206 protein-coding genes, 1 tRNA gene and 1 other RNA gene are annotated in these 230,686 nt (G+C 64.3%); 134 read left to right on the top strand and 74 right to left on the bottom strand.

Annotation, left to right across the window (positions count from 1 at the left end; translation table 11 throughout):
• The first annotated feature begins 94 nt into the window (after positions 1–94).
• The 12 genes from murD to recN all read left to right on the top strand — a co-directional run bounded on the left by murD (position 95) and on the right by recN (position 16,600).
• Positions 95–1,495, top strand: coding sequence for a UDP-N-acetylmuramoyl-L-alanine--D-glutamate ligase (murD, locus tag AB7008_RS38425; protein WP_441260476.1), 1,401 nt, complete (start codon positions 95–97; stop codon positions 1,493–1,495).
• Between the two features lie 303 nt (positions 1,496–1,798).
• Positions 1,799–2,950, top strand: a complete 1,152-nt coding sequence (ftsW, locus tag AB7008_RS38420) for a putative lipid II flippase FtsW (RefSeq protein WP_014492957.1) — start codon at positions 1,799–1,801, stop codon at positions 2,948–2,950.
• A 114-nt stretch (positions 2,951–3,064) separates the two neighbouring features.
• Positions 3,065–4,165 carry an undecaprenyldiphospho-muramoylpentapeptide beta-N-acetylglucosaminyltransferase gene (gene murG / locus AB7008_RS38415; protein WP_441260475.1) on the top strand — a complete coding sequence of 367 codons (1,101 nt, stop codon included), beginning with the start codon at positions 3,065–3,067 and terminating at the stop codon, positions 4,163–4,165.
• Between the two features lie 122 nt (positions 4,166–4,287).
• A complete protein-coding gene (gene murC, locus AB7008_RS38410; protein WP_441260474.1) occupies positions 4,288–5,691 on the top strand; it encodes a UDP-N-acetylmuramate--L-alanine ligase in 1,404 nt (467 codons plus the stop codon).
• Positions 5,692–5,803: 112 nt separating this feature from the next.
• Complete coding sequence (gene murB / locus AB7008_RS38405; RefSeq protein WP_441260473.1) at positions 5,804–6,721, top strand: UDP-N-acetylmuramate dehydrogenase; 918 nt, start codon at positions 5,804–5,806, stop codon at positions 6,719–6,721.
• A 133-nt stretch (positions 6,722–6,854) separates the two neighbouring features.
• Positions 6,855–7,841 carry a D-alanine--D-alanine ligase family protein gene (locus tag AB7008_RS38400; protein WP_441260472.1) on the top strand — a complete coding sequence of 329 codons (987 nt, stop codon included), beginning with the start codon at positions 6,855–6,857 and terminating at the stop codon, positions 7,839–7,841.
• 350 nt (positions 7,842–8,191) lie between these two features.
• Positions 8,192–9,220 carry a cell division protein FtsQ/DivIB gene (locus tag AB7008_RS38395; protein ID WP_441260471.1) on the top strand — a complete coding sequence of 343 codons (1,029 nt, stop codon included), beginning with the start codon at positions 8,192–8,194 and terminating at the stop codon, positions 9,218–9,220.
• Positions 9,217–10,539 (top strand): cell division protein FtsA, encoded by a 1,323-nt coding sequence (gene ftsA, locus AB7008_RS38390; RefSeq protein WP_041953233.1) that lies wholly within the window; start codon positions 9,217–9,219, stop codon positions 10,537–10,539. Before AB7008_RS38395 ends, ftsA begins: the two co-directional genes overlap by 4 nt.
• Before the next feature lie 87 nt (positions 10,540–10,626).
• A complete protein-coding gene (gene ftsZ, locus AB7008_RS38385) occupies positions 10,627–12,429 on the top strand; it encodes a cell division protein FtsZ (RefSeq protein ID WP_304491082.1) in 1,803 nt (600 codons plus the stop codon).
• A 363-nt stretch (positions 12,430–12,792) separates the two neighbouring features.
• Entirely contained in the window at positions 12,793–13,755 is a 963-nt protein-coding gene (gene lpxC, locus AB7008_RS38380; RefSeq protein WP_014492965.1) for a UDP-3-O-acyl-N-acetylglucosamine deacetylase, read from the top strand.
• 260 nt (positions 13,756–14,015) lie between these two features.
• Positions 14,016–14,903, top strand: coding sequence for an outer membrane protein assembly factor BamD (locus AB7008_RS38375; protein WP_304491081.1), 888 nt, complete (start codon positions 14,016–14,018; stop codon positions 14,901–14,903).
• A gap of 23 nt (positions 14,904–14,926) precedes the next feature.
• Entirely contained in the window at positions 14,927–16,600 is a 1,674-nt protein-coding gene (gene recN, locus AB7008_RS38370; protein WP_014492967.1) for a DNA repair protein RecN, read from the top strand.
• Positions 16,601–16,693: 93 nt separating this feature from the next.
• Here the strand turns inward: recN and AB7008_RS38365 are convergent, their stop codons facing one another.
• Complete coding sequence (locus AB7008_RS38365; RefSeq protein ID WP_028156380.1) at positions 16,694–16,981, bottom strand: GIY-YIG nuclease family protein; 288 nt, start codon at positions 16,979–16,981, stop codon at positions 16,694–16,696.
• A gap of 120 nt (positions 16,982–17,101) precedes the next feature.
• Here AB7008_RS38365 and ligA point away from each other — a divergent pair, with 120 nt between their 5' ends.
• A complete protein-coding gene (gene ligA / locus AB7008_RS38360; protein WP_304491080.1) occupies positions 17,102–19,255 on the top strand; it encodes an NAD-dependent DNA ligase LigA in 2,154 nt (717 codons plus the stop codon).
• Positions 19,256–19,433: 178 nt separating this feature from the next.
• Here the strand turns inward: ligA and AB7008_RS38355 are convergent, their stop codons facing one another.
• Together AB7008_RS38355 and AB7008_RS38350 are read right to left on the bottom strand one after the other, a co-directional pair.
• The gene (locus tag AB7008_RS38355) at positions 19,434–20,714 is read right to left on the bottom strand and encodes a multidrug effflux MFS transporter (RefSeq protein ID WP_304491079.1); all 1,281 of its coding nucleotides are present in this window, start codon (positions 20,712–20,714) and stop codon (positions 19,434–19,436) included.
• 315 nt (positions 20,715–21,029) lie between these two features.
• Positions 21,030–22,859 (bottom strand): aminopeptidase P family protein, encoded by a 1,830-nt coding sequence (locus tag AB7008_RS38350; RefSeq protein WP_304491078.1) that lies wholly within the window; start codon positions 22,857–22,859, stop codon positions 21,030–21,032.
• Positions 22,860–23,044: 185 nt separating this feature from the next.
• On the opposite strand from AB7008_RS38350, the gene AB7008_RS38345 reads away from it, so the two are divergent.
• The gene (locus AB7008_RS38345; RefSeq protein WP_028156384.1) at positions 23,045–23,224 is read left to right on the top strand and encodes a hypothetical protein; all 180 of its coding nucleotides are present in this window, start codon (positions 23,045–23,047) and stop codon (positions 23,222–23,224) included.
• A gap of 176 nt (positions 23,225–23,400) precedes the next feature.
• Here the strand turns inward: AB7008_RS38345 and AB7008_RS38340 are convergent, their stop codons facing one another.
• Positions 23,401–24,288, bottom strand: a complete 888-nt coding sequence (locus tag AB7008_RS38340; RefSeq protein ID WP_304491077.1) for a 50S ribosomal protein L11 methyltransferase — start codon at positions 24,286–24,288, stop codon at positions 23,401–23,403.
• Positions 24,289–24,452: 164 nt separating this feature from the next.
• Between AB7008_RS38340 and AB7008_RS38335 the strand changes: the two genes are divergently transcribed.
• Entirely contained in the window at positions 24,453–24,608 is a 156-nt protein-coding gene (locus AB7008_RS38335) for a Flp family type IVb pilin (protein ID WP_085965691.1), read from the top strand.
• Between the two features lie 299 nt (positions 24,609–24,907).
• Here AB7008_RS38335 and AB7008_RS38330 read toward each other — a convergent pair whose 3' ends face one another.
• Positions 24,908–26,518 carry a phytoene desaturase family protein gene (locus tag AB7008_RS38330; protein WP_304491076.1) on the bottom strand — a complete coding sequence of 537 codons (1,611 nt, stop codon included), beginning with the start codon at positions 26,516–26,518 and terminating at the stop codon, positions 24,908–24,910.
• Between the two features lie 178 nt (positions 26,519–26,696).
• Between AB7008_RS38330 and AB7008_RS38325 the strand changes: the two genes are divergently transcribed.
• Positions 26,697–28,976, top strand: a complete 2,280-nt coding sequence (locus AB7008_RS38325; protein WP_441260470.1) for a fused MFS/spermidine synthase — start codon at positions 26,697–26,699, stop codon at positions 28,974–28,976.
• Positions 28,977–29,086: 110 nt separating this feature from the next.
• Here AB7008_RS38325 and AB7008_RS38320 read toward each other — a convergent pair whose 3' ends face one another.
• Complete coding sequence (locus AB7008_RS38320; RefSeq protein WP_441260469.1) at positions 29,087–30,070, bottom strand: glycerophosphodiester phosphodiesterase; 984 nt, start codon at positions 30,068–30,070, stop codon at positions 29,087–29,089.
• A 142-nt stretch (positions 30,071–30,212) separates the two neighbouring features.
• Between AB7008_RS38320 and AB7008_RS38315 the strand changes: the two genes are divergently transcribed.
• Entirely contained in the window at positions 30,213–31,475 is a 1,263-nt protein-coding gene (locus AB7008_RS38315; RefSeq protein ID WP_248879418.1) for a hypothetical protein, read from the top strand.
• A 2-nt stretch (positions 31,476–31,477) separates the two neighbouring features.
• On the opposite strand, the gene AB7008_RS38310 is transcribed toward AB7008_RS38315, so the two are convergent.
• The gene (locus AB7008_RS38310) at positions 31,478–32,257 is read right to left on the bottom strand and encodes a L,D-transpeptidase (RefSeq protein WP_441260468.1); all 780 of its coding nucleotides are present in this window, start codon (positions 32,255–32,257) and stop codon (positions 31,478–31,480) included.
• 328 nt (positions 32,258–32,585) lie between these two features.
• On the opposite strand from AB7008_RS38310, the gene AB7008_RS38305 reads away from it, so the two are divergent.
• Entirely contained in the window at positions 32,586–32,909 is a 324-nt protein-coding gene (locus AB7008_RS38305; RefSeq protein WP_014492980.1) for a hypothetical protein, read from the top strand.
• A 107-nt stretch (positions 32,910–33,016) separates the two neighbouring features.
• On the opposite strand, the gene AB7008_RS38300 is transcribed toward AB7008_RS38305, so the two are convergent.
• Complete coding sequence (locus AB7008_RS38300; RefSeq protein ID WP_028156391.1) at positions 33,017–33,778, bottom strand: ABC transporter permease; 762 nt, start codon at positions 33,776–33,778, stop codon at positions 33,017–33,019.
• Complete coding sequence (locus AB7008_RS38295; protein ID WP_028156392.1) at positions 33,775–34,698, bottom strand: ABC transporter ATP-binding protein; 924 nt, start codon at positions 34,696–34,698, stop codon at positions 33,775–33,777. Before AB7008_RS38295 ends, AB7008_RS38300 begins: the two co-directional genes overlap by 4 nt.
• A gap of 287 nt (positions 34,699–34,985) precedes the next feature.
• Between AB7008_RS38295 and AB7008_RS38290 the strand changes: the two genes are divergently transcribed.
• Entirely contained in the window at positions 34,986–35,714 is a 729-nt protein-coding gene (locus tag AB7008_RS38290; RefSeq protein WP_441260467.1) for a hypothetical protein, read from the top strand.
• A 35-nt stretch (positions 35,715–35,749) separates the two neighbouring features.
• On the opposite strand, the gene AB7008_RS38285 is transcribed toward AB7008_RS38290, so the two are convergent.
• Complete coding sequence (locus tag AB7008_RS38285; RefSeq protein WP_441260466.1) at positions 35,750–36,928, bottom strand: cytochrome P450; 1,179 nt, start codon at positions 36,926–36,928, stop codon at positions 35,750–35,752.
• 19 nt (positions 36,929–36,947) lie between these two features.
• The gene (locus AB7008_RS38280) at positions 36,948–38,156 is read right to left on the bottom strand and encodes an ABC transporter substrate-binding protein (RefSeq protein WP_441260465.1); all 1,209 of its coding nucleotides are present in this window, start codon (positions 38,154–38,156) and stop codon (positions 36,948–36,950) included.
• A 109-nt stretch (positions 38,157–38,265) separates the two neighbouring features.
• On the opposite strand from AB7008_RS38280, the gene AB7008_RS38275 reads away from it, so the two are divergent.
• Positions 38,266–38,745 carry a MarR family winged helix-turn-helix transcriptional regulator gene (locus AB7008_RS38275; RefSeq protein WP_441260464.1) on the top strand — a complete coding sequence of 160 codons (480 nt, stop codon included), beginning with the start codon at positions 38,266–38,268 and terminating at the stop codon, positions 38,743–38,745.
• Between the two features lie 10 nt (positions 38,746–38,755).
• On the opposite strand, the gene AB7008_RS38270 is transcribed toward AB7008_RS38275, so the two are convergent.
• On the bottom strand, positions 38,756–39,433 hold the full coding sequence (locus AB7008_RS38270) for a TetR/AcrR family transcriptional regulator (RefSeq protein WP_441260463.1): 678 nt from the start codon (positions 39,431–39,433) through the stop codon (positions 38,756–38,758).
• 171 nt (positions 39,434–39,604) lie between these two features.
• On the opposite strand from AB7008_RS38270, the gene AB7008_RS38265 reads away from it, so the two are divergent.
• The 3 genes from AB7008_RS38265 to AB7008_RS38255 all read left to right on the top strand — a co-directional run bounded on the left by AB7008_RS38265 (position 39,605) and on the right by AB7008_RS38255 (position 42,310).
• Entirely contained in the window at positions 39,605–40,468 is an 864-nt protein-coding gene (locus AB7008_RS38265; RefSeq protein ID WP_441261275.1) for a DUF3313 domain-containing protein, read from the top strand.
• A gap of 116 nt (positions 40,469–40,584) precedes the next feature.
• Positions 40,585–40,785, top strand: a complete 201-nt coding sequence (locus tag AB7008_RS38260; RefSeq protein ID WP_259221849.1) for a hypothetical protein — start codon at positions 40,585–40,587, stop codon at positions 40,783–40,785.
• Positions 40,786–41,362: 577 nt separating this feature from the next.
• Positions 41,363–42,310, top strand: coding sequence for a LysM peptidoglycan-binding domain-containing protein (locus tag AB7008_RS38255; RefSeq protein ID WP_441260462.1), 948 nt, complete (start codon positions 41,363–41,365; stop codon positions 42,308–42,310).
• Between the two features lie 178 nt (positions 42,311–42,488).
• Here AB7008_RS38255 and AB7008_RS38250 read toward each other — a convergent pair whose 3' ends face one another.
• Positions 42,489–43,562: a tartrate dehydrogenase gene (locus tag AB7008_RS38250; protein ID WP_014492991.1), complete on the bottom strand. Its 1,074-nt coding sequence runs from the start codon at positions 43,560–43,562 to the stop codon at positions 42,489–42,491.
• Between the two features lie 21 nt (positions 43,563–43,583).
• The gene (locus tag AB7008_RS38245) at positions 43,584–44,882 is read right to left on the bottom strand and encodes an MFS transporter (RefSeq protein ID WP_441260461.1); all 1,299 of its coding nucleotides are present in this window, start codon (positions 44,880–44,882) and stop codon (positions 43,584–43,586) included.
• A gap of 322 nt (positions 44,883–45,204) precedes the next feature.
• Here AB7008_RS38245 and AB7008_RS38240 point away from each other — a divergent pair, with 322 nt between their 5' ends.
• Both AB7008_RS38240 and AB7008_RS38235 read left to right on the top strand, forming a co-directional pair.
• Positions 45,205–46,122, top strand: coding sequence for a LysR substrate-binding domain-containing protein (locus AB7008_RS38240; RefSeq protein ID WP_441260460.1), 918 nt, complete (start codon positions 45,205–45,207; stop codon positions 46,120–46,122).
• 38 nt (positions 46,123–46,160) lie between these two features.
• The gene (locus AB7008_RS38235) at positions 46,161–46,985 is read left to right on the top strand and encodes an aspartate dehydrogenase (RefSeq protein WP_441260459.1); all 825 of its coding nucleotides are present in this window, start codon (positions 46,161–46,163) and stop codon (positions 46,983–46,985) included.
• A gap of 3 nt (positions 46,986–46,988) precedes the next feature.
• Here AB7008_RS38235 and AB7008_RS38230 read toward each other — a convergent pair whose 3' ends face one another.
• A complete protein-coding gene (locus AB7008_RS38230; protein WP_028156403.1) occupies positions 46,989–48,293 on the bottom strand; it encodes a PQQ-dependent sugar dehydrogenase in 1,305 nt (434 codons plus the stop codon).
• A 493-nt stretch (positions 48,294–48,786) separates the two neighbouring features.
• Here AB7008_RS38230 and AB7008_RS38225 point away from each other — a divergent pair, with 493 nt between their 5' ends.
• The 3 genes from AB7008_RS38225 to AB7008_RS38215 all read left to right on the top strand — a co-directional run bounded on the left by AB7008_RS38225 (position 48,787) and on the right by AB7008_RS38215 (position 50,148).
• A complete protein-coding gene (locus AB7008_RS38225; RefSeq protein ID WP_441260458.1) occupies positions 48,787–49,221 on the top strand; it encodes a hypothetical protein in 435 nt (144 codons plus the stop codon).
• A gap of 217 nt (positions 49,222–49,438) precedes the next feature.
• Positions 49,439–49,645, top strand: coding sequence for a hypothetical protein (locus AB7008_RS38220; RefSeq protein WP_041953268.1), 207 nt, complete (start codon positions 49,439–49,441; stop codon positions 49,643–49,645).
• A 293-nt stretch (positions 49,646–49,938) separates the two neighbouring features.
• Positions 49,939–50,148 (top strand): DUF2934 domain-containing protein, encoded by a 210-nt coding sequence (locus AB7008_RS38215; protein WP_080588645.1) that lies wholly within the window; start codon positions 49,939–49,941, stop codon positions 50,146–50,148.
• A gap of 508 nt (positions 50,149–50,656) precedes the next feature.
• Here the strand turns inward: AB7008_RS38215 and AB7008_RS38210 are convergent.
• The 8 genes from AB7008_RS38210 to AB7008_RS38175 form a co-directional block, all read right to left on the bottom strand.
• A complete protein-coding gene (locus AB7008_RS38210; protein ID WP_028156406.1) occupies positions 50,657–51,034 on the bottom strand; it encodes a hypothetical protein in 378 nt (125 codons plus the stop codon).
• 246 nt (positions 51,035–51,280) lie between these two features.
• On the bottom strand, positions 51,281–51,907 hold the full coding sequence (locus AB7008_RS38205; RefSeq protein ID WP_039153018.1) for a methyltransferase family protein: 627 nt from the start codon (positions 51,905–51,907) through the stop codon (positions 51,281–51,283).
• A 28-nt stretch (positions 51,908–51,935) separates the two neighbouring features.
• Positions 51,936–52,967: an NAD-dependent epimerase/dehydratase family protein gene (locus AB7008_RS38200; protein ID WP_028156408.1), complete on the bottom strand. Its 1,032-nt coding sequence runs from the start codon at positions 52,965–52,967 to the stop codon at positions 51,936–51,938.
• Positions 52,968–52,996: 29 nt separating this feature from the next.
• Complete coding sequence (locus AB7008_RS38195) at positions 52,997–53,533, bottom strand: Mpo1 family 2-hydroxy fatty acid dioxygenase (RefSeq protein ID WP_264621414.1); 537 nt, start codon at positions 53,531–53,533, stop codon at positions 52,997–52,999.
• A 151-nt stretch (positions 53,534–53,684) separates the two neighbouring features.
• Positions 53,685–54,347, bottom strand: coding sequence for an OmpA family protein (locus tag AB7008_RS38190; RefSeq protein WP_304491061.1), 663 nt, complete (start codon positions 54,345–54,347; stop codon positions 53,685–53,687).
• Positions 54,347–54,760 carry a hypothetical protein gene (locus AB7008_RS38185; protein WP_014493005.1) on the bottom strand — a complete coding sequence of 138 codons (414 nt, stop codon included), beginning with the start codon at positions 54,758–54,760 and terminating at the stop codon, positions 54,347–54,349. The genes AB7008_RS38190 and AB7008_RS38185 overlap by 1 nt, the downstream gene beginning before the upstream one ends.
• Positions 54,761–54,848: 88 nt before the next feature.
• A complete protein-coding gene (locus tag AB7008_RS38180; RefSeq protein ID WP_304491060.1) occupies positions 54,849–55,136 on the bottom strand; it encodes a type II toxin-antitoxin system HicB family antitoxin in 288 nt (95 codons plus the stop codon).
• Positions 55,137–55,144: 8 nt separating this feature from the next.
• Positions 55,145–57,757, bottom strand: a complete 2,613-nt coding sequence (locus AB7008_RS38175) for an ATP-dependent helicase (RefSeq protein WP_304491059.1) — start codon at positions 57,755–57,757, stop codon at positions 55,145–55,147.
• Positions 57,758–57,994: 237 nt separating this feature from the next.
• Here AB7008_RS38175 and AB7008_RS38170 point away from each other — a divergent pair, with 237 nt between their 5' ends.
• Positions 57,995–58,165 (top strand): DUF1328 domain-containing protein, encoded by a 171-nt coding sequence (locus AB7008_RS38170; protein WP_014493008.1) that lies wholly within the window; start codon positions 57,995–57,997, stop codon positions 58,163–58,165.
• 129 nt (positions 58,166–58,294) lie between these two features.
• On the opposite strand, the gene AB7008_RS38165 is transcribed toward AB7008_RS38170, so the two are convergent.
• Positions 58,295–58,789: a thioesterase family protein gene (locus tag AB7008_RS38165; RefSeq protein ID WP_028147665.1), complete on the bottom strand. Its 495-nt coding sequence runs from the start codon at positions 58,787–58,789 to the stop codon at positions 58,295–58,297.
• Positions 58,790–58,873: 84 nt separating this feature from the next.
• Here AB7008_RS38165 and AB7008_RS38160 point away from each other — a divergent pair, with 84 nt between their 5' ends.
• The 3 genes from AB7008_RS38160 to AB7008_RS38150 all read left to right on the top strand — a co-directional run bounded on the left by AB7008_RS38160 (position 58,874) and on the right by AB7008_RS38150 (position 62,332).
• Positions 58,874–60,298 (top strand): FAD-binding oxidoreductase, encoded by a 1,425-nt coding sequence (locus AB7008_RS38160; protein ID WP_304491058.1) that lies wholly within the window; start codon positions 58,874–58,876, stop codon positions 60,296–60,298.
• A gap of 206 nt (positions 60,299–60,504) precedes the next feature.
• Positions 60,505–61,851 carry a Spy/CpxP family protein refolding chaperone gene (locus AB7008_RS38155; protein ID WP_304491057.1) on the top strand — a complete coding sequence of 449 codons (1,347 nt, stop codon included), beginning with the start codon at positions 60,505–60,507 and terminating at the stop codon, positions 61,849–61,851.
• 118 nt (positions 61,852–61,969) lie between these two features.
• Positions 61,970–62,332, top strand: coding sequence for a hypothetical protein (locus AB7008_RS38150; RefSeq protein WP_028156413.1), 363 nt, complete (start codon positions 61,970–61,972; stop codon positions 62,330–62,332).
• A 6-nt stretch (positions 62,333–62,338) separates the two neighbouring features.
• Here the strand turns inward: AB7008_RS38150 and AB7008_RS38145 are convergent, their stop codons facing one another.
• Entirely contained in the window at positions 62,339–64,006 is a 1,668-nt protein-coding gene (locus AB7008_RS38145) for a SulP family inorganic anion transporter (RefSeq protein WP_304491056.1), read from the bottom strand.
• A gap of 207 nt (positions 64,007–64,213) precedes the next feature.
• Positions 64,214–65,692 carry a caspase family protein gene (locus AB7008_RS38140; RefSeq protein ID WP_304491055.1) on the bottom strand — a complete coding sequence of 493 codons (1,479 nt, stop codon included), beginning with the start codon at positions 65,690–65,692 and terminating at the stop codon, positions 64,214–64,216.
• 426 nt (positions 65,693–66,118) lie between these two features.
• Here AB7008_RS38140 and AB7008_RS38135 point away from each other — a divergent pair, with 426 nt between their 5' ends.
• The 3 genes from AB7008_RS38135 to AB7008_RS38125 are packed head-to-tail and all read left to right on the top strand — an operon-like array spanning position 66,119 to position 70,016.
• Positions 66,119–67,150, top strand: a complete 1,032-nt coding sequence (locus tag AB7008_RS38135) for a TRAP transporter substrate-binding protein (protein WP_441260457.1) — start codon at positions 66,119–66,121, stop codon at positions 67,148–67,150.
• A gap of 22 nt (positions 67,151–67,172) precedes the next feature.
• Entirely contained in the window at positions 67,173–69,026 is a 1,854-nt protein-coding gene (locus AB7008_RS38130) for a TRAP transporter large permease (protein WP_049826279.1), read from the top strand.
• A gap of 12 nt (positions 69,027–69,038) precedes the next feature.
• Positions 69,039–70,016, top strand: a complete 978-nt coding sequence (locus AB7008_RS38125; RefSeq protein ID WP_369525457.1) for a hydroxyacid dehydrogenase — start codon at positions 69,039–69,041, stop codon at positions 70,014–70,016.
• Positions 70,017–70,210: 194 nt separating this feature from the next.
• On the opposite strand, the gene AB7008_RS38120 is transcribed toward AB7008_RS38125, so the two are convergent.
• Entirely contained in the window at positions 70,211–71,377 is a 1,167-nt protein-coding gene (locus tag AB7008_RS38120; protein ID WP_441260456.1) for an ABC transporter substrate-binding protein, read from the bottom strand.
• Positions 71,378–71,663: 286 nt separating this feature from the next.
• Between AB7008_RS38120 and AB7008_RS38115 the strand changes: the two genes are divergently transcribed.
• From AB7008_RS38115 to AB7008_RS38105, 3 genes are all read left to right on the top strand, one after another.
• Entirely contained in the window at positions 71,664–74,093 is a 2,430-nt protein-coding gene (locus AB7008_RS38115; RefSeq protein WP_304491053.1) for a bifunctional diguanylate cyclase/phosphodiesterase, read from the top strand.
• A gap of 230 nt (positions 74,094–74,323) precedes the next feature.
• The gene (locus tag AB7008_RS38110; protein WP_028156420.1) at positions 74,324–75,625 is read left to right on the top strand and encodes an MFS transporter; all 1,302 of its coding nucleotides are present in this window, start codon (positions 74,324–74,326) and stop codon (positions 75,623–75,625) included.
• Between the two features lie 101 nt (positions 75,626–75,726).
• Positions 75,727–76,413, top strand: a complete 687-nt coding sequence (locus tag AB7008_RS38105) for a hypothetical protein (protein ID WP_441260455.1) — start codon at positions 75,727–75,729, stop codon at positions 76,411–76,413.
• Positions 76,414–76,507: 94 nt separating this feature from the next.
• On the opposite strand, the gene AB7008_RS38100 is transcribed toward AB7008_RS38105, so the two are convergent.
• The 4 genes from AB7008_RS38100 to AB7008_RS38085 form a co-directional block, all read right to left on the bottom strand.
• Positions 76,508–77,425 carry an MBL fold metallo-hydrolase gene (locus tag AB7008_RS38100; protein ID WP_441260454.1) on the bottom strand — a complete coding sequence of 306 codons (918 nt, stop codon included), beginning with the start codon at positions 77,423–77,425 and terminating at the stop codon, positions 76,508–76,510.
• Positions 77,426–77,517: 92 nt separating this feature from the next.
• Complete coding sequence (locus AB7008_RS38095; protein WP_441260453.1) at positions 77,518–78,723, bottom strand: NAD(P)/FAD-dependent oxidoreductase; 1,206 nt, start codon at positions 78,721–78,723, stop codon at positions 77,518–77,520.
• 129 nt (positions 78,724–78,852) lie between these two features.
• A complete protein-coding gene (locus AB7008_RS38090) occupies positions 78,853–79,143 on the bottom strand; it encodes a hypothetical protein (protein WP_014493027.1) in 291 nt (96 codons plus the stop codon).
• A 313-nt stretch (positions 79,144–79,456) separates the two neighbouring features.
• Entirely contained in the window at positions 79,457–80,068 is a 612-nt protein-coding gene (locus AB7008_RS38085; RefSeq protein ID WP_028156424.1) for a TetR/AcrR family transcriptional regulator, read from the bottom strand.
• Positions 80,069–80,199: 131 nt separating this feature from the next.
• On the opposite strand from AB7008_RS38085, the gene AB7008_RS38080 reads away from it, so the two are divergent.
• The 5 genes from AB7008_RS38080 to AB7008_RS38060 all read left to right on the top strand — a co-directional run bounded on the left by AB7008_RS38080 (position 80,200) and on the right by AB7008_RS38060 (position 87,194).
• Positions 80,200–81,429, top strand: a complete 1,230-nt coding sequence (locus tag AB7008_RS38080) for a cytochrome P450 (RefSeq protein WP_248879398.1) — start codon at positions 80,200–80,202, stop codon at positions 81,427–81,429.
• 132 nt (positions 81,430–81,561) lie between these two features.
• Positions 81,562–85,236 carry an AsmA family protein gene (locus tag AB7008_RS38075; RefSeq protein ID WP_304491050.1) on the top strand — a complete coding sequence of 1,225 codons (3,675 nt, stop codon included), beginning with the start codon at positions 81,562–81,564 and terminating at the stop codon, positions 85,234–85,236.
• 196 nt (positions 85,237–85,432) lie between these two features.
• Entirely contained in the window at positions 85,433–86,551 is a 1,119-nt protein-coding gene (locus tag AB7008_RS38070) for a DUF2336 domain-containing protein (RefSeq protein ID WP_028156427.1), read from the top strand.
• 20 nt (positions 86,552–86,571) lie between these two features.
• Positions 86,572–86,805: a hypothetical protein gene (locus AB7008_RS38065; RefSeq protein ID WP_441260452.1), complete on the top strand. Its 234-nt coding sequence runs from the start codon at positions 86,572–86,574 to the stop codon at positions 86,803–86,805.
• A gap of 161 nt (positions 86,806–86,966) precedes the next feature.
• Positions 86,967–87,194, top strand: a complete 228-nt coding sequence (locus AB7008_RS38060; protein WP_028156429.1) for a hypothetical protein — start codon at positions 86,967–86,969, stop codon at positions 87,192–87,194.
• Positions 87,195–87,327: 133 nt separating this feature from the next.
• On the opposite strand, the gene AB7008_RS38055 is transcribed toward AB7008_RS38060, so the two are convergent.
• Positions 87,328–88,065, bottom strand: coding sequence for a 3-oxoacyl-ACP reductase family protein (locus AB7008_RS38055; protein WP_441260451.1), 738 nt, complete (start codon positions 88,063–88,065; stop codon positions 87,328–87,330).
• Between the two features lie 98 nt (positions 88,066–88,163).
• Between AB7008_RS38055 and AB7008_RS38050 the strand changes: the two genes are divergently transcribed.
• The 3 genes from AB7008_RS38050 to AB7008_RS38040 all read left to right on the top strand — a co-directional run bounded on the left by AB7008_RS38050 (position 88,164) and on the right by AB7008_RS38040 (position 89,999).
• Entirely contained in the window at positions 88,164–88,757 is a 594-nt protein-coding gene (locus AB7008_RS38050; RefSeq protein ID WP_441260450.1) for a TetR/AcrR family transcriptional regulator, read from the top strand.
• Between the two features lie 184 nt (positions 88,758–88,941).
• Positions 88,942–89,313 (top strand): cupin domain-containing protein, encoded by a 372-nt coding sequence (locus tag AB7008_RS38045; protein ID WP_441260449.1) that lies wholly within the window; start codon positions 88,942–88,944, stop codon positions 89,311–89,313.
• Positions 89,314–89,513: 200 nt separating this feature from the next.
• On the top strand, positions 89,514–89,999 hold the full coding sequence (locus AB7008_RS38040; RefSeq protein ID WP_441260448.1) for a YkgB family protein: 486 nt from the start codon (positions 89,514–89,516) through the stop codon (positions 89,997–89,999).
• A gap of 41 nt (positions 90,000–90,040) precedes the next feature.
• Here the strand turns inward: AB7008_RS38040 and AB7008_RS38035 are convergent, their stop codons facing one another.
• Entirely contained in the window at positions 90,041–90,535 is a 495-nt protein-coding gene (locus tag AB7008_RS38035; protein ID WP_441260447.1) for a GNAT family N-acetyltransferase, read from the bottom strand.
• On the opposite strand from AB7008_RS38035, the gene AB7008_RS38030 reads away from it, so the two are divergent.
• The 5 genes from AB7008_RS38030 (at position 90,534) to AB7008_RS38010 (ending at position 92,694) form a co-directional block, all read left to right on the top strand.
• Positions 90,534–90,698, top strand: a complete 165-nt coding sequence (locus tag AB7008_RS38030; RefSeq protein WP_441260446.1) for a hypothetical protein — start codon at positions 90,534–90,536, stop codon at positions 90,696–90,698. The genes AB7008_RS38035 and AB7008_RS38030 overlap by 2 nt on opposite strands.
• A gap of 51 nt (positions 90,699–90,749) precedes the next feature.
• A complete protein-coding gene (locus tag AB7008_RS38025; protein WP_039152994.1) occupies positions 90,750–91,016 on the top strand; it encodes a hypothetical protein in 267 nt (88 codons plus the stop codon).
• Positions 91,017–91,180: 164 nt separating this feature from the next.
• Positions 91,181–91,927: an outer membrane protein gene (locus tag AB7008_RS38020; RefSeq protein ID WP_441260445.1), complete on the top strand. Its 747-nt coding sequence runs from the start codon at positions 91,181–91,183 to the stop codon at positions 91,925–91,927.
• A 157-nt stretch (positions 91,928–92,084) separates the two neighbouring features.
• The gene (locus AB7008_RS38015; RefSeq protein ID WP_155255945.1) at positions 92,085–92,261 is read left to right on the top strand and encodes a hypothetical protein; all 177 of its coding nucleotides are present in this window, start codon (positions 92,085–92,087) and stop codon (positions 92,259–92,261) included.
• A 142-nt stretch (positions 92,262–92,403) separates the two neighbouring features.
• Positions 92,404–92,694, top strand: coding sequence for a DUF3551 domain-containing protein (locus tag AB7008_RS38010; RefSeq protein WP_028156436.1), 291 nt, complete (start codon positions 92,404–92,406; stop codon positions 92,692–92,694).
• A gap of 265 nt (positions 92,695–92,959) precedes the next feature.
• Here the strand turns inward: AB7008_RS38010 and AB7008_RS38005 are convergent, their stop codons facing one another.
• The 9 genes from AB7008_RS38005 to ssrA form a co-directional block, all read right to left on the bottom strand.
• Positions 92,960–94,441, bottom strand: a complete 1,482-nt coding sequence (locus tag AB7008_RS38005) for an ATP-binding protein (RefSeq protein ID WP_441260444.1) — start codon at positions 94,439–94,441, stop codon at positions 92,960–92,962.
• Between the two features lie 136 nt (positions 94,442–94,577).
• Entirely contained in the window at positions 94,578–97,406 is a 2,829-nt protein-coding gene (locus AB7008_RS38000; RefSeq protein WP_441260443.1) for an ATP-binding protein, read from the bottom strand.
• A gap of 350 nt (positions 97,407–97,756) precedes the next feature.
• Positions 97,757–99,628 (bottom strand): ferrous iron transporter B, encoded by a 1,872-nt coding sequence (gene feoB / locus AB7008_RS37995; protein ID WP_028156438.1) that lies wholly within the window; start codon positions 99,626–99,628, stop codon positions 97,757–97,759.
• A gap of 38 nt (positions 99,629–99,666) precedes the next feature.
• Positions 99,667–99,942, bottom strand: coding sequence for a FeoA family protein (locus AB7008_RS37990; RefSeq protein WP_014493043.1), 276 nt, complete (start codon positions 99,940–99,942; stop codon positions 99,667–99,669).
• Between the two features lie 116 nt (positions 99,943–100,058).
• Positions 100,059–100,313, bottom strand: a complete 255-nt coding sequence (locus tag AB7008_RS37985) for a ribbon-helix-helix domain-containing protein (protein ID WP_014493044.1) — start codon at positions 100,311–100,313, stop codon at positions 100,059–100,061.
• Positions 100,310–100,498 (bottom strand): DUF4169 family protein, encoded by a 189-nt coding sequence (locus tag AB7008_RS37980; protein WP_028156439.1) that lies wholly within the window; start codon positions 100,496–100,498, stop codon positions 100,310–100,312. Before AB7008_RS37980 ends, AB7008_RS37985 begins: the two co-directional genes overlap by 4 nt.
• Before the next feature lie 278 nt (positions 100,499–100,776).
• Complete coding sequence (gene fumC, locus AB7008_RS37975; RefSeq protein WP_441260442.1) at positions 100,777–102,225, bottom strand: class II fumarate hydratase; 1,449 nt, start codon at positions 102,223–102,225, stop codon at positions 100,777–100,779.
• Positions 102,226–102,314: 89 nt separating this feature from the next.
• Positions 102,315–102,833, bottom strand: coding sequence for an SspB family protein (locus AB7008_RS37970; RefSeq protein WP_014493047.1), 519 nt, complete (start codon positions 102,831–102,833; stop codon positions 102,315–102,317).
• Positions 102,834–102,947: 114 nt separating this feature from the next.
• Positions 102,948–103,313, bottom strand: a transfer-messenger RNA (tmRNA) gene (gene ssrA, locus AB7008_RS37965).
• A gap of 96 nt (positions 103,314–103,409) precedes the next feature.
• Between ssrA and AB7008_RS37960 the strand changes: the two genes are divergently transcribed.
• The 12 genes from AB7008_RS37960 (at position 103,410) to AB7008_RS37905 (ending at position 114,160) form a co-directional block, all read left to right on the top strand.
• Complete coding sequence (locus AB7008_RS37960; protein WP_041953305.1) at positions 103,410–104,039, top strand: chromate transporter; 630 nt, start codon at positions 103,410–103,412, stop codon at positions 104,037–104,039.
• On the top strand, positions 104,036–104,566 hold the full coding sequence (locus AB7008_RS37955; RefSeq protein ID WP_028156443.1) for a chromate transporter: 531 nt from the start codon (positions 104,036–104,038) through the stop codon (positions 104,564–104,566). Before AB7008_RS37960 ends, AB7008_RS37955 begins: the two co-directional genes overlap by 4 nt.
• A gap of 94 nt (positions 104,567–104,660) precedes the next feature.
• Positions 104,661–105,422: a tripartite tricarboxylate transporter TctB family protein gene (locus AB7008_RS37950; RefSeq protein WP_264621411.1), complete on the top strand. Its 762-nt coding sequence runs from the start codon at positions 104,661–104,663 to the stop codon at positions 105,420–105,422.
• A 7-nt stretch (positions 105,423–105,429) separates the two neighbouring features.
• Positions 105,430–106,944 (top strand): tripartite tricarboxylate transporter permease, encoded by a 1,515-nt coding sequence (locus tag AB7008_RS37945; RefSeq protein ID WP_014493051.1) that lies wholly within the window; start codon positions 105,430–105,432, stop codon positions 106,942–106,944.
• A 135-nt stretch (positions 106,945–107,079) separates the two neighbouring features.
• Positions 107,080–108,060 (top strand): tripartite tricarboxylate transporter substrate binding protein BugD, encoded by a 981-nt coding sequence (locus tag AB7008_RS37940; protein WP_441260441.1) that lies wholly within the window; start codon positions 107,080–107,082, stop codon positions 108,058–108,060.
• A gap of 187 nt (positions 108,061–108,247) precedes the next feature.
• Positions 108,248–109,042: a thymidylate synthase gene (locus tag AB7008_RS37935; RefSeq protein WP_441260440.1), complete on the top strand. Its 795-nt coding sequence runs from the start codon at positions 108,248–108,250 to the stop codon at positions 109,040–109,042.
• 5 nt (positions 109,043–109,047) lie between these two features.
• The gene (locus AB7008_RS37930) at positions 109,048–109,533 is read left to right on the top strand and encodes an N-acetyltransferase family protein (RefSeq protein WP_441260439.1); all 486 of its coding nucleotides are present in this window, start codon (positions 109,048–109,050) and stop codon (positions 109,531–109,533) included.
• A complete protein-coding gene (locus tag AB7008_RS37925; protein ID WP_441260438.1) occupies positions 109,533–110,042 on the top strand; it encodes a dihydrofolate reductase in 510 nt (169 codons plus the stop codon). Before AB7008_RS37930 ends, AB7008_RS37925 begins: the two co-directional genes overlap by 1 nt.
• 153 nt (positions 110,043–110,195) lie before the next feature.
• A complete protein-coding gene (gene hflK, locus AB7008_RS37920) occupies positions 110,196–111,332 on the top strand; it encodes an FtsH protease activity modulator HflK (RefSeq protein WP_248879381.1) in 1,137 nt (378 codons plus the stop codon).
• A complete protein-coding gene (gene hflC, locus AB7008_RS37915) occupies positions 111,329–112,225 on the top strand; it encodes a protease modulator HflC (RefSeq protein ID WP_248879380.1) in 897 nt (298 codons plus the stop codon). The genes hflK and hflC overlap by 4 nt, the downstream gene beginning before the upstream one ends.
• A gap of 71 nt (positions 112,226–112,296) precedes the next feature.
• Positions 112,297–112,503 (top strand): DUF2065 domain-containing protein, encoded by a 207-nt coding sequence (locus AB7008_RS37910; RefSeq protein WP_025038031.1) that lies wholly within the window; start codon positions 112,297–112,299, stop codon positions 112,501–112,503.
• 157 nt (positions 112,504–112,660) lie between these two features.
• Positions 112,661–114,160 (top strand): Do family serine endopeptidase, encoded by a 1,500-nt coding sequence (locus tag AB7008_RS37905; protein WP_304491035.1) that lies wholly within the window; start codon positions 112,661–112,663, stop codon positions 114,158–114,160.
• A gap of 137 nt (positions 114,161–114,297) precedes the next feature.
• Here the strand turns inward: AB7008_RS37905 and serB are convergent, their stop codons facing one another.
• The gene (serB, locus tag AB7008_RS37900; protein ID WP_028156449.1) at positions 114,298–115,203 is read right to left on the bottom strand and encodes a phosphoserine phosphatase SerB; all 906 of its coding nucleotides are present in this window, start codon (positions 115,201–115,203) and stop codon (positions 114,298–114,300) included.
• 11 nt (positions 115,204–115,214) lie between these two features.
• Between serB and miaA the strand changes: the two genes are divergently transcribed.
• From miaA to AB7008_RS37850, 10 genes are all read left to right on the top strand, one after another.
• Positions 115,215–116,171, top strand: coding sequence for a tRNA (adenosine(37)-N6)-dimethylallyltransferase MiaA (gene miaA, locus AB7008_RS37895; protein ID WP_304491034.1), 957 nt, complete (start codon positions 115,215–115,217; stop codon positions 116,169–116,171).
• Between the two features lie 398 nt (positions 116,172–116,569).
• Entirely contained in the window at positions 116,570–118,345 is a 1,776-nt protein-coding gene (locus tag AB7008_RS37890) for an acetolactate synthase 3 large subunit (RefSeq protein ID WP_014493062.1), read from the top strand.
• A gap of 4 nt (positions 118,346–118,349) precedes the next feature.
• Entirely contained in the window at positions 118,350–119,303 is a 954-nt protein-coding gene (locus AB7008_RS37885) for a threonine dehydratase (protein WP_304491033.1), read from the top strand.
• Complete coding sequence (locus AB7008_RS37880) at positions 119,303–119,443, top strand: hypothetical protein (protein WP_304491032.1); 141 nt, start codon at positions 119,303–119,305, stop codon at positions 119,441–119,443. The genes AB7008_RS37885 and AB7008_RS37880 overlap by 1 nt, the downstream gene beginning before the upstream one ends.
• 13 nt (positions 119,444–119,456) lie before the next feature.
• Complete coding sequence (gene ilvN, locus AB7008_RS37875; RefSeq protein ID WP_014493064.1) at positions 119,457–119,999, top strand: acetolactate synthase small subunit; 543 nt, start codon at positions 119,457–119,459, stop codon at positions 119,997–119,999.
• Positions 120,000–120,002: 3 nt separating this feature from the next.
• The gene (locus AB7008_RS37870) at positions 120,003–120,698 is read left to right on the top strand and encodes a class I SAM-dependent methyltransferase (RefSeq protein ID WP_304491031.1); all 696 of its coding nucleotides are present in this window, start codon (positions 120,003–120,005) and stop codon (positions 120,696–120,698) included.
• A 49-nt stretch (positions 120,699–120,747) separates the two neighbouring features.
• Entirely contained in the window at positions 120,748–121,623 is an 876-nt protein-coding gene (locus AB7008_RS37865) for an EamA family transporter (protein ID WP_248879375.1), read from the top strand.
• A gap of 7 nt (positions 121,624–121,630) precedes the next feature.
• Positions 121,631–122,233, top strand: a complete 603-nt coding sequence (locus AB7008_RS37860; protein ID WP_304491030.1) for a LysE family translocator — start codon at positions 121,631–121,633, stop codon at positions 122,231–122,233.
• Between the two features lie 132 nt (positions 122,234–122,365).
• Positions 122,366–123,385, top strand: a complete 1,020-nt coding sequence (gene ilvC / locus AB7008_RS37855) for a ketol-acid reductoisomerase (protein WP_014493068.1) — start codon at positions 122,366–122,368, stop codon at positions 123,383–123,385.
• Between the two features lie 472 nt (positions 123,386–123,857).
• Entirely contained in the window at positions 123,858–124,709 is an 852-nt protein-coding gene (locus AB7008_RS37850; RefSeq protein WP_248879373.1) for an SDR family oxidoreductase, read from the top strand.
• Positions 124,710–124,716: 7 nt separating this feature from the next.
• On the opposite strand, the gene AB7008_RS37845 is transcribed toward AB7008_RS37850, so the two are convergent.
• The gene (locus AB7008_RS37845) at positions 124,717–125,337 is read right to left on the bottom strand and encodes a ferric reductase-like transmembrane domain-containing protein (RefSeq protein WP_304491029.1); all 621 of its coding nucleotides are present in this window, start codon (positions 125,335–125,337) and stop codon (positions 124,717–124,719) included.
• A 106-nt stretch (positions 125,338–125,443) separates the two neighbouring features.
• Here AB7008_RS37845 and AB7008_RS37840 point away from each other — a divergent pair, with 106 nt between their 5' ends.
• Positions 125,444–126,109 carry a TetR/AcrR family transcriptional regulator gene (locus AB7008_RS37840; RefSeq protein WP_304491028.1) on the top strand — a complete coding sequence of 222 codons (666 nt, stop codon included), beginning with the start codon at positions 125,444–125,446 and terminating at the stop codon, positions 126,107–126,109.
• Positions 126,110–126,420: 311 nt separating this feature from the next.
• Positions 126,421–128,136, top strand: a complete 1,716-nt coding sequence (locus tag AB7008_RS37835) for a sulfatase-like hydrolase/transferase (RefSeq protein WP_304491027.1) — start codon at positions 126,421–126,423, stop codon at positions 128,134–128,136.
• 5 nt (positions 128,137–128,141) lie between these two features.
• On the opposite strand, the gene AB7008_RS37830 is transcribed toward AB7008_RS37835, so the two are convergent.
• Positions 128,142–129,701: a glycine betaine ABC transporter substrate-binding protein gene (locus AB7008_RS37830; RefSeq protein ID WP_304491026.1), complete on the bottom strand. Its 1,560-nt coding sequence runs from the start codon at positions 129,699–129,701 to the stop codon at positions 128,142–128,144.
• Positions 129,698–130,480, bottom strand: a complete 783-nt coding sequence (locus AB7008_RS37825) for an ATP-binding cassette domain-containing protein (protein WP_304491025.1) — start codon at positions 130,478–130,480, stop codon at positions 129,698–129,700. Before AB7008_RS37825 ends, AB7008_RS37830 begins: the two co-directional genes overlap by 4 nt.
• 277 nt (positions 130,481–130,757) lie before the next feature.
• Between AB7008_RS37825 and AB7008_RS37820 the strand changes: the two genes are divergently transcribed.
• From AB7008_RS37820 to AB7008_RS37795, 6 genes are all read left to right on the top strand, one after another.
• Entirely contained in the window at positions 130,758–131,576 is an 819-nt protein-coding gene (locus AB7008_RS37820) for an ABC transporter ATP-binding protein (RefSeq protein WP_014493075.1), read from the top strand.
• Positions 131,576–132,361 carry an ABC transporter permease gene (locus AB7008_RS37815; protein ID WP_014493076.1) on the top strand — a complete coding sequence of 262 codons (786 nt, stop codon included), beginning with the start codon at positions 131,576–131,578 and terminating at the stop codon, positions 132,359–132,361. Before AB7008_RS37820 ends, AB7008_RS37815 begins: the two co-directional genes overlap by 1 nt.
• A 102-nt stretch (positions 132,362–132,463) precedes the next feature.
• Positions 132,464–133,000, top strand: a complete 537-nt coding sequence (locus AB7008_RS37810) for a DUF305 domain-containing protein (RefSeq protein ID WP_304491024.1) — start codon at positions 132,464–132,466, stop codon at positions 132,998–133,000.
• A 9-nt stretch (positions 133,001–133,009) separates the two neighbouring features.
• Positions 133,010–134,479: a YncE family protein gene (locus AB7008_RS37805; RefSeq protein ID WP_304491023.1), complete on the top strand. Its 1,470-nt coding sequence runs from the start codon at positions 133,010–133,012 to the stop codon at positions 134,477–134,479.
• 49 nt (positions 134,480–134,528) lie between these two features.
• Entirely contained in the window at positions 134,529–135,038 is a 510-nt protein-coding gene (locus AB7008_RS37800) for a sigma-70 family RNA polymerase sigma factor (protein ID WP_041953553.1), read from the top strand.
• Positions 135,035–135,808: an anti-sigma factor family protein gene (locus AB7008_RS37795; protein WP_441260437.1), complete on the top strand. Its 774-nt coding sequence runs from the start codon at positions 135,035–135,037 to the stop codon at positions 135,806–135,808. The genes AB7008_RS37800 and AB7008_RS37795 overlap by 4 nt, the downstream gene beginning before the upstream one ends.
• A 74-nt stretch (positions 135,809–135,882) precedes the next feature.
• On the opposite strand, the gene AB7008_RS37790 is transcribed toward AB7008_RS37795, so the two are convergent.
• Entirely contained in the window at positions 135,883–136,332 is a 450-nt protein-coding gene (locus AB7008_RS37790; RefSeq protein WP_014493081.1) for a cupin domain-containing protein, read from the bottom strand.
• Positions 136,333–136,471: 139 nt separating this feature from the next.
• Between AB7008_RS37790 and AB7008_RS37785 the strand changes: the two genes are divergently transcribed.
• The 10 genes from AB7008_RS37785 to AB7008_RS37740 all read left to right on the top strand — a co-directional run bounded on the left by AB7008_RS37785 (position 136,472) and on the right by AB7008_RS37740 (position 145,230).
• Positions 136,472–137,497, top strand: a complete 1,026-nt coding sequence (locus AB7008_RS37785) for an ABC transporter substrate-binding protein (protein WP_304491021.1) — start codon at positions 136,472–136,474, stop codon at positions 137,495–137,497.
• 29 nt (positions 137,498–137,526) lie between these two features.
• Positions 137,527–138,231, top strand: coding sequence for an NUDIX hydrolase (locus tag AB7008_RS37780; RefSeq protein WP_304491020.1), 705 nt, complete (start codon positions 137,527–137,529; stop codon positions 138,229–138,231).
• A 95-nt stretch (positions 138,232–138,326) separates the two neighbouring features.
• On the top strand, positions 138,327–139,637 hold the full coding sequence (locus AB7008_RS37775; RefSeq protein WP_304491019.1) for an ABC transporter substrate-binding protein: 1,311 nt from the start codon (positions 138,327–138,329) through the stop codon (positions 139,635–139,637).
• Positions 139,638–139,652: 15 nt separating this feature from the next.
• Complete coding sequence (locus tag AB7008_RS37770) at positions 139,653–140,420, top strand: ABC transporter ATP-binding protein (RefSeq protein WP_248879360.1); 768 nt, start codon at positions 139,653–139,655, stop codon at positions 140,418–140,420.
• A 3-nt stretch (positions 140,421–140,423) separates the two neighbouring features.
• Complete coding sequence (locus AB7008_RS37765) at positions 140,424–141,128, top strand: ABC transporter ATP-binding protein (RefSeq protein WP_028150400.1); 705 nt, start codon at positions 140,424–140,426, stop codon at positions 141,126–141,128.
• A 13-nt stretch (positions 141,129–141,141) separates the two neighbouring features.
• Positions 141,142–142,023 carry a branched-chain amino acid ABC transporter permease gene (locus AB7008_RS37760; protein WP_014493087.1) on the top strand — a complete coding sequence of 294 codons (882 nt, stop codon included), beginning with the start codon at positions 141,142–141,144 and terminating at the stop codon, positions 142,021–142,023.
• Positions 142,020–143,039, top strand: a complete 1,020-nt coding sequence (locus AB7008_RS37755; RefSeq protein ID WP_304491017.1) for a branched-chain amino acid ABC transporter permease — start codon at positions 142,020–142,022, stop codon at positions 143,037–143,039. Before AB7008_RS37760 ends, AB7008_RS37755 begins: the two co-directional genes overlap by 4 nt.
• Positions 142,999–143,928, top strand: a complete 930-nt coding sequence (locus AB7008_RS37750) for a polyphosphate kinase 2 family protein (RefSeq protein WP_441260436.1) — start codon at positions 142,999–143,001, stop codon at positions 143,926–143,928. Before AB7008_RS37755 ends, AB7008_RS37750 begins: the two co-directional genes overlap by 41 nt.
• The gene (locus AB7008_RS37745) at positions 143,925–144,962 is read left to right on the top strand and encodes a patatin-like phospholipase family protein (protein WP_028156474.1); all 1,038 of its coding nucleotides are present in this window, start codon (positions 143,925–143,927) and stop codon (positions 144,960–144,962) included. The genes AB7008_RS37750 and AB7008_RS37745 overlap by 4 nt, the downstream gene beginning before the upstream one ends.
• Before the next feature lie 13 nt (positions 144,963–144,975).
• The gene (locus AB7008_RS37740; protein WP_304491016.1) at positions 144,976–145,230 is read left to right on the top strand and encodes a DUF3551 domain-containing protein; all 255 of its coding nucleotides are present in this window, start codon (positions 144,976–144,978) and stop codon (positions 145,228–145,230) included.
• Between the two features lie 143 nt (positions 145,231–145,373).
• Here AB7008_RS37740 and AB7008_RS37735 read toward each other — a convergent pair whose 3' ends face one another.
• Positions 145,374–146,258, bottom strand: a complete 885-nt coding sequence (locus AB7008_RS37735) for an MBL fold metallo-hydrolase (RefSeq protein ID WP_304491015.1) — start codon at positions 146,256–146,258, stop codon at positions 145,374–145,376.
• Positions 146,259–146,978: 720 nt separating this feature from the next.
• Here AB7008_RS37735 and AB7008_RS37730 point away from each other — a divergent pair.
• From AB7008_RS37730 to AB7008_RS37680, 11 genes are all read left to right on the top strand, one after another.
• Positions 146,979–149,312 carry a mechanosensitive ion channel domain-containing protein gene (locus tag AB7008_RS37730; protein WP_441260435.1) on the top strand — a complete coding sequence of 778 codons (2,334 nt, stop codon included), beginning with the start codon at positions 146,979–146,981 and terminating at the stop codon, positions 149,310–149,312.
• A 99-nt stretch (positions 149,313–149,411) separates the two neighbouring features.
• Entirely contained in the window at positions 149,412–150,410 is a 999-nt protein-coding gene (locus tag AB7008_RS37725; RefSeq protein WP_441260434.1) for a tripartite tricarboxylate transporter substrate-binding protein, read from the top strand.
• Positions 150,411–150,629: 219 nt separating this feature from the next.
• On the top strand, positions 150,630–152,225 hold the full coding sequence (locus tag AB7008_RS37720) for an NAD-dependent malic enzyme (RefSeq protein ID WP_304494248.1): 1,596 nt from the start codon (positions 150,630–150,632) through the stop codon (positions 152,223–152,225).
• Positions 152,226–152,492: 267 nt separating this feature from the next.
• Positions 152,493–152,885 carry a BlaI/MecI/CopY family transcriptional regulator gene (locus AB7008_RS37715; protein ID WP_014493096.1) on the top strand — a complete coding sequence of 131 codons (393 nt, stop codon included), beginning with the start codon at positions 152,493–152,495 and terminating at the stop codon, positions 152,883–152,885.
• Positions 152,882–155,401 (top strand): M56 family metallopeptidase, encoded by a 2,520-nt coding sequence (locus tag AB7008_RS37710; protein ID WP_441260433.1) that lies wholly within the window; start codon positions 152,882–152,884, stop codon positions 155,399–155,401. Before AB7008_RS37715 ends, AB7008_RS37710 begins: the two co-directional genes overlap by 4 nt.
• A gap of 104 nt (positions 155,402–155,505) precedes the next feature.
• Complete coding sequence (locus tag AB7008_RS37705) at positions 155,506–157,482, top strand: serine hydrolase (protein ID WP_441260432.1); 1,977 nt, start codon at positions 155,506–155,508, stop codon at positions 157,480–157,482.
• A 161-nt stretch (positions 157,483–157,643) separates the two neighbouring features.
• Complete coding sequence (locus AB7008_RS37700; RefSeq protein WP_441260431.1) at positions 157,644–159,131, top strand: DUF1800 domain-containing protein; 1,488 nt, start codon at positions 157,644–157,646, stop codon at positions 159,129–159,131.
• 2 nt (positions 159,132–159,133) lie between these two features.
• Entirely contained in the window at positions 159,134–160,384 is a 1,251-nt protein-coding gene (locus tag AB7008_RS37695; RefSeq protein ID WP_248879351.1) for a DUF1501 domain-containing protein, read from the top strand.
• A 30-nt stretch (positions 160,385–160,414) separates the two neighbouring features.
• A complete protein-coding gene (locus AB7008_RS37690) occupies positions 160,415–160,582 on the top strand; it encodes a hypothetical protein (protein WP_441260430.1) in 168 nt (55 codons plus the stop codon).
• Positions 160,583–160,735: 153 nt separating this feature from the next.
• On the top strand, positions 160,736–161,251 hold the full coding sequence (locus AB7008_RS37685) for a septal ring lytic transglycosylase RlpA family protein (RefSeq protein ID WP_441260429.1): 516 nt from the start codon (positions 160,736–160,738) through the stop codon (positions 161,249–161,251).
• A 115-nt stretch (positions 161,252–161,366) separates the two neighbouring features.
• On the top strand, positions 161,367–161,522 hold the full coding sequence (locus AB7008_RS37680; protein ID WP_014493103.1) for a hypothetical protein: 156 nt from the start codon (positions 161,367–161,369) through the stop codon (positions 161,520–161,522).
• 320 nt (positions 161,523–161,842) lie between these two features.
• On the opposite strand, the gene AB7008_RS37675 is transcribed toward AB7008_RS37680, so the two are convergent.
• The 3 genes from AB7008_RS37675 to AB7008_RS37665 form a co-directional block, all read right to left on the bottom strand.
• Positions 161,843–162,148, bottom strand: coding sequence for a hypothetical protein (locus tag AB7008_RS37675; protein WP_441260428.1), 306 nt, complete (start codon positions 162,146–162,148; stop codon positions 161,843–161,845).
• Between the two features lie 111 nt (positions 162,149–162,259).
• Positions 162,260–162,532 (bottom strand): hypothetical protein, encoded by a 273-nt coding sequence (locus AB7008_RS37670; protein ID WP_441260427.1) that lies wholly within the window; start codon positions 162,530–162,532, stop codon positions 162,260–162,262.
• A 133-nt stretch (positions 162,533–162,665) separates the two neighbouring features.
• Positions 162,666–165,356 carry a flavin-containing monooxygenase gene (locus AB7008_RS37665; RefSeq protein ID WP_441260426.1) on the bottom strand — a complete coding sequence of 897 codons (2,691 nt, stop codon included), beginning with the start codon at positions 165,354–165,356 and terminating at the stop codon, positions 162,666–162,668.
• Positions 165,357–165,546: 190 nt separating this feature from the next.
• Here AB7008_RS37665 and AB7008_RS37660 point away from each other — a divergent pair, with 190 nt between their 5' ends.
• Together AB7008_RS37660 and AB7008_RS37655 are read left to right on the top strand one after the other, a co-directional pair.
• Positions 165,547–165,795: a hypothetical protein gene (locus tag AB7008_RS37660; protein WP_014493107.1), complete on the top strand. Its 249-nt coding sequence runs from the start codon at positions 165,547–165,549 to the stop codon at positions 165,793–165,795.
• An 80-nt stretch (positions 165,796–165,875) separates the two neighbouring features.
• Positions 165,876–167,348, top strand: a complete 1,473-nt coding sequence (locus AB7008_RS37655; protein WP_304491007.1) for a carboxylesterase/lipase family protein — start codon at positions 165,876–165,878, stop codon at positions 167,346–167,348.
• A 7-nt stretch (positions 167,349–167,355) separates the two neighbouring features.
• On the opposite strand, the gene AB7008_RS37650 is transcribed toward AB7008_RS37655, so the two are convergent.
• Positions 167,356–167,535 (bottom strand): hypothetical protein, encoded by a 180-nt coding sequence (locus AB7008_RS37650; RefSeq protein ID WP_014493109.1) that lies wholly within the window; start codon positions 167,533–167,535, stop codon positions 167,356–167,358.
• 160 nt (positions 167,536–167,695) lie between these two features.
• Between AB7008_RS37650 and AB7008_RS37645 the strand changes: the two genes are divergently transcribed.
• Both AB7008_RS37645 and AB7008_RS37640 read left to right on the top strand, forming a co-directional pair.
• Complete coding sequence (locus tag AB7008_RS37645; protein WP_304491006.1) at positions 167,696–168,490, top strand: DODA-type extradiol aromatic ring-opening family dioxygenase; 795 nt, start codon at positions 167,696–167,698, stop codon at positions 168,488–168,490.
• Between the two features lie 485 nt (positions 168,491–168,975).
• Entirely contained in the window at positions 168,976–169,746 is a 771-nt protein-coding gene (locus AB7008_RS37640) for a phosphorylase family protein (RefSeq protein WP_441260425.1), read from the top strand.
• A gap of 24 nt (positions 169,747–169,770) precedes the next feature.
• On the opposite strand, the gene AB7008_RS37635 is transcribed toward AB7008_RS37640, so the two are convergent.
• From AB7008_RS37635 to glgC, 4 genes are all read right to left on the bottom strand, one after another.
• On the bottom strand, positions 169,771–170,454 hold the full coding sequence (locus AB7008_RS37635) for a nucleoside deaminase (protein WP_304491005.1): 684 nt from the start codon (positions 170,452–170,454) through the stop codon (positions 169,771–169,773).
• 315 nt (positions 170,455–170,769) lie between these two features.
• Complete coding sequence (locus AB7008_RS37630; RefSeq protein WP_028156488.1) at positions 170,770–171,030, bottom strand: SemiSWEET transporter; 261 nt, start codon at positions 171,028–171,030, stop codon at positions 170,770–170,772.
• A gap of 135 nt (positions 171,031–171,165) precedes the next feature.
• Entirely contained in the window at positions 171,166–172,623 is a 1,458-nt protein-coding gene (glgA, locus tag AB7008_RS37625) for a glycogen synthase GlgA (protein WP_304491004.1), read from the bottom strand.
• Positions 172,620–173,882 carry a glucose-1-phosphate adenylyltransferase gene (gene glgC, locus AB7008_RS37620; protein ID WP_038956934.1) on the bottom strand — a complete coding sequence of 421 codons (1,263 nt, stop codon included), beginning with the start codon at positions 173,880–173,882 and terminating at the stop codon, positions 172,620–172,622. The genes glgA and glgC overlap by 4 nt, the downstream gene beginning before the upstream one ends.
• Positions 173,883–174,220: 338 nt before the next feature.
• On the opposite strand from glgC, the gene AB7008_RS37615 reads away from it, so the two are divergent.
• A complete protein-coding gene (locus AB7008_RS37615) occupies positions 174,221–174,694 on the top strand; it encodes a hypothetical protein (protein WP_304491003.1) in 474 nt (157 codons plus the stop codon).
• Between the two features lie 128 nt (positions 174,695–174,822).
• Here the strand turns inward: AB7008_RS37615 and AB7008_RS37610 are convergent, their stop codons facing one another.
• Positions 174,823–175,803, bottom strand: coding sequence for an ABC transporter substrate-binding protein (locus AB7008_RS37610; RefSeq protein ID WP_014493117.1), 981 nt, complete (start codon positions 175,801–175,803; stop codon positions 174,823–174,825).
• Between the two features lie 475 nt (positions 175,804–176,278).
• On the opposite strand from AB7008_RS37610, the gene AB7008_RS37605 reads away from it, so the two are divergent.
• From AB7008_RS37605 to AB7008_RS37565, 9 genes are all read left to right on the top strand, one after another.
• Complete coding sequence (locus tag AB7008_RS37605) at positions 176,279–177,382, top strand: ABC transporter substrate-binding protein (protein ID WP_041953334.1); 1,104 nt, start codon at positions 176,279–176,281, stop codon at positions 177,380–177,382.
• Positions 177,360–178,382, top strand: coding sequence for an ABC transporter permease (locus tag AB7008_RS37600; RefSeq protein ID WP_441260424.1), 1,023 nt, complete (start codon positions 177,360–177,362; stop codon positions 178,380–178,382). Before AB7008_RS37605 ends, AB7008_RS37600 begins: the two co-directional genes overlap by 23 nt.
• The gene (locus tag AB7008_RS37595) at positions 178,376–179,176 is read left to right on the top strand and encodes an ABC transporter ATP-binding protein (protein ID WP_248879339.1); all 801 of its coding nucleotides are present in this window, start codon (positions 178,376–178,378) and stop codon (positions 179,174–179,176) included. Before AB7008_RS37600 ends, AB7008_RS37595 begins: the two co-directional genes overlap by 7 nt.
• On the top strand, positions 179,170–180,342 hold the full coding sequence (locus AB7008_RS37590; protein ID WP_441260423.1) for an acyl-CoA dehydrogenase family protein: 1,173 nt from the start codon (positions 179,170–179,172) through the stop codon (positions 180,340–180,342). Before AB7008_RS37595 ends, AB7008_RS37590 begins: the two co-directional genes overlap by 7 nt.
• 30 nt (positions 180,343–180,372) lie before the next feature.
• Positions 180,373–181,473 carry an LLM class flavin-dependent oxidoreductase gene (locus AB7008_RS37585; RefSeq protein WP_304490999.1) on the top strand — a complete coding sequence of 367 codons (1,101 nt, stop codon included), beginning with the start codon at positions 180,373–180,375 and terminating at the stop codon, positions 181,471–181,473.
• Positions 181,470–182,408 (top strand): ABC transporter substrate-binding protein, encoded by a 939-nt coding sequence (locus AB7008_RS37580; RefSeq protein ID WP_304490998.1) that lies wholly within the window; start codon positions 181,470–181,472, stop codon positions 182,406–182,408. The genes AB7008_RS37585 and AB7008_RS37580 overlap by 4 nt, the downstream gene beginning before the upstream one ends.
• A 351-nt stretch (positions 182,409–182,759) precedes the next feature.
• The gene (locus tag AB7008_RS37575; RefSeq protein WP_304490997.1) at positions 182,760–183,605 is read left to right on the top strand and encodes a CmcJ/NvfI family oxidoreductase; all 846 of its coding nucleotides are present in this window, start codon (positions 182,760–182,762) and stop codon (positions 183,603–183,605) included.
• Between the two features lie 102 nt (positions 183,606–183,707).
• Entirely contained in the window at positions 183,708–184,022 is a 315-nt protein-coding gene (locus tag AB7008_RS37570) for a septal ring lytic transglycosylase RlpA family protein (RefSeq protein WP_041953346.1), read from the top strand.
• A 50-nt stretch (positions 184,023–184,072) separates the two neighbouring features.
• Positions 184,073–185,242: a Gfo/Idh/MocA family protein gene (locus tag AB7008_RS37565; RefSeq protein ID WP_041953347.1), complete on the top strand. Its 1,170-nt coding sequence runs from the start codon at positions 184,073–184,075 to the stop codon at positions 185,240–185,242.
• Between the two features lie 187 nt (positions 185,243–185,429).
• On the opposite strand, the gene AB7008_RS37560 is transcribed toward AB7008_RS37565, so the two are convergent.
• From AB7008_RS37560 to AB7008_RS37530, 7 genes are all read right to left on the bottom strand, one after another.
• Positions 185,430–186,740: an ABC transporter substrate-binding protein gene (locus AB7008_RS37560; protein ID WP_041953349.1), complete on the bottom strand. Its 1,311-nt coding sequence runs from the start codon at positions 186,738–186,740 to the stop codon at positions 185,430–185,432.
• Between the two features lie 193 nt (positions 186,741–186,933).
• Entirely contained in the window at positions 186,934–188,169 is a 1,236-nt protein-coding gene (locus AB7008_RS37555) for an ABC transporter substrate-binding protein (protein WP_248879333.1), read from the bottom strand.
• 40 nt (positions 188,170–188,209) lie between these two features.
• Positions 188,210–189,688: an ATP-binding cassette domain-containing protein gene (locus tag AB7008_RS37550; protein ID WP_441260422.1), complete on the bottom strand. Its 1,479-nt coding sequence runs from the start codon at positions 189,686–189,688 to the stop codon at positions 188,210–188,212.
• The gene (locus AB7008_RS37545; RefSeq protein ID WP_014493139.1) at positions 189,688–190,614 is read right to left on the bottom strand and encodes a branched-chain amino acid ABC transporter permease; all 927 of its coding nucleotides are present in this window, start codon (positions 190,612–190,614) and stop codon (positions 189,688–189,690) included. Before AB7008_RS37545 ends, AB7008_RS37550 begins: the two co-directional genes overlap by 1 nt.
• A 1-nt stretch (position 190,615) precedes the next feature.
• The gene (locus AB7008_RS37540; protein ID WP_028156504.1) at positions 190,616–191,491 is read right to left on the bottom strand and encodes a branched-chain amino acid ABC transporter permease; all 876 of its coding nucleotides are present in this window, start codon (positions 191,489–191,491) and stop codon (positions 190,616–190,618) included.
• Positions 191,492–191,593: 102 nt separating this feature from the next.
• Positions 191,594–192,808, bottom strand: a complete 1,215-nt coding sequence (locus AB7008_RS37535) for an ABC transporter substrate-binding protein (RefSeq protein WP_441261274.1) — start codon at positions 192,806–192,808, stop codon at positions 191,594–191,596.
• A gap of 285 nt (positions 192,809–193,093) precedes the next feature.
• Positions 193,094–194,194, bottom strand: coding sequence for an NAD(P)/FAD-dependent oxidoreductase (locus tag AB7008_RS37530; RefSeq protein ID WP_441260421.1), 1,101 nt, complete (start codon positions 194,192–194,194; stop codon positions 193,094–193,096).
• 225 nt (positions 194,195–194,419) lie between these two features.
• Here AB7008_RS37530 and AB7008_RS37525 point away from each other — a divergent pair, with 225 nt between their 5' ends.
• On the top strand, positions 194,420–196,309 hold the full coding sequence (locus AB7008_RS37525) for a peroxidase family protein (RefSeq protein WP_441260420.1): 1,890 nt from the start codon (positions 194,420–194,422) through the stop codon (positions 196,307–196,309).
• 85 nt (positions 196,310–196,394) lie between these two features.
• Here AB7008_RS37525 and AB7008_RS37520 read toward each other — a convergent pair whose 3' ends face one another.
• A complete protein-coding gene (locus AB7008_RS37520; RefSeq protein ID WP_304490992.1) occupies positions 196,395–197,612 on the bottom strand; it encodes an SMP-30/gluconolactonase/LRE family protein in 1,218 nt (405 codons plus the stop codon).
• A 305-nt stretch (positions 197,613–197,917) separates the two neighbouring features.
• Here AB7008_RS37520 and AB7008_RS37515 point away from each other — a divergent pair, with 305 nt between their 5' ends.
• The 7 genes from AB7008_RS37515 (at position 197,918) to AB7008_RS37485 (ending at position 209,540) form a co-directional block, all read left to right on the top strand.
• Entirely contained in the window at positions 197,918–198,163 is a 246-nt protein-coding gene (locus AB7008_RS37515) for a hypothetical protein (protein ID WP_014493145.1), read from the top strand.
• Between the two features lie 493 nt (positions 198,164–198,656).
• Positions 198,657–201,464 (top strand): Ig-like domain-containing protein, encoded by a 2,808-nt coding sequence (locus tag AB7008_RS37510; protein ID WP_441260419.1) that lies wholly within the window; start codon positions 198,657–198,659, stop codon positions 201,462–201,464.
• Positions 201,465–201,901: 437 nt separating this feature from the next.
• Positions 201,902–203,464: a 2-isopropylmalate synthase gene (locus tag AB7008_RS37505; RefSeq protein ID WP_028156508.1), complete on the top strand. Its 1,563-nt coding sequence runs from the start codon at positions 201,902–201,904 to the stop codon at positions 203,462–203,464.
• A gap of 173 nt (positions 203,465–203,637) precedes the next feature.
• A complete protein-coding gene (locus AB7008_RS37500; RefSeq protein WP_441260418.1) occupies positions 203,638–207,240 on the top strand; it encodes a beta strand repeat-containing protein in 3,603 nt (1,200 codons plus the stop codon).
• 222 nt (positions 207,241–207,462) lie between these two features.
• On the top strand, positions 207,463–208,476 hold the full coding sequence (locus AB7008_RS37495) for a TRAP transporter substrate-binding protein (RefSeq protein ID WP_028156510.1): 1,014 nt from the start codon (positions 207,463–207,465) through the stop codon (positions 208,474–208,476).
• A 199-nt stretch (positions 208,477–208,675) separates the two neighbouring features.
• A complete protein-coding gene (locus AB7008_RS37490) occupies positions 208,676–209,284 on the top strand; it encodes a Spy/CpxP family protein refolding chaperone (protein WP_441260417.1) in 609 nt (202 codons plus the stop codon).
• A gap of 180 nt (positions 209,285–209,464) precedes the next feature.
• Positions 209,465–209,540, top strand: a tRNA-Lys gene (locus AB7008_RS37485).
• 57 nt (positions 209,541–209,597) lie between these two features.
• On the opposite strand, the gene AB7008_RS37480 is transcribed toward AB7008_RS37485, so the two are convergent.
• The 3 genes from AB7008_RS37480 to AB7008_RS37470 all read right to left on the bottom strand — a co-directional run bounded on the left by AB7008_RS37480 (position 209,598) and on the right by AB7008_RS37470 (position 213,324).
• Positions 209,598–210,749, bottom strand: a complete 1,152-nt coding sequence (locus tag AB7008_RS37480; RefSeq protein WP_212452851.1) for a hypothetical protein — start codon at positions 210,747–210,749, stop codon at positions 209,598–209,600.
• A gap of 1,117 nt (positions 210,750–211,866) precedes the next feature.
• On the bottom strand, positions 211,867–212,139 hold the full coding sequence (locus tag AB7008_RS37475) for a cupin domain-containing protein (protein WP_376707371.1): 273 nt from the start codon (positions 212,137–212,139) through the stop codon (positions 211,867–211,869).
• A 624-nt stretch (positions 212,140–212,763) separates the two neighbouring features.
• Positions 212,764–213,324 (bottom strand): TetR/AcrR family transcriptional regulator, encoded by a 561-nt coding sequence (locus AB7008_RS37470; protein ID WP_212452850.1) that lies wholly within the window; start codon positions 213,322–213,324, stop codon positions 212,764–212,766.
• Between the two features lie 137 nt (positions 213,325–213,461).
• Between AB7008_RS37470 and AB7008_RS37465 the strand changes: the two genes are divergently transcribed.
• The 5 genes from AB7008_RS37465 (at position 213,462) to AB7008_RS37445 (ending at position 219,919) form a co-directional block, all read left to right on the top strand.
• Complete coding sequence (locus AB7008_RS37465; RefSeq protein WP_212452849.1) at positions 213,462–213,671, top strand: hypothetical protein; 210 nt, start codon at positions 213,462–213,464, stop codon at positions 213,669–213,671.
• 70 nt (positions 213,672–213,741) lie between these two features.
• Positions 213,742–216,936 carry an efflux RND transporter permease subunit gene (locus AB7008_RS37460; RefSeq protein ID WP_441260416.1) on the top strand — a complete coding sequence of 1,065 codons (3,195 nt, stop codon included), beginning with the start codon at positions 213,742–213,744 and terminating at the stop codon, positions 216,934–216,936.
• An 11-nt stretch (positions 216,937–216,947) separates the two neighbouring features.
• Entirely contained in the window at positions 216,948–218,135 is a 1,188-nt protein-coding gene (locus AB7008_RS37455) for an efflux RND transporter periplasmic adaptor subunit (RefSeq protein ID WP_441260415.1), read from the top strand.
• A 118-nt stretch (positions 218,136–218,253) separates the two neighbouring features.
• Positions 218,254–219,006 carry an alpha/beta fold hydrolase gene (locus AB7008_RS37450; protein ID WP_212452846.1) on the top strand — a complete coding sequence of 251 codons (753 nt, stop codon included), beginning with the start codon at positions 218,254–218,256 and terminating at the stop codon, positions 219,004–219,006.
• Positions 219,007–219,067: 61 nt separating this feature from the next.
• Positions 219,068–219,919: a haloacid dehalogenase type II gene (locus AB7008_RS37445; RefSeq protein WP_212452845.1), complete on the top strand. Its 852-nt coding sequence runs from the start codon at positions 219,068–219,070 to the stop codon at positions 219,917–219,919.
• A gap of 384 nt (positions 219,920–220,303) precedes the next feature.
• Here the strand turns inward: AB7008_RS37445 and AB7008_RS37440 are convergent, their stop codons facing one another.
• Positions 220,304–220,777 carry a MarR family winged helix-turn-helix transcriptional regulator gene (locus AB7008_RS37440; RefSeq protein WP_312016772.1) on the bottom strand — a complete coding sequence of 158 codons (474 nt, stop codon included), beginning with the start codon at positions 220,775–220,777 and terminating at the stop codon, positions 220,304–220,306.
• A 476-nt stretch (positions 220,778–221,253) separates the two neighbouring features.
• On the opposite strand from AB7008_RS37440, the gene AB7008_RS37435 reads away from it, so the two are divergent.
• From AB7008_RS37435 to AB7008_RS37425, 3 genes are all read left to right on the top strand, one after another.
• Positions 221,254–222,561, top strand: a complete 1,308-nt coding sequence (locus AB7008_RS37435; protein WP_441260414.1) for an MFS transporter — start codon at positions 221,254–221,256, stop codon at positions 222,559–222,561.
• A gap of 113 nt (positions 222,562–222,674) precedes the next feature.
• The gene (locus AB7008_RS37430; protein ID WP_212452844.1) at positions 222,675–223,607 is read left to right on the top strand and encodes a haloalkane dehalogenase; all 933 of its coding nucleotides are present in this window, start codon (positions 222,675–222,677) and stop codon (positions 223,605–223,607) included.
• Between the two features lie 59 nt (positions 223,608–223,666).
• Positions 223,667–224,056, top strand: a complete 390-nt coding sequence (locus AB7008_RS37425) for a hypothetical protein (protein ID WP_212452843.1) — start codon at positions 223,667–223,669, stop codon at positions 224,054–224,056.
• A 177-nt stretch (positions 224,057–224,233) separates the two neighbouring features.
• Here AB7008_RS37425 and AB7008_RS37420 read toward each other — a convergent pair whose 3' ends face one another.
• A complete protein-coding gene (locus AB7008_RS37420; RefSeq protein ID WP_212452842.1) occupies positions 224,234–224,842 on the bottom strand; it encodes an NIPSNAP family protein in 609 nt (202 codons plus the stop codon).
• Between the two features lie 49 nt (positions 224,843–224,891).
• Positions 224,892–226,301: an amidase gene (locus AB7008_RS37415; protein WP_212452841.1), complete on the bottom strand. Its 1,410-nt coding sequence runs from the start codon at positions 226,299–226,301 to the stop codon at positions 224,892–224,894.
• A 99-nt stretch (positions 226,302–226,400) separates the two neighbouring features.
• Here AB7008_RS37415 and AB7008_RS37410 point away from each other — a divergent pair, with 99 nt between their 5' ends.
• Positions 226,401–226,970 (top strand): TetR/AcrR family transcriptional regulator, encoded by a 570-nt coding sequence (locus AB7008_RS37410; protein ID WP_212452840.1) that lies wholly within the window; start codon positions 226,401–226,403, stop codon positions 226,968–226,970.
• A 112-nt stretch (positions 226,971–227,082) separates the two neighbouring features.
• Here the strand turns inward: AB7008_RS37410 and AB7008_RS37405 are convergent, their stop codons facing one another.
• The 3 genes from AB7008_RS37405 to AB7008_RS37395 form a co-directional block, all read right to left on the bottom strand.
• Positions 227,083–227,517, bottom strand: coding sequence for a cupin domain-containing protein (locus AB7008_RS37405; protein ID WP_212096419.1), 435 nt, complete (start codon positions 227,515–227,517; stop codon positions 227,083–227,085).
• Between the two features lie 86 nt (positions 227,518–227,603).
• Positions 227,604–228,623: an LLM class flavin-dependent oxidoreductase gene (locus AB7008_RS37400; RefSeq protein WP_212452839.1), complete on the bottom strand. Its 1,020-nt coding sequence runs from the start codon at positions 228,621–228,623 to the stop codon at positions 227,604–227,606.
• A gap of 142 nt (positions 228,624–228,765) precedes the next feature.
• Positions 228,766–229,968: a YbfB/YjiJ family MFS transporter gene (locus AB7008_RS37395; RefSeq protein WP_212452838.1), complete on the bottom strand. Its 1,203-nt coding sequence runs from the start codon at positions 229,966–229,968 to the stop codon at positions 228,766–228,768.
• Positions 229,969–230,066: 98 nt separating this feature from the next.
• Between AB7008_RS37395 and AB7008_RS37390 the strand changes: the two genes are divergently transcribed.
• Complete coding sequence (locus tag AB7008_RS37390; protein WP_212096409.1) at positions 230,067–230,648, top strand: TetR/AcrR family transcriptional regulator; 582 nt, start codon at positions 230,067–230,069, stop codon at positions 230,646–230,648.
• The last annotated feature ends 38 nt before the right edge of the window (positions 230,649–230,686 follow it).

Below are 230,686 nucleotides of genomic sequence, written 5' to 3'. Positions count from 1 at the left end.
ATCGTCATTCCGGACGACGCGAAGCGGCGATCCGGAATCTCGAGGTTCCGGGTTCTCGCTCCGCGAGCCCCGGAACGACGGAGATGAAATCATTATGATCCCGGTCACATCCTTTGCCGGCAAGACGGTCGCGGTGTTCGGCCTCGGCGGCTCGGGGCTTGCGTCCTGTCACGCGTTGAAAGCGGGTGGCGCCGAGGTGATCGCCGCCGACGACAATGCCGAGAACGTCGCCAAGGCGGCACAGGCCGGTTTCATCACGGCCGATTTGCGCAATGTCAGCTGGGCGAATTTCGCGGCGCTGGTGCTCGCGCCGGGCGTGCCGCTCACCCATCCCGTGCCGCACTGGAGCGTGCTGAAGGCGCGCGAGGCCGGCTGCGAGGTGATCGGCGATATCGAGCTGTTCTGCCGCGAGCGTCGCCGACACGCGCCCAACGCGCCGTTTGTCGCGATCACCGGCACCAACGGCAAGTCGACCACGACGGCGCTGATTGCGCATCTGACAAAGGTCGCCGGCTACGACACCCAGATGGGCGGCAATATCGGCACCGCGATCCTGTCGCTGGAGCCGCCGCGAACGGGCCGCGTCCACGTCATCGAGATGTCGTCCTACCAGATCGACCTCACGCCTTCGCTCGATCCCTCCGTCGGCATTTTGCTCAATGTAAGCGAGGACCATATCGACCGTCACGGCACCCTCGCGCATTACGCTGCGGTGAAGGAGCGTCTCGTCGCCAGCGTGCAGGTGGGCGGCACCTCGATCGTCGGCGTCGACGATGGCTTCTGCCGCGACATCGCCGACCGGCTTGACCGCGCCGGCAAGAACGTGGTGCGGATCTCCGTCAAGAACCCGCTGGCCTCCGGCATCCATGTCGAGCACGGCACGATCGTGCGCACCGCGGGCGGCGCGAGGAGCGAGATCGCAAAGCTCGGTGGCATCGGCTCGCTCCGCGGCCAGCACAACGCGCAGAACGCGGCCTGCGCCGCCGCTGCCGCGCTCGCGATGGGCATCAGCCTCGATGTGCTGCAGAACGGCCTGCGCAGCTTTCCGGGCCTCGCGCATCGCATGGAGCAGGTCGGCCGCCGCGGCAACGTGCTGTTCGTCAACGACTCCAAAGGCACCAATGCGGATGCGACGGCGCATGCGCTGTCGTCCTTTTCGGAAATCTTCTGGATCGCTGGCGGCAAGCCGAAGGCGGGCGGCATCACTGGCCTCACCGGCTACTTCCCGCGCATCCGCAAGGCCTATCTGATCGGCGAGGCCGCGCAGGAGTTTTCGGGAACGCTGGGCACGCAAGTGGCGCACGAGATCAGCCAGACCCTGGACGTCGCCGTCGAGCACGCCGCGCGCGACGCCGAGGCATCCGGTCTCACGGATGCGGTGGTGCTGCTGTCACCCGCCTGCGCGTCCTTCGACCAGTACCGCAACTTCGAGATCCGCGGCACCAAGTTCCGCGAACTGGTGCAGGCACTGCCGGGTGTGAAACCGGTGGTGTGAGGGGCGCTGCTTCTCCAATCTCCGCTGTCGTCGCCCGGCGTGAGCGGGCGACCCTGTATCCAGAGGCGGTGCTGAGATACGGAGACGCTGCGGCGTCTGGATGCCCCGGTCCCGGCTCCGCTAGGCTACGCCGGGCCCACAAGGGCGCTCGGCCGGCGAAGCTTTAGCGAAGACGGCAAGCCGGGGCATTGCCACCATTTGTGGACGCGTTGTGCGCTCTCTCCAAAGTTATCGATCTCCTTAACCCCCCGGTAACCAACCTCGGCGACCAATGGAGCGACCTCTGTCCGAAAGCGGCCGCCCATGCTCTCCCGTGAAGAACGCACCCCCTTTTCCGAGTGGTGGTGGACCGTCGACAAGCCGCTGATGGGCGCCATCCTGGCGCTGATGCTCACCGGCGTGATCCTGTCGCTGGCGGCGAGCCCGCCGGTTGCGACCCGCATCGGGCTCGATCCCTTCCATTTCTTCAGCCGCCACGTGATGTTCCTGGCGCCGTCCTGCCTGGTGCTGCTCGGGGTGTCCTTCCTGTCGCCGCGCGCGATCCGCCGTTCGGCCCTGATCATCTTCGCGGCCAGCATCATCCTGATCGTGCTGACGCTCGCGATCGGCCCCGAAGTGAAGGGCTCGCGGCGCTGGATCACGCTGCTCGGCGTCAACATCCAGGCCTCCGAAATCGCAAAGCCGTCGTTCGTCGTCATCGCCGCCTGGCTGTTCGCGGAATCGACCAGGCGGCCCGAGATGCCGGCGACCTCGATGGCGCTGGTGCTGCTCTTGATGCTGGTCTCGCTGCTGGTGATGGAGCCCGATTTCGGTCAGACCATGCTGATCCTGATGGTGTGGGGCTCGCTGTTCTTCATCGCGGGCATGCGCATGATCTGGGTGTTCGGCCTGGCGGGCGCCGCCGCCGCCGGTCTGTTCAGCGCCTATCTGTTCGTTCCGCACGTCGCCGGCCGTATCAAGCGTTTCATGAATCCGGCTTCCGGCGACACCTTCCAGGTCGATACCGCCATGGAAGCCTTCTACAACGGCGGATGGTTCGGGCTCGGGCCCGGCGAGGGCATCGCCAAGCGCAGCCTGCCGGACAGTCACACCGACTTCGTGTTCGCGGTTGCCGCCGAGGAGTTCGGCATCATCCTGTGCCTTGCGATGCTGGCGCTGTTCGCTTTCGTCGTGATCCGCACGCTGTCGCGCGCCTACGCCAATGAGGACATGTTCTCGCGCTTTGCCGCATCTGGGCTTGCGATCCTGTTCGGCGTGCAGGCCGCGATCAACATGTCGGTCAACCTCCAGCTCATCCCTGCCAAGGGCATGACGCTGCCGTTCATCTCCTATGGTGGCTCCTCGATCGTGTCGCTGGCCTATGGTGTCGGCATGATGCTGGCGCTGACCCGGCTGCGGCCGCGCACCGAAGTCGAGGCGAGCGGCCACGCCGAGGCGATGCGCAGCTACGCCTAAGCGTCATTGCGAGGCGCGAAGCGACGAAGCAATCCAGAGTGTCTCCGCGGTCACAGTCTGGATTGCTTCGCTTCGCTCGCAATGACGGGAGATAGCCTGTAAAACTCCCTCACCATGGACACTTCCCCCCTGATTCTTCTCGCCGCGGGCGGCACCGGCGGCCATTTGTTTCCGGCCGAGGCGCTCGGTGTCGAGCTGATCCGGCGCGGCTTTCGCGTCCGCCTCGTCACGGACGAGCGGGCGCTGCGCTATAGCGGGCTGTTCAGCAAGGACATGATCGACGTCGTCTCGAGCGAGACCGCGCGTGGCCGCAATCCGTTGCAGCTCGCCTATGCCGGCCTCACGCTCGCCGCCGGCACACTGTCCGCCTATAGCCTGATCAAGCGATTGAAGCCCGTCGCCGTCGTCGGCTTCGGCGGCTATCCGACGCTGCCGCCGCTGGTTGCTGCAAAATTTGCCGGCGTCCCTGGCATCATCCACGACGCCAACGCGGTGCTCGGTCGCGCCAACCGGTTTCTGTCGACCCGCGTCCGCGCCATCGCGACGTCCTTGCCGGGCGTGCTCGACCGCGACCCGGCGCTGGCAGGCAAGACCACGACCGTGGGCACGCCGATGCGTCCGGCGATCCTCGCCGCGGCCGCCGTGCCCTATGCCGCGCCTGAAGCGAACGGACCGCTGCGCCTGCTCGTCGTCGGCGGCAGCCAGGGCGCGCGTATCATGGCCGACATCGTCCCCGGTGCGATCGAGCGGCTCGAGCCCGCACTGTGGAGCCGGCTCGTCCTGACCCAGCAGGTCCGCGATGAGGACATGGCGCGCGTGCGCGCGGTCTACGACAAGCTCAAGATCAATGCCGAGCTCGGGCCGTTCTTCACCGACCTGCCGGCGCGGCTCGCCTCCAACCATCTGGTGGTGTCGCGCTCCGGCGCCGGCACCGTGGCCGAGCTCGCCGCGATCGGGCGGCCCTCGATCCTGGTGCCGCTGCCGGGTGCGATCGACCAGGACCAGTTCGCCAATGCCGGCGTGCTGGCCAAGGTCGACGGCGCGATCCGTATCCCGCAGACCGAGTTCACCTCCGACCGGCTCGCCGCCGAGATCTCCGCCTTCGCCGCCGAGCCCGCGCGCCTCGCATCGATGGCCGCAGCCGCGAAGGGGGCGGGGCGGCTCGATGCGGCCGAACGATTGGCCGATCTGGTGGTCAAAGTCGCGGGAATCTGACGCGAAAAAGCCCTTGTCTTGGCCTTCCAAAGCGGGGCATCCAGTAGGAAAGGCGCGCGGCTGATTTGGCCGTGACCTTCGCCAGATGCCGCCTTTCCGGCGGCGAGGTCAGGGAACAGAGCATGAGACTGCCGCGCGAGATCGGACCCATCCACTTCGTCGGGATCGGCGGGATCGGCATGAGCGGCATCGCCGAGGTGCTGGTCAATCTCGGCTATGTCGTGCAGGGCTCGGACGCCTCCGACAATTACAATCTCGACCGTCTGCGCAAGGCGGGCGCGAAGGTTTCGGTCGGCCACAAGGCCGAGAATGTCGACGGCGCTGCGGTCGTCGTCGTGTCTACCGCGATCAAGCGCGACAATCCGGAACTGATGGTGGCGCGCGAACGCCGCATTCCCGTGGTGCGCCGCGCCGAGATGCTGGCCGAGCTGATGCGGCTGAAGAGCTGCGTCGCCATCGCCGGCACCCACGGCAAGACCACGACGACCACGATGGTCGCAACGCTGCTCGATGCCGGCGGCCTCGATCCCACCGTCATCAATGGCGGCATCATCAATGCCTATGGCTCGAATGCGCGCCTTGGCGCCGGCGACTGGATGGTGGTCGAAGCGGACGAGAGTGACGGCACGTTCCTGAAGCTGCCGACCGATGTCGCGATCGTCACCAATGTCGACCCCGAGCATCTCGATCACTTCAAGACCTTCGAGGCGGTGCAGGACGCGTTCCGGCATTTCGTCGAGAACCTGCCGTTCTATGGCTTCGCCGTGATGTGCATCGACCATCCCGTCGTGCAGAGCCTCGTCGGCAAGATCGAGGATCGCCGCATCATCACCTATGGCGAGAATCCGCAGGCCGATGTGCGGCTCGTCGATCTCACTCCGATGGGCGGTGGCTCCAAGTTCAAGGTCGCGTTCCGCGATCGCAAGACCGGCGCCGTGCACGAGATCGCCGATCTCATGTTGCCGATGCCGGGACGCCACAACGCCTCGAACGCGACGGCCGCGATTGCGGTCGCGCGCGAACTCGGCGTGTCTGACGAGGCGATCCGCAAGGCGATCGCAGGCTTCGGCGGCGTCAAGCGCCGCTTCACCAAGACCGGCGAGTGGAACGGCGTCACGGTGATCGACGATTACGGTCATCACCCCGTCGAGATCGCGGCAGTGCTGAAGGCGGCGCGGGAATCCACCAACGGCAAGATCGTCGCCGTGGTGCAGCCGCATCGCTACACCCGCCTGCAATCGCTGTTCGAGGAATTCTGCACCTGCTTCAACGATGCGGATGCGGTTGTTGTCGCCGATGTCTATGCCGCCGGCGAGACGCCGATCGACGGCATCGACCGCGATCATTTCGTCGCCGGCCTGCGCGCCCATGGCCACCGCGAGGTGATCCCGCTGCCGGCAGCGCCGGAGCTTGCAGGGATCGTCAAGGGCCTGGCGAAGTCGGGCGATCTCGTCGTGTGTCTTGGTGCGGGCAACATCACGCAATGGGCGTATGCCTTGCCCGGCGAATTGAAGGCGCTGGGGTAGGCGCTCTCATGAGAGTCTCACCGACAGGCACACGGCACTCCCTGACCCTCCCCCGCAAGGGGGGAGGGAACAGAGGCAGCGTGCGTCCCTCACGCGAAGCGAGCATCTCCGCATGACCTTCCCCGACATCACACCCGATCTCAAAGCCGCGATGCCGGAGCTGCGCGGCCGGATGCTGGCCAACCAGTCGCTGGCCGAACTCACCTGGTTTCGCGTCGGTGGTCCCGCGCAGGTGCTGTTCACGCCGGCGGATGAGGACGATCTCGCTTACTTCCTCGCGCATCTCGCGCCCGACATTCCCGTCTATGTCGTCGGCGTCGGCTCCAACCTGATCGTGCGTGACGGTGGCATCGCGGGTGTTGTGATTCGGCTGGCGCCGCGCGCCTTTGGCGAGGCGAGCGCGAGCGGCGATGTCGTCACCGCTGGAACTGCCGCGCTCGACAAGCGCGTGGCGGAAGTGGCGGCCTCCGCCAATATCGGCGGGCTAGAATTCTATTTCGGCATTCCCGGCACCATCGGCGGTGCGCTGCGCATGAATGCGGGCGCCAATGGCGGCGAGACCAAGGACGTATTGATCGAGGCGACCGGCGTTGCGAGGGACGGCAGCAAGCACGTGTTCTCGAATGCCGACATGAAATTCGTCTACCGCAACAGCGGCGTCGCCCCCTCCATTATCTTCACCTCCGCACGTTTCCGCGGCGAGATCAGGGACACTGATGCGATCCGCGCGCGCATGGCGGAGGTGCAGACCCACCGCGAGACCGCGCAGCCGATCCGCGAAAAGACCGGCGGCTCGACCTTCAAGAACCCGCCCGGCCATTCCGCCTGGAAGCTGGTGGACGCCGCCGGCTGCCGTGGCCTGCGCGTCGGCGGCGCGCAGGTCTCGGAGATGCACTGCAATTTCCTGATCAACACGGGCGATGCCACCGCGCACGACATCGAGTCGTTGGGCGAGACCGTGCGCGAACGGGTGAAGGCAAACTCCGGAATTGAGCTACATTGGGAAATCAAGCGGATTGGGGTTTCATGATTCCCGTCATTCCGGGATGCGCCGTCAGGCGCAGGCCCGGAATCCATAAGCCCAGGCCGTGGTTATGGATTCCGGGCTCGCGACTTCGTCGCGGCCCCGGAATGACGAAATGGAGAGATTGCGGACTATGAACATGCGCATCACCATCCTCTTCGGCGGCTCCAATCGGGAGCGTCTGGTTTCGGTCGCCTCAGCCCAGGCGCTGCATCAGGCGCTGCCCGAGGCCGATCTCTGGTGGTGGGACGTCGAGGACAAGGTGCATGTCGTGCAGTCGAAGCAACTGCTCGAACACGCCCGTCCGTTCGAGGACGAGTTCAAGCCCGGCACATCGGGCATTCCGCTGGCGCAGGCGCTCGACCGGGCCAAGGCGGAGGGCCGCGTGCTGGTGCTCGGCCTGCATGGCGGCCGCGCGGAGAACGGCGAATTGCAGGTGATGTGCGAGGCGCGCGGCGTGCCCTTCACCGGATCGGGCTCAGCCTCCTCGCATCTTGCCTTCGACAAGATCGCGGCCAAGCATTTCGCCGCGCTCGGCGGCGTGGCGCCGCCGGCCAATGTTGCGCTGGACAAGATCGACGAGGCCTTCGCCGAATACGGCCGGCTGATCGCAAAGCCGGCGCGCGACGGCTCGAGCTATGGCCTGATCTTCGTCAACGCCAGGCAGGATCTCGTCGCAGTCCGTAATGCGGCGAAGCACGAAGACTATGTGATCGAGCCCTACATCGCGGGCGTCGAGGCAACCTGCGGCGTGCTGGAGCGCACCGACGGCTCGATCATCTCGCTGCCGCCGATCGAGATCATTCCGGGCGAGGGCAATTTCGACTACGCCGCAAAATATCTCCTGAAGTCGACCCAGGAGATCTGTCCCGGCCGTTTTGCGCCCGAGATCACAGCCGCGCTGAAGGAGCAGGCGATGCTGGCGCATCGCGCGATGTCCTGCACCGGCTATTCCCGCTCGGACTTCATCGTCTCCGACAGGGGCCTGATCTATCTCGAGACCAACACGCTGCCCGGGCTGACCAAGTCCTCGCTCTACCCCAAGGCGCTGAAAGCCGAAGGCATCGAGTTCGTCGACTTCCTGCGTGGCCTGGTCGAGCTCGCTGGGCGGGGCGTAAGAAAATAATTAGGACTGGTTAACGGCCGAACGGGCGAAATGGCCGGTTTTGGAACCCAAAACCGGTAAGATGCCGGGTATCGCGGCATAAATGCCTCACAAGCCTGGGCAAAACGCATCCGGCGTTAACGAAGTTTACCTTTTGTTTACCAGGACGTCCGAAGGTTAACGCTGGCGGCGCATATGACGCTTTGGCTGCCGGCGCGTGGGCTGTTGCGGGTGATGTCACCTCCAGCGAACGCTTTGAAGGGGAGAGGTTTTCTTCTTCTGAAGACCAGCACCCGGCCCGGCAAGTCCGAGACGTCATGTTCGCCAGGACCCGCGCGATGTCGCGGGCTAACTGTTGACGAGCTCGTGCAATGGATGGTGCAGGAAGCCTCACCCGGTCGTTTTTGAGATCGCTGAGGCCCCAAGCTGACCTGAAGGCGGCCGCTATCGGAGCGGTCGTGCTTCTGCGCGAGTGGGTGCAGGACAAGCGCGACCAGAAGCGCGCTGCCGCCCAGAACAAGATCAGGTCCAAGACCAAAGCCAAGCCCGTCGTCGAGCGCGAGCCGCCGCCGCGCGTGGTCGCGCTGGTCGAGCGCTATGCGCCGCGCCGGGTCGGGATCACCATGACCGTTCTGCTGCTGGCCGGAAGCTGTGGCTTCGGCATCGTCAGGGGCGGCCATCTCCAGGATTTCATCGCCGCAGTCAGCGACACCCGCAACGCGCTGGCTAATTCCGCGGGCTTCCGCATCACCTCCGTCGTGATCAACGGCCGCAAGCAGCTCAGCCAGGACGAGATCCTCGCGGTCGGCGGGGTCAGCGGCCGCTCCTCGCTGCTGTTCCTCGACGCCGACGTCGTGCGCGACAAGCTCAAGGCCAATCCCTGGATTGCGGATGCGACCGTGCTGAAGCTCTATCCGGGCCGGCTCATGATCGACATCACCGAGCGCCAGGCCTTCGCGCTGTGGCAGGAGGCCGGCCGGCTCTCCGTCATCGCCGATGATGGTGCGGTGCTCGAGCCTTACGTCTCGCGCCGGTTCCTGTCGCTGCCGCTCGTGGTCGGCAAGGGTGCCGACACCCAGGCGCGCGATTTCCTGGCGCTGCTGGCGCGCTATCCGCAGATCAATTCGGTGACCAAGGCCGCGATCTATGTCGGTGAGCGGCGCTGGAACCTGAGGCTCAAGGATGGCCTCGACATCCGTCTGCCCGAGCAGGACGTCGGCAACGCCCTCGCGATGCTGTCGAGGCTCGACAAGGAGGACAAGCTGTTCTCCCGCGACATCGTCGCCGTCGACATGCGCCTGCCCGATCGCCTGGTGGTGCAGCTGTCCGACGACGCCGCCAAGGCGCGCGAGGACCTGTTCAAGGACAAGAAGAAAAAGAAGGCCGGGGACGCCGCATGACCGGCCTTGATCGCACCCAGACCCCGAAGACGCGCCCGATGCCGCACAAGCGCGGCGGCATCGTCGCCTGCCTCGACATCGGCACCAGCAAGATCGCGTGCATGATTGCGCGGCTGAAGCCGTCGGCGCCGAGCGACGCCTTGCGCGGCCGTACCCATGCGGTGGAATTGATCGGTTACAGCCAGATCCAGTCGCGCGGCATGAAGGCCGGCGCGGTGATCGATCTTGCCGAATGCGAGCAGGCGGTACGCCAGGCCGTCGGGCTGGCGGAGAAGATGGCCAAGGTGCGGGTCGAGTCCGTGCTGCTGTCGGTCTCCGGTGGCCGGCTTTCCGGCCAGCTGGTCGAAGCCGCCGCCGACATCCGCGGCGGCGCCGTGACGCCGGCCGATGTCAGCCGCGTCACCTCGACCGGCATGCGCCACGCCACCGGCGAGGGCCGCACCGTGCTGCACGCGCTGCCGGTCGGCTACACGCTCGACGGCGTCAAGGGCATCCGCGATCCGCGCGGCATGGTCGCGCATCAGTTCGGCGTCGACATGAACGTCGTCACCTGCGAGGCCACCGTTGCCCGTAACCTGATGCTGGCGGTGGAGCGCTGCCACATCAATGTCGAAGCCATGGCGGCGAGCCCCTATGTGGCCGGCCTGTCGGTGCTGACCGACGACGAGGCCGATCTCGGCGCCGCCGTCGTCGAGATGGGCGCGGGCACCACCACCATCGCGGTCTATTCCGGCGGCCGCTTCGTGCATGCGGCGGGCTTTGCGCTCGGCGGGCAACACATCACGATGGATCTCGCGCGCGGACTCTCCGCGACCATTGCCGATGCCGAGCGAATCAAGACGTTATATGGCACCGTCATCACCGGCGGATCGGACTCGCGTGAGCTGATGTCTGTACCGACAGCCGGTGACGAGCAGGATCTGCCGCAGATCGTCTCCCGCGCCACCATCGCCAACATCGTCAAGCACCGTGCCGAGGAAGTCTTCGAAATGGTTCGGGACAAGCTGAAGGATTCGCCCTTCGCCTCAGAGCCCAACGGCCGCGTTGTGCTCTCCGGCGGCGCCTCGCAGCTCACAGGCCTCGTCGAACTCGGCACGCAGATTCTCGGCCGGCCCGTGCGGATCGGACGTCCGCTCGGTTTCGGCCGGCTGCCCAACGAGGCGAAGAACGCCGCGTTCGCGGTACCGGCCGGGCTCCTCGTCTACCCGCAATATGTTCACCACGAGCATGTCGAACCGCGGCATACGCGGCAGCAGGTCAGGACAGGGACGGGCGGTTATTTTGGAAAGGTCGGACGATGGCTACGCGAGGGCTTCTGATGAACCGGTTCCGCAACCTTCGCATTTCACCAACTCCCGCGGCCGCCGGCCGGGGCGAACCCACGCGCGCGTGATCGAGAGGCAAACATGACCATCAGCATCAATGTTCCTGATATTCACGAATTGAAGCCCCGGATCACCGTGTTCGGCGTCGGTGGCGCCGGTGGCAACGCCGTCAACAACATGATCACGGCAGGCCTCCAGGGCGTCGACTTCGTGGTCGCCAACACCGACGCGCAGGCGCTGACGATGTCGAAGGCGCAGCGCATCGTGCAGATGGGCACCGCGGTCACGCAAGGCCTCGGCGCGGGTTCGCAGCCGAACGTCGGCGCGGCGGCGGCGGAAGAGGTGATCGACGAACTGCGCGACCATCTCTCGGGCGCCAACATGGTGTTCGTCACCGCCGGCATGGGCGGCGGCACCGGCACCGGTGCAGCTCCCGTCATCGCCAAGACCGCGCGCGACATGGGCATCCTCACCGTCGGCGTCGTGACCAAGCCGTTCCACTTCGAGGGCGGCCGCCGCATGCGCACCGCCGAGGCCGGCATCAACGAGCTGCACAAGGTCGTCGACACGCTGCTGATCATCCCGAACCAGAACCTGTTCCGGGTCGCCAACGAGAAGACCACCTTCGCCGACGCCTTCGCGATGGCCGATCAGGTGCTTTACTCCGGCGTTGCCTGCATCACCGACCTGATGGTCAAGGAAGGTCTGATCAACCTCGACTTTGCCGACGTTCGCGCCGTCATGCGCGAGATGGGCAAGGCGATGATGGGTACGGGCGAAGCTTCCGGTGACAAGCGCGCGCTGACCGCCGCTGAAGCCGCGATCGCCAACCCGCTGATCGACGACAGCTCGATGAAGGGCGCCAAGGGCCTCCTCATCTCGATCACCGGCGGCAAGGACCTCACTCTGTTCGAGGTTGACGAAGCCGCGACCCGCATCCGCGAGGAAGTCGACCAGGACGCCAACATCATCGTCGGTGCGACCTTCGACGAAGCGCTCGACGGCCTGATCCGCGTCTCGGTTGTTGCCACCGGCATCGAGCAGGCAACGATCGCCCGCAACACCCAGGCCACCAGCGCCCCGGTCGCGAACGCGGCGCCGCAGCAGGTCCAACAGGTGCAGCAGGCTCCCGCTGCTCCGGCCGCCGCTGCCGAGAGCCGTCTCGCCGACCTGACCGCGCGTCTGCGTGCCGACAATCAGCGCATGGCCGAGCGCGCCCAGAAGCTGGAAGCCCAGATCCCGGCCACCGCCCCGGGGGCTGCCGCGCCGCGTCCGAATGTCGAGCGCGCCGCGCTTGCCGCCATCGCGGCTGCCGTTGCCGAGGTCCCGCACGCGCCCGCGCCGATGCAGACCTATGGCGACGTCACGGTACGCCCGATCGCGCAGAAGCCGACCCTGTTTCCGGAGCCTGACATGGCCCCGGTCGCGATGCAGGAGCCGATGACGCCGGAAACCTTCATCCCGCCGCAGGCCGAGCGTGGGCCGGTACGTACCCCCCGGATGCCGCGAATCGACGAGTTGCCGATGCCGGCCCAGGCCGAGCTTCGCCAGGCCCGTGGCGAGGCGGAAGAAGAGACCCCGCAAAAGACCCGGCTGTCGCTGCTCCAGCGTCTCGCCAATGTCGGCCTCGGCCGTCGCGACGAAGAGAGTGAGGCGCCGGTCGCAGCCCGCACCGCCGGTCCCGCGATGCCGCCGCTGCCCGATCGCCGGCCCCAGAAGACCGTGGCGCAGCAGATCGCGACCAGCGAGCCGGTATCAGAGTATGCCCGCCGTCCCGCACCTCAGGGCCTGGACATGCATGGCCGCCCGGCGCCTGTTGCGCCGGCGCCACAGGGTGACGACCATCTTGATATCCCGGCGTTCCTGAGGCGTCAGGCGACGTGAGGATTGTTACAATAAGGCTGACGAAAAAAGGTCCCGGCGAGAAGCTCGCCGGGACCTTTCCTTTGGTCCCGTGCATGCCCGGATTGCGGCATCAAGCAACTGATTTTAAATCATTAATTACGCATTCGGTGGTTCAGTAAAACTGCCGATAACGGTCCCGAACTTCGGCGCAATTTGGTTAAGCCTTGGCGCGAATACGGCAGGTTTGGGGTAACAATCGGTAAAAAAGCGTGAGTTGGCTTGTTTGAGGCAGTGACTATGGTTTGCCGTGACTTGGGGATACGGAGATTCGCAACCGTCGGCGCTGGCCGGCCAAGCGAGCCTAGTATAAGTCGCAGTGGGTCGTAGTGGGGCGAGTTCCTGATGAAATTTAGCCGGCAAACAACGCTTCGTGCGCAAGCCACCGTGGCAGGCGTAGGCGTTCATTCCGGTCTTCCCGTCACTCTTACGCTTGGGCCTGCGCCCGTCGATGCGGGTTTTGTTTTTGTCCGCACCGGCCTTGAGGGAAGTGACCGTGAGATCCAGGCGACCGCCGACCAGGTGATCGCGACCGACTTCGCCACCGTCCTCGGCGATCGTGACGGCCCGTTGGTTTCCACCGCCGAGCACGTGCTCGCTGCGCTTCGGGGCATGGGCGTCGACAACGCCACCATCGAGATCGACGGCCCTGAAGTGCCGATCATGGACGGCAGCGCCGCGGCCTTCATTGCCGCGATCGATCAGGCCGGCATCGTCAGCCAGCCGGCGCAGCGCCGCTTCATTCAGGTTTTGAAGCCGATCTCGGCCAAGGTCGGTGACTCCTTCGGCGAGATCCGGCCCTACGCCAACGGGTTCCGCGTTGATATCGAGATCGACTTCACCAATCCCGTCATCGGCCAGCAGAGCTACGGCTTCGACCTGAACCCGGAGCGCTTCCGCCGTGAAGTCGGCCGCGCCCGGACTTTCGGCCTGATGTGCGACGTCGCCCGGCTCTGGAGCGCGGGTTACGCACTCGGCGCTTCCTTCGACAATACCGTCGTGTTCGACGACGAGCGGCTACTCAACACCGAGGGCCTGCGCTACGCCGACGAATGCGCCCGCCACAAGGTGCTGGACGTGATCGGCGATCTCGCGCTGGCCGGCCTGCCGCTGCTTGGCGCCTACCGCTCGGTGCGTGGCGGCCACAAGCTCAACCACGCTGTCCTGACCGCGCTGCTCGCCGACCGTACCGCCTGGCGGGTGGTCGAGGGCGAGGCGGTCCGCCGCACCACGCGTCCCGTGGGCGAAGTCGGTCGCGGCATCGTCGGCGGCCGGATCGCTGCGGCCTACGGGCCGGACGTGTCCTGACGAGACCTGTCGCCACTGGCGCTCTGTTGCCGCCTGCGTTTGGCGGCGGCTTTCCCCGGGAAACTCCTGGTAACGATGATCGGCTAGGATTGCGGCGCGTTCGCCTTAATCCGGGCGAAATGCGTGCCTATCCGGTTGGTTCGAGATCGTTTTTCGGTTACACGGCGTGGTCGCATGGCAGGCGCCACGGCTACATTTCGCCCATGACGGGGTTCATGGGCTGGCGGACACCGCATCACAGGGCGTCAGGGCTTAAATTCATGTCGGCACAGCGTATGACGCGCGGATATCTCTCGGTCGCGCCTGGAGTCCGCGGGCTGCTTCAAGCCGCCACCTTCGTGGTGCTCGCGCTGCCGCTGGCCGGCTGCGGCACCGGCTCGCTCTGGGACAAGTTCACCGCCAAGGACGACACCTTCGTCGAGGAGCCCGCCGACAAGATCTATAATGAGGGCTTGTACCTCATGAACGAAAAGAAGGACATGAAGGGGGCGAACAAGAAGTTCGAAGAGGTCGACCGCCAGCATCCTTATTCCGACTGGGCCCGCAAATCGCTGCTGATGTCGGCCTATGCCTCCTACCAGGGCGGCGACTATGACGGCTGCATCGGCGCGGCGACCCGCTACGTCACGCTGCATCCCGGCAGCCCGGACGCGGCGTACGCGCAGTACCTGATCGCCGCCTCCCATTACGACCAGATCCCGGACATCAGCCGCGACCAGGCCCGCACCGAGAAGGCGATCGCCGCTCTGGAAGAGGTGAACCGCAAATATCCGAACTCGGAATATGCGACCTCGGCCAAGGCCAAGATCGAGGGTGCACGCGACCAGCTCGCCGGCAAGGAAATGAATGTCGGTCGCTATTACATGCAGAAGCGCGACTACACGGCGGCGATCAACCGCTACAAGGCGGTCGTCACGCAGTACCAGACCACCCGCCATGTCGAGGAGGCGCTGTTCCGGCTCACCGAGGCCTATATGACGATCGGCATCGTCGCCGAGGCGCAGACCGCAGCCGCGGTGCTTGGCCACAATTTTCCTGACAGCCGCTGGTACAAGGACGCCTATAATCTTGTAAAATCTGGCGGTCTCGAGCCGAGCGAGAATCAGGGTTCCTGGATGAGCAGGGCCTTCAAGAAGATAGGCCTATAGTCTCGGCTAGGAAATTTGATTCCATGCTGGCGCGTCTGTCGATCCGTGACATCGTCCTGATCGAGCGGCTCGATATCGAATTCGCCACCGGACTTGCGGTTTTGACCGGTGAGACCGGTGCGGGCAAATCCATCCTGCTCGATGCCTTTGCACTGGCGCTCGGCGGCCGCGGCGACGCCGGGCTCGTGCGCCATGGCGCGGAGCAGGGGCAGGTCACCGCCGTCTTCGATATCCCCAAAAATCACCCCGCGACGAAGATCCTGGCCGAGAACGGCCTGGATGATACCGGCGAGATGATTCTCCGCCGGGTGCAACTCGCCGACGGCCGCACCCGCGCCTTCATCAACGACCAGTCGATCAGCGTGCAGACGCTGAAGGCGGTCGGTGGCGCCCTGGTCGAGATCCACGGCCAGCATGACGAGCGCGCGCTGGTCGATGCTGCCACCCACCGCCGCCTGCTCGACGCCTTTGCCGGGCTCGAAAAGGACGTCACCGTGGTCGAAGCGCTCTGGGACGCGCGCCGTACGGCCAGCGCCGCGCTGGAAGAGCACCGCGCCGCCATGGAGCGCGCCTCGCGCGAGGCGGACTATCTGCGCCACGCCTCCGACGAGCTGAAGCAGCTCGCGCCCAAGGATGGCGAGGAGACCTCGCTCGCCGGTCGCCGCACCACCATGATGCAGGGCGAAAAGATCGCCTCTGATTTGCGGGAGGCGCAGGAAGCCGTCGGCGGCAATCATTCGCCGGTCGCCTCGCTGTCGGCCGCCGTGCGCCGGCTGGAGCGGCGCGGCGTCAACTCGCCGGCGCTGGTCGAGCCTGCCGTGAAGGCGATCGACGCCGCGATCAACGCGCTGGAGGAAGCCGACCAGCATCTTCTGGCCGCGCTCGCCGCGACCGACTTCGACCCGGGCGAGCTCGAGCGCATCGAGGAGCGGCTGTTCGCCCTGCGCGCCGCCTCGCGCAAATATTCGACGCCGGTCGATGGCCTCGCCGCGCTTGCCGCCAAATACGCTGCCGATGTCGTCCTGATCGATGCCGGTGCTTCGCGGTTGAAGAAGCTGGAGCAGGCGGCGATCGAGGCTGACGCGCGCTATGCCGCTGCCGCCAAGAAACTGTCGATGGCGCGGCAGAAGTCGGCGGACAAGCTCAACAAGGCGGTCAACGCCGAGCTCGCGCCGCTCAAGCTCGAACGCGCCAAGTTCATGACGCAGGTCGAGACCGATGAGGCCGCGCCGGGCCCGCAGGGTTTCGACCGCGTCGAGTTCTGGGTGCAGACCAATCCTGGCACCAAGCCGGGTCCGATGATGAAGGTCGCTTCCGGCGGCGAGCTCTCGCGCTTCCTGCTGGCGCTCAAGGTCGTGCTGTCCGACCGCGGCTCGGCGCCGACGCTGGTGTTCGACGAAATTGACACCGGGGTCGGCGGTGCGGTCGCGGACGCCATCGGTGGGCGGCTCGCGCGGCTTGCCGGCAAGGTGCAGGTGATGGCCGTGACCCACGCCCCCCAGGTCGCGGCCCGTGCCGGCCAGCATCTGCTGATCTCCAAGGACGCCCTCGACAAGGGCAAGCGCGTGGCCACCCGCGTCAATGCGCTGGCCGCCGACCACCGCCGCGAGGAGATCGCTCGCATGCTCGCCGGCGCCGAGATCACGGCCGAGGCGAGAGCGGCCGCCGAACGGCTGCTCAAGGCGGCGACGGCTTAGGCCACTACCGTCATTCCGGGGCGATGCGAAGCATCGAACCCGGAAACTCGAGATTCCGGGTCTGGTCCTTCGGCCCATCCCGGAATGACGTTCTTAATTGCAGATCGACTCGTACAGATCATCCCAATTTGGATTCTTCTTCTCGATGAGCTGGGTTTTCCAAGCTCTCTTCCACTTCTTGAGTTCTTTCTCGCGCGATATCGCCGAGATTGGATCGTCATAGGCTTCGAACCAAACCAGTCGCGTGATGTTGTATTTTGTCGTGAAGCTGGGCACGGCCTTGATTCGATGCTCGTAGACGCGGCGCACAAGGTCATTAGTGATACCGACATAGATTGCCCCATCGCGCCGGCTTGCTAGGATATAGACGTAGTACGCCATGATTGCCGAGCCCCTCCCAACCGTCATTCCGGGGCGCACGAAGTGCGAACCCGGAATCTCGAGGTTCCGGGTCTGGTCCTTCAGACCAGCCCGGAACGACGAGACGCAACCTTAAGTATAATGGCAAGAGCAGCAAAATCCAAAGCAAGGCCGCTTCGCGACGTCGCCGACCTCACCAAGGCGCAGGCCAAGGTCGAGCACATGCGGCTCGCGCTCGAACTCGAAGAGCACGACAGGCGCTACTATCAAGAGGACGCGCCCACCGTGACCGACGCCGAATACGACGCGTTGCGCCAGCGCTTCAACGCGATCGAAAAGCGCTTTCCGGATTTCGTCAGCGCGGAGTCGCCGTCCCAGAAAGTCGGCGCGGCACCGTCGGGGCGCTTCAAGAAGGTTCGGCATTCCGTTCCGATGCTGTCGCTCGACAACGCGTTTGCCGAAGAGGACGTCCGCGACTTCGTCGGCCGCATCGTGCGCTTCCTGAAGCTCGACGACGACAAGGTCGATTTCTCCGCCGAGCCGAAGATCGACGGCCTCTCGATGTCGCTGCGCTACGAGGGCGGCGAGCTCGTCACCGCGGCGACCCGCGGTGATGGCGCCGAAGGCGAGGACGTCACCGCCAACATCCGTACGCTCGAAGACGTGCCGCAGAAGCTGAAAGGCCGCAACGTCCCCGACGTCTGCGAGGTGCGCGGCGAGGTCTACATGACCAAGAAGGCGTTCCTCGCGCTCAACGAGCGGCAGAAGGCGGAAGGCAGCACCATCTTCGCCAATCCACGCAACTCGGCTGCGGGCTCGCTCCGGCAGAAGGACCCGACCATCACCGCCTCGCGCCCCCTGGGCTTCTTCGCTTATGCCTGGGGTGTGATGAGCGCGATGCCGGAGGGTACGCAGAGCGGCATGATCGGCTGGTTCGAGCGCTGCGGCTTCAAGACCAATCCGTTGACCAGGCTCTGTCATTCCGTCGAGGAGCTGCTCGCGTTCCATCATTCGATCGAGGAGCAGCGCGCAAAGCTCGATTACGACATCGACGGCGTCGTCTACAAGGTCGACCGCATCGACTGGCAGGAACGGCTCGGCTTCGTCTCACGCACGCCGCGCTGGGGCATCGCGCACAAATTCCCGGCCGAGCGTGCCGTGACGGTGCTGCGCGACATCGAGATCCAGGTCGGCCGCACCGGCTCGTTCACGCCGGTCGGCAAGCTCGAACCGGTCGGCGTCGGCGGCGTGATCGTGCAGAACGTCACCCTGCACAACGAGGACTACATCAAGGGCATCGGCAACAAGGGTGAGGTGCTGCGCGAGGGGCGCGACATCAGGATCGGCGACACCGTCGTGATCCAGCGTGCCGGCGACGTCATCCCGCAGGTGGTCGACGTCGTTCTCGACAAGCGGCCGAAGACGGCCAAGGAATTCCGTTTCCCGACGAAGTGCCCGTGCCCGCTGCACACCGACGTCACGCGCGAGGAGACGGCGGCCGGCGAAGAGGGCTCACGCGCCCGCTGTACCGGCGAGTTCGCCTGTCCCTATCAGAAGATCGAGCACCTCAAACTGTTCGTGTCGCGGCGCGCTTTCGACATCGACGGTCTTGGCGAGAAGCAGCTCCAGTATTTCTTCGACGAGGGTTGGGTGAAGGAGCCTGCCGATATCTTCACGCTGGAGAAGCGCAATGCGAAGCTGAAGCTCGAGGAGATCGAGGGCTACGGCGCAACGTCGGTGCGCAACCTGTTCGGTGCCATCGAGAGCCGGCGCAAGATCGCGTTGGAGCGCTTCGTCTATGCGCTCGGGATGCGTCATGTCGGCGAGACCACGGCGCTGGCGCTCGCTCGCGGCTATGGCTCGTGGGACCCTTTCCACGACGCCTGCCTCAAGGTCGCCAAGGGTGACGAGGAGGCGATGTCCGAGATGGACGCGCTGGACCAGATAGGCGACACCGTGATCAAGAGCATCGCCGACTATTTCGGCGAGAGCCACAATCGCGGCATCGTCGAGCGGCTGACCAAGGAAGTCGAGATCATCGACGCCGAGAAGCCGAAGAGCAATTCTGCCGTCGCCGGCAAGACGGTGGTGTTCACGGGATCACTGGAGAAGATGACGCGCGACGAGGCCAAGGCGACCGCGGAGCGTCTGGGCGCGAAGGTGTCGGGCTCGGTGTCGAAGAAGACCGACCTCGTCGTCGCCGGCCCCGGCGCGGGCTCCAAGCTCGCGGAAGCCAACAAGCACGGCGTCAAGGTGTTGACCGAGGACGAGTGGCTGACGCTGATCGGGGAGTGAGGGGAGCGCGCTCGCGCCTCTCACTCCGCTGTCATCGCCCGGCTTGGCCGGGCGATCCAGTACTCCGAGCCGGCTGTGATAAAACCGATGGGCCGCGGCGTACTCGATTCCCCGCCTTCGCGGGGAATGACACCGAGGCGGGGAATGACACCGAGATTGGTGCGAGGCCAATCGGCCCTCACATCATCCCGCTCTCTTCCTCCTCGGCCTGCTCGATCAACTCCTCGCTCACCACCAATTCGCGGCGGGGGACGACGAAGATCATCATGCAGGCGCAGAGCAGCGAGATTGCCAGCACCGCCGAGGTCAGCGGCAGCGTCGTTGCGGAGTGGCCGCCGAGATAGGCGCCGAATTGCGACATCAGCGCGCCGATGCCCTGCTGGAGGAAGCCCATCGCGCCCGACGCGGTGCCGGCGGCTTCAGGGCGGATGCTGATGGCGCCGGCGGCGGAGTTCGCCATCACGAAGGCATTGCCGATCATCACGATCATCTGCGTGCCGAACAGCCATGCGGGTGCTTCGTTCCAGCCGGTAAAACTCCAGAGCAGGTTCAACAGGCTGCCGCAGAGTTGCAGGCCGAGCCCGAACCAGATCAGCTTTTCCAGCGAGTGCCGCGGCGCGAAGCGCACGCAGAGCAGATTGCCGACGAGATATGCGAAGCCGGTCGTGGCGAACCAGGCGCCATATTCGGCGCTGGTTCGGCCCATCTGCGTGACGACGATGTAGGGGCCGCCGCCGGCGAAGGTGAAGATGATCTGGGACGCCAGCACCTGGCACATCACATAGCCGATGAAGGCGCGGCTCTTGATCAGGGTGCCGACGTCGCTGCGAAAGCCGCCGCTGCCGACCGCGCGATCGCGGCGGGTCTCGGGCAGCGCGATCGCGATGCCGATGGCGACCGCGATCGCGCCGATCGTGACGGCGTAGAAGATCGCCCGCCAACCGAATGCGGTCTCGATCAGGCCGCCGGTGAGCGGTGAGACCATCTGGCCGATCATGAGCGCTGCGACGACGAGGCTGATCATGGAGGCGACGCGGTCGCGCTCGTAGATATCGCGGATGATGGCACGGCTCACCACCATGCCGGAGGCGCCGCCGAGCGCCTGGAAGAAGCGCGCTGCGATCAGTTGCGGCAGGGTTTCGGCGAAGATGCAGGCGATGCTCGCCGCGACCATCAGCGCGAGGCCGCCAAGCAGCACCGGACGCCGGCCGAACTTGTCCGACAGCGGTCCCATGATGAGCTGCGACAGTGCGATGCCGACCATGTAAAGCGACACCGTCATCTGCGCGATCGAGATGTCGCGGCCGAATGTCGTCGCCAGCACGGGCAGCGCCGGAACCAGGATGTAGAGCGAGATCGGCGCGATCCCGGTCATGACGACCAGCAGTAGCAACACCACGCGCGAGGTCGCGATGTTTTTTGTCGCCGCGTCCGGCGGCCTGCTGATCATGCCGTGCATAGTCGTCCGTCTTTCGAAGTCGAATCGACTGTAGCGTGCTCGCGCAAGACGGATATCGGCGTTTCGGAATGCGGCTATTCGGATTTCGGGACGGTTAGGATGAGGGCACGATGGCGACCGTTTGGGCGCGTTGCGCGCGCCACAAATTCACTGTCATCGCCCGCGAAGGCGGGCGATCCAGTACGCCGCGGCCTCTCCGCATACGTTTCTGTCTCTGGAATACTGGATTCCCCGTTTGCGCGGGGAATGACGGGGATGGGCGGGGAAAGAGCGTTGCGCAAATCGCGTAGCGCTATGCGTCTCGGAATGGCGAGCTTACGCCTTGAGCTCCGCCGTCGCTTGATCGAGCCAGGCCTTCGTCGCCTCGTCCAGCGCGGGCCGCACCTCGGCGCGAACGCGCGCGTGGTAGGCATTGAGCCAGTCGAGCTCGTCCTTGCCGAGCATCGCGACATCGATCAGCCGGCGGTCGATCGGCGCCAGGGTCAGCGTCTCGAACGCGTTCATCGATTTCTCGGCGCCCTCGATGTCGGCGGCGACCACCAGCTCGAGGTTCTCGATGCGGATGCCGAAGCCGTCGGTCTTGTAATAGCCGGGCTCGTTGGAGAGGATCATGCCGCGCTTCAGCGGCGTCGTGCCGAGCTTCGAGATCCGCGCCGGTCCTTCGTGCACACTGAGATAGCTGCCGACGCCGTGGCCGGTGCCGTGCTCGAAATCGACGCCGGCGGCCCAGAGATATTGCCGCGCCAGCGTGTCGAGCTGCGCGCCGGTGGTGCCGTCTGGAAACACCGCGCGCGCGATCGCGATGTGGCCGCGCAGCACCCGGGTGAAGCGGTCGCGCATCTCGCCGGTCGGCTCGCCCACGGCCATCGTGCGGGTGACGTCGGTGGTGCCGTCTTCATATTGCGCACCGGAATCGATCAGCAGCAGATCGCCCGGCGCGATGCGCCGGTTGCTCTTGCGGGTGACGCGGTAGTGCACGATGGCGCCGTTCGGACCGGTGCCTGATATGGTCGGGAACGAGACGTCCTTCAGCGCGCCGGTGTCGCGGCGGAACGTCTCGAGCGCCTCGACCGCATCGATCTCGGTCAGCTTGCCGCTTGGTGCCTCGCGATCGACGAAGGCGAGGAAGCGCGCCAGCGCCACGGCGTCGCGGCGGTGCGCCGTCCGTGTGCCCTTGATCTCGGTCGCGTTCTTGACGGCCTTGAGCAGTGCAATCGGATCGCTGCCGCGCACCGGCTTGCCGCCGGCGCTTGCGATCAGCCGGCTGAGCGCGTCGGCCGCGGTGGCATTGTCGAGTGCGATCGCGGCGCCACTCTTGGCGAGCGCCATCAGCGTCGGCGCCATCGCATCGGGCTCGCGCACATCGGCGGACTGCTCGAGATGGTCGCGGGTCAAATTGGAGAGTTTTCGGTGGTCGATGAACACGGTCGGCCGGCCGTCCTTCGGCACCAGCGCGTAGGACAGTGGCAACGGCGTATGGGCGACGTCGGCGCCGCGGATGTTGAAGGTCCAGGCCACGGCGTGGCTGTCGGAGAGCACCAGCGCGTCGACGCCGAGCTTGGCGATCTCGCTCTTGATTTGCGTGATCTTCTCGGCCTCGGCGACCCCGGCATTTTGCAGGCTGTGCACGGCGACCGGGGCCAGCGGCGGCTGCGGCCGGTCCTGCCAGATCGCGTCGACCGGATTGCTGTCGACCGCGACCAGCTCGGCGCCGGCCTTGGCGCAGGCGGCGGCGAGGCGTTCGGCTGCCGAAGAAGTGTGCAGCCATGGATCAAATCCGAGGCGGTCGCCGACTTTCAGGTGCGTCGATACCCAGCTCTCCGGCGGCGGATCGATCAGCGATTCCACCGCCCAGGCCTTTGCGTCGACCTGCTTGGCCGCCTGGATCGTGTAGCGGCCGTCGACGAAGATCGCAGCCTCATGCGTCAGCACCACCGCCAATCCTGCCGAACCGGTAAAGCCGGTCAGCCAGGCCAGCCGCTCTTCCGAGGGGGGCACATATTCATTCTGCTGCTGATCGGCGCGCGGAACGACGAAGCCGGTCAGCTTGCGGCGGGCGAGTTCTTCACGGAGCGCGGCCAGGCGCGCCGTCAATGCGACGCCGGCCTCGGGCTCCTCGAATGTCTGGAAGTGTGCTTCGAACATGGCTCAGTTTAGGATCATGAGGATCAGTCCGCAATGTAGACGCATTTGAGGTCGCATCTGGCACGGACCGTGCTTGAAAATGGTCCATTCGAATTGAGTGGAGTATAGGATGCAGCAGTTGCGCTTCGTCCGGATAACAGGGAAATTCGAGCGGGTGGTTCATCTCAACGGCGAGGGGACACACGATGCCAGCGTTCATGTTTGAGAAGATTTCGCCGCCGGCCCACCGCGCCCCGGCCGCAACGACACCAAAGAAGCCGCGCGGCCTCATCAGCCAGATGATCAACCGTTTCGCCGAGCGCCGCGCCAGGCGTGCCTTGCAGGGCAAGCGCGCGACACGTCGGGACGAGAAGCCGGCGGAGTAGTGGCGGTGTTCGTTCACCTCACCCCGCTTGCGGGGAGAGGTCGGATTGCGAAGCAATCCGGGTGAGGGGGACTCTCCGCGAGGCCAACTCTCACCGTCGCTGCGGAGGCAGCCCCTCACGCCAACCCTCTCCCCGTAAGAACGGGGCGAGGGGCGCAATACCGCCGCGGACGCAGCTCAACCAACCTTCCGCAGCAACAAACTGCTCCACCCCTCGATCCGCAGGTGCCGCAGCGGCACGAGGCCGCGTGCGCGGTAGGTGGCGATCACGGCGGGGGCCTGGTGGGTCAAGAGGCCCGAGAGGATGACGCGCGCGCCGGGCGCGAGGTGCCGCGCCATCGGGCCGGCCAATTGCCTTAACGGGTTGGCAAGGATGTTGGCCAGGATCAGGTCGAACGGGCCGCATCTGGCAAAGTCCGGCGCGGCAAATCCGGTCGCGCGGATCACCCGCACCTGGTTGCCGACGTGGTTCAGCGTCGCGTTCTCGGCCGCCACCCGCACCGACGGCGGGTCGATGTCGGAGGCGAGCACCGCGCGATGCAGCGCTTTCGCCGCCGCGATGCCCAGCACCCCGGTGCCGGTGCCGAGGTCGAGCAAGCTCCTCGGCCGGGAACTCTTCAGGACGTGGTCAAGCAACAGTAAACAGCCGCGGGTGGTGCCGTGGTGGCCGGTGCCGAAGGCGAGCGCTGCCTCGATCTCGATGGCAAGCTTGTTCGGCGTGACGCGGTCGCGGTCGTGGCTGCCATGCACGACGAAGCGGCCGGCCGGCACCGGGACGAGATCTTCGAGGCTCGCCTTGACCCAGTCCTTGGCCTCGACAATGTCGAAGACGAGCGTGTCCGCGATCTCGTTTCCTGCTGAAGTTACAATGAGTTCCCGCAGCCATGCCTGATCGGGCGCCTCGGCGAAATGGAGCGTGACGTCCCACTGTCCGTCCGGCCGCTCGAAGGCGGCGACCGCCGCATCGCCGTCGAAAAAGACCTCCGTGAGCACGTCGACGACGCGCTTGGCCGCGGCCTCGGTGCCGATCGAAAAGCAGGCGCGATGAGTGGGAGAAAGCTGCATCCTAGGGTTCCGTCAGTTCAATTTTTTGGAACTTTTGTTCCCAATTTTCCGAGTAACTTGCAGGTTCCGATTTAACCTGACTGCAGGTTGTGTCCCGTACATTTCCGGGTGTTGGATCCAGCCAACGCATCTTGGAATTGAAACGGAGGCGAGTCTTGAAGAGCATGGTTTTGAAGTTCTGGTCGGACGAGTCCGGTGCGACCGCGATCGAGTACGGCCTGATTGCAGCGGGAATCGCGCTGGCGATCATCACCGTGGTGAACAGCCTGGGCACCAGCATGAACGAAAAGTTCGGTTCGATTAGCAGTTCCTTGAAGTAATTTCCGCCTCCCATTTCCTGGCGGGGGCTGTTTTTCTTTAGAGGCTGTTACCTGACGATCGCCCGCACGGGGAGTTGCCCCCCGGCGGGCGAGGTCGTTTTGGGGGGCGGCCCGGAATGCCCACAGGTCCTCCACTCGTTTCCCCAAGGTTGTCCACGGCTTTATCCCGCCACTCGTCCCCAGCTTTTCCACCGCCTTGTACGAGCCCGCCGGGCCTGCGGCGCGCAGGCGACCCACCGCTTTCTCACAGCGTTGCCAACAGACTTGCCAACAGCCTGTCCACAGCTCCTTCCACAGACCTATCCACGGCTTCCGAACAGCGAGCGGTGATCCCTCAAGATCGCCTGCGCGGCGTTGTGGCCGGGCGCGCCGGTGACGCCACCGCCGGGGTGGGCGCCGGAGCCGCAATGATAGAGGCCCTTCAGCGGACCGCGATAGTCGGCATGGCCCAGCATCGGCCGCGCCGAAAACAACTGGTTCAGCGTCAGCGCGCCGTGGAAGATGTCGCCTCCCAACAGGCCGAATTGCCGTTCGAGGTCGAGCGGGGAGAGGATCTGGCGGCCGAGCACGCTTGCCGCAAAGCCAGGTGCGTATTTGTCCACCGTCGCGATCATGAGATCGGCGACCTCCTCGCGATGGTCGTCCCAGGACTTTCCGTCGGGCAGTTCGGGCGCGACGTGTTGGCAGAACAGGCTCGCGACGTGTTTGCCCGCCGGTGCGAGCGTGTCGTCGAGCGTGGAGGGGATCAGCATTTCGACGACAGGCTCCCGGCTCCAGCCTAGCGCGCGCGCGTCGAGATAGGCGCGGTCCATGTAGCCGAGGCTTGGCGCCAGGATGATGCCGGAGGTGAGGTGGTCGTCGTCGCCCGGGAGCGCGGTGAAGGAGGGCAGGCGGTCCAGCGCCACATTCATGCGGAAGGTGCCGGATCCGTTCTTCCAGTGCCGGATGCGCGCGAGGAAGTCCGGGGGCAGGGCGTCGGCCGCGATCAGCCGCGTATAGAGCAGCTTTGGATTGACGTTGGCCGCGACATATTTCGCGCGGAGCGATGTGCCGTTGTCCAGCACCACGCCCACCGCGCGGTCGCGCTCGACGATGATCTCGCGCACACCCGCATCCGTGTCGATCGTGACGCCGCGGCCCTGCGCGGCGCGCGCCATCGCCTGCGTGATCGCGCCCATGCCGCCGATGGCGTGGCCCCAGACGCCCTTCTTGCCGTTCACCTCGCCGAAGGCGTGGTGCAACATCACATAGGCCGAGCCCGCCGCGTACGGACTGGCATAATTGCCGACGATGGCATCGAAGCCGAACAGCGCCTTGACCAGATCGTGCTCGAAGCGCTCGTCCAGCATCTCGCCGGCCGAACGGGTGAAGAGATCAAGCAGGCTGCGGCTTTGCTCCAGCGTCAACCCGCGCAGGATGTTGGCGCTCTGGAACGCGTTCATCGCTTCGCGGATCGCGTTCGTGCCAAAACCGTCGAGCAGGTTCGGCGGCGCGCGCAGCACGAACTGCCGCAGCACGTCGGCGATGTCTTCCAGCTCGCGCGAGAACCCGTCGAGCGCGCTCGCGTCGTGCGTGCTCAGCCGCGCGACGGACTCCTTCGTCCGCCCCTCGCCGGTGAGCAGATAGCTGCCGTCGGGCGCGGGCAGAAAATTCTGCGCGCGCCGCTCGACGATCCGCAGGCCCTGTTCAGTGAGGCCCAGGTCGCGGATCACCTGCGGATTGAGCAGGCTCACCGTGTAGGCCGCGACCGAGTTGCGGAATCCGGGGTGAAACTCCTCCGTGACCGCGGCTCCGCCGACCACCGTGCGGCGCTCGACGACGCGCACGCGCAGGCCGGCCATCGCGAGATAGGCCGCACAGGTGAGGCCGTTATGGCCAGCGCCGATGATGATGACGTCGGTTTCGGTCATGAAGGATTCAACATGTTCCACGGTCATTCCGGGATGGTCCGAAGGACCAAGCCGGGAATGACATCTGTATATCAAGCAATGGTCGCTGCAACATCACGAGACCCTTTATTGCCCGTTCATGCGCCTTGTGCTCCATTGCGCGCGCCCGGCGCCCGCCGGGGTTTAAGCCGGAGCTTCCATGGATTCGATCGTGCAACCCGCCGCCACGGAGCAGCCGTCCTCGTCGCGCAACCGGCTGCTGCTGACGGTGTACACCGCCGCGATCTTCGTCAGCGCGCTGCTGCTGTTCTCGGTGCAGCCGCTGTTCGCCAAGATGGTGCTGCCGCGGCTCGGCGGTTCGCCGGCGGTGTGGTCGGTGGCGATGGTGTTCTTCCAGTCCCTGCTGCTGGCGGGCTATGCCTATGCGCATCTCTTGATGCAGATCAGGAATCGCATCGTTCCGGTCGCGGTACATCTGGTTCTGCTGATCGCAGCCTTCGCCACGCTGCCGCTCGGCATCGCCACCGCCTATGGTGAGCCACCGGCCTCCGGCTATGCGTTCTGGCTGCTCGGACTGTTCGTGGTCTCGATCGGCCTGCCGTTCTTCGCGCTCGCCGCCAACAATCCGCTGCTGCAGGCCTGGTTCGTCCGCACCGGCCATCCTGCCGGACACGATCCCTATTTCCTTTATGCATCCTCCAACATCGGCAGCTTCCTCGCGCTGTTGTCCTATCCGTTCCTGCTGGAGCCGATTTTCACGCTGCACACGCAGAACCGGTTCTGGACCCTTGGCTATGGCCTCCTGATCCTCCTGATCGCCGCCTGCGGCGTGCTGCTGCTGCGCTCGCCGAAGCTGACCGTGGTCGACGCAAAAGCCGAGGACGTCAATGCGCCGGCCCCAGGCATCGTGACGCGGCTGCGCTGGATCTTCCTTGCCGCGGTGCCGTCCGGCCTGCTGATCGCCGTCACCGCGCACATCTCGACCGACGTCGCGGCGGCGCCGTTGCTCTGGGTGCTGCCGCTGTCGCTGTATCTGCTCACCTGGGTGGTGGTGTTCCAGTCGCGGCCGCTGTTGCCGCACAAATGGATGCTGATGCTCCAGCCGGTCGCGATCGCGGGCGTCATCGTCCTGCTGGCCTTCGGCGGCGAACAGAATCTGCTGCTGACCCTCGGCGGCCACCAATTGTGCTTCTTCGTCATCGCCATGGCCTGCCATGGCGAGCTGGCGCGGACACGCCCGGCCGCCAGATATCTCACCGGCTTCTATGTTGCGCTGTCGTTCGGCGGTATGGTCGGCGGGCTCTTCGCCGGCCTCGTCGCTCCATTCACCTTCTCCTGGATCGCCGAGTACCCCATCCTGGTCGCGCTCGCCGCGCTGTGCCGGCCGTCGGCGAACGAGCGGCTGGCGGGCATCGTCAGATGGTACTGGCTGGCACTCGCCGTGCTTGCGGTGGCGCTGGTCGCGCCGTCTTACATGACCGGCGATCTCTCGACCTGGTTCGAGGATCATCGCGTCTGGGTCGCGGGGGCCGTCGGCGTGCTCGCAGCACTTCTGGCGCTCGCGCTCAACGCCAGCCGCTGGAAGATCTTCGCCACCGCCGCGCTCGCGCTGGCGTTGATCCGCGTCTATCCGGCGGACGAAGGCCGCGTCACGACGGTGCGCAGCTTCTTCGGCGTGCACAAGATCGTGGTAACGCCCGGCGGCTATTTCCATGTGCTGATGCACGGCACCACGATCCACGGCGCCGAGCGCTTCCGCAACAACGACGGCACGCCGGTCGCCGGCCGGCCCGAGCCGATCACCTACTACCACAAGGACGGCGGGATCGGTCAGGCCATCACCGCGATCCGCGAGCGCAAGGGCGCGCCGCTGAAGGTCGCCGCAATCGGCGTCGGATCGGGCACGCTCGCCTGCGCCGCCGAGCCGGGCGAAAGCTGGACCTTCTTCGAGATCGACCAGTCCATGGTCGATGCGGCGAGCGACCCGAAGAACTTTCGCTACATATCGAGCTGCATGCCGGGCCTGAAGCCGGTGATCGGCGATGCGCGCCTCACCTTCGCGAAAGAGCCCGACGGCGCCTATGACCTGATCATCGTCGACGCCTATTCGTCGGATGCGATCCCGATTCATCTCGCCACCGAAGAGGCGATGAATATCTACAAGGACAAGCTGGCGCCGCACGGCGCCGTGGTGATGCACGTCTCCAACCGGCACCTCGATCTCGAGACCGTCGTGGTCGGCATCGCCGATGCCAACGATCTGAAGAGCTGGGTCTTCAACGAAGATTCCGGACGCGACGGGGACTACATCTTCTCGACCGACGTCGTCATCTCCGCGCGCGAGGAGGCCGACGTCGGCCGGCTCGCCTCCTCCAAGTCATGGGAGCAGACCGAAGCCGACGACCGGGTGCGGGTCTGGACCGACGACTATTCCAATATTTTGGGCGCGCTGTACCGGCGGTTGAGGGACGGGGAGTAGGGACGTCTTCGTAGCCCGGATGGAGCGAAGCGCAATCCGGGGGCGCTTCCGCGTGGCGACACTGCTCCCGGATTTCGCTGCGCTCCATCCGGGCTACAAGGGGAAGGCTTCTACGGCTCGACCGGCGTTCCCGCCGGCAATGCAATTCCCTTCTCGCCCGCGACTTGCCGCAGCAGGTCCGGCCTGTCCGAGATGATGCCGTCGACGCCGAGCTCGATCATGCGCGCCATGTCCTCGCGCTTGTTGACGGTCCAGACCACGATGCGCAGTCCGAGCGTGTGTGCCTCCGCTACGGCCGCCTCGGTCACATCGCCGTAATAGGGCGACCAGACCGTGCCGCCCGCAGCCTTGATCGTCCGCGGCAGCGAGCCGCCGTGATCGGCCGGGCTGAAACCCGCTGTCCAGTTCGTCGCCTTGTCCAACGACACCGTCTGGCCCGAGCCGCGCTGGAGCGTCAGGTAGACCGTCGGAATGTCGGGCGCCTGTTGCCGGACGAGCAGCAGGGTCCGCCAGTCGAACGACTGGATCATGACGCGATCGGAAAATCCCTCGGCCTCGATCAGTCCGAGCAGCTTTGCGACAAAGCCTCGCGGATCGAGCGACTCGTCCGGATGGTTTGGATCGATCTTGGTCTCGATATTGAAACGCACGCGCGTGTTGCCGGCCTTGCGCACCAGCGCGAACAGCTCGCCCAGGGTGGGAATGCGTGTCCCCGGCACGGCCCGCTGGTCGGGGAATTGCTTCGCGTAGGAACTGTCGGGGCGGATCTGGCCGACGTCATAGGCCCTGACCTCTTCGAGCCGCAGCTTCACGAATGGCGTGCCGGGCGCGGCGACATAGGCGCCGCCTGCATCGCGCGCGAGATCGGGATTGAGCCCGCGTTCATGCGACACGACGACCTCGCCATCCGCGGTGACGCCGACGTCGAGCTCCAGCGTGTCCACGCCCATCGATAGCGCGTTGGCGAAGGCCGGCAGGGTGTTTTCCGGCAACAGCGCGCGCCCGCCGCGATGCGCTTCGAGATCAAAGGCCATGGCTTGTCCCGCAGTGAGAACCGAGAGCACGATCAGGATTGTCGCGGCACGTGACGGCATCGAGGTTCGCAGCCCAGGTGAAAGGAGGAGCTTATGAAATCTTCGCCCGGTTCGTCCAGCTTCGCGGTCGACAGATGCTTGACGGCGGTCGCGGAAGGCGGAAACTGGCTCTCAAAAAACAACGGTTCAGGGAGCCATTGATATGCGGCTTATCTTCATCGCAACGATGGCGGTTCTCATGGTCGGACAGGCGCTAGCCAAGGATGTGCTCTCGGGTGCGAGCCTCTACGAAGATGTGGCGCGCTATGCATCCTTCGGTCTGCACCGCTTCGGCACGCCGGGCGACCGCGCGACGGCCGACTGGATCGCCGGCGAGATGAAGCAGGCGGGTTTCGAAATCAGCTTCCAGCCCGTCGTGCTCGGGCGGCAATATGTCGTCGAGCGGGCCAGCGCTGAAGCCGCCGGCATCTCTGTCGAGGCGACGCCATTCTGGTGGCCGCCGGAGGACAAGGCCAGCTTCCATCTCGCCGCGCCGCTCGCGCGCGATGGCGATGTCACCGGCAAGATCCTTCTGCTCGACCTGCCGTTCGATCGCGGCGCCTATCTGGGGCCGACCCATCGTGCGGCGATCACGGAGGCCGCGGCAAGGAAGCCGGCGGCCATCCTGCTGATGATCGGCAATCCCGCCGATGACCGCTTCGCCTATAACGTCACGCAGGAGGATGCGCCCTGGCCGGTGCCGGTGATCGTGGTCGGCGCGGCGTCGCGAGCGGTGTTCGAGCGCGCGCTCGCCTCGGGCGCGCCCGTCACCCTCGACGTCAAGGGCCATTACGAGCGCGATGTTGTCGGCCGCAACGTCATCGCCGAGATCGGGGCCGGCCGTGGGCCGGTCATCGTCGTCTCGACGCCGATGACCGGCTGGTACTCGTGCGTCTGCGAGCGCGGCCCCGGCATCGCCAGCTTTCTCGCGCTGGCGCGCACCGTCGCGGCCGAGAAATGGCCGGCGCATCTTGTTTTCATCGCCACCGCCGGCCACGAGATCGGCCATGGCGGCATGGAGCTGTTTTTGAAGCAGGGAGCGCCGGCACCGAAGGACACGCTGGCGTGGATTCACTTCGGCTCGTCGAACGCCTGCTATGCCTTCGCGGAAGGCGCCCGCACCGATCGGCCCGAGCAAGAGCGTTATCTCGTGTTGAGCAAATCCGCCGTCGCGCTGACCGACGAGGCTTTTGCAAAAGTCGAGGCCAAACGCCTGGTGACGGAGAAGCAGGCGGTCGGTGAGCTGCGTGATGTGCATGCGGCGGGCTACGCCAATTTCCTCGGCATGGCTGGGCGCCATCGGACGTTTCATACGCCGTCGGACGATCTCGCCGCGACCGGGCCCGAGATCCTCGAGCCGGTCGCGCGTGCCTTCGTCGATGCTGCGCGAAAGATCGTCGAACGCGGCAACGCCGCGTTCCGGTAGCGTCAGTTCTGATAGTAACCGCGCGGCTGATAGTATTGCCGGGGCTGTGGCTGATAGTAGCCTTGCTGGCCGTAGCCTTGGTTGTAGTACTGCTGCGGCTGCGGCTGCTGATAGACCTGTGCGTCATAGAGCGGGCGGCCGGCCGAGCGCGGCGCGGGATAGCGCGCGCCGGTGTCGCTGCCGTCGGCCGGGTAGATGTAATTGTCGTCCTGCGGCATGTAGCGGCGGGCGGGCTGCGCCGGCGGTGCGAGATTCACGGGATCGCCTGAGGTGGCATACTGCTCTTCGGCGGGTTGCGGCGCGCGGGCCACTGCAGTGGGGTTGCGGCCACGCGGGTTGCGGGCCAGGGCCACCTGGGCCGAGCCGGTCAGCGTCACCGTGGTGTTAAGCACGCCCTGCTGCTGCACCAGCGCATAGAGCGTCGAGGCATTCTGGCGCGACAGTCGCACGCAGCCGTGCGATGCCGGCGAGCCGAGGCGGCTGACCGAGTCGGTGCCGTGGATGGCGTGCCCGACCTTGGTGAAGAAGATCGCGTGCGGCATCGGCGCGTCGTCGAATTCCTTGGAATAGTGATCCTCTTCCATGCGGAAGGCACGGAAGGCGCCGCCCGGCGTTTCGCGCGAGGGGATGCCGGTTGACACCGGCCAGTGATAGCGCGCGACGCCGTCGACGGCGACGGTCATCTGCTGATTGTCCTTGTCGACGGTGATCGCGACCTTGGCTTGCGCGGCGCCCGCGCTCAAAAACATCAATGAGGAAAAAGCGATGAAAAAGGAACGCATCTGGAAACGCATTTGAGTTCTGGCCTCCGGCCTGTTCACGCTAGGCGCCGCGGCTCTCCCGTCCCCCGGCGCGCAATATGCCTGCAATCCGGCTCTCGTTCCAGCGGGCTGCCCGCCCATCGTTAACGCGATGCCGGGCGTAAGCAAGGCCGCTTTGTGCCGCGTGGCTGGCGGCGGCGCTGACATTTTCGCGAGCGTGCCGAGCAGTCACAACGCCGACAATTCGTCACAAAGGCGCAACCATTCGGCCGCTTCAGGCGTTGATCGTGGCTGCCCTCGACGGGCGGCTTCCGCTGCCCTTTCCCCTTTAATTCCCTTGGGACCGAAGATGAACAAAGCCCGTATCGCCGCCGCGCAATTGCCGGCCGGTTTGCCTCTCCGCCTGCTGTTCGCAGCCGCCGCCATTCTGCTCGCGCTGTTGTCGCTGCCGCAAGCCGGCCACGCCCAGGGCATCGTGCGCGGCGCCCAGGAAGGCTCCTATGAAGGCAACCGGATTGCCGGGCCTGTGGGTGGCGTCGTTGGCGGCGCGGTCGGCGCAGGTGTCGGCGGGGCCGTGGGTGCGGTTGAGGGCGTGTTCGGCATCCCACATCACCGTCATTACCGCTGCCGCGGCTACTATGACGGCTACCATCGCTTCCACTGCTACAGGTAAGGTAGCGCCGTAGCCCGGATGGAGCGAAGCGCAATCCGGGGCCGCTGGTGCGTAAGGTGACGCTCGTCCGGATTTCGCTGCGCTCCATCCGGGCTACGGATCTGCGGTCAGTTCTTCAGCCGGTAGCCGGTGCGGAAAATCCACCAGATCACGGCGAGGCAGATCACCAGGAACGCCGTCGTCATGCAGATGCTGACGGACACGCTGACATCCGCGATCTCGTAGAAGCTCCAGCGGAAGCCGGAGATCAGATAGACGACCGGGTTCAGCAGCGCCACCGAGCGCCAGCCTGCCGGCAGCATGTCGATGGAATAGAAGCTGCCGCCGAGGAAGGTCAGCGGCGTCACCACCAGCATCGGGATCATCTGGAGCTTTTCGAAGCCGTCGGCCCAGATGCCGATGATGAAGCCGAACAGGCTGAACGTCACCGCCGTCAGCACCAGGAAAGTCAGCATCCAGATTGGATGGTGGATATGGAGCGGCACGAACAGGCCGGCTGTCGCCAGGATGATGAGGCCCAGAATGATCGACTTGGTCGCGGCTGCGCCGACATAGCCCAGCACGATCTCGACATAAGAGATCGGCGCGGAGAGAATTTCATAGATCGTGCCGGTGAATTTCGGAAAGTAGATGCCGAACGAGGCATTGGCGATGCTCTGCGTCAGCACCGAGAGCATGATCAGGCCCGGCACGATGAAGGTGCCGTAGCTGACGCCCTCGACCTGGCTGATGCGCGAGCCGATCGCGGCGCCGAACACCACGAAATAGAGCGAGGTCGAGACGACAGGCGAGACGATGCTTTGCAGCAGCGTACGCCAGGTGCGCGCCATTTCGAACAGATAGATGGCGCGGATGGCGCGATGGTTCATGACGTCCTCACGAGGTCGACGAAGATGTCCTCGAGCGACGATTGCGTCGTGTCGAGATCGTTGAAGCGGATGCCGGCGTTGCGGAGGTCGCTGAGCAGGCTGGTGATGCCGGTGCGCTCGCCCTTGGTGTCGTAGTCGTAGACGAGCGTCGCGCCGCCGTCGCAGAGGTCGAGCTCGTAATGGCTGAGGCTGTCCGGCAGCGTCGTGACCTTGCCCTGCAGATGGAGCGTCAACCGCTTCTTGCCGAGCTTCTCCATCAACGTCGCCTTGTCCTCGACCAGCACGATCTCGCCCTTGTTGATGACGCCGATGCGGTCGGCCATCTCCTCGGCTTCTTCGATGTAGTGCGTGGTCAGGATGATGGTGACGCCGGATTGCTGCAGCGTGCGCACCACCTCCCACATGCCCTTGCGAAGCTCGACGTCGACGCCGGCGGTCGGCTCGTCAAGGAACAGGACCTGCGGCTCGTGCGACAGCGCTTTCGCGATCATCACGCGGCGCTTCATGCCGCCGGAGAGCGTGATGATCTTGTTGTCCTTCTTGTCCCAGAGCGAGAGGTCCTTCAGCACCTTCTCGATATGGTCGGGGTTCTTCGGCTTGCCGAACAGGCCGCGGGAGAAGCTCACTGTCGCCCACACGCTCTCGAAGGCGTCGGTGTGCAATTCCTGGGGCACGAGGCCGATCAGCGAGCGGGCCTTGCGGTACGAGGTCTGGATATTCTCGCCGCCGACGAGGACCGTGCCTTCGCTCGGGTTGGCGATGCCGCAAATGATCGAGATCAGCGTGGTCTTGCCGGCGCCGTTGGGGCCGAGCAGGGCAAAAATCTCGCCGCGCTTGATGTCGAGATTGACGTTCTTGAGCGCCTTGAAGCCGGACCCATAGGTCTTCGACAAATTGGCGACGGAAATGATGGAGGACATGATGGCCGCAGGGCTGAAAGGTAAAGACTGGGGAGGGGAGGCTGGAACCGTCCGGGAGGAGGTCAGCGGAGCCCTGAAATAGGAATGCACTTGCCCGGCCGCAATTGGCTGGGGAAAAATGGTCTCAAAACAGGCCCTTCGGTGGCAGGTTCCGGGTAAGTGTTGCGCGATGGTCACGGGCTGTGGCTAAGATTGCCACTCACGCGCCTCTTTGTTGCGTCTGCGAGCGGGCCGTGGCTACGATTCCGGCCGATCGCAAAGCGTATTGTCCCCAGGGAAACATCGAGATGAGACCGAACGGCCGTCACACCGCCGGCGCCAGCCAGTTGCCCGCCCTCCGTGTGTGGGCGATCTGCCTGCTCCTGCTGTCAGCTGTTGCCATCAGCCCGACCACCGCCAGGGCGGCGCCGAGCCAGTCCCCGGCCGCGACCACCCATGTCTACCTGCTCCGCGGCGTGCTCAACATCTTCTCGCTCGGGCTCGACACGATCGGCGCCCGGCTCCAGGCGCAAGGCATGCAGGTGACGGTTGCGAATTTCGTGTCCTGGTCCTCGCTCGCCGATGAAGCCGCGGCCGATTACCGGGCCGGCCGAGTCAAGACCATCGTCCTGGTCGGCCATTCCTCCGGTGCGACCGCGCTGCCGGACATGATCGCCAAGCTCAACCAGCTCGGCGTTCCCGTGAAGCTCGCGATCGGCCTCGATTCCGTGTTCAAGACCAGGCTGTCGACCGGCGCCGAGCGCTACATCAACATCTTTATCGGCGACGGCCCCGGCGAACCCGTGCGGGCCGCGTCTGGCCTGCGCGGCAAGCTCGACAATGTCGACGTCCGCGGCACCGGTGTCGGCCACATCTCGATCGACAAGAGCGAGGCGATCCAGCGCCGCGTCATCGCCGAGATCGACGCCGCCATCATGCGCTCGCGCGCCCCGGCAAGTCCGGTCGCCGAACCCGGCGCACCCAGGGCCCCGCGGCAGGCACGCTCGGCGGCCGCATCGGCTCCGGCCAGGAACTGAGGGCGCGTCGCGCCCGCAGCACCGCGTGATGCCGCCTAAGCGGCGGTTACGCGGACCGGCATGCTCTCCAGCCCACGCAGGGAATTGTTGAGCCTGCGCCTGGGCTCTGCCGTGAGTTCGATGGTCTTCACGCGCCTTGCAAGCTCGCCAAAGATCAATTCGCCTTCCAGGCGTGCGATCATCTGGCCGACACAGGCGTGAATGCCGGCGCCGAAGCCGACATGCCCGGTCGCGCTCCGTTCGACCTCGAAGCGGTCCGCGTTGTCCCAGCGCGCGGGATCGCGGTTGGCGGAGGCCATAAACAGCAGCACCTTGCGGTGCGCGGGAATCACGCCGGCACTCGTCTCGACCTCGCGCGAGGTGGTGCGAAAGAACGTCTGCACCGGTGAGTCGTAGCGCAGGCCTTCCTCGAACGCGTTGCGCGCCAGCTCCGGCTTGTGGTGCAGCTTGCGATATTCATCCGGATGCGTGGCGAGTGCCAGCAGGGTGTTCCCGATGCCGTTGACGGTCGTGTCGATCCCGGCGGTGAGGAACGGCCGCACCAGGTGCGTTGCTTCGTGCTCGGTGATCTCGCCGTCGTCGGCGGCCTGGTAGATCATCATGCCGAGCCCGTCGGGCTGCAACGCGTCCCGGGCGCAGCATTCCATGATCCAGCTCTGAGCGGCGAGGCCCGCCTTGCGCGATGCGGCCAGCATTTCGTTCTCCGGGCCAAAGCTGTCGAACACGAACGTGCTCCAGGCCAGCAGCTTCTCGCGGCCATCCGGCCGGATGCCGATCGCATCCGGAAACACTTTCATGGGATAGGCTTCCGCAAGATCGGCCACGGCATCGAAGGTGCCTTTGTCGATCAGCTCCGAGACCTTCCTCTCCGCCTCCTGCTGAAACGTCTCGCGCAGCTTCCTTGCGACGCCTGGGGACAAGGTGCGGCCGAGGACGCGGCGGCCCTTGTCGTGGTCGGGCGGATCGATCTGGAGCGACAGCGGTTTCGGCAGGGCAGGATTCATCCCGTGAAGCCCGACACCCTCGCCGCTGATGAAGGTCTTCCAGTCCTTCAGCGCCGCCTCGACCCCGGCATAGCCCGCCATGGCCCACACGTCGTAACGCGCGAGCCTGAACACGGGCCCCAGCGCACGCAAGGTTTCGTAGGCAGGATACGGATCGATCAGGAAATCAGGCGCAAACGGGTCGGCCTGGCTGCACGCGATGCCGGTCATCGTGAACTCCTGATGCCGCTTATTGACTGGAGAGCGGACACTTGCCTTCGCTCTCCGAGCGGAATGCGTCCTCGCCCTTGATCGTGGCGACGACCTTCAGCAGGTCCCAGGCCGAACTCGACTCCTCGGGCGCCTTGACCTGGAGCAGATAGAGCGGGTGGATCTTGCGTCCGTCCTTGCGGATGTAGCCCTTGCCGAACAGCGGATCGTCGGTCGGGATCTCCTTCATCGCTGCGACGACGGCCTTGCCGTCCTTGGCGCCGCCGACCTTGTCGACCGCCTTGAGATAGTGAATGACCGAGGCATAGACGCCGGCCTGCATGTCGTTGGGATAGGCCTTCGACGGAATGCGTTCTGCGAAGCGCTTCGCAAAAGCCCGCGTGCCGTCGTTCAGATCCCAGTAGAACGGGTTCATGATCTGCGCGCCCTGCGCAAACTTCAGTCCGAGTGAGGGAAGGCCGTTCATCCCCAGGATCAATCCGACCAGCTTGTGGTCCTTGGTCAGCCCGAACTCGGCGGCCTGCTTCATCGAGGTGATGGTATCGTCGCCGGCATTGGCGAAGCCGACGACGTTCGCGCCCGAAGCCTGGGCCTGGAGCAGGAAGGAGGCGTAGTCGGCTGTTCCCAGCGGATGCCGCACGCTGCCGAGCACCTCGCCGCCGGACGCTTTCACGGCCTCCGCGGCCTGCTTCTCAAGGTCATGACCGAACGCGTAGTCGGCGGTGATGAAGAACCACTTCTTGCCGCCCTGCTGCACGATCGCCTTGCCGAGGCCACGCCCGTAGGCATAGGTGTCGTAGGTCCAGTGCACGGTGTTCGGCGTGCATTTCTCGCCGGTCAGCAGCACCGTGCCGGCTCCCGATCCGACGAAGACCTTGTTCTTCTCGGCGCTCATGCCGGCGACAGCGAGCGCGATCGACGAGTTGGGGATATCGAAGATCGCGTCGACGCCGTCATTCTCGTACCAGCGCCTGGCGATGCCGATCCCGATGTCGGTCTTGTTCTGATGGTCGGCGGCGACGACCTCGACCGGCTTGCCGGCGGCCTTGCCGCCATAATCCTCGACCGCCATTTTTGCGGCGACGACCGAGCCGATCCCCTGATAGCTCGCGAACGGACCGGATTGGTCGTTCAGGATGCCGATCTTCACGGCATCCTGAGCATAGCCCGGCGCGGCAACCAGCATTGAGGCCAAAATGCACAATTTGTGCAGGAATTTGCTGTTCATTGGTCCCTCCCATATGCGGTCTTGGTGCCGCTAAATAATAGTTATATTTTATAGCTATTTTTGAGAGTGTCAATTCGGCTGAGCCGGTGGCCGCCGCGGATTGAGGATCATGAGGTCGAAAACAGTAAGACCCGGGTTGAAACCCGACCAGCAGCCGGAGAAATCGCTGGACCTGCGCGCGCTCCGGCGGACGCCCGGCTTCATGCTGCGCCTCGCGCAATTGAAGTTCTTCGAAGGCTTTTACGAGGAGTTCGCCGCGTTGGGCCTGACGCCGGCGACCTATGCGATCTTCGCCGTCATTCGTGACAATCCCGGCGTGCCGCCGAGCAGCCTCGCCAGCCTGCTTCGGTTGCGCCTGCCGAACCTGATCAAGATCCTGAACGAGCTCGAATCGTCCGGCTTCATCAAGCGCAACCGCTCGAAGGCGGACCGCCGCGCCGTCGAGCTGATGCTGACGCCGAAGGGCGCAAAGCTGATTGCCGAGGGGGCAAGGCTGACCGAGCCCTACAACGAAAAGATGCTGGCCCCGCTCAGCGCGGCCGAGCAGCGCACGCTGCTGGAATTGCTGAACCGGCTCCTGCCGCTCTAGGGGGCGGGCTCTATCGCTTCCTGACCAGCTTCAGGGGACGACCGGTCTTCTGAATGCGGGGCTTGATCGCAGCGCTCTGTGCGTCGGGCGGGTTCAGGAAGCGGACGAGCATCGTTCTCAGATGCTCTACGCTCTGCTTGATATCCAGCTTCGGATTGCGGATCGGCATGGCGCGGGATCCGTCGACGAGGGCGATCAGGATGTTTGCCGTCGCGTCCGGATCGAGTCCTGGATCCACCCGTCCCCGGTCTTGCGCCTGGCGCAGGAAATCGCTCCACATGCGGCGGACCGCCCTAGTGTGGCGTTCGATGATCTCGGCGAATTCCGGATTGCGCGCGGCCTCCGCGAGGCCGTCCAGATTGAGGATCTGAGCGGGACGAAATCGCAGGCTGGTTTCCTCGATATCGACGAGCAGCGCCTCGATCACGTCGGGGGCAGCCAGAATTTTTTCGAACTTTTCGGCCGACCGCGCGAGACCGAGGTCGATCATCGCCTCGATGATCGCCACCTTGCTCGGAAAGTAGTGATAGAGGTGCCCCGGACTGATGCCGGCTTCGGTGCAGATGTCTGTCGTGCTGGCGCCGCGGAAGCCGTCCCTGATGAAGCAGCGGATCGCCGCGCCGAGGATTTCCCCGCGCTTCTGCTCGTGCTTGACGGGGTCGACTTTCCTCAAACCGGACATCTCCATTCACACTTGCCCCGTTTAGCACGACGGTCCGCCACGAGAAAATCGAAATTAGAGAGTTCCATCTATTTATGTTGACGGATGTTGCGAGGCGTGACAGTGATTATTAGAGCGATCTCTCTAATAAGCTGCCGCTGCGGGAATGGGACCATGCGCTTTCCACGGACGGCCCTGATGGGAGCCGCGCTTGCGCTCGGAGGGTGTGCGACCGCGCCGCTCGAACAGGCCGGCTCGCTCAGGAGCTACGACCGGATGTCGGAGGCGAACGGGCTGGTGACGCGATCGAAAATCCGCGTGAACAAGCAGGATGTGCTGGCGGCGAAGACGATCCGGATCGCATCGACCGTCTTTCCCGCGCGCACCGATGTCGTGTTGACCGAAAAGGAACGTCGCCTGGTTGCGAACGCCATCAGTCGCGAGCTGTGTCTCCGCTTGAGCGAGCGCTTCCGTGTCGTCTCATCCGACGACGACGCCGATCTCACGGTGCAGGCGACGGTGACGCATGCCGCGCCGACCAGCCCGACCGCCTCCGGCGCATCGAAAGCCCTGTCGATTGCCAAGACCGTTGCGCTTCCCGGCGTGCCCGTACCGGTGCCGAGGCTTCCGGTCGGGCTCGGCAGCCTGTCGGTCGAGGCGGAAGCGCGCGATTTTGCAGGATTTCAGAAGGCGGCCATGGTCTGGGCGCGCGGCGCCAACTCGATCACCAACTCTCCGCGGGTCGCCAATGAGGGCGATGCCTACGATCTCGCCGCCGATTTCGGCACGGACTTCGCAAAACTGGTTACGACCGGAGAATCGCCGTTCGGCGGCATCCCCGCGCTGCCGCCGATGGACAGCATTCCCGTGCGCCTCGGCGGTGCGCCCAAATATGTTGCCTGTGAAGCGTTCGGACGGTTTCCCGGCATCACCGGCTTCGCGGGGCAGGGGCTCGGCCTGCCGCCGGCCTGGACCGATTCCGGCGCCAAGGAGAGCCCGGCCAGCAATCCGGTCCCGCCGCCTGTGCCCGGAGCGAATTCAGAGCAGGCGCTGACACAATGATGCGGCCGCGCGCCCCGCAACATCCGAGCCCGAAATATTGGTAGCCGATCAGAGTTGATGACATGCTGACATCCGGAATAACTCGCCCTTCCCAACGCGCTTTGCGCGAAAGCGCAGTGCGCGACGATGCGCGCCCGAGCAGCGTTCCCCTGTTCACGGCTGATGAGGCGTGGAGCCGGACGAACGCAGATCGGCGTGCAGTCGACGAGAGGGATGACCAGGACTCGATGCTCGAGCCCGGCTTCTGGATGACGGCCCTGGTCGCGTTCCTGCCCACGGTCGCCGGCTGCCTCTATCTCGTCCTGACCCAGGGATGAGGCGCGCACCGAGCGCGGCACCGGGGACAGGCGATGCATTCACGATATGAGTTGGCGTGCGGCCAGCGAAGGTCCGTCTTCGGCCGCCGCAGATCTCTGGCGGCCTTGTCCGCTGTCTTGACGCTTTTGCTGGCGGGATGCGCGTCGAGCGGGAATTTGCCTCCGGTCTATCACCCACCGCGTCCGCCTGGTGCCAAGGCGGTGCAGGAGGGCGTCAGGAAGGCAGCCGCCGAAGTCAAGCTGAGCGGGGGGCTCGAGACATCCGCCGTCCGTCCCAGCGACCACGGGCCGGGGTCGTATTTCGTCTGCCTGAGGCAGCGAGGCGGTGACAGACACCCGGCCTATTCGGTCTTTTTCGACGATGACGCCTACAAGGGAATCCAGAGCTCGGTGATCCTCGACGCCTGCGAAGCCCAGTCATGGGTTCCGTTCAGCTGATACCGGGGATGCAAGGGGGCAGAATGAGAACCTCGACCGACGGTCACGGGCCCGGTTCCGTGCCCCAAAATCCACCCAATCGGTGGTCACTAAGCCCGCGGAGGGGGGCTTTGCCTTCCATGGTGGGACTGCTGGACTGATGATCGATCTGAGGCGGCTAGTCGTGCTGGCAGCGGTTGCGCTGTTCGCCCTAGGCACCGGCATGGCCGTTGCCTCACCTGCGAAGCCGAAGCGGCCCGCGGTCGCGACCGCTGCGCCGCCGCCTCCTGCCCCGCCCGCCGAACCGCTGCCGCCGCCAAAAATCTACCTGTTCCGTGGCGCCATGGGGCCGATCTTCTCGACCGGCATGGACCGGCTTGGCGAAAAGCTGACGAAGGCCGGCTTCTCGGCCGACGTCTATGAATTCACCATCTGCCGATGGGTCGGCGATCGTGCCATCTCCAGCTACAAGGAAAGCCCGGCGCCGATCGTGCTGATCGGCCATTCCATGGGCGGGCTGTGCTCGGTCGTGATCTCCGAGATGGCGGCCAAGGAGAACATCCCGATCAGCCTCGTCATCGCCATCGATTCCGCGCATGCGACCGGCGACGTGCCGCTCAATGTCGAGCGCTTCATCAACATTTTCATGTCCGACAGCGTGCTCGGCGGCGGCGACGTCGTGGCCGTGCCCGGCTATCGCGGCCATTATGCGAGCTATGACCTCAAGGAGAACTCGCGTGTCACGCACATCAACATCGAGAAGTCTGACGACATCCATCGCCAGATCATCGAGATGGTGACGCAGTTGCCGCGCATCCCCGCGCAAAGCCAGGCCGATGCCGTGCCGCTGCGCTATCTCGTGCCGGCGAACACGCCGGTCGAATTGTGGGATAGCGGCGTGCGGGTGCCGGTGCGCGCGGGCGACACCATGGAGAGCATCGCTGCCGCCCGCCGCGTGCCGCTGTGGACGCTGGCCCAAAGCAATTCGCTGGCGGAGAACGCGACCCTCACCCCCGGCCAGTCCATCATCGTCCCGCGCCATCTGACGCCGCCGGAGCCTTTGGCCGCGATGGCGGCGCCGGCGCCTCCGTCGCAAGGGCGGAAGTAGGGCTCTTCGCCTCTCCCCGCGTGCGGGGAGAGGCCGGATCGCATCGCAGATGCGATCCGGGTGAGGGGGACTCTCCGCGAATCTAACTGTCACCGTCTTTGCTGAGGCAGCCCCTCATCCCTCTCCCCGTAAGAACGGGGCGAGGGAGCGCACTTGCGTTCGCGGCGCTAGCTTGGGCTCACACGTTCGTCCCGTGGATCGCGTCGATCACGGCGTCCGTGACTTCCTTCGTCGTCGCCTTGCCGCCGACGTCGGGCGTCAGCACGCCGGCGGCGCAGACGCGCTCGACCGCCGACATCAGCCGTATTGCCGCGTCCTTCTCGCCGAGATGCTCGAGCATCTGGGCACCGGTCCAGAAGGTCGCGACCGGGTTGGCGATGCCCTTGCCGGTGATGTCGAACGCCGAGCCGTGGATCGGCTCGAACATCGAGGGGAAGCGGCGCTGCGGGTCGATGTTGCCGGTCGGCGCCACCCCGAGGCTGCCGGCGAGTGCGCCAGCAAGATCAGAGAGGATGTCGGCGTGGAGGTTGGTCGCGACGATCGTGTCGAGGCTCTTCGGATGCAGCGTCATGCGCACCGTCATGGCGTCGACCAGCATCTTGTCCCAGGTCACATCGGGGAATTCGGTCGCGACTTCGGCTGCGATCTCGTCCCACATCACCATGCCATGGCGCTGCGCGTTCGACTTGGTCACGACCGTCAGGAATTTGCGCGGCCGCGACTGCGCAAGCTGAAAGGCGTAGCGCATGATGCGGGTGACGCCGACGCGGGTGAACACCGCGACCTCGGTGCCGACCTCTTCCGGCAGGCCCTTGTGGGCACGGCCGCCCATGCCGGCATATTCGCCTTCCGAGTTCTCGCGCACGATCACCCAGTCGAGATCGCCGACGCCGACATTGCGCAGCGGCGAGGCGACGCCGGGCAGGATCTTGGTCGGCCGCACATTGGCGTATTGGTCAAAGCCCTGGCAGATCGGCAGGCGCAGGCCCCACAGCGTGATGTGATCGGGCACGTCGGGCGCACCGACCGCGCCGAAATAGATCGCGTCGAACTTCTTCAGTTCGGCAAGGCCCTCGGCCGGCATCATCACGCCGTGCTTCTTGTAATAGTCCGAGCCCCAGTCGAACGTCTTGACGTTGAAGGCGAGGTCGCCGCTGCGTTTTGCCAGCGCCTCCAGCACGCGGACGCCGGCCGAGATGACCTCGGGGCCGATCCCGTCGGCCGGAATTGCTGCGATCGAATGAGTGCGCATGAAGATGCTCCGTTTGAGATGTCAGTGGGATTGCGGGACGGGTTCGACGGGCGCGGTCTGCGCGCGCGACAATAGCAGGGTCAGGATCGCCGAGAGAACGAGCAGGCCGCTGACGAAATAGAGGCCGCCGACAAAACTGCCGGTCTGGTCCTTGATCCAGCCGATCATGGCCGGACCGACGAAGCCGCCGAGATTGCCGATCGAGTTGATGGTGGCGATCCCTGCCGCGGCCGCGGGGCCGGACAGGAACAGCGTCGGCATGCTCCACAGCGGCGGTTTTGCGGAAGAGATGCCGATATTCACGAGAGCGAGCGCGACCAGCACGGCGACGACGCCGGCCGCAAGACCGGCATAGGCAAGGCCCGCAGCCGCAATCAGGCAGGCCCATACGACGTGCCAGGTACGCTCGCCGGTGCGGTCCGAGTGCCGCGCCCACAGGATCATTGCGACGACGGCGGCGGTTGCAGGCAGGGCGTTGAGGAAGCCGACCTGAAGCGAGGAGAGGCCGAACTGCTTGATGATCTGCGGCGCCCAGACGCCGAGCGTGTAGAGGCCGGCCGAGGTGCCGAAATAGATCAGCGACAGCGCCAGCACCCGCGGGTCCGCAAGCCCGCGCCAGATGCTGTGGCTCGCGGTCGCGGCCTTGCTCGTGGTCTCAGCGTTCATGGTCTCGACCAGCCAGCGCCGCTCGTCCTCCGCAAGCCATTTCGCCTTCTCGGGGCGATCGGTCAGGAAACCAAGCACGACGAAGCCGAGCACCACGGCCGGCAGCGCCTCCAGCACGAACAGCCATTGCCAGCCCTTGAAGCCGAGATGGCCGTCCATCTCCAGCAACGCGCCCGATATCGGCGAGCCCAGCACGGTCGAGAGTGGCGCGGCCGCCATGAACAGCGCGGTCACCGCGGCACGCTGGCGCGCCGGGAACCAGTAGGAGAGGTAGAGGATGATGCCGGGAAAGAAGCCGGCTTCGGCGACGCCAAGCAGGAAGCGCAGCACGTAGAAGCTGGTCGTGCCCTGCACGAACGCCATCGCCGCCGACACGAGGCCCCAGGTGATCATCACCCGCGCAATCCAGATCCGCGCGCCGACCTTGTGCAGGATGATGTTGGATGGCACCTCAAACAGGAAATAGCCCCAGAAGAAGATGCCGGCGCCGAAGCCGTAGACCACGGGCGACAGGCCGATGTCCTTGTTCATGGTCAGCGAGGCAAAGCCGATATTGACGCGGTCGATGAAGGCCACGAAGTACAGCAGCATGATGAAGGGAACGATGCGCCAGGTGATCTTGCGCAGCACGCGCGTCTGAATTTCGCTCGCCACCCTGGCCTCCTCGAGTTCCCGTTTGTTGTTGGTGAGGCGGACCGCTGGAGGTCCACGCCGGCAACGAGCCTAGGCGCGGGAAGGAGGCATACTCAATTGGCGCTGGTTTATACAAAAAAATGATATAATCCTCGCTGGAAGGCCGCCACGGCGTCATGGCCGGGCTTGTCCCGGCCATCCACGCCTTTCCTGGCGGCACAAAGAACGTGGATGCCCGGGCGTAGGCGAGCGGAAGCGACGCCGTCCTTCGGACGGCTATGCCCGGGCATGACGACTTCGCGTAAATCTTCAAGCGCGATCGGGCGAGACCAGAGGACCTTGGATGGAATTGCATCAGTTGCGATGCTTCGTGGCGGCGGCCGAGCAACTGCATTTCGGCCATGCGGCGCAGCAGCTCCAGATGCTGCCCTCCGCGCTCGGCCGGCAGATCAGGCTGTTGGAAGAAGATCTGGGAACGCGGCTGTTCGCACGGACCACGCGCGCGGTGTCGCTGACGGAAGACGGCACGACGCTGCTGCGCGATGCCCGCGCCATCCTCGCCAAGGTCGAGGCGGTCGAGAGCAATCTGCGCAACCGCTCGCGTGCCGGCGCCGCGCGGCGGCTGCGGGTCGGCGCCGTCGACAGCGCCGCGGCGGGATTGTTGCCGCCGCTCTTGCGCGATTTCCGCGACAAGCATCCCGAGATCGCGGTGCAGCTGCTCGAAGACAAGACCGTCCGGCTGCTGCCGAAGATTCTGACCGGCGCGCTGGATCTCGCCTTCGTCCGCCCGCCCGACAGTGCGGACAAGCGGCTCGAATTCCGCGATCTGCTCCAAGAGACCGCGATCGTGGCGTTTCCGCAGCGGCATGCGCTCGCCGAGCGCAAGTCGATCACGCTGGCGCAGATCGCCGACGAGGCGATGCTGGTGCCGGACCGCCGCTCGCGGCCGCATAGCCATGACCTCACGATCAAGCTGTTCGAGCAGGCCGGGCTGACGCCGCGCATCGTGCAGGTCGCCGACGAGAAGCAGACCATCATCCATCTGGTGGCAACGAAGCTCGGCGTTGCGATCGTGCCGCGCTGGACCACGCGGATGGCGGTGACGGGCGTGCGCTTCGTGCCGCTGCGGCCGAAGCAGAGCGGCCCCATCGGCCGGCTGCCGCTTGCCGCCGCATGGCTGCGCGGTTCGCGCGACCCGGCTCGCGATGCCATGCTGGCGGTGCTGGAGGCGCGCCTGCGCAGCTATGCGCGGGAGGCGTGAGCGGCTATGACATTGGCCTGGCGATAAGGTGGGATGCGATGACTGGACAGAAAGCTTCGAACGAATTGCGGGTTGCCATCGCAGGCCTGGGCTCGATCGGCACCAAGATCGCGTCGGCGCTCGATCAGGGTATCGAGGGCTTGACCCTGTCGGCCGTCGCGGTGCGCAATCCCGCCAAGCATCAGGCCTTTATCGGCGGTCTGCGCCGTCCGCCGCAAATCGTGCCGATCGAGCAGCTCGGCGAAGTCGCCGACATCGTGGTCGAATGCGCACCTAGCAGCCAGTTGCGCGCGATCGTCGAGCCCGCGGTGAAACGCGGCAAGGCCGCGGTCGTCGTCAGCGTCGGCGGGCTGCTCGACAATTTCGATCTCGTCGATCTCGCCCGCACCAATGGCGGCCGCATCATCGTGCCGACCGGCGCGCTGATCGGGCTCGATGCCGTCAACGCCGCCGCAATCGGCAACATTCATTCGGTGAAGATGGTGACGCGCAAGCCGATCGACGGCTTGAAGGGCGCGCCCTTCATCGTCGAAAACAACATCGATATCGACAATCTGCGCGAGCCGCTCAAGCTGTTCGAGGGCACCGCGCGCGAGGCTGCAAAGGGCTTTCCGGCCAATCTCAACGTCGCGGTCGCGCTGTCGCTCGCGGGCGTCGGGCCCGACCGCACCTCCGTGCAGATCTGGGCCGACCCGACCGTGACGCGCAATGTTCACCGCATCGAGGTCGAGGCAGATTCGGCGCGCTTCTCGATGTCGATCGAGAACATCCCATCGGAGAATCCCAAGACGGGCCTGATCACGGCGCTGTCCGTGATCGCGCTGCTGCGCAAGCAGCGCGCCACGCTTTGTGTCGGAACGTGACCTCTACGCGCCCGTGACGCGCCAGATCACGTTGCCGACGTCGTCGGCCATCAGCAGCGACTTCTTGTCGGGTCCGATCACGACGCCAACCGGACGGCCGTAGGATTCCTTCTCGTCCGGGGACAGGAAGCCCGACAGGATGTCGCGGCCGGGGCCGGAGGGCTTGCCGTTCTCGAACGGGATGAACACCAGTTTGTAGCCCGAGAGCGTGCTGCGATTCCACGAGCCGTGCTGGCCGATCACCATGCCGTCGGGGAAGCCGGGCAGGGTGCCCGCCGGCATCCAGCACAGGCCGAGCGAGGCGGTGTGGCCGCCGAGCGCGTAGTCCGGTTGAAGTGCCTTGGCGACCATCGCGGGATCCTGCGGCACGCGGTCGTCCACCGTCTTGCCCCAGTAGCAATAGGGCCAGCCGTAGAAGCCGCCGTCGCGCACCGAGGTGAGATAGTCCGGCGGCGTCTCGTCGCCGAGACCGTCGCGCTCGTTGACGACGGTCCAGAGCACGTTCGTATTGGGCTCCCAGGCAAGACCAACAGGATTGCGCAGGCCCGCACCAAAAATGCGATGCGTGCCGGCGGCGAGGTCGAGCTCATAGACCGCGGCGCGGCCTTCCTCGACCTCCATGCCCATCTCGGCGATGTTGCTGAGCGAGCCGACGCCGGCATAGAGCTTCTTGCCGTCGGGGCTTGCGAGCAGGCTGCGCGTCCAGTGGCCGCTCGGCTTGAACGTCGTGAGCCGCTTGCCCGGCGCGGTGATGCGGTCGGCATTGGCGACATAGGGGAACGCCATCACGCCGTCGGTGTTGCCGACATAGAAGGTGTCGCCGACCAGCGCCATGCCGAACGGCTGGCTCAGATTCTCCATGAACGCGCCGCGATGCTCCGCGACGCCGTCGCCATTCTTGTCGCGCAGCAGCGTGATGCGGTTGGCGCTGACGCCGAGCGCCGCGGCGCGCCGCATCGTCGCCTGCATCGCATAGTGAAACACCGACCTCGGCGCGCCCGCGATCTGCGTCGCCTCCGCGATCAGCACGTCGCCATTCGGCAGCACCTCGATCCAGCGCGGATGGTCGAGCCCGGTCGCGAACGCATTGACCTTGAGTCCGGGGGCGACCGTCGGCTTCTGGCCCTCGCTCCAGCCCCTGGCCGTCGGCATCTTCAAGGTCGGCAGCGCCCCCTGCGGCTTCGCTTCGGGAATCGCCGGCGCCTGGCCCCAGGCCGGCGCGGGCGCGGTGCCCGACAGCCGCCGCCATTGCAGCGCGGCACCGCCGATCAGCGCGACGAACTGCGCGAAGATGCTGGAAAAGGTCATGGAAATCCCCTGTTGAACGTACGGCACAGTCCAACGACGGATCGGCCAAAGCCCCGCACGGGCTCAGACCTTATCGTCGACCTCTCCAGATCCACGATGGGATGTCGTCGTGCCTTTTTGCGCGCGCATCCAACTGGGTAGCGGCAAAAAGGTCAACCGTTGCGGAACTCGACCGACCCCTATTCCAGGGGAATGGCAGCCGACCAAATTTGCATGGAGAGGGAAGGTCAGCGGCCGATCTGTCGGTCCAGCCGCTGGCGCGAGCCTCTTGGCGCGAGCCTCTGCTCCAATGCTAGGCACGCCCAAAGAACTGACTGATTTTCGGTGCCATTGCCCTCCGCGCGCCGTCACGACATCTCCAGGCATGCAACTGCTTAACCATCCGTTAACCACAGCTGTTCATGATACTGCTCGTGTATGTGTGTTCGCGACGAGCTTGAACTGCATGGCGCAGCGTGGTTCCAGAGCGCCAGTTGGAGGGGATGAGGGCATCTTGAGCTTTCCCTCACCGCTGGCACCAGACAAGGGAGCAACAGCTCTCGATCTGGTATATCAAGCGGCCGATGTCTTCCGCGATATGGAGAAGCATGCCCGCGAGACCGAAGCCCGTGCCCAATCGCTTTGCACGAGCGCCTTGGAAAGATTGCGGCTGGCCGAAGGGCGAGCGGAGGCCGCCGAGCGGGCACAGCGTGAACTCACCGTCACCATCGAACGTAAGCTGCAAGATGCTTGCCGAGCGCTGGAGCAAGCCCAGTGCTGCATTGAAGCTCAGAAGGATAAGTTGACGGCCGTAGAGCTTCGCGCCGAGGTTGCGGAAGCCGAAGCGCGACAAGCCAAGGAAGCGCTCGCGCTCGTTGAAGAGGCCATTCGCAAGCGTCTGCTTTGCACAAATCCGCATGCCGATGGCAGGTTGGCAGCGGTTGCCTGATCAATTGCGACTGCAATGGCTTGCTGGGGGCTACCGCGTGGACCGGCGCGGTACGGGCGAATTACCCCTGCTGCAAGCCTGGCGTGACCCGTGCGCCAATCCAAATGACAGAGCCAAACGATAACGAATTATTAACCATGTTGGGCTATCTGGAGAATTGGGCATTCGGGGCGCGTGTGCTGGCTTGCGGGCCAGCCGGTAGCGTAGGCGTGGACCCATGGCCCTTGACCCGGAAGAACTCGTCACCCTGACAGATCACGGCTCGATGAAACTGCGCGCGGCAGTATCGCGCGCGATGACGTTGCCACCCAAGGAACGCAAGCGGACGACAATCGTCCGCGAGGGTGAACCGGCGATCCTGCATTTCGAGCAGATCAAAAAACTTGCGGCGCGGTGGAACGAACGGCTCGCGCCAGTCGACTGACTAGTTTCGCTGTGCTGGTGTCAATCGAGCCCCGAGCCCCCAAAGAGGCGGCCCGTGCACGGCCTCGTCGACCCTCGGTAAGCATGAGTTTGATGCCGGTCGCCGCATGCGGATTACCGTTCGTTGCTACCTGCGTCCGCGAGCGCTGCCGAGATTTTTCGCAATGAGCGCCGACCGCCCTTGAGCGGCACCCGCGCGACGCTTGGCTTCCGCTGCCCCGTTAAGATTTCATTAACCCTACGAGAGCAAGTCTTTTGGCTGGGGCCGGGCGGATCATTCGCAAGGAAAATCCCATGCCAAATCTGGAAGAGGCAATTCGCGAGCGCGCCTACCACCTCTGGGTCGCCGATGGGCAACCCGACGGAAAGGCGGAAGTCCATTGGATGCATGCTCAATACGAAATTCTCGCGGCGTCAGTCGCAAACCCTGCCGTAGCTGACATCGCAGTGACCAAACCCGCCAGAAGGGTACGATCTCCGAAAAGCAAAACTCGCGCTGACTAGTCCAGCGCGAGGACGTGTGCCGTTCGCAATTCGGTCGACGAGCTGCCGGTTGTCGTTGGAAAAGACATCCGACGATGCGGGAATTGGCAGCCTCGCTAACCCAAATTTCTTCGGGAGGAACCGACAACAACACCTAGACTATTCGTCGGGTCGGCAGTTCAATTGGCATTGGTTGATCGAGTCGGGTTCTCGCACCATCCAGCGCCGAGAGCGACGAGCGCCGACGTGACCAGAGCCGATGGCAACCAGTGTCCGACGGGACCAGCGTCCATAAGGCCAGCGTCAAAGAGGCCAGGGTCCAGAAGGCCAGCGTAGAGCGAGCATCAACCCTGCAAGCAGCCCGCCAAGTCTGCTCGCAGCCAAACTTGGCAAGACACGGCAAGGCCTTTGCTAATGAAGCTTGGGACCATCGGTCGCTCCGATGGTCCCTTTTCATTGGGTTGCCATTGGCGCGAGACATCGGGCGGCTGTCGCTCGCGCGTTCACCATGCAATCAATGCGCGGAACGCTATTTGATCGTCGCGTGCACAGTGATTACCGACGTGCCAGAAGCTGTCGGTCCCTGACCCGTCGCTTTGATGGCAAAGGTATCGCTACCCTTATATTTGGCCTTTGCCTTGTATTCGAACGTAGACAGGTTGAGCCTTTTCAGCTTGCCGTGTGACGGCTTTTGAGAGATGTCCGAGCCACTCACCGTGCCGCGCATCTTGATTGGAAATTGGCAACTTCCTCCGGACGCGAGGTCAATGTCGGCCGTCGAGTTCTCGCCCCAATCGGCTAGTGTGCCTGAGATTGAGCATTCAGAAACGGCCGCCGCCCGAGATACGGACAGCAGGCTTGGACAGCTAGCGATGAGCGTCAACGCAGCGACCTTTGACAACTGCATAATAGGCTTCTCCGTAGCGTTGTCAGTATACGGACTTCACTCCTCTGGCACCACGGGGCTAGGCGCATGCCCTCGCAGAGCCGCTCTCGTCCTGCGGGAGATTTCGTATTGTCGCTTGCTTGGCTGACAAGCAAGCGACTGATGGTAAAGCTTGGATCGAGCGCAAGTCCGACACTCGCAAGTCCGACACTAGCAGTAACGTCGTGCAGAGAAAGCGGAACGCTGCAACCGCGCCTTCGGGACGCTTCAGCGCGGCGACAGGAACGGAATGATCATCGGCACGCGGCGGCAATAGGCGCCATAGGCGTCTTCGCCGAGCTCCTTGGACAGAAACACCTCTTCCATCCGGCCCTTCTGCCACATGCCGAGCGAGATCAGGATGGCGCCGAGCATGGCGGTCACCGTGCCGACCGCGATGCCGGTCACCAGCATGCCGAGGATCAGGCCGGTGTAGATCGGGTGACGCACGATGCCGTACGGGCCGGTGTCGATGACGCGGTGATCTTCCTTGTGGGTGATGGTGTTCGACCAGAACTGGCCGAGATGGAGCCGTCCCCACCAGGTGAAGGAGATGCCGGCGAGCACGATCAGCGCCACGATGTAGACGCCGGTGTTGCTGAACACCCAGAGCGGCTTCTCGCCGAGTACTTCCGCGGTCCACGGCGTGAACAGGATGCCGCCCACCAGGATCGGGATGCGATAGCGGCCGGACTCCAGCGTCATCACCTGCTTCTGGGTACGGCCCTGCCAGAACGAGGCGCCGACCCAGCTGGCAAGCCAGGCGAGCCAGATCAGGGCGAGCAGTTGCGTCGGCCAGGTCGTGGTCCAACCACCCCAGGCGACAGAGAGAAGCTTGCTGAAATCGAAGGACATGAAGGTTCTTTGCGTTTGGGCGGCGGCTTCAGCTCGCGCGCGAGGACAGCGCGTGATGCTCGATGGCGCCGGAGGGCCGCTGGCCGTTGCGGGCGAGCAGATGGGTGATGGTTTCGCGCAAGACCGGTTCGATCGGGCGCGGCGCGTAGCCGAGCTCGGTGCGCGCCTTGCCGATCGAGAGGTCGCTCGCGGCAAGCGCGATGCGCACGCCCTCGGCGGTGCCGTTGGGCGGCCGGCGCGTGATGCGATCGGAGATGGATTCGAGCATGATCGCGGAGAGCTCGGCGATCTTGCCGGGCACGACGACAGGGAACTGCCGGCGGCCGCTCATCGCCGACATCATCCGCAGGATGTTGCCGAGCGGGACGCAGTCGCCGCCGAGGATGTAGCGCTGGCCGATGCGGCCGCGCTCCATGGTCAGCACGAGCCCCATCGCGACATCGCGGACATCGACGAGATTGACCAGGAAGTTGAGATGCGGCTGCACCTTCTTCTGGAGGAAGTACCAGAGCATCGCCGTCGGCGGCGTCAGATTGTGGTCGGCGGCGCCGATCGGCATGGTCGGCGTGCCGATCACGAGCGGAAAGCCCTCGGCCGCCGCCTTCGCGGCGTGGTGCTCGGCGAGCGACTTCGACCGCGTATAGGCGCCGGGCATCGCATCGGCCGGCTGCAGCGCCTCTTCGGCGGCAACGCCGTTGAGGTCGGAATAGGGGAACAGGATCGATTCCGTCGAGCAGTGCAGGAAGCGCGAGACCCCGCGCTTCATCGCGGCTGCGAGCACCACCTCGGTGCCGCGGCAATTGACCTCGTGGAAGTCCTGCTTGTTGGCGACCCACATGCCGGGCAGGCCGGCGAGGTGATAGACCTGATCGACGCCTGCGATCGCGGCATCGACGGCAGCGGCGTCAAGCACCGAACCGTGCATATGTTCAACGTCTGCGTTCGCCGCGGCCGGCGCACGGACATCGAGAACGCGTACCCGCTGCCCACGGGCGCGGAGCGCTTCTACGAGATGATGTCCGATGAAGCCGCTGCCACCGGTAACCAGTACGAGAGCCATGCAGAAGGTTTACTGTTTCGCTTCTAGAGCTATCGGGTTGAAAGGGAATTGGTCGGAACAGGCGCCAGAATCGCGGCAAGGTCGCGACGGAAGCCCAGTGCAATGAATAATTTCGCCATGACGAACATCGGTCCAAGCAGGAAATGCGCGGGGTGGTCGACCATCGACGGCTGCCGTTCCTCGAAAACCCTGTGGCCCACGATCTGCGCTGCGACGCCAGATACGATCAGCACCGCAAAAATCGACCACATCATGACGATCGAGGCCTGATTGCCGATTGCGGTTGCGACCGAAAGCAGCACGATCATCGCGGCGAGGATGCCGAGTCCGATCCCGGCGTCCAGCATCAGCCAGTAGACCAGCACCGGCAGGGCCGCAACCACGGCCAGGCTCACCTCGATCCCGAAGATGGGAAAACGCACGAGAGTGAGCGGCAGCACGGCGCCGGTGAAGAGCAGGAGGATTCCGACCACGTGCATCGCGCAGTTCCAGGGATCGCGATGATATTCGACGTAATCGGCCAGTTGGCGTTGAAAATAACCAGCCATCTCGGTCTCGTGCAGCATGGGGTCGGGGAAGGGCGAAAACAGGCTATAGCACCTGATAGAGCAGTGCACAAACCGGCTCGCGTGTCGCGCAAAGCATGGCTGTTGTGCTTTCGACAGGCCGTAAAACGGTCGGAACTTCAAAGAGTTCCGTCAGGGGAAGCGATCTCGCTCAGCGCTTCTTGGCGGGCTTTTTCGCCGCAGGCCCGGGCGCCACAGCCGGATGCGCAGGCGCGTCCTCCGGCACCTTGGCATAGGTCAGGATCTGCAACTGGCCGTTGACGGCAGAGGTCGGCTTGGCCCGGTCGAGAAACTGCTCCTCGCCGAGGCCGATCGGATGCAGCCGCTTGGTCGAGATCTTGAAGGTGTTCACCAGGACGTCACGGATCGCATCGGCGCGTCGCTGGCTCAGGATCGCATTGGCCTCGCGCGTCTTCGCACTGGATTCGACATGGCCGACGATCAGGAAGGTGTAGGGCAGCAGCGAGGAGTGGACCAGCGCGTCCGCGATGCGGCCGACGGTCTGGTAGGACGCCGGCTGGATGATCGGCGTGTCGGCGTCGAACTGGATCTGCGCGTTGAAGGCGGGCAGGTTGGCGAGGTCAGGCGCGATCAGCGGGCGGTTCACCGGACCCGGATCGTTCTTGATCCTGGCCTTGGCGCGCTCCATCACCTGCTGCTTCATCGCGGGAAGGTCGACCTCGGCGGCCTGTTCGAAATGGTTCAGCTTGCCGACGATGTCGTCACGGGTCGGCGCCGCCGGCTGCGCGCTTGCTGCGCCCGCGAGCAGGGCCAGGACCACGACCATCGTGATGGCGATTCCGTTCGCGCGCATCACCGATACCCCGCGTCGTCGACGGCCTTCAGGCAGTTGTTGCTGATGCCCTTGGGCGTCGAGACCAGGCAGGGGATCGACTTGCTGGTCTCCTTGGTCGAGCCGCCGCAGACCTTGACGATCTCGCGCTGGCAGGCGTTCGCCACCGTGACGCGCGCGGCGACGCGCTTCTGGATGGCATCGAAGGCGCCGAGATAGTCGCTCTGGCATTGCTGGGAGAGCACGTCGCGGTTGCGGGACAGGCACTCCTTCAGCCGGGTCGAGTCCGGATTGACGCCGCGGCAATTGGCGACGATTTCCGCGCCGCAACTCTTGGCCAGGAGCCCGATCGAATCGCCAAAGCTCATGGTCTCCGCCGCCGCAAGCGACGGCATCCCCAATGCCAGCAAGATCAGTGTGATGCCCCGGACCATGGGTGCATCTGATACGGGGAAGTTCGCGGTGGTCAAGGGGCGTTCGGGCGAGAACTGTCGAACGTCCGGCCAGTGCGGCGAACAGTCCTCACTCGGCCTCAGGGAGGGGCGGCCATTCGATCAGGGCGACCTTGTGTTTCCTGAGGTCTTCGGCCACAGCAGGGTCGGCCTTGAGCTCGTCCAACGTCCGCGGCGGGGGAAGCTGGCGCCCGTCCGCGCTCAGCTCCTGCGCATAAAATGCGAGCGCCTCGGGCGCACCCTCCAGGGCCTCGTCGACGTCGTCGCCACCGGAAATGCAGCCCGGCAGGTCGGGAAACCACAAGCCGACGGCGTCGTCCGGGCCTGCGTCCTCGATGATGGCGACGTACTGAGGCATACCAGGCCTCACGCCCGCTGCACGAAGCTGTCCACGACCTTCTTCTCGCCGGCCTTGTCGAAGGCGATGGTGAGCTTGTTGCCGTCGATCTTGGTGATGCGGCCGTAGCCGAATTTCTGGTGGAAGACGCGGTCGGAGAGGGAGAATTCCGAGGTGGTGCCGGTGGATTTGGCGACCAGTTCGCCCTCGATCGTCATCGGCCCGCGGCGGCGTGAGGAGAAGCTGCCGAAATCCGGGCCGGATGAGGAGGAGAACGACGAGGCCTGTTCCTCAAAGCCGCCTTGGCCGCCGCCACTGCGTCCACCGCCCCGGTTGCGGTTGGCCTGGGCGCGCTGCCAGCCCGGGGTCGAATAGGTCGAGCCGAACGCCTCCATGTCGTCGAAACGCGAGGCGCCGTAGCCGCCGGTGCCGCCCCAGGCCGAGCCGCCCTTGGATTCCGTGATCTCGACATTGGCGGACGGCAGTTCGTCGAGGAAGCGCGACGGGATCGTGGTCGACCAGGTGCCATGGATCCGGCGGTTGGTCGCAAAGTAGATCTTTGCGCGGCGCCTCGCGCGGGTCAGGCCGACATGGCCGAGCCGGCGCTCTTCCTCGAGGCCGGCGCGGCCCTGTTCGTCCAGCGTACGCTGGCTCGGGAACAGGCCTTCCTCCCAGCCGGGCAGGAACACGTTGTCGAATTCGAGGCCCTTGGCCGAATGCAGCGTCATCAGCGACACCGCGTCGTCCTCGGCGCCGCCGTCGCGATCCATCACCAGCGAGATGTGCTCCAAGAACCCTTGCAGGTTCTCGAACTCCTCCATCGAGCGCACCAGCTCTTTCAGGTTCTCCAGCCGGCCCGCGGCGTCGGCCGAGCGGTCCTTCTGCCACATCTCGGTATAGCCGCTCTCGTCGAGCACGATCTGGGCGAGATCGGTGTGCGCGGTGACCTCGCGCTGGGCACGCCAGCGGTCGAACTGGGCGATGACGTCGCGCAAGCTTCCGCGCGCCTTCGGCTTCAGCTCGTCGGTCTCGACCACCGCGCGCGCCGCCTCGAACAGCGGGATGCGGCGCTTGCGGGCGTGGTCGTGCAGCATCTGCACGGTGGCGTCGCCGAGGCCGCGCTTGGGCACATTGACGATGCGCTCGAAGGCGAGATCGTCGGCCGGCGAATTGATGACGCGCAGATAAGCCAGCGCGTCGCGGATCTCGGCGCGCTCGTAGAAGCGCGGGCCGCCGATCACGCGGTAGGGCAGGCCGAGCGTGACGAAACGGTCTTCGAATTCGCGCATCTGGTAGGAGGCGCGCACCAGGATCGCGATCTCGTTGAGCTTCTCGCCCTGGCGCTGGAGCTGCTCGATCTCCTCGCCGATGCCGCGAGCTTCCTCTTCGGAATCCCACGAGCCCGTCACCGTGACCTTCTCGCCGTCATGGTCCTCGGTGCGCAGCGTCTTGCCGAGCCGGCCTTCGTTGTGCGCGATCAGGTGCGAGGCGGCGGCGAGGATGTGGCCGGTCGAGCGGTAATTGCGTTCCAGGCGAATGACCTTGGCGCCGGGGAAATCGTGGTCGAAGCGGAGGATGTTGTCGACCTCGGCGCCGCGCCAGCCATAGATCGACTGGTCGTCGTCGCCGACGCAGCAGATGTTCTTGACATGGGGCTTCTCCCTCTCCCCGTCCTTTGCGGGGTCGCGACGAGCTTCGCTCGCGCTGAGAGCGTCGGGCTGAGGGGCTGTCTCCACGAGTTCAGTCTGCGGAGAGTCCCCTTCACCCGCATCGCTTTGCGATGCGACCTCTCCCCGCACGCGGGGAGAGGTGAAGGAGGGCGACGCCGGCGCCTGCGACAGCAGCCGCAGCCACAGATATTGCGCGACGTTGGTGTCCTGATATTCGTCGACCAGGATGAATTTGAAGCGCTGCTGATACTGCCGCAGGATGTCCGGATGCTCGCGGAAGATCCGGATGTCTTCCAGCAGCAGGTCGCCGAAATCGGCGGCGTTCAAGATCTTCAGCCGCTCCTGATAGCTCGCATAGAGCTTGCCGCCCTTGCCGTTGGCGAAAACGGCGGCCTCGCCTGACGGCACTTGCGACGGCGTCAGGCCGCGGTTCTTCCAGCCGTCGATCAGGCCGGCCAGCATGCGTGCCGGCCAGCGCTTTTCGTCGATGTTGTCGGCCTGCAGCAACTGCTTGAGCAGCCGCACCTGGTCATCGGTGTCGAGCACCGTGAAGTTCGACTTGAGCTGCGCCAGCTCGGCATGGGTGCGCAGGATGCGGCCGCCGATGGAGTGGAAGGTGCCGAGCCACGGCATGCCTTCGACCGCATGGCCGAGCATCTGGCCGAGCCGATGCTTCATCTCGCGCGCGGCCTTGTTGGTGAAGGTCACCGACAGGATTTCGGCGGGGCGGGCGCGGCCCTGACTGAGGATGTGGGCGATGCGCGTGGTCAGCACGCGCGTCTTGCCGGTGCCGGCACCGGCCAGCACCAGGACCGGGCCGTCCAGCGTCTCCACGGCGTCGCGCTGCTCGGGATTGAGCCCGGACAGATATTTCGGGCCCACGGAGGCGCGCGCACGCGCGGCGATGCCGCCGGCTGCGGGCTGGTGGTCGGGTACGCTGGTGATCTTGCTCGGCTCGGTCATGCGAATCATTGGCCCCACGATGGCACCGCGGGGTGGTGGAAGGGAGCCTTCTTAACAGGGATTGGTCCCTATATGGGGCACCGGGGCGAGGTTTTCCACGTGCGCGGCGGGCCGATTTGTTCCCTCGGCGAGGGCGAATTTCCAGCTTGCGTGGGCCGGAACCATCGTTCCCGCGTCGAGATTGTCTGGACAGGTGGCGCGGCCAGCCGCGCCGACGCAGACAGACATCAAGACGAGGGTTTGACCATGCTAGGCTGGGTTGTGACGTTTCTGGTTATCGCACTGATCGCCGGCATCCTGGGCTTCGGCGGCATCGCCGGCGCCTCGATCGAGATCGCCAAGATCATCTTCTTCATCGCGGTCGTGCTGTTCCTGGTCTCGGCCGTGGTGGGCCTTGCCCGCGGCCGCAGGATATAGGTGTGACCCTCATGGTGAGGAGCGCGGAACGCACGTCTCGAACCATGAAGGCCCGACTGTGGCCTTGCATCCTTCGAGACGCGCGCTTCGCGGGCTCCTCGGGATGAGGGGTTAGAGCGAACGGTTCAGCTACCGCTTCGAGGGCATCGCCACGTTCCGGCCGATGCCCTCGGGCCGCGGCACGGCGCCGTGGGCGCCCACGACGGCTGCAATGCGCTGCCGGATATCGGGCGGAAAGGCCGCCACCTTTCGCGAGCCCATATCGATGTGGAGCGACATGTTTTCGGAGGTCGCCGACAGCCAGCCTTCGGTCGCGTGCCGCAACTCCTGGAACGTATGCAACCGCTTGTCGTCGGCTTCGAGCAGCCAGACCGACACCTGCACGGGATCGCCGAGGTGGATTTCGCGCAGATACCGCACATGGCATTCGGCAGTGAAGGTCGAGCCGCCTCGCTCCTTCATGTAGCCCGGCCCGATCCCGAGCTGTAACCACATCTGGTCGATCGCGCGGTCGAACATCACGTTGTAATAGGCCATGTTGAGATGGCCGTTATAGTCGATCCATTGCGGCTCGATCTGCATGATCGACGAGCGGAACGGCTCGGCAGCGGCGGTCTCCGGCATGTGTCTTTCCTGCTATGCGCGCGGTCGCTTGACTTGACCGGTCAGATGTCCTTTGCCACGGTTCTTCTGTCGGGAGGAATGTCCGTGGGTACGACCATCACCAATAATCCGCCGCGGGTCGAGCCGAAAGCCCTCGCAAGCGCGCTGGAGCAGCTTGCCGCGCGGTTCGGCAACCGCCTCATCACCTCGCAGGCCGTTCGCGAGCAGCACGGCCATACCACCACGTGGATCGTCAACCAGCCGCCGGACGGCGTGGTGATGGCGCAGGAGACCGCCGACATCCAGGACGTGGTGCGGATCTGCGCCAAGAACCGCGTCCCCGTCATCGCCTTCGGCACCGGCACCTCGCTCGAGGGCCAGGTCAATGCGCCCGCCGGCGGCATCTCGATCGACCTGCGCGACATGAACAAGGTGCTCGCGGTGCATGCCGAGGACCTCGACTGCGTGATCCAGCCCGGCGTCACCCGCAAGGCGCTGAACGAGCATCTGCGCGACCAGGGCCTGTTCTTCCCCATCGATCCCGGTGCGGATGCTTCGCTCGGCGGCATGGCCTCGACCCGCGCCTCCGGCACCAACGCGGTGCGCTACGGCACCATGCGCGACAGCGTGCTCGCTCTGAAGGTCGTGCGCGGCGACGGCGAGATCATCACGACAGGCACGCGCGCCAAGAAATCATCCGCCGGCTACGACTTGACGCATCTGTTCGTCGGCGCCGAAGGCACGCTCGGCATCATCTCCGAGTTGACCATTCGCCTGCGCGGCATCCCCGACACGATCGCGGCCGGTGCGGTGTCGTTCGAGACCGTGCACGGGGCATGTCAGGCGGTGATCCTGGCGATCCAGACCGGCATTCCCGTGGCGCGCATCGAGCTGCTCAACGCCGCGCAGGTGAAGGCCTGCAACGCCTATTCGAAGCTGACGCTGCCGGAAACGCCGCTGCTGCTGATGGAATTCCACGGCAGCGAGGTCGAGGTCGGCGAGCAGTCCAAGGCCTTCGGCGAGATCGCAAAGGATTGCGGCGGCGGCGACTTCTCCTGGACCACCAAACCGGAAGATCGCACCAAGCTGTGGCAGGCGCGGCACGACGCCTATTGGTCGGTGAAGGCGCTGCGGCCCGGCGACAGCATCGGCGTGGTTGCAACCGACGTCTGCGTGCCGATCTCGCGGCTTGCCGATTGCGTCGGCGAGACCGAGGAAGATCTCAAGCGGCTCAACCTGCTGTCGCCGATCGTCGGCCATGTCGGTGACGGCAATTTCCACTGCTCGCTGGTCTGCGACACCAACGATGCCGACGAGATGGCGCGCGGCGAAGAGTTCATGCATCGCCTGGTCGAGCGCGCGCAGGCGATGGACGGCACCTGCACCGGTGAGCACGGCATCGGCCAGGGGAAGCAGAAATATCTCAAGGCGGAACTCGGCCCCGAAGCGCTCGACGCGATGCGGGCGCTGAAGAAGGCGTTCGATCCGCTGAATATCTTCAATCCCGGCAAGATCGTGCCGGAGGCGTAGAGCATGATCCGGAAAAGTGTGCCGCGGTTTTCCGAAAAGATCATGCTCAAACAATAACCTAAAGCGCGATGATGATTCATCCCAATCTCATGGCGCTTTAGCGCGCGGCCGGCTGCGTCGCGGTCGCGGAACTTTCGGCAGTCAGGCCGGTTCCAATTTCCGTCAATTTCCGCTGCCTCGATGGCGCGGCTCTGCGGGAGGATGCGATGTTGCGACCTGTCATTGGAATTGCCGTGATGGCGCTTGCCTGCATGCTGGCGGGCACGGCTCTGGGCAAGGGCGGGCACGGTGGCGGCCATGGTGGTGGGCACGGAGGCGGGCACGGAGGCGGACATGGCGGTGGCCATCACGGCGGCGGTCATCATGGTGGCGGTCATCATGGAGGCGGCCATTTTGGCGGTCATGGCTTCGGACACGCGCATGGCGGAGGGCATCATGGCGGGCCCCGCTTCGCAACGGGCGCGCGACATCGCGGCCCGAACTTCGGCCAGATCCGCAATGCGGCCGTCCGTCCTGCGAATTTTCGCAACGCCCTCAACGCGCATTCCAGCGCCTTCCGCAACGGCCGTCTGATCAGCAATCCGGCCGCGCGAGCCCAGATCGCGGCGGTGGCCGCACTCGCCGGCTGGCACGGCGCCAGCAGCGGGTGGTGGCAACATGCGGGCGGCGGTTATGGCTGGGTCGGACCGCTGTTCTGGCCGTTCGCCTACAACGATCTCTACGATTACACGATCTGGGGCGACGGTCTCGGCTTCTGGGGCTACGGCTATCCGGACATCTATGCCGGCATCTTCGGGCCCTATGGCTATGACGGTCTCTCGGCCTATCTGCCGCAGCGGCCGCAGGGACGGCGCCAGGCGCGCGGCGTCCCGCTGGATCGGCTTTGCGGCAGCGACCGCCGCGAAATCGTCGGTCTGCCGATCGACCAGATCGCCGCCGCGGTGCAGCCGACCGAGGCGCAAGGCGCAAGCCTCGACGAACTCGGCAACGCCTCGATCCAGGCGTCCGAGATGATCCGCGCGTCCTGCCCGTCGCAGGTCGCGGCGACAGCGCCAGGTCGGCTGACGGCGATGCAGCAGCGCATCGAGGCGATGGAGAAAGCCGTCGATCTCGTTCAGCCCGCCCTCGATCGATTCTACGGCTCGCTCACCGACGAGCAGAAGGCGCGCTTCAACGCGCTGGCCGAGGATCAGCGTCGTGCGACGGCTTCCGGCAACACCGGGGGATCGCTGGTCCAGAATTGCGCGACCACTGCTGCGCTCGATTGGCCCAGCACTGACATCGAGGCGAGGCTTCATCCCAACGACACCCAGCGTGCTGCGTTACAGGTGCTCCAGGATACCAGCGCCAAGGTCAGCGCATCGCTCAAGGCGGCCTGCGAGCCCAGCGACGTGATGACGCCGCCGGCGCGAATGGCAGCGGTTCGCAAGCGGCTCGACACGATGCTCGACGGCGTCAAGTCGGTTCGCGCGGCGCTGGAGGATTTCTACGCCACGCTGAATGACGAGCAGAAGGCACAGTTCGAGGCCATCGGACCACGTCGGACGTCCTGACTGCATATCGATAATGCGTGGCGGAAAAATCGCCTCGCCGATCTCGATCGGCCTCTCTATGCTGGGCGAGGCGGGAGCGTGGAACTACGGCGGCTGGAAGACCATTGGTGACGGGGCAATGAAGTGGTTCGCGAAGCAGAAGCCGGCGGACATCTGGGACAAGACGATCGAAGGACCGCTCGGCGACATCGAGGCCGCCGAGCGCATCCGCGCGATCTGTGACGCCGCAGCCGCGAGCGCGGCCGGTTCGGCGCGCAACGACACGCGCGAAGGTGCGCGCTATGAACGCGCGGCCAAGGTGGCGATGGAACTTGCGATGAAGATCTCGGATGGATTGATGCGCGACGCCGCCGTCCATCGCATCGTCGATCTCTGCATGAAGGCGAACGACCTCAAGACCGCGCAGATCCTGTTTCGCGCGATCCACGCCAGCTGGATCCGCGAGGCGGTGCAGCGGGATCATCCGACACTGGCGCAATAACGGCGATTATTTCGCCAGCTTGCGCACGGCTTCATCGACGCTGTGGAAGACGTGTTCGCGGGGCAGGGCGTCGAACAGTCTGAAACGTTCGAACGCGTTCTGCGCGCGCACCGATTCCAGCCGCGCCAGCGCGACGGTGACGCCCTGTTCGCTGCACGTCTTGAAGACGTCGAGCAGGATCTGCGCGGCGGTGAAGTCGATCTCGACCATGCCGCTCGCCTCCAGCACCAGCAGTTGCGGCGTCGACGTGCCGAGCACCTTGGCCACGTCGCTGCGAAAACCCGGCGCGTTGAGGAAGGACAGCGGCGCCTGGAGCCCGATCACGGCGACGCCGGCGATGCGCTCGCCGGTGATGTGCGGATGCGCCGGCCACCAGATCGTGGTGCCCGGCACGCGCTCGAACTCGACGAGCCGCGCGCGCGTCGTGCTCCAGATGCCGTGCAGCAGCGACAGCACGATGCCGAGGAAGGCGCCCTGCTGGATCGGCAGCACGATGATCAGCGCGGCGGTGGCGACGATCAGCAGGAACTCGCTGAACGATTGCCGGTAGATCGTGGCGATCTGCTTCACCCTGATGATCCGCAGCGCCACGAACAGCAGGATGCCGCCGAGCGCGGCGTCCGGAACGTGCTGCAGCAGCCCCGTCCCGAACGCGAGCAGCGCCAGCACGATTGCCCCGGCCGCAAGGCCCGCGAGCTGCGATTGTCCGCCGGTCTCGGCAACGATCCCGGTTCGCGGCGGGCTGGCATTGACCGGAAACGCGCCGAACAGGCCGGACAGCACGCTGCCGGCGCCTGCACCGAGGAAGTCGCGATCGACATCGGCGGGCTTGTCGGGATCGGATGGGAACGACCGCGTCGTCGCGGCGGTCTGCACCATCACCACGACGGTGATCACGAAGGCGAGCGGCACCAGGCGCACCCACAGCTCCGGTGCAAGGTCAGGCAAGGTCGGTCGCGGCAGCGTGCCCGGCACCGCACCGACGACGCTGACGCCCTTGCTCTCGAGGCCGAGCGCGATTGTGGCCAATGTCGCGGCGACGAGCCCGATCAGCGCACCCGGAATTTTCGCGCTGACCCTCTCGGCGATGAAGACCACGGCGAGCACACCGAGCCCGATGCAGAGCGTGAAGGGGTTGGTGCGGCCGAGTTCGGTCGCGAGCACGCCGATGCGTTCGAGCGTCGGGCCGCTCGGTGACGGAAGCCCGAGCACGCCCGGCAGTTGCGAGACGATGATGTGGACGGAGATGCCGGCGAGGAAGCCGACCATCACCGGCACCGACAACAGGTTGGCGATGCCGCCGAGGCGGAAGGCGCCGCCGGCCAGCATCATCGCGCCGACCATCAGCGCCAGTGCGATGGCAAGCCCCTGATACTCAGGCGAGCCGGTGGCAGCGAGCGCGGCAAGTCCGCCGGCGAAGATCGGCGTGATCGTAGAATCCGCGCCGCAGGACAGGAAGCGGTTGCCGCCGAGCAGCGCGAAACCGAGCGAGCCCGCCATGAACGCGAAGAAGCCGATCTGCGGCGCAAAACCGCCGAGCCGCGCCGTGGCCATCTGCTCGGGGATCGCAATCGCCGCCAGCGTCAGGCCCGCCATGAGGTCGCCGGGCAGGGCATAGGACGCGAGTGACCGGAACAGCGGCCATGAGTTCTTGGCGGGCGCGTCGTGCGGCATCGATATGGAATCCCCGGAAGGGCTGGCGTCAGCAGATCAGACTACAGCATTTTCGGGAAGATTGGTTCTCTGTGGCCTCTCCGTCGTCATTGCGAACGAAGCGAAGCAATCCAGAATCCCACCGCGGAGGGAGTCTGGATTGCTTCGTCGCAAGGGCTCCTCGCAATGACGGAGGGCACATTTGTCCTCCGCATTGCGCGAGCGGTCTCAGTACCTGCCTCGGTTGTAGTCGCCGCGTCCGTAGCCGCCTCCGCCACGGCCGCCCATGCCCATGCCGAGACCAATCCCGACACCAATTCCGACGCCCACGGCTTCGGGCGGCGGCGCGCGCTCGTAGACCACTTCGTCGGGCGGCGGCCGGCGAGGCTTCGGCGGCGTCTCGACCACCTTTCGCTTCGGCGGGGTGTCGTCGACGCGTTTCTTGATGACGGGCGCCACCGCCGGATTGACCGGCGTTGCCGGTGTCGACGGCGCCGAGCACGGGCAGGTCGGGGCCATTGCGACGGCGACCGGAGCAGGGGCTGCTGCGGCCGCGACGGGCAGGGCGTAGTTGCGGTTCTGCACACGCAGCAGCAGCCGGCGCGCGGTTGCGGCGAGATCGCTGTTGTCCCAATTCGCCAGATAGGCCTCGAACGAAGCGCGGGTGTTGATCGCGGTGGCCCGCTCCCAGGCCAGCATCTGACGCCGGCGCTCCAGGATCGTGCGCAGACGCGGCGTGTAGGAGGCCTGTGCGTAGAGCTCGACATAGGCCTGATACGCCTCGACGGTGTCGTCGGCGATCACCAGCTCATAAGCAGCCTTCGGCTCCTTGCCCTGCAAATCCTTGCGCCAGTCCGCGACGCTGCGCGTGCCGCTGGCGAGTGCCATGGCGGATGCGCCCGGGAGAGAAGGCTGTCCGCCGCCGCTCTCGCCGCCGAAGAACCTGAAGTCGGTCGTCAGCGACGAGCTTTCCCACGGGATCTGCCGCCCGTCGGTCGATTGCGCCACGGCGATGCGGATGCGCTTGAACACTTCCTCGATCGGCAGGTTCGGCTGCTTGGCGACGGTCAGCGCGGCCGTGGTGTACGGGCTGTCGATGCCGGAGCCGTCCTCGGCTTCGGCGCCGGGCGAGGTCGAATAGGAGATGAAGGAGCCGGGTGCGCCGGCCTTGGTGTCGACGATCGCAAGCCCGTGGCCGGCGCCGCTGAGCGCAGGGAACGGATTGTTGCGGCAGGCATCCAACATGAAGATGCGTGCCCGCGTCGGCAGCGCGCCGAGCGTGTTGAGCAGATCGTTCAGCCGCACGCCCTGGAGCGGGATGTCGGCCTCGCGCTTGGGATCGAGATCGACCGGCACCAGATAGTTCTCGCCGTCGATCTGGAGGCCGTGGCCGGCATAGAACACCAGTGCGACGGTGTCGGCGCCGCTGGCGCTGACCTTGCCGGCGAAATCGGAGATCGCAGCGCGCATCTCGTTCTGCGCCAAATTGGCCGCCGTGGTGACGGTGAAGCCGGCATTGCCGAGCAGCTCCGTCATGCCCTTGGCGTCGTTGGCGGCGTTGGGCAGCTCCGGCACGGTGCGATAGGCCGATTGACCGATCACGAGTGCGAGCCGCGCCTCGGCGTCGGCGTCCGTCGGCGTCATCAATTGCGCGAGCCCGACAAGGCTGGATGCAAGAAACAAATTGCGAAGGACTCGACGGCGCATGGTGTCACCTCCATCGGCAATGCGCACGATGATCTCACCTCTTCTAGGTCGCCGCCGCGCGGCTGTCTGTGCCCTGGATCACGCTGCAAGCTGCGGCAAAATGGGGCAGGGCGTCTGCCGGGGCCGCTGGGTATCGCTCCGGCGGCATTCATGTGAATCGTGCATTGATCCATGCACCAATTGGATTGATCCCTGCTGCTGCGCGAAGCGTCCTGTCGCACATCTGCCCGCGGGCCGATCCGATCGAGAATCCCGGACAAACATGGTTGTTTTGACCGCGCCGATGCCGTCGATGTTCGCGACACGCCGCTTTGCGGCGGCCGCCCGCGACCCTTGCCTGCCCCGTCGCTTTGGCCATACAGTCCGCGCAACAGGCCGTGGCAGCGATCTCGGCCGTCAACAAGAATTTCGGGGAGAGACCGCGCCATGACCATCGTGCCCGTGAGCCGTCGCACGTTCATCAAGTCGTCGACGGCGGTCACCGCCGGCCTCGTTCTCTCTCCTGCCATCATCGGTCGCGCCGAAGCGGCGACGCTGAAGCTGAAATGCTCCTCCTCGCTGCCGAACGATCCGAAATATGCCAACGGCCGCGTCTACTATGACAACCTCGTCAAGAACCTGAAGGGCAACGGGCTCGGCGAGCAGGTCGAGGTCGCCTTCTTCCCGGACAACCAGCTCGGGCAGGAGATCGACGTCATCAATTCGGTGAAGCTCGGCGTCATCGACCTCATGGTGTCGGGCTCGTCGATCTCCGCCAACCTGGTGCCGCTGGTCGGCACCTTCGACCTCGGCTTTCTGTTCTCGAGCTTCCCGCAGCAGACCAAGGCGTTCGATTCCGGCGCCGCCAAGCCGATCGAGGACGCGCTGCTCAAGGGCGGCAATATCCGCATCATCGCCTGGGCCTATAATTTCGGGTCACGCAGCGTGCTCGCGAAGAAGCCGGTGAAGACGCCGGAGGATCTCGCCGGCCTCAAGATCAGGACGCTGCCGAATCCGGTGATCACGGAATGCCTCCGCCTGATGGGCGCGGCCGCGACGCCGCTCGCATTCGGCGAAATCTACACGGCGTTGCAGGCCGGCGTGCTCGACGGGCTGGAGCACGATCCGCCGACGATCCTGGCCAGCAAGTTCTTCGAGACGGCAAAGTTCTATGCACTGACGCAGCACAATTTCTCGCCGCTCGCGGTCTACTTCAGCGACGTGACCTACAACCGCATGGATCCGAAGCTGCGCGAGGGTTTCCTCGATGCCGCCAAGAAGGCCGCGGCCGACACGCGCGCCCACGGGCTTGCGGTCGAGAAGGAGGCGCTGACGCTTTTGACCGAGAAGGGCGTGACGGTGGCCGAATGCGACCGCGAAGCCTTCAAGAAGCGCGTCGCGCCGCAGCACGAGAACTTCATCAAGGCGCGGCCGGAGTCCAAGCCGGTCATCGACATCATTCGCGCGACGCAAGCTTGAGATGACCAAGTCTGAGATGGCGATGACAGCCGCCGTACCCCTCTCGGGCGGCCGCCACGGGAGCATTACGCTGCTGCTTCGCCTCAGCGACGCGATCGCGGCCATCCTCCTGGCCGCCGATCTCGTGGTCGTCTGCGCGTCGGTGCTGCTGCGCTTCTGCTTCAATGCGCCGGTCGAATGGTCTGACGACGTCGCGCGCGGCCTGATGGTCGGCTCGGCCTTCTTTGGCGCGGCGAGCGCGCTGGCGCGCGGCGAGAATGTCGGCGTGTCCTTCTTCCGCGATCTGCTTCCGGTGCGGCTGCGCACGCTGGTCGATGCCGCTAGCGCGCTTCTGGTCGTGCTGATCTCCGGCTATGTCGCCTACAACGCGATCAAGCTGGGATCGTTGACTTCAGGGCAGACTACCGGATCCGGCCTGCCGCTGGAGCTGACCTTCTACCCGATGGGAATCGGGGCGCTGTTCATGACGGTGTTTGCGATCGATCATCTCTGCGCCAGGCCGCTGCCCGACATCCTCAGGGGTCTCGTTGCCATCGTCGTCGTCACCGGCCTCTATCTCGCCTGGGATTACCTGTCGCCGTCTACCGTGCCGTCGGCGGGCACGCTGATGCTGATCGGCTTCTTCGCGACCCTGTTCGGCGGATTGCCGATCGGGTTCGCGCTGGCGCTGGCCGCGCTGATCTTCATCTGGGTCGAGGGCGCGCTGCCCGGCGTGATCTTCGCCCAGCAGATGGCGCGCGGCATCGACAATTTCGTGCTGCTCGCGATTCCCTTCTTCATCCTCGTCGGCTACCTCATGGAAGCCAACGGCATGTCGGTGCGGCTGATCGAGCTGCTACAGCGCGGCGTCGGCCGCATGCGCGGCGGCCTGAACGTCGTGATGGTGGCCTCGATGGTGCTGTTCTCCGGCATCTCGGGCTCGAAGATGGCGGACGTCGCCGCGGTCGGCTCGGTGCTGATCCCGGCGGCGCGCCGCTCGAAGCAGAACCCGGGCGGCGCGGTGGCGCTGCTTGCGGCGTCCGCGGTGATGGCGGAAACCATTCCGCCCTGCATCAACCTGATCATCCTGGGTTTCGTCGCGAACCTGTCGATCGGCGGCCTGTTCGTCGCGGGACTGTTGCCGGCGGCGTTGATGGCGCTGGTCCTGATCGCGGTCTCGATCATCTTCGGCAAGCGGCCGGCGGATACCGAGGACGTCGCGCCGCAGATGCCGGTGTCGGGCTTGTGGAGCGGTGCGATCGCCTCGTTCGGCCTGATCTTCATGATCTTCTTCGGCTTCAAGAGCGGCTTTGCCACAGCCACGGAAATCTCCGCCTTTGCTGTAGCCTATGCCCTCATTGTCGGCAGTCTCGTGTTCCGCGAGCTCGGCTTCAAATCGGCCGCGCACAGTTTTGTCCAGGCTGCGACGCGCGCGGGGCTCGTGCTGTTCATCGTGGCGGCGGCGCAGTCGCTGGCGTTCACGCTGACCTTGCAGCAGGTGCCGCATGCGGTCGGTGATTTCATGCTTGGGCTGTCCAAGACCTCAGGCGTCTGGCTGTTCATCCTGCTCGCGATCGCGGTGCTGATCGTGATGGGCTCGGTGCTGGAAGGCGCCGCCGCGCTGATCATCTTCGGGCCGCTGCTGCTGCCGGTCGCCGTGCAGCTCGGCGTCGATCCCCTGCATTTCGGCGTCGTGCTGGTCATCGCGATGGGTATCGGCCTGTTCGCGCCGCCGCTCGGGCTCGGGCTCTACGGCGCCTGCCTGATCGGCAATGTGCCGATCGAGCAGACGGTGAAGCCGATCATGGGCTATCTCGGCCTGTTGTTCCTCTGCCTGCTCGTCATCGCCTTTGTGCCATGGCTCTCGACCGCGCTGCCGCGGGCATTCGGTTACTAAGGGAGTCCTGTCTTGAAAGTGTTGCTCGCCCATACGCCGGAGATGCGTCGCAATTACTACGGCGACCGCAGCTTGAACGGCCTGCGCGCGGCCGCCGAGGTGATCCTGCACGAGAGCGACGACACGCTGGATGCCGCCGGCCTCGTGCGCGCGGCGCAAGATGCCGACATCATCGTCGCTGATCGCATGACGGAAGGGCGCGGCGAGATCTTCGCGCAACTGCCGCGCCTGCGCGCCTTCGTCCGCTGTGCCGTGGACATCCGCAACATCAATGTCGATGCAGCGTCCGCGGCCGGCGTGCTAGTGACCCGCGCCGGTCCGGGCTTCGTGCAGGCGGTGGCCGAGCTCGCGCTCGGCTTCATGGTCGATCTCTCCCGCGGCGTGTCCCGGGCGACGGCGGATTACCAGGCCGGCCGCAAGGTCGAGGCACGGATGGGCCGCCAGCTCGCCGGCAGCCGGATCGGCATCATCGGCTATGGCAGTATCGGGCGCTATCTCGCCGAGATCGCCAAGGTGATGCGCATGGAGGTGCTGGTCTCCGATCCGTTCGCTGATGTCAGCGACAGCGCGATCCGGCAGGTCGGGCTCGACGAGCTTCTTGGTGCGTCCGACTACGTCGTCTGCCTCGCGATCGCCAACGAGCAGACCGAGAATTTGATCGGCGAGGCGGCGCTGGCGCGCATGCAGAAGCATGCCGTCTTCATCAATCTCTCGCGCGGCAATCTCGTCGACGAGGCCGCGCTGGCGCGCGCGCTGCGTGAGAACCGCATCGCTGGCACCGCGATGGACGTCGGCCGCGCGCCCGACCAGATGCCGAGCCCGGAGCTGGCGAGGCTTCCCAACGTTGTCGCGACGCCGCATGTCGGCGGGCTGACACCACAGGCGATCGAATACCAGTCGCTGGAAACGGTGCGGCAGGTCGAGGCGATCGTCAAAGGCGAGGTCCCGCAAGGCGCAGTGAACGCCGAGCGCTGGACGCGGCGGCCTTGAAGCTGCGGTGCTAACGCAAGTTATGCCGTCGCTGTGTGCCCCAAAGCTCCCGCATCGTCATGGCCGGGCTTGACCCGGCCATCCACGCCTTTGCCGGCAATGCCAAGAACGTGGATGCCTGGGCCTTCGCCTCGCCGAAGCGGCTGCGGCCGCGCAGGCGGGGCAAGCCCGGGCATGACGACCTCCTGCCGCAACTACAGCCGATCCACCGCCCTGAACGTCCCGTCCTTCTGGATCACGGTCAAGAACACCTTCGGCGGCGCGTCGGTCATGCGCGCGCCGACGGTGACGATGCTGCCGCTGATGTCGAAGCGGCCGACGTCGTTGATGGCGCGCAACAGGCTCGCGCGGGTCGGCTGCGGCCCGGCCTTTTCCAGCGCTGCGGCCGCGAGGCGGCCGGAGAGATAGCCTTCGAGCGACACGAAATCCGGTGTCAGCGTCGGGTCGAACGCCCTCTGCGCCGCCTGGTAGTCGGCGACGAGCTTTTGCGAGCGATCCCAGGGAAACGGCACGACCTGCGAGACGATGACGCCTTCGCCGTCGGGGCCAAGCTCCTTGGCGAGCGCATTGGCGCCGACGAAGGAGATGTTGACGAAGGTCGGGCGGAAGCCGCTGCGATGCGCGAGCTTGATGAACTCCGCGCAGGGACCGTAGGTCCCGACCATGACGATGGCTTCGGGATCGGCGCGCTTGATCATGCGCCAGGCCGAGCCGACCGCGCGGGTGTTGCGCTCGAAGGTGCCTTCGGCGGCGAGCTCGAGGCCGCGCCTGGCGAGTGCGCGCTTCACGCCGGCAAGACCGTCGCGGCCGAAGGAATCGTCCTGGTAGAAGATGCCGATGCGGGTGAAGTGGCGATCCTCGGTCAGGTGCTTGACCCAGGCCTCGGCCTCAGCGCCATAGCTCGCGCGGATGTTGACGACATTCGCAAGCTCAAGGTCGCGCAGGAATTCGGCGCCGCTGAACGGACCGATGAAGGGAATGTTCCTGGTACTGGTGATCGGTATCGTCGCCATCGCGGTCGGCGTGCCCACCGCGCCGATCAGCGCGAACACCTTGTCGTCCTCGATCAGCCGCAGCGTCTGCACCACCGAGCGGTCGGGATCGTAGCCGTCGTCGCGGCTGATGAGCTGGAGCCTGCGGCCGTGGACGCCGCCCTTTTCGTTGATCTCGGTGAATGCCGCGACGATGCCTTGCCGCATCCGCTGCCCGAGCGCGGAGGAGGGGCCCTCGAGCGCGGCGGCCTGGCCGAACAGGATCGCATCGTCGCTGACGCCGACCTCGTCGCCTTTCGCTGCAGGATTGGCGGCGGCGAGTAGCGCGACGGCCAATGCGACGCAGGCCGCTGATCGCGATCGTGTCATGAGGATGCATGCCGGATGAGGGAATACCTGCCGGAACGATAGTCTCGTCGTCCTGAACAGCTCGCTAACCCCTGATGTAACAGTGCTCCGTAATACACCGGGGAAAAGCGGCAAATTACTTCCACAATGGGCCCTGCTTGCAGGCCAATCGTTAACTAAGTCGCGCAATCTGCGACGACCCCCTTCCGAAATTGTGCGGTTCTTAACCGCGATCCTTGTCCGATAGCGGTTCCGGCAGCTCAACCAGAAGTGGGTTGCCGCGCCGAGGGGGACTTGCGGGATCAAGATGGGCGGTCGGGGTCAGAACGATCAGGATCGGGAACGTAGGACCGGATGGTGGCGCGCGGCGCCGCTGCTCGGACTCTATCGCCCTGCGCTCGTCGCAGTCGGCGTCGGTCTTCTGTTCTCGCTCGTCGGCGCCGCCGCCGTGGCGCGATGGGAAGACCGCGTCAACAGGATCGAGTTCGAGAACGCCGCCGAAACCGAAGCCATCGTCATGCAGAACGGCATGAGCGAGTACATCTCCAGGCTCGTCGCGCTGCGTACGCTGTTCGAATCGACCAACGAGGAGATCACCCGCAGCGAATTCGAGACCTTCAGCTCTCGGCTGTTCGAACGTCATCCCGGCATGCTGCGCATCTCCTGGTTGCCGCGCGTCAACCGCAAGGAGCGCGCCGAATACGAGGCCGCCGCGGCCACGGACGGCGTGTCCGGCTATCGCATCAAGTCGCTCCAGGGCGAGACCTTCGTGACCGCGCCGCAGGCCGATGAATATTTTCCGGTGTTCTACTCGACCCAGCCGAAGACGTCGTCGGTCTACGGTATGGATTACGCGACCGTTCCAGAGCGCCGCGCGGCCCTCGAGCGCGCGCGCGACAACGACCGCGTCGCCGCCATTCGCACGCGGCTCTACGACCCGAAGGAGGGCGGCCGACAGCCCGACGTGCTCGTTGCCATTCCCGTCTACGCCAAGGGAACCTCGCGCGAGGCGGTGGCGGACCGGCGCCGCAATCTGGCGGGCTTCGTCGTCGGCGTCTTCGATCTGCCGCTGCTGATCCAGTCCATTCGCGTGACCACGGGAGCAAGCCCCGCGGTCAGTGTGAACGTCTATCCGCCCTTCACGGGACAGATCGTCAGCCTGGAACAAACCCTGCCGGACTATTCGTCGGCCGCCACGTCGCCGCAGTCGATGCGGGACGTCGCCCGGGCGCTGCACTGGTCGGGCAGCCTCAAGATCGGCGATACCGACTGGCAGGTGCGCGCCATGCCGACGGCCGGCGGTTCGCTGGAGACGGCCTACGACCGCGCGGTTGCGGTCATCGTCGTCGGCATGCTGCTGACGCTGTCGCTCGCGACCTATCTCATGCTCGCAAGCCGCAGCTCGCGGCGGCTGTCGCTGGCGAACCGGCGGGTGCTGGAGCTCGCCCAGACCGACATCCTGACCGGGCTGCCGAACCGCGCTTTCTTCCTGACCCGGCTCGACCTGATGAACAGCCAGTTGAGCGTGCGGGGCCTGCCGTTCGCGATCCTGATGCTCGATCTCGACCGCTTCAAGAACGTCAACGACTCGCTCGGCCACGGTGCGGGCGATGCGCTGCTGCGCCAGGTGGCGCTGCGGCTGAGATCTGCGCTGCGCGCCACCGACGTGCTGGCGCGGCTCGGCGGCGACGAGTTCGCCATCATCCAGGAGGCTTGCGACGATCAGCGGACCTGCGCGACCGAGCTCGCCGCGCGGATCGCGAAGCTGGTCGCCGAACCGTTCCTGCTGCCCGGCCATCGCGTCGAGATCGGCACCAGCATCGGCATCGCGATCGCACCGGACCACGGCAGCGACCAGGAGCAGTTGCTGAAGAAGGCGGACCTCGCGCTCTACCGCTCGAAATCGGCCGGTCGCAACTGCTTCACCATCTACGATGAGGCGATGTCGGCCGAGCTCGAGGCCCGCAATACGCTGGAAGGCGATTTGCGCGATGCCATCGCGCAGTGCCAGCTCGAGGTGCACTATCAGCCCTTTGTCGACGTCGCCGGCGGTGGCCGTCGCGGCTTCGAGGCATTGGTGCGCTGGCGGCATCCGAGCCGCGGCCTGATCCCGCCGGACCAGTTCATCGCACTTGCCGAGGAGACCGGGCTGATCGTGCCGCTCGGCGAATTCGTGCTGCGGCGCGCCTGTGCGGACGCCGCGGCCTGGCCATGCGATCTCATGGTCGCGGTGAACCTGTCGCCGATCCAGTTCAAGGAAGCCGAGCTGTTCGAGACGATCTGCGCGGCGCTCGCGGATTCCGGCCTGGCGCCGCAGCGGCTGGAGATCGAGATCACCGAATCCGTGCTGCTGGAACGCGGCGTCGAGAACCTAGCCTTCATGGAGCGGCTGAAGCACATCGGCATCGAGCTGGCGCTCGACGATTTCGGCACCGGCTATTCCTCGCTGAGCTATCTGACCACGTTCCCGTTCGACAAGATCAAGATCGACAAGTCCTTCATCCGCAACCTCACGCATCAGCCGCGCAGCTCCGCGATCATCGCCTCGATCGTGACGCTCGCGCGCGGCCTCGATATGTCGGTCACCGCCGAAGGCGTCGAGACAGCTGAGGAGTTCGAGCGGCTGACGGTGCTCGGCGTCAATTTCGCGCAAGGTTATCTGTTCGGACGCCCGCAGCCGGTCGACCAGATCGCATTCGACGAGACCGCTCAACCTTCGCAGCGCGACGCGGCCTGAGCGCGCGCCCGGCAACATTTGAACATATACGAGAGGTCGTCATGCCCGGGCTTGTCCCGGGCATCCACGTTCTTTGTTCCGCGTAGCGAAGACGTGGATGGCCGGGACAAGCCCGGCCATGACGATGTGGCAGCTTCTGCGCCCCGGCCAGAAATACATTCGAGAAAATCGCTTGACCCGGGCGGCCCCGGATGGTCGGTAGCACCATCTAGGGATGAAATAAGCACATCATGCGTCTTCCGTTCTTCTACGGCTGGGTCGTGGTCGCGGTGACCTTCGTGACCATGGCGATCGGCGTCAACGCGCGCACCGCGTTTTCGCTGTTCTTTCCTCCCATCATCTCCGAATTCGGCTGGGAGCGCGGCGTCACTGCCGGTGCGTTCTCCTTCGGCTTCGTCGTGTCGGGCATCGTCAGCCCGCTGATCGGCCGCCTGATGGATCGCGCCGGCCCGCGCGCGGTGATGGAGCTCGGTGTCGTGCTGATGGGGGGCGGACTGCTGCTCGCGCCACTCACCAGCGCGCCCTGGCATCTCTACGTGACCATCGGCGTCATGGTCGGCGCCGGCTCGGTGTGTCTCGGCTATTCCGGCCAATCGCTGTTCCTGCCGAACTGGTTCATCCGCAAGCGCGGCTTCGCCATCGGCATTGCCTTTGCCGGCGTCGGCATCGGCTCGGTGACGCTGCTGCCATGGGTGCAGCACATGATCGAGCAGACCGGCTGGCGCACCGCCTGTACCGCGATGGGGCTGCTCATCCTCGTCGTGCTGGCGCCGATCAATCTGTTCCTGCACAAGCGGCCCGAAGACATCGGCCTTCAGCCGGACGGCGATGCCACGCCGGCGGCGGGCGCGGCGACACCGGTCTCCAACATCGTCGATCCCGTCTGGGTCGGCACCGACTGGACGCTCAAGCGGGCGGTTGCGACCGCGCGCTTCTGGTGGATCGCGCTCGGCTATTTCAGCGGCCTGTACATCTGGTACGCGGTGCAGGTGCACCAGACCAAATTCCTGCTCGACATCGGCTTCAGCCCTGGTGTCGCGGTGTGGGCGCTCGGCATCGTCAGCCTGCTTGGCATTCCCGGCCAGATCCTGCTCGGCCACGTCTCCGACCGGATCGGGCGGGAATGGGTGTGGGCGATCAGCTGCGCAGGCTTTGCGATCTGCTTTGCGGCGCTGATGGCGCTGAAATTCCAGCCGTCGCTGTGGCTGGTCTATGTCATGGTGTTCGCGCAAGGCGCGCTCGGCTACGGCCTCACCTCGATCATGGGCGCGGTGGTGTTCGAGATCTTCCAGGGCAGGCACCAGGGCAGCATTTTTGGAACGATCATGCTGGCGGCCCTGGCCGGCGGCGCGGCCGGTCCCTGGCTCACGGGTTTCCTCTATGATCGCACCGGCGACTACACGCTCGCCTTCGCCATCGCCATGGTCGTGAGCGGATTGTCGGCGCTCTCGGTCTGGCAGGCCGCTCCCCGCAAGGTGCGGGCGGTGGCCGGCCGGCTGCATAAGCTCAAGCCCACAAGCGCGGCGGAATAGGTTCCCAGCCCCGGCTGATAATCGGCCGATCGGATTTTTGTTTCTGGATATTTCAAGTTGCCGATTGGAAATATCGAGCAACCGGAGCGGCGCCCTGCCAAATGCTCCGCGCCAGCTCCCGTTCCTACCACCGCGCAACCGGGCAGATCCAACTGCCAGGGCGAACTCAGGACTGGATGGGACTCGGGGCAACGTCCACCTCGGGTCCGCCAAAAGCACGGAAAGCCACCATGACCTCGATTTCTGCGCTCTCCTCCCATCACCACCGCTCATCACCGTTGCAACTGCTGCAAGACGAACTGCAAACGGAAGTCGGGTCCGGCGCGATCGATGCGTCGGATCAGTCGGCGCTGTCGGCCGCGCTCAGCAGCATCGGCTCCGCGTTGCAGTCAACCGGCGCAAGCGATCAATCCGGCGGCGGGACATCTTCGCCCGACGCCTTCGAGTCGAAGATCAATGGCCTCATCCAGCAGCAAGTGTCGGCCGGCAAGCTGACGGACGAGCAGGCCACCGAGTTGCAAGGAATTTTCAAGGCGGCGCTCTCGCATGGACCGCACGGAGCGGGCGGACCGCCGCCGGACGGGCCACCGCCATCCGGCGAGCCTTCCTCGGTCGACGGCACGGACGACTCGTCAAGCGGCAATTCGACGGCGGAGCTGCTGCAACAGTTTCTCCAGCAGCTGAAAAGCTCGCTTGCGGACTCGACCTATAGCGCGACGAAAGCAGGCGATACGACCAACGCGAACGATCCGTCGTTGTCCGGCGTCCTGATCAACGATCGGATCTGATATCGGCGGCGCGCCGCGCTGACTCGCTTCGCCGCATCGAGACCAGGGCCCGCCATGAATGCGCGCCCTGGTCTCACGTTGGCTTAGCGCGCGATCAGTAATCCCAGAACACCGGCACCCAGCGAAATGCGTCGCCGGCGACCGCCACATGGCCGACGGACGGGAACGGCATGTGAGTCGCCACCAGCATCTCGCCGCTCGCGGCAATCTCTCGCAACAGACCGACGCGAACGCGCGCCGCCTCTTCGGGGTCGTGTTCGAAACCGTTGTGCCAGTCGGGTTGATCGAACCCGACAGCAAACACGGCGTCGCCCGCGAACGTCAACCCGTCGCCGCCGGATGCCACGCGAACCACGCTGTGTCCGGGGGTGTGACCGCCGGTGCGACGAACGACGACGCCCGGCGCAACCTCGTGCTGCTCATCGAACTGCCGCAACTGACTGCCGTACTCCTTGACGAACCGCTTGGCGGTCGCCCGAAGCGCGTCCGGGAAGCCCGGCGGCATGGCGGTGTGGGAGAAATCGGGCGCCTCCCAGAATTTGACCTCGGCGGCCGCCACGTGGATCCGCAGGTCTTTGCGCAGCCTCTCCTTCACCCCGTCGACGAGCAGTCCGCCAATGTGGTCCATGTGCAAGTGAGTCAGCACCAGATCGGTCACGGACGAAAGGTCGATGCCGGCGGCCTCCAGTCGCTTGATCAACTGGCCGGCGCGCGGCAAGTGCAGATCCGGGTCGGACCCCAGGCCAGCGTCGATCAGGATGGTCTTGTCGCCGCTGCGGACCACGACCGCATTCAGCGCCCAGTCGAAAGCGTCCTGCGGCAGGAACATGTCGTGCAGCCAGGTCGCACGGACGGCCGGGTCGGCATTGTGCGCCAGCATCGTGGTTGGCAGCGGCAGCACGCCGTCGCTGACCACCAGAACGTCGATCTCGCCGATCTTCAGCGCATAGCGCGACGGAACGAGCTCTTCCGGCTTCGATGTCGCGGGGTATGAGGTGTTGTGCAGGTTCATGTTGGTCTCCTGTTTCAAGGTAGGGCTCCCGGCTGGTCTTGGGTGAGCAGGCCGCGTAGCCAGGGAGGTGCGGCCGTCATCGGTTCGCGCCTCTAGAGGCTCGTCACACGTTCCGGATCGGCCGAGGCGAGCGCTGCGGCACGCTCAGCGCGGGGCGGGTAGATCCAGACCGTGTTGATCTCCTGCTTGGTCTTCTTGGCGACGTCGCCGACCATCTCGACCTTGCGCTCCCAGCCGCGCGTGAACAGCGCGCCGGCTTCGCCGAGATCAAGGCAGGTGACGTAGGCCTTCTGGTGATACGGCCTGGTCGGGACGCGCAGGAGTTCGGCGGCGGCATTGTTGCCGGCGAAGGCGCCCATCCGTGTGGCGTGCTGGCACGACATCAGCGCGTAATTGCCCTCGTCGTCGCATGCGGCCCGCGCGGCATCGCCGGTGGCGAAGACGCCGGCGACGCCGGGCACGCGCAGATCGCGGTCCACCAGCAGCCGGCCGAAATTGTCGCGCTCGGCGGGAATCTGCGCCGTCAGGGGCGCGGCGCGAATACCGGCTGCCCAGATCACCGTCTCGGTTTCGATGTGTTCGCCGGTCGACAGCGTCACGCCGGACTTGTCGAGCGAGGCAACGCCGGTGCCGAGCCTTGTCTCCACGCCGAGCTTGCGCAGCGCTTGCTCGATGACCGGGCGGGAGCCTTCGCCCATGTCGGGAGCGATCGCGCCGTTACGCTCGACGATGATCACGCGTGTTCTGGCGTTTTGGCCGAAGATGGCGCGCAGGCGCGCGGGCAGCTCGGTCGCCGCCTCGATGCCGGTGAAGCCGCCGCCGGCGACCACGACCGTGTCGCGTCCATTGACGGCCGGCTGGTCGGCGAGGCGATGCAGATGCCTGTCGAGGGCAACCGCGTCGTCGAGCGAGTCGACGCTGAAGCCGTGCTCGGCAAGGCCGGGAATGTTGGGTCGGAAGAGGCGGCTGCCGGTGGCGATCACCAGGCGGTCGTAGGACAGGGTCTTGCGGGTGCCATTGGGAGTCGAGATCTGGACCGTCAGCGCCTCGGTGTTGACGGTCTCGGCGCTCCCCTGGATGTAGTCGACGTCGATCGCCTTGAGGACATCGAGCAGCGGCGCAGTCAGGGTTTCCGGCTTCGGCTCATAGAGCCGAGGGCGGACCACCAGCGTCGGCTCCGGTGCGATGAGCGCGATCTCGAGCTCTTCCGGCGAAACGCCCTGAATGTCGCGCAGGCGGGCGGCGGAGAGGGCGGCGTACATGCCGGCGAAGCCGGCGCCAATGATGAGCAGTCGCATGTGGTTCACTCCTTGATTTGGTTCTGGGTTTGGTGGTTCGGAACGCGCGTCATCGCCGCCGCTCGATGCGAGCAGAGCCTGTTGCGAGCGATGATGACGCGAAGAGGTGAGACGGAGACCGCCGGGCCCTTACGGCGCGGTGCAGTTCGGCAGCGAGGACAGCAGCGCAGGGCCTTCACATCCTGCGCGGCAGCTTCGCGGGCCCGATGGCCAGCCGCGCAGGGCGGCCGGTAGTGCCGGCTTGTTGGTCCAGCCCCGATCGATCAGGATCGACGTCGAGACCTTGGCGTTCTGCGCGGCTTGTGGCGGTGCCTCTTCGGCCGTCGGCGAGGTGAAACGCACCGTCAGCGAGAGCCCGTATATGAGCGCCGTCGAGACGGCCTTCCGTCGTGGCGCGATTGCAAGCCGTTTCCTGTCCATCGTTTGTCTCCGTCCCCATGATGTGACGTTGCGATGTTTAGCCAACCGGATCGTCGACTGCGCCAGAGCGATTGCCGTCCCTGTCGAGAGATTGCTGCTAACGGACGCGCCTGCGCCAATCGCTCGGTGCCTCGCCGGTTAGCGCCGCGGAGTCCCGGCGTATTTCCGGAAGCAGCCATGCCTTGCCCGATCCTGCCGCAAGCAGGCGTGCGTTTTCACAAACGCACGATTGGGGGGCGGACGACGAGTTGTCGGAGAAGCGAACGCCGGTCGGATCGCGGTCCGGTCGTGCGCGTGCTATCGGCGGTCCAGGCTAGTTCGACGACAATCCCGTCCTGCGCCTGAGATCCGTGATCGCACGCAGAAAACTGTCGGCCGGCGTTGTCTCCGGATCGATCAGGCGGTGCAGGCGAAAGCCGTCTTCCAGCGCCAGCACGACGGAGGCCATCCACGGCGGATTCAGCGTGTCGTTCCTGCCGTTGCTCTTCAACGTGGCCTCGACGATGTCCGCGACCAGCTTGCGCCGCGCGCGTAGCCGCTTGGCAAGCTCCGGGCGGCGCTTCTCGGCGCGCGCGACGAACAGGATCATCTCCATGTGCAGGAGGGGCGAGCGGCCGAGCGGGTCTTGCCGGCTGCGATCCATCGTCTTCAACGCCGCGATGAAATCGTCGAGATTGTCGTGCTGCGCGAGGATGTCGAGGTTGCGCCGGATCGACTGCTCGACATGATCCTCGAGCATGGCGATGATCAATTCGTCCTTGCTCTTGAAGTTGGAATAGAACGCGCCGCGGGTGAAGCCCGCGGCGGCCGCGATCGCCTCGATGCTGGCGCCGCCGATGCCGTCCGCCTCGAACACGCGCGCGGCCGCCTCGAACAGTTTGTCGCGCGTGTCGTCCCTGGTCGGCCTGGTTCTCACCCTTGACATCGGCGCAGGTTAGGGCAGAATGCAACTCGATACAACAATGTATCGAATTAATGATCTTGGGGATGGTTACGCCGAGCACGCAAGGGGGCTGCCGGCGTATTCGTGTCATGCGGCAACCGATTGAGGTCACCATGAACGAGCAAGTGCAACCCGCAGGCGGACCGCTGTTCAATCCGCTGTCGCCGGACTTCATCCGCGATCCCTATCCGCACTACGACCGGCTGCGCACGATCGAGCCGATCCATGTGACCCCGTTCGGCCAGTTCGTCACCAGCCGCCACGCCGATGTCAGCCTCGTGATGCGCGACAAGCGCTTCGGTAAGGATTTTGTCGAGCGCTCCAAGCGCCGCTATAGCCCTGCCATCATGGACGAGCCGGTGTTCCGCAGCATGAGCCACTGGATGCTGCAATCCGATCCGCCCGACCACACCCGCCTGCGCGGCCTCGTCGTGAAGGCCTTCACCGCCCGCCGCGTCGAGGACATGCGGCCGCGGATCCAGGCGATCGTCGACCAGGCCATCGATGCGGTGATCGAGCGCGGCCACATGGACCTGATCGAGGATTTCGCCTTCCGCCTGCCGGTCACCATCATCTGCGACATGCTCGGCATCCCCGAGGATCATCGCGAGACCTTCTACAACAGCTCGCGCGATGGCGGCCGGCTGCTCGACCCCGTGCCGCTCACGCCGGAGGAGATCGCGAAGGGCAATGCCGGCAACATGATGGCGCAGATGTATTTCCAGCAGCTGTTCGAGCTGCGCCGCCGCAATCCCGGCGACGACCTCATCACCCAGCTGGTGCAGGCCGAGGAAGACGGCAACAAGCTCACCAACGAGGAATTGACCGCCAACATCATCCTGCTGTTCGGCGCCGGCCACGAGACCACCGTCAATCTGATCGGAAACGGCCTGCTCGCGCTGCATCGCAATCCCGATCAGCTCGCGCTCCTGAAGGCGCGGCCCGAGTTGATGGTCAACGCGATCGAGGAATTCTTGCGCTACGATTCCTCGGTGCAGATGACCGGCCGCGTGGCGCTGGAGGATATCGCGGATCTCGGCGGCAAGAGCATCCCCAAGGGCGAGACCGTGCTCTGCCTGCTCGGCTCGGCCAACCGCGATCCGGCGGTCTACCCTGATCGTCCCGACCGGCTCGATGTCGTCAGGCCCAACGTCAAGCCGCTGTCGTTCGGCGGCGGCATCCATTTCTGCCTGGGCGCCCAATTGGCGCGCATCGAGGCCGAAATCGCCATCGCGACGCTGTTGCGGCGGCTGCCGGATCTGCGCATCGACGACGTCGAGAACCCGGAATGGCGTCCGACCTTCGTGCTGCGCGGCCTGAAACGCCTGCCGGCGAGCTGGTGATGGCCGCCAGCGTTAACCTCCGCGCGCAACAGTCGCTGTGACTTCGCCACACTTCCCTTTATATAAGGGGCTGTTCCGGCGCGCCTGAGGCCCTCAGGTTCGGCCCGGGCCGGTTTGGCCGAGGGGAGACCCGTGCAGACGACGCTGCTCGGATTGGCGATTGCCTTCATCATTGCGCTGCTGACCGCGCTGATCGGGCCTTACTTCATCGACTGGAACCAGTTCAGGCCCCAGTTCGAGGCGGAGGCGGGCGCGATCATGGGCGTGCCGGTGCGGGTGGCGGGCGAGCTGGATGCGCGGCTGCTGCCGGCGCCGACGCTGCGGCTGCGCTCGGTCACCTTCGGCGGCAACAACGATCTCGGCCGCCTGCGCGCCGACAAGCTCGACGTCGAGTTCAGCCTGAGCTCGCTGATGCGCGGCGAATGGCGCGCCACCGAGCTGACCGTCAACGGCATGGCGGTGGATCTCGGCCTGGATGCCAAGGGCCGGGTCGATTTGCCGTCGACCGCGAGCGGCACCTTCAATCTGGCCTCGCTCGCGATCGAACGGCTGAACCTCACCGGCCGCATCGCCCTGCACGATGCCGCCAGCCGCTCGACGCTGGAATTGAACGACATCACCTTTTCCGGCGACGTGCGCTCGCTGGCCGGCTCGGTCCGCGGTGACGGCAGCTTCACCGCCGCCGGGGTGCGCTATCCGTTCCGCGTCTCCTCCGGCCCGAGCGCCGACGGCAGCGCCACCCGTCTCCACCTCAACATCGATCCCGGCGAGCGCGCGATCTTGGCCGACCTCGAAGGCGTGCTCGCCTTCGACAACCGCCTGCCGAAATTCGACGGCGCGCTGACGCTCGCCGTGCCTCCGGTCAAGAAGGCGGGCACCGCGGGGCCGACACCCTGGAAGCTCACGACAAAGCTCAAGGCCGATCCGGCCGGCGCCAAATTCGACCAGATCGACGCGAGCTTCGGCGCCGAGGACAATGCGCTCAAGTTTGGCGGTGTTGGCGATGTCAGGTTCGGCGCCTCGCCGCTGCTGCGCGCGGTGCTGTCGGCGCGCCAGGTCGATGCCGACAAGCTGGCGGGCAAGGACGATGCCGAGCCGCAGCGCGTCCTGCCGGCGCTGCGCGCGGGCCTTGCGGCGATCCCGCAGGCGCCGATGCCGGCGCAGATCGAGTTCAACTCCGACCAGATCATGCTGGGCGGGCGTCCGCTCCAGAACATCACGGCGGAGCTTCAGACCGACGGAAGGTCCTGGACCTTCCAGCGGCTCGAGCTGCGCGCACCCGGCATGACGCAGCTCTCGCTCAACGGTGCAACGCCCGGCGCCGACAGCTTCAGCGGCCGTCTCAGCGTCGAGTCGTCCGATCCCGATGCGCTGGTGGCCTGGCTCCAGGGCCGCAGCGAGATCAACCGCCGCAGCACGCGGCCGCTGCGCCTTGCCGGCGACGTGACCATCGCCGCCAACCATCTCGCCGTCGACAGGCTGAAGGCCGAGATCGAGGGCGGCGCGGTGGAGGGCCGCATCGCCTTCGTCCAGACCGGCGCGAGCAAGGGCTCACGGATCGACGCCGAGCTCAAGGCCGACCGTCTCGACCTCGATGCCGCTGCGAGCTTCGTGCGCGCGCTCGCGGGGCCGCAGGGCGAATGGCCGGAGGAAGCCAGGCTCGCGCTCGATGTCGGCCGCGCGATGTCGGCCGGACAGGAGCTGCGGCCGTTCACGGCGAAACTCGGCTACGGCCCGGCGGCGCTGTCGCTGGAGCAGTTGCGCTTCGGCCAGGCGAGCGGGGTGACCACCGAAGCGAGCGGCAGCTTCGACCGCGTTCATGCCACCGGCAAGCTCGCGCTGAAATCCTCGGCCAGTTCGCTGCGTGAGCTCACCGCGCTGCTCGAGCCGGTTGCGCCTTCGGTGCGCGCGCGGTTCGACGCCATCCCGTCATTGCCCGGCGCGACGCGGCTGAAGCTCGACCTCAGCCTCGACAAGAACGCCGACCATGCCGATCGCAACGACGCGCGCGCCGTGCTCGATCTCGATTCGCCGCAGCTCAAGGCCACCGCGACGCTGGCCGGGCAGACGCCGGTCGCGGCGGTCAACGGCATCGACATCGACCGCTTGCGTAACAGCGACTTCACGCTGGACTCGAAAATCTCGACGCCGAAGGCCGGCGCGTTGCTGGCGCTGCTCGGCCTCGATCGCGTCGCGGCCGCAGGCGAGGGCGCCTCGCAGTTCGAAGGCCGATTGAGCGGCGCCTGGCGCCGGCCGTTGCAGTTGAACGCAAAGCTCAGTGGCGGCGGGCTGGATGCGGATGCGCAAGGCAGCATCGAATTGTCGGACCCCGGTTCGTCCCAGCCGAAGGCCAGCGTGAATTTGCGCGTGCGCAATGCCAATCTGGCGCCGCTGTTCGGGACCAGCCCGGCGGACAAGTCAGTGCAGAGCGTCAACCTGTCCTCGCGCGTCGGCCTTTCCGGCAACCGCCTGACCTTCGACGATCTCGACAGCAGCGCGGCCGGCTCGCATCTGCGCGGGCATCTTGCGGTGACGCTGGATCAGGAGAAGAGCGTCGATGGCGAAATCGGCCTCGACACGCTCGATCTTGCGCCCGCGTTCGCAATGGCCATCGGGGCCGCCGGACGTGATGCCGGTGATCCCCTGGGTGCGGGGCTGCTCGGCGGCTGGCGCGGCCGCATCGCCTTCCAGGCCTTGCGCGGCACCTTGCCTGACGGCATCGAGCTGCGCCCCGTCGGCGGCACGATCCGGAGCGACGGCCAGTCGCTCGCGCTCGACGCGCTCAAGGGCGGTGTCGGCGGCGGTGAGATGTCGGCGAGCTTCGACGCGCGCAATGGCGCCAACGGCGTTGCGCTGAACGCGCGTATCGAGCTCCGCAATGTCGATGCGGCGGCGCTGCGCTACCGCGATCTCGCATTGCCCAAGGGACGCGCCTCGGTGCAGATGGCCCTGACCAGCCAGGGCCGCAGCGTTGCGGCATTGACCGGTGCGCTCGCCGGCAATGGCACGGTGACGCTCGAGGCCGCGGAAATCAGCGGCCTCAATCCGCGCGCCTTCGAGATCGCCATCCGCGCCAGCGACGGCGGCCAGGTTGCCGACGACAACAGGCTGCGGCAGCTCGTCGAGCCCGCGCTGTCGGCAGGTCCGATCGCGGTCGCCTCGGCGCAGATCCCGTTCACGATCCGCGACGGGCGCCTGCGCGTCGGCGCGACACCGCTGGAAGCAAAGAACGCGCGGGCCATCGTCTCCGGCGGCTACGACATCCCCGCCGACCAGGCCGACATCCGCGCCAGCCTGACGCCGATCATGACCGGGCTCTCCGGCGCGCCGCCGGAGATCCAGTTGTTCGCGGCAGGTCCCCCCGACAAGCTCAGCCGCACCGTCGATCTCGCGCCGCTGTCGTCCTGGCTCGCGGTGCGCACGATCGATCGCGAGACGCGCCGGCTGGACGCGATCGAGCGTGGCGAGCCGCCGCCGGCGACTGCGGCGCTGCCGACGCTGGTCTCGCCCGATCCGGTGCCCGAACCGTCGCTGACCGACGTGCCGTTGCCCGGCCGCGATCCGCGCCGCGCGCCGCCAAAGCCAAAGGCCGCACCGACGCCGAAGGCGCCGCAGGCCGCCCCCGCGGTGCCAAGTCCTTCAATCACGAGTCCTTCAATCGCAGGCCCGCCACTCACAAGCCCGCCGCTCGCGAGCCAGCAGATCGCGCCGCTGCCGCCGCCGATCGAGGTGAGGCCGGCGCCAGGCCCGCCGCCCGCGAGACCCAAGCCGAAGCCGCCGCTGGTGCTGACGCCGTCGAATCCGTGAGGGCAGCAGCTTCGGCAAGCGCGGGCCCTTGCCCGCCGGTAAACCCATTCCCGCGCATTTTAACGAATTTTGCCCGGCAAAACTGATCTGCCGGTTTTACCGGATTCTCGCGTTTGTTCCCTAGTCTCTGGTCCCAGAGGAATTCGGCGTCCCGCCAGCACGAGCGGGATGGCTAACCAAGAACTGGGGTATCGAGATGAACGGGGCAAAATCACTTCTGCAGGATCTGGACGACGCGATCGCGCGCGGCACCGACGAGAGCCGGGCGAAGGCGTTGTGGCATGCGACCGACATCCTGATCACCGGCCGCTACAGCGACGACGAGATCAGCATGTTCGGCGAGGTCATCGGGCGGCTCGCCGACGAGATCGAGGTCGCGGCGCGGGCGCAGCTCTCCGAGCTGATGTCGGCCTGCGACCATGCTCCGCTCAATGTCATCGAAAAGCTCGCCCTCGACGACGAGATCGACGTGGCCGGTCCGGTGCTGCGCGACTCCAGCCGCATCGACGAGAAGATGCTGGTCGCGAGCGCCATGACCAAGGGCCAGGCGCATCTGCTTGCGATCGCCCAGCGCAAGTCGATCGGCGAAGCCGTCACCGACGTGCTGGTCAAGCGCGGCGACCAGGAGGTTGTGACCTCCGTCGCCAAGAACGAGGGCGCGCGCTTCTCCGGCTCGGGCCTGCTGCACATGGTCCGGCGCGCCGAGGGTGACTCGATCCTCGCCGAGCAGCTCGGCCTGCGCAAGGACGTGCCGCGCCACATCTTCCAGCAGCTCATTTCCAAGGCGTCCGAAGACGTCCGCCGCCGCCTCGCGAGCGAGCGGCCCGAGATGATGTCGCAGATCCAGAGCTCGGTGACCGACGTCACCGGCGATCTCCAATCCAAGTTCGGTCCGTCCTCGCGCAGCTATTTCGTCGCCAAGCGCGTGGTGACGACGCAGTACCGCCAGGGTAACCTCAACCAGGACTCGATCTCGAACTATGCGCGCCAGCATCGTTTCGACGAGGTGCAGATCGGCCTGTCGCTGTTGTCGTCGCTTCCGGTCGACGTGATCGAGCGCGCGATGATGGACCGCAACCGCGAGATACTTCTGGTGCTGTGCAAGGCGCTCGACTTCTCGTGGGACACGACCATGTCGCTGCTGTTCCTCGGCGCCAAGGATCATCTGATCACGGCGCGCGAGCTTCATGACAGCGAGCGCGAGTTCGGCAAGCTCAAGATCGAGACGTCGCGCAGCGTTCTGAAGTTCTACCAGTCGCGCAAGACCGGCGCGGGTGCCGATACGGGCCGTCAGCCCGAGCTCCAGGTGCACTGAGCCAGAGGGGAGTATTTGCCATGTTGCCTCAATTCGGCACCGCAATTCGCAAGAACAAGAGCCCGCCCGTCGATGCCGGCGGTTCGGCGCCCGAGAAGGCTTCCGTCGACGCGGCCTGGCTCGTGCTGGAAGCCGCCAACGATCTCGGCGACCACGCCGCGATCGCGGCCTGTCGCCGCGTCATCGATGCCGAGCTCAACGGTACCGTCGCCGGCAGTTCGGACATCGATCTCGTGCTGGGGTATTTCCGGTAAGACGCCGTGGCCCGGATTACGCTTCGCTTCATCTGGGCCGCGCGGCTGAGTGTATCGGAAGGGATGGCTCTTGCAGCGCGCTATCTCGTGGAACAGTCGAAAGCATGCTATCATACCACCAGGGATAGCATTCGCTATTCCTGAATTCGGGAGAGATAGCCATGAAGACCTTCGCGTTCCTCGTCGTCGGGCTCGCTGTCGCAACCCTTTCAATGCCGACAGCCAACGCCCAATACAAATGCTCCTTCAGTGCCGGCACCATTTCCCCGGTCCCGTGTGCCAAGCGTTATGCCGTCAACTACGAAGCGTGCCGAAAATACGTCATCGAGCACGGCTCGACCGGGGCTGACGCCATGTGGTGGTGTACGAGCCAGGGCTATACCAAGTAGGCCACACCAAGCGAGTTGAGGCCGACCACCAGCAGGAGGCCGCCTTCGTGGGCGGCCTCCTGCAGCTGGACGTCGCCAGGTTCGCCGTCATCCCGGATCGGTCCGACCGGAATTCGCGTCCGGCGTGGGACGCCTAGGCGTTCGCTCCGCCGTCGACGGTCAATGTCGAGCCGGTGATGTATTTTGCCTTCGCGCTCGCCAGGAATGCCACGGCATTCGCGATGTCATCCGTCGCACCATACCGGCCCAGTGCCATGAACTGTTTCAGCGTCTCCGCGGTCGGGCCGCTTGCGGGGTTCATGTCGGTGTCGATCGATCCCGGCTGCACCAGGTTGACCGTGACGTCCCTGGGGCCGAGCTCCCGCGCCAGCGCCTTCGTGAACGCTGCAAGCGCCGACTTCGACGCCGCGTACACGCCGAGCGCCGGCGAGGGCACGCGGTCGGCGAAATAGCTGCCGATGGTGATGATGCGGCCGCCTTTACCGAGATGGGGCAGTGCGGCCTTGCTCGCGATCATTGGCGAGCGCACGTTGACGTCCAGCAGCGCATCGATGTCTTCCAGCGAGATGTCGTTGAGGCCGCCCAATCGAAGAATTCCGGCGTTGTTGACGAGAATATCGAGCCCGCCCAGCGCCGCGACGGTCTTGGCAACCGAGGCCTGAACGGCAGCGACATCGGCGCTGTCGGCCTGGATCGCCACGGCCTTGCGCCCGCCTGCCTTGATGGCGTCCACGATCTTCGCGGCGCTGTCTGCGGACTTCTCGTAAGTGATTGCAACATCGGCACCTTCCGCGGCCAGCGCTTTTGCAATGCCTGCACCGATACCCCTGCTTGCGCCCGTCACCAGGGCCCGTTTTCCTGCCAGATTCACTTGATCTCTCCAATTCTGTAACGATCGACACAGAATATGTGGAGTCTTGAACGGGCGCGTCAAGTGAATTATGTGTTGATCATTACAGAAAGGACGAGATGGCCGGACGACCCCGGGAATTCGATCGAGAGGCAGCGCTCGAAGCCGCCATGTTCCTGTTTTGGCGCAAGGGTTTCGAGGCGGCCTCGATGCACGACCTCTGCGACGCCATGGGCGTCCGCTCGCCGAGCCTCTATGCGGCCTTCGAAAGCAAGGAGGCGCTCTACCTCGCCGCGATCGAGCATTACGTTCAGACCCAGGGACCCCCGGTGTGGGACAAGCTCGCGGACGGAAAAACCGCGCGCGAGGGCGTCGAGCACCTGCTGATCGGGGCGACCGAGACCCTGCCGAAATCCCGGACGGCGCCGGCCGGCTGCATGGCCGTGCTCGGCGCGGTCAGCGACGAATGGCCGGCCACAATCGCCCGCGTGGTCAGGAAGGTCCGGCTCGACATGCTCGGCAATCTGCGCGCGCGGATCGAAGGCGCGGTCGGCAGCGACGAGCTGCCCGCCGCAACCGACGTCGATGCGCTGAGCCGTTTCTATCTGAGTGTCTTTCAGGGCATGGCCATCCAGGCCAAGGACGGCGCGACGCCCGAGGAGTTGAGAGGCGTAGCGAAGGCGGCCATGGCGATGTGGCCGGGCGAGCGGTAGCTCGCGGCCTACGAGCTCCGCTCCGTCGATCCTACGAGCTGATGCTGCCTCGTCGCGACGCAATCTGCGGCACCGAATGAACCGGAGATCGGCCATTTTGTTGCCTTGCGCTCGGCATCCCATTGTCATTCGCCGCGATTTGGCGCGGCGGCGACGGCTCAATCCTCGACGAGACAGGTGCCCCATGGACGAACATATCGACGGTCAGTCAAGCGCCCCGCAAGCAGGGTTTGCCGGTGTCACGCGCAAGATTCTCGAACGTCTTCCGCTGCCGGGCAATCATCAGGAGCTCATGGTCGTCGAAGTCACCTATCCGCCGGGCGGCGTCGCGCCGCTGCACCGGCATCCCGTCGCGGGCGCGATCTACATCGTCGAAGGTGTCGCCGAGTCCGCCTATGGCACCGACGAGCCACGGCAATACCGGGCTGGCGAGACGTTGCAGGACCGGGCGGATCTTCCACACACCCTGTTTCGCAATTGCGATCCGGAACGTCCGCTCCGTTTCCTGACCATCTACGTGCTCGAACGCGGACGCTCCTACACGGTGGAGCCGTGAAGCATCCCATAGGATGGGTTTCGCTGCGCTCTCCCCATTCTGCGCGCTATGGCTTGCCGTCCGCGAACACGTGCCTTGCACGCAGCTGTGATCGTGGAACCCCGCCGCGCATGTAACGACGGACGCTCCCCTCCGAATAGCCCCTAGCGGACGCTTCGTTCGCCAACAGATGGATGCGCAATCCGGGGAGAAATCGTCGCATGATGGGATTCAACGTCGCGGAGAATGGTGGAGGCTCTTATCGTCCGCTCGCCATTCTGCGCTGGGTCATGGTGGTCATATTCGTATCGTTTGGAATGCAGAAATTCACACTGCAATCCGCACAGGGTATCGCTCAGTTCATCAGCAACAGCCCGTTCATCTCCTGGCTGTCGGTATTCGGCCTGAGGGGAGAGGCCTATGTTCTCGGTGTCGTCGAGTTCGCGATTGCGGCGCTGCTCGTGGCAGGCAGCTTCAGTCCGGTCTTGTCGGCGCTGGGTTCGTTCATGGGCGTGATGACCTTCGCGATCACGTGGTCGTTCTTCTTCACGACGCCGGGCGTCGTCACATGGAGCCTTTCAACCGATCCGATGGCGTGGAATCTGGCCGGCGAGTTCCTGTTCAAGGACATCGTCCTGCTGTGTGTCTGCGTGGTGTTGTTTCTCGCCTCGTTGCCGCAATCGGTTGTCCGGCTCCGCACCGGCTGAGCCTAAAGCGGCTTCGCTCTACCCATCCTACGAGGCATCTCTCACCGCCGGATGCGGTAGATCACGACGGCTTCGCCGTGATGCGTCGTGCCCTTATCGAGGATGTAGTTCGACTTCTCCAGCACGCGGCGGGATGCGCCGTGTCCGACGAAGACGAGGCCGATGAGGGACGGCAGCTCGAGTTGCGACAGCCCGATCTCGGTCAGCGCCGTCGCGATCTCGCTCGCGAGGCCCTGACCCCAGAATTCGCGCTTGAACGTGTAGGCAATCTCGACCTCGTCCACGCCATCGACGAGGATATGCCGGATCGCCGCCCGCCCGGCGAAGGATCCGTCTTTGCGCAGCACCCACAATCCGAAGCCGTGCCGGTCCCAATGGGCGATGTTGACGGCGAGATAGGTCTTCGTCACCTCGGGCGTGCGCACGCCGCCGAGATAGCGGGACACCTCGGCATCGAGATGCAGCGCGACGAGATCGGCGAGGTGGCCGTCGTGCAATTTCTCGGCGGTCAGTCTGTCGGTGCTGAAATGGTCCATGGAGCAGTTCGTCGCTTTGGAGCTGGTCGCGATCTTGATGATCGCCATCGTGCTCCTGTTCTGCCCGGCGGGTCAACCGAGCCTCAGTTCGCAACCCGGCGCGTCAAGCGTTCGCATAAAAGTGGTCAAGTCGCTGCTTGATCTGAATCAAACAGGCGGATGACGGCCGCACCACAACGCGACTCCAGGGGCTGGTGACATGTTGGTGTGCGCAATGAGTCCGACCTGGTACGTCACCTTCGAAGTGCAACGGCGAGGCGTTCTGCCGAGACAACGAAGTCCGCGCGAGACGAAGACCTTTGCGACTGAGCATGAAGCGAAGCTGTTCGCGCGCGCCAAGCGCGACGAGGGACTTTCCGTCTTTGCAGGCACGATCAATCCGCACCTGCCGAAGCGGGTGATCCCATCCTCCGGCATCAGCGCGTGGCTTGCCGACGAACAGGACGGTGCTGGAGCGCACGGCACTTCAAAGACTGACTAAGCACTCTTCTGTGCACAGCGATGACGTTTGAGTGTTGCCATTTTGGTACGGGCCAAGAATCCCCTCGCGCATAGACTTCAGGCTGTTCGCAGCGTTTATGCACGCCAGCCTGCATAAGGGCTCGCATTTTTGACGGACGAGATTTGAGCAAAGGGGATGAGACGATGAGAAAGCTTTCGATCGCGGTGATCGGCTTCGCGGCGCTGAGCATGGCGGCTCCGGCCATGGCGGCCGATATGGCCGTCAAGGCGCCGCCGCCGGCACCGGTGGTGGCGGTTTACAACTGGACCGGGTTCTACATCGGCGCCAACGGAGGCTGGGGGCAGAGCCACGGTTGCGTCGATTTCTTAACGCCCGCGGGAGCAGTCGCAAGTGGTTGCGCCGATCGATCCGGAGGTCTCGTCGGCGGACAGATCGGGTATCGCTGGCAGACCAATCAGTTCGTGCTCGGCCTGGAAGCGCAGGGCGATTGGGCCGAAATCAAGAACACGCGCGTCAGCGTGATCGATCAGTTTATCTCGACCACGGGCAAGACCGATGGCATCGGGCTGTTCACGGCTCAGCTCGGTTGGGCATGGAACGCCTCACTGCTCTACGTGAAGGGCGGCGCCGCCGTGACGCGCAATCGCTTTGACATCTTCAACAATGTCACAGGCGTCGGCCTCGCCTCGGCAGGTCACACGCGCTGGGGCGGTGCCCTGGGTGTCGGCTGGGAGTATGGCTTCACCCCGAACTGGACAGTCGGTGTCGAATACGACCATCTCTGGATGGGGCGTGACAACACCAGCTTCGCAGGCGTGGTCACACCCAATGGGTCCACCCTCACCGGCAGCGGGGTCACTCAGGATATCGACATGGTCACGGTTCGCGTGAACTATCGCTTCGGCGGTTACGGCGCGGCGCGCTATTGATCCAAAGTCTTCCCGGTGAACTCAGGCCCCGGCATCGACCGGGGCCTTTTTCATGGGAAGCGAGAGAAAACGCGCGGATGTCCGGCATCAATTGCTGCGGTCGAGCGCGGAGAGCTGCTTCCTGTCGAGCAGGACGACGTGACGCTGGTTGTTGTCGATGAAGCCGATGATGCCGAGCTTGTTCGAAACCGGGGTACGGGCCTATTATTACAAAGGCCCCTGGACCTATGGCTACAGTGGCTGGTGCGATCACGCCGCGCGCAACGGTATCGGCTGCACGCCAGGCACGCTTGTCAAGGGCGGCGACGGCATCATGTGTGTTTGCCAGCAATGATGAGGCACCGCGGCCTCGCGCCGCCTCCATTTGATTTGTGGATTTTGGTTGCGACCATGCACGCCCAATTGAGTTGATGTTGGCGGCCCGACGGGAGATTCTTGCACGCAGAAGCCAACAGAGCTGAGATCAGGAGATGGCAATGACCCGCCTGCTTTTCGCAATCGTATCGGTTAGCTCAATTCTGGTGTCGACGACCTCGATCTCGCTCGCGGCCGGGCGCCATTATCGCCAAGGCTATGTCGCCCCGAGCGGTCCATATGATCTCTACTGCTTGCAGGGGCGGATTTGGGGATACCCAGGCAATTGCCAATTCGCGACCTATGAGCAGTGCATGGCAACCGCTTCAGGGATCAATGCCTATTGCGGCGTCAATCCGACCTACGCCTTCGCGCAGCAGCGTGACCCTCGCGGGCAGTGGTATCCGCGCTAGGATCGTTGTCGCTGGTGCGACAATTCTTCGACGATGCCATTCTGCCAGTGCTTTGCCCGACGGTGCAACTCGCGTGCAGCAGTTCCGACGGTCGAACCCGGCGAGTTGTTGCCTGTCCAAGGACGAGGCCCACTATTGCCGGCGCTGCACCTGACGCCGACATGGGCGACCCCCGCCAGCAGGAGGTGAAAGAAGAGGCCGCCGTAGGCGAGCTTGCAGAGCGTCACGCTGACGCGTGCTCGAGGCGGACGGCGACACGGCTCAATTAGCCGCATAGAAATTTCAGCGCTGGCTGGTCTTGTTGAAGCGTTGCGACCCTGGCTGACTCCGGATCGCTCTCGCCTGCCTGAACCAACTTCTCGCGCGCGAAGGCGCGGGTGGCGTCGAGCAGGCGGAAGCGGCCGCAGGGTTTCGAAGCGGGAGGTACGATCAGGGACTTCGCCACGAGGCCATCGATCGCATCGAGCAGGGCCGGCTCGTCGACCGTCTGGCAAGTTGCTGCACTCAGGGCCGCGTGAAGGCTGAACGGACCGGGGAATCCTGCAAGTCTGCGCAGAACGACGGCTTCCGTGGTCGATAGCAGGCTGTAACTCCATTCAAGCGTAGCCCGCAGTGTCCTTTGGCGCGGCGGCGCCGTGCGCGTGCCGGTCCAGAGCATCTTCAGATGTGTGTCGAGGATGTCGGCGGTCTGCAGCAGGCCAAACGTCTCGACGCGCCTTGCGGCAAGCTCGATGGCGAGCGGTACCCCCTCCAACCTTCGACACATGCGGATGATGATGGCTGCCTCGCCATCGTCCAGAATGAGATGCGCCCCGTTCGCGGCGGCGCGTTGCAGGAACAGGTGCGTGGCCGGAAACGACCGGACGGTCGCCGCCGTCTCGGGCGTGCCTTCCGGAGGGCAGGCGAGAGGCTCGAGCCAATAGACGTGCTCGCCATCGGAACGAAAGGTTTCCCGGCTCGTGGCTAGGATATGGACCTCCCGCGTCTCAGCGAAAATGCGGGATGCCAGGTCGGCGATCGGTTCGATCAGATGTTCGCAAGTGTCGAGGATCAGCAGTATCCGTCGCGCCTGCAAATGGCCGATCAGATATTGAAGCGTGCCGGAAGGCGGGATCGAAAGGCCGAGGACCGAAAGGATGAGGCCAAGGATCCGATCGGAATCGGTGACTGCGCCGAAGTCGACGAAACAGATCGCGTGTTCGAAGGTTGCGGTCAGGTGATGGCCGACGGCGACCGCCAAGGTGGTCTTGCCGATACCCCCGGTGCCGACGATCGTGACGAAACGGCTGGCGGTGAGGTAGCTCGACACTCTGAGGACATCCTCGTCTCGTCCGACCATCGCACTCGGGATCGGCAGGCGCGCATGACCGTGAAGCTCGGACTGCTCAGGCGTCACAGCGGTGGCATGTGCGATCGTGCGCGAGACCGGAGCGATGAAGCTGTAGCCATGCCCTGGCATCGTCGAAATGTAACGGGCGCCGCCTTGTCCATCGCCGAGCGCCTTGCGCAGCCCCGCCATATGGAAGCGAAGGCTGACCTCGTCGACCGTTACTCCCGGCCACACCCGTCCCATGAGATCGGCTTTGCTGATGACTTCATTCGGGCGCGACAGCAGCGCGGCCAGAATGTCGAAGGCGCGCGCGCCAAGGGCGATGCGCACACCATCCTTGCTCAATCGTCTTTCGCTCGCGACGAGCTCGAATGGGCCGAAGGAGATCGCTTCCTTGCTGGGTGCCATGTTTGTCATCGCAGGTCTCGCGCCTTTGCTTGGATCGGGGACAGCGGCGGCTTTGCCGATGTGCAAGCAACCTGCATCGCTTTGAAAACGCCTGCGAATTAAGTGTCGTGAAGAGTTCTTAAGGTCCGTTGCCGGCCGGGCCGGTCTAGCCCAGGATGTCGAGCAGAGCCCGTGCGGAAGCCACATCGGCCGTCGCAAATCCCTCGGTGAAGCGGCCATAGACCGGCTGAAGTGCGTCCCTCGCCTCGGCCTGGAGGCCGCGGTCGTGCAGCAGCCGGGCAAGGCTGGTCGCAGCCCGCAATTGCCAGGCGAGGGCCCCCTGTTCGTGGGCTTCCTCGATCGCCGCGCGAAAGCAGCCTTCGGCGGCCCCATCGGCATCGCTGGGGTCCCTCAGCACGAGCAGATCGCCTTTCGCGCGCAGCAACTCGGGATGCATCCAGCCTTCGTCGCGGTGGTCCGCGTTTTCGATCGACGCATTGATCGAGGCGAGCGCCTCGTCGAGACGCTGCAAACGTCCCAGAGCAATCGCGCGGTAGATCGGGAAGAAAGCATATCCCCGCCACTCGTGCAGCCCCCTCAATTCGTCGATGGCGAGGCGCAGCAGCTCGGCGCCGATTGCAGCGTCGCCGGTCTGGAGCGCGATGATGCCCTGGTAGCCCCGGCTCCAGCTCCTCCATAGCGGCAGGACGAACTTGGTCGATTGGTCGCTCAGGATCGTATTGTACCGGCGCGCCTCGTCGAGATGGCCGGCCCACAACGTCACGAGGCATCCGGCAAGCGACAGGAAATGGCACAGCGAGTTGGCATGGCCGGCAGCGGTGGCGGCCTCGACCGATTGCCGCACGAGTTGCATCGCCTGATCCGGACATCCCTGCGCCCACAGGATGCGCGCCAGTCCCGGCTCTTCGGAGACCGGCCGTTCGGTCACGAGGAAGCGAAACCGGGTCGGGTCGGCGGCCAGCAGGTTGGGGTTGGCCCTGATGAAGTCGACATGCGGCCGCGCCTCGTTCTGAAATCCCTGCACATGGTGCGACGTCGCCATCATCCGGTGCCCGACCAGCTCATCGACGGGGCCGGTGGCAAGGCTCAGGAAACGCCGCGCTAGGTCGATCGAACCGCGACGCACCAGCCACAGGCCCCAGAGACAGCGAAGCTGATAGTCGACATCGCCGATGCCCTCCGCGATCTCGAGCGCGCGTTCGCAGGCCGCCTCGGCGTCGGCGGGATTGCCGCCGGAATAGAGCGAGGCAATTCCATAGGCCGCGTGCAGCCGCATCTGCCGTTCCGGCGGCATCGTGTCGACCAGGGTGTGCGAGGACAATGCCCGTCCGAGAGTGCTGCGACACTCGTCGAAAAGAGACAGGTGCATCCATAGCGGTATCGCTGCCGTGGCAACGCCAAGTCCGAGTGCCGTCGCGCGCTGGTCGGGCAGGCCCCACGCGAGCGCGGCGCGCAAATTGTCCAGGCGCCATGCATAGTCGGTGTGGAGATCGCCGGTCGTCCTGATCTGCCACTCGCTTTCCGCTTGCTGAAACACGTCCCTGTAGCGCTCGGCGTGGGCTCGGTTGGCGGCTTCGAACTCGCCATGCTCCCTGAGCTTGTCGAGTGCGTACGTCCGCGTCGTGTCGAGCAGGCGATACAGCGCGACGGTGTCCCTGATTTCAGCTACGACGAGGGATTTGTCGACCAGTCCGGAGAGCCAGTCGGCAGGCTCCTGCGACGGCGCGATCGATCGGGCATCGTTCAGGGTGAACAATCCTGCGAAGACGCCAAGGGCCCGGAAATTTTGCTGCTCGGATTGCGACAGCAGATCGTAGCTCCAGTCGAGGACGGCCCGCAGCGTCTTGTGCCTCGGCACCGGTGCGCGACGCTGGCTGGCGAGCGAACTCAGGCGGTCGAGCAGGTCGGCAACGACCTGTTGCACGCCCAGCGTTGCGGCGCGCCCCGCAGCAAACTCGATAGCGAGCGGAATGCCGTCCAGTCGCTGGCAGATGGTTGCGACAGCCGGGCTGTTGCTTGCATTCAGCGCAAAGCGATCGTTCAGCGCGCGCGTCCTGCCGACAAACAGCTCCACCGCGCTGCTCTTGAGCAGTTGCGCGGGGAGCGCGCCGGTCGACTCGGGCACGTCGAGCGGTGACAGGCGGAAAACGCCTTCGCCCTCGATCTTCATGACCTCGCGGCTCGTCGCCAGGATCGAGGCGTGAGGGCATTGTCGAACGATGATCTCGGCCAGACGGGCCGTTGCGTCGATCAGGTGCTCGCAATTGTCGAGCACCAGAAGCAGCTTCGATGCGCCGATCGCGCGCGCCACGTCCTCCGGAGGCAGCCGCTTTCCGTCCGCGCCGAGGCCAAGGGCTCTGGCGATGGTCGATGGCACCAGATCGGGATCCGACAGGGGACTCAGCTCGACGAAGAACACGGAGCCGCCAAATGCATCGAGCAGATCGCGCGCCAGTTCGAGGGCCACGGTAGTCTTTCCAATTCCCCCTGGTCCCGTGAGCGTGACGACGCGGAAAGCGGTCGCGAGATTCTTGATGGCCAGCACCGCGGCGCTTCGGCCGACCACATCGGATACCGCGGCGGGCAAATTGGTTGGAGCGGACTGGCCTGATCTTGGCAGCGAAAGCGACGAATTGGCCGTCGCGGGTTGGTCTTGATCCTCTTTGACGGCCCAAGGGCCGAGCAGCCGATAACCACGGCCCGCGTCGGTCTTGAGCAGACTGCGGTCCGGCCCCAAGGCCTTGCGGATCGCGTGAATGTGAACACGGAGCGTGTTCTCATCGACCGTGAGGCCCCGCCAGACATGGGCCACGAGCTCGTCCTTGCCCACGAATTGTCCGGCGGCCGCGGCCAGTCGTTCAACGATTTCGAAAGCGCGCGAGCCGATCGGGACCGGTTTGCCGTGGGCGCGCAATTCCCGGCGGTCTCCGTCCACTTCCCACGCGCCATCGGCCCACACGAACCGCGCTAACAATCGAAATTTCCTTCAACCCGATGGCGCCGGACGTATCTCATCGAAAGCTGCCTTGAGGCTTCCGCTACGCCTCTCGCAATTCTTTGATGGTGCCATTGTGCCAGTGTTTTGCCCGACGGAGCAACTGGTCCGTAGCCCGCGCCGCTCAGGCTCCGTGGTATCCGGAAATCGCTATGTTTCTGGCGCGGCCGCGGATTTTGCGGAGCCTGTCATCGAGCGCCGCTGTGCGCCGGCCCCTGGCTTCATTCGGGCTACGGCCGGATAATTTTTGCACATACGTAAGCCATTGATTTCACAATCCCCGTCTACTGTGCATGGGGTTGTTTTCGCAGTTTCGGTTTGAGGGGGCCTTATCCCGCCCCTAACGCGACCGCGACGTTGTAGGTCAGAAGGCTCGCGGCATAGGCCAGCACCAGCATGTAGAAGAAGGTCACCGCCATCCAGGCCCAGCTTCCGGTCTCGCGCCGGATCACCGCGAGCGTGGATGCGCATTGCGGGGCGAAGATGTACCAGGCCAGCATCGACAGCGCGGTGGCGAGCGACCATTTCGTCGCCAGCACCTGGCCGATCTGCTCGGCCGCTTCCTTGCCGCCTTCGATCGCGTAGACCGTGCCGAGGGCCGCGACCGCGACCTCGCGCGCCGCCATGCCCGGGATCAGCGCGACCGCGATCTGCCAGTTGAAGCCGACGGGGGCGAGCAGCGGCTCGAGCGCCTTGCCGATGATCGCAGCGAGGCTGAAGTCGATCGCCGGCTCGGTGGCGCCCGCGGGCGGCTGCGGGAATGAGGCCAGGAACCAGATCAGCACCATCATCGAGAAGATCGTGGTGCCGGCGCGGTACAGAAACATTTTCGCCCGCGTGTAGACGCCGATCGCGATCGATTTCAGCCGCGGCATCTTGTAGTCCGGCAGCTCCAGCATGAACGGCGCCGGCGCATAGTCGCGCAGCATGAAGAATTTGATCAGGAACGAGACGAACAGCGCGCTGGTGATGCCGGCGGCGTAGAGGCCGAACATCACGAGGCCCTGGAGGTTGATGAAGCCCCAGACGTCCCTGGCCGGAATGAAGGCGGAGATGATCAGCGTGTAGACGGGAATGCGCGCCGAGCAGGTCATCAGCGGCGCGATCAGGATCGTGGTCAGCCGGTCGCGCTTGTTGTCGATCACGCGCGTCGCCATGATGCCGGGAATGGCGCAGGCAAAGCTCGACAGCAGCGGAATGAAGGCGCGGCCGTGCAGGCCGGCGCCGCCCATGATGCGATCCATCAGGAACGCGGCGCGCGCCATGTAGCCGAAGTCTTCCAGCAGCAGGATGAACAGGAAGATGATGATGATCTGCGGCAGGAACACGATGACGCTGCCGACGCCTGATATCACGCCGTTCTGAAGGAAGCTCTGCAGCAGGCCGGCGGGCAGGGTGGCGTGCACGAATTCGCCGAGCGCGTCGAAGCCGTTGTTGAGCAGGTCCATCAGCGGCTGTGCCCAGGCGAACACCGCCTGGAACATCACGAACAGGATAGCCGCGAGCACGATCAGGCCGCCGACCGGATGCAGCACCACGGCATCGATCCGCGCGGTCCAGGTGTCGGGTCTGGCAGGCAGGCTGACGCAGTCGGCGATGATGCGATCGGCCTCGCGCTGGGTGGCGCGCAGCTCGGCGACGCTGAGCGCGCGCCAGCTGTTCTCCTGCGGCTCCGCGGCGAGTTTCGCCGAGATCTCGTCCGTCAGCGCCAACAGGTCGGCCGTGCCGCTCTTGCGCACAGCGATCGAGGTGACCACGGGCACGCCGAGCTCCTTGGCGAGCCGCTCCACGTCGACGGTGATGCCGCGGCGGCTCGCGATGTCGAACATGTTGAGCACGAGGATCATCGGCCGGCCGGTGCGCTTCAGCTCCAGCAGCAGGCGGATGGTCAGGCGCAGATTGGTCGAGTCGGCCACGCACAGCACGAGGTCGGGCACGGTCTCGCCGGACGCCTTGCCGAGCACGAAGTCGCGCGTGATCTCCTCGTCCGGGCTGCGGCCGCGCAGCGAGTAGGTGCCGGGCAGGTCGACCACCGAGACCTGGCGTCCGAGCGGCGTGACGAAGAAGCCTTCCTTGCGCTCGACGGTGACGCCGGGATAGTTCGCGACCTTCTGTCGGCTGCCGGTCAGCGCATTGAACAGCGACGTCTTGCCGCTGTTCGGCGTGCCCACCAGGGCGAGATGCAGCAGAGGAGCTTCCATGTGATCAAAGGCCTTGGGATCAGATTTCCGGTCGCGATCTAGGCGACAATGATGGCCATGGCTTCACGACGGCGGACCGCGATCGTGATGTTGTCGACACGGACGGCGATCGGGTCGCGCCCGACCAGGCCCTCGTGCAGGACCTCGACCCGGGCGCCCTCGACGAAGCCGAGCTCGATCAGCCGGCTCTCGAGCTCGATGTCGGAGAGCGCCGAGCCCGCATCCCCTGCGGAAAGGTGTTGGATGACGCCGATATAGCCGCGTTGGGCCAGGCCCAGCGGCATCCGCGAACGCGTGTCATTGGTGTCGGTCATGCCCTGTATTTTCAACGCAGGGCATTGAGGTCAAGCGCGCGGGTCGGCTGAAACTGCACCTTAGAGTGATTTTAAAGTGCAGAAACCGGGAGGCGCCGTTGGAGGACGTCCAACGGCTACTGGGCCGGGACCTTTTCCGGCTGGATCGCGGCCATGGCGCGGCTCTTGAAGTAGTCGAGGACGAACAGGCGGATCGCCGAGGACAGATTGCCCTGCTGGCGGTTGCCGTCGATCTCGCCGACCAGCTCGGACAGCGTCATGTTGCGCAGGCCCGAGATCTCCTTCATGCCGTTCCAGAACGCCTCTTCCAGGCTGACGCTGGTCTTGTGGCCGGCAACCACGATCGACCGTTTCACCACGGGCGACTTCATGACTGATCCTCGCGATCGATCTGATGCTGGTCCAGATGCGCCTTCGCCTTGTCCGCGCGCGTCTCCTCCGCCGACCGCTCCGCCTTCGTGCGGCCGAACTTCGCCCGGTTGACGTCCGCCTGCTTCGCCGTGGCTTCCCGCTCGGCGCGCTTCCTGAAACGATTCAGGTTGATGACGTTCCCCATGCCGCGTCTCCATCATCCGCTCCTCTTCTGGCAGGATGAAACATTCAGAAACTGGGTGCCGTGTTGCGCCCCATGAGACTTGATCGCCATTCACTCGTCCTCGTCAATTGGCCCCTTGGGCCATCAAACGATGAATTAGCCCCGTCAAAGGGCGGAGAGGCCTGCGTAGCACGCCGCCTCGCCATAACATTGACGGTAATCAAATCCCGGCCCTTAAGCCTTATATTTATGGGCCCCAGGGCACCGTATCATTACGGATGACTATCGGAATTCGGAATTCATCCGGGCCGGGTCATCTTCTCCGGCTGCACCAGGCGGTCGAACTCGTCGGCCGAGACGAAGCCGAGCCGCAGCGCCTCCTCCTTCAGCGTGGTGCCGTTGGCATGCGCGGTCTTCGCCACCTTGGCGGCGCTGTCGTAGCCGATCTTCGGGGCCAGCGCGGTCACCAGCATCAACGAGCGCTGCATCAGCTCCCTGATGCGCTTTTCGTCGGCGCGGATGCCGCTGACGCAATGTTCGGTGAAGGAGCGCGCGGCGTCTGCCATCAGCCGGATCGAGTGCAGCATGTTGTAGGCGAGCACGGGCTTGTAGACGTTGAGCTCGAAATGGCCCTGGCTGCCGGCGACTGTGATCGCTGTGTGATTGCCGAACACCTGGCAGCACACCATCGTCATCGCCTCGCACTGCGTCGGATTGACCTTGCCGGGCATGATCGAGGAGCCCGGCTCGTTCTCCGGCAGGATCAGCTCGCCGAGGCCCGAGCGCGGGCCCGATCCGAGCAGGCGGATGTCGTTGGCGATCTTGAACAGGCCTGTCGCGACGGAATTGATGGCGCCGTGCGCCAGCACATAGGCGTCGTTCGAGGCCAGCGCTTCGAATTTGTTGGCGGCGCTGGTGAAGGGCAGCTTCGTAATCCCGGTAACGTGCTTTGCGAACAGTCTTGCGAAGCCCGGCTTGGAGTTGAGGCCGGTGCCAACGGCGGTGCCGCCCTGGGCCAGCGGATAGAGGTCCTTCACCGCGACCTTGAGGCGGGCGATGCCGCTTTCGACCTGCGCGGCGTAGCCGGAAAATTCCTGGCCGAGCGTCAGCGGCGTAGCGTCCTGGGTGTGTGTCCGCCCGATCTTGACGATTTTTGCGAACTCCTTCTCCTTCTTGCGGAGCGCGCGCAGCAGCTCGCCGAGGGCAGGGACGAGATCGGCATTGATGCGGCTTGCGGCCGCGATGTGCATCGCGGTCGGGAACGAGTCGTTCGACGACTGGCTCATGTTGACGTGATCGTTGGGATGCACCGGCTTCTTGGCGCCGAGCTCGCCGCCGAGCAGCTCATTGGCGCGGTTGGCGATGACCTCGTTGAGGTTCATGTTGCTCTGCGTGCCCGAGCCGGTCTGCCACACGACCAGCGGGAAATGATCGTCCAGCTTGCCCTCGATCACCTCGCGCGCGGCGCGGATGATGGCGTTGGCCCGGCGCTGGTCGAGCAGGCCGAGCGCGAGGTTGGATTGTGCGGCGGCGAGCTTGACGATGCCGAGCGCATGCACGAGTTCGATCGGCATGCGGTCGATGCCGATGCGGAAGTTTTGGCGCGAGCGTTCGGTCTGCGCCCCCCAATAGCGATCGGCGGGGACCTCGATGGGGCCGAAACTGTCGGTCTCGGTGCGGCTGGCGGGGCGGGCAGTCTTCGAGCGAACGGTCTTCGAGCGAGCAGTCTTGGCCATGAGCACATCCATTCTGCGGCGCGGAATGCCGCGCAGCCTCTTCAGGTGCTCTTCTATATCGGCAGTTTGGCCGGGCGCGACCGTTTCGGGTCCAACCTAGATCATTTCTTGCGGAAACGATCGAGCCGCACCACCTCGGCGCCGCCCTGGTTCGGGGCGGTCGGCTCCTCGGCGCTTTCCGCCGGCTCACTGGCAGACGCGGGCACTGCGACGGCCGACGGCGCGGGAGCGGCCGGCAATGTCTCGGGTGACACCTCGGCGACATCGGAGGTGTCGAACTGGAGGCCGAACTTCACGGACGGATCGAGGAAACTCTTGATCGCGCTGAACGGCACGATCAGCCGCTCCGGAATGCCGCCGAAGGACAGGCCGACCTCGAAACGGTCCTCGAGCACGGTCAGATCCCAGAACTGGTGCTGGAGGATGATCGTCATCTCTTCCGGATATTGCGCCAGGAGCCGCGACGACAGCTTCACGCCCTCGGCCTTCGACACGAAGGTGATGAAGAAATGGTGCTCGCCCGGCAGTCCATGGGACGCGGCATCGGTCAGCACCTTCCGCAGCACGCCGCGCAGCGCGTCGCGGGCCAGCACATCGTATCGGATATGATCGGTCGCCATGGTGGTCCTGTTGCATTCCAGGAGCTGGGCCCTGCCGGCCCGACTCGCCAAGCCGCCATAGTACCGCGCCTAACGGGTCAGCAGGAGTCCCCGCCGGAAAGGAAATAAGAGGTAAGTGGAGGCTTCTGTTGCCAGGTGCCTCCGAACCCCGCCTAACGGAGCTTAACCCGTTAGGACTTTAAGATGGTCTTTCAAACTGCGTTACGCAGCCTGAGCAACCGGAGCAAAGTTGTCGTTGGCAACTATTGCAGTAGCCCGATAACGGCGGAACAATACCGGGAAAAAGCACGCCCTTTACGCCCTCGTCGATCCTATTTCGCCCCCGCCAAAACCCGCTCTGGGTGAGCCCGCTGGTGGGCTTTGGTGGAGGCGCCGGGTACCGCCCCCGGGTCCGAATGGTTTATTGCGACGACCGTTTATTTCCATAGCCGGCAAACCGGCACCCCCAATATAGGGGGCAAAGGTTTCAAATGACAGGTGTTTCGAGCGGCGATCCCGCGGTTTCCCTTTGGATAGGTTCCGGGCGGACCTCGTATGATCTTGGCCCTGGGACGGCCAGCGTTCTAAGCTCCTGACATGTCCACGGATTCAGCACCGGCCGCCCAAGAGCCGGATCCAGAGCCAGATCAAGAGCCGGACCATCCAGCCGTCCACGCGCCTCCGCCCGGGCTCGTCGCGCTGTTCCTGGCCTTCGCCCGGATGTCGCTGGCCGGCTTCGGCGGGGTCCTGGTGTTTGCCCGCCACGCCATCGTCGATCAGCACCGCTGGATGACGGCTGACGAGTTCAACGAGACCTTTGCGCTCTGCCATTTCCTGCCCGGGCCCAACATCGTCAACCTGTCGATGGTGTTCGGGTCGCGGCTGCGCGGGATCGCCGGCGGCGTTGCCGCCTTTACCGGGCTGTTGCTGCCGCCGACGGTGATCATGACCGTCCTTGCGATCATCTACGCCCGGTTCGGCGACGTAGAGGTGCTGCGCCGGATCCTCGCGGGCATCTCCTGCGCGGCGGTCGGGCTGCTGATCGCGGTGGTCTTCCGCATGATGATGCCCCTGCTCAAGCGGATGGACGCCGTCGTGCTCATTCTCATGCTCGGCGTGTTCGTTGCGATCGGCGTGCTTCGCCTGCCGCTCCAGGCGGTGCTGCTGGTCGCGATTCCCGTCAGTATCGGCGTCACATATTGGGTGCGGCGGAAGGTAGCAGCATGAACAGCGAAAACCCGATCTGGGCGCTGATCTCCACCTTTGGTCTAATGTCGCTGTTCGCAGTCGGCGGCGCCGCGGCGGCGGTGCCGGAGATGCACCGCATCGCAGTCGACGTGCATCACTGGATGACCGAGAAGCAGTTCGCCGACGCCTATGCGATCGCGCAGCTCTCGCCAGGTCCCAACGTGCTTATCGTCACGTTAATCGGCTATGCCGTCGCCGGCATCCCCGGCGCGCTGGCGGCAACGTTGGCGATGTGCCTGCCGACGGCGCTGCTTGCCTATTATGTCAGCCGTCTGCTGAGCCGGCCCAGCCAATCGCGCTGGCCCACCTTGATTCAGACTGCACTGGTTCCGCTGTCGATTGGATTGATGGCAGCCAGCGCCCTGATCCTGGCCCAGTCGACTGATCGCACCTTTGCTGCGCTGCTTCTGACCGCAGCGGTTGCAGTGCTCGCATCCGTCTCGCGCATCAATCCACTCTGGCTTCTGCTCGCCGGAGGCCTGTTTGGTTTTGCTGGCATTGTGTAATGAAAATCGCTAGGCAGTGGTCCGGGCGGGGGATCCTTTTCCAGCCGATTAGAACAACAGTGCTCGTGACTTAGGAGTCGCGGAGGAGACAAGCATGGCCGACACGATGGGCCACTCGGCGACTGCCACCCGAAACACCTCGGTGGCGCTCGGCTTCTGCCTGCTGGCGATAGCGCCGCAGATTTTCGAATTCATCTGGTCTATCGGGACGATCTTCGGCTGGGGTGCCGGGCGCGGCCCACTGCAGGTCGTAACCAGCCATGCGACGGCGCTGCTCGCCGGCGCGCCCAGTGCCATATTCGGATCGTTCGGTGGCGGCACCAAGAAGGCGTCCTCCGAGGTGCTGCTGGCGCTGATCTATTCCTATCCGCTGTTTGCGGTGGCGATCCTCACGTTGTTCATGACGATCCGGTCGGCGCAGGACTATGTCGGCGGCGTTATCCTGATGGCGCTCGCCCTGTTCGCGCTGTGGGCGTCGAGCGATCTGCAGGGCATGCGCGGCTTCTCCTTCGGCGCCGGCACGGCACCGCGGATGTTCGGTGGATTGCTGGTGGCCTTGTCGGCCGGCATCGCCTTGACCGGCCTCCTGACCAATGGGCCGGCGATGGCCCATTATTCCTGGCGCGGGCCTCTGTTCGTGATGGCCGCGATCCTGTTTTTCGCGCTGGCGATCCGGCCGCTCGGCCTCGTGGTCACGGCCTTCGTGAGCTTCATGATTGCAGCGCTGGGCTCGCATGAGACGCGCTGGCTGGAGGCCGCCATCGTCGGCGCCTGCCTGACGCTCGGCTGCGCAATCCTGTTCCCGTACGTGCTCGGATTGCCGATGCCGATGTTCCCGCGTTTCCTGGTTCAGTGAGGGTGTAATGGAGCTCTTTGCCAACCTCGCTCACGGTTTTGCCGTCGCGTTCTCTCCGATCAACCTGCTGATGTGCCTGATCGGCGCCCTCGTGGGCACGCTGGTCGGCGTGCTCCCGGGCATCGGCACCATCGCAACGGTCGCAATGCTGCTGCCGATCACTTTCGGCCTGCCGCCGGTCGGTGCGCTGATCATGCTCGCCGGCATCTATTACGGCGCCCAGTATGGCGGCTCGACCACGTCGATCCTGGTCAACATACCCGGTGAGGCGACATCGGTCGTCACCGCCATCGACGGCCACCAGATGGCCAAGCAGGGCCGCGCCGGCCCGGCACTGGCGATCGCCGCGATCGGCTCGTTCTTCGCCGGCTGCGTTGCGACCGTGTTGATCGCCGTCCTCGGCGCGCCGCTCACGAAGCTCGCGCTGGCGTTCGGTCCGGCCGAGTATTTCTCGCTGATGGTGCTCGGCCTGATCTTCGCGGTGGTGCTGGCCAAGGGCTCGGTGCTGAAGGCGATCGCGATGATCGTGTTCGGCCTGCTGCTGTCGATGGTCGGCTCGGACATCGAGACCGGCGCCTCGCGCATGGCCTTCAACATTCCGGAGCTCGCCGACGGCCTCGGCTTCGCGACGGTGGCGATGGGTGTGTTCGGCTTCGCAGAGATCATCCGCAACCTCGACGCCGGCGCCGAGATGAATCGCGATCTGGTGCAGCAGAAGATCACGGGCCTGATGCCGACCAGGAAAGACCTGGCCGACTCGACGCCTGCGATCCTGCGCGGCACGGTGCTCGGCTCGATCCTCGGCATCCTGCCGGGCGGCGGCGCGGTCATTGCGTCGTTTGCCGCCTATACGCTCGAGAAGAAGCTCGCCAAGAACCCGTCACGGTTCGGCCGCGGCGCGATCGAGGGCGTGGCGGGGCCGGAAAGCGCCAACAACGCTGCGGCGCAGACCTCGTTCATTCCGCTGCTGACGCTCGGCATCCCGCCGAACGCGGTGATGGCGCTGATGGTCGGCGCGATGACCATCCACGGCATCGTGCCGGGTCCGCAGGTCATGCAGAAGCAGCCGGATCTGGTCTGGGGCATGATCGCCTCGATGTGGATCGGCAATCTGATGCTGATCATCATCAACCTGCCGCTCGTCGGAATCTGGGTGCGGCTGCTGCGCGTGCCTTACCGGCTGATGTTCCCCTCGATCGTGATCTTCTGCGCGATCGGCATCTACTCGGTGAACAACGCACCGGTCGACGTCATCCTCGCTGGCATCTTCGGTCTGGTCGGCTACTGGCTGATCAAGCACGATTTCGAGCCGGCGCCGTTGCTGCTCGGCATGGTGCTCGGACCGCTGATGGAAGAGAACCTGCGTCGTGCGCTGCTGATCTCGCGTGGCGACTGGAGCGTGTTCCTGACGCGTCCGTTGTCGGCGGTGCTGCTGGCGATCGCGGCGTTTCTGCTGATCCTCACGGTCCTGCCGGTGCTGCGCGCCAAGCGCGATGAGGTGTTCACCGAATCCGAGAACTGACCGCGCCTGCGTCGTCGCGGCGCCCTGCGTCCGCACGCCGCATTCGGAAGTCGAATCGACTTGTGTGACCGCTTCGTGAAATGAAAATGCCGGCCCTGTGGCCGGCATTTTTGTTTTACGTCCGAGGGGATCGAGATGACTTCCATTCGCGCGCTTGCGGGCGCCTGTGCCGCGGCGTTCGCATCGTTGTGCGGCTTTGTCGCACCGGCGGAGGCGCAGACCTATCCGACGCGCAGCATCACCATGATCGTGCCGTTCGCGGCCGGCGGACCGACCGACGTGATTTCGCGCATCGTCACCGGGCACATGGCGCAGACGCTCGGACAGAGCATCATCATCGAGAACGTGGTCGGCGCCGGCGGCACCACCGCGACCACGCGTGCCGCGCGCGCGGCCAATGACGGCTATACGCTCATTACCGGGCATATGGGTACACATGCCGCCTCCGTGCCGCTCTATCCGAAACTCGCCTACCACCCGGAAAAGGATTTTGAACCGGTCGCGCTGCTCGCGGGCACGCCGATCCTGATCCTGGCGCGCAAGGACTTTCCGCCGAAAGACCTCAAGGAGTTCATCGCCTACGTGAAAGCGAACGCCGAGAAGGTCAACGCCGCGCATGCCGGCGTCGGTTCGGTCTCGCACGTGTCCTGCGAGCTCCTGCACTCGATCCTCGACGTCAAGCCGGTCGGCGTGCCCTTCAACGGCACGGGCCCCGCGATGAATGCGCTGGTGGCCGGACAGGTCGATTACATGTGCGACCAGATCGTCAATGCCGTGCCGCAGATCAATGCCGGCACCATCAAGGCCTATGCGATCGCGACGGCCGAGCGCAATCCGTCGCTGCCGAACGTGCCGACCACGGCGGAGGCCGGCCTGCCTGCATTCCAGGCCCAGGCCTGGAATGCGATGTTCGCGCCGAAGGGAACTTCGACCGCGATCATCGCGAGCCTGAATGCCGCCGCCATCAAGGCGCTCGACGACGAGACCGTGAAGAAGCGCCTGCTCGAGCTCGGCAGCGTCATTCCGGGTCCCAAGGATCGGACGCCGGAGGCGCTGGCGACCCTCGTCAAGAACGAGATCGCGAAGTGGACCCCGGTGCTCAAGCCGGCAACTTAACCAGCACTTTCAAGCCGATAGGCGAGGGGCGGGACGCAGGTTCCGCCCCTTGTTGTTTGCGCCGGGAACAGTCACTTTTCGGGGTATAATGCGCTTAAACAGCGAATCGCTGCTGTCGTAGCGCGGGGCGCGCCGTTAAGTTCGCCGCCTCCCCAAAGGCTGCTGTCTTCCCAAAGGTTTTTGGCACATGCACCAGTATCAGGACCTGCTCGAGCGGATTCTTTCAGACGGCGCCGAGAAGACCGACCGGACCGGCACCGGCACGCTGTCGGTGTTCGGCCATCAGATGCGCTTCAACCTGTCTGCCGGCTTCCCGATGCTGACCACCAAGCGGCTGCCGCTGAAGGCGATCGTGCATGAGCTGTTGTGGTTCCTGAAGGGCGACACCAACATCAAATATCTGCACGACAACGGCGTGACCATCTGGGACGAGTGGGCCGATGCCAATGGCGATCTCGGGCCGGTCTATGGCCATCAATGGCGTTCCTGGCCCACGGCCGACGGGCGCAGCATCGACCAGATCGCCAATGTCATCGACATGATCAAGCGCACCCCGGATTCTCGCCGGCTGATCGTCACCGCCTGGAATCCCGCCGACGTCGAGAAGATGGCGCTGCCGCCCTGCCACCTGCTGTTCCAGTTCTATGTCGCCAACGGCAAATTGTCGTGCCAGCTCTATCAGCGCTCGGCCGACGTGTTCCTCGGCGTGCCCTTCAACATCGCGTCCTACGCGCTGCTCACCATGATGGTGGCGCAGGTCACGGGATTGAAGCCCGGCGACTTCGTGCACTCGCTCGGCGACACCCATCTCTATTCCAATCACCTGGAGCAGGCGCGGCTCCAGCTCACGCGTGCGCCCCGCGCGCTGCCGGTGATGCGGATCAATCCCGATGTGAAAGACATCTTCTCCTTCCGCTACGAGGATTTCGAGCTCGTCGGCTACGATCCGCATCCGCACATCAAGGCGGAAGTCGCGGTCTAGCGCTGATGTCGTCGACCATCCGCCGCGTGCGCGCCGGTGAAGCCGGGCTGGTTCTTGCCTTCATCCGCGAGCTTGCCGAATACGAGAAGCTTTCGCACGAGGTCGAGGCGACCGAGGCGATGATTGCGGAAGCGCTGTTCGGCGAGCGTCCGCAGCTCTATTGCGCCATTGCCGAGTGGAGTGGCGAGCCGGTCGGCTTTGCGGTCTGGTTCGCCAATTTCTCCACTTTCAGCGGCCGTCACGGCATCTATCTCGAAGATCTCTATGTGCGGCCGTCGCATCGGGGCAAAGGCCTCGGCAAGGCGCTGCTGGTCTATCTCGCCAGGGAGTGCGTCGACAACGGCTGGTCGCGGCTGCAATGGGCGGTGCTCGACTGGAACGCGCCGTCGATCGCGTTCTACAAATCGCTCGGCGCCGTCATGATGGATGACTGGACGCTGTGCCGCGTCACCGGCCCCGCGCTGACACGACTTGCGGGGAGCGCGTCCTGATGGAGATCGTCTTCGTCGTCGCGATCGCGGAGAACGGCGTCATCGGCGCAGGCAATGCGATGCCGTGGCGAATGAAATCCGACATGGCGCGCTTCAAGGCGCTTACCATCGGCAAGCCCGTGATCATGGGTCGCAAGACCTTCGAGACCCTGCGCCGCCCACTGCCGAACCGCACCAATATCGTCATCACGCGCGATGCGGATTATCGCGCCAATGGCGCCATCGTCACGACATCGGCTGCCAATGCGGGCGCGGTTGCGCTTGGCGATGCCCTGCGGCGTTCGGTCGCCGAGATCGCGGTGATCGGCGGCGCCGAGATCTATCGGCAATGGCTCGATCGCGCCGATCGCCTCGAAATCACCGAGGTGCATGCGCGTCCCGAAGGCGACACGCATTTCGACATCGACAAGGCAGAGTGGGATGAGGTTGGGCGCATCCGTCATCCTGCCGGACCCGACGACAGCGCCGACTACTCCTATGTGACATATCGTCGGCGGACGGGCCATTAACCGCATTCACCAATGTTTACATTGACTTTTTCGTGCCCGAGCATAGCTCGAAAGACAGCCCGGGCCGCGTTGTAAGGGACTTGCCTGTCCCCTATAAAGCCGGACCGGACAAAGCGGGCGGGGGCAATTTCACCCTGCCGAGGAGAGCGTCGAATGCCGTGGAAGAATCAGGGCGGTGGCCCATGGGGCTCGGGTCCGAAGGGACCATGGGGCAACGGCCCGCAACCGGTCGGGCCAAGGCCGCCGGATCTGGAAGACCTTCTGCGGCGCGGCCAGGACCGCCTCCAGCAGATCATGCCGGGCGGCTATTTCTCCGGCATCGGCATCACGCTGATCATCCTGCTCATCATCGCGTTCTGGCTGCTGTCGGGCTTCTTCCGGGTGCAATCCGAAGAGCTCGGCGTCGTGCTGCGCTTCGGCAAGCATGTTCGCACCGTGCAGCCGGGTCTGAACTATCATCTGCCCTATCCGATCGAAACCGTGCTGCTGCCGAAGGCGTTGCGCGTCAACACGATCTCGATCGGCATGACGCTGATCGACGATCCGGCGCGGCGCGGCCGCTCCATTCGTGACGTGCCCGAAGAGAGCCTGATGCTGACCGGCGACGAGAACATCGTCGACGTCGACTTCACCGTGCTCTGGCGCATCAAGCCGGACGGCGTCGGCGACTTCCTCTTCAACATCCAGAATCCCGAAGGCACCGTGAAGGCGGTCTCCGAGAGCGCGATGCGCGAGGTGATCGGCCGCTCGCAGATCCAGCCGATCCTGACCGGTGCGCGCAACGTCACCGAGCAGAGCGTGCAGGAGCTGATCCAGAGGACCCTGGACAGCTACGGCGCCGGTATTCTCATCAGCCAGGTGCAGATGCAGAAGGTCGACCCGCCGGCGCAGGTGATCGACGCGTTCCGCGACGTCCAGGCGGCGCGCGCCAATCTCGAGCAGCTGCAGAACGAGGCGCAGACCTACGCCAACCAGGTCGTGCCGCAGGCCCGCGGACGTGCGGCGCAGATCCTGCAGGCCGCCGAAGGCTACAGGGAGCAGACGGTCGCCGAGGCCAAGGGCCAGAGCTCCCGCTTCCTGAAGGTTTACGAAGAATACAAGAAGGCGCCCGACGTGACGCGTGAACGGATCTATCTGGAGACGATGGAGCGCGTGCTCGGCGGCGCCGACAAGCTCGTCTATGACGGCGGCCCCTCGGGCCAGGGCGTCGTGCCCTTTCTGCCGCTCAATGAGTTGACGACCAAGCGGCCGCCTACCACCGGTCAGCAGTCGAGCGGAGGCAACCGATGAGGTCTCCGGTCACAGGTATCGTCGCGCTGCTCGCCCTCCTGCTCGTCGTGATCGTCGGCTACATGTCGCTGTTCACGGTGCAACAGACCGAGCAGACCATCGTGCTGCAGTTCGGCCGTCCCGTCGACGTCGTCACCGCGCCCGGCCTGCACTTCAAGGCGCCGTGGAATTCGGTGATCAACATCGACAAGCGGATCCTCGATCTGGAGAACCCGTCGCAGGAAGCGATCGCGTCCGACCAGAAGCGGCTCGTGGTTGACGCCTTCGCGCGTTACCGCATCAAGGACGCGTTGCGCTTCTACCAGAGCGTCGGCTCGATCCAGGCCGCCAACATCCAGCTCACCACGCTCCTGAACGCGGCGTTGCGCCGCGTGCTCGGCGAGGTCACCTTCATCAACGTGGTGCGCGACGACCGCGAGAAGCTGATGCAGCGCATCCGCGACCAGCTCGATCGCGAGGCCGACGGCTACGGTATCCAGGTCGTCGACGTCCGGATCCGCCGTGCCGACCTGCCGGAGCAGAACAGCCAGGCGGTCTACCTGCGCATGAAGACGGAGCGCGAGCGCGAAGCCGCCGAGTTCCGTGCTCAGGGCGGCCAGAAGGCACAGGAGATCCGCTCCAAGGCCGACCGCGAGGCGACCGTGATCGAGGCGGAAGCCAAATCGCAGGCCGAGCAGACCCGCGGCGTCGGCGACGCCGAGCGCAACCGCCTGTTCGCGGAAGCCTACAGCAAGGACGCCGACTTCTTCGCCTTCTACCGGTCGATGACGGCCTACGAGAACGGGCTGCGCGCCAACGACACCCGCTTCCTGCTGCGGCCGGACTCGGATTTCTTCCGGTTCTTTGGTAACCCGTCCGGCAAGACGGCGACCGAGACGCCGGCGAAGCCGTGAGCTAGACAGAGGGCGGCAGTTTTGCCGCCCTTCGTCCAGACAAGAACAGCACAACGGGAGGTTCCATTCCGATGAGGTCCATTGCGTTCGCCGACTTCCTCATCGGCTTAGGCATCCTGTTCGTGCTGGAAGGCTTGATGTTCGCGGCAAGTCCCAACTGGATGCGCAAGGCCATGAAAAGCGCCATCGCCACGCCGGACAATATCCTGCGGGCGGTCGGGATCGGTTCGGCCGTGGCCGGCCTGGTCTTGATCTGGGTTATGCGCCGTCCGATTTAGGCGTCAGGCCAACGCCAAAGTGAAGGCGAGAGACTGGTTTTCGCCGTATTATCCGGGTCTTGAGGCCCGTTAAGCTCCGCGCTTGCGCCGTCCCCCCGTTCGAGCGCAGTGTTAGAGGCGAATCCTTGGCGCCCGATCCTTTTCTCTGGAGATACCAATGACCGCTGCCACCATTGCCCCGACCCGCTTGCGCTTAGGGCTGGCCGCGCTCGCCGTCAGTGCATTCAGCGCGTTCGGCACGCCGGCCCTTGCGCGCGGCCCGGACGGGATCGCCGACGTCGCCGAGAAGGTGATCGACGCGGTCGTCAACATCTCGACCTCACAGACCGTCGAAGCCAAGGGCGGCGGCAGCAACACCATGCCGCAACTGCCGCCCGGCTCGCCCTTCGAGGAGTTCTTCGACGACTTCTTCAAGAACCGCCGCGGCCCCGGCGGCGGCAGCAAGGGCGGCGAGCGCGGTGACAATCCGCCTCGCAAGACCAACTCGCTCGGCTCCGGCTTCATCATCGACACCACTGGCGTCGTCGTCACCAACAACCACGTCATCGCGGACGCCGACGAGATCAACGTCATCCTCAACGATGGCACCAAGATCAGGGCCGACCTGGTTGGCGTCGACAAGAAGACCGACCTCGCCGTGCTGAAGTTCAAGCCGCCGAGGCCGCTGGTCGCCGTAAAGTTCGGCGACTCCGACAAGCTGCGCCTCGGCGACTGGGTGATCGCGATCGGTAATCCGTTCAGCCTCGGCGGCACGGTGACGGCCGGTATCGTCTCGGCCAAGAACCGCGACATCTCCTCGGGACCGTATGACAGCTATATCCAGACCGACGCCTCCATCAACCGCGGCAATTCCGGCGGTCCGCTGTTCAACCTCGATGGCGACGTCATCGGCGTCAACACGCTGATCATCTCGCCCTCCGGAGGCTCGATCGGGATCGGCTTTGCCGTGCCCTCGAAGACAGTTGTCGCCGTGGTCGACCAGCTCCGCCAGTTCGGCGAACTGCGCCGCGGCTGGCTCGGCGTGCGCATCCAGGGCGTCACCGACGAGATCGCCGAGAGCCTCAACATCAAGCCCGCGCGCGGCGCGCTGGTCGCCGGCGTCGATGACAAGGGCCCGGCCAAGCCCGCCGGCATCGAACCCGGCGACGTCGTCGTCAAGTTCGACGGTAAGGACGTCAAGGATCCCAAGGATCTCTCCCGCGTCGTCGCCGACACGGCCGTCGGCAAGGAAGTCGATGTCGTCATCATCCGCAAGGGCCAGGAGGAGACCAAGAAGGTCACGCTCGGCCGTCTCCAGGATCCCGACAAGGTGCAGACCGCGGTGAAGACCGACGAGCCGGCGCCCGAGAAGCTGGTGACGCAAAAGGCGCTCGGTCTCGATCTTGCGGCGCTCAGCAAGGATTTGCGCACGCGCTACAAGATCAAGGACAGCGTCAAGGGCGTGGTCGTGACCAATGTCGAGGCCAATTCGGACGCTGCCGAGAAGCGCCTCTCCGCCGGCGATGTCATCGTCGAGGTTGCGCAGGAGGCCGTCTCCAGCGGCGCCGACATCCAGAAGCGGGTCGACCAGCTCAAGAAGGACGGCAAGAAGTCCGTGCTGCTGCTCGTCTCCAACGCCGACGGCGAGCTGCGGTTCGTGGCGCTGAGCGTGCAGTAAGGGGCTCTCTGAGACACATCCTCACTGGATCACCCGCGAAAGCGGGTGATCCAGTATTCCAGAGACAGTGCGAGGATACGGAGACGCCGCGGCGTACCGGATGCCCGCCTTCGCGGGGCATGACGGTGGAGAGGAGGCTAAGCCTCCACGAACTCGTCCCGCCGATACCCCTGCGCATAGAGCAGCGCGGTGAGATCGCCATGGTCGATCCGCGCGGCGGCCGCAGCCGCGACCGCCGGCTTGGCGTGATACGCCACGCCCAGGCCCGCCGCCTGGATCATCGCGAGATCGTTGGCGCCATCGCCGACCACGACGGAGTCGATGTCGTCGAGATCGAACGACTCCATCAGATCCACCAGCGTCGCAAGCTTTGCCGCACGGCCCAAAATCGGCTCCTTGACCTCGCCGGTGAACTTGCCGTCGCGGACGACGAGCTCGTTGGCGCGGTTCTCCTGGAAGCCGATCTTGGCGGCGATCGCGCTCGTGAACAGCGTGAAGCCGCCGGAGACGAGACAGGTATAGGCGCCGTTGGCGCGCATGGTCGCGACCAGTTCGCGGCCGCCCGGCGTCAACGTGATGCGCTTGGCCAGCACCTCGTCGACCACGCCGGCGGGAAGGTCCTTAAGCAGCGCGACGCGCTCGCGCAGTGCCGGCTCGAACTCGATCTCGCCGCGCATCGCGCGTTCCGTGATGGCCGCCACGTGGGCCTTCATCCCGACGAGATCGGCGAGCTCGTCGATGCATTCCTGGCCGATCATGGTCGAATCCATGTCGGCGAGAAAAAGCTTCTTGCGCCGGAAGCCGACTGGCTGCACCACGATGTCGATGGGAAGGTCGCCGCGAAGCTCGCGCAACCGCTGTTCGATGGCGTGACGGTCGCCTTGGAGGTTATCCTGCGCGCCGAAGGGAATGTCGACCGCAACCCCGTCGAACAGCCAGTGCGCAGGTTGCGCCTGGGGCAGCACGGCGCGGGCACCGTCGACGATGGTGCTGTCGAGCGCGGGATTGTCGGGATTGCAGATCAGCGTGGCGACGAGGGACATTTGAGGTTTTCGTGAGCGAGGGGCAAGTCAGCAGAAGGCATGTTGGCAAGGCCGTGCTTATCGCAGGCCCGACCGCCAGCGGCAAGTCGGCGCTGGCGCTTGAGCTTGCCCTGAGTACGGGCGGAATCGTCATCAATGCCGATTCCATGCAGGTCTATCGCGACCTCCGCATCATCACCGCGCGCCCCACACATGGCGAGGAAGGACGCGCACCGCACCGTCTCTACGGCCACGTCGATGCGGGCGTGAATTTCTCGGCCGGCGCCTGGGTGGTCGACGCGACGAAGGCGCTGGAAGAGGCGAAAGCCGAAGGCCGCCTGCCGATCTTCATCGGCGGCACGGGCCTTTATTTCAAGGCGCTGACGGCGGGGCTCTCCGTGGTGCCGCCGATTCCCGCCGAAATACGTGAGGGGGTGCGCGCGCGGCTGGAGCGGAACGGCGTCGAGGCGCTGTATCAGGAACTTGCACGCCGTGATCCGCGCGCCGCGGAACGATTGAACCTCCGCGACCGCACCCGGATCGCGCGCGCGCTCGAAGTGGTCGAAGCGACGGGCCGTTCGCTGCTCGACTGGCACCACGAAGGCCAGCCGCCGCTGCTGCCCAAGGACAGTTTTCGCGCGGTGTTTCTCGCCCCCGAACGCGACGAACTCTATGCCCGCATCGATGCCCGTTTCGATGCCATGCTCGGTGCCGGCGCGTTGAGGGAGGTGGAGCGGCTCGCCGCCAGACATCTCGATCCGCTGCTGCCGGCGATGAAAGCCCATGGCGTGCCAGCCCTGATCCGGCATCTGCGCGGTGAGATCGGCCTGGACGATGCCGCCGCGATCGGTCGCGCCGACACCCGCCACTACGCCAAGCGCCAATTCACCTGGTTCCGGCACCAATTGCCCGAATTCGAATGGGTCAAGCCCGAGGAGGCGAGGGGTTGGCTCGCCGCCATCGTGAATGCGGAGCGGGATGAGGGGTGAGAGCTCGCTCCACCGTCATTCCAGCGCGATGCGAAACATCGGCCCCGGAATAACGAGCGGGGGTGCTGACGCGCTTTTGTACCCGGGTTCCCGAATTTACCTCTCGCCGAACCCCGGGAACACCGCTACACTGCCAAAATCGCGCGGGAACGGCCGCATCGCCTTGACATCCGGGCTTTGACCGTTATGTTTCGCGCAACCTTTGGGAAGCTGAGCGCCTGCCATGCGTAACATTATTACCAAACTCCTTATCGCCGTCGTACCCAGGCACACCGCCGGGGGTGGCTAGCTGCCATCCACATGACAGGCGGTGTGCAGGGTCCCTCTTCGGGGCCTTTTTTATTTCCCGAACCCGACACGAACGAAGCCGCTGACAACAGCGCATCCGGAGCAAGACAATGAGCGACAAGAGCCACGATCCGAACCAGATGACCGGCGCCGCGATGATCGTCCGTGCGCTCATCGATCATGGCGTGACCGACATTTTCGGCTATCCCGGCGGCGCCGTGCTTCCGATCTATGACGAGATCTTCCAGCAGAGCGAGGTCCAGCACATCCTGGTCCGCCACGAGCAGGGCGCGGGCCACGCCGCCGAGGGCTATGCGCGCTCGACCGGCAAGCCGGGCGTTGCACTGGTGACCTCCGGACCCGGCGCCACCAACATGGTGACGCCGCTGACCGACGCGCTGATGGACTCGATCCCGCTGGTCTGCATCTCCGGCCAGGTGCCGACGCATCTGATCGGCAACGACGCGTTCCAGGAGTGCGACACGGTCGGCATCACGCGGCCCTGCACCAAGCACAATTGGCTGGTGCGCGACGTCAACGATCTCGCCAAGGTGCTGCACGAGGCCTTCTATGTCGCGACCTCCGGCCGTCCCGGCCCGGTGCTCGTCGACGTGCCCAAGGACGTGCAGTTCGCGACCGGCACCTATCATCCGCCGCGCAAGTCGGACGTGCACCGCTCCTACGCGCCGCGCGTGAAGGGCGACGCGACGCAGATCCGCAAGGCCGTGTCGCTGCTCGCCAACGCCAAACGCCCGGTGATCTACAGCGGTGGCGGCGTCATCAATTCCGGCCCCGAGGCGACCAAGCTCCTGCGCGAGCTGGTCGAGGTCACCGGCTTCCCGATCACCTCCACGCTGATGGGCCTGGGTGCCTATCCGGCATCGGGCAAGAACTGGCTCGGCATGCTCGGCATGCACGGCACCTACGAAGCCAACATGACCATGCATGACTGCGACGTCATGCTGTGCGTCGGCGCGCGCTTCGACGACCGCATCACCGGCCGCGTCGATGCGTTCTCGCCGGGCTCGAAGAAGATCCACATCGACATCGATCCGTCCTCGATCAACAAGAACATCCGTGTCGACGTGCCGATCATCGGCGACTGCGGCAACATCCTCGGCGACATCCTCCAGGTGTTCAAGGCGGAAGCGAAGAAGCCCGACATCAAGGCCTGGTGGCAGCAGATCGCGCAGTGGCGCGCCCGCAACTCGCTCTATTACAAGAAGAGCAACGATGTGATCCTGCCGCAACACGCGATCCAGAGCCTGTTCGAGGCGACACGCGGCAAGGATACTTACATCACGACGGAAGTCGGCCAGCACCAGATGTGGGCGGCGCAGTTCTTCGGCTTCGAAGAGCCGCATCGCTGGATGACGTCGGGCGGTCTCGGCACCATGGGCTACGGCCTGCCGGCCGCGATCGGCGTGCAGGTTGCCCATCCCGACAGCCTGGTCATCGACATCGCGGGCGATGCCTCGGTGCAGATGACGATGCAGGAGATGTCGACGGCGGTTCAGTACGAATTGCCGATCAAGATCTTCATCCTGAACAACCAGTACATGGGCATGGTGCGGCAATGGCAGCAGCTGCTGCACGGCAATCGCCTGTCGCATTCCTATTCGGAGGCGTTGCCGGATTTCGTCAAGCTCGCGGAAGCCTATGGCGGCGTCGGCATCCAGGTGCACAAGCCCTCCGATCTCGACGGCGCCATCCAGGAGATGATCTCGGTCAAGCGTCCGGTGCTGTTCGACTGCCGCGTCGCGGCGCTCGAAAACTGCTTCCCGATGATCCCCTCCGGCAAGGCGCACAACGAGATGCTGTTGCCTGAGCAGGCGAACGACGAAGCCACCGCAAAGGCGTTCGCCGGCGGCAAGGCGCTGGTGTGACGTCATGTTCGATCTGACGGAGCTCGAGCGCGCACATGCGATCGTGGGGCAGGCGGTGCCGGCGACGCCGGCACGCGGCTGGCCGCTGCTCGCCGAGCGCCTCGGGACGCAGGTCATCGTCAAGCACGAGAACCACACGCCGATCGGCGCCTTCAAGGTGCGCGGCGGTCTCGTCTATCTCGAAAGGCTGAAGCGCGAGCGGCCGAACATTCCCGGCATCATCTCGGCGACGCGCGGCAATCACGGCCAGAGCCTGGCCTTTGCCGCGAGCCGCCACGGCGTGCCGGCGGTGATCTACGTGCCGCGCGGCAACTCGGTCGAGAAGAACCGGGCGATGAAGGCGTTTGGCGCCGAGCTCGTCGAGCATGGCGAGGACTTTCAGGCGGCCGCCGAAGAGGCGCAGCGGCGCGCCCAGTTTACCGGCCTGCACATGGTGCCGTCGTTTCATCCGGATCTCGTGCTCGGCGTCGCCACCTATGCGCTCGAACTGTTCCGGACGGCGCCGGATCTCGATGTTCTCTACGTGCCGATCGGGCAGGGCTCTGGAATCTCCGGCTGCATCATGGCCCGCGACCTCCTGGGCCTGAAGACCGAGATCGTCGGCGTGCAGTCCACCGAAGCGCCGTCCTACGCGCTGTCGCTCGCGGCCGGCAAGGTCGTGACGACGAAGACCAGCAACACGTTGGCCGACGGCATGGCGACGCGCATTCCCGACGCAGACGCGTTCGCGCTGATCCGCAAGGGTGCCGCGCGCATCGTGCAGGTTTCCGACGGCGAGGTCGCCGCCGCGATCCGCGCCTACTGGACCGACACGCACAATCTCGCCGAAGGCGCCGGCGCCGCCGCGCTCGCCGCGGCGCTTCAGGAAAAGACCAAGCTGTCAGGCAAGCGCGTCGGTCTCGTGCTGTCCGGCGGCAATATCGATTTCGATCTGTTCAAGCAATGGGTGGTCGCGTGATGACGCGAGCGATCGCCAAATACACCGCTGTCATCGTCCGGCTTGACCGGACGATCCAGTACGCCGCGGCAGATATGGAAATCTCGACGCTGGCGATTACTGGATGCCCCGCCTTCGCGGGGCATGACAAGAAAGAATAGAGGGGACACGACAATGAACCAGCCCGCATCCGCCTACTTCATCGAGGACCGCCACGATCCCAACGAGACGCATACGCTTTCGGTGCTCGTGCAGAACGAGCCGGGCGTGCTCGCTCGCGTCATCGGGCTGTTCTCCGGACGCGGCTACAACATCGAGAGTCTCACCGTCTCGGAGACCGAGAGCCAGAAGCATCTCTCGCGCATCACCATCGTCACCACGGGCACGCCGATGGTGATCGAACAGATCAAGCACCAGCTCGACCGCATGATCCCGGTCTATCGCGTCGTCGACATGACCCTGACCAAGCGCTCGATCGAGCGCGAGCTTGCGATGGTGAAGGTGCGCGGGCAGGGCGAGCATCGCGTCGAGGCGCTGCGGTTGGCGGATGCGTTCCGCGCCCGCGTGATCGATGCCACCACCGAGAGCTTTGTGTTCGAGATCACAGGCAATACGGACAAGATCAACCAGTTTATCGACCTGATGCGCCCGCTCGGCCTTGTCGAGGTGTCGCGCACCGGCGTTGCCGCGATCGGCCGCGGGCCTGAAGGGATGTGAGCCATGCTGGCGCGCGACTGGTACTACAACGAGCGCAACCGGATGGGGATCGAGCCGGCGGTGGCTTCGATCTACGACGCCCATGACGATGCCGATCTGCGGGCGCGCGCCGCGCTGAAAATGCTCGGGGTGCAGCGCGGCTGGCGCATCGCGGATATCGGTTGCGGCAACGGCGTGCTCGCCACCGAAGCGGCGCTGATGGGTGCCGAGGTGGACGCCATCGACATCTCGCCGGCGATGCTGGCGCTCGCCGAGATTTACGCCCGCGACCGCAAGGCGCCGGTGCGCACGCAGTCGGCCGGCTTGCTCAGCTTCGCCTACCGCCCGGAATCCTACGATCTGATCGTCAGCGAGTTCACGCTGCACCATCTGCCGGATTTCTGGAAGGCGGTGGCGATGTCGCGGATCTACCGTGCACTGAAGCCCGGCGCGAGCTTCTATCTGCGCGACATCGTCTACGCCTCGATGCCCGACGCCATCGAGCGCGACGTCGAGCAATGGGCCGACTTCCATATCAAGAACCACGATTTTTCGCGCGAAGGCGTCGTCACGCACATGCGCGACGAATATTCCACCTTCGGCTGGGTGATGGAACGGATGCTGACCGATGTCGGCTTCACACTGGCCTCGGTCGACTACCACGCGCCGATGCACGGCACTTATCTGCTGCGGAAACCGAAAGCCGGCGAGCAAGGCTAGAACAGAACAACAAACAGGGCTGCACGACAAAGCAGAACCGAGAACAACAATGAAGCCGGCCGATATCCTCATCGCCATTCTGGTGGCGGTCATCTGGGGGCTTGCCTTCGTGGCGAGCCGGATCGCGCTCGACGAATTTTCGCCGGAGCTGATGACGGCGATGCGCTTCACCATTGCCGCGGTGCCGTGCCTGTTCATTCCCAAGCCGAAGATCGCCTGGTCGCTGCTGATCGCGATCAGCTTCACGCTGTTCCTCGGCCAGTTCCTGAGCCAGGCCTACGGCATCGCGCACGGTGTGCCGGTGGGGCTCACCAGCGTCGTCGTGCAGAGCCAGGCGCTGTTCACCATCGGCTTTGCCGCGATCGCATTCGGCGAGCGGCCGACGCCGGTGCAGACGCTCGGCATCGTCGTCGCCGCAGTCGGCCTGCTCTTGATCTGCGGTACCGTCGGTTACGATTTCAGCGTTGGTGCCTTCGCGGTGCTTATGATCGCCCCGATTTGCTTTGCGGTCGGCAATCTCCTGCTGCGCGGCGCCCGTGGCGCGCCGATGTTCGACCTGTTCGCCTGGCTCTGCCTCACCGCCGCCGTGCCGCTGTTCGCCCTGGCACTGGTCGTCGACGGGCCGGCGCAGACCTTCCAGTCGCTGATCCATATGTCGCCGACTGGCCTCGGCTGCCTGCTGGCGATCGGCGCCATCTCGACCAGCATCGCCTATTGGCTGTGGGGCCGGCTGCTACGTGATTATCCAGCCGCTCAAGTGGTGCCGTTCGCGCTGCTGGTGCCGTTCGTCGGCTCGGCCGCTTCCAGCATCGTGTTTGGCGAGAAGTTCGGCCCGTTGCGGCTGGCCGGGATGCTGACGGTCATCGGCGGCATCGCGGTGATGGTGCTGGCGAGACGCCCGCAGCCGCTGCCGAAGACCGCGTGAGGTGAGCATGTCCCAGTCGCTGCTCTATGCCTTCATCATCTTCGCCCTCGTGATGTTCTTCACGCCGGGGCCGAACAACATCATGCTGCTGTCGTCGGGACTGACTTACGGCTTCCGCCGCACCATCCCGCATATCGCCGGCATCACGATCGGCTTCGCCTTCATGGTCGGCGCCGTCGGCCTCGGGCTCGGCACGGTGTTTCTGGCCTATCCGATCCTCCAGACCATCCTGAAATATGCCGGCGCCGCCTACTTGATTTACCTCGCCGCGGTGATCGCCTTCTCGGGGCCGGCCAAGCCGGGCGAGGAGGACGGCCGTGGCCCGATGACCTTTTGGGGTGCGGCGATGTTCCAGTGGATCAACGCCAAGGGCTGGGTGATCGTGATCGGCACCATCACCGCCTATGCGGCCATCGCCCAATTCCCCCTGAACATCGCGATCCAGACCCTGATCAGCCTGCTCGTCGGCACGGCCTCGACGGTGGTCTGGGCCCTGTTCGGCACTGCACTACGACCGGTACTGACTTCGGAGCGGCTGGTCCGCGCATTCAATATCGTGATGGCGCTCCTGCTGCTCGCCTCCCTCTACCCCGTTTTCATGGATGCATGATGTCGCGGATTTCCATGCAGAAACGGGTTTCCCTAGGGGCTGAAAATGCTCTAGACAGCCCCCGAAATCCGCAAATTTCACCCTTCGGACACTGACTATCGGCCGCTTCTGGCCCTGAACGAGGAAACGACTATGCGTGTTTATTACGATCGCGACGCCGACCTGAACCTGATCAAGGGCAAGAAGGTCGCCATCGTCGGCTATGGCAGCCAGGGCCACGCCCATGCGCTCAACCTCAAGGACTCCGGCGTCAAGGAAGTCGCCATTGCGCTGCGCAAGGACTCGGGCTCGGTCAAGAAGGCGGAAGCCGCCGGCTTCAAGGTGATGGAAGTCGCCGAAGCCGCCAAATGGGCCGACCTCGTCATGATGCTGACCCCGGACGAGCTCCAGGGCGACATCTACCGCGAGCACCTGCACGACAACATGAAGAAGGGCGCTGCCCTCGTGTTCGCGCACGGCCTCAACGTCCACTTCAACCTGCTCGACCCGCGCGCCGACCTCGACGTGCTCATGATCGCGCCGAAGGGTCCCGGCCACACCGTGCGCTCCGAGTATCAGCGCGGCGGCGGCGTGCCCTGCCTGATCGCGATCGCCAAGGACGTCTCGGGCAATGCCCATGACCTCGGCCTCTCCTACGCCTCCGCCGTCGGCGGCGGCCGTGCCGGCATCATCGAGACCACCTTCAAGGAAGAGTGCGAGACCGACCTGTTCGGCGAGCAGGTCGTGCTCTGCGGCGGTCTGGTCGAGCTGATCAAGGGCGGCTACGAGACCCTGGTCGAAGCCGGTTACGCCCCGGAGATGGCCTATTTCGAGTGCCTGCACGAAGTGAAGCTGATCGTCGACCTGATCTATGAAGGCGGCATCGCCAACATGAACTACTCGATCTCCAACACCGCGGAGTACGGCGAGTACGTCACCGGTCCGCGCATCGTCACGGCGGAGACCAAGGCCGAGATGAAGCGCGTTCTCGCCGACATCCAGGGCGGCAAGTTCGCCCGCGACTGGATGCTCGAGAACAAGGTCAACCAGACCTCGTTCAAGGCGACCCGCGCCAAGCTCGCCGCGCATCCGATCGAGGAAGTCGGCGCGAAGCTGCGCGACATGATGCCCTGGATCAAGAAGGGCGCGCTGGTCGACAAGAGCAAGAACTGACGGCTGCGCCGTCATTCCGGGTTCGCGACTTCGTCGCGCCCCGGAATGACGCGCGAAACACGAGCTTCGCTCGCCGAACCAAATCTTAAACCTTCTCGACTACATCGGAGCGAGATCGCGAACGGCGGTCTCGCTCCTTTCATCTCGCGCGAAGCATTGCTGCTTCATTCAAATTCTTCGCGAGCTGACACGCCCCCTGAGCACGAAGAACTGACGCTTAAACTACATTCTTGGTCTCGCGTCGTTTCAGAACTTTTCCAGAAGCTTGCGATCGCCAAAAGCCCAGCGTCTTCAAGATCGAGGATTCGGATCTTCATCTGCATTTTCAGGGCGCAATCAATCTCATGTCGCGAAGTTCGCGCGCCGCTTCATCTTAAGAATCGACACCCGCGACGTCCCTTTGATCGTTGGGCGGCATTGCGTTGACACATCCTTCTCTCCATGATCGCGGGGACTTGAGGGGGAGGGGTCTATGCGATCTGTCGTCGTCACCGGCGCGTCCACCGGCATCGGCTGGGCCATTGCGAAATTTCTGATCGGGCGCGGCTACCGCGTCTTCGGCAGCGTCCGCAAGCAGGCCGACGCCGACCGGCTCAGGGGTGAGTTCGGCGCGAACTTCACGCCGCTCCTGTTCGACGTTACCGACGAGGCCGCCGTGCTCGCCGCTGCGCGCCAGGTTCGCGAGGCGCTGGCTGGCGAGACGCTGGCGGGGCTCGTCAACAATGCCGGCATTGCGGTCGCGGGGCCGGTCCTGGAATTGTCGGTCGACGATTTCCGCCGCCAGATGGACATCAACGTCATCGGCCCGGTCATCGCGACGCAAGCCTTCGGGCCGCTGCTCGGCGCGGACCCATCGCTGAAGGGGCCGAAGGGGCGGATCGTGATGATCAGCTCCGTCGCCGGCAAGAACGGCAATCCGCTGTCGGCGCCCTACTGCACCTCAAAGCATGCCATCGAGGGCCTGTCCGAGAGCCTGCGGCGCGAGCTGATGTTGTTCGGGATCGACGTCATCATCGTCGCCCCGGGCGCAGTGAAGACGCCGATCTGGAGCAAGGCCGAAGAGATCGATCTCTCCGTCTACCGGAACTCGCCCTATCTGCCGGCGCTGAACAAGGTCATGGCGTTCATGATGGACCTCGGTGCGAAGGGGCTGCCGGCGGAGCGGATCGCCGAAATCGTGTTCGAGGCGCTCACCGCCGCGAGCCCCAAGGTGCGCTACCAGATCACGCCGGACCCGCTGCGCCATCTGATCGGCGCATTGCTGCCGAAACGGACCGTCGATCGCATCATCGCCAAGCGCCTGGGGTTCCTGCCGCAGGGCTGATCGACGTTCAGCTCGCTTCGGCCGTCCGTCGGCGGGGTTGGGCCGTCATCGCGATCAGCCGCAGCGCCATCACGGCGAGCAGCGGAACGAGGAAAGCGGCATAGAGCGGCATCGCCGGCACGCGCTTGCCGAACGACACCATGAACTGGAACCAGAGATAGTAGCCGCCCACGAGGTGCAGCGCGCGCCAGGCGCGCGGCCCGAGCTGCGCGGCGGTGCGGTCGAACGAGGTCGCGCTCATGGCGATGATGAACGCATAGCCGATGCCGCCGAAGATGTAGGAGGCGGCCGAAGTCGCCTCCGCAAAGCCGGCCGGGTCCATCTTGGCGAAGGCAACGATCGCGCCAGCGTGGATGGCGTGGGAGGCCGCAAAGCTCAGGCCCAGATAGCGGCGGTTGCGGCGCTGCCAGCGGGTCCAAGGGTTAGGCCGCAGCCGTGCGAGCGCCGCCGCACTGAAGGCAAGGCAGAACAGCAGCAGCGAGCTTCGCGCCGTGAAACGGATCACCATCCGCACGCCCTCGACCTCGAACTGCCGCATCGACGCGATCCACAGGCTGAGCGCGATCAGGCTCAGGGAGAGAGCGGCGAGCAGCCGCCAGCCCTCGAACCAGTTTTGGCGTTGTGACATGGCGATCTCCTCCCTCATGTAATCATCGATTACATTTCGGGCTGGCGAAATCGTCAACGGTGTAATCGATGCTTACATTCACGTTGAGGTGATGCTAGGAAGCGCCATGCCCGCCCGACAGCCGTCCAAGCCGCGCACCCGCCACCAAACGCCAGAAACCCGGCCCTATCATCACGGCGACCTCCGCCGCGTGCTGATCGATGCCGCGTTGCAACTGGCGGCGGAGGGAGCCGAGGTCTCGGTGCGCGAGGCCGCGCGCCGGGCCGCGGTTTCGCCGGGGGCGCCGTTCCGGCACTTCCCCAACCGCGACGCGTTGATGGCGGCGGTGGCCGGGGAGGCGCAGCGGCGCTTTCGTGCCGAGATCGAGGTGGCGCTGGACCAGGCGCCGGCCACCGACCCGCTCGGCCGCTTCCGCGCCTTCGGGCTCGCCTACTTGCGTTGGGCGATGCGAAACCCCGCGCATTTCGAGATCATCTCCACGGGGCGCTACTTCGCCCATGGCAGCTCCGCGGAGCTGACACGCGACAATGCCGAGCTGATCGCTCTGACCGAACGGATGCTGGCAGATGCGGCGGAGCAGGGCCTGCTGCGGTCGGCCGACCTCAAGCGCATCCAGATCGCCGGCCGCGCCCTGGTCTACGGCTTTGCCCGGATGAATCTCGACGGCCACTTTCCGCGCTGGGGGGTGGAGGAGGGCGAGACCGAGCGGATGGCGGAAGGGGTCATCGACCTTTTTATCGCGGGGATCGCGAAGTCGGGCCGCGGCTCCTGAACTGACTGACCCTCATGGCGAGGAGGCGCGTAGCGCCGTCTCGAACCGTGAAAGGCCCGGCTGTCAATCCGGGCCTCGCCCGTCAAGGTGCCTGCTTCGCAGGTTCTTCACGGTGAGGGGATGGAGTTGGCCGTGCGGCTGTTCGCCGCCTGCTAACATTAAGCGAAGGTCGGATCGCGACACGCGTTGCTTGTCCGTGACCATTCAATTACAGTTTTGTGACACGGTGCAGGCTTCCGGCTGCGCCGAACGCCGCAGGCCGACCGACGGCTGGGTATTCATTGCGCCGGACCAGCTGTTGCGTGCCGTCGATGGCGTCCGCGCCGAATCCAGGTCCTTCTGCCACGACCGCCGTGCTGGCGAGCGTCGCCGCGCTCGGTATCTGGCGGCTGCTCGCGGTTGCCGCGCCGCATCTTGCCGCCCTCGCGCTCATGTACGAGACCGAGACCGATTTCGGTTCGCGCCTCTCCTTCGTGCTCGCCTGGGGCATCCTCAATTTCTTCTGGATCACGCTCTTGCGGCGGCCGGCACTGTCGGGTGCGCTGTCGCTGACCATGGTCGTCGTGCTGGTGCTGCTGTCGCGGCTCAAGCACGACGTCGTGCAGATGACGGTCAACTTCATCGACCTGATGATGATCGACCGCGACACGGTGGCGTTCCTGTTCACGATCTTCCCGAACCTGCGCTGGTCGGTGATCGGGGCCGGCCTCGTCACGCTGCCGCTGATGTATGCGCTGTGGTGGCTCGATCCGTTTCGCATCCGCCGCCTGCCGGCGTTCGCGTCCACGCTCGCCTGTCTTGCCGCACTGGTCGGCTATTCGCTCTATCATCCGGACGAGGCCTGGCGCGGCTATTATGACGACGGCTATCTCTCGAAATTCTTCCGCTCCGGCGTCAGCGCGGTTTCCGACTTCGCGCAATACGGTTTCATGGAGTCGGCGGCCTCGACCAACGAGCGGCTCAACATGCCGCTGGTGGATGCCTGCCACCCCGCGGGCCGCCGGCCGAACATCATCATGGTCCATGATGAATCGAGCTTCGACATTCGCGCCGCCCAGGGCATCAAGGTGCCGCCGCGCTATGGCGATCATTTCAAGTCCTGGGACGGCAAGCAGCGCACGTTCCTGGCCGAGAGCAATGGCGGGCCGAGCTGGTTCACCGAATACAACGTGCTCGCTGGCCTCTCCTCGCGCTCGTTCGGCCGCTTCGCCTATTTCGTGACGCGCATCGCCTCAAACCGCGTCGAGCGCGGCCTGCCGCTGGCGCTGCGCCGCTGCGGCTATGACACGCTATCGCTCTATCCCGCCTATGGCGGCTTCATGGGCGCGCGCAGCTTTCAGGTGACGACCGGCGTCGAACGCTTCCTCGACTCGAAGGATCTCGGCGCCAAGGACGTCGAGCCAGACTCTTTTTTCTACGACAAGGCGCTCCAGCTGATGGGCCAGCAGCCGCCGAACAAGCCGCTGTTCACCTTCATCTATCTCGGCGCCAATCATTTCCCCTGGGAGACGCGCTTCCGCCCCGATCTGCTGCCGAACTGGCGTGCGCCGGGTAACAATGTGGCGTCGATCGACGAATATCTGCGGCGGCAGGCGATGAGCGCCGAGCAGTACAGAACGTTTGTCGCGGGGCTGAAGAAGAATTTTCCCGGCGAGCCCTTCCTGATCGTGCGCTACGGCGATCACCAGCCCGAGTTTGCGCCGAACCTCCTCGAGCCCGGGCTCGACGAGGGCGCGCTCGGCAAGAAGCTCGACGCTTACGATCCGCGTCTCTATGCGACCTATTACGCGATCGACGCCATCAATTTCGAGCCGGTGAAGAGCGAGGCCGTGATGGACACGGTCGACGGCCCCTATCTCCCGCTGGTGATCCAGGAAGCCGCCGGCATTCCGCTCGATCCCTCCTTTGCCGAGCAGAAGCAGATCATGCTCCGCTGCAAAGGCATCTTCTACGGCTGCAAGGACGGCGCCGAGGCGCGGCGGCTCAATCGACTGCTGATCAATGCCGGGATCATCAGGGGGCTGTAGTCGGCCTACCGCTTGCCCACCTTCTCCCAAAGCCACTTCGCCACCGCATCCGGCGATGAATTCGCGTCGTTGCCGCTGGCGCGCAAATTGGCCTCGCGCATTGTGGCGATGTCGATCTTGTCGAGCAGGGGCTCGAGCGCGGCCCGTAGTCGCTCATCGCCGGCGCGCTTTGGCGCCAGCAGCAGGATCGCGTCGTAGGGCGGGATCGCGTGCCTGGGATCGTCGAGCACGACCAGATCGTATTTCGCGATCAGCCCGTCGCTGGTGTAGCCGGCGATCACGTCGACCTCGCCGCTGGCGACGGCCGCATACATGAAATCCGGCTGCATCTGGCGCTGGGCGCGGAACGAGAGGCCATAGGATTTTTGCAGCGCCGCCCATTCGGGGCGCGAGAAGAACTCGTAGTCGCCGGCGATGGACAACGCTGGAGCATGCGCGGCGAGATCGGCGATGGTGCGGATGCCGAGCGCCTCGGCGCGCTTCTTCGGCATCACCAGCGCATAGGCGTTCTCGAAGCCGAGCTCGCCGAGCAGGGTGATGTTGTCCTTCGCGAGCGCTGTCTTGAGCTCCGCCAACAACTCCGCGCGCGGCTTGATGTCCGTGCGGTGCAGCTGGTTGGACCACAGCGTGCCGGAATAATCGACATAGAGATCGATGTCGCCGGCCTTGAGCGCCTCGAAGATCACGCTGGAGCCAAGACCCGACCGCGCGGTCGCGGAGAGGCCGGCGGCCTGGAGGCGGTCCCTGAGCAGGGCCGACAGCACATATTGCTCGGCGAATGTCTTGGCGCCGACGACATAGCTCTGCGACGAGCGTCCCGTCGTCGGCACCAGCGTTGCGAGGACCAGCGCCGCGATCCCGATGCCGCCGAGCGCGGCAGGCAGGCGGCTGCGCTGGCGCAAGCCGCTCTCGATCAGGCCGAGCAGCTGATCGACGGCGAGCGCGAGCAGGGCCGAGGCAAAGCAGCCGAACAGCACGAACACCCAGTTCTGGGTCTGAAGCCCGGCAAAAATGTAATTGCCGAGGCTGGTCTGCCCGATCGGTGTTGACAGGGTCGCCGTGCCGATCACCCACACTGCCGCGGTGCGGATGCCGGCCATCATCACCGGCAGCGCCAGCGGCAGCTCGACCATGAAGAGCGACTGCCGCGCGGTCATGCCGACGCCCTTGGCGGCTTCGATCAGCGCGGGATCGATGCCGTTGAGGCCCGTGATGCCGTTGCGCAGCACCGGCAGCATCGAATAGAGCGCGAGCGCCAGCATCGCCGGCAGGAAGCCGAAGGCGGAGAAGGAGATCCCGAACCAGGCGAGCGTCAAGGACGCGGCCAGCAGCAGCAGCGGATAGAACAGCGCGAGCAGTGCCAGCCCGGGCACCGTCTGCACGATGCTTGCGAGCGCGAGCAGGACGGCGCGCGGCGCCGGGCGGTTGCGCGTCAGGATCGCCAGCGGCAGGCTGACGGCGAGGCCGAGCGCGAGTGCGGCGAGGCTGACCCGCACATGATTGCCGAGATAGTCGGGCAGATGCGACAGCGCCTCGCCCCAGCGCGGATCGGCGAACAGGCTCATGCGGCACCGCTTTGTGGCAGCAGCGCGTTCAGCCGCTCGACCTGGCGCCGTGGCGTGCGCAGCAGCTCCAGCACATAGGCGTCGCCGCTGTTCGAGAGTTCCGCGGGCGAGCCCTGCGCCAGCAGTCGTCCGCTACGCATCACCGCGATGCGGTCGGCGAGCAGGATCGCCTCCGTCATGTCATGGGTGATCATGACCGTGGTCAGGCCGAGCTTGCGATGCAGCTCGCGAAAATCCTCGCCGAGCGCATCGCGGGTGAGGGGATCGAGCGCGCCGAACGGCTCGTCCATCAGCACGATGCGGGGTCGCGCCGCGAGCGCTCGCGCCACCCCGACGCGCTGACGCTGGCCGCCGGAGAGCGCCTCGGGCAGGCGATCGCGATGCGCGCGACGGTCGAGTTGCACGAGCTCGAGCAGCTCGTCGACCCGCGCGGTGATGTCCGCTGCCGGTGCGCCCAGCAGCCTTGGCGTGATCCCGATATTGTCGGCGACGCTCAGATGCGGAAACAGCCCGCCGCTCTGGAAGACGTAACCGATCCGGCGCCGCAGCGCGACCGGATCGACGGTCTGCACATCCTCGCCCTCGACCGTGATGGTGCCGGCATCGGCCTCGATCAGCCGGTTGGCGAGCCGCAGCAGCGTGGTCTTGCCGGAGCCGGAGCCGCCGACGATGGCCAGAAATTCACCCTCGGCGATATCGAGCGACACGTCGTCGACGGCCTTGAGTGAGCCGAAGTTCTTGCTGACGCGGGAATAGCTGATGGCAGGTTGGGAAGGCATTCGACGCGGCTCACTCTTCCTTACCCTCCCCTGGAGGGGGAGGGTCGCTCGCGCGAAGCGCGGGCGGGGTGGGGTGATCCCAACACGGGCGGTGTTGGACGTGGAGGGACCGTCACCCCACCCCGGTCCGCATTCCGCTTCGCTTCATGCGCACCGACCCTCCCCCTCCAGGGGAGGGTGAAGGCGGCGACGGAGCCCATGCGTAGCACGCTTGGCGGCTCGATTGAACTTGGCCGCGCGAGCGGCTAAGGCATCGGGCCAAGTTCGGAGGGAACACATGACGACGCCCACGGCAGTGGCGCTGGAAGACGCCAAGGTCGCGTTCCGGCTGGGGGACGACCGGGTCTATACGGCGGTGGAGAAGGCGCATCTTTCGGTGGCGCAGGGCGAGTTCGTCGCCATCGTCGGGCCGACCGGCTGCGGGAAATCGACGCTGCTCAACGTCGCGGCCGGCCTGCTCAAGCCTGCCGCCGGCAGCATCAAGATATTCGACCGGCCGCTCGCGGGGCTGAACCGGGACGCCGGCTACCTGTTCCAGGCCGATGCGCTGTTCCCCTGGAAGACCGCGCTCGACAATGTCGCGATCGGGCTCGAGATCGCGGGTACGCCCCGCGCCGAAGCGCTGCAACGCGCGCAAAAATGGCTGACTTCCGTCGGCCTCGGGGCTTTCGCCAACCGCTATCCGCACATGCTCTCGGGCGGTCAGCGCAAGCGCGTGGCGCTGGCGCAGGTGCTGATCCGCGACCCAAAGATACTCCTGATGGACGAGCCGTTCGGGCCGCTCGATGCGCAAACCCGCCAGGTCATGGGCAATCTGCTGCTCGACCTCTGGAATGCCGACCGCAAGGCCGTGCTGTTCGTCACCCATGATCTCGAAGAGGCGATCGCGCTCGCCGATCGCGTCGTGATCATGTCGGCGGGGCCGTCCTCGCGCATCATCGGCGACTGGCGCGTGAGCTTGCCGCGCCCACGCGATATTTTCGAGGTGCGGCTGGACAAGGAGTTCCATGCGCTCCACCGCGAGATCTGGAGCGTGCTCAAGGACGAGGTGATGAAGGGCTACGCGCAATCGACCCAAGCGGCGGAGGCGATCTGATGTCGCGCGTGACGCTGCTTGCGCTGCAAGTCCTGGTCGCCGTCGTCTGCCTCGTACTGTGGCAGCTCTTTGCGACCGTGCCGGTGTTCGGAAAAATCCTGTTGCCGCCGTTCTTCTTCTCCAACCCGGTCGATGTGTTCAGCCAGATCGTCAAATGGTTCTCGTCCGGCGTGATCTGGAAGCATCTCGGCATCACGTTGACGGAATCGATTTTGGCGTTCGTGATCGGATCGCTCGGCGGCGTGCTGGTCGGCTTCTGGTTCGCGCGCCAGCCGCTGGTTGCCGCGGTGTTCGACCCTTACGTCAAGATGGTCAACGCGCTGCCCCGCGTCGTGCTTGCGCCGATCTTCGCGCTGTGGCTGGGCCTCGGCATCTGGTCCAAGGTCGCGCTCGGCGTGACGCTGGTGTTCTTCATCGTGTTTTTCAACGTCTACCAGGGCGTCAAGGAAGTCAGCCGCACCGTGCTCGACAATGGCCGCATGCTCGGCATGAGCGAGCGGCAGCTGATGCAGCACGTCTATTGGCCGTCGGCGCTGTCGTGGATGTTCTCCTCGCTGCACACCTCGGTCGGCTTCGCCGTGGTCGGCGCGGTCGTCGGCGAATATCTGGGATCGGCGGCGGGGCTTGGCTATCTGATTCAGCAGGCCGAAGGCATCTTCGACGTCGCCGGCGTGTTCGCCGGCATGTTCGTGTTGTCGGCCTTCGTCATCCTGATCGACTTCGGGGTGACGCTGGTTGAGCGCAGGCTGCTGGTCTGGCGGCCGACCGTGGACGGGCGGGGATAGGCCGCCTCGTTTGCCTGCTGACGTTTATGTGATTGACCGCCCGGAATAGAACGCGCGGCCATACGTCATACCCCCATGCAACCACCTGCATGGGAGTTCAGGATGCCCCCCTCACAGTTTCGCCGCGCCGTAGCGGTGTTCGCAGGCAGATGCCGATGGCCTAGGCCCGGCCTCGGCACGGCGTTCCTTGCCGCGCGCATTCTGGTCGCGTTCGCACTCCCGCCGCTCGTGTTCGCGCATGAATCCCATCCGGCCGCCCCGCCGGCCGCGGTGAGCACGGAGGAGCGTGCGTTTCTGGAAGAAAACGAAGCGGCGATGACCAAGATGATGAACGACATGGCGGCCAAGCCGACCGGCGACATCGATCGCGACTTCGTCGCAATGATGAGCCCGCATCATCAGGGCGCGATCGACATGGCGATCATCGAATTGCGCTATGGCAAGAACGAGCAGCTGCGGCGCATCGCCCAGGAAATCATCGTCGACCAGATGCAGGAGATCGCGGCCATGAAGCTCGCGATCGGCGAGTCCGTGTCAGACACGACGCCCGCCCCGACCCAGCCGCCCTCAGCTCCCAACACAGCCGTTCATCATCATCCGGGCATGCAGATGGATATGTCCACGGGAATGAAGAAGTAGGAGTCGCAGATGACCACGTCACGAAGCACTATGATGAAGACCATTTTCCTCGCGGCCACGATGCTTGCGACGGGTTCGGTAGCGTGGGCAGGGCAGGCGCCGGGCGCGCTGTCCGCCCCCGATATTCCGGTGAGCCACCACGACCGCGTCTACGCCGCAGAGCAGTTCTCGAATACCGTCTCGGTCACCGATCCCGTCGACAACAAGCTGCTTGGCGTGATCCGGCTGGGCGACCCGCAGCCCGGCAATTTCAGCCCGCTCTACAAGGGGCAGGTGCTCGTGCATGGCATGGGCTTCTCGCCCGATCACAAGACGCTCGCCGTGGTGTCGATCGGCTCGAATTCGGTGAGCTTCATCGACACCGCGACCAACGCGGTCAAGCATATCACCTACGTCGGACGATCGCCGCACGAGGCGTTCTTCACGCCGGACGGCAAGGAAGTGTGGGTCACCGTTCGCGGCGAGAACTACATCTCCGTCATCGATCCGATCAGCTTCAAGGAGAAGACCCGGATCACGACCCCGAACGGGCCGGGCATGCAGATCTTCTCACCCGACGGCAAATACGGCTACATCTGCTCGTCGTTCAATCCCGAGACCGACGTCGTCGCGGTGGCCGAGCACAAGATCATCGCCACGGTGAAGCAGGAGAGCCCATTCTGCCCGAACATCGCGGCGACGCCGGATGGAAACCAGGTGTGGTTCACGCTGAAGGACGTCGGCCGGACACAGGTGTTCAACGCAAGGCCTCCGTTCAACGCGATCAAGACGATCGATACCGGGCCGATCACCAACCACGTCAACTTCGCGCACACCGCCAAGGGCACGTTCGCCTACGTCACCATCGGTGGCCTGAACGAGGTAAAGGTGTTCCGCACCGACGATTTCTCGCAGGTCGCGACGATCCCGGTCGGCAATCTGCCGCACGGCGTCTGGCCATCTGGCGACGGCACACGCATCTATGTGGGGCTGGAGAACGCCGACGCGCTCGCGGCCATCGACACGGCGACCAATAAAGTGGTCGGGAATGTTCCGATCGGTCAGGCGCCGCAGGCGATCGCGTATGTTCCAAATGCTGCGCCTGACCCTGATGACCGCCAGAATTTGCAGGCCCTCGGCGTCGCCGGGCAGGTCGCTCATCTCACGCTTGCGTCGAAGGACGGTGCGAAGGACGGCGCGGCGCCGACCAGCGTGTCGCTGTTCGATCAAGGCCTGATTCAGATCTTGCAGGCTTCGGTGACGGGACTTCAACCCAAGCAGAAATATGTGCTTGCCCTGGCGGAGCATGGCGACGGCAGTGGCCCGTTGCAGCCGTTGGCGGCGTTCATGACCAATCCGGCTGGATCTGCTATCGTCAATGTGGCCGGTCCGATCCGGCAGATCGTCGACCGGTCTGCCGCTGACGCAAAGCGATACCTGGTGATTGCGGCCGGCGACGCGGCCATGCCGGGTGAGGCCGTCCAGATCGAGGCGCGATGACGCGCCGTCCGACGTCGGCAAAGGACAGGTGGAGCGCCCCGTGAAGGACATGCTGGTTCAGGTCGAGCCGCTTATCCCCGCGCTCCGCCGCTACGCGCGCGCGCTCTTGCGCGATCGCGTTGCTGCCGATGATCTGGTTCAGGATTGCCTGGAGCGTGCCGTCAGCCATTGGCATCAGCGGCGCGACGGCAGCGTGCGCGCCTGGCTGTTCAGCATCCTCCACAATCTGGCGGTCACGCAATTCCGCCAGGCGACGGCCCGGGGCAGGCATCTGCCGATCGACGATGCAGGCGAGCGTGAGCTTGTCAGTGCCGCGGCGCAGGAGCACAGGCTGATCTATCAGGATGTCCTGAAAAAGCTTGCGAGATTGCCGGAAGAGCAGCGTGCCGTGTTGTTGCTTGTTGCGGTTGAGGATCTATCCTACGCGGACGCCGCGGGAGTGCTGAAGATCCCGGTCGGGACCGTGATGTCACGCCTGTCGCGCGCGCGGGAGAGGCTATTGCAGGAGATGGAGGGCGTGGCTCCAGGGAACGTCGTGGCATTGCGGGGCGTGAAATGAACCGGCGGCCGATCACCGAGGATGATCTTCACGCCTATGTCGACCAGGCGCTCGAGCCTGAGCGGCGCGCGGAGGTCGCATCCTATCTGGACGATCATCAGGATGTCGCCGCGCGCGTTGCGGCCTTCGCCACCCAGCGCGAGCAGCTGCGCGGGGCGTTTGCGCCGATCGCCGACGAGCCGTTGCCGGCCGAGTTGAATCTGTCGCACATCATCGAGAGCCGGAGACGGTCTCCCATGAGGGCGTGGTGGGCGATCGCTGCGATGTTGCTTCTCGGCATCGGCGGCCTCGGCGGGTGGACCATGCGCAGCGTTTTGCAGGACGGCTCAAGCGGACTCTCTGCGCTGGCACAGGAGGCGGCCTATTCGTACGGCGTTTACGCACCGGACCGCGTGCGGCCGGTCGAGATACGCGCGTCCGAAAGTGCAGAGCTCACGCGATGGGTATCGAATCGGCTGAGACAGCCGGTCAAGGTGCCGGACCTCTCTGTCTCAGGCTACAGGCTGATGGGCGGTCGCCTTGTTGCGACGTCGCACGGCCCGGCCGCGATGTTCATGTACGATGACGATCACGGCGACCGGCTTGTCGTGCTGTCGCGTCCGATGAGCAACCGCAATCTGGATACGCCGATGATGCCGCAATCGACCGGCGATGTCGCGGGCTTCGTGTGGGCGGATGGCGGCATGGGTTACACGCTCGTCGGCCAGCTTCCGGGAGACACCCTCAAGCCGATCGCGAACGAGATCCGGAAGCAGACGCGCCCGATCTAGCCTCTCAACTGATGAAATGGGGCCCGCACGGCAGTGCGAGCCCGAACGTTCAACCGGCCCGAGCTGCGGGGAGCCTAGTCCAGCAGCTTGGTGTCATCGGGCGCCTGCGGAGGCGTTTTGATCGCGATGGCCTTGACCTGACCGCTGATCGGCTTGGTGCCGCCATGCGGGGTGCCCTTGGGGATGATGACGAGGTCGCCGGGTTTCACCGTCACCTCCTTGTCGCCGAGCCAGATCGTCCCGGTCCCGTCCAGGATGTACTGGATCTCGTTGGTGTTGGGATGCATGTGCTTGGGTACATTGCCGACCTGGATCGAGATGGTCGCGCCGTCGGCACTGGCGAACATCTTGGAACGGTAGCCGACATTGTTGGCGGGGCCGAGTGCGTCGCCTTCCATCTCGCCGGTATGGATGATCTGCGCGGTGACGTTCTCGGCAGCCAGCGCCGGCCGGAGCAGTTGGTTGGCGCCGCATCCGGCGGCAAAGGCGGCGGCGATCGACAGGCCCATTGCAAGGCGATTCATGGATGATCCTCCCCATCAAGAATTGTTGTTGTGGACCCATGCTATTGCGCCGAAAGGCTGATGGCGAGTCGCACTTTGGCAGTGCTTCTCAAGCCAATCCTGCTGCTCTATGGTGCCGCCAGCCGAACGGAGGAAACCAATGAAGAACACGATTGCCAGGCTCGCCGGCGCGCTGCTCGCGCTGACGCTCACCACCGGTCTTGCCGCGGCGCAAAGCAAGGTGACCATCGCGGTCGGCGGCGGCGCCTGCCTGTGCTATCTGCCGACGGTGCTGGCCAAGCAGCTCGGCGAATACGAGAAGGCGGGCCTCAATGTCGAGCTCGTGGACCTCAAGGGCGGCTCGGACGCGCTCAAGGCCGTGCTCGGCGGCAGCGCCGACGTCGTCTCCGGCTATTTCGACCATTGCGTCAACCTCGCCGCCAAGAAGCAGGAGCTTCAGGCCTTCGTGGTCTATGACCGCTATCCCGGCCTCGTGCTGGTGGTCGCGCCCTCGCGCACCAATGACATCAAGTCGGTCAAGGATCTCGCCGGCAAGAAGGTCGGCGTCAGCGCGCCCGGTTCCTCCACCGACTTCTTCCTCAAATATCTCCTGAAAAAGAACGGGCTCGATCCCGCCGGCACCGCCGTGATCGGCGTCGGCCTCGGCGCCACCGCCGTGGCCGCGATGGAGCAGGGGCAGCTCGATGCAGCCGTGATGCTCGATCCCTCCGTCACCGTGCTCCAGGGCAGCCACAAGGATCTCCGCATCCTCAGCGACACCCGGACCCAGAAGGACACGCTCGAGACGTTCGGCGGCGAATATCCCGGCGGCGCGCTGTACTCGACCGTGGCCTGGATCAACGGCCATGAGAAGGAAACGCAGGCGCTTACCAACGCAATGCTCGCCACGATCGCCTGGATCCATTCGCACTCGCCCGAGGAGATCATGGCGAAGATGCCGGAGGAGGTGGTCGGCAAGAACAAGGACCTCTATCTCGCCGCGCTGAAGAACACGATCCCGATGTTCTCCGAAACCGGCAAGATGGACCCGAAGGGCGCGGACGCCGTGCTCGCGGTGTTCAGCGTCGGCTCGCCCGAGGTGGCCGCCGCCAAGATCGACGTCAGCAAGACCTTTACCAACAAGTACGTCGATCAGGCCAAGAAGACCACGGGGAACGCCAAATAACTGACGCGAAGGCATTGTAATCAGGTGTCATGACGTCATTGGTCATTCATCGCGTCACGACGCTTGATCTTGCCGTGCGGCCGATCGCCTGGCCGTTCGCCGAGCAGCGCCGCACCGAGATCGCGGCGCATTTCGCCGAGAAGCAGCGCGAGCGGCCGAAGATGTGGAACGGCCGCGTCCTGCTCGGGCGCGATGCCGTGTTCACGGACGGCCATCTCGCCGCGACCTATTTCGAGACGGATTTCGCGAGCTTCCTCGCCTGGCGCGACTGGGGCTTTCCCGACAAGGCCGTGTTCAACGGTTTTGGCATGGGCGCGCTGCGCGCTTCCGACGGCGCCTTCATCATGGGCGAGATGGCGCAGCATACCGCCAATGCGGGCCGCATCTATTTCCCCTCGGGCACGCCTGACCTCGACGACGTCAGTGACGGCGCGCTCGACATTCCCGGCAGTGTCATCCGCGAACTCGGGGAAGAGACCGGCTTGACCGCGGCCGACTACCGGATCCAGCCGGACTGGCACTGTGTCGTCACCGGTCCGTCGATTGCAATGATTCAAATCATCAACCTGGACATGCCGGGTGACGTGGCCCGGGCCCGGATCGAGGCCAATCTCGCCCGCGAAGCCGATCCGGAGTTGTCGGCCATTCATCTCGTGCGCGGGATGAGTGATCTCACGCCGACCATGCCGCGATTTGTCACGGCCTTTATCGAGCAGCAGTTCGCGTCGCGCTGATGCGCGAGGCTTGACATCGCTGCGCCCAGCCCATGTGATGGGCCAAAAAGCAAAAGCAACAAGAATGCAATGCACAATCGTCCAGGGAGGTTTTGATGCGCCTGCGCATGGCTGCCCGCTTGGTACGTGGGCTGTTGGTCGTGATATCAGCGACGGGCTTGATGGCTTCGGCTCAGGCTCAAGAGAAGAAGATCAAGATCGGCGTTGTTTTCGACCTGACCGGGCCTCTCGCGGGTGGTGGATCTGAGCTCGGCTATATCGGCGCAAAGATCATCCTCGACTACTTCGCCAAGACCGGCGTCGAGGGCTACAAGATCGAGGCGGTCTATGCCGACGCGCAGAGCAAGCCCGACATCGCCATCAACGAATCCGTCCGCCTGCTCGAGCAGGAGAAGGTGGACATGGTGCTCGGCTTCTTCTCTTCGGCGCAATGCGTGCCGGTGGCCGCCCGCGTCGAGCAGCTCAAGAAGTTCATGTGGATGACGACCTGCATCTCGTCGGCCGTGTTCAACGACAAGGGCTACAAATACGTGTTCCGCCCGCAGGCGAGCGGCGACCAGTTCGGCATGATGACGATGGATTTCATCGCGCAGAATGCCAAGGCAAAGTTCGACAAGGAGCCGAAGGACCTGCGCGTCGCCATCATCCACGAGGATGGCGCCTATGGCGTCGACGTCTCCAGGGGCAACGAGGCCGGCGCGAAGAAGGCGGGCTTCAACGTCGTGATGAAGGAAGGCTATTCGGCGACGGCGCCCGATCTCTCCGCGCTGGTGACCAAGCTGAAGCGTGCCAAGCCCGACGTCATTTTCCACACCGGCTACAACCCCGACATCACGCTGCTGCTGCGCCAGGCCCGCGAGCAGGGGCTGAAGTTCGGGGCGCTGATGGGCCATGGCGCCGGCTACGGCGTCTACGAGAAGCTGAAAGAGGGGATGGGGGCCGACGCCACCTACATCTTCAACACCGACCCGATCTCGATCTGGCTCGCCAACCAGAAGACCATGGATCCCAAGCTCCCGCCCGTGATCAAGATGGTCGGCGAGGAGTTCGACAAGATCAGGCCCGGCGTCGCCATCCGCTCGGCGCATGTCGGCATCGGCGCATCCAACACTTACGTGTTCATGAGTGACGTGCTGCCGCGCGCGATCAAGAAGTATGGCGGCGTCGATCCCGACGCGCTGCGCAAGGCCGCGCTCGACACCGACATCCCCGAAGGCGGCACGATGCTCGGCTTCGGCGTCAAGTTCTACGGCGAGGGCACGCCGATGGCCGGGCAGAACGAGCGGTCGTTCCCGGTCGTGATCCAGTACATCGACGACAAATCCTCTGTGGTGTGGCCCAAGAGTCAGGCGCAGCGCGAGGCTGTGCTGCCGCTGCCGAAGGGCACCACCTACAGCAACCAGTAGCGGCGGAGCAGGACGGTGCTGGAAGTCAGCGGGCTGGTGAAGCGGTTTGGTGGCTTCACCGCCGTCAACAACGTGTCGTTTCGGGTCGATCAGGGCGAGATCCTCGGCCTGATCGGCCCCAACGGCTCGGGCAAGAGCACGATCTTCAACATGCTCTCCGGCACGCTGGCGCCGACATCCGGCTCGATCCTGTTCGGCGGCGCGGAGATCGCGGGCCTCGCCCCGCACCGGATCATCAACAGCGGCATCGGCCGCACCTTCCAGATTCCGCGGCCGTTCCGACGCCTGACAATCTTCGAGAATGTCGCGCTGGCCGGCTTCTACGGCCAGGGCCGCCACAGCCGTGCCAGGGCGGAGGAAGCGGCCGAGCGGTCACTTGCGATGGTGGGATTGCCGACCGATCGTCATGCCAGCGTCGATGGCCTGGGCGCAGCCGGCCTGAAGAAGCTCGAACTTGCGAAGGCGCTCGCCACCGCGCCAAAACTGCTGCTTGCTGACGAGAGCCTCGGCGGTCTCGACGAGACCGAGATGGACCAGGCGGCGGACATGCTGCGCAACATCCGCGACGAACTCGGCGTCACCATCATCTGGGTCGAGCACATCATGGGTGTGCTGATGCGCGTCGTCGACCGCGTGATGGTGCTCGATCACGGCGAGAAGATCTCGGAAGGGTTGCCGAGCGCGGTTGCCGGCGACCCGCGCGTCATCGAGGTCTATCTCGGCACCGATGCGGAGACCACGCAGGCAGCGGCGGCGGAAGCGCGCCGCCGCTCGGGAGGCTAGACGATGCTGGAACTTCGTTCGGTCAGCGCGGGTTACGGCACGTTCCAGGCGCTGTTCGACGTCAATCTCGACGTGAAGGCGGGCGAGGCCGTCGGCGTCATCGGTCCGAACGGCGCCGGCAAGACCACCCTGATGCGCGTCATCTCCGGCCTGATCCGTCCCACGCGCGGGTCGATCAGGATGGAGGGCGTCGACGTCGTGGCGACGCCGCCGCACAAGATCGTCAGCCTCGGGATCGCGCATGTGCCGGAGAACCGGCGGCTGTTTCCGCAGCTCACGGTCGACGACAATCTCAAGATGGGCGCCTTCATGAAAGAGGCGCGCGGCCACTATGCCGAGCGGCTGGATGTCGTGTTCGACCTGTTTCCGCGCCTGAAGGAACGCCGCCACCAGATGGCCGGCACCATGTCCGGCGGCGAGCAGCAGATGTGCGCGATCGGCCGCGCGCTGATGTCGAATCCAAAACTTTTGCTGCTCGACGAGCCGTCGGCGGGGCTTGCGCCGGTCGTGGTGCAGCAGGTGTTCGAGCTGGTGAAGCGGATCCGCGCCCGCGGCCTGACGGTGCTGATCGTCGAGCAGAACGTGCAGCAGGTGCTGAAAGTGGTTGATCGCGCCTATCTGATCGAGGCCGGCACGATCCGGGCATCCGGCACCTCGGCCGAGATGCTGGCGAGCGACACGGTCAAGGAAGCGTATCTCGGGGTATGAGGTTCATGCAGGCATGCAAGCTTTTTTGGGCATTTTCGACATCTATCTGCTGGAGGCCGTGATCAACGGCATCCTGCTCGGCGGCGTGCTGGCACTGCTCGCGCTCGGGCTCAACTTGATCTTTGGCGTCATCGACGTGACCTGGATCTGCTACGCCGAGCTGGTGATGATCGGCATGTACGCCATGTATTTCATGGTGCAGTATTACGGCATCAGCTATTTCGTCGCCGCGCCGCTCACCATCCTGCTGGTCGCGGTGCTCGGCGCGGCGCTGCACTATCTCGTGATCGCGCCGCTGCTGACTGCGCCGCCGATCAACCAGCTGCTCGCGACCGGCGGGGTGCTGTTCGTGCTCCAGAGCTTTGCCACCGTTGCCTTCGGCATCGACTTCCGCAACCTCGGCATCCGCCTGCCGGTGCTCGCGTTCGGCGACATGAATTTCAGCTACGCGCGGTTGCTGTCGTTCCTGGCGGCGCTGGTCGGAATGGTCGCGGTCTATCTGTTCATGACCCGGACCTTCACCGGTACCGCGATCCGCGCCATCTCGCAGGACCGGCAGATCATGGCGCTGATGGGCGTCGACACCAGGCGGATCTACCTCGTCACGTCGGCGCTGGGCGGTGCGTTGGCCGGGCTCGCCGCTTGTCTTCTTGTGCTGCAATATGACGTGCACCCCTTCGTCGGCCTGTCCTTCGGGCCGATCACCTTCCTGATCTGCGTGCTCGGGGGCCTGGGCAATTTCATCGGGGGCTTCATCGCCGCCTTCCTGTTCGCCGAGATCATCTCGCTCGGCGGCCTGTTCTCCGATCTCGAATGGGGCTACGTGCTCGCCTTCGCCTTCTTCATCGTCATGATGTTCATCCGGCCCGCGGGCCTGCTTGCGAGGCGCCGATGATGGGGCAGGGGCGGCTTGCGGCATGGGCGGTCGGGCTGGCGGCGCTGGTCGCGCTGCCCTTCCTCTATCGCGACCCCTATCATCTGCACATCCTCGTGCTGATCCTGATCTGGTCGTTCGCCTACACGTCCTGGTCGATAATGGGACGGTTCGGCCTCGTCTCGCTCGGACATGGCGGCTTCATGGGGATCGGCGCCTATGTCACCGCGCTGCTGTGGAACCATCTGGGCTGGTCGCCCTGGATCGGCATTCCCATCAGCATGGTTGCGGCCGGTGCGTTGGCGCTGATCGTCGGCTATCCCTGCTTCCGCTTCCGCATCACCGGACATTATTTCGTGCTGGTGACGCTGGCGCTGTCGGGCATCGTGCTCCAGGTCATCACGGCGACGCGTGACTATACCGGCGGCTCGCTCGGCTATACGCCGAATCGCGCCTCCGGCAACAAGCTGCTGGCGCTGCAATTCGACGACAAGACGACCTGGTATCTGATCGCGCTCGGGGTCTGGCTTTTCGGCATCGTGGTCTGGCACTGGGTCGACCGCAGCATGGCCCGCTACGCACTCGAGGCGATCTCGGAGGATGAGGATGCCGCAGCCGCGGCCGGCGTCGACGTCACCGCCGAGAAGCTGAAGATCACGCTGCTCAGTGCCGTGATGACGGCGCTCGCCGGCGCAATCTACTGCCAGTACCAGATGTTCATCACCCCCGACACCGTCAGCGGCATCGCGGTGTCGCTCCAGATGGTGTTCGCGGCCATCGTCGGCGGCCTGTTCGTCTCGCTCGGCCCGACCTTTGGCGCTGTCATCACAATTTTGTTGGCAGAAACCCTGCGGATCGGCTTCGGCACCAAGGCGGTCGGCTGGGACAACCTCGTCTATGGCGTGCTGCTGGTCCTTTTCATCATATTCCTTCCCAAGGGCATCCTTGGTAGCCTGCTCGACCGATTGAAGCCGCAACGCAAGGTGCCCCGCGCTCATGAGCAAGAAGCCGTCCAAATCGCTCGCCCAGGAACTTGACCGCTACATCACGCCGTTTCGTTACGACGGATCGGGCAAGTTTCACCTCAAGGATTACAAGACCAACGAGAAGGGCGATCTCGACAAGGAGAAGGCGCAGGAGATTCTCGACGCCAACAAGAAGCGGATGATCGAGTTTCAGGAGAAGCTCTACGCCCAGGACCGCTGGTCGGTGCTGATCGTGTTCCAGGCCATGGACGCCGGCGGCAAGGATAGTGCGATCAAGGCGATCTTCGAGGGCATCAATCCGCAGGGCTGCGAGGTCCATGCTTTCAAGGCGCCGAGCACCAAGGAGCTCGATCACGATTTCCTCTGGCGCCACGCAATCGCGCTGCCCGAGCGCGTCCATATCGGCATCTTCAACCGCTCCCATTACGAGGAGTGCCTGGTCACGCGGGTGCACCCGGAGATTCTTGCCAAACAGAAGCTGCCGCAAAGGCTCGTCACCAAGAACATCTGGAAGGAGCGGTTCGAGGACATCTCCGCTTTCGAGCGCCATCTCAGCCGTAACGGCACGGTGGTTCTGAAATTCTTCCTCAATCTATCCAAGGAGGAGCAGCGCGAACGCTTCCTTGAGCGGCTCGAGGAGCCGGCCAAGCAGTGGAAGTTCTCGATGGACGACATCAAGGAGCGCGCGCTGTGGCCGCGCTACCAGGCGGTCTATCAGGACATCGTCCGGCATACGGCAACGTCGCATGCGCCCTGGTATGTCGTGCCGGCCGACCACAAATGGTTCGCGCGCGTCGTGATCGGTTCGGCGATCGTCGCGGCGCTCGAAAAGCTGGATCTGCGTTTTCCCCGTGCGGACAAGGGCTCACTGCGTGAGTTCGCCGAAGTGCGCAAAGCGCTGGAGAGCGAGGGGAAGGGAGGCAGGAAGCCCGCAAAGTGACCGCCCGCGAGACCAGCAACCAGAAGAACGTCAACTTCGCGCTCCAGGGCGGCGGCGCGCACGGCGCCTTCGTCTGGGGTGTGCTGGACCACGTGCTCGAGGACGGCAGGCTCGCCATCGAGGCGATCAGCGCTACAAGCGCGGGCGCGATGAATGCAGTTGTGCTGGCCTCAGGCATGGCCATCGGCGGAGCCGAGGCGGCGCGGCAGAACCTGCATGCGTTCTGGTACGAGGTCTCGCGGATGGATCAGGTCTATGACCTGTTCTCGCCACTCAACCAGTTGATCCAGGCCCTGAAGCTGCCGCCGGAATATCACCCTGTCCATGCTTTCATCCACACGCTGACGCACACGGTGCCGCCGAACCTGCTCAACCCTCTCCATTTCAATCCGCTCCGGTCGTTGCTGCTACGCGTGGTCGATTTCGACAGGCTCAATTCATCGCCGGACGCACCGCAGCTCTTTCTCAACGCCACGAATGTCCGTACCGGCAAGATCAAGGTGTTCCAGACGCCGCTGCTCAGCGCGGAGACCGTGCTCGCCTCGGCCTGTCTGCCGCCATATTTCCAGGCGGTCGAGATCGACGGCGAGCATTATTGGGATGGCGGCTATCTCGGAAATCCCGCGATCTTTCCGCTGATCTATCGAAAAGGTAGCCAAGACGTCATCATCGTGCAGGTGACCGCGATCCGGCGTGACGAACTGCCGGCGAGCGCCGCCGACGTCCTCCATCGCATCAACGAGATCAGCTTCAATTCGTCACTGATGCGTGAGATGCGCGCGATTGCCTTCGCGACCCGGCTGATCGATAGCGGCGAGCTCGATCGCAACACGCACAGCCGCATGTTCATGCACTGGATCGGAAACGACCAATTGATGTCGCAGCTCGGAACGGCCACGCAGTTCCATCCCGAATGGAGCCTCTTGTGCCGCCTGCGTGACGAGGGGCGCGAGGCCGCGCGAATCTGGCTGACGCAAAACTTTGACTGGATCGGCAGCTCTTCGACGGTTGATTTGACTGAAATGTTTCTCTGATTTCGAGATTGTCGTGTGCAAGCGTGCTGTCGTCGTTTCCCTGTTCGCCGCGCTCTTGATCGCCGGTTCCGCGCGCGCCCAGACCTATGGGGGCGATGCGCCGGTCTGCCTGCACGTCTTCGGCGAGTTGGAGGGCGAGCGGATGGATTGCATTTTCTCCTCGTTGGCCCAGTGCCAGGCAAGCGCGCAGGGACGTCCGGCGATATGTCTGACGAATCCGTATTTCGCGCAGGCGCCGTCGGCGAGGACAGGGCGGCGCGTTCGCTAGCGGCGACCTCGTAGGGTGGGCAAAGCAAAGCGTGCCCACCAATCTTCATCCGGCGAGAGGTGGTGAGCACGGCGCAAGAGCGCCTTTGCCCACCCTACGATCTCAGCGCGAGCGAAGCTCGTCGCGTCTGAGCAAGCCGCCCCTCAATATCCGCGGCCCCACCAGTAGCAGAAGCGCTCGACATTGGCGGGAAGGGCGGTCTCGTAATTGGCCCATTTCTCGTATTTCGGCAGCTTCACTTCCTTCATCGCGGTGTCGAAGCATTTGCCGGCGTCGGCGGCCTTCTTCACCTCTGCGGACAGATCTTCCATGTAGGCGATGTCGTCCTCGACGTCCTTCTTGGTGCCGAAGCGCCCGCCGGCATAGGGATGGCCGGGGATCATCCGCTCCCAGTCGAGCGACGCCAGCTTCTTCAGCGAGGCGATATACTCGATCGGCGAGGCGTTGTCGGGAATGTTGCGGAACTGCACGGACTCGATCGGCGCGAAGTCGACGACGAAGACGATCTTCTCCTTCGGCAGCCGCATCACCAGCGAATTGTCGGAATGGTTGCGGCCGACATAGTTCAGCTCCAGCGTGGTGCCGCCGAGCGTGATGCTCTTCTTGCCGTCGATCACCTGGTCCGGCATCACGACGTCGGCGAGCAGCGAATTCTGCTTCTTCAACTCGAGCAGGCGCTCCTTGGTCCGCCGGTGCGCGATGAAGGTGGCACCGAGATCCTTGAAGGGCTGGCCGCCGGCGATGTGGTCGTAATGGTGGTGGCTGTAGATGACGTATTTGATGGGCTTGTCGGTGACGGCCTTGATGGCGTCGATATAGGGCTTTGCCGGACGCAAATACGAGATCGGGTCGGTCGCGATCACGCCCTGCGGCGTCACTACGAACATCGACTGATGACCGCCATAGCGGAAGACGTAGACGTTCTCGGTGCCGTCGACCTTCTTGGTCGAGGTCTGCGGCGGGGTCTGCGCGAAGGCTGATCCAGTCAGGAGGGCCGCGACAGCGGCGATGCAAAGTAATGCTTTCATGTCTGGCTTTCTGGAAATGGATGGAATGCGGAAGGCGGATGGACTCTCTGACACAAACGCGGCGGGAGGGAATTTATTCCCTGATCCAATGCGATCAATCTGTCGAGGTGGAGGGAACACGTCCTCAAATGTGATACCGGCACCATTGATCCTGCTTGACAGTTTTATGTCACGGGAGGAGCATGTTGTTGGTCGCAAACAAGCGACGCGTCGTCCACCTCAGAGCAAGGGGAGGTCTATGACTCCACCTCCGCAGATCCAGCCGCGTTAAGTGCGATGGAGCTCGTTCGGACTATCGCATAGCGGCAGAAACCGCGAACGGCACGCCGGGTCAAGGTTTAGCGGGCTGCATCAGTGAGGCAAAGCCCCTACCTTCCCGGCGCTGTATTTTGCATCACACGGATCGTGTCGGATGGCCGTGATGCGGCCGCCATGACAGGCGCTTTGACATCCTGCTTTCTCCTCCTCCTCGCCGTCATTACGGGCCGACTCCCGGAATGACGGGAGGATTTTGTTGTGCGCGTCGCAATCGGCTGATGTCCGGCCGCGCGGAGCCGAAGGTTCCCGTTCCTGCATTGCGGCAAATGCCAAGAGAATGTCGCCTGGTTGGCCAACTTCCGACACAGCGCCGGGGCGAATAGCGTCGATCCGACATGATGCAGTGCTTCGGCGGCGACAGTCCCGACTCCGCCAGCGCATGCACTTTTCCAGGGAATCCTCGTGTCGCACAAGCTTGCCCCGGCGTTCCTCGCCGCTCTCTTCCTCGCGATCTCGTCTCTTTCCACCGTCCGCGCCGAGCCGCCGGCCGCCAACAGGGCCGCCGCACTGTCGACGGAGGAAGCGAAGCGTGCGCTGGAGACGCTCCAGGACGACAAAAAGCGCGCGCAGATGATCGATACGCTGCGCGTGATCGCGAATGCGCCCGGTCAGCAGCAGCCCGTACCCGCCGCGCCCGAGCAGAAATCGCCGATCCCGCTCTCGGCCGACGGCCTTGGCGCCCAGCTCCTGCTCACGGTGTCGGAAGAGATCGGCGAGATCTCGCGCGAGATCGCCGACGTGGCGCGGACGCTGACGCATTTCCCCGCCTTCTATTACTGGATCGTACGGACCGCCAACGATCCCGTCGCCTACAACCTCCTGATCGAGATCGCGTGGAAGCTCGCGCTGGTGCTCGGCTGCGCCATTGCGGCGGAATGGGTGATCTTCCGCGCGATCCGGCGACCGGTTGCCTTCCTGGAAGGACGCGTCCCGCAAACCGCGCGCCTGCCGGCGCAGGTGCTGCCCATCGCAGATCCACCGTCATCGGTCGCCGATGTCACGCCCGCGCCCGAGCTGCACAAGCGCCGCCACAGTCTCGCACGTGTCTGGCAATTGCTGCTGCGGCTGCCGTTCGTGCTCGGGCGTCTCCTGCTCGAGCTGCTCCCCGTGTTCGTTTTCATCGGCGTCGCAACCGCACTGCTCGGCACGGAGATCGGCGATCCCGCAACCGTCCGCCTCGTGATCCTCGCCGTCGTCAATGCCTATGCGTTCTCGCGCGGGCTCATCTGCGTCGTCCGCGCGCTGGCGGGGCCGTTTGGTGTCGTTCCGGTTCGGGCAGAAACCGCGGCCTATATCGAGATCTGGGCGCGGCGCATCGTGGCCGTCGGCGTCTCCGGCATCGCGTTCGCCAATGTGGCGCTGCTGCTCGGCCTGCATCGTGCCGGCTATGCGGCGCTGCTGCGCATGGTGTTGCTGGTCGTGCATCTCTTCGTCGTCGTCATCATCCTGCAATGCCGCCGCCAGGTCGCCGAGGCCATCCGCGCGCCGGCGGAGCGGCAGGGGATCGCGGCGCGCCTGCGCAACCGCATTGCCGGCGGCTGGCACTATCTCGCCATCGCGCTCGACCTTGCGCTGTGGGCGGTGTGGGCGCTCAACATCCGCAATGGCTATTCGCTGCTGCTGCAATATTTCGTCGGCACCGTCGTGGTGGCGCTGATCACGCGCGTCGCCATCATGGTGACGTTGAGCCTGATCGACCGCGGCTTCCGTATCAAGCCGGAGATTCTCCAGCGCTTTCCGGGCCTCGAGATCCGCGCCAACCGCTATCTGCCGCTGCTGCGCAAGGTCGTATCCAGCGTGATCGCGTTCATCGGCTTCGTGGCCGTGCTCGAAGTCTGGGGCGTCGACGCCATCGTCTGGTTCTATGGAGGCCAGATCGGCAGCCGGCTGATTTCGGCGGTGGCGACCATCGGCATCGCGGTGCTCATTGCTGCCGCCATCTGGGAGGCCAGCAACGCGCTGCTCGATCGCCAGATCAATACGCTGTCACGCGACGGGCACTACGCCCGCGCGGCGCGCCTGCGCACCTTCCAGCCGATGCTGCGAACGGCGCTGCTTTGCCTGATCGCCACTGTCGTCGGCCTCACCGCGCTGAGCGAGATCGGCGTCAACGTCGCCCCGCTGCTGGCTGGCGCCGGCATCGTCGGTATCGCCATCGGCTTCGGCTCGCAGAAGCTGGTGCAGGATCTCATCACCGGCCTGTTCCTGCTGCTGGAGAACACGGTCCAGGTCGGCGATAATGTCAGCGTCTCCGGCCTCTCCGGCGTGGTCGAGAACGTCTCGATCCGCACCATTCGTCTGCGCGCCGGCGACGGCGCGGTGCACATCGTGCCGTTCAGCGCGGTCACGACCATCACCAATGCCAGCCGCGGCGCCGGCAATGCGTCCGTCAGTGTCAATGTCGCCTACAAGGAAGACACCGACCGCGCCGGCCAGATCCTCAAGGACATCGTCGAGGAGATGCGCCGCGAGCCGGAGTTTCGCGCGGCAATTCGCGGCGACCTCGAGCTGTGGGGCATCGACAAGGTCGATGGTGCCATGGTGTCGATTGTCGGCCAGATCCGCTGCACGGAGGCGGGGCGCTGGCCGGTCCAGCGCGAATTCAACCGCCGCATGAAGCTGCGCTTCCAGCAGAACGGCATCGAGGTCGCATCCCCGGTCCAGACCATCCTGATGCAGATCGCGCCGCCGGCAGATGGCGCCGCCAATCTGGCCCCGCGGCGGGCGGCCGGTTAGCGCTCGGCATAATTTCCAGCTTGCCTCTGCCCGCCCGGCAGCGTTCACTCCGGCCCCAGCCCGCTGACAACATGCGGGCGATGAAAAAGGGTGGATGGAATGCAGGGGCTGTGGGCCGGACTACGCGGTCATGTGATCGTCATTTGCGTATTGATCGGATCCGCGGCGTGGGCCGTGCCGGCGGGCGCCCAGCCGTTCCCGTCGCGCCCGATCACCCTCGTGGTGCCGTTCGCGGCGGGCGGCCCGACCGACACGCTGGCGCGGATCCTGTCCGAGCGGATCGCCGCCCAGCTCCACACGACCGTCGTGGTCGAGAATGTTGCCGGTGCCTCCGGCAGCATTGCGGGCGCCCGCGTGGCGCGCGCGACGCCTGACGGCACGACGATCACGATCGGCCATTGGGGCACGCATGTGCTGAACGGCGCGATCTTCAAGCTGCCCTATGATGTGATCGCCGATTTCGAGCCGGTCGCGACGATCGCGATGGGAACGCAGCTGATCGTCGGCCGGAAGTCGCTCGAGGCCAACAATCTGAAAGAGATGATTGCGTGGCTGAAGGCCAGCCCCGGCAAGGCGACTGCTGGCACAGCTGGTGCAGGCACGGGCGCGCACGTCGCAGGCGTCTTCTTCAAGGAGAAGACCGGCACCGATTTCCAGTTCGTGCCTTATCGCGGCGCCGGACCCGCCATGATCGATCTCGTCGCAGGCCAGATCGACATCATGTTCGACCAGGCCTCGAACTCGCTGCCGCAATACAAGAACGGCGCGATCAAGGCGTTCGCAGTGACCTCGCCGACGAGGCTCGCCTCCGCGCCCGACATTCCGACCGTCGACGAGGCGGGCCTGCCCGGCCTCTACATCTCCTACTGGCACGGCATCTGGGCACCGAAGAACACGCCGAAGGAGATCGTCACAAAGCTCAACGCGGCCATCGTCGCCGTGCTTGCCGATCCCTTTGTCAAGCAGCGTTTCGCCGAATTGGGGCAGGAGATTCCGCCGGCCGACCAGCAATCGCCTTCGGCGCTCGGCACATTCCAGAAGGCGGAGACCGAGAAATGGTGGCCGATCGTGAAGGCGGCCGACATCAAGCCCGAGTAGTCCTGCTACGTTAACCTCTTCTCGCGCGCAAATGCCGGCTTTTCGCGAAATCTCGCTGCGGTGCGAGATCACAATCGAGCCTTGAGTCTCTACGTCCTTGATCTCAGGTGAGCACTGGCCGACAATGCTTGCGGTTCAATAAGAAACTCCCTGGGGGAATTCGTGAATAGACCTGCTCGGGTCAGCGCCCATTCGACATCATCCGACCCCGCTCACGGCATGACGCTGTTGCGCGATCCCTTGCTCAACAAGGGCACCGCCTTCACGGAAGCGGAGCGCGATTCGCTCGGCCTGCGCGGCCTGCTGCCGGCTTGCGTGCTGACGATGGAGACGCAGGTCGAGCGCGTGCTCACCAATCTGCGCACGCTGCCGACGGACCTGGAGAAATATGTCGCGCTGAATGCGCTGCATGACCGCAACGAGGCGCTGTTCTTCCGCGTCGTCGTCGACAATATCGACGAGATCCAGCCGATTATCTACACGCCGACGGTCGGGCTCGCCTGCCAGAAGTACGGCCTGATCTTCCAGCGGCCGCGCGGCATGTTCATCTCATCGCGCGATCGCGGCCAGATCGCCGAGATCCTGAAGAACTGGCCTTATCCGGCCAAGCTGATCGTCGTGACCGATGGCGAACGTATCCTCGGGCTGGGCGATCTCGGCGCCAACGGCATGGGCATCCCGGTCGGAAAGCTCTCGCTCTATTCCGCCTGCGCCGGCGTGCATCCCGAGCATTGCCTGCCGATCGTGCTCGACGTCGGCACCAACAACGAAGAGCTCTTGAACGATCCCTATTATATCGGCCTGCGCGAGCGGCGGCTCACCGGCGAGGCCTATGACAGCTTCGTCGACGAGTTCATGCAGGCTGCGCGAAAGACGTTTCCGGGCGTGCTGATCCAGTTCGAGGATTTCGCCAATCACTCGGCGTTCAAGCTGCTGCACAAATATCGGGACGAGGCCTGCGTCTTCAACGACGACATCCAGGGCACCGCGGCCGTGGCGCTCGCCGGCCTGTTCTCGGCGCTGCGTGTCAATGGCGGCAAGCTCAGGGATCAGCGCATCCTGTTCCTCGGTGCGGGCGAGGCGGCAACCGGCATCGCCGATCTCGTCGTCTCCGCCATGATGGCGGAGGGAATTTCCGAGGCGGAAGCTCTACGGCGCAACTGGCTGGTGGATTCCCGCGGCCTCGTCGTCGGCGGCCGCGACGGCCTCTCTGGCCATAAGCTGCGCTATGCCCATGCCGGCCAGGCGCCGATCGCCGATTTCCTCACCGCGATCAAGACGCTGAAGCCGACGGCGATCATCGGTGTCGCCGCGGTCGGAGGCGCCTTCACGCCCGACGTGCTCAAGGCGATGGCCGCGCTCAACGAGCAGCCGATCGTGTTCGCGCTCTCCAACCCGACCTCGAAGGCGGAATGCTCGGCCGAGGATGCCTACCGCTATACCGAGGGCCGCGCACTGTTCGCCTGCGGCAGTCCCTATGATCCGGTGAAGCTCAACGGCCGCACCTTCGTGCCGCGCCAGGGCAACAACTCCTACATCTTCCCCGGCGTCGGCCTCGGGGTCATCGCCAGCCGCTCGCGCCTGGTGACGGACGAGATGTTCATGGCGGCCGCGCATACGCTCGCCGATTGCGTCGGCAAGGAGGACCTCGCGCAGGGCAGCCTCTATCCGGCACTCCCTCGCATTCGCGAGGTCTCGGCCCGGATTGCGGCTGCGGTGGCTGATGTCGCCTATCAACGCGGGTTGGCGGATGGACCGGCGCCCAACGACGTGAAGGGCCTGGTTCAGTCCGAGATGTACGAGCCGAAGTACTGAGCGTGCTGCACCCAAAACGGCGCGGTTGATGCGCTGAGGCTTCCACATCGTCTTGGCCGGGCCCGTCCCGGCCATCCACGCCCCTTGCCGCGCGATCCGAAGAACGTGGATGCCGGGCCTTCGCCTCGCCGAAGCGGCTTCGGCCGCGCAGGCGGGACAAGCCCAGGCATGACGGCACGGCGAGGTGGAATCGCCGTTGCACGGCGCGCCCGCATATGCGACGATCTGTAGCGTTACAAGAAAACTCAATCCGCAAGGTCAGATGCCATGGACGATCGTTTGCCCGAACTGGGCGACCTCGAGCACGAGGTCATGCAATTGGTTTGGGCCCATGGTCCCGTTACGGCCGAGGTCGTGCGCGAGCGGCTGTCGCGGCGTCTGAAGGAATCCACGGTCCGCACGGTGCTGCGCCGGCTGGAAGAAAAGGGCTATGCTCGGCACACCGTGGACGGACGCACCTATGTCTACCACGCTGCGGAAGAGCGCGCGCGGGTCGCGGCCAAGGCGGTGCAGCGTATCGTCGACTGGTTCTGCAACGGCTCGATGGAGGAAGTCCTCGTCGGCATGGTGGACAATGCGATGCTTGACCAGCAGCAGCTGCGTACACTGGCCGACCAGGTGGCCAAGGCGAAGAAGGCGAGGGGAGTGAAGAAAGAATGATCGCAACTCTGGCTGAGGCGGCGCTACGCTCCTTCGTGCTGGGAGGCGTCGTCTGGTTCGGTCTCAACCTGTTTCGCGTGCGCAATCCACACGTCCAAATGACGGCGTGGGTCGTCGTGCTGCTGGCATCGCTGGCGATGCCCTTCGTCATGCATTGGCCGACGCTGACGATCACCCGGATGCCTTTGCCGGTATCCGTGCCGGATGATTTCCTGCCGGCCGACATCTCGATGCTGGAGGCCCCGCAACCGGCGCTGCCGATTCCGCCGGGCGCTGCTGTCGTGGCGCCGGCAAAAGCTGCTGTATCGATCAATTGGTGGCTGGTCGCCACCATCGTCTATGCCGGCGTCGCCGGCGCGTTGCTGCTGCGGCTGGCCATCGGTCTCTGCCTGACCTGGCGTCTGGCACGCGCGGCAAGGCCGATGAGCGGCCCGCAGCTGATCGACGCCGACGTGCGCGTCAGCCGCGAGGTCGGTGGTCCCGTCACGTTCGGCTCGACCATTCTGGTGCCGCCGCAGTTCTCCGGCTGGGATGCGAAGAAGCGCCTCGCGGTGCTCGCACATGAGGGCGCCCACGTCGCCAATCGCGATTTCTATGTGCTGCTGCTCGCCTCGCTCAACCGTGCAGTGTTCTGGTTCAGTCCGTTCTCGTGGTGGCAGCTCGCGCGTCTCGCCGAGCTCGCCGAGATCATCAGCGACGCCGAGGCGATCGAAGTCATCGACGACCGCTGGTCCTATGCCGAAATCCTGCTCGATGTCGCAACCAGCGCAAATCCGCGGCCGGTGGAGCTCGCGATGGCGCGGGTATCGACCGTGCGCGCCCGCGTCGAGCGCATCATCGCGGCGGCCGCCATGCCCGTCGCAGTCGGCTGGCGCAAGCGGCTGTGGATCGCGGCCGCGATCATTCCGGCTGTGATCGTGTCCGCCGGCATGATCGCCTATCGCACCCCGGACCCCGCACCCGTCGCTGCGGATACCGGCGAGGTGCCGGCCGAGCATTACCGCCCCTTCGTCAATTTCTACGCCATGGGTCCCGCCTCGGTGTTCGCCATCTTCCGCGAAGGTGACGACCTCTACGGCCAGCTCACCGGACAGCGCAGGCTGCGCCTGACCGTTGGCAGTGACGGCACCGCGGCCTACGCGGCCTCGTCCGGCGAGATCACGTTCCCGCTCGATGCGGAGCGCCGCTCCTCCGAGCTGATGCTGCGCATGAACGGCCGCGATATCCGTGCGGTTCGCGTCGCCGAGATGCCGACGGCGGCCGCCGATCCGGCATCGCTCGACCAGTATGTCGGCTGGTACAGGATTGCGCCGAACCGCGTGCTGATGGTGCGGCGTGAGGGCGATCGTCTCCAGGTACAGGAAACCGTGCAGGGCCGGGCCACGCTCCTCGCCGAAGGTGCCGACGTCTTCTCGATCCGTGGCGAGAATCTCCTGATCTTCCTGCGTGACGAGCAATCAAAGGTCTCGCGGGTTCTGGTGCAGAATTCGGTCTTTGGCGCTCGCCTGGCGCCGCGGATCGATGCATCGGTGGCTCAGGCGATCGAGGCGGATTTCGCGCGCCGCCTTGCGGAGGTTCCTGACAGGTTCAGGGAGCAGGTCCCGGTTGCCGGCGGCAAGGAGATGATTCTGCGCGGGATCGAAGATCTGCGTCGCGGCACGCCGAACTACGATCGGATGAGTGCGCCGCTGGCGGCCAAGGTTCACCGGCAGCTCAGTGAATCGCAAGCGACGTTCGTGGCGCTCGGCGCGGTCGAGTCGATCTTCTTCCGCGGCGTCGGCCCCGGCGGCTATGACATCTATGGCGCGAAGTTCGAGAACGGCACGGCCGAATTCCGCCTGATGATCGAGCCCGACGGCAAGGCCGGCGACGTGATCTTCCGGCCCGACGGCAACGATGAGCTCGGCGGCATCGTGCCTTGCTCGGAGGAAGCACACGTGCGCGGCCGCGCCGGCACTTCGCCGATCAGGATCATGATCTATAACGAGATGGGCGACGACATCCAGGTCTTCAATCTCGACGCCGATGGCAATCGCAGGATGCAGAGCACCGTCAGACCCAACGTGTCCTGGGCATCCACGACCACCGTGAACAATCCCTGGGTGATTGCCGACAAGTCCGGTCGGTGCCTCGAGGTCCTGGTGCCGGGGCGGCAGACACGCTTCCACAATGTCGAAGCGTCGAACATCGGCGCGCGGCCGGGGCGCGCGGCGCGCCGCGCCGTTCCGATCGCCAATGGCGAGGAGATGCTGCGCCGCTATATCGAAGGCGTCGGCAAGGGCCAGCCGGACTACGAGCGCATGACGTCGGAGGTGGCCGACATCACGCGTCAGCAGCTTCCGTTTGACCAGGCGATCCTGGCGCGGCTCGGCGCATTGCGCGCGGTTTCGTTCCGCGGCGTCACGGCGCTCGACAGCGACATCTATGTCGCCCAGTTCGCCAACGGCTCGGCGGAATGGCGCATCGGCGTCAGGAACGGAACGATCACGAAGATCGCGCTCGGACCGAATTTCTAGCGGTTCACGTCTGCCGCAGGAGCGCCTGCTCGGATTTGTTGTGCTTCTGCTTCTGCGGAGACTGCGGAATGAGACTCGTCGCATCGATGTGAACGATTCCCGTTGTGCTTTGTCTGTCGGGCACCGCGTTTGCCGATGACCTCGCGACACCAGGCGATGCAAAAAGCCTGGGGTTCTCAGTTGCGCGTCTGGCGCGGATCGCGCCGTGGTATCAGGCGCGCTTCGATTCTTTCTCGCCGTCGGACGGCCTTTTGCCCGGCGCCGTCGTCGCCATCGCGAAGGGCGGCAAGCTCGCCTATTTGCAGGCCATCGGATTTCAGGACCGCGCCAAGACCGTCCCGATGAAGACGAATTCCATCTTCTGGATCGCCTCGATGTCCAAGCCGGTGACCAGCGTCGCCGCCATGATTCTGGTGGACGAGGGCAAGCTCGACCTCGACGCGCCCGTCTCGCAATATCTGCCGGAGCTCGCGAACATGCGGGTCGCTTTCCAGAAGACGGACCCGGCCACAGGCGAAATGGACTACGGGATCGGTCTGCCAAAACCAGCGAAACATCCGATGACGGTTCGCGATCTGTTGCGCCATACGTCCGGCCTGATCTATCCGGAGCTCGATTTTGCCTACCCGGAACGGGGCCTTGCCGACGCAAGCGCCGACTTCGGGATCCGGATGATCCATGGGCTCTATGGCTTGAGGGCCGTGCGGAGACGCGACACGACGTTAGCGGATTTCGTGTCGAGCCTCGCCCGCCTGCCGCTCGCGCACGAGCCCGGCGAGGTCCATGAGTATGGCTGGAGCGTCGAAGTGCTGAGCCGGGTCGTTGAAGTGGCGTCCGGTCGGCCCTTCGATCAGTTCCTGGAGAGCCGCATCTTTGGGCCGCTGCATATGGTCGACACCGGCTTCTTTGTGCCGAAGGAGAAGCTCGATCGGCTGGTTGATTCTCCCATGCCGGAACGGCCGCCGATCTGGGATGTGACGACGCCGCCAAAGTTGTTTTCCGGCGACGGCGGACTCGTATCGACCGCGCCCGACTATCTCCGTTTTTGCCAGATGCTGCTCAATGGCGGCGAGCTCGATGGCGTGCGCGTGCTCAGCCCGCATGCGGTGAAGCAGATGACGACGAACGCACTGCCATCGGGTGTCAGCATCTTCGGAGGTGACGAGGTTGGCGCCCGCGCCGGAACAACCTTCGGGCTTGGCTTCGCCATCCGCACCGATCCGGTCCAAAGCTGGATCCCGGGAGCGGTCGGAAGCTTTTCCTGGGCTGGACATTGGAGCACGTATTTCTGGATCGATCCGGCGGAGCAATTGATCGGCGTCCAGATGGTCCAGGCGACGCCCGGCAGCAAAGGGCGCCAGGCGGTGCTGTATTCGGGGATCAATCACCTCGTCTATGGCGCATTGACGATTTCCGAGTCGGCCGCCGTCCCGCCGGCTGCGCCGGTGCCCCTGAGCCCCGAAGCGCTCGCCGATTATGCCGGGACCTATGACTTCGGCGCCACGGTGAGCTCGCGTGACAGGCAGGGCCTGGCCGACGGCAAGACCGGATGGCTTGGAATCGGGAGTTTCGTCGCCATGGAGCAGGATGGGCTGAGGATCAACAAGCCGAACCTCGGCAGTAGCCCCGCAGCCAAGGCCGGTGTGACAGCGGGCGACCTCATCACTGAAATTGACGGCGCGCCGCTCAAAGGCCTCGCGCTCGCCGATGTCCTGGCCAAGCTGCGAGGGCCAGCCAACTCGACGATCAAGATGAAAATCGTCCACAAGGGGCAACGCAGCGCAGACGATCTCAGCATCGTAAGAGCCACCCGCCGTGCCAATTCGGTCCTGCTTCAACTTCGCGTCGAGCAAGGCAAGCTGATCGCGGAGGCGACGGGGGCTTGGCCGATCCTCGAATTCGAGAAGGGCAACGCGACGCCGCTCGTGGCGACATCAAGCAACGAATTCGCCGTCGACGACCAGGATCATACCCGGATCGCCTTCGTCAGGGACGCGGCAGGCAAAGTCTCGGGGCTCATCCTGAATCCGGGGCCTTGGGAGCAACACGCGGCGAAGAGCGCGCTTGGGCCCAATTTCTAGGACTGCCGCGGGTGTCTGTCTGTCGCGGCTCCGGGCTTCTTGACCATAGCGTTTCAATCTCCGCTTGCGAGCGCATTTCCGTAATGCTACGATTTGTAGCATTACGGTTGGTAGCCTAGCGCGACAGCGGTCGGCAGGCTCGAAAGAGTTGGGCGTTCGCCATGAGCAATTCCGCAAAGGCCGAGGCCGTGCTGGCGCTTCATCGTTTCGGGATGGGGCCGCGACCGGGATCGATTGCGGCTGTCGGGACCGACCCGCGCGGTGCGTTGATCGCGGAGCTCGATCGGCCGCTCGCATTGAGCGCCGCTGCCAGCCTTCCCACCAGTGCGAAAGCCTATCGCACCGTGGCCGATGCCAATGCACGGCGAGCCGCGCGCGCCAAGCAGGCGCAGCAACAGGCCAAGAAGCAGCAGATGGCTGCGGTGCCAACTGCTCCGGGTGACCAGGGTCAGGCTCAAGCTCAAGCGCAGACCGAGGGGCAAGCGTCAGCACAGGGCCAGGAGAAGGATGCTGCCGAGATGGCGGCCAAGCAGGCGGCCGACGCCGTTCCCGATCCCGGCCGTCCGATCTACTTGCAGGAAGCCAAGCTGCGCACGGAGGCCGCGCTCGCCGCCGACATCGGCTTCGCCGAACGGCTGGTGTGGTTCTGGTCCAACCATTTCTGCGTCTCGGCCAACCGGATCCAGAGCATGTCCGGCGCCTATGAACGCGAAGCCGTTCGCGCCAATGCGCTCGGCCGCTTCGTCGATCTCTTGCTGGCCGTCGAAGGCCATCCGGCGATGCTGTTCTATCTCGACAATCTCGGCTCGATGGGCGCGAACTCGATCGCCGGTATCAATCGCAGCAGTGGACTCAACGAGAACTTTGCGCGCGAGATCATGGAGCTGCATACGCTCGGCGTACGCACCGGCTACACCCAGGACGACGTGCTCAGCTTCGCCAACGTGCTGACCGGCTGGACGCTGGTGCCGCCGGGCGCCGATCCCCAGCATGGCGGCGAGTTCACCTTCAATCCGCGGCTGCACGAGCCCGGCGGGCAGACCGTGCTCGGCAAGCGCTACGAGCAGGAAGACGCCGAGCAGGGCCGCGCCGTGCTGCGCGACCTCGCCGCGCATCCGGCGACGGCGACCCACGTCGCAACCAAGCTCGCGCGCCATTTCGTCGCCGACGAGCCGCCGCCGGTTCTGGTCGAGCAGATGGCCAAGACCTTTCGCGACACCGAAGGCGATCTCAAGCAGGTCGCGATTTCGATGGTGTCGTCGGACGATGCGTGGCGCGGGCCGCCGTCAAAATTGAAGCGTCCCGGCGAATGGGTCGTCGGCGTGGTGCGCGCGACCGGCATCACGGTCGTCGATCCCGTGCGCTTCACCGGCGGCCAGGAGCTGCTGGGCGAGGCGCTGTGGCGTCCGTCTGCGCCGAAAGGCTATCCGGACGACGAAGCTAGCTGGGTCGACGGTATCGGCCGGCGGCTCGACGTCGCCAACAATTTTGCGGAGCGCATCACGGGCATGGCCGATCCGCAAGTCATCATCGAGGATGTCTTCGCATCGCAGATCGCGCCCGAGGTGAAGCAGGCGGTCGGACGCGCCGAGAGCCGGCAACAGGCACTGGCGCTATTGTTCATGTCGGCGGATTTTCAGAGGAGGTGAGCATGGGCTTCGTCGATCATTTGCCCACGCGGCGCGAACTTCTGGTCGGCTCCGGTGCGCTGTTCGCGTGGAGCCAGATGCCGCGGATCGCACGTGCCGAAGGGCGCGATCCGCGCCTTCTCGTCGTCGTCCTGCGTGGCGCGCTCGATGGTCTCGGTGCGGTCGCGCCGGTCGGCGATCCCGACTGGGTCGGCTTGCGCGGCGATCGCGCGCTGGTGCTGGATGGCAAGCCGCCGGCGCTGCCGCTCGATTCCTTTTTCGCGCTCAATCCGGCGATGCCGAACCTGCACCGTCTCTACAAGACCGGCAAGGCCGCGATCGTCCATGCTGCCGCGACGCCCTATCGCGAGCGCTCGCATTTCGACGGCCAGGACGTGTTGGAGAGCGGCATCTCGAAGCCCGGCGTGACTGCTTCGGGATGGCTCAACCGCGCGCTGCTGGCGATGGAGTCCGGTGGGCGCGTCGATCCGCGCGGCAGCCGCGCGCTCGGCATCGGCTCGGTGACACCGCTGGTGGTGCGCGGCTCGGCGCCCGTCATGACATGGGTGCCGCAAAAACTGTTGCCGGCGAGCGAGGACACGCAGAACCGCCTGCTCGATCTCTACCAGCACACTGATCCGAAGCTTGCGACCGTGCTCCAGGCACGCATGAAGCTCGCCTCACTCGGCGGCGCGCCCGGCACGGGCGATCAGATGTCGGACGATCCGACGTTGATGCCGCCTGGCATCGCGCGTGTGCGCGCCTACTTCGCCGAAGCAGCCGGTACCGCCGCGCGCTATCTCGCCAAGGCCGACGGCCCGCGCGTCGGCGCCATGGGCTTCGTCGGCTGGGACACGCATATCGCCGAAGGTGCGGCCTCGGGCCAGCTCTACAATCTGCTCGGTGCGCTCGATGGCGCCTTCGCGGCAATCGAGACCAACATGGGCGAGGCCTGGCGGGAGACGGTCGTCGCCGTCGTCACCGAGTTCGGGCGCACCGCGCGTATCAATGGCACGCAGGGCACGGATCACGGCACCGGCACGGTCGCCTTCCTCATTGGCGGCGCGCTCGCCGGCGGCCGCGTGATCGCGGACTGGCCGGGCCTCAAGCCGGCGCAACTGTTCGAGGATCGCGACCTCAAGCCGACCACCGATCTCCGCGCCGTGCTGAAGGGCCTGCTCAGGGATCATCTGCGCGTCGAGGAGAAGGTGCTGGCGGATGCGGTCTTCCCCGGCAGTGCCGACGTCAAGCCGATGGGAGGCCTCGTCGGCTGACGGCGCGGCCTTCGCGACCGGATCGGGTCCATGATGTGCACACTGACGCAACGGGAACTCGACTTTCTCGCCAGCCTGAAAACCGGCTGGCGGCGGCTCTATCGGCGCGAGCTGATGCGGCTCCTGAAAGGTGACACCGACGCGAGCGAAGCGCAGCTGGAGACGCGCCCGATCGCCTGGCGCGTTGCATCGGGCTAGTTTTGCGCGAGTCCGTCTCGATTCAGGAGACGCCACTGTGGTGGAATCGCCACAGCCGGCACGAAACGGTCGTGGCCCTAAGCCTGCTTTCCTTCAGTCAAGGTTCTGCCCTCATTGCCCACCGAAACTCCGGGCAGTTCGGAGGGGCGTACCATGTCTCATTTTGCACGTGCCGTAAGTGCCCGAATTTCCCTCGCAACCTCCTGCCGGTTGCTGCTCGCCATCATCGGCGCCGCGTCGCTCGCCGCCTGCGCGCAATCGCCGGTCGGCCGCCAGAAGGCCGATCTTGGTATCAATCGGCAGGCTGCGGTCCAGCGGCCGCATAGGGTAGCGGCCCTGCATCCGCGGCCGATCAGCCGGGTACGCGTCCCCGACCGTGACGCAAAGCAAACCGCTTCGCACGGGGTTGCCAGCTTCTATTCGGATACGGAGACCGCGAGCGGCGAGAGGTTCGACAAGAACGAATTGACCGCGGCGCATCCCAGCCTGCCGTTCGGCACAAAGCTGCGCGTCACCGATGTTTCCTCTGGCCGCTTCGTGACCGTCCGGGTCAACGATCGCGGGCCCTATGTTCGCGGGCGCGTGGTCGACATCTCGCCCTCCGCGGCCGAGGCGCTCGGCATGGTCGACAAGGGCATCACCAATGTCCGGCTCGACGTGGTGCGATAGAGCGCGATTGATTGACTTGAGCCGCCCTGCTTAACCGAGTGTTAGTCGCCTTGGCGCACCATGAGCGCCCAAACAAGTAGGGGCTCCAATTTGGGGTCCTCGGGGGAGGCGGCGTTTGAACACGATCCAGTATCTCGAAGATCAGGCCGCGCGCGCCGAGCGGCTCGCCAAACGGATCACGGATACGCTGACGATCGAAAAGCTCCTGACCTTCGCCGGCGAACGCCGCCGCGAAATCGAGGTCATCGCCGGCAAGTACCGGCGCGCCTGATAAACCATGCACTGAACGCATTCGCCCTCGCTGCGAGGCGCGGAACTTCTGTTCGTCTCTGGCGTCATGTCAATGATGAATGTGGAGGAGGAAGTCATGGGTTTTGGACGAGGTGCCTTGCTTTGGCTGCTTGGCGTGCCGCTGCCGATCGTTCTGCTGCTGGCGTTGTTCTGGCACCACTAGAGCATGATCCGGAAAAGCGTGAAGTGGTTTTCCGATAAGGTCATGCTCAAACAATATTGCTGCCACACGAAAAGCGCCGCGGAAGCGGCGCTTTTTTTGCCTGCGATCTGAAACGCAACAACGAGGACGAGGCGCGGTCAGCTATGGCTCTCGACGAAGTCGCTGAGATAGTCGGGAAGCCGGACGCCATCGATGTCGCAGCGCGCCTTGATCTCGCCGGTGATTTCGGTCGAGATGTCCTTCATCCAGTGCTCGAGCGTGTTGAAGGAGATCACCTTAATTGGATCGTTGAAGCAGCCGGCGACGAGCTCGCCGATCGTGGCTTCAAGATCGCTTCGTTCGATGCGGATTTCAGTCGCCTTGTCGCGGCGATCAATCACCACGAACAGGGTCTGGTCTGCACCATAGGGCACGACCGCGGATGGTACGCCGGCTTCAAGCATCTTGTGGCTCTCGTCTCGACTTCCGATCCCGGTTAACGGGAAAATCCGGTAGAAGGTTCCTGCCTCATGAAAAGCTTGTCGCGCGCGTGCAGCTTCCGCGTCTGCACGCTATCAGAGAAATTCTCTCAATCGCGATAGCTCGATGACGTGCTCGGGCGAGAGGATAGCGGTGACCAGCGGCGGCTGCGCAATCGTGTGAATCTCATAGAGATGCCTGGTCGTAGCCGGCTTCTCCATGAAGGCCGATATGCACTGGTCGAGCGTACCTTCGCTGATCGGATAAGAATCCCTGTCCGGTCGGCGCTGGTTCGCAAGCGACGGCCATTTATGCAGGGCTGCAGGCGCTCCGAAATCGACCTTTGAATCCGCAACCACGTCTCCCACCGTCCCGCCTCACGCAATAAAAATTGCCCCAGCACGCGGATCTGCGTGCCGGGGCCCACACCTATCGCTGCATCTCAATGCCAGGCGCTTAACGCAGCAGCCGGGAAAAGGTTCCCGGCCGCCTTGTCGCAAATCAGCTCGCGGCCGCCGCGATTCTGTGGCCAGGGCTGGAATGATCGTGGCTATCCTCATCGCCGCGGCTGACTTCCGGCGGAAGCCCGGCGAAGCGTCGCAGGGCTGCGGCCATCTGCACCCGGCCTGCTACACCGGTGATCACCACGTCGACCATCGCAAAGGACGAGTGGAAATGGCCGCGCGCCCTGAGCTGCTCGACCGGGACGCCGGCGGCTGCCATTGCCTCGGCATAGGCGATGCCCTCGTCGCGCAACGGGTCGAATTCACAGGTGACGACCAAGGCCGGCGGCAGGCCGGCGACGTTGCCGCGCAGCGGCGAGACGCGCGGATCGGTACGGTCGGCCGGTGCGCAGTAGAGGTCCCAGAACCAGTACATCAGCGAGCGCGTCAGGAAATAGCCGGTCGCATTGTCGTTGTAGGAGGGCCGGTCGAAGCTGCAGTCGGTGACCGGGCAGACCAGGAGCTGGCCGGCGATCTGAGGCCCGCCGCGATCGCGCGCAAGCTGGCAGGTGACGGCGGCGATGTTGCCGCCGGCGCTCCAGCCTGCGACCAGCACCGGGCCCGGCCTGCCGCCAAGCTCGGTCGCGTGCTCGGCGATCCAGCGCGTTGCCGCATAGCCGTCCTCGGCCGCGGTCGGGAAACGATGCTCGGGCGCGTGACGATAGCCGACGCTGACGAACATCATGCCGGTCCGCCGCGCCAGATCGCGGCACAGCGGCTCGTCCGATTGCTCGTCGCCGAGCACCCAGCCGCCGCCGTGGAAATAGACCACGACCGGATGGGGCCCCGGCGTCGCCGGCTTGTAGATCCGGTAAGGCAGCGGGCCGTCCGCGCCGGGCAGCGTGCCGTCGACGACGTCGCCGATCGGCCGTCCCGCGGGCCGGCCCTTGTTGAACTCGTTGACGAAGGCGCGTGCGCCGAGCGCACCCATTGACTCGATCGGCGGCAGGTTCAGCGATGCCAGCAGATTCAGCACCAGCCGCACATCCGGCTGCAGTGATACCACCTCGCCGTCGTTGCATTGCGCCGCGCCGTTGGGGCCGGTCAGCTTGAAGCCGAGCATGCCGCGGGCCGTGACCTCGTCGCAAATGCTGCGATAGGGGCCGACGCCGCCGGTGTAAGGCATGAGGCCCTGCACCTTGCCGGGCACGTTGGCGCCCGTGTACCAGGTGTTGGCGAGCCGGTGCAGGGTCACCATCGAACAGTCCGTCATGTGCCGGCCCCAGCCGGCCTGCGCCGTCTCGGTCGGCTCGATCGTGGTGAAGCCGGCCTCGCGCAGCGCGGCGATGCGGTCGACGACCCAGTCGACATGCTGTTCGATCGACACCGCCATGTTCGACAGCACCGACGGGCTGCCGGGCCCGGTGATCATGAAGAAGTTGGGGAAGCCCTCGACCGTCAGCCCGAGATAGGTCTGCGGCCCCTGCGCCCAGACGTCGGTCAGCGACTTGCCGCCGCGTCCGGTGATTGGATGCACGGCGCGGATCGCGCCGGTCATGGCGTCGAAGCCGGTCGCGAACACGATGACGTCGACATCGACGCTGCGCTTGGCCGTTGTGATGCCGCTCGTGGTGATCGCCTTGATCGGCTCCTCGCGCAGATTGACCAGCGTGACATTCGGTCGGTTGTAGGTCGCGTAGTAATTTGTATCGAGGCAGGGGCGTTTTGCGCCGAAGGGGTGGTCGTGCGGCGTGAGTGCCGCAGCGGTCTCGGGGTCGTTGACGGCGGCGCGGATCTTCTCGCGGATCAGGTCCTGGACGATCTTGTTGCCTTCGACGTCGACGGCTTGGTCGGCCCAGAGCTGCGTCAGGATGTGGACGAGGTCGCCGGCTGCCCAAGCACGTTCGAACCGCTCACGACGCTCGGCATCGCTCAATTGCCAGCTTACGACGGTCTGCTGCGGATAGGGCACGCCGGTCATCGACTGTCGCGCCTGCTCGCGATAGGCCCCGCGGTCGCTCTGGAGAAGATCCATGCGATCGGACGGCGAGGGGCCGTTATGCGCCGGCAGCGCGAAATTTGGCGTGCGCTGGAACACGGTCAGATACGCGGCCTGCTCGGCGATCAGCGGAATCGACTGGATGGCCGACGAGCCTGTGCCGATCACGGCGACGCGCTTGCCGGCGAGATCGACGCCGTCATGCGGCCAGCGCCCGGTGAAATAGACTTTGCCCTCGAAATCCTTGACGCCGTCGATCTCCGGCGGCTTCGGCGCGGAGAGGCAGCCTGTGGCCATGATGTAGTGGCGGCAGGAGACCGGCGTGCCGCTGCTCGTGGTGAGCTGCCAGCGCTCAGTCGCTTCATCCCATTTGGCTTCGGTGACCTTGGTGTTGAAGCGGATGTCGCGGCGCAGATCGTAGCGGTCGGCAACGAAGCCGAGATAGCGCAGGATCTCGGGCTGGGTCGCGTATTTCTCCGACCAGGTCCACGCGTTTTCGAGCTCGGGATCGAAGGTGTAGCTGTAGTCGATGGTCTGGATATCGCAACGGGCGCCGGGGTAGCGGTTCCAGTACCAGGTGCCGCCGACATCGCCGGCTTCCTCGAGGGCGACCGCCGTGAGGCCGGACTTGCGCAGGCGATGGAGAAGATAAAGACCGGCAAATCCGGCGCCGACCACGGCAACGTCGACCTGTTGGGCTGTTCCACTCGCCGCCTTGGACTCACGTGCGGCGACCATTGCGTCTGGCATGGTATTCCTCCCGTGTCTTTTGTTTTGCCGGCAGGCTATCGCCGCAGGCTTGGCTTGTCATCAGGACAGGTACAATCTTCGGTAGTCGTTTGCGGCGCCATCGTGGCCGCGCGAAAGTTGCGGCGATACACGCACCGCGATGCACAACCGCCGGGATTGTCCGGGCTAATCAGACCACATCCTTCTGTGTATGCTTGCGGTTACAAGCCACGCGTACCGACCGGACGTCATGACAGAGTTGAGCGAGCGGACGAAAGCCAACATGGACGTCGTCCTGGAGCAGACGTGCCGCCAATTGCCGCACGGCGGCGATCACGACAGCCGCAGGTTCATCGCCGAGCGCCTGATCGAGGCGGCGCAATCGGGCCATTCCACGCTTGGCGAGCTCGGCATCGTCGCACGCCGCGCGCTGGCGGAGATCGTCGCCAAGGGCGGTTAGCTGGCGCCGCCGAGCTTGCCTCATCGCGGGCCGCAGACGTAACCTGTCGGGGAACCTTTCGCGCATCGGGATCCCCCAGGATGCGACTCCAGTTTGCGCTCGTTGTGGCGTCTTCATTCCTTTGCTGGGACGGTACTGCCGTCGCTCAGGCGGTCGGGCAGTATCCGTTCGCGCTGACGCGTGAGGGACAGATGCTCGGCGCGGTCGAGGGCGAGGTGGCGTCGTTCAAGGGGCTGGCCTACGCGGCGGCTCCGGTCGGCGCACTGCGCTGGCGCCCACCGCAGGCAACAGCCGAGAATCCCGAGATGCGCACCGCCTATGAGTACGGCGCGCCGTGTCTTCAGCCCTCGTTGCCTGATACGAGCGAGGACTGCCTCACGCTCAACGTATTCCGTCCCTTCGGCGTCGACGGCCCGCTGCCGGTGATGGTCTTCATCCATGACGGCGGCTTCGTCGGCGGCACCGCGAACGATCCGCTGTTCGACGGTGCAAAGCTCGCGCAAGCGGGCCTCATCGTGGTCACCGTGAATTATCGTCTCGGCGCGCTCGGCTGGCTCGCTCATCCCGCGCTGTCGGAGGGTGGCTCAGGCAATTACGGCCTGATGGACCAGATCGCGGCGCTGCATTGGGTACACGACAACATCGCAGCCTTCGGCGGCGATCCGAACAACGTCACCCTGTTCGGCGGCGGCGCAGGCGCGACGTCGATCGCGCTGCTGATGCTGTGTGCGCAATCGCGCGACCTCTTCCAGAAAGCCATTCTGCAATCGCTGCCCGGCCGCGCGCGCCTGCGCCCGGTTCAGGAGGCGGAGGCCATGGGCCGGCAATTCGTGGCGGCGCTGGGGCAGGAAGCGGATTTCCGCGTCGCCGCGCCGGCGCGGTTGCTTGCGGCCGAACAAAAACTGCTCGCCAAATCCGAACGCAGCTTCGCGCCGGCGATGGATGGAATCCTGGTGCGCGAAGACGTGGCCACTGGATTTGCGGCAGGACATGAAAGCCGCATTCCACTTATGATCGGCTCGAATGACGACGAGACGCGTTTCGATGGCGAGCGCGAGATCAAGGAGACGCTGGCGTCCTCCGGCGAGAGCAGCGATGAGCTGCGCCAGCTCTACCCTGACATCGCCAGGTCATCGGAGCGCGCAGCCAGATTCTACACCGACAAGGTCTTCTCCGAGCCCGTCAGGCTGCTTGCCCGCCTCCATGCGGCAACCGGTGCGCCAACGTTTCGCTATCGCTTCGCTTACGTGACCGAGGCCCGGCGCACAAATCCCGACGAAGGGCACGGGCGCGAGCTGCAATTCATCTTCGGCGCGGAAGGCGTGCCCGGCGCGGGACCGCTCACATGGGGGGATCGCGAGGTCGCGACCCGCATGCGCGGTTACTGGATCAACTTTGCGAAGACTGGTGATCCCAACGGCCCGGACCTGCCGCATTGGAACGCGGCCGCAGACCGCGATCGCCTGCTGCTGATCGCGAACGATCGCATCGCAAGCGGCGACGACCCGTGGTCGGATCGCCTGGACCGGCTTGCAAGCGAGAGCAGAAAATGAGTTGGGCTTAGGCCGCGAGCTCGACGCGCGGCGCCGGGCTCAGCCGGTGTTCTTCCAGGTGGTCCATCGCGCCGTCCTTCTCGACGGCGTAGAACTGCTGGCCGTCCTTGGACCTGTAGGCGGCGCGAACGACGCCGCGGCGGCCCTTGTCACTGTTGACGACGTCCCCCAGCGCAAACTTCTTCATCTCACGTCTCGCTTGTCTTCAGGCCGACTCCTTCGACCACGGCCGGATTGTGGGCGGCAAATCGTTAACGACTTGCTAACCATACCGGTTTGCCTATGCTCGCCGCCGTTCGCGCGGGCAGCTCGCACGCGCATGTTGTCAACGAGACGAGCCGGCATCCATGACGCGATTTCCAACCCTCTTCCTGTCGCATGGCGGCGGCCCCTGGCCCTTCATGGAGGACCGGCGGGTGCAATATGCCAAGACGGCCGCGGAGTTCGGCCGGCTGCCGCAGCTTCTTCCCGAGAGGCCCAAGGCCGTGCTCGTCATCACCGGCCATTGGGAAGCCGACGCCTTCACCGTGTCGACCTCGGCGCATCCGCCGATGGTATACGACTATTACGGTTTCCCCGAGCATACCTATCACCTCAAATATCCCGCGCCGGGCAAGCCCGAGCTCGCCGCGGAGGTGAGGGCGCTGCTCGAGCACGCGGGCCTCGATTGCCGGGAGGATCCCAATCAGGGTTTCGATCACGGCACCTTCGTGCCGCTCGGCCTGATGTATCCGAACGCGGACATGCCGATCGTGCTGCTGTCGCTGAAGTCGAGTTACGATGCGGCCGAGCACATCAAGGTCGGGCAGGCGATCGCATCGCTCCGCGACGAAGGCATCCTGATCGTCGGCAGCGGGCTCACCTATCACAACATGCGCGGCTTCAACCGGCCGGAGTCGAAGCCGGTCTCGTATGATTTCGAGGCCTATCTGAACGAGGCGATCAGCAACCCGGATGCGGCGCGCCGCAACGCGATGCTGGTCGACTGGGAGAATGCGCCGAGCGCGCGTCTCGCGCATCCCCGCGAGGACCATCTGCTGCCGCTGATGGTCGCGGCAGGTGCCGCCGGCAGCGACGTCGGCAAGCGCGTCTTCGTCGACGTGGTCGCGAGCGTCGCGATGGCGTCGTATGTGTTTGGATGAATCGTAGGGTGGATTAGCGCAGCGTAATCCGCCATCGAGCCGCAATGAAGGTGGTGGATTACGCTGGCTGACCGCGCTTCGCGCAGCCGCGGGCTAATCCACCTTACGGGGTTCCGACTAAAAATGTCGAAAACAACCCCATGCACAGTAGAACGGCCCAGCAAATAGAATGGCTTAGCAGCGTGCTTTTGCCGGGCAGGATACATGAGCGGTATTTCGACGGGTTTGACACGTCGGGCAAAACAGCGGCAAAATTCGATTCACAGTACTTGCAAGGAGTCCGCTTTGGGTTCGTTGCGCCATTGAAGGTGCGAGTCTCCGCCGCGATCAGGCGGCTGCTGTGGTGTCCGAGGCACAGTTCTCCAACAACTGGCTTCCAATCGGGAGGCCTGTCGATTTTGTCTAGACGGACAGTGCGAGTGCCGGCTTACTCTTGATTGTCCGAGTCTGGAAATACTTCGGTTTCAGGATTATCGACGCCTCTGATGACGCTGCATGTCACGGTCAACGACGCTCAGACTGGCGCCCCCCGCTGTGACGTGAAGGCGGTCATCGCCGTCGTTGGACTTGCGATCGAAGCCAGAATAGCCGGCGCGCCAGCGATGATTGCTGAAGGTGACCGGACCGCCCTTTACTTGCGTGACGCCATCAGACATGGCGCGCGCGGCATTATAAGTTTCGGGGTGTGCGGCGGGCTAGATCCGAAGCTCCGACCAGGTGACATTGTCATCGCCTCGTCGGTATTTGCCGCGAAAGATGAAGCTTATCCAGCTGACCTCCCCTGGGCCGAGGAGCTCCTTCGGATGATCCCGGGTGCCAGCTACTCTGCGATAGCAGGTGTCGCTTCCCCGATGACAAGTCTTGAAGAGAGACGGGGTTTCCATGGCATCACCGGGGCGGTTGCCGCCGATATGGAGTCGCAGATCGTCGCTCGAATTGCTTCCGAACTCAGAATTCCCTTTGCCGTCTGTCGTGTTGTTCTAAACCCCGCTCATCGAAAACTTCCGAGGGCAGCGCTCATAGATATCGGGCCCGCAGGTAAGCCTGAACTGCGCAAGATTGGACGTTCGCTTGTTCAAGACCCGGGGCAACTCCCTGGTCTTAGCCGGCTCGCCGTTGACTCCGTCATGGCGGTGATGGCTTTGCGCAGCGCCAAGCGACGGCTCGGAGCTCACTTTGGTTTCCCGCACCTGTGTTCACGAGACCGAGTCCCCATTCCTACGCGTGCGCTTGAAACGATAGCCACACGCGCCTGATCCTGCAGCAGCGCGCTCCCGATCTCAGACCCCAGGCTTGTCCAGGTCCGAGATGGTGTTTGAATCTGCACGCCGGCGCAGGAAGACGTTACTCACCGAAAGAGCCGGCGCGGCCAAAATATCCGCCAGCGCGTTCCAGGAAAACGTTGGCCGAGGCGCGCCCGCGTGGCACGAAGTCTGCTCGGCCGCTCGTCCGAAGCAGCCTCGTCGTCTCATAAATCGCCAGGCGAGCGGGTTCCAGTCGCGCCAAACCTGCTCGGCCCTTTGGGATAGCAAGCCCGAGACGATTTCCGGCGCAGGTCCGAAGACCTCAGGCAGTTTGCTCGACAAACTGTTGTCCGACAGAACGTCCCATCTCGAAAATCCGCCCATGATCGGAGATGAAATGGCGAACACCACGCGACCAATCCGCGCCTCCCGTGCCGGGAAAGAACACATTGGGCAAGGTTCGACGATTGAATACAAGGTGCAATCCGGCAAACGCTTTTGTCTTAGAGTCTTCTGCGCCTCCGAAAGAGCCACGAGTTCTGCGTGTCGGGTCACGTCGCATTCCGATGAAACGTGGTTGGTCGCTTCTGCGATGACCTGTCCTCGATACGTGATTACGGCGCCGAATGGCAGCTCTCCTTGCTTCACCCCTTGCCGGGCGAGTTCGAAGCATCTTTCTATCATTCGCAGATCTTGAACGTCAGCTTCTGATCTACTCATGGGCGGTCCCTCGGGAACGCGAAATCGGTGTTGAGAATGCGTTGGGTTCTGTCGCCGTCCCTCCAAATTGCGGCGGTGCCGGAGCGACGAAGATTCTTTCCGGCGCCGCGACGGAGGCCGCTCCTGCGGCCTGGCATATTGGCAATTAAACAACGGGCTACAAACAGTCCGACTTGATCTGGATCAAGGACTACCTTTCAAGTACCGCGCTGACCACGCGATGGTCGATTGTCTATGTCGGCTCCGGGTCCCTCAAAAATGGACATCCCGGATTTTATGGGTACACGCGCTAATCCGCCCTACGCAACGTCAAGCTCACCCGTACTTCAGCTTCATGAACAGGATGCCGCCGGCGAGCACCATGGTGATGGCGTTGGCGGCGACCAGCGGGGCGTCGCCAGAGAGCAGGCCGTAGATGAGCCAGAGCGCCAGGCCCAGCACCATGACCAGGAACATGCCGAGCGAGATGTCGCGCGCCGAGCGGGTCTTCCAGACCTTGATGAACTGCGGCGCGTAGGCGACGGTGGTGCAGGTGGCGGCAGCAAAGCCGATCAGCTTGATCGCGAAAGGTTCCATGCCGGCTCTATAGCATGGATTCGGTGGTGATCATGGCTAGGGCCTTTTCCGTTCCGATGAAATCGGAACGGGCTCTGGATTCTTGTTTTGACGCGTTTTCTTTGCGCGAACCGGTATCCACTTCGCTCAAAAACGCTACGTCCGGCGCGCCGCCACGAGATCGCGATAGAGCACGGCATAGTCGCCGGCGCGGTTGCGCCAGGAGACGTCGGTCGCAAGGCCGCTCAATTGCAGCCGGCGCCAGGTCGCCTTGTTGTGGAAGGCCGTGTTGGCCTTGCGCAGCGTGCCGGTGAGGGCCTCTACGGTGACGGGCGCGAACTTGAAGCCGGTCGCGGCGCGGTCCGATGTGTTGGCCTCACCGATATCGACGATGGTGTCTTCGAGGCCGCCGACGCGCGACACGATCGGGACGGCGCCATAGCGCAGCGCGTAGAGCTGGGTCAGGCCGCACGGCTCGAACCGCGACGGCACGATGAGCGCGTCCGATCCGGCCTGGATCAGGTGCGCCAGAATCTCGTCATAGCCGATCACGACGCCGATCCGTCCGGGGTTCGCGCGGGCGACGGCCTGATAGCGATCCTGGAGATTGCGATCGCCGCTGCCGAGCAGCGCGAGCTGCATGCCGTCGCCCAAAATGGTCGGGATGGCCTCGAGCAGGAGATCGAGCCCCTTCTGCCAGGACAGGCGGCTGATGACACCGAGCAACGGCGCCTCGTCCGAGGAATCGAGATTGAACTGCTGCTGAAGCACCGCCTTGTTCGCGGCGCGGAACGTGAGGTCGTCCGCGCCGAAGCGGTAGGCGATGTGCGGATCGGTTTGCGGATTCCATACGTCGGTGTCGATGCCGTTGAGGATGCCGCTCAGCACATCGGCGCGTTCGCGCAGCAGGCCGCCGAGCCCCATGCCGCCTTCGTCGCTCTGGATCTCCTGCGCATAGGTCGGTGATACCGTGGTGATGCGATCGGCGAGTTGAAGCCCCGCCTTGAGGAAGCTGATGCCGCCGAAATATTCGAGGCCGTGAACGTTGAAGGAGTCCCAGGGCAGGCCGATCGAACCGATCAGCTCGGGAGCGAACTTGCCCTGATAGGCCATGTTGTGGATGGTCATCACGGTGCCGGGCCGCGGACGGTTGTCATAGTGCAGATAAGCGGGCGCGAGGCCCGCCTGCCAGTCATGGGCGTGCACCACATCGGGCACGAACGCGGGGACGAGGCCGTGGCCGATGTCGGCGGCGATGCGTGACAGCGCGGCGAAGCGCAGGCCATTGTCGGGCCAGTCGACACCGTCGGCAGTGACGTAGGGATTGCCCGGCCGCGCATAGAGATGCGGCACGTCGAGCACGAACAGATCGAGCCCGTCATGCGAGCCCGCGAGCAGGCGTCCGGGGCCGCCGAAATAATCCGGCCAGCGCCGGATTTCGCCGGCTCCCCCCAGCATTCGCATCACGTCGGGATAGCCCGGCATCAGCGTGCGCATCTCGACGCCGTGCGCCTTCAGCGCAAGCGGCAGCGCGCCGGCGACATCCGCGAGGCCGCCGGTCTTGACGATCGGGTAGACTTCAGAGGCGACCGCGAGGACGCGAACAGGCGTCATGTATTGAGCCTGTCGAGCATTGTCTGGGTGATGAGCGAAATGCCCTGCTCGGTGGTGCGGAAGCGCTTGGCGTCGAGTTCGGGATCCTCGCCGACGACGAGCCCCTCGGGGATTTCGACGCCGCGGTCGATCACGACGTTCTTCAAACGAGCGCCGCGGCCGACGTTCACGTAGGGCATGATCACGGCGTTCTCGACAGTGGCGTAGGAGTTGACGCGCACGCCGGTGAACAGCAGCGAGCGGCGCAGCGAGGCGCCGGAGATGATGCAGCCGCCCGAGACCAGCGAGCTCACGGCCTGGCCGCGCCGGCTCTCCTCGTCATGGACGAACTTGGCGGGCGGCGTGATCTCCGCATAGGACCAGATCGGCCAGGCGCGGTCGAACAGGTCGAGCTCCGGCACGACGTCGGTGAGGTCGATGTTCGCGGCCCAATAGGCATCGACCGTGCCGGCATCGCGCCAGTAGGAGCGGGGGTCGCTGCCGGAGCGAACGCAGGAGGTCGAGAACTGGTGCGCGATCGCACGGCCGTTCTTGACGATATAGGGGATGATGTCCTTGCCGAAATCGTGACTGGAGTTCGTATCCTCGGCGTCGCGCTTGAGCTGGTCGAACAGGAATTTCGTATCGAACACGTAGATGCCCATGCTGGCGAGCGAGACGTCCGGCTTGCCCGGCATCGGCGGCGGATCCTTGGGCTTCTCCAGGAACTGCTGGATCCAGCCGTTCTCGTCGATATGCATGATGCCGAAGCCGGAAGATTCCTGGCGCGGCATTTCGAGGCAGCCGACCGTGACGTCGGCGCCGCTGTCGACATGCTGGCGCAGCATCACCTCGTAGTCCATCTTGTAGATGTGGTCGCCGGCGAGCACGACGATGAAGCGTGCGTTGTGCGACTCGATGATGTCGATGTTCTGATAGATCGCATCCGCCGTGCCGACATACCACATGTTCTCCGAGACGCGCTGACTGGCCGGGAGGATGTCAAAGCTCTCGTTGCGTTCGGGGCGGAAGAAGTTCCAGCCCATCTGAAGGTGCCGGATCAGGCTGTGCGCCTTGTACTGGGTCGCGACCGCGATCCGGCGGATGCCGGAGTTCACCGCATTGGACAGCGCGAAATCGATGATGCGGGACTTGCCGCCGAAATAGACCGCGGGCTTGGCGCGCCGGTCGGTCAGTTCCAGGAGCCGGCTGCCGCGTCCGCCGGCCAGGACGAACGCCAGCGCCTGACGGGCAAGCGGCTCGGGTCTCGCGGCACTCATGTCATCCTCCCACAACTCTGGCGCTTTGCGAGAAGCCTCCCGGCCGCGCACATTGGAACCGATAGTAACGGTACGAATAGTAAATCGGGAAGGTGCTTGTTGGTTGCGAACGCACGGGAAGCTTAATGCTTTGCTCTGGCCTCCGGCTCCGTTGCACCGGTGTCATTTTTGCGCGGGCGCCGGCGTTGGCCGGACCACAATCGAGGCTTGCGCGGGTATTCTTGTGCGGTGCACGCAATGCAGGCTGTGACTTTCGGAGGCTTTGACTTGGGGCAAGGATGCCCGATCATGGCCTTGCGATCCTTTTCCAAGCGAAACGTCAGACAGGGAGCAAGACGATGAGTATCTGGAAAACGGTAATTGCCTGTTCGCTGGCGGGCGCGGTGATGGCCGGCCAAATCGAGCAGGCGGCAGCGGCTCCGCTGCCGACCAACGTCGCGACCATGAAGGCCGCCGTTGGTGACGATGTCACCCCGGTGTATTGGCGCGGCCGTGGTGGCTGGGGCTGGGGATTGGGCGCAGGAGGCCTCCTCGCCGGAGCAATCATCGGCGGCGCCATCGCGAGCAGCGCGCCCTATGGTTACTATGGCGGTGGTCCGTATTACGGCGGTTATGGTTATGGACCGGGCTACGGCTATGGCTACGCGCCGTCCTATGGCTATGCGCCGGCCTATTACGGCGGCTACGGGCCGAGCTATGGGTATGGCGGCTACTACGCGCGTCCCCGCTACTACGGCTATCGGGCCTATCGTCCATACTACGGCCCTCGTTACGGCTACTACCGGCCGTATGGGGCCTATGGATATTGGTAAGGACCCTGCGCGGCTAGAGCGAGAGCCACACGATCAGGCTCATGCAGGCGAGATGTGCGAGCACGATCGCGGCGAGATGCAGCGGGCCGGCCTTGAGGCTGGACTTGCGCATCCCGCCGCGCCCCGCGCTAGTTTGACCCCGCGGCCGCGGCCGTAAAGCTGCGGTCCACGGCTTTACTCACGTCGAGCGTCTTCGGCAGGATGCCGTAGCGCGTCGAGCGGTCGGAGGCTTCCTGCACCTCCTTCACCACGTTCTGGTCGATTACGATCGGGCTGGTGCGCTGCGCGGTATAGGCCGACAGCAACACGTCCTCCGGCAGCTTGGTCAGCTCGGCCGTGCTCTTTGCGTATTCGGCAACATGATCGAGCGACCACAGCCGCGCCTTGTTCAGCCGCTGCACGAGGTCCTGCACCGCCGCGCGCTTGGTGGCGATGGCGTTGTCGGAGGCCACGATGAAGGTGATTGTCGGCGTCAGGCCTTCGCCGTCGGCGATCACGCGGGCCTTGTCCTTCAGCGTCGCGAACGAGACATAGGGCTCCCACACGGCCCAGGCATCGATCGAGCCGGCGACGAGTGCGATCTTGGCGTCGACCGGGCCGAGCGGCGCGAAGGTCGCGTCCTCCAGCTTGATCTGCGCTTTCTCCAGCGTCGCGTCGATCAGGAACTGGCCCCAACCGCCGCGCGTGCCGGCGAGGCGTTTTCCCTTGAGGTCGGCGGCCGACTTGATCGGCGAATCCTGGCGCACGAGGATCGCTTGCGTCTTCGCATCCGACCTGGTGCCGCCGATCGCCTTGATCGGCGCGCCGGCCGCATAGACCGAGAGGAAGGAGAGATCGCCGGTGTAGCCGACGTCGAGCGCGCCGGCGTTCAGCGCTTCCAGGATCGGAGCGGCGGCAGGGAATTCCGACCATTCGATTCTGTAGGGCAGATCCTTCGCATAGCCGGAGATTTCGAGCAGCGAACGGTTGCCGCCCTTCTGGTCGCCGACGCGCAGCACGACGGTGTCGGCCGCGAACGAGGCGGCAGCCGTCGACAAGGTGATGGCTGCGGCGAGCAGCGATGCTGCGAGCCGGCGTGTGATGGAATGGTCGTCGGAGTTGATGCTCATGTGGCCTGTCTTGTTGCTTTGCTCACGACGCGTGAGCGAGCGATGCAGCGAGACGATCAAGTCTATGACGGCGCGATCCGCAGTCAATGAAATGGCTATCCGTATTGCAGATGTGCGAGGCAATGACGTTTCAGCGTAGCGCCGCTTTCGAGAACGCACCGCGTGCGCGGTGGGTGATGCGCAAGAATGATGCAGGCTGCAGAGTCGCGGCGCATCCTTGCAAGATGATGCGGCAACGAAAATCGTTTCATCGCTGTCCCATGCGCTGATGGAGAGAATGACCTCGCTTCGCGCCACATTCGAAATTCCATTTCATTGACGATGCGGCGACTGCGCCGCATGATTTGCGCATCGCATCAAAGCGGCGCCCGAAGCGCCGGCGAAATTATTCTCTCAACGCGGCTCCACATGGAACATGCGCAACGCGAGACGTTGCGTGAATGGCGGAGCTGTGCCAGCGCAGGAGTGGGGATTGATGGGCAACGACAACAAGCGCAGCGGATCGGGCCTCGACCGGCGCTATTTGCTGCAGGCGGGGCTTGCGGCGGCATTTGCAGCGCCGCTTGGTGCCTTCGGTGCAGCACAGGCCTTCGCGCCGCAGGCGATCGCGCCCGGTGTCGATCTCTCGGAGTTTCCGCTGTGCCGGACGGCTGCGGATGGCCCCGTCCTCACCGGCGCGCCGCGCAAACTGAAGCTGTCGTGGAATGCCGGCGCGGTCTGTCTCGCCCCGGTGCCCGTCGCCATCGAGCACGGCTTCTTCCAGAAGCACAATCTCGACATCGAGCTCATCAACTATTCCGGTTCGACCGACCAGCTACTCGAGGCGATCGCGACGGGAAAGAGCGATGCCGGGCTCGGCATGGCGCTGCGTTGGCTGAAGCCGCTGGAGCAGGGCTTTGACGTCAAGATCGCCGCCGGCACCCATGGCGGCTGCATGCGCGTCCTGACCCGCGCCGACTCCAGCGTGAGCAAGCTCGCCGATCTCAAGGGCAAGATCGTCGCGGTCGGCGATCTCGGTGGCCCCGACAAGAACTTCTTCTCCGTTCAGCTCGCCAAGCTCGGTATCGATCCCAACAAGGATGTCGACTGGCGTGCCTACCCCGGCAACCTTCTCAACGTCGCCGTGGAGAAGGGCGAGGTGCAGGCCTTCCTGTCCTCTGATCCGCTGGGCTATCTCTGGCTCAAGGACAGCCAGTACAAGGAAGTCGCTTCCAACCTCGACGGCGAATATCGCGACAAGAGCTGCTGCATCCTCGGCCTGCGCGGCTCGCTTGTGCGCGAAGAACCTCAAGTCGCGCGCGCCCTCACGCAGGCGCTGCTCGATGCCGCGATGTTCACCGCGCAGAATCCGGCCGTGACGGCGAAGTCGTTCCAGCCTTACGCACCGAAGACGGCATCGCTCGCCGATATCGAGGGCATGGTGCGCTACCACACCCATCATCATCATCCCGTCGGTGAAGTGCTCAAGCGCGAGCTCAAGGCTTATGCGGACGATCTGAAGAGCGTCCAGGTCTTCAAGCAAAGCACCGATACGGCCAAATTCGCGGAGCGCATCTATGTCGACGTATTCGCTGTCTGACGGCCTCGCCTCCGGCGCGCCGCGCCTCTCGCGCGCGCCGGCCCTTGCAAGCTGGGTCCGGGAATCCGGCGTCGGCATTCTTGCCAGCGTCGCGTGGATCGCGTTCGGCCTGTCCTGCCTGGGGTGGGAGGATGTCGGCGACTGGTCGCGGACGCACTCGCTCGGCATCGCCGCCTTCATCGTTGCCGCAATCGCCTTGTTCGGCACCGTCGGCGCCGACTATCTGGGCACCGCGGGTAAGGCCTTGCGGCAGCGCGCGCCCTGGCTCGTGGCGCTCGGCGCATTCCTGACGGTATGGGAGGTTGCCACCGCAAAGTTTGCGTGGCTGCCGCTGCCGTTCTTCCCGCCGCCGCAGTCGATCATCGAGGTCTATACCGACGATTTGCCAAAGCTGCTCGACAGTGTGTTCGCCTCGATCAAGCTGCAGCTTGGCGGCTATCTGATCGGCGCCACAATCGGTTTCCTGACCGGTGTCTCGATCGGCTGGTCGCGCGCGGTCGGCTATTGGGTGCATCCGGTGCTGCGCTTCATCGGCCCGCTGCCGGCAACCGCCTGGCTGCCGATCGCCTTCTTCACGTTTCCGTCGAGCTGGAGCGCCTCGACCTTCCTGATCGCGCTCGCGACCGGCTTCCCGGTCACCGTCTTGACCTGGTCCGGCGTCGCGAGCGTCAGCAACGCTTATTACGACGTCGCACGAACGCTCGGCGCAAAGCCGTCCTTCCTGGTGCTGAAGGTCGCGATTCCCGCGGCACTCCCGCACGTTTTCGTCGGCCTGTTCATGGGCCTCGGCTCGTCCTTCGCCGTGCTCGTCGTGGCCGAGATGATCGGCGTGAAGGCCGGGCTCGGCTGGTATCTGCAATGGGCGCAGGGCTGGGCCGCTTACGCCAACATGTATGCGGCGCTGATCGTGATGTCGCTGCTCTGCTCCGGCGCCATCACGCTGCTGTTCGCCATCCGCGATCGCCTGCTGGTCTGGCAGAAGGGGACCGTGAAATGGTAGCCGCAACCGCACTGGCCGAGGTCACGACCCCGCCGGCCGCCGGCGCCGCGCTCGACATCGAGCAGGTCAGCCACGCCTTCGACATCGACGGAACTGAGCTGCCTGTTCTCAGCGACGTCAGCATCTCCGTGGAGCCGGGCGAGTTCGTGGCGCTGCTCGGCCCCTCCGGCTGCGGCAAGTCCACGCTCCTGAGACTCGTCGCCGGCCTCGACAAGCCCAGGGCCGGAACGCTGCGTGAGGACGAGGTGCGCATCACCCGGCCGCATCCGTCGCGCGTCGTCGTGTTCCAGGATCCGACCCTTTTTCCCTGGCGGTCGGTCTGGGACAACGTCGCCCTGGGCCTCGAGGCCCAGGGCATTTTGAAGAGTCAGCGTCACCGCGTCGATGCTGCGCTCGATCTCGTCGGCCTTGCATCCTTCCGCAACGCCTATCCCCATCAGCTCTCTGGCGGCATGGCGCAGCGCGTCGCGCTCGCCCGCGCGCTCGTGAATGATCCAAAGATCCTGATCCTCGACGAGCCGCTCGGCAAGCTCGACTCGCTGACCCGCATCACCATGCAGGCCGAGCTCGTCTCGCTCTGGCAGCGCAAGGGCTTTACCACGCTGCTGGTGACGCATGACGCCGAGGAGGCGCTGGTGCTCGCCAACCGCGTCATCGTGTTCAGCGACCGCCCGGCGCGGGTGAAGGCCGACATCCGTGTCGACCGGCCCTATCCGCGCCATCGCGGCGATCCATATCTGGCGGATCTGCGCCGCCAGATTCTTGGTCTCCTCGGGTTAGACGCCACATGGTAACGTCCGTGGCCAAGGGCCGGGCGGCCCATAGCGAGCTCGACTACATCGCGCGCGCCGAGGCGCTGGCCGAAGGCTTCGCTGTGCGTGCAGCCGAGCATGATCGCACCGGCAGCTTTCCGTTCGCGAATTTTCGCGAGCTCTCCGAGGCTGGCCTGCTGTCGCTGACGGTACCGGCCGTTCATGGCGGGGCCGGCGCGGGCGCACGATATGCTGCGCGGGTCATCGGCATCATCGGCAAGGCCGATTCCTCGACCGCTTTGGTGCTGTCGATGCACTACATCAACCATCTGGTGATGGGGCGCAGCCCGACCTGGCCGGCGAAGCTCTCGCGCAGGCTTGCGCGCGAGAGCGTCGAGGGCCTCGCGCTCGTCAACGCGCTCCGCGTCGAGCCCGAGCTCGGCTCGCCCGCGCGCGGCGGCCTGCCGGCGACGATCGCGCGCCGCACCGAGACCGGCTGGCGCCTGACCGGTCACAAGATCTATTCGACGGGATCGCCGATCCTGAAATGGTATCTGGTCTGGGCGCGAACAGACGAAGCCGAACCGCGCGTCGGGCAGTTCCTGGTACCGGCGGGACTGCCGGGCACCCGCATCGTCGAGACCTGGGATCATCACGGCCTGCGCGCCAGCGGCAGCCACGACGTCATCTTCGACGACGTCGTGATCCCGCTCGATGCCGAGGTCGATGTCCGCAAGCCCCAGGAGTGGCGTGCGCCCGACATTGCGCAGGCGACCGTCCACACGGTGTTCGTCGCGGCGATCTATGACGGCATTGCCCGCGCCGCGCGCGATTGGTTCGTCCAGTTCCTGAAGCAGCGCGTTCCCGCCAGCCTCGGCGCGCCACTTGCGACCTTGCCGCGGGCGCAGGAGATCCTCGGTGCCATCGAGGCCAGGCTCGCAGTCAATGCGCGGCTGATCGAGACGTTCGCGCGCGACTTCGACGACGGCGTCGCTCTCTCCGCCGGCGAATCCAACGTGATCAAGCTGACGGTGACCAACAACGCCGTCGCCGTGGTCGAGGATGCCTTGTCTCTGACCGGCAATCACGGCCTGTCCCGCACCAATCCGTTGGAGCGGCACTATCGCGATGTCCTGTGCGGCCGCGTGCACACGCCGCAGGACGATGCCACCCGCACCGGCCTCGGCCGCACCGCATTGGGCCTCTAGCTTTCAGGACAACAAAACAGGGAGACGATCATGTCGATCGAGTTCATCGGCTTCATCAGCAACAACAATTCGTCCGAGACCGTCGTCCGCGAGGGGCCGGTCCTCAATCCCACCCACATCGAGACGGTGGCGAAGGCGCACGAGAATGCCGGCTTCGACCGCGCGCTGCTGGCGTTTCATTCGACGACGCCGGATGCGCTCCAGATTGCCCAGCACGTGCTGGGCGTCACCGACCGCCTCAATGTGTTGATCGCGCAGCGGCCTGGCTTTACCGCGCCGACGCTGCTGGCGCGCCAGTTCGCCGTGCTCGATCAGTTTTCGCGCGGCAGGGTCGCGCTGCATGTCATCACCGGCGGCAATGCGACCGAGCTTCGGCAGGATGGCAACACACTCGACGACAAGGACGAGCGTTATGCCCGCACCTCCGAGTTCCTCGACGTCCTCAAGCTGGAATGGACCAGCGACAAGCCGTTCACCTACAAGGGCAGGCACTACCAGGTCGAGAACGCGTTCTCGCAGGTGAAGCCGCATCGTCCCGAGGGCATCCGGATCTATTTCGGCGGCGCTTCGGATGCGGCGATCGAGGTCGCCGGCAAGCATGCCGACACCTTTGCGCTGTGGGGCGAATCCTATGCGCAGGTGCGCGACGTCACCTCCCGCGTCCACAACGCGGCGGTTCGTCAGGGACGGCCGACGCCGCGCTTCAGCCTCTCGGTGCGGCCGATCATTGCCCCGACCGAGAAGCAGGCCTGGGAGAAGGCGGAAGAGATTCTGGCGCGTGCCACCGCGCTCCAGGACAAGACCGGCTACCGCAAGCCCGCCGACGGCCACGCCACGGCCGGCGCGCGGCGCTTGCTCGCGCTCGCCGACCAGGGCAGCCGCATCGACAAGCGGCTCTGGACCGAGATCGCCAAGCTCACCGGCGCCAACAGCAACACCACCGCGCTGGTCGGCACGCCCGAGCAAGTCGCCGAAGTGTTCGGCGACTATTACGATCTCGGTATCAGCCACTTCCTGATCCGCGGCTTCGATCCGCTGATCGACGCCATCGAATATGGCCGCGAGCTGATCCCGCTGACGCGCGAGCTGGTCGCCAAGCGCCAGGCCGTTCGCGGCGAGGCGGCGGAATGATCCGTCTCATGCTGGCCGGTGCGCTGCTGTTCGGCTCGTTGGAGCTCGCTGCGGCGCAGACCACCTTGCGCGTTGGCGACCAGAAGGGCAATTCGCAGGCCGTGATGGAAGCGGCAGGCGTGCTTAGGGATGTCCCGTACAAGATCGAATGGAAGGAGTTTCCGGCGGCGGCACCGCTGCTGGAAGCGCTCAGCGCCGGCGCGATCGAGACCGGGCTCGTGGGCGATGCGCCCTTCACCTTCGCCGCTGCTTCCGGCGCGCCGGTGAAGGCGATCGCCGCGATCCGGCAGACCCGTGAGGGACTCGCGATCCTCGTGCCCGAGAATTCGCCGATCAAGAGCTTCGCCGATCTGCGCGGCAAGAAGATCGCGACGGGGCGCGGCTCGATCGGTCATCAATTGATCCTCGCTGCGCTCGAGAAGAACGGCTGGAGTGCGAGCGACATGCAGATCGCGTTCCTGGCGCCCTCCGATGCCAAGATCGCCTACACGCAAGGCTCGGTCGATGCATGGTCGACCTGGGAGCCGTATGTGAGCCAGGAGGAGGTGCTGTTCAAATCGCGCCGCGTCATCACGTCGGAGGGCCTGACGCCGGGGCTGAGCTTCCAGGTCGCGCGGCCCGATGCCATCCGCGACAAGCGCGCGGAGCTGACGGACTTCATCCGGCGCCTTACGGCGGCGCGGGCCTGGTCGCTGAACAACGTCGACAGCTATGCCGCGACCTGGGGTAAGTTGATGAACATCCCGACCGCCGTGCCGCAGAACTGGCTGTCGCGCGCAAAGATCCGCATTGCGCCGATCGACGACGGCGTGGTCACGGACGAGCAGAGCACGATCGACCTCTATTTCCGCTGGGGCCTGATCAAGCAGAAGCTCGATGCGGCCGAGATCGTGGATCGGTCTTTTGCCGATGCGATCGCCAAGGCGGGGCTTTAGTGCACGCTTTCCCTCTCCCCTTGTGGGAGAGGGTGGCTCGCCGCGTAGCGGCGAGACGGGTGTGGGGTCTCTTTCCGCGAGTCCACCTCTCGATTTGAGTCTGCGGAAGCAACCCCTCATCCGGCGCTTCGCGCCACCTTCTCCCACAAGGGGAGAAGGAAGAACGCTCTCACGGGCGCTTCAAGGACTCGTGAGGAAAGGAGGACGTTTCCAGCGTAATCGCCTTCCTCGAAACATTCCTTCTGCATTTCGAACTCCCGACAACATCCCCATTGCTATTTGCACCGCCTCCCTTGCGGCACGCCGCACTCCGTCAAAAATCACACAGACGACCACATCGGGAGACCGGCCATGGGCCTGCAAGAAACAAAAATCGAATCGCTTCCCTTCGTCACAGCTGAACTCAACTATCTCGCGCCGGTTTCCGGCAAGCCGCGCACCTATGCTTTCGATCCGCCGCCGGGCGAGCCCAAGAGCACGTCGTTGCCGGAGCCGCATCAGGTCCCGATCTTCGATGCGCGCCTGATCGTGGACAATTTCTCGCTGGACCGCGAGGGCTTTGCGCTGGTGCGTCACCCGACGCAGGTCAAGGACTTTTACAACGACGAGGAAATCCGCACCGTCTATTATCCCGCCGTCGAGGCGTTCCTGCGCGCGACGCTGAAGGCCGACCGGGTCGTCATCTTCGATCATACCGTGCGCAGGCGTGTCGAGGGGGCCGCGGATATTCGCGACGGTGGCCCGCGTCAGCCCGCGACGCGCGTCCATGTCGACCAGACCGCCGTCTCCGGCGCCAACCGCGTGCGCGAGCATCTGCCCGACGAAGCCGACGCGCTGTTGAAAGGTCGTGTGCAGGTGATCAACCTCTGGCGGCCGATCCGCGGACCGTTGCGCGATTCACCGCTGGCGATGGCCGACGGCACGACGATTGCGCCCGACGATCTCGTCGCCTCCGATCTGATCTATCCCAATCGCCGCGGCGAGACCTATTCGGTGAAATACAATCCTAACCACCGTTGGTTCTATTTTCCGGAGATGACGCCGGACGAGGCGCTGCTGCTCAAATGCTATGATTCCGCTACCGATGGCCGGACGCGATTCGGGCCGCATACGGCCTTCGTCGATCCGACCACGCCGGCCGATGCGGCGCCGCGCGAAAGCATCGAGGTCCGCACGCTGGTATTCCATAAACAGTAACAATGTGTGATGGCACTCCCGGGTGCGCCCGGCAGTGTTCCTGGAACTTACCGAAACAAATCGACGTTTGCAGCGCCGGGCAGGGTAACCGGGAGCGGTGCCGTGCGAACGCAGACGACGGTATTTTGCTGTCTAGCCACTTTTTCGCTTTCTGCATTTTCTGCTGCGCAAGCCGAAAGCGGGCTTGCCTCATACTACGGCTACGGAAAGGCCGGTAAGGGCAGCGAGCTGACCTGCGCTCATCGCACGCGTCCGTTCGGCACCGTGCTGAGGGTGTCCTATGGCGGCCGGTCGATCCAGTGCCGCGTCAATGACCGCGGCCCCTTCATCCGCGGCCGGATCGTCGATCTCTCGGTGCCGGCTGCCAAGGCGCTCGGCATGATGAGCGCCGGCGTGGTGCGGGTCGCGGTGGAATAGGCCTGCCAGCGCGCTATAGTGCCGCCCAACGCAAGGGTATGGGGGGTGCTATGGCCAGGATTCGGGTGGGACTTGTCGGCTGCGGCTTCGTGTCGGAGCTGCACATGTATGCGCTCCGCCGCGTCTACGGTGTGGATGTCGAGGTCGCGGCGGTCGCGGCGCGCGGCGATCATGTCGTCGAATTCGCCGGCCGCCACGGGATTGCGCGGGTCTATCGCAGCTTCGCCGAACTGATCGCGGACCGCGAGCTCGATGTCATCGACATCTGCACCCCGCCCAATCTCCATGCCGACATGATCGTCGCCAGCATGCAGGCCGGCAAGCACGTCATCTGCGAGAAGCCGTTCGCCGGCTATTTCGGCCGTGCGGGCGACGCGCAGCCGATCGGCAAGCATGTGCCCAAGGCGCTGATGTATGAGCGGGTGCTGGAGGAGATGGACGCGACCCGCGCCGCGATCGAGCGCACCGGAAAGCTTTTCATGTATGCGGAGGATTGGGTCTACGCCCCCGCGGTGACCAAGACCGCGGAGATCATCAGGGCGACGAAAGACAAGATCCTGTTCATGAAGGGCGAGGAGAGCCATTCCGGCTCGCACGCCGCGCATGCCGCGCAATGGGCGATGACCGGCGGCGGTTCGCTGATCCGCATGGGCTGCCATCCGCTCTCGGCCGTGCTTTATCTCAAGCAGGTCGAGGCCAAAGCACGCGGCGAAACCATCCGCGTCGCCAGCGTCACCGGCGATGTCGGCAACGTTACGGCCGTCCTGAAGCCCGAGGAGCGCACTTACATCAAGGCCAATCCGGTCGATGTCGAAGATTGGGGCACGTTGACGGCGACCTTCTCCGATGGCACCAAGGCGACCGTGTTTTCCGGCGACATGATCATGGGCGGCGTGCGCAATCTGATCGAAACCTACACCTCCGGCGGTTCGCTGTTCGCCAACATCACCCCGAACACGCACCTGATGAGCTACCAGACCAGCGAGGAGAAGCTCGCCAGCGTCTACATCACCGAAAAGGTCGACCGCAAAACCGGCTGGCAATATGTCTGCCTCGAGGAGGAGTGGACGCGCGGCTATCTCCAGGAGATCCAGGATTTCATGGAATGCGCCGCGAGCGGGAGGCAGCCGCTGTCGGACCTGGCGCTGGCGTATGAGACGATCAAGGTGAACTACGCGGGCTACTGGGCCGCGGAGGAGGGACGGCGGGTGGTGTTGTAGGGCGCGGCTCCGTTACCCTCCCCTGGAGGGGGAGGGTCGATCGCGCGAAGCGCGAGCGGGGTGGGGTGATCTCTCAAATCGGGCAGTGTCCGTGAGGAGAGATCACCCCACCCCGCAACGCATTCCGCTCCGCTGCATGCGTAGCGACCCTCCCCCTCCAGGGGAGGGTGGCACCGTCCGCATCACCTCACGCCCCGTAGGTCGAGCCCTTCGGCAGCGGAAACACCGGGTCCTGCGTGCGGATGTTCGTCGGCCACACCACCGAGATGTGCTCGCCGGCATTCTGCATCACCACCGGCGTCGAGCGCTCGTTCTGGCCTGACATCGGCGTGCCCGGCGGGAAGAACTTGACGCCGTAGCCCTGGATGGTGCCGCCGGCGGGAATGTCGACGTCGAGCGCGGCCTTGCGGATGGCCTCGGGATCGAAGCTGCCGTATTTCTCCTTGGCGACCGGCAGCACGTTGTTGAGCAGCAACCAGGTCTGGTTGAAGCCCATCGAGCAGTGTGGCGGCACTTCGGTCGCGCCGGTCTTGGCCTTGTAGCGCGTGACCATGGCGTTGGTCAGATCGCCGATACCCGGCGCGAGCTTTGCGGGGTCGAGCAATTGCGCCGGCACCGGATCGATGTTGCAGAAATTGTCGATGTCGGCGCCGAAGGTCGCGCGCAGCTTGTCGAGCTGGCTGTAGCCGGCGCCGGCGCCGAACAGCATCTTGAAGCGCAATCCGCTCTCGCGCGCCTGGCGCAGGAACAGGGTGATGTCGGGGTTGTAACCGGCATGCGAGATCACGTCGGCCTTGGCGCGCTTGATTTTCGTGACGAGCACCGAGAGGTCGGGCGCCGAGGCGGAGTAGCCTTCGCGCAGCACCACCTGGATGCCGGCCTGCTTCGCATAGGCCTCGTCGGCCGCCGCGACGCCGACGCCATACGGGCCGTCCTCGTGGATCAGCGCGACCTTGACGTCCTTCGGATCCATGCCGAGCTTGCCTTGCGCATGCTCGGCGAGGAAGCTCGCGAACGCCTGGCCATACTGGTCGGAATGGATCTGCGCACGAAACACGTATTGCAGGTTCTTGTCCTTGAACACGGCGGTCGAGACCGCGGTCGTGATCCAGAGGATCTTCTTCTGCTGCTCAACCTTGGCCGCGAGTGGCACCGCATGCGAGCTCGCATAGACGCCGTTGAGGATGTCGATCTTCTCCTGACTGATCAGGCGTTCGGCCTCGTTGATCGCAACGTCGGGTTTGCTCTGGGAATCCGCGGCGACCGGAACAATCTTGCTCTTGCCGCCGACACCGCCTTTCTCGTTGACGAGATCGATCGCGATCTGCGCGCCGATTGACGAGGCGACCGAGCCGCCGGCGGCGAAGGGGCCGGTGAGGTCGTAGATCAGGCCGATGCGCAAATTCTCGGCCTGCGCCTGGGCCCGGGTCCAATCAAGGCTGAGTGCGGCGGCGGCAGCCGCCGAGCTCTTCAGCAACTGCCTGCGTGAAGTCGGCATCCTATCCTCCCTCAAAACCCGTCTGTTGATTGGTCTTGTTATTTTTTTACGAATTATGGGGAGTGGGACGATGGAAAGTCAACATAGCGAAAGGTCGATACGAGGCGACGGTTGAGCCGAACGCATCTGCGAAAGGCAAAGAAAAGCCCACCGCTCGCGAATGAGCGGTGGGCTTGATGCCGGGATGAGCCGGTTACTGCGACAGCTTCACGAAGCTCGGAAACTTCAGCTTGCCTTCCGCGATCTTCTCGGGCCAGACCACGACCTGCTTGCTGTCCTGCCACTGGAAGACGAGACCGGATACTGTGGTGGGACCGGACTTGATGCCGTGGGTGAACTCGTCGTCCTTGCCGTAGAACTGGATGCGGCCGATCGTGCCCTCGTAGTCGGTCTTCTCCAGTTCAGCGACCATCTTGTCGGGATCGGTCGAGCCTGCGCGCTTGATCGCGTCGGTGATGAAGTAGACCTCGTCATAGGCGGTGTAGCCGGTATAGGCCGGCGGCGCGCCGAACTTGGCCTTGAACGCGGCCGCGAAAGGCTTCGTCTTGGAGGTCACGGCGACGTCGGGCGTCGCCACCGCGAGCGACGGCACGCCGTCGGCGGCGCCATTGGTGTCCTTCCAGAAGGTCGGGCTCAGCGCCTGCGCGCTGATGCCGAACATCGGGATCGGCACCTGCTGGTTCTTCCACTGCACCGTCGGCTGCACGCCGACGTGCGAGATGCCGGTCACGATCACGTCGGGCTTCTTGCCCTCGATGTTGTTGAAGATCGGCGTGAAGTCGGTGGTATCGGGCGAGAAGCGCACATGCTCCACGACCTTCAGGCCCGCCTTGGGCAGGCAGGCCTCGTAGCCGACGTCGAGCGGCTTGGTCCAGGCCGCGTCCTCGCTCATGATCGCGACGGTCTTGAACTTGAGCTTGTCGACCAGGAGATCCTTGGCGGCATCACAGACGAGCTGGGCCTGGGCCGCCGAAGTCAGGTAGCCGTGGAAGGTGTACTTGTTCTTCTCATAGTCGTTGTGGATCGCCTTGGTGATCTCGTTGGAGGCGGCGCCCGGCGTGATCAGCGGCATCTTCAGCCGCGCCGCCCAGGGTTCGAGCGCCAGCACGACCTCGCTGATATAGCTCGCGATCACCGCGGACACCTTGTCCTCGCTCACCGCACGCTGGAACGCGCGCACCGAGTCGGCCGACGAGCTCTTGTTGTCATAGGTGACGATCTCGACCTTGCGGCCGAGAATGCCGCCCTTGGCATTGATCTCGTCGGCGGCGATCTGCGCGCCGCCGGGGGTGGCGGCACCGGCGATCGACTGCACTTCGGCGATGACGCCGATCTTGATCGGATCGTTCGACTGCGCGTAGGCGGGGGCGGCAAGGCACAGCGCCAGCGCGGAGGTGAGGAGGCTGCTGCCGAGGATTGAAGGTCGCATGGTCGTTTCCCTTTCTATGTTTTTATTGATGTTGGCGGACTTAAAGAAAATCGGCGCCGGCTTCGCTCGCGAAGCGGCCGGGATCGCCCTCCCAGACGATGCGGGCGTGCTCCAGCACATAGACGCGGTCGGCATGCGGCAGCGCGAAGGTCACGTTCTGCTCGCCGAGCAGCACCGTGATCGCGGTGGTCTGCCGCAGCTTCGTGAGCGCCTTGGACAATTGCTCGAGGATGACGGGAGCGAGGCCCAGCGTCGGCTCGTCCAGGATCAGGATCTGCGGCTGCATCATCAACGCGCGGCCGATCGCGAGCATCTGCTGCTCGCCGCCGGAGAGCGTTTGCGCCATCTGGCCCTGGCGCTCCTTCAGGATCGGGAACAGCTCGAACAGCCAGGCGAGCTGCGCCGCGCGCTTGTCGTCGGAGAGATGCTGGCCGCCGAGATCGAGGTTTTCGCGCACGCTCATCTCGCCGAACAGCTCGCGCGATTCCGGGCATTGCACGAGGCCGCTGCGCGCGATCTTCGCAGGGCTCGTGCCGCGCAGTTTGTCGCCGCCGCGCACGATCTCGCCGCTGTACGGGAGGAAGCCGGAGATGGTGTTGAACAGCGTGGTCTTGCCGGCGCCGTTGAGGCCGACGATTGAGACGAACTCGCCCTCGTGGACGTGGATCGAGACGTTCTCCAGTGCCTGCGCCTTGCCATAGAACACGCTGACATTCTCGACCTGGAGCAGCGGCACCTTGTCCTTGAAGCTGGTCTCGGGCCGCGCATGGGTCTCGATGGCGCCGCCGAGATAGACCCGCCGCACTGTCTCGTTCTTCATGACCTCGTCGGCCTTGCCGGTGACGATTTCCTCGCCGAGATACATCGCGAGCACGCGGTCGACCAGCGCGGCGACGCTCTTGACGTTGTGGTCGACCAGCATCACGGCGCGGCCCTCGTCGCGAAAGCTGCGGATCAGGTCGGAGAAGACGTCGACCTCCGCCCGCGTCAGCCCGGCAAAGGGCTCGTCCACCAGCACGACCTTTGGGTCACGCGCGATCGCTTTCGCAAGCTCCAGCCGGCGCAGATCGGCGAAAGGCAGCGTCGGCGGCCGGCGGTTCATCACGCTGCCCAATCCGACGCGGTCGGCGATCCATTTGGCACGCTCGACCAGCGCCTTGTCCGGGAACAGCATGAACAGGCTGTCCGGCAGCAGCGCGACCATGATGTTCTCCAGCACCGTCTGCCGGTTCAGCGGCCGCGAGTGCTGGAACACCATGCCAAAGCCTTTGCGGGCGATCTTGTGCGCGGGCAGGCCGGCGACGTTCTCGCCCTCGAAGATGACTTCGCCAGATGTCGGGCGCTCGATGCCCATCACGCTCTTCATCGCGGTCGACTTGCCGGAGCCGTTCGGCCCGATCAGGCCGAAGATCTCGCCGGCGTTCACCTCGAAGCCGAGGTTCTTCACCGCCGTCAATCCACCAAAGCGTTTTGTCAGGCCGCGGACGTCGAGCACGGGCCGGTTTGCGATCATATCCATCACGAGCGCGCCTCACGCGAGAGGGCCGCTCCGAGGAAGCCGCCGGGGAAGAACAGCACGACGAGGAGCGCGACCGCCGAGACGATGAAGGTCGCGAGCTCGCCGGTGGGACGCAGGAATTCACCGGCGACGATCAGGAAGATCGCGCCGAGTGCCGCACCAAGCACGGTGCGCCGGCCGCCGAGCACGGCCGAGACGATCACGTTCACGCCGACCGCGACGTCGACGACGGTGCCGACCGAGGCGGTGCCGAAATAGAACACCAGCAGCGCGCCGGATAAACCAGAGAAGAACGCGCTGACGATGAAGGCGGCAAGCTTGTGCTTGACGATGTTGAAGCCGAGCGCGCCGGCCTGCACCGGATCCTGGCCGCTGGCCTGGAGCACGAGGCCAATCGGCGATTGCGACAGGCCATAGAGGATCGCGGCCGAGATCGTCATGAAGCCGAGTGCGATCCAGTAATTGGCGCCGGCGTTGATGGTGATGACGTCGGGGATGGTCAGGCCGATCTCGCCGCCGGTGAGATCGGCGAACACCACGATGAAATTCTGCAACATCAGCACCGCGACCAGCGTGGTCAGGCCGAAATAGGGCCCGCGCACGCGCAAAGCCGGCAGCGCCAGCACGAGGCCCGCGATGACGGACGCGAGCGCCCCCAGCACGATGCAGAGATAGACCGACCAGCCGAACTGGGCGTTGAGAATGCCGGCGGTGTAGGCGCCGACGCCGATCAGGAAGGTCGGCCCGAAATTGACCTCGCCCGCGAAGCCGAACAGCAGGTCCCAGGCCATCGCGAACACGCCGAAATAGAACGCGACGGTGAGCAGGCCGAGCACGTAGCCGGAGACGTAAAGCGGCAGCGTCGCCGCGATGATGACGAGCGCGACCGAGATGAAGAACAGGCGGGAGGTGAAGAAGGTGGACATCTCAGCGCCTCCCCAGAAGGCCCTGGGGCCGGATATACATCACGAACACGAGCAGCAGCAGCGCCGGAATGGTGCGGTAGGCCGGCGAGACCAGATAGGCCGTCAGCGTCTCGAGATAACCGACCACGAAGGCCGCGATCAGCGAGCCGGAGACGCTGCCGAGACCGCCGAGCACCACGATCGAGAACGCGCTCGCCGTCAACGGTCCGACGCTGTAGGAGCTGACCCCTAAGAACATGCCGAGCAGCACGCCGGCGATGCCGGCGAGGATGCCGTAGATCGCCCAGACCACGACGTAGATGTTGGTGAGCTCGAGCCCGAGCAGCGTGACGCCGCGCGGGTTCATCGACGCCGCCAGCACCGCCTTGCCGGTGCGGGTGCGGTTCACGAGCAGCCACAGCAGCGCGATGACGAGACAGCATACGATGGCGGTGAATATCTCGTTCTTCGGCGTGCGGACGCCGAGGATCTCGACCACGCCCTCGACGATCGGAAGCACGGTCTTGGCGTTGTTGGTGAAGAAATAGGCGATCAGCTCCTGGATCATGATGCCCCAGAGCAGCGTTCCCGTGAGGACGAAGATCTCCTTCTCCTCGTTGGGGATGCGCCGGGAGTCCTGAATGGGCTTCACCACCGCGAAATAGGTCGCAAAGGCGGTGAGGAGTGCGACGGCGACCCCGATCAGCGCACCGGCATAGGTGCCGACGTTGAGGATGCTGGCGGCGGCCCAGGCCGCCACCGCTGCGGCCACCATGATGGCACCGTGGGAGAGGTTGAGCACGCCGGAGACGCCGAAGATCAGGGTGAAGCCGGTGGCACCGAGAGCGTAGAGAGCGCTGATGGCAAAGCCATCGATCAATATCTGGAAAGCTCGCATCTATGATTGGCCGGGTGGCAGCCGAGCTGCCGCTTTGAGGAAAGGTGCTGCGGAGAGCCGCATGTGGAAGCTCCCGGGAGGTGGTCCCGGGAGCATGTCCTGCTAGTTGCTGAGCTTGATGAAGCTCGGGAACTTGACGTCGACCTTGGCGACGTCCTTGGGCCAGACCGCGCTCTGCTTGCCGTCCTGCCATTGCAGCATCAGCCCGGTGATCAGGCCCTTGCCATATTTGATCGAGTGGGTGAACGGATCATCCTTGCCGTAGAACTGGACGCGGCCGATCGTGCCTTCCCAGTCGGTCTTCTCCAGCGCCGCGACGAGCTTGTCGGCGTCGCTCGAGCCGGCGCGTTTCACCGCGTCGGCGATGTAGTAGACCTCGTCATAGGCGGTGTAGCCGGCATAGGACGGATAATTGCCGAACTTCTTCCTGAAGTTCTCCGCGAACGGCACCGATTTCGGCGTCACCGCGACGCCGGGCCCGGAGACGCCCTGATAGAGCACGCCTTCGGCCGCCTGGTTGGTGTCCTTGCCGAAGGTCTCGTTGGTGGCCTGCGAGGAGATGCCGAACATCGGGATCGGCACCTGCTGGTTCTTCCACTGCACCGTCGGCTGCACGCCGACATGGGAGATGCCGGTGATGATCACATCGGGCTTGGAGCCCTCGATCTTGTTGAAGATCGGCGTGAAGTCGGTGGTATCGGGCGAGAAGCGGATGTGGTCGAGCACCTTCAGCCCGATCTTGGGCAGGCATTCCTCGTAGCCGATGTCGAGCGGCTTGGTCCAGGCGGCGTCCTCGCTCATGATGACCGCGGTCTTCATGTGCATCCTGTCGACGAGCAGGTCCTTGGCGCCGTCGCAGACCGAGAGCGCCAGCGCGGCCGAGGTCAGATAGCCGTGGAAGGTGTACTTGTTCTTCTCGTAATCGGCGTGGACGCTCTTGCTGATCTCGTTTGAGGCGGCGCCCGGCGTAACGAACGGCGTCTTCAACCGTGAGGCCCAGGGCTCCAGCGCCAGCACGACCTCGCTGATATAGCTGGCGATGACTGCGTTGACCTTGTCCTCGTTCACCGCGCGCTGGAACGCACGCACTGAATCCGCCGACGAGGAGTGATTGTCGTAAGAGATGATCTCGATCTTGCGGCCGTCGACGCCGCCATTGGCGTTGATCTCGTCGGCGGCAAGCTGCGCGGCCTGTGGAATGGAGGCGCCGGCGATCGCCTGCGCTTCCGCGATCACACCGATCTTGAGGGGATCGGCCGCGAGTGCCGCGCCTGACGCTGCCATCATGGCGCCTGTCGCGGCCGCACCGAGCGCCATTTGCAATGCAACAGAGAGTCGTTTTTTCATGTTTGTTCTCTCCCTTTGAACAGGCCTCTTGTGAGCCATTATGTCGCAACTATAACGGCGAGGGAGGTCTCGGCAAGTGAAACCGCGTTCAGGATTGGGAGAGACGGACTAAAGTCTAGCGCTGCGCAAATTGCGGGCAGGATAGGTGCGAGACACTCATGACGCGCGCAGGCATGCAGATTCTGTCGGCGGGCATGCGTGAGCGTCGAAGCCTTGGAGCGGGCGGTAGCCTACAAGACGAGCAGCGATGCCGGTTCAGCGCGCTTGCAGCAACGATGGATCGAGCGGCCTCAATCGGGCCGGATCGAATGGCGACAAGTCTACACGCGTCGCATCCTTGGCGATCAGCTGCGCCAGCGCTTCGCCGGTGGCGGGCGCATTGAGGATGCCCCAGACATTGTGCCCGGTCGCAACATAGAGGCCTTCGCTCTGCGGCACCTTGCCGATCAACGGCAGGCCATCCTCAGTCACCGGTCGGAAGCAGGCCTGCTGCGCGATGATCTTTTCTGGGCGAAACAGTGGCGATAGCCGTTCGCACATGATTTGCAGGCGCGCGATCGCATCGACGTCCGGCGTTACGGCGGCCGGATCGAGCGGCAGCGGCGCGATGTCCGAGAGTGCGGTGATATGCGTGCTGCCGTCGGCGCGTGGAAAGACCTCGATCGACACGGCGCTGCCGTCCTCGTCATACTCCAGGAACAACGCATCGGCCGGCACGCTGGGGCCGAGATCGTACACGATGCTTGGGCTGCGCTGGCCATAGACAGCGGGCAGGCGCATCCATTGCGCGGCGAGCAGCGACCACGGCCCCATCGCGATCACGACGGCGTCCGCCTCAACGAGGCTGCCTTCCACCTCGACACCTTTCGCGGTCGTGCCATTTGCATCGCGCGCGATGCCCGTGATGCGGCCAACGCGAAGCTCGGCGCCTTGCGCGACTGCCGCGTTCATCACGGCCGAGGTAAATTTGCGGGGATGAACGATCGCAGTCGTTTGCGTCGTAGCGATGCGTTGCGCGATGACGACGCCATTGGCGAGCCAGCCGAGCGCGGATGGTGCATTCCGGCGCGGATCGCCGTCGGACGCAACAAAGCCGCCATACGCGGTCATCGGGCGATAGCCCCAATCGCCGGCGATCTCCTCCGGCAGCTCCGCATGAAGCGCAAAACTCCGCCGCGCGAGTGCGTCGAGCGGCGAGCCGGTGCACCAGTCACGCGCCAGAAAGCCGCCGGCCTTGCCGGAGGCGGCGGCCGCGACCTCGGTCCGTTCGACCACGATGACCTCGATGCCGCGGCGCCGGAGAAACAAGGCGGTGCAGGCTCCGATCACGCCGCCGCCGCAGATGATGACGCGCATGGCTTGTTCCCTGGATAGTGCTGCGCTGATGTGCGCAACATCGCCTGTTCGGCACGATCGTTCAGGCGAAGATTGCCGCTTCGCCGCTAGAGGTGCAATTCTGTCGTATATCGAATGTCGTCACTCAACGATCATGCGAGCGTCATAAAGAATCACAAAAGCGTCATGCCGCAAGCCGCCAATGGAGCAGGCGCTGGGGCGAACACTCTACGGGGAGGGTAAACCATGGCGCTCAGATTCCGCAGCATCGACGGCTCCAACAACAATCGTGCGGATCCCACCTTGAACCAGGCCGACACCGACTTTGCCCGGCTGGGGCCGGCAAATTTCGTCGATGGGGTCAATGAAATGACGCCGGGTCCGAATCCGCGCGAGATCAGCAACATTGTCGTGGCGCAGATGGATATTGGCGATGGCGAGGAAGGCCCGCATCTGGTGGATGACGCCGGCGTCGCGCTGTCAGGCATGATGTATGCGTGGGGCCAGTTCATCGATCACGATCTGGATCTGCAGAAGGAGGGCACAGGCACGGATGACATCTCGATCAAGGTCCCGGCTGATGATGAGTTTCTGCCGCCCGGCAGCATGATCGCGTTGACGCGGGTGGCGATCGATCCTGCGACGGGGGTCACCGGGCATCCGGCAGCCGCGATCAATACGGTGACGGGTTGGCTGGACGGATCGCAGATCTACGGTTCCGACGCGGCCACCGCAGCGAGCCTGCGAACGGCCGACGGCCATATGAAGGTGTCGGCGGGAGACAATCTCCCGATCGTCGAGACCGAGAACGGCAACGTCTTTGCGGCCGGTGACGTACGGGCGCAGGAGAATCCCGACCTGACCGCCTTGCAAGTCTTGTTTGTGCGCGAGCACAATTACCAGGTCGATCGACTGCACGAGGACCACCCGAACTGGAGCGGCGACAAGCTATACGAGACGGCCAAGGCCATCACGACGGCCGAGATGGTCAACATCACCTACAACGAGTTCCTGCCGCATCTGTTGGGCGAGGACGCCATCAAGCCGTACCAAGGCTATGACCGCACGGCGGACGCGCGGATCACCGAAGAGTTTGCCGGTGCGGCCTTTCGCTTCGGTCACTCCATCGTCTCCGACGAGATCAGTGCGACCAGCAATCTGGGTGCCTTTACGTCGGAGCAGACGCTGGCGCAATCGTTCTTCGAAGACACGGCGACTTTCAAGGCGACTGGTGCGGATGGCCTGCTGCGGCATCTGGCGGGGGACCTGGCCAACCCGCTGGACGCTCACATTGTCGATGGCTTGCGAAACCTCCTGTTCGATCCTCCGGACGGCATGGATCTGGCAGCGATCAATATCCAACGCGGCCATGATCTTGGGCTGGGTACACTGAACCAAACCCGGGAGGCGCTGGGGCTTGCGCCTTACACCAGCTTTGATCAGCTCAGCTCTGATCCGGCGACGGCGGCAGCGTTCGAGAAAGCCTATGGTTCGATCGATGCCGTCGATTTGTGGGCCGGTGGATTGGCTGAGGATCATGCGCCAGGAGCCGTCATCGGGCCCACCTTCGGCACAATCATCGCCGACCAGTTCACCGCTTTGCGTGACGGCGATCGCTACTACTTCGAGAACCAGGGCTTCGATAAGCAGACCCTGAATGAGATAAAGAACACCACGCTGTCGGACCTCATTCTGCGCGACACCGATACCACTGCGATGCAGAGCGATGCCTTCGTCGCCACCGAGCGGCACAGCGGCACGCTGGGCGGCGTAGACCCGACCGGAGAAGCGGCTGCAGCAGGCATGGCGCAGCTTGTGGTCGGATCTCCCGGCCGGGATACCCTGACTGGCGGAGATCTGGATGACACGCTGGTCGCCGCGGGCGGCCGCATGACCATGACCGGAGGCGCCGGTGCCGACACATTCGTATTCGACCTTGGTGTTCTCGCAGGTAAGCACAACACCGCGGTCATCACCGACTTCGATCCCAAACAGGACAGGCTGCAATTTTCAAACGACGTTCAGGTCACGAAATCATCTGACCATCATGGCGGAACGCTATTGCAGGTCGGCTCCGAGACCATCGACCTGCTGGGCGTAAAGCCGCATGAGATGCATCTTCACGAATGGGGATAATGCTGGGTCGCTTCAAACGAGCGATACAACATCATTCGGCGCCGGCGGGGCACGCCGGCGCCGTGGTGCAATCCGTGCTTGCCCCTCAGCCCGGTCCGGCGCCCTGCGTCGCCGTATACACCGCGTAGAGCGACTGGCTCGCGGCCATGAACAGGCGGTTGCGCTTGGGGCCGCCGAAGCAGACGTTGCCGCACACTTCCGGCAGGCGGATGCGACCGAGCAGCTTGCCCGCCGGTGACCACACCGTCACACCGCTATAGCCGACGGCACGCCCGGCGTTGCTGGAGGCCCAGACATTGCCGTTGACGTCGCAGCGCACGCCGTCGGGCCCGCACTTCACGCCGTCGATCACGCAGTCGCTGAACTTCTTCACGTTGGAGAGCTTGTTGTCGGCGCCGACGTCGAACACGAAGATCTCGCCCTTGCCGCCGGGTCCGGTGTCGCCCGGTCCCTTGCCGGTCGAGGCGACGTAGAGCTTCTTGTAGTCCGGTGAGAAGCACAGGCCGTTGGGATCGGGCACCTGGTCCTCGGTGACGACGAGGTCGATGCGGCCACTTGGATCGATGCGATAGCAGTTGGTCGGCAGCTCGCGCTTGCCCGGTGCGAAGCCGGCCGGCTGTCCGATCCGCGGATTGAGCTTGCCGCCTGCATTGCTCGGGCCGCCCGCCACGTCGGGCTCGCCTTCATAGAGCTGGCCGCCATAGGGCGGGTCGGTGAACCAGTAGCTGCCGTCGGGATGCGCGGCGATGTCGTTCGGCGAGTTCAGGCGTTTGCCCTGATAGGAGTCCGCGAGCACCGTGGCGGTGCCGTCATGCTCGTAGCGCGTCACACGCCGGGTCAGGTGTTCGCAGGAGAGCTGACGGCCCTGGAAGTCGAACGAGTTGCCATTGGAATTGTTGGAGGGCGAGCGGAACACGCTGACGCGGCCGTCGTCCTCGGTCCAGCGCATCTGCCGGTTGTTGGGGATGTCGCTCCAGAGGAGATAACGGCCCTGCGCGCTCCAGGCCGGCCCCTCGGCCCACAACAGGCCGGTGTAGAGGCGCTTGATTGCGGTGTTGGGCTGGGCCAGGTCGTCGAAGGACGGATCGACGGCGATGATGTCGGGGTCCCAGAAATAGGTCGTCGGCGCGCCGTTGGGGCCGAAATCGCGCGGCGGGGTGGTGATCGTCGTTGGCGGTGCGGCAGGTCCGGTCTGGGCCAGCGCGGGGCCGGCCACGGTCGCCGCGGCGCCGAGCGCAAGTCCCCGCACAAGTGTTCGTCGTGAAAGCGCAGCATCCTGGTCGCGCTGCTCTGAGCGTTCCATCGCGTCCTCCCGGTTATGTTCGGCTGGCCGGTTGATCCGGCCGAGCGGACGAAGGTTAGTCCGGTCCGCGGCCGGTTGCGAGGGGCAGGTTCGCATCCCCTGCGCGATGGCAGGCTTGCGAAGGCTGGAACGCGGCGGCATTGCGGCGAGGCGAGGGCGGAAGCGACAATTCGTCCCGGTTTCGTCGTTCGGGGCCTGTCGTCGGGCTTTGTGCGGTTAACCGGAGCGGCTTTTAGGACGTGTCAAGCCTTGACCTCACGCGCGATGATGGCAGAACGTTTCCGGGGTATCAGCCGGAGTTCATTGTGTTAGCCGTTGTTGCACTGGTCATTGCGCTCGCCATCGCGTTCGCCGCCGGCTATTTCACCCGCGATCTCGCCTCCCGCAAACGACGCGCGGAGGCGCGCCGCTGGCGCGAATATACCGAGCCGGGCTGGCTCCGTGCCGCCGCACCTGCGAACACCAACGAGGCTGTCCCCGTCGCCACCGGTGAGCTCGGTCAGATGCTCGACCGCTGGGAAAGCCGGGCGCGCGCCCGCCGCGCGGGATAGCGGCAATCGTCGTAGCCCGGATGGAGCGAAGCGTAACCCGGGACAGTCTTCCCGCATATCGTCCCGCTAACGCGGACGACTAACTCCATCTCTCTTCTCATTCCGAAGCGCGAACTACGATGCGCAATTGGCGCATCTGAGACCCGCATGCGCGGGATGAGAAGCGCGTCGATGTGCCTCGCCCGCCCTGATCCATCCGTCAGGCGAGAGCTGTCTGACCTTCATGTAACAGACATATCATTATGAGACATACTTTATGATATGAGGTAAATTTTCCTAAGGTCGGAGTTTGAGTCGGCGCTGCATGCCTGAGGCCAGAGAGAGCAGCCGGTTACAATTGCTGAGTCGCCCAGATCAAACCGGGCAACTCGAGCTTCGATTTAGGCCACTCCCGCGATCGATTGTCACATAACGATCTGTAGGTGTTGTTATGTGTAACACTATCTTTGGTAGATCTGAACAGTCGTATATGTCGGCAGCGGAGCTCTGACGCATGGCAATCCCCGTAGTGAAAGTCAGTTCTGAATTCCTGGTCAATACGCAGACCCTAAGCAGTCAATCGTCTCCGGCCATCGCTGGTCTCGGGAATGGCAACTTCGTCGTCACTTGGCAGGACTTGAGCGGCACGCTCGACGCCAACGGGTTCAGCGTCAAGGCGCAGATTTTTGCGGCCGACGGTAGTCGGATTGGCTCTGAATTCCTGATCAACACGCAGATGGCCAGTCACCAGGTCTCGCCAACCGTCACCGGCCTCGGCAATGGCGGCTTCGTCGCCACCTGGGAGGACTTCAGCGGGACGCTGGGGGACGGAAGCGGTACCAGCATCAAGGCGCAGGTCTTTGCCGCCGACGGCAGCAAGGTCGGCTCGGAATTCCTTGTCAATGGTGAGACGGCAAGTTTCCAGCAGGTTCCGACCGTCACGGGCTTGAGCAATGGCGGCTTCGTCGTCACCTGGCAGGACTTCGGCGGCACACTGGGAGACGCCAGCGGCACCAGCATCAAGGCCCAGGTCTTTGCCGTCGACGGCAGCAAGGTTGGTTCGGAATTTCTGGTCGACGCGCAGACGGCGAACAACCAGACCGTTCCGACGGTCACCGGTCTTGCGAACGGCGGCTTCGTTGTCACCTGGCAGGACCTGAGCGGCACGCTGGGAGATAGCAGCGGCACCAGCATCAAGGCGCAGGTCTTCGCCGCCGATGGCAGCAAGCTTGGTTCGGAATTCCTCGTCGACAAGTATACGGACGGCAATCAAGTCGTTCCGACGATTACCGGCCTCGCCAATGGCGGCTTTGTCGTCACTTGGCAGGACAACGCCTTCCTCGTCGGGGTGCAGGTGTTCAACAGCGACGGTACCAAGATCGGCGGGGAATTCCAATTCGCAGGCGGTGGATCTCATTCTTCTCCCACCGTCACCGGCTTGAGCAACGGCGACTTCGTCGTCGCATGGGATAACGGCACCGACATCCAAGCGCAGGTATTCGCAGCTGACGGCAGTAAACTTGGGGGTAATTTTCTCATCAATACCCAGACGGCCGGCAACCAAACCGTTCCGAAAATCACCGCACTCGGCGACGGCGGTTTTGCGGTTACCTGGCAGGATGACGGCGGTATGCTGGGCGACACCAGCGGCACCGCAATCAAGGGGCAGGTCTTTGTCTGGGATACGATGCCGCCCGCTGCGCCGGTGCTCGCTAATGCATCCGTCGTTGGCGGTATCGTCAACGCGGCCCATGACACGTCGGCGCAGGCGCTGAGCGGCACCGCGGAAGCGGAAAGCACCCTCAACATCTATCTCAACGGATCGGCGACGCCCTCCTACGTGACGACGGCGGATAAAAACGGCAATTGGAGCGTCAACATCGGTCACCTTGCCGATGGCAGCTATTCCTACACCGCCGTTGCCACTGATCTGGTCGGCAACCGGAGCGCCGCAAGCGATCCGCTGACCTTCGTGGTCGATACGGTCCCGCCGGTCCTCGCCATCACGTCCATTGTCCCCGATGCCGGCGAAACCGCCACGGTGACCGGCACGATCGACCTTGCTGACGCCGGCCGAACGATCACGCTCGCTGACATGACGTTTCCCTTTGCGTCGAATCCAGCTATGTGGAGCGTGACGACCACGGCCGATGCGAACGGACACTGGAGCATCAGCGGTGTGCCGGTGTCGGTGTTCAGCAACAGTCCAGCCGTCTATGCTTACGATGCGGCCGGTAATCCCGGCCTGTCTCAATACGTTTACACGGCGTCCTGGGGCAACGGAGCGGTGCTCGGCGACGGTCTTCGACAGTACGTCTACGGGCTCTCCAGCGGTTGGGGGATCGCGAACGGCGCGCAACAGAATGTCTATGCCGGCGGCCTGGCCGACGGTGCAGTGATCCGCGGCACCCAGATCGTTTGGGGCGCTGCCAACAATACGACGATCTACAGCGGCACGCAGTTCGTGTGGGGCTCCAGCGCCAGTACGACCATTTATTCCGGCGGCGCGCAGTATGTCGGCGGCACGGTTGCCAGCACGACCATCAATTTCGGTAACCAAACCATTTATGGCGGCGCCAGTGCGAGCGGCACGGCGGTGCATGGTGGCAGCCAATCGGTGTACGGTACGGCTGATCAGACGACGGTCGATAGCGGCGGCTTCCAGTACGTCTATGGCCGCGTCACCAACACGACAATCAACTCCGGGCGACAGAACATCTACGCCGACGGCATTGCCATCGGCACGACGGTGAATGCCGGCAATGTTCAGATCGATTGGGGAACCGCCATCGACACGACGATCAACGGCGGCTCTCAGATTGTGTGGGGCTCCGCCACCGGCACGAGGATTTCTGGCGGGGTGCAGTATGTCGGTGGCACCGCCGCCAACACGACCGTCGATCATGGCGAGCAGGACATTTACAGCGGCGGTACGGCCAGTGACACCACCATTAACGCGTATGGTGTCGTGCATCTCGCTGCGGGCGGCTTGATGCACAACGTGACCTTCGGAGCGCCAGTCGCAAGACTTGAACTCGCTCAATCATCGGCATTCTCGGGAACGATTTCCGGCTTCCAGGCCGGAAACAAGATCAATCTCGATGACATGGCTTATGATGTTCACATGCATCCAAGCTATGTGACGAATGCGGACCACAGTGGGGGCACGTTGACCCTCTCGGACGGCGTCCATACTGCGACGCTCGCCTTGCTCGGACAGTACACGGCTGCCGACTTCGTGGTCGGTCACGATGTTACCGGCACCTACCTTGCAACCAACCATCAGGCCCAGCCCCTGCTCGCGACTCCGGTCCAGGTTTGAGATGCAGAGGCGGGGCGGTCTGCGAACTGGATGAGCGAGTTGCCGCACAGTTCGGCAATCGGCAGTCTAGTAATAGGTCATTCTTACTGACCATCTTTTGGCGTTGCAGTTGCCGCCAATTCTCGTCTAGAAACGGCGCATCGGGCCTCCCGGCAACCAACCGTCAACGGTTTTGACCGAGGATTTGAGGGCTCAAAAGGGTCTGGCAATGCTGATTCGCGGCCAAATCGATGGGATTTCGGGGGAGGTGGCTCTGGCCGCCGCCACGATCCCGGCCGCCCTGCTGCCCACCCTCCTGATTGGCGGGCTTCTTCTTACTTGCCCCTGAGGGCCGGCTGGGCGCCACGCGCCTGGGCGCTCAGGGGTTGGTCGAGATCACCGGACACCTCAAGCGCCCAGCAGACTGACGGCGCACAAGCTCATAAAGGAATTTTGTAATGGCCCCCGTGAACAAGTCCGACAAGGACCGCGTCATCATTTTCGACACCACGCTGCGCGACGGCGAGCAGTGCCCCGGCGCCACCATGACCTTCGAGGAGAAGCTCGAGGTCGCCGAGCTGCTGGATGATATGGGCGTCGACGTCATCGAGGCCGGCTTCCCGATCACCTCGCAGGGTGATTTCGAAGCGGTCAGCGAGATCGCCCGCCGCTCCAAGAATTCGATCATCGCCGGCCTGTCGCGTGCGCATCCGGCCGACATCGACCGCTGCGCCGAAGCCGTGAAATTCGCAAAGCGCGGCCGCGTCCACACCGTGATCGCGACCTCGCCACTGCACATGCGGGTGAAGCTGAACAAGACGCCAGAGGAAGTGTTGGAGACCTCGGTTGCGATGGTGGCGCGCGCCCGCAACCAGATCGACGACGTCGAATGGTCGGCCGAGGACGGCACCCGCAGCGAGATGGACTATCTCTGCCGCATCGTCGAAGCCGTCATCAAGGCCGGTGCGACCACGGTGAACATCCCCGACACCGTCGGCTATACAGTGCCGGAAGAATACACCCACTTCATGAAGACGCTGATCGAGCGCGTGCCGAACTCCGACAAGGCCGTGTTCTCCGTGCACTGCCATAACGACCTCGGCATGGCCGTGGCGAACTCGCTGGCCGGCATCGTCGGCGGCGCGCGCCAGGTCGAGTGCACCGTCAACGGCATCGGCGAGCGCGCCGGCAACGCCGCGCTGGAAGAGATCGTGATGGCGATCAACGTGCGCAACGACAAATTCCCGTACTGGAACAAGATCGACACGACGCAGCTCACCCGCGCCTCGAAGGTGGTGTCGGCGGCGACCTCGTTCCCGGTGCAGTACAACAAGGCGATCGTCGGCCGTAACGCCTTCGCGCATGAGAGCGGCATCCATCAGGACGGCGTGCTGAAGGATGCTTCCACCTACGAGATCATGCGGCCCGAGATGGTCGGCCTGAAGCAGTCCTCGCTGGTGCTGGGCAAGCATTCCGGCCGCCACGCCTTCGTGCACAAGCTGGAGGAGATGGGCTACAAGCTCGGCCCGAACCAGCTGGAAGATGCGTTCACGCGGATGAAGGCGCTCGCCGACCGCAAGAAGGACATCTACGACGAGGACATCGAGGCGCTGGTCGACGAGGAGATGGCGGCCTCGCACGACCGCATCAAGCTGACCTCGCTGACCGTGATCGCCGGCACCCATGGTCCGCAGCGCGCGACCATGAAGCTCGACGTCGACGGCCAGATCAAGATCGAGGAAGCCGAGGGCAACGGTCCTGTCGATGCGGTGTTCAACTGCATCAAGCGCCTGGTGCCGCACGAGGCCAAGCTGGAGCTGTACCAGGTCCACGCGGTCACCGAAGGTACCGACGCGCAGGCGGAAGTCTCGGTGCGGCTGTCCCATGACGGCCGTTCCATGACGGCGCGTGCGGCGGATCCGGATACGCTGGTGGCCTCGGCAAAGGCCTATCTCGGCGCGCTCAACAAGATCGTCATGAAGCGCCAGCGCGATACGGTGACGACGGCAGCGGCGAGCTGACGCTTTATCCTCTCCCCTTCATCGGCAAACGCGGCGCCCTCGGCGCCGCGTTTTTCGTTTGGCACACGATCACGTTATGCGGGGGTGTATCGCAACAAATATGTTATTAACATGTCATGTTAACATTCCATTAACCGGCAGCGTCGCGCGCCCTTGCTGCTGGAGAATTTGGAATGCCCCTTTCCGCTGGTTCGATCGCCTTCACCGGTTTCAACGGTGACGGCAACGATAATTTGTCCTTTGTCGCCCTGACCGACATCCCGCAGGGCACTGTCATCAATTTCACCGACAGCAACTGGAACGGCTCCGCCTTCGCCACCGGCAGCAACGCCGAAAGCACGATCGCCTGGACCGCGACCGGCGCGATTCCCGCCGGCACCGTCATCGACATCAACAACATCGGCAAGGGCACGTTCGGCACCAGCGCCGGCTCGGCGACCTTCACCAACGCCAACAATACCGGCCTCTCCAACGACAGCGAGGTCGTCTACGCCTATATCGGCACCTCGACGTCGCCGACCTTCCTCGCCGCGATCTCCAACGTCGGCTATGCGACCAGCGACGGCACGCTGACCGGCACCGGCCTCGTTGCCGGCCAGACCGCGGTCAGCTTCACCGGCGGCCTCGACATCGTCGGCTATAACGGCCCGCGCTCGGGCTTCGCCAGCTTCGCGGACTACCTCGCCGCGATCGGCAACACCGCCAACTGGGCCACCCAGAACGGCAGCGGCGACCAGAGCACGGACGGCACCACGCCCGACGCGCCGTTCCCGACTACTGCCTTTACCGTTGCGGCTCCTGCCACGCAGACGATCTCGTTCTCGTCGCCGAGCGTGTCGGTTGCCGAAGGGCAGAGCGGCACCAAGACCATGACTTTCACCATTGCGCGCACCGGCGGCACCACCGGCGTACTCAGTTTCTCCGGCAGCTTCGCCGCCGGCACCACCGATGCGGCCGATTTCGGCGGCGCGCTGCCGGCCTCGACCTTCAGCGGCAGCTTCGCCGACGGTGCGTCCTCGGCGACAATCACCATCACAATCTCCGGCGACACCACCGCAGAGCCCGACGAGAGCTTTACGCTCACGCTCACCAGCGCCAGCAATCCGGGTGCGGTGGTCACGATCGGCACCGCGACGGCGACCGGCACCATCGCCAACGACGACGGCACTCTCGTCTCCGGCAACTCGTCGAACCCGATCACGCTGGCGAACAACGATCATCTGACCGTCCTCGCCGGCGCGACGCTGTCGGGCTCGACCCCGGTTACCTGGATCGGCGGCAGCACCTCGCCCGGCGCGGTGGTCGACAATTCCGGCACCATCACCGGCACCAGCCGCGCGATCGCCACCAGCGGTTCGACCAGCGGCAGCCTCACCATCAACAACAAGGCCGGCGCCACCATCACCGCGACCAAGGACGCGGTGAAGATCTCGAACCTGGTCTCGGGCAAGAGCGGCACCTTCACCGTCAACAACGAGGGCACGATCTCGTCGACGGGAACCGGCAGCAATGCCGGCCAGGCGCTCGATCTCGACGACATCAATTCGAGCGGCGCCAATACCGTCATCAACAACGCGGCAACCGGCGTGATCTCGGCGGCCGATGCCGACGCGATCCGGCCCGGCGCCAACGCCACCATCAACAATTACGGCCAGATCGTCAGCCATAACGCTTCGGCGGCCTCGGACGGCAATGACGCGATCGACTTCCAGTCGGTCAACACCGGCGGCGTGGTCAACAACTATGCCGGCGGAATCATCGACGGCGCCCGCCACGCCATCACCGGCGACCAGCCGATCACCGTCAACAACGACGGCACGATCATCGGCCGCAGCGGCTCCGGCATCAACATGGATAGCGCGGCTAACACGACGACTACAGTGACCAACCGCGGCACCATCACCGGCACTGCGGTCGGCGGTGCTGACGCCGACGGCGTCGATGTCGACGGTCTGGTCTCGATCGACAATTTCGGAACGATCGCGGCGGTCGGCCTGACCAGCGGCGCCAACGGCCTCAACGAAGCGCTCGCGATCGGCGGCGGCTTCGTCCACAACGAGGTGGGCGGCCTCATCATCAGCGATCAGCGCGCGATCACCGTGGACGACAGCAATGACGGTAGCGCCTTCGGCGTCATGACCATCATCAATGACGGCACGATCCGCGGCAACAACGGCGAGGCGATCTCGATCGTCGGCAACTTCGGTGACACCGTCACCAACACGGGCGCCATTTTCGGCAGCGTCGCCACCGACGGCGGCAACGATACGCTCTCCAACAGCGGCTCCATCACCGGCGACGTCTCGATGGGCGCAGGCGACGACAGCATCAATCTCGCCACCGCTTCGATCGTCACCGGCACGATCGACGGCGGCGACGGCGTCGACACGCTGGTGCTGTCGGGCAGTGGCTCCGGTTCGCTCCTTGGCACCGTCGTCAATGTCGAGAAGCTCGACGTCCAGAGCGGCGTCTGGCGGATCAAGGACGCGTCCGGCTATTCCGACATCCAGGTTGAGAGCGGCGCGGCGGTCGTGCTGGAAGGCTCGGCCAATGGAATGGTGGTTGCCGCGGGCGCCGCGCAGCTCGTGTTCGGTCTGGCCTCGAACTCGGTGATCTCGGGCAATCAGTACATCCAGATCGGCGGCTCGGCCGACGGCACGACGATCAAGGCCGGCGGCGACCAGGATATCCTCGGCGGCGGTATCGCGACCAACACCACCGTGGACGGCGGCACCCAGAACGTCTTCGGCGTTGCGATCCAGACCACGGTCGCGAATGGCGGCTTCCAGCACGTTCACAACAATGCTTTCAACACCATCGTCAATGCCGGGGGTGAGCAGAACGTCTACATCGACGGCAGTGCGACCGGATCCACCATCAATGCCGGCGGCATCCAGATCGATTGGGGCTTCACGATCATCACGACGATCAGCGGCGGCGGTCAGTACGTGTTCGGGTCGGCGAGCCTCACGACGATCAATTCGGGCCTGCAGGCCGTCGAGAGCGGCGGCACGGCCTCGGACACGACGATCCATGGCGGCGGGCAGGACGTCTATTTGGGTGGAACCGCGATCAACACCACCATGGATGGCGGCGTCCAGTCGGTCTATGGCGGCACGGTGGTCCAGACCACGATCAGCAATGGCGCCCTCCAGTATCTCCACGGCAACGCGTCGATGACGACGGTCAACGCCGGCGGCCAGCAGAGCGTCTACGCCGACGGCGCGGCGACCGGCACCACGATCAATGCCGGCGGAGTCCAGGTCGATTGGGGCGCCGCCAGCGCCACCATCGTCAACGGCGGCGTGCAATATGTGTATGGCAGCGCGACTGGCACGACGGTCCTGTCCGGCACGCAGCACGTGCAGGCTGGCGGCAGCGCCGATGACACCACGATCGGCTCGGGCGCGCTCGCCTTTGTCCATGCGGGCGGCACGATCGACGATGTGATCTTCGCCGGTCCCAATGCCTCGCTGGTGCTGGCCCAGGCGTCGGCCTTCACGGGAACGATCTCCGGCTGGCGGGACCATGACAGTCTCGATCTCGGCGACATCCTGTTCAGCGACGGTCTGACCTCGATGGCCTATGCGCAGAACAACGACAACACCGGCGGCACGCTGACAGTCTCCGACGGCACCCACGTCGCGATGCTGCACTTGCTCGGTCAGTACAGCGCGGCCGACTTCGCGCTGTCCTCGGACGGGCACGGCGGCACCCTGATCACCGATCCGGCGGTCGCGCAGCAGGCCCAGCTCGCGCCGGCGCTGCACGGCTGAGGTTGCGAGAGGCGGCAGCGGCGACGACAGGGTTTCCCTGCCATCGCCCTGCCTGAGCCAGTCCGGCAGATTTCCCCTCCGGATACCGCATTTTTGCAAGCCGCCCCCTGCTAAGGGGCAATGGCGCCTGTGTCCGCTTCCCTATAATCCTGCCTTCAAGTCTTGAATCTAAGGCTTGGGGGCGACGGTTCGTGCCCCACCAAAAAACGTGCGGGAGGAAGCATGCGGAAACTCATTTGGGCTGCGGCATCGGTTGCGGTCTTGACCGGGGCGTTGGCCCTGACCGGGCCGGCATCGGCCCAATCGCCGATCATCATCAAGTTCAGTCACGTCGTCGCCACCGACACGCCGAAGGGCAAGGCGTCGGAGAAGTTCAAGGAGCTCGCCGAGAAGTACACCGGCGGCAAGGTCAAGATCGAAGTCTATCCGAACTCGACGCTCTACAAGGACAAGGAAGAGCTTGAGGCGCTCCAGCTCGGCAGCGTGCAGATGCTGGCGCCGTCCAACTCCAAGTTCGGTCCGCTCGGCATCCGCGAGTTCGAGGTGTTCGATCTGCCTTACATCCTTCCGGACCTGAAGACGCTGCGGAAGGTGACGGAAGGCCCGCTCGGCCTCCGGCTGCTCAAGCTGCTGGACTCCAAGGGCATCACCGGTCTTGCCTATTGGGACAACGGCTTCAAGCAGATGAGCGCCAACAAGAAGCTGGTCACGCCCGCCGACTACCAGGGCGTCAAGTTCCGCATCCAGTCCTCGCGCGTACTGCAGGCGCAGTTCAAGGCGCTCAGCTCGCTGCCGCAGGTGATGGCGTTCTCGGAAGTCTATCAGGCGCTGCAGACCGGCGTCGTCGACGGCCAGGAGAACACCTGGTCGAACATCTATACCCAGAAGATGCACGAGGTGCAGAAGTACATCACCGAGACCAATCACGGCTACATCGGCTACGTCGTGATCGTGAACAAGAAGTTCTGGGACGATCTGCCGGCCGACATCCGCGACCAGCTGTCGAAGGCGATGAAGGAGGCGACCGACTTCAACAACGCGCAGTCGCAGAAGGAGAACGACGACGCGCTGGCCGAGATCAAGAAGAGCGGCAAGAGCGAGATCATCAAGCTCACGCCGCAGCAGGACGAGGCGATGCGCAAGGCGATGGAGCCGGTCTACAAGGACGCCGCAGGCCGCGTCGGCCAGCCGCTGATCGACGAGTTCCTCAAGGAATCGAAGAGCACGACGAACTGATCCGGATCGACCATCAATGAAGGGGCTTCCGTGCAGCCTGCGCGGAGGCCCTTTTTGTTGCAAATCGTTTCAGTCTGCATCTGAATGGACATTCAGGGGAGTTACATCTTCGTAAGAACGCCCTCTCTGTCCAAGTTGTAAGTTGCGCGTCAGCCGTCCGGCGCTCATCCTCACCGGCATCCTTCCAGAGGAGGTCCGTATGAGGAAGTTCACCATCGCCGCCATCGCCGTGCTCAGCATCGCCGGCTCGGGTGCGGTCTATGCCCAATTTCATCGCCCGTGGATGGAGCACTTCCGCCACGTCCGCATGAACCCGGAGGACCGTGCCGCCTTCGTCGACGCGCGGATCGCCGCCGTCCATGCCGGGCTGAAGCTCAACGCCGACCAGGAGAAGCTGTGGCCGCCGGTCGAGGCTGCCGTGCGCGACTTCGCCAAGCTGCGCATCGACAGCGCCAACGCGCGGATGAATACGGGCCCGGGTGACGCCGGCAAGAACGCCGACAAGCCCGAGGATCCGGTCGCCCGCCTGCGTCAGCGCGCCGAGGACATGGGCGCGACCTCCGCCGCCCTGAAGAAGATCGCCGATGCCGCCGATCCGCTCTACAAGACGCTCGACGAGGGCCAGAAGCGGCGCCTTGCCGTGCTGACCCGCCACCGTGGCCCGTTCGGCGGCGGTGGGGACGGCCCGTCCCGACACTTCATGGAACGGGGCATGGACCGCATGATGGAGCGCGGCATGGACCGCTTCCATGGCGACCGTTTCGACCGTGACGGCGGCCCGGACCGGGATCGCGAGGGCCGGCTCTGAGCCACCCCGTATTTCCCGGGGAATTAACCCCGGGATTGGCCTTGGCGAAGCCGCTGGAATCCAGCGGCTTTTCGCATTTTCGGGCCTGTGGAAGAACCTTGGAAAACATGCGCCACATCGCTTGCCATACCCGGATCGCTTTGCTAAACGACCGGCCTCGCAAGGCATTGACCGCCTTTCGGGCGCATAGCTCAGTTGGTAGAGCAGCTGACTCTTAATCAGCGGGTCCCAGGTTCGAGCCCTGGTGCGCCCACCAAGCTTTTCAATAGCTTAGGGGGGTCTCGCGGTCGTCATTCCGACAGGCTGGTCGCGGCTATTCCGACAAACCGGCTGCTTTTGTTCTTTCCTCACGTCGCTTCTTGGTACCGGAAATTAGCTGTTTCCGTGTGCGCTTTGCATAGGTCGGCAACTGCCGCGATGACCTGTGCCGGCCTGCCGCTCTGAGCTCGGCGTCTGACAGATCGCTGTCGGCGCCCTCGGTGAACCCGCCGTGGCGGAATGATGTAAAAGACAGTTCTTTCCGCAGATCGGCAGCGCGAACGATCTTTTTCACGACCCCGCGCAGGTAGCGAAGATCCTGCTTGGCTGTGATCCATGGCAGCGGGGTAGGTGACCTCCGGTGCGAATGGTCGCGTCGAAAGACCAGGCCGGACACGGTTGTCTGCTTGATTTCATCCAGCTCGGCCATCAGCTCCGGGAACAAGGTCTCGCCAGTCTCATCGAACAGTGGCCACCAGGCTTCCTCGCCGTTCTTTGGATGGACGATGCGCACGCTGTTCGGACGCTCTTTCGGTCGATAGTGGCTGACCTCGAGAGCACCAAAGACGTGCTCTTCTCTCTGGAGCCACTCCCACGCGACAAGTGCCGCCGTCGCGACGGATCGGTAGCCAAGTTCGTTCGCCTTGGCGCGAAAGGCAACGAGCTCGTCCCACGTCGCAGTCGGCGTTTCTCGCGCGGGCGTTCCTGGCGCGCGGGCCTTCAGTCCCATTTTTGAGAACGGGTTGACGGCGGGCACTCTCTTTTCTTCTGCCCGCTGTCCAACGAACCAGGCACGCCGGCACGCGGTCATCGCCGCGTTCGCAAAGCGTCGACGTTCCCGTTGGACGACGTTTCCATCGGCGTCCTTCTCTTCAACAATGAGCAGCTTTGCATAAACGGCGTCGACGAAGCCCTTTGTAAAATCGGCAATCTGCTTCGACCCTGCGCGCGTGCCGTCCTTTAGCAAGTGGTCAGCGAATAAGGCCAGACCCTGCTCATAGAGACGTTGCGTCTTGTGGTCGATTTCCTTCCACTTCTGATGTGCCTTGAACACGCCCGCGAGCCAGTCAAATGATCCCGGCGCAATACCGATGGGGACCAGGTCCGTGAGGCCGCGAGACCGCCAACTATCGAAAGCTGGCAACAGAACGTACTCGGCACGCTCGACGGCTGCGGCGTAATCTTCTCCCAGGGGTTCTGCCTTCACATGGCATCCCTGTTCGCGGGCCCAGGTCGGAGGCTCAAAAAAATAGGCCCATCGGCCGCTCTTCAATGGCTTCCGTCTGCAATACCGAGGCAATTTCAAAGCGGTTTTCGGGGGCTTCATACCAGCGCTGCCAGATCGGTTAACGGCCGATTCTGCCGGATGGCGCAGACCCGCGCAACATATTCGTCTACGACGACCTTAGACCAAATTGGCTCTCGTAATCGGCCTCGGATTCGACAGCTCGTCGGTGCGGGTGCGAGGCCCCTGGAGATGGTGCGTACGAGTTCATCTACGCTCCGAAAATCGAGATATGCAGCGAGCATGTCAATCCGCATCTCGGCCGGCCAAGCACCGTTTTCGGGATAGCGAGGGGAACGCGCGCGCTGCCGCATTCTGGAATCGCGCGTTTTACGGTCATAGGTCGGTTGGGCTGTGGATCCGTCGATTGCCATGAAGCAAAGCAAACATCGTTCGGCAGATCGTTCAACTCCAAGCCAAGCAAGGTTGCCACATCATGGACTCAAGTCAGCCTGCTCGCGTCACCTCGATAAGGCTGGTGGCTGTTAGGTCAAATCGATCATCTTTGCGTTATCGCAAGGCTGGACATGTCTGAGCCGCCATATGTCGCCGTCGCCGGCTCTTTGCTCAGTCTTCGACCCTCGCCCCGCCGGATCGCGATGCAGCTGATCGTTCTACCAAGGTGAATACCATCATTGTGGTGCATAGTTCGGTCTTCATTATTTGATGATGACTACGAGCATGCGTCCAATTCAAGTTCGGTCCCGCTTCGGACAAGCTTTGTACCGTACCGTGGGTTCGAATCTCACTCTCTCAGCCACTGCCGCCGTTAGGCGACGCGAAGCTCAAGGCGGTCTATCCGGCGATGACGACACACGGCTGTCGGTCGAGCTTTCGGGATTGGGCAGGCGATGAAACTCGCTTCGAGCGCGATATCGCAATGATAGGTGGTCGCGCAAGCTCTGCACCTGGGCAATCGCGTCCGCCCCTCATCACCCCTCTTTCGATTACTGTCCTAGCCGGCGGCTGGCGCATCGAGCCTTTTCGGATTGTCGACGCACACCAACCGTGTGCGCCGACACTGTGCTGCCTTCCCGCGTCATCCACTACCTTCCCGCGACTTACGAAGTACGGTGTTGGTGCGTCCATGCTGGACGATGTCGATAACGAGAAGCCGTGTCGGCGCCTTTCCTTCACTGGCACCAGTATGCCAGCGCCCCACCGACTCCACCACGAAGTCTCCCGGCCGATACGTCTTGCTATGACCGGTTTCTGTGTCGGTCACGCGTAAGCTTCCCGACAAGATGTAACCGTATCGAGGATACGGATGCTCGTGCTCTGGAAGATGCGCTCCCGGCGGAATTTCGAAGATGGACGCAATCAGCTCCGCGTTTATTTTTGGGCAGTATAATTTTTTGCCCAGCAGACGTAGTCATCGTGGAAAGCAATTGCTTAATCGTGAAGTCCGTTTGCTGACGCGCGTCTGTTTGCTGCTGAGCGTAGGCCTGTGAAGTCAGCGATGCCAACAATCCGACGACGAGGCATTGCAGGCTGCGGGGGAGCGCAATTCTGCGCCATGGTCGGCGCATCGAGGCCCAGAAAGCTCTGGAGTATCTAATCATTGTAAAGATCTTTCCGTTTGCTTTGATCCATCGGGGATGTCGAAACGATCTAGCCACCGGAGGATCGTCCGCAAGTCATCAAAATTCACACTGCGGTGTTCTTGCATGGGACGATAGCGATGGTCATTCCAAGCTCACTTACTGTTCGCTGTGAGCCCAAAGGCGCCATCACATAGAGCCGCATTGATTGAAGATTGCGGGAATCAGATTTTAGCTTGCGCCCATGGGATCATGGAGACGATCACAGAAAGCACCTCAAGTTTTCGCAGGCACCTCCGGGGAAGAACTTCAAAATCATGGCCGATGCCGGGAGCAAATGCTGCCCCGAGAAGCTTATCAGTGGCGAAGTAGGCTCATCCACTAACGGTCGGCATTCAAGTCGGGATCAGGCCGGATCCGCGAAAGCTATCGATTAGCGCATCGAACAGTTTTAGGTCTGCACGGCTCCGCGCCATCAGTTGCGCGCCGGCAACGGCAGCGAAGATTGCGCGTGCCCGTGTCTCACGCTTGCTGGCGGGAACGGAAACCGCAGCAAGCATCCTGGCAAGCCACGCCACGTTGACATCGGCGAATGCCTGCACCTCGGCCTTCACCGTGTCCGGCAGGTCATCATACTCAGCTGCCATGAAACTGCAGAGGCACATTCGATTGTCCTCCTCGAGCGATCGACGAAAGAGTCCTGGATAGGCCCGAAGTGCCTTTCTCGGATCGCTGTTCGCTTTTGAAAGAGCTTCAAGATTCGCCGCCGTGTCTTGCCAGTAGCGCTTTGCTACCGCTGCACCCAGATCGGCCTTGCTGGGGAAGTGGTGATAGATGCTCGCAGCCTTGATGCCTACCTCATCCCCGATGTCGCGGAAGTTCAGTCCGGCATACCCATGCGCCTGAGCTGTCCTACGCGCCGCAACAAGGATCGCTTCTCTCGCGCTTTCGCTCATCACCATCACCTCAACTTTTCTCGACCAACTGTTAGGTAGGGTTGAAACCTTGAGTCCGCAATACTATCAAATGAGCCTACCAAGTGACAGGTAAGGTCGCTATGCCTAGTTGTGCGATTCCGGTGGACGCGGCTCGTATGGCCGCACTCATTGCAAGACGGGTCTCGCCCCTCGTGGCCATGCAGGCTCATTTCGTTCGAGCCGCGCAGGTCGAGGCGCACAAACAATTCCAGCAGTTTAACGGCGGAGTCGCTTTGGGCGAATTCCGTGGGAGCCTGCGCGCTATTGCCGAAGACTCCAGTTTTTCGAGCGAGCTGGTGCGACGCCAGGGTGATGGCGATGGGTGAGGTCATGACGAGCGTCAAAGCCTATCCGTAAAACGACGACGGCCAGTGCGCCGTTCGAAGGGGAGCCGTCATGTGGCTTATCAAGATCGCTCTTAGCCGGCCCTATACTTTCATCGTTATGGCAATCGCAATCGTGATCATGGGGCCACTGGCCATCATGAGTACGCCAGTGGATATTTTTCCGAGCATCGGCATCCCGGTCGTCAGCATGATCTGGACTTATGCAGGTCTGCCCGCAAAGGAGATCGCTAACCGCATCAGTGCCAATTTCGAACGGGTCGCTCCGGTCGTGGTCAATGGCGTCGAACACATCGATTCCAGCAATCTCAACGGCGTCGGCGTCAGCAAGATCTACTTCCAACCCGGAGCCAATGTCCCCCTGGCGACGAGCCAATTGGTGGCTGGCGTCACGTTCTATTCGAAATTCTTCCCGCCTGGCACGACTCCACCGCAGATATTGACTTACAACGCCGCCAGCGTCCCGGTTCTTCAGCTTGCTCTGTCTAGCAAGACCATGACCGAGCAGGCTCTTTACGATACCGGAAACATCTACGTTCGCAGTCAACTCTCCGGCGTGCCCGGTTTGTCGTTGCCTTATCCCTACGGCGGCAAGCAGCGCCAAGTTCAGGTCGACCTGTATCCGCAGCAGCTTCAGGCGTTCGGGCTGTCCGCCCAGGATGTACACAATGCGATCATCAATCAAAACCTTATCATTCCTGCGGGAACGCAGAAGATCGGCGCCTATGAATATGTGATCGGTCTGAATGGCGCGGCGATCACTATCGATGATCTCAACAACCTGCCCATCAAGCAGGTCAACGGCTCGACAATCTATGTCCGCGATGTGGCTCACGTGCGCGACGGTTCGCCACCGCAGACCAATTTGGTGCGCTTGAACGGCGAACATGCCGTACTAATGACAGTCCAGAAGACCGGTAGCTCCTCGACTTTACAGATCGTGCATGATGTCAAGGCCAAGCTTTCAACTATCCAAGCCGCCGGTCCCGAAGGACTGAAGATCGATGCCGTCGGCGATCAATCGGTGTTCGTGAGTGCAGCCGTATCCGGCGTGATCCGCGAAGGCCTCATTGCGGCGGCGCTTACCGCGACCATGATCCTTCTGTTCCTCGGGTCCTGGCGCAGCACCCTGATTATCGCGGTCTCGATCCCGCTCTCCGTGTTGGTTTCGATCATCGTCCTTTCGTTGTTCGGCCAGTCCATCAACCTCATGACGCTGGGCGGTTTGGCCCTCGCGGTAGGCATCCTGGTCGATGATGCGACGGTCGCCATCGAGAACATCAATGCCCACCTCGAGCGAGGCGAGCCGGTCCGGGATTCCGTACTCAATGGATCGGCGGAGATCGCCGCGCCTGCCTTCGTCGCGACCCTTTGCATCTGCATCGTCTTCATGCCGATGTTCTTTCTGTCCGGCGTGGCGAGCTATTTGTTTGTGCCCATGGCGGAGGCCATCGTCTTCGCAATGCTGGCGTCCTACATTCTGTCGCGAACGCTGGTGCCGACCCTCGCCAATTTGATGTTGAAGTCGCATGTGTCGGGAGTGGAGACGGGCCGATCGAACGCTTTAGCGCGCCTCCAGGCTGGCTTCGAGCGCAGGTTCGAAGCCATGCGCGAGAATTATCGTCGTGTTCTGTCCGAAGTAGTTGCCCGGCGATGCCTGTTCATCCCGATCTTCTTCGGTGGAGCTCTAGCGTCGGTGCTGCTGATTTTTACACTGGGATCTGATTTCTTTCCGTCGGTCGACGGCGGTCAGATTAAACTACATGTGCGTGCCCATGCCGGAACCCGCGTCGAGGAAACCGCGCGCATCGTCGATCAGGTCGAAGATGAATTGCGGCACACGATTCCCTCGACCGAGCTCAGCGGCGTCGTCGACAACATCGGCCTTCCTGTCTCCGGCGTGAACCTGTCGTATAGCAACTCTGCTCCGACGGGGCCGGCGGATGCTGATATCCTGGTGAGCCTTGCGGCAAAGCATCACCCGACTGCCGATTACGTGCGACGCCTACGCATACGGCTGCCGCAGACCTTCCCGGGTGTGACATTCGCCTTTCTGCCCGCCGATATCGTAAGCCAGATTTTGAATTTTGGATCGCCCGCACCGATCGATGTGCAGATCGTCGGGCGTGATATGGCGAGCAATGCGTTGGTCGCCCAACGCCTTCTCCAGAGAATTCGCAAGATCCCAGGGATCGCCGACGCGCGGATTCAGCAGGACCTCGACGCTCCCACGTTCACCGTTGCGGTCGATCGCAGCCGTGCAAGCGACGTCGGACTGACGCAGAAGGATGTCGCGAACACGATGCTGATCGCTTTGGCCGGAAGCTGCCAGACGGCGCCTACATTCTGGCTGGACCCCAAGAGCGGCGTATCCTATCCGATCGTCAGCCAGGCGCCCCAGACCGACCTGCAGACGCTGGATTCGCTCCGCAACACGCTAATCACGGGCAGCCCCGGATCGCACGGTCAAATACTCGGTGGCATCAGCACGATTAAGCGTAACGTCCTTCCCTCGGTTGATACCCGCTACAACGCCCAGCCTGCGATGGATATTTACGCCACCAATGCCGACCGCGACTTTGGTAGCGTCGCCAACGATGTCCGCGAGGCTATCGGCGAGATAACCAAGGCTGGGCTGCCCAAGGGCGTTACGATCACCCTCCGCGGCCAGGTCGTCATCATGGCCACATCCTACGCCGGACTCCTCTACGGGCTCGGCTTCGCCATGCTGCTGGTTTACCTGCTGATGGTGGTGAACTTCCAGTCCATGCTGGACCCGTTCATCATCGTCACAGCGCTGCCGGCGACCATGGCGGGCATAGTCTGGATGTTGTTCCTGACCGGGACCAATCTCAGCGTTCCAGCTTTGACCGGCGCCATCATGAGTGTTGGTGTTGCGACTGCCAACAGCATTCTGGTCGTGAGTCTGGCCCGCGACCGCCTCAGCCAGGGAGACGATCCGGCCGTCGCCGCTATCGCGGCCGGATTCGGCCGCTTCCGCCCAGTGCTAATGACTGCGCTTGCGATGATCATCGGCATGCTGCCGATGGCGCTCGGACTAGGCGAAGGCGGCGAGCAGAACGCGCCGCTCGGCCGCGCCGTGATCGGCGGCCTGATCGTTGCGACGATCGCTACCCTAACCTTCGTGCCCGCGGTCTTCGCTCTCCTGCACGGCCCGCGACGCCCCCTCAATCCGCCGACGGCCTTCGATGGCACGGCGACCTCTCTGCACACACCTTCCGAATGACTGAGCTTCCCATGACCCAACTGCATTCCCAAACCGTATCAGCTACTTCCGGCCGCTCTCGAGCGCGCGTTCTATTGGTCAACATCCTCAGGGTCGTGGGCGTCGCGGCGCTCATCCTACGGGGCCTCGAGACCCGGAGAGCCAGTGAGGCCGCCGTGGAGCGGCAGAGCGCAGCTAGCGCCATCACAACTGTGATTGTGACCCATCCGAAGTCTGGACCTGCTCTTGAGGAGGTTGTTCTGCCCGGGCAGGTGAGGGGTGAAATCGAGACGTCCGTCTATGCCCGTACCAACGGCTATGTTCGCCTTTGGAAGACGGACATCGGCGCGTACGTCAAAGCCGGCGAACTTCTGGCGTTAATCGACTCGCCTGAGGTTGACCAGCAGCTTCTTCAGGCGGAGGCCGATCTCAAAACTGCGCGGGCCAATGCCGATATCGCACGACGGACATCCGATCGCTACGCGCAGTTGGTAAGCACGCTTTCTGTCTCTCGCCAGGCGGGTGACGATCGCGAAGCCGCGGCGTTGGCAAGTGCGGCCCAGGTCACGGCGAACGAAGCCAACGTAAATCGCCTCCGCCAGCTTCAAAGCTTCGAGCAAGTGGTCGCTCCCTTCGCTGGGGTAATTACCGCACGCAACACGGATGTCGGTGCTCTGATAAACGCGGGCGGTAACCAGGGGGCAGCGCTCTTTCACATCGCGGCAATCGACAAGCTTCGAGCCTATGTCGACGTTCCGCAGAGCTATGCCAGCAGTATTCGGACCGGAACCAGAGCCAATCTTCAATTTCCGGATAAGCCCGGCAAATCGTATCCGGCGACGGTCACACGGACATCTTCGGCGATCGATATCCAGGCGCGAACGCTCCAGGTCGAACTCGATATCGACAACAGTTCGGGTGAACTCTTTCCAGGGAGTTTCGTCCAGGTGCATTTTCAGCTGCCCCCGGTCGGACATGGGCTTCGGCTCCCCGTCAACGCCCTGTTGTTCCGGGCTGAGGGTGTTCAGGTCGCCGAAGTAAGTCGAAGCGGCAAGGTTGTTCTGAAGCCGATCACACTTTGCCGCGACTTCGGAGACACGATCGAGGTTCTTACTGGCGTCGAGCCGTCCGAGTCGGTGGTCCTCAACCCTTCATCCGCCATCGCGAGCGGAGATCAGGTCCGCGTCGCCGCGGCGGGTGAGTCTCATGCGGGATCATAGCTCTCGCAGGCAGGACAGCGGACACGGGCAAATCGGTTCAACAAGAGAGCGCAGGGCAGGCGTCTGCCGGCATCTCGACGGGATAGGAAATTTCCAATCCCCACATGAGAGGTGAAGAATGGCACACATAATCATGATTCACGGGTCGTGGAGCGGCGGCTGGATGTGGGACCGGGTCATCCCGATCCTGACTGCGGCTGGCCATAGCGCCGAAGCTCCAACCCTGCTGGGTGCCGATCCAGGAGGGAGCCGATTTCCGTCCCGACCGCTTACCGCTTGGGCGGACCAGATCGCTGCTCGAGTACGTGAAGCAAAGGGGCCGGTTGTGCTTGTTGGCCAGAGCCGCGGCGGACTGGTCATTAGTGAAGTAGCCGAGCGAGTGCCGGAGCGGGTCGGGTATCTGGTCTACGCCGCGGCGTTTCTGCTCCCAGATGGGGCGTCCCTCGGTGGAACGATTCAGAGCGCGCACCCCGGCGCTGAGCCGATCTTCAGTGTCGACACGGCGACCGGGATGACCACTGTTCTTCCGGAAGCCCTGGAGAGGATCTACAGTAAGACGCCGGTGCGGTGGATTGAGTATGCGCGGGCAATGCAATGTCTCGAACCTCTCGCAGCGATCACGACTCCGATCTCGGTGAGCGACGAGCGCTTCGGCTCCGTGCCCAGAGCTTACATCGAAGCGACTGAAGACCAGGTAATGCCCCTGTCTCTCCAGCGCGCGATGCAGGCGCGGTTGCCCTGCAACCCCGTTTTCGCAATCGAGTCCGATCATGTGCTGCCGTCTTCAGCTCCTGAGGAGTTGGCCAGGCACCTCGTTGAGATCGCCAACAGGGTCGACCATCCCGCGAGGTTGCGCCGACCCGTTTTGTAGAGGACCGCGATATTCTCGCCCTTACAGAAGACCATCGAACCTACAGAAGCGCATCGAACAAATGAATGCAGAACGCGACGATACCGGAACTGGCTTCGTCAGCCGGCGGAGCATCGTGGGCTTCACCGCAGCCGCAGCAGTGTTGCCGACTTCCATGTTGATCGAACCTATACAAGCAGCGACAGCAGCGCCGTCTGATCCGATCGGCATCAAGGCGATGACTTTTGATATTCAGGGAACATTGTTCGACTACTATCAGCCCTTCGCACGCATCAGTAGCGCCTTGAATAAGCGCAATGCGCGACGTCTGAATTGGTCAGGCTTCCTTGGAGATTGGAATGCGGACGCGGTCTCGATTATCCAAGCCATCATTACCGGCACGCGCAAATGGATCCCGCCCGGCCAGGTTTTTCGTGAATCGCTCGAAGCCGCGTTGTCGATGCGCGACCTCACCAGCCAACTCGATGAAACTGACCGCCTTGAGCTGATGTCGGTTTGGAGCCAGATGGTGCCGTGGCCAGACAGTGCGCTAGGCGTCGGCCGGCTCAAGCGTAAAGTTACGGTAGCGGCTCTCTCCAATGCGGGAATGGCTGGTGTAATCGCGCTCGCCAAGCGTGGTGGGCTACCGTTCGATGCCGTGCTTACCGGCGAGCTCGTTCATTCTTACAAGCCGTCTCCCGACGTCTATCAGGCTGCTTCGACCTACCTCGGATTTCCGCCGGGCAAGATCATGATGGTGGCAGCCCACAAATTCGATCTGAAAGGCGCAAAAGCAGCCGGATTTAAAACGGCGTACATACCCAGGCCTCTCGAAACCGGACCAGCGACGAAAGTCGACCGATCTCCGGAACCGTATATCGATGTCATTGCAAACGACCTAATGGATCTATCCCGAATGATTGATCTCGGCTGAAGCCTGCGAGGGAGTCCGGGCGCGGGGCGGTCGCTTGTCCGCGCACAATATCGACCAGGTGGGCGTCGCCTGGGCAATTCGACCTTTACGAAGTATTGTAAAAGCGTGGAGCTGGATCCATGCGACTGAACCGCTACTGTCCGGGCCCTTCGATCGCGAAGGACGCCTGTCCTGTGCGGTTCTTGCTGATCTCATGCCTGAAGTGCGCGGCGTGCAGGCATTCAGTCTCTCGCGCAGTCTTTGCAAGCAATCCGAAAAGCCGCGAGTTGGAGATCGTCACGTGGGCTCGCCGGCCGTCCGCATATCGCTCGGCCCAGTCTCAGGTGCTTCCGCCCCCGCCAATTCTGGCCCAAGCCAGTGATGGGAAAGTCAAACGGCTGTTCGCTAGTCGGCTGCAGCGGCCGTCTCGAAATTGCTCGTAAATTGATCCGAAATCAAAAGTTCGATCGCTTCACGAAGCGCCTTCGATCGCGCTATTCCAAAACTCTTTTCGAAGGCCCGCTGCGCCTCTTCCCATAAACGGTCAGATTGCTTGACGCGCGCTCTCCCAGCGGCCGTTAAAGACACTAAACGATTACGTCGGTCGTCCGGATTTACCTTCATCGTGACCAGCCCGTCACGAATGAGCGGCTTGAGGGTATGCGCCAGTCCGCCCGAATCCATGACGAGCGCTTCGGCGAGAATGCCGATTGCTGCAGGTTCAGATCGTGCGATCTGAGTCAGAATCGCACGTTGGGTGGCCTTCAGGCCACACGGCGCGAGAGCCGCGTCATACAGTTGCGAAACGCGCCTGGAGGCCTTGCGCAGTGCCGTGCAGTGGCATCGATATGAGACTTGAGAGTTCGATTGCGCCGCCACAACAGCCTCCGTTAGTTCGCGATAACCCCAGTCTTCTGGGCTAACTATAAGCATATGCAGATGATTTCTCAAGTCTGGGTCGACTTAAGCGCCGCTTCGAACGATCCAGTCAAGCATTCGCGGTTCGCAAACCCTCTACGCTTTGGCGCTTTAACTGGTTAGATCAAACGAGCGTGACATCATTCGTTGGCATTGCATCGGAGTGCTGAAGTCGAGCGAATTCAACGCAGGAAATCGCGCAAAAGCAGCCGGATCGAGATTATCAGCATATGCTGATAATTGACTTGGACGATTGGAGGCCTTACTCTCGAGCAAATTCGAGAACGAGTTCGCTCAAAGCGGAGAGGCGTAGGTCGCGTTTTCGCCGTGGAGTCACGGCCGACCGAGCGAGCGGATCGTAATGGTTCGCGCGAGCTCGTTGGCTGATGCGAGTTAGCCGCCGTCGTACCCACGAAGTCATCCAACAGGAGACCAAATTGGAAGCGATCAAAGTAAAAGGGGCTAGCCCTTTCCACTATGCGTGGGTGGTTGTTGGCGTTACGTTCTTGACGTTGCTTGTGACGGCCGGCGCCATGTCGACGCCGGGCTTGCTTTTGGTTGCCCTTCAGAAGGACTACAATTGGTCCACTGCGACCATCTCAACGGCGCTCTCGCTGCGACTAGCGGTCTTCGGGCTTATGGCGCCGTTTGCCGCAGCTCTTATGCTTCGCTTCGGCCTACGTAACATCATGCTCGTCGCGGTCGCGACAACAGCTGCTGGCGTCAGCCTGACGGCGCTCGTGAGCCAGTCGTGGCAACTTACCTTGCTTTGGGGCGTCGTCGTTGGCGGTGGGACCGGAATGACAGCGCTAGTCCTCGGCGCTACCGTCGCAAACTCCTGGTTTGTGCAACGTCGTGGCCTTGTCCTTGGCCTAATGACTGCGAGTTCGGCGTCCGGGCAGCTCCTGTTCTTGCCGGTTTTCGCGAAGATCAGCGATGAGTATGGCTGGCGGACGCTTGTCGTGGTGGTCGGGTGTGTCCTCGTCTGTCTCATCCCTGTGATCGCGCTGTTCATGCGAAATCGTCCCTCCGATATCGGTCTGACGCCGTATGGTGCGCCTGCGGGCACCAAAGTCGCAGGTCCTGTGACGCCAACAGTGAATCCGGTCGTCATGTCCTTCAGGGCTCTGCGGGGTGCCGCACGCTCGAAAGACTTTTGGCTGTTGTGTTTCGGATTCTTCATTTGTGGTCTCAGCACGTCGGGCCTCATCGGCACGCATCTCATTGCGGCCTGTGGAGATCACGGCATCGCCGAGGTAACGGCGGCAAGCATGATCGCCCTCATCGGACTGTTCGATCTATTCGGTACGGTCGGATCAGGATGGTTGTCCGACAAATACGACAATCGGGCTCTGCTTGGCATTTACTACACTGGTCGGGGATTATCCCTGCTCTTTCTGCCGATCGCACTGGGGGTCGACCTGTGGACCGTCTCGTTGTTCGCCGCGTTCTACGGCCTTGATTGGTTCGCCACCCTGCCGCCGACGATCCGACTTACGACGAGCAAATTCGGACTGTCCTCGGGGCCGTTAGTTTTTGGCTGGATGTTCGTTGCGCACCAGATCGGCGCTGCAATCGCGGCTTATGGCGCCGGCGTCACGCGCACGCTGGAAGGCACCTATGCCCCGGCATTTGCTCTCTCCGGCCTGCTGTGCATCGTCGCGGGTTTCGCCTGCCTGCTAATCGGTGATCGCAAATCCGATGGCGAACCGGGGCTTGCACCCGCGATCAAGTCGGCTGCCTGACAGCGAGCGTGGCCTCCGCCCTTACACTGGCGGCCGCATAAGGACCGTGTCGCCTTCGCGCTGAGCCAGATGGAGGAAGGATTGCCCGACCACGATGACAAGGATGATATGCCATGTTGAATGCCGGTGAACTGCCCAAGCGCACCTGTGAGGTTGACGGCAAGCGGATGGCGTATGTTGAGCTCGGCGAAGGTCGGCCAATCGTCTTCCTGCACGGCAATCCCGCTTCTTCGTACATCTGGCGCAATATCATGCCGATCGTTGCTCCCCAGGGCCGCTGCATCGCACCGGACCTGATCGGTATGGGCGATTCGGAAAAGCTCGAGGGCGACGATCCGACGCGCTATGGCTTTTTACAGCATCGCCGGTTTGTTGAAGGCTTCCTCAAAGGAATTGGGGCAACGGAGGAGGTCGTCCTTGTCGGGCAGGACTGGGGCGGGGCCCTGGCTATGGACTGGGCCAGTCGTCACCCGGAGTCAGTCCGTGGAATCGTCTACTTCGAGACCATTGTACGCACCCGCAATTGGAACGAGATGGATCAGTCCGTTCGGGATATGTTCGAGCGCCTACGGTCGCCGGAAGGCGAGACGCTAGTTCTTCGCGACAATCTGTTCGTCGAGAAGTCGTTCTCCGAGAGAATACTGCGACGTCTATCCGATGCGGAGTGGGCGGCGTATCGTCGTCCCTATCTTCGTCCAGGAGAGGACCGGCGTCCTACGCTGACATTTCCTCGAGAACTTCCCATTGACGGCAAGCCACACGATACCGCGGAGGCTGTGAAAGCCTATGGCGACTGGATGGCGATCAACGAAGTGCCGAAGCTGTTCATTGATGGAGACCCTGGCGCGATCATCACCGGTCCGATCCGGGAATTCTGCAGAAGCTGGCGAAACCAGGAGGAAGTACGTGTAAAGGGCAAGCACTTCCTCCAGGAAGACTCTCCTCGCGAAATTGGTGAGGCGATTGCGGATTGGCTGGAGCGATTGCCGCGGCCTGACTCCGTCAACGCGCGAACCACAGCCGCGTGGGGGGCGCCGCGCGGTTGAGAGGATCGCCTTTATCAAGCTGTCGCGGACTTTGTATCCCTTGAAAAAGGAAATGTGAAATGCCGTATCTACATCTGAACCTGGCAAAGAAGTATTCCTCACAGACGAAGCGAGAACTCGCGACTCGTCTGTGTCGGCTCTATTCCGAGGTGATGCAGACGCAGTCGTGGCGTCCGAACGTGGGGATTGCGGAACTTGGAGAGGATAATTTGTTCCATCTTGGTCCGGACGGACTGGAGTCGATCACGATGGTGCTCGTCGAGATACGCCGGGGCCGATCGCTTGATCAACGTCTCGAGGTGGGGAGGCGTCTTGTCGATACTTGCAGCGAGGTATTGCAGGTCGCCAAACGCACAGTGCTCGTCGAATTCACGGTTCACACCGGGGACGAGATATTACGCGATGGCAATTGGGCCGCTGACTGGACCTCGGCGGAGGCCTCCGGGTAAGATCATCCTCGCTTAGCACGGTGAGGCCATCCATCCGATCCTCACGCGGCGCCAGGACGGCCATTTCTCCGCTGAAGCTACGCTTGATGATGGTACGACTACGAAACAGAAGTCTGGACATTGACGAGGCGAGACAACTCACCGTCTGCCTAGTTCAAAAATAGCGGCGTCGGCTGACTATGAGTCTTCCGGCATCGCGATGACTGACACCGCCTCGCGGACGTTGTCGGGGCCGCCTTTCGGAGGCCAGACGCCGGTGGCAAAGGCGGCGCTGCGCAGCGACGCGCGCTGCGCGAGGCTTTCGAAACCCCAGATGTGGGTGATGCGAGGCGGTCCATCGAGCGCATACATGTTGATCATCAAATGTGCCGTGTAATCCCGGGCCGGCGCGATCGCAGCTTCCCACCCCGCAAGCGTCGGCGGGAGCCCCCCTGGTATCAGTTTGTAAGTGCGAAATTCGTAGACATTGCCGTAGGTGCCTGGCTGCAGCGGCGGCAGAAAGGGAAAGCGCTGGTAGCTGTCCATCTCCAGTGCCGTGATCAGCCGCCCGGCGTTGAATGGGTTGGCACTCAACAACGCGCGGCGCCGTTCCTGATCCAGCGCGTCGCGCGTTTCAAAGCTGCGCAGGATCAGGAGGCGCCCGAGTGTCGAAAATTCCGTTCGCCAGCAGCCCAACAGCGTGCCGGCGACGTCGGGCGCCGCGACCCACTCCCGCGCGGCCTTGGCGACGTCCGAGGTCCCGAGCATCGGGCAAGCAAGGGACGTCAGTTCGTAGAATTCGCTCATGGTTCAGTCCTCCCTATCGAGGGGGCGGAAAGATCCGCCCCCTGCAGCGTCAAATCGCGGGATGAAGATTACGGACAGGGCTCACCTCTTCAAGGACCGAGGCGACCTTGAGCACGGTGGATTCCGCGAGCCAGGACGAGACGACCTGCACGCCGATCGGAAGACCGTCATGGCTTGTGCCAAACCGCATCGAAAGAGCGGGCATGCCCGTCAGGCTGAACGGTGATGTCGCGCTCATCACGTGGAACGGCGAAACCGCTACGCCATCGACCACGACGTCGTTGAGACCATGCTTCGTCGCCGGGAACGGGGTCACCGGGCAGAGCAGCACATCGTAGCGCTGGAAGTATTCGGCAAAGGTATCGCGAAGACGCTCGATGGCCTGCTCGGCGGCAACGAAATCGGCGATCGGCGTATCCGGTGCATCGAGAACCAGCTTAGCGTGCCTGAAAATCTCGCCCTCGTGGCCGGCGGTGACCTTCGCGAACTCGGGCTGGCTTTCCATCTGCTGGAGCTTCCAGAGGACACTGTTGGCGTCGGTCTGTTCCACCACCGGCAACCGGATCTGCTCGACGTCGTGGCCTGCCTTGCTCAGCGCTTCCGCCGCTGCCTTCACGGTCGCGACCACTTCAGGATCGGTGGGTCCGAAGAAGCCCGGAGAAGCCATCCAGCCGACGCGCAGCTTGCGCGTCGATGTCGTGCCCACCCCCGTATCGAAGCTGGGCGGGCTGATGGAAAAGCCGTCGGCACCGTCGGGGCCCGCCATCAAGAAATAAGCCAGTGCCACGTCGCGAACCGAACGTGCCATCGGGCCGATGTGCCAGAAGCGGCGTGGCACGCTGGGCCAGTGACCCGTCATCGGCAATCGGCCGTGCGTGGCCTTGAAACCAACGATACCGGTATGCGCCGCCGGGCCGCGCAAGGAGATCGAGAGATCGCTGCCGACGCCGAGCGGCGATAGGCCCGCTGCGATGGCCGCGGATTCACCACCGCTCGATCCGCCCGGCGTGTAGTCGAGGCTCCAGGGGTTGTTGGTCTGGCCCGTCAGGAGATTGTCCGTCTCGATCGAATAGGAAAATTCCGGGGGATTCGTCTTTGCGATGAGGATGGCACCGGCCGCCTTCAGCCTGGCCACGACGGTGGCATCAATATCAGGCACGCGCCCTCTGAAAATCGGCGAACCGCGCTGTGTCAGCACACCCGCGGCGTCGATCCCATCCTTGACCGTGAACGGAACGCCATGGAGAGGACCGAGCTGAGCGCCCGACCTCACCGCCGCCTCGGCCTTCCCGGCGCTTTCCATCGCGCCATCGGCCAGCGTCACGATCGCGTTCAGCCTGGGATTGACCGCCGCGATGCGGTCGAGATGCGCCTGCATGACCTCGACCGGCGAAAGCTCCCGTTGAGCGATCAGCTGGGCGATGCGGGTGGCGTCCATTCTAACAATGTTATCGGTCATATGATCCTACCTGTCATTTGGTAGGCCGGACATGTCCCTCGCATTTGGGGACTTCAATCCCTACCTGTCATTTGGTAGGGACACGTTAAGGTGATCACGATGAGCGAAAATGCGAGGGAAGCAATCCTGGCCGCGGCGCGCAGGACTGCGCAGGCGCACGGGTATGGCGGGTTGAACTTCCGCGACATCGGAGCCGAAGTCGGCATCAAGGCTGCGAGCATCTATCACCACTTCCCCGGCAAGGCCGAGCTCGGGGCCGCGGTGGCAAGACGCTACTGGGAGGATATGGCGGTGAACCTCGAAGCTCTTTCAAAAGCGAACGGAGATCCGAGAAAGGCGCTCCGGGCCTATCCGGGACTTTTTCGTCGATCGCTCGAGCAGGACAATCGCATGTGCCTCTGTAGCTTCATGGCAGCCGAATATGATGATCTGCCGGACGCCGTCAAAGCCGAGGTGCAAGCCTTCGCCGATGTCAACGTGGCCTGGCTGACCAGGATGCTCGCTGCGGCTTCAGTTCCCGCCAGCAAGCGTGAAGCAAGGGCGCGCGCGATCTACGCGGCCGTTGCCGGCGCGCAGCTGATGGCGCGGAGCCGCGCCGACCTGAAATTGTTCGATGCGCTGATCGAAAGCTATCGCGGATCCGGCCTGATCCCAAGCAAATGGCGCTAAGCCAGCGTCCAACGATCCTGAGTCGGTTTAAAGAAAGGAAGTCGGGGCCCTGATCGAAAACGGCGAATCTCCCTTCGGTGAAGATCCGCCGCATGATCGAAGGGAGCCACCGTTACGGCAGCGGCCCGACGATAGCTTGGTCGTGACGTTCGGCGATGATCGGAAGTTGATCCCTGTGCTGCTCACGCGGCTCAGGTATGTTATGCAGGTCGCGGAAGAATTCCTCGTGGCGGCGCGGCGTAGACACAAGGATATGTCGTGCGTCATGGACTCCGATATTTGTGAAGCCGTGAATGACGCTCCTTGGAACGATCACTCGCGTGCCAGGGCCCACGGTCTCGGTCTTTTCGCCGACAATATACCTCAGTTGCCCCTCGATCACGATGAAGAGCTTATCTTCCGTCGATGAGATATGTGCCGGCGCACCGAAGCCAGGCTTGATAGTCATGTCGAGGACTGTGAACGAGCACGGATAAGGGTTGATGATCTTGGCGGTTATTCCTGCGAATTCCGTCGTTTCAAATTCTGTAGTGACACCAGGTTTCAATTTCGCTCCAACTTGGCAGTAGCGGTGACGATTGCCCCACTGTAGGTCGCGTGAGAAATGTCGAGAATGTCGGAAGCCCTACACTTTCAGTCCGTGGTTGCTGTCGCCGATTTTCGGGTGATGTCCTTGCAGACGCGGGCAACGATCTCGTAGGAACGACGGGCGGCAATGGGGTCGCGGATCAGCGTGATGACCATCAGCTCGTCGGCCTGCGTTTGTCGCACCATCGCCTCGATACCAGATCGCACCGTCTCAGGTGAGCCTACGATCGCATAAGGTAGGTGTTGTTCAGGCGCAGCCGCTACAACAGGTGTCCTGGCATTGTCGATCGGCACTCGTATGCCCGACTTGCGAAACCACTGCAGCAAGATCGGCCGGATCGATGCCAGCAGGTCCTGGGCTTGAGCATCGGTCTCCGCAGCAATGATGAAGGCGCAGATCATCGCGTAATTGCGCTGCAGCGTCTTGGAAGCTCGGAAATTTGTGCGGTAGGCCCGCAAGGCGACCTGCAGTTCATCGGGCGCAATATGGGTCGCGTAGGAGAATGGCAAGCCAAGCTTTCCGGCCATCGCCGCTGACGATATCGACGATCCCAAAAGCCACACCGGAAGATCGAGGCCACGGGCAGGCACGTACGGCGCGTCTTCCGCCTGCCGCTCATCGAGCAAGGTCAGGAGCTCGTCGAGGTCGAATTCAAATCGATCACGCGCGTCGGGCGGCTTGCGTAACATCCGGAATATCTCGGAGTCCGCACCAGGTCCGCCCGTGGCGCGCCCGATCCCGAGATCAATCCGGCCGGGATGCAGCCCCGCCAACGTTCCAAACTGTTCGGCGATAACCAGCGGCGAATGGTTTGGCAACATCACCCCGCCGGAACCAACACGAATCGATTTCGTGACGCTGGCGATGTGGGCGAGCACGACGGCCGGTGCCGCATTGGTCAAGCGGGGCACATTATGATGCTCGGTAAACCAGAAGCGTCGATAACCCAGCTCTTCGACTTGCTGGGCCAGCTCGACGGTTCGGCGCAGGGAATCGCTCGCCGTCTCGCCGTCACGCATGGGCGAAAAATCGAGGACAGATATCGGGAGCGGCGGCGTACCCATGGCAGGCTCTCTCCTCGGTGATCAAATGGGCGTGGTAACCCTTTTGCGCATCGCAGGCGTCCCTCTCAAGACGTGCGACAGTCAGTGATTCACTGGTCAACACATGGTGCTTTCCACCAGCGATTTGCTAACGTCACTTTCGTTACGACAGCGCCTTTTGCTGCGAAGCCAGAGCTGCACCAATGAACAGCGCAACGGCCGACACAAACAATCCGCGTTCGAGACCGCCAGGGCCGTCGGCGATCCAGCCAACGAGCGCGGGGCCGATGATCTGGCCGAATGCGAATACCACCGTGAACACGCTGATCGCAGACGACCATGATTCTTGCGGGAGATTGTGCCGCACCAATACGGTGGTCGATGCCACCGCCGATAGCAGGACCATTCCGAAGGCCAGGCCGGACATGAACACGACTGGCACCGCAGATGTCACTGCCGGGAGGATGGAAACCACACCCGCGATAGCGTTGAATATCGCCAGCGACTCGCCGCCCTTGAAGCGATCAAGCATCGGTGCCCACAGTCGCGAGGATAATACGACGGCCACCCCTAACAGCGTATAGAACAAGGTGATAGTCTCAGCCTGCATGCCCTGCTGCTTGAGCAGTGTGATCACGAACGTCATGTAGGCAATGTAACCAACGCCAAACATGAAATAGCCAGCCAGGGCAAATCCGAAGTCCTTTACGGAAAACTCGGATTTTGAGGTCAGATCAGAAGGAATTTCGCCGATTGCCTTTGCAGGCAACGCCATGATGGCGGTTGCGAGCAGACACGCGATGCCGAGCGCGAACCACGCCCATTGCCAGTCATGAGCGCCGCCGAGCCGTGGTGCGGCCGAAAGTGCCGCCGGTACGAGCAGCGCGGAAAGTGCGATCCCGAAACCTGTGCCGCCGTAATAGAGACCGATCAAGAATCCGGCCTGCTCGCGGTGCATTGAGCCAAGTCGGGTCGCCAGAACGCCGCCGATGACGAAGACGGACGCGCTCGCTGCGCCTGCGCCAAGGCGGAGCAGGATCAGGGCTATGGCGTCGGTCACGACGCCCGACAAGAGCAGGAATACACTGGTCAGAACGGAACCTATGACCAAAAGTCGCCAGACGCTGAGGCGGCGCATCAGCGCCGGTACCGCCAGCGCGCCAATGAAGTAGCCGAGCGCATTCGCCGTGTTCATCGAGCCAGCCAACAAATAGGACCAGCCAAGATCGGTACGCATGGGCGTCAGCAAGAGCCCGTATGACAGGCGGGAGACGCCGAGAGCGATGGCGGCAGCCAGCGACAAGGCGAGCGCTGTGGCGATCGGATAGCGCGGGAGCGATACTGGAAGCGCGGTTTCAGATGACATAGGGCAGCCACAGATGATGTTTAGTGATCGATAAATTTCGCGGCAACCCTTGTCAATCAAATAGAGCGAATGCTAAATAACAAATTGGAGATCGGAACATGCCGCGACCGAGAAGCTTCGACCTCGATGAGGCGATTAAAGGAGCAACTGCACTGTTCTGGAAGAACGGCTATCAGGGCACGTCGCTTGCAGACCTGACCTCCGAAATCGGAATTGCGCCAGCGAGCCTGTATTTTGCTTTTGACAGTAAGGCCGGGCTTTTCAGGCAGGTGCTCAATTACTATTATCAAGCGTACCTTGGCCGCGTCGATGAAAAGGCTTTGAACCAGCCGACGGCGCGCGAGGTGGTGGAGACTATGCTCTATGGGTTGGTCGACCTGTATACGGACAAGACTCATCCACCAGGGTGCCTTTCGGTCAAATGTTCGCAGGCGTACGCAGAAGAGGCAGAGGTTCAAGATGAACTGATGAAGCTTCGTCACGCGCGCCGCAAACGGCTGGCTTCGCGGTTTCGGACAGCGCGGGAGATGGGTGATCTGCCGGCAAATACGGATTCGGACGCGCTTGCACTATTTGCGATCGTTGTCGGTTGGGGGCTGGCGTTTGCGGCGCAGACGGGCGCAAGCCGGGCAGACCTGCGCCGCACCGTTGAGACGTCGCTCGGGGGGTGGCCAACCTAGCAACATCTGCCGTGCAAACTTCAAGCGATCATTGAGCG

Source organism: Bradyrhizobium sp. 521_C7_N1_3, from assembly GCF_052075975.1.
In the GTDB taxonomy this organism is placed as follows: domain Bacteria; phylum Pseudomonadota; class Alphaproteobacteria; order Rhizobiales; family Xanthobacteraceae; genus Bradyrhizobium; species Bradyrhizobium japonicum.
Note: the sequence above shows the minus strand (reverse complement) of the source record. Positions and strands in the feature narration are given on the sequence as shown.

Coding starts and splice junctions, on each gene's coding strand:
- murD (WP_441260476.1), top strand. CDS start 95: ATGATCCCGGTCACATCCTTTGCCGGCAAGACGGTCGCGGTGTTCGGC.
- ftsW (WP_014492957.1), top strand. CDS start 1,799: ATGCTCTCCCGTGAAGAACGCACCCCCTTTTCCGAGTGGTGGTGGACC.
- murG (WP_441260475.1), top strand. CDS start 3,065: ATGGACACTTCCCCCCTGATTCTTCTCGCCGCGGGCGGCACCGGCGGC.
- murC (WP_441260474.1), top strand. CDS start 4,288: ATGAGACTGCCGCGCGAGATCGGACCCATCCACTTCGTCGGGATCGGC.
- murB (WP_441260473.1), top strand. CDS start 5,804: ATGACCTTCCCCGACATCACACCCGATCTCAAAGCCGCGATGCCGGAG.
- AB7008_RS38400 (WP_441260472.1), top strand. CDS start 6,855: ATGCGCATCACCATCCTCTTCGGCGGCTCCAATCGGGAGCGTCTGGTT.
- AB7008_RS38395 (WP_441260471.1), top strand. CDS start 8,192: ATGGATGGTGCAGGAAGCCTCACCCGGTCGTTTTTGAGATCGCTGAGG.
- ftsA (WP_041953233.1), top strand. CDS start 9,217: ATGACCGGCCTTGATCGCACCCAGACCCCGAAGACGCGCCCGATGCCG.
- ftsZ (WP_304491082.1), top strand. CDS start 10,627: ATGACCATCAGCATCAATGTTCCTGATATTCACGAATTGAAGCCCCGG.
- lpxC (WP_014492965.1), top strand. CDS start 12,793: ATGAAATTTAGCCGGCAAACAACGCTTCGTGCGCAAGCCACCGTGGCA.
- AB7008_RS38375 (WP_304491081.1), top strand. CDS start 14,016: ATGTCGGCACAGCGTATGACGCGCGGATATCTCTCGGTCGCGCCTGGA.
- recN (WP_014492967.1), top strand. CDS start 14,927: ATGCTGGCGCGTCTGTCGATCCGTGACATCGTCCTGATCGAGCGGCTC.
- AB7008_RS38365 (WP_028156380.1), bottom strand. CDS start 16,981: ATGGCGTACTACGTCTATATCCTAGCAAGCCGGCGCGATGGGGCAATC.
- ligA (WP_304491080.1), top strand. CDS start 17,102: ATGGCAAGAGCAGCAAAATCCAAAGCAAGGCCGCTTCGCGACGTCGCC.
- AB7008_RS38355 (WP_304491079.1), bottom strand. CDS start 20,714: ATGCACGGCATGATCAGCAGGCCGCCGGACGCGGCGACAAAAAACATC.
- AB7008_RS38350 (WP_304491078.1), bottom strand. CDS start 22,859: ATGTTCGAAGCACACTTCCAGACATTCGAGGAGCCCGAGGCCGGCGTC.
- AB7008_RS38345 (WP_028156384.1), top strand. CDS start 23,045: ATGCCAGCGTTCATGTTTGAGAAGATTTCGCCGCCGGCCCACCGCGCC.
- AB7008_RS38340 (WP_304491077.1), bottom strand. CDS start 24,288: ATGCAGCTTTCTCCCACTCATCGCGCCTGCTTTTCGATCGGCACCGAG.
- AB7008_RS38335 (WP_085965691.1), top strand. CDS start 24,453: ATGGTTTTGAAGTTCTGGTCGGACGAGTCCGGTGCGACCGCGATCGAG.
- AB7008_RS38330 (WP_304491076.1), bottom strand. CDS start 26,518: ATGACCGAAACCGACGTCATCATCATCGGCGCTGGCCATAACGGCCTC.
- AB7008_RS38325 (WP_441260470.1), top strand. CDS start 26,697: ATGGATTCGATCGTGCAACCCGCCGCCACGGAGCAGCCGTCCTCGTCG.
- AB7008_RS38320 (WP_441260469.1), bottom strand. CDS start 30,070: ATGCCGTCACGTGCCGCGACAATCCTGATCGTGCTCTCGGTTCTCACT.
- AB7008_RS38315 (WP_248879418.1), top strand. CDS start 30,213: ATGCGGCTTATCTTCATCGCAACGATGGCGGTTCTCATGGTCGGACAG.
- AB7008_RS38310 (WP_441260468.1), bottom strand. CDS start 32,257: ATGCGTTCCTTTTTCATCGCTTTTTCCTCATTGATGTTTTTGAGCGCG.
- AB7008_RS38305 (WP_014492980.1), top strand. CDS start 32,586: ATGAACAAAGCCCGTATCGCCGCCGCGCAATTGCCGGCCGGTTTGCCT.
- AB7008_RS38300 (WP_028156391.1), bottom strand. CDS start 33,778: ATGAACCATCGCGCCATCCGCGCCATCTATCTGTTCGAAATGGCGCGC.
- AB7008_RS38295 (WP_028156392.1), bottom strand. CDS start 34,698: ATGTCCTCCATCATTTCCGTCGCCAATTTGTCGAAGACCTATGGGTCC.
- AB7008_RS38290 (WP_441260467.1), top strand. CDS start 34,986: ATGAGACCGAACGGCCGTCACACCGCCGGCGCCAGCCAGTTGCCCGCC.
- AB7008_RS38285 (WP_441260466.1), bottom strand. CDS start 36,928: ATGACCGGCATCGCGTGCAGCCAGGCCGACCCGTTTGCGCCTGATTTC.
- AB7008_RS38280 (WP_441260465.1), bottom strand. CDS start 38,156: ATGAACAGCAAATTCCTGCACAAATTGTGCATTTTGGCCTCAATGCTG.
- AB7008_RS38275 (WP_441260464.1), top strand. CDS start 38,266: ATGAGGTCGAAAACAGTAAGACCCGGGTTGAAACCCGACCAGCAGCCG.
- AB7008_RS38270 (WP_441260463.1), bottom strand. CDS start 39,433: ATGGAGATGTCCGGTTTGAGGAAAGTCGACCCCGTCAAGCACGAGCAG.
- AB7008_RS38265 (WP_441261275.1), top strand. CDS start 39,605: ATGGGAGCCGCGCTTGCGCTCGGAGGGTGTGCGACCGCGCCGCTCGAA.
- AB7008_RS38255 (WP_441260462.1), top strand. CDS start 41,363: ATGATCGATCTGAGGCGGCTAGTCGTGCTGGCAGCGGTTGCGCTGTTC.
- AB7008_RS38250 (WP_014492991.1), bottom strand. CDS start 43,562: ATGCGCACTCATTCGATCGCAGCAATTCCGGCCGACGGGATCGGCCCC.
- AB7008_RS38240 (WP_441260460.1), top strand. CDS start 45,205: ATGGAATTGCATCAGTTGCGATGCTTCGTGGCGGCGGCCGAGCAACTG.
- AB7008_RS38235 (WP_441260459.1), top strand. CDS start 46,161: ATGACTGGACAGAAAGCTTCGAACGAATTGCGGGTTGCCATCGCAGGC.
- AB7008_RS38230 (WP_028156403.1), bottom strand. CDS start 48,293: ATGACCTTTTCCAGCATCTTCGCGCAGTTCGTCGCGCTGATCGGCGGT.
- AB7008_RS38220 (WP_041953268.1), top strand. CDS start 49,439: ATGGCCCTTGACCCGGAAGAACTCGTCACCCTGACAGATCACGGCTCG.
- AB7008_RS38215 (WP_080588645.1), top strand. CDS start 49,939: ATGCCAAATCTGGAAGAGGCAATTCGCGAGCGCGCCTACCACCTCTGG.
- AB7008_RS38210 (WP_028156406.1), bottom strand. CDS start 51,034: ATGCAGTTGTCAAAGGTCGCTGCGTTGACGCTCATCGCTAGCTGTCCA.
- AB7008_RS38205 (WP_039153018.1), bottom strand. CDS start 51,907: ATGTCCTTCGATTTCAGCAAGCTTCTCTCTGTCGCCTGGGGTGGTTGG.
- AB7008_RS38200 (WP_028156408.1), bottom strand. CDS start 52,967: ATGGCTCTCGTACTGGTTACCGGTGGCAGCGGCTTCATCGGACATCAT.
- AB7008_RS38195 (WP_264621414.1), bottom strand. CDS start 53,533: ATGCTGCACGAGACCGAGATGGCTGGTTATTTTCAACGCCAACTGGCC.
- AB7008_RS38190 (WP_304491061.1), bottom strand. CDS start 54,347: ATGCGCGCGAACGGAATCGCCATCACGATGGTCGTGGTCCTGGCCCTG.
- AB7008_RS38185 (WP_014493005.1), bottom strand. CDS start 54,760: ATGGTCCGGGGCATCACACTGATCTTGCTGGCATTGGGGATGCCGTCG.
- AB7008_RS38180 (WP_304491060.1), bottom strand. CDS start 55,136: ATGCCTCAGTACGTCGCCATCATCGAGGACGCAGGCCCGGACGACGCC.
- AB7008_RS38175 (WP_304491059.1), bottom strand. CDS start 57,757: ATGATTCGCATGACCGAGCCGAGCAAGATCACCAGCGTACCCGACCAC.
- AB7008_RS38170 (WP_014493008.1), top strand. CDS start 57,995: ATGCTAGGCTGGGTTGTGACGTTTCTGGTTATCGCACTGATCGCCGGC.
- AB7008_RS38165 (WP_028147665.1), bottom strand. CDS start 58,789: ATGCCGGAGACCGCCGCTGCCGAGCCGTTCCGCTCGTCGATCATGCAG.
- AB7008_RS38155 (WP_304491057.1), top strand. CDS start 60,505: ATGTTGCGACCTGTCATTGGAATTGCCGTGATGGCGCTTGCCTGCATG.
- AB7008_RS38150 (WP_028156413.1), top strand. CDS start 61,970: ATGAAGTGGTTCGCGAAGCAGAAGCCGGCGGACATCTGGGACAAGACG.
- AB7008_RS38145 (WP_304491056.1), bottom strand. CDS start 64,006: ATGCCGCACGACGCGCCCGCCAAGAACTCATGGCCGCTGTTCCGGTCA.
- AB7008_RS38140 (WP_304491055.1), bottom strand. CDS start 65,692: ATGCGCCGTCGAGTCCTTCGCAATTTGTTTCTTGCATCCAGCCTTGTC.
- AB7008_RS38135 (WP_441260457.1), top strand. CDS start 66,119: ATGACCATCGTGCCCGTGAGCCGTCGCACGTTCATCAAGTCGTCGACG.
- AB7008_RS38130 (WP_049826279.1), top strand. CDS start 67,173: ATGACAGCCGCCGTACCCCTCTCGGGCGGCCGCCACGGGAGCATTACG.
- AB7008_RS38120 (WP_441260456.1), bottom strand. CDS start 71,377: ATGACACGATCGCGATCAGCGGCCTGCGTCGCATTGGCCGTCGCGCTA.
- AB7008_RS38115 (WP_304491053.1), top strand. CDS start 71,664: ATGGGCGGTCGGGGTCAGAACGATCAGGATCGGGAACGTAGGACCGGA.
- AB7008_RS38110 (WP_028156420.1), top strand. CDS start 74,324: ATGCGTCTTCCGTTCTTCTACGGCTGGGTCGTGGTCGCGGTGACCTTC.
- AB7008_RS38105 (WP_441260455.1), top strand. CDS start 75,727: ATGCTCCGCGCCAGCTCCCGTTCCTACCACCGCGCAACCGGGCAGATC.
- AB7008_RS38100 (WP_441260454.1), bottom strand. CDS start 77,425: ATGAACCTGCACAACACCTCATACCCCGCGACATCGAAGCCGGAAGAG.
- AB7008_RS38095 (WP_441260453.1), bottom strand. CDS start 78,723: ATGCGACTGCTCATCATTGGCGCCGGCTTCGCCGGCATGTACGCCGCC.
- AB7008_RS38090 (WP_014493027.1), bottom strand. CDS start 79,143: ATGGACAGGAAACGGCTTGCAATCGCGCCACGACGGAAGGCCGTCTCG.
- AB7008_RS38085 (WP_028156424.1), bottom strand. CDS start 80,068: ATGTCAAGGGTGAGAACCAGGCCGACCAGGGACGACACGCGCGACAAA.
- AB7008_RS38080 (WP_248879398.1), top strand. CDS start 80,200: ATGAACGAGCAAGTGCAACCCGCAGGCGGACCGCTGTTCAATCCGCTG.
- AB7008_RS38070 (WP_028156427.1), top strand. CDS start 85,433: ATGAACGGGGCAAAATCACTTCTGCAGGATCTGGACGACGCGATCGCG.
- AB7008_RS38065 (WP_441260452.1), top strand. CDS start 86,572: ATGTTGCCTCAATTCGGCACCGCAATTCGCAAGAACAAGAGCCCGCCC.
- AB7008_RS38060 (WP_028156429.1), top strand. CDS start 86,967: ATGAAGACCTTCGCGTTCCTCGTCGTCGGGCTCGCTGTCGCAACCCTT.
- AB7008_RS38050 (WP_441260450.1), top strand. CDS start 88,164: ATGGCCGGACGACCCCGGGAATTCGATCGAGAGGCAGCGCTCGAAGCC.
- AB7008_RS38045 (WP_441260449.1), top strand. CDS start 88,942: ATGGACGAACATATCGACGGTCAGTCAAGCGCCCCGCAAGCAGGGTTT.
- AB7008_RS38040 (WP_441260448.1), top strand. CDS start 89,514: ATGATGGGATTCAACGTCGCGGAGAATGGTGGAGGCTCTTATCGTCCG.
- AB7008_RS38030 (WP_441260446.1), top strand. CDS start 90,534: ATGGAGCAGTTCGTCGCTTTGGAGCTGGTCGCGATCTTGATGATCGCC.
- AB7008_RS38035 (WP_441260447.1), bottom strand. CDS start 90,535: ATGGACCATTTCAGCACCGACAGACTGACCGCCGAGAAATTGCACGAC.
- AB7008_RS38025 (WP_039152994.1), top strand. CDS start 90,750: ATGAGTCCGACCTGGTACGTCACCTTCGAAGTGCAACGGCGAGGCGTT.
- AB7008_RS38020 (WP_441260445.1), top strand. CDS start 91,181: ATGAGAAAGCTTTCGATCGCGGTGATCGGCTTCGCGGCGCTGAGCATG.
- AB7008_RS38015 (WP_155255945.1), top strand. CDS start 92,085: ATGAAGCCGATGATGCCGAGCTTGTTCGAAACCGGGGTACGGGCCTAT.
- AB7008_RS38010 (WP_028156436.1), top strand. CDS start 92,404: ATGACCCGCCTGCTTTTCGCAATCGTATCGGTTAGCTCAATTCTGGTG.
- AB7008_RS38005 (WP_441260444.1), bottom strand. CDS start 94,441: ATGACAAACATGGCACCCAGCAAGGAAGCGATCTCCTTCGGCCCATTC.
- feoB (WP_028156438.1), bottom strand. CDS start 99,628: ATGGAAGCTCCTCTGCTGCATCTCGCCCTGGTGGGCACGCCGAACAGC.
- AB7008_RS37990 (WP_014493043.1), bottom strand. CDS start 99,942: ATGACCGACACCAATGACACGCGTTCGCGGATGCCGCTGGGCCTGGCC.
- AB7008_RS37985 (WP_014493044.1), bottom strand. CDS start 100,313: ATGAAGTCGCCCGTGGTGAAACGGTCGATCGTGGTTGCCGGCCACAAG.
- AB7008_RS37980 (WP_028156439.1), bottom strand. CDS start 100,498: ATGGGGAACGTCATCAACCTGAATCGTTTCAGGAAGCGCGCCGAGCGG.
- fumC (WP_441260442.1), bottom strand. CDS start 102,225: ATGGATGTGCTCATGGCCAAGACTGCTCGCTCGAAGACCGTTCGCTCG.
- AB7008_RS37970 (WP_014493047.1), bottom strand. CDS start 102,833: ATGGCGACCGATCATATCCGATACGATGTGCTGGCCCGCGACGCGCTG.
- AB7008_RS37960 (WP_041953305.1), top strand. CDS start 103,410: ATGTCCACGGATTCAGCACCGGCCGCCCAAGAGCCGGATCCAGAGCCA.
- AB7008_RS37955 (WP_028156443.1), top strand. CDS start 104,036: ATGAACAGCGAAAACCCGATCTGGGCGCTGATCTCCACCTTTGGTCTA.
- AB7008_RS37950 (WP_264621411.1), top strand. CDS start 104,661: ATGGCCGACACGATGGGCCACTCGGCGACTGCCACCCGAAACACCTCG.
- AB7008_RS37945 (WP_014493051.1), top strand. CDS start 105,430: ATGGAGCTCTTTGCCAACCTCGCTCACGGTTTTGCCGTCGCGTTCTCT.
- AB7008_RS37940 (WP_441260441.1), top strand. CDS start 107,080: ATGACTTCCATTCGCGCGCTTGCGGGCGCCTGTGCCGCGGCGTTCGCA.
- AB7008_RS37935 (WP_441260440.1), top strand. CDS start 108,248: ATGCACCAGTATCAGGACCTGCTCGAGCGGATTCTTTCAGACGGCGCC.
- AB7008_RS37930 (WP_441260439.1), top strand. CDS start 109,048: ATGTCGTCGACCATCCGCCGCGTGCGCGCCGGTGAAGCCGGGCTGGTT.
- AB7008_RS37925 (WP_441260438.1), top strand. CDS start 109,533: ATGGAGATCGTCTTCGTCGTCGCGATCGCGGAGAACGGCGTCATCGGC.
- hflK (WP_248879381.1), top strand. CDS start 110,196: ATGCCGTGGAAGAATCAGGGCGGTGGCCCATGGGGCTCGGGTCCGAAG.
- hflC (WP_248879380.1), top strand. CDS start 111,329: ATGAGGTCTCCGGTCACAGGTATCGTCGCGCTGCTCGCCCTCCTGCTC.
- AB7008_RS37910 (WP_025038031.1), top strand. CDS start 112,297: ATGAGGTCCATTGCGTTCGCCGACTTCCTCATCGGCTTAGGCATCCTG.
- AB7008_RS37905 (WP_304491035.1), top strand. CDS start 112,661: ATGACCGCTGCCACCATTGCCCCGACCCGCTTGCGCTTAGGGCTGGCC.
- serB (WP_028156449.1), bottom strand. CDS start 115,203: ATGTCCCTCGTCGCCACGCTGATCTGCAATCCCGACAATCCCGCGCTC.
- AB7008_RS37890 (WP_014493062.1), top strand. CDS start 116,570: ATGAGCGACAAGAGCCACGATCCGAACCAGATGACCGGCGCCGCGATG.
- AB7008_RS37885 (WP_304491033.1), top strand. CDS start 118,350: ATGTTCGATCTGACGGAGCTCGAGCGCGCACATGCGATCGTGGGGCAG.
- AB7008_RS37880 (WP_304491032.1), top strand. CDS start 119,303: ATGACGCGAGCGATCGCCAAATACACCGCTGTCATCGTCCGGCTTGAC.
- ilvN (WP_014493064.1), top strand. CDS start 119,457: ATGAACCAGCCCGCATCCGCCTACTTCATCGAGGACCGCCACGATCCC.
- AB7008_RS37870 (WP_304491031.1), top strand. CDS start 120,003: ATGCTGGCGCGCGACTGGTACTACAACGAGCGCAACCGGATGGGGATC.
- AB7008_RS37865 (WP_248879375.1), top strand. CDS start 120,748: ATGAAGCCGGCCGATATCCTCATCGCCATTCTGGTGGCGGTCATCTGG.
- AB7008_RS37860 (WP_304491030.1), top strand. CDS start 121,631: ATGTCCCAGTCGCTGCTCTATGCCTTCATCATCTTCGCCCTCGTGATG.
- ilvC (WP_014493068.1), top strand. CDS start 122,366: ATGCGTGTTTATTACGATCGCGACGCCGACCTGAACCTGATCAAGGGC.
- AB7008_RS37850 (WP_248879373.1), top strand. CDS start 123,858: ATGCGATCTGTCGTCGTCACCGGCGCGTCCACCGGCATCGGCTGGGCC.
- AB7008_RS37845 (WP_304491029.1), bottom strand. CDS start 125,337: ATGTCACAACGCCAAAACTGGTTCGAGGGCTGGCGGCTGCTCGCCGCT.
- AB7008_RS37840 (WP_304491028.1), top strand. CDS start 125,444: ATGCCCGCCCGACAGCCGTCCAAGCCGCGCACCCGCCACCAAACGCCA.
- AB7008_RS37835 (WP_304491027.1), top strand. CDS start 126,421: ATGGCGTCCGCGCCGAATCCAGGTCCTTCTGCCACGACCGCCGTGCTG.
- AB7008_RS37830 (WP_304491026.1), bottom strand. CDS start 129,701: ATGAGCCTGTTCGCCGATCCGCGCTGGGGCGAGGCGCTGTCGCATCTG.
- AB7008_RS37825 (WP_304491025.1), bottom strand. CDS start 130,480: ATGCCTTCCCAACCTGCCATCAGCTATTCCCGCGTCAGCAAGAACTTC.
- AB7008_RS37820 (WP_014493075.1), top strand. CDS start 130,758: ATGACGACGCCCACGGCAGTGGCGCTGGAAGACGCCAAGGTCGCGTTC.
- AB7008_RS37815 (WP_014493076.1), top strand. CDS start 131,576: ATGTCGCGCGTGACGCTGCTTGCGCTGCAAGTCCTGGTCGCCGTCGTC.
- AB7008_RS37810 (WP_304491024.1), top strand. CDS start 132,464: ATGCCCCCCTCACAGTTTCGCCGCGCCGTAGCGGTGTTCGCAGGCAGA.
- AB7008_RS37805 (WP_304491023.1), top strand. CDS start 133,010: ATGACCACGTCACGAAGCACTATGATGAAGACCATTTTCCTCGCGGCC.
- AB7008_RS37800 (WP_041953553.1), top strand. CDS start 134,529: ATGCTGGTTCAGGTCGAGCCGCTTATCCCCGCGCTCCGCCGCTACGCG.
- AB7008_RS37795 (WP_441260437.1), top strand. CDS start 135,035: ATGAACCGGCGGCCGATCACCGAGGATGATCTTCACGCCTATGTCGAC.
- AB7008_RS37790 (WP_014493081.1), bottom strand. CDS start 136,332: ATGAATCGCCTTGCAATGGGCCTGTCGATCGCCGCCGCCTTTGCCGCC.
- AB7008_RS37785 (WP_304491021.1), top strand. CDS start 136,472: ATGAAGAACACGATTGCCAGGCTCGCCGGCGCGCTGCTCGCGCTGACG.
- AB7008_RS37780 (WP_304491020.1), top strand. CDS start 137,527: ATGACGTCATTGGTCATTCATCGCGTCACGACGCTTGATCTTGCCGTG.
- AB7008_RS37775 (WP_304491019.1), top strand. CDS start 138,327: ATGCGCCTGCGCATGGCTGCCCGCTTGGTACGTGGGCTGTTGGTCGTG.
- AB7008_RS37765 (WP_028150400.1), top strand. CDS start 140,424: ATGCTGGAACTTCGTTCGGTCAGCGCGGGTTACGGCACGTTCCAGGCG.
- AB7008_RS37760 (WP_014493087.1), top strand. CDS start 141,142: ATGCAAGCTTTTTTGGGCATTTTCGACATCTATCTGCTGGAGGCCGTG.
- AB7008_RS37755 (WP_304491017.1), top strand. CDS start 142,020: ATGATGGGGCAGGGGCGGCTTGCGGCATGGGCGGTCGGGCTGGCGGCG.
- AB7008_RS37750 (WP_441260436.1), top strand. CDS start 142,999: ATGAGCAAGAAGCCGTCCAAATCGCTCGCCCAGGAACTTGACCGCTAC.
- AB7008_RS37735 (WP_304491015.1), bottom strand. CDS start 146,258: ATGAAAGCATTACTTTGCATCGCCGCTGTCGCGGCCCTCCTGACTGGA.
- AB7008_RS37725 (WP_441260434.1), top strand. CDS start 149,412: ATGCAGGGGCTGTGGGCCGGACTACGCGGTCATGTGATCGTCATTTGC.
- AB7008_RS37720 (WP_304494248.1), top strand. CDS start 150,630: ATGACGCTGTTGCGCGATCCCTTGCTCAACAAGGGCACCGCCTTCACG.
- AB7008_RS37715 (WP_014493096.1), top strand. CDS start 152,493: ATGGACGATCGTTTGCCCGAACTGGGCGACCTCGAGCACGAGGTCATG.
- AB7008_RS37710 (WP_441260433.1), top strand. CDS start 152,882: ATGATCGCAACTCTGGCTGAGGCGGCGCTACGCTCCTTCGTGCTGGGA.
- AB7008_RS37700 (WP_441260431.1), top strand. CDS start 157,644: ATGAGCAATTCCGCAAAGGCCGAGGCCGTGCTGGCGCTTCATCGTTTC.
- AB7008_RS37695 (WP_248879351.1), top strand. CDS start 159,134: ATGGGCTTCGTCGATCATTTGCCCACGCGGCGCGAACTTCTGGTCGGC.
- AB7008_RS37690 (WP_441260430.1), top strand. CDS start 160,415: ATGATGTGCACACTGACGCAACGGGAACTCGACTTTCTCGCCAGCCTG.
- AB7008_RS37685 (WP_441260429.1), top strand. CDS start 160,736: ATGTCTCATTTTGCACGTGCCGTAAGTGCCCGAATTTCCCTCGCAACC.
- AB7008_RS37675 (WP_441260428.1), bottom strand. CDS start 162,148: ATGCTTGAAGCCGGCGTACCATCCGCGGTCGTGCCCTATGGTGCAGAC.
- AB7008_RS37665 (WP_441260426.1), bottom strand. CDS start 165,356: ATGCCAGACGCAATGGTCGCCGCACGTGAGTCCAAGGCGGCGAGTGGA.
- AB7008_RS37660 (WP_014493107.1), top strand. CDS start 165,547: ATGCTTGCGGTTACAAGCCACGCGTACCGACCGGACGTCATGACAGAG.
- AB7008_RS37655 (WP_304491007.1), top strand. CDS start 165,876: ATGCGACTCCAGTTTGCGCTCGTTGTGGCGTCTTCATTCCTTTGCTGG.
- AB7008_RS37650 (WP_014493109.1), bottom strand. CDS start 167,535: ATGAAGAAGTTTGCGCTGGGGGACGTCGTCAACAGTGACAAGGGCCGC.
- AB7008_RS37645 (WP_304491006.1), top strand. CDS start 167,696: ATGACGCGATTTCCAACCCTCTTCCTGTCGCATGGCGGCGGCCCCTGG.
- AB7008_RS37640 (WP_441260425.1), top strand. CDS start 168,976: ATGACGCTGCATGTCACGGTCAACGACGCTCAGACTGGCGCCCCCCGC.
- AB7008_RS37635 (WP_304491005.1), bottom strand. CDS start 170,454: ATGAGTAGATCAGAAGCTGACGTTCAAGATCTGCGAATGATAGAAAGA.
- AB7008_RS37630 (WP_028156488.1), bottom strand. CDS start 171,030: ATGGAACCTTTCGCGATCAAGCTGATCGGCTTTGCTGCCGCCACCTGC.
- glgA (WP_304491004.1), bottom strand. CDS start 172,623: ATGACGCCTGTTCGCGTCCTCGCGGTCGCCTCTGAAGTCTACCCGATC.
- glgC (WP_038956934.1), bottom strand. CDS start 173,882: ATGAGTGCCGCGAGACCCGAGCCGCTTGCCCGTCAGGCGCTGGCGTTC.
- AB7008_RS37615 (WP_304491003.1), top strand. CDS start 174,221: ATGAGTATCTGGAAAACGGTAATTGCCTGTTCGCTGGCGGGCGCGGTG.
- AB7008_RS37610 (WP_014493117.1), bottom strand. CDS start 175,803: ATGAGCATCAACTCCGACGACCATTCCATCACACGCCGGCTCGCAGCA.
- AB7008_RS37605 (WP_041953334.1), top strand. CDS start 176,279: ATGGGCAACGACAACAAGCGCAGCGGATCGGGCCTCGACCGGCGCTAT.
- AB7008_RS37600 (WP_441260424.1), top strand. CDS start 177,360: ATGTCGACGTATTCGCTGTCTGACGGCCTCGCCTCCGGCGCGCCGCGC.
- AB7008_RS37595 (WP_248879339.1), top strand. CDS start 178,376: ATGGTAGCCGCAACCGCACTGGCCGAGGTCACGACCCCGCCGGCCGCC.
- AB7008_RS37590 (WP_441260423.1), top strand. CDS start 179,170: ATGGTAACGTCCGTGGCCAAGGGCCGGGCGGCCCATAGCGAGCTCGAC.
- AB7008_RS37585 (WP_304490999.1), top strand. CDS start 180,373: ATGTCGATCGAGTTCATCGGCTTCATCAGCAACAACAATTCGTCCGAG.
- AB7008_RS37580 (WP_304490998.1), top strand. CDS start 181,470: ATGATCCGTCTCATGCTGGCCGGTGCGCTGCTGTTCGGCTCGTTGGAG.
- AB7008_RS37575 (WP_304490997.1), top strand. CDS start 182,760: ATGGGCCTGCAAGAAACAAAAATCGAATCGCTTCCCTTCGTCACAGCT.
- AB7008_RS37565 (WP_041953347.1), top strand. CDS start 184,073: ATGGCCAGGATTCGGGTGGGACTTGTCGGCTGCGGCTTCGTGTCGGAG.
- AB7008_RS37560 (WP_041953349.1), bottom strand. CDS start 186,740: ATGCCGACTTCACGCAGGCAGTTGCTGAAGAGCTCGGCGGCTGCCGCC.
- AB7008_RS37555 (WP_248879333.1), bottom strand. CDS start 188,169: ATGCGACCTTCAATCCTCGGCAGCAGCCTCCTCACCTCCGCGCTGGCG.
- AB7008_RS37550 (WP_441260422.1), bottom strand. CDS start 189,688: ATGGATATGATCGCAAACCGGCCCGTGCTCGACGTCCGCGGCCTGACA.
- AB7008_RS37545 (WP_014493139.1), bottom strand. CDS start 190,614: ATGTCCACCTTCTTCACCTCCCGCCTGTTCTTCATCTCGGTCGCGCTC.
- AB7008_RS37540 (WP_028156504.1), bottom strand. CDS start 191,491: ATGCGAGCTTTCCAGATATTGATCGATGGCTTTGCCATCAGCGCTCTC.
- AB7008_RS37535 (WP_441261274.1), bottom strand. CDS start 192,808: ATGGCGCTCGGTGCGGCCGCGACAGGCGCCATGATGGCAGCGTCAGGC.
- AB7008_RS37530 (WP_441260421.1), bottom strand. CDS start 194,194: ATGCGCGTCATCATCTGCGGCGGCGGCGTGATCGGAGCCTGCACCGCC.
- AB7008_RS37525 (WP_441260420.1), top strand. CDS start 194,420: ATGGCGCTCAGATTCCGCAGCATCGACGGCTCCAACAACAATCGTGCG.
- AB7008_RS37520 (WP_304490992.1), bottom strand. CDS start 197,612: ATGGAACGCTCAGAGCAGCGCGACCAGGATGCTGCGCTTTCACGACGA.
- AB7008_RS37510 (WP_441260419.1), top strand. CDS start 198,657: ATGGCAATCCCCGTAGTGAAAGTCAGTTCTGAATTCCTGGTCAATACG.
- AB7008_RS37505 (WP_028156508.1), top strand. CDS start 201,902: ATGGCCCCCGTGAACAAGTCCGACAAGGACCGCGTCATCATTTTCGAC.
- AB7008_RS37500 (WP_441260418.1), top strand. CDS start 203,638: ATGCCCCTTTCCGCTGGTTCGATCGCCTTCACCGGTTTCAACGGTGAC.
- AB7008_RS37495 (WP_028156510.1), top strand. CDS start 207,463: ATGCGGAAACTCATTTGGGCTGCGGCATCGGTTGCGGTCTTGACCGGG.
- AB7008_RS37490 (WP_441260417.1), top strand. CDS start 208,676: ATGAGGAAGTTCACCATCGCCGCCATCGCCGTGCTCAGCATCGCCGGC.
- AB7008_RS37470 (WP_212452850.1), bottom strand. CDS start 213,324: ATGAGCGAAAGCGCGAGAGAAGCGATCCTTGTTGCGGCGCGTAGGACA.
- AB7008_RS37465 (WP_212452849.1), top strand. CDS start 213,462: ATGGCCGCACTCATTGCAAGACGGGTCTCGCCCCTCGTGGCCATGCAG.
- AB7008_RS37460 (WP_441260416.1), top strand. CDS start 213,742: ATGTGGCTTATCAAGATCGCTCTTAGCCGGCCCTATACTTTCATCGTT.
- AB7008_RS37455 (WP_441260415.1), top strand. CDS start 216,948: ATGACCCAACTGCATTCCCAAACCGTATCAGCTACTTCCGGCCGCTCT.
- AB7008_RS37450 (WP_212452846.1), top strand. CDS start 218,254: ATGGCACACATAATCATGATTCACGGGTCGTGGAGCGGCGGCTGGATG.
- AB7008_RS37445 (WP_212452845.1), top strand. CDS start 219,068: ATGAATGCAGAACGCGACGATACCGGAACTGGCTTCGTCAGCCGGCGG.
- AB7008_RS37430 (WP_212452844.1), top strand. CDS start 222,675: ATGTTGAATGCCGGTGAACTGCCCAAGCGCACCTGTGAGGTTGACGGC.
- AB7008_RS37425 (WP_212452843.1), top strand. CDS start 223,667: ATGCCGTATCTACATCTGAACCTGGCAAAGAAGTATTCCTCACAGACG.
- AB7008_RS37420 (WP_212452842.1), bottom strand. CDS start 224,842: ATGAGCGAATTCTACGAACTGACGTCCCTTGCTTGCCCGATGCTCGGG.
- AB7008_RS37415 (WP_212452841.1), bottom strand. CDS start 226,301: ATGACCGATAACATTGTTAGAATGGACGCCACCCGCATCGCCCAGCTG.
- AB7008_RS37410 (WP_212452840.1), top strand. CDS start 226,401: ATGAGCGAAAATGCGAGGGAAGCAATCCTGGCCGCGGCGCGCAGGACT.
- AB7008_RS37400 (WP_212452839.1), bottom strand. CDS start 228,623: ATGGGTACGCCGCCGCTCCCGATATCTGTCCTCGATTTTTCGCCCATG.
- AB7008_RS37395 (WP_212452838.1), bottom strand. CDS start 229,968: ATGTCATCTGAAACCGCGCTTCCAGTATCGCTCCCGCGCTATCCGATC.
- AB7008_RS37390 (WP_212096409.1), top strand. CDS start 230,067: ATGCCGCGACCGAGAAGCTTCGACCTCGATGAGGCGATTAAAGGAGCA.